Here is a 227,930-nt window from a genome sequence, read left to right as displayed (position 1 = left end):
ACATCGGCGTGGTCTATTCGTACCTGCCGTTCATGATCCTGCCGCTGTTCGCCAACCTGGTAAAGCACGACCAGAGCCTGCTCGAAGCCGCATCGGACCTGGGTTCGAGCACCTTCAACAGCTTCTGGAAGATCACCGTGCCGCTGTCGAAAAACGGCATTATCGCCGGCTGCATGCTGGTGTTCATCCCGGTGGTGGGCGAGTTCGTCATTCCGGAACTGCTGGGCGGCCCGGAAACCCTGATGATCGGTAAGGTGCTGTGGCAAGAGTTCTTCAACAACCGTGACTGGCCGGTGGCCTCTGCCCTGGCGGTGGTGATGCTGGCGATCCTGATCGTACCGATCCTGCTGTTCAACCGTAGCCAGGCCAAAGAAATGGAGGGCAGGGCATGAAGCGCTTCAGTTTCTCCAAGCTGATGCTGGTGCTCGGCTTGCTGTTCATCTACCTGCCGATGCTGATCCTGGTGATCTATTCGTTCAACGCCTCCAAGCTGGTAACGGTGTGGGGCGGCTGGTCGATCAAGTGGTACGTCGGCCTGCTCGACAACACCCAGCTCATGGGGTCGGTGATGCGCTCGCTGGAGATCGCCTGCTACACGGCGGTGGCGGCGGTGGCTTTGGGTACCCTGGCAGCCTTCGTGCTGACCCGGGTCACCCGCTTCAAGGGCCGCACGCTGTTCGGTGGCCTGGTCACTGCACCGCTGGTGATGCCTGAAGTGATCACCGGTCTGTCGCTGTTGCTGCTGTTCGTGGCCATGGCGCAGACGATCGGCTGGCCGCAGGAACGGGGCGTGGTCACCATCTGGATCGCCCACACCACGTTCTGCGCGGCTTATGTGGCGGTAGTGGTGTCGGCGCGCCTGCGCGAGCTGGACCTGTCGATCGAAGAAGCGGCCATGGACCTGGGTGCCAAGCCGTGGAAGGTGTTCTTCCTGATCACCATCCCGATGATTGCGCCGTCGCTGGCGGCGGGCGGCATGATGTCGTTCGCCCTGTCGCTGGATGACCTGGTACTGGCCAGCTTCGTGTCCGGGCCTGGTTCGACCACCTTGCCGATGGAAGTGTTCTCCGCTGTGCGCCTGGGCGTGAAGCCGGAGATCAACGCCGTGGCCAGCCTGATCCTGCTGTCGGTGTCGTTGGTGACCTTCATGGTCTGGTACTTCAGCCGCCGCGCCGAAGAGCATCGCCGCAAGGCGATCCAGCAGGCGATCGAGGAGGGTGCTGCGGCCAGCGTGTCGCAGCCGCAGGTCAAACGCACGACGGCAGCCGCAGCGTCGGCCTGAGCGCGGTAGTCGCGGGCAAGCCCGCTTCCACAGGTAGGTTGCACGCCGCGAGGGCTGCATCGATCCAGTGGAAGCGGGCTTGCTTGTTTCAGGGCCCGCATTGTCGCCATGACCGCCCAACTGACCTTGATCAGTGTTTTTTCTGAACCCTGATCTACGCTAACAGTCGCATCCCACGAATCATTTGCGCGCAAGCCAGGAGCCTGCATGAGGGTGACGCGTTCACTGTTGGTCGTAGGCTTGGGGCTGCTTGGCCTGCTCACAGGTTGCAGCAAGGAAGAGGCTCCCGAGGTTTTGCCACGGGTCGGTGTATTGCAAGTCCAACCCACTGACTTCGCCGCCAGGGTCACCCTGACCGGTGATGTGCAGGCGCGTGTGCAGACTGATCTCTCGTTTCGCGTGGGTGGCAAGATCATCTCGCGCAGCGTTGACGTGGGCGACCACGTGAAGGCCAATCAGGTGCTGGCCCGGCTGGACCCCAAAGACCTGCAGAACAATGTCGATTCGGCCAAGGCCGAGGTGTTCGCTGCTCAGGCGCGCGTCACCCAGACCAGCGCGGCCTTCGTCCGCCAGCAAAAACTCTTGCCCAAGGGGTACACCAGCCAGAGCGAATACGACTCGGCCGAAGCATCGCTGCGCAGCAACCAGAGCGCGCTCAAGGCAGCCCAGGCGCAACTGGCCAATGCCCAAGAGCAACTGAGCTACACCGCATTGGTGTCGGAGGCTGATGGGGTGATCACCGAGCGCCAGGCCGAGGTCGGTCAAGTGGTCCAGGCGACCATGCCGATCTTCAGCCTTGCGCGCGATGGCGACCGCGATGCGGTGTTCAATGTCTACGAGTCCCTGCTGGTGGCGCCGCCGAGCGATGCCGGGGTGATGGTCAGCCTGCTCGACGACCCCAAGGTCCAGGCCCAAGGCTTTGTCCGTGAAATCACCCCGACCGTATCGGCCCAGAGCGGCACGGTGCAGGTCAAGGTGGCCCTGCGCAATGTGCCAGCGGCCATGCGCCTGGGTTCGCCTGTTACTGCCACGGCCAACGCGCAAGGGCGGCCGAGCATCGAGTTGCCTTGGGCGGCACTGACCAAGGCCTTGCATGAGCCTGCGGTGTGGGTGGTGGGTGAAGGCGACAAGGTTGAGCTGCGCAAAGTCCAGGTAACCCGCTATCTCACCGGCAAGGTGGTCATCGCCCAAGGCATAAAAGGCGGTGAGACGGTAGTCGTCAGCGGTGGCCAGTTGTTGCATCCCGGTATGCAGGTCGAGAAGGTCGATGCCAAGGACGGAGGCGCCGCGCCATGAACAAGGTACTGTTGATGTGTGCGGCAGGCTTGCTGTTGACGGCCTGTGGCAGTGAGGAAGAACAACCCGAAGCCGTGCGCCCGGTGCTGTCAACCGTGGTCGAAGCCCAGGCGCAGTCGCAGCTTGGCCGCTTCGCCGGTACCATCCAGGCGCGCTATGAAAGCACGCTGGGTTTCCGGGTGGCCGGGCGCATTGCCCGGCGCTGGCTGGATGTCGGGGCCCAGGTGAAGCCGGGTGACACGCTCGCCACCCTTGATCCCACCGACCAGCAGAACCAGCTGCGCGCTGCCGAGGGCGACCTGGCCAGGGTCCAGGCGCAATGGATCAACGCCCAGGCCAATGCCCGCCGGCAACAACAGCTGTATGACCGGGGCGTCGGCGCCCAGGCCCAGCTGGACATCGCCCAGACCGACCTGAAAACCACCGGCGCGAGCCTGGAGCAAGCGCGTTCGGCGGTCAGTCAGGCGCGTGACCAGCTCGATTACAGCACCTTGCGCAGCGACCATGCGGCGGTGATCACGGCCTGGCAGGCAGAGGCCGGGCAGACGGTCACCGCCGGTCAGGCGGTGGTCACGCTGGCGCGACCTGACATCAAGGAAGCGGTGATCGACCTGCCCATCGGCATCGCCGAACAGCTGACCAAGGACCTGACGTTCACGGTTGCCTCGCAACTGGACAACAGCATCAATACCACCGCCATACTGCGTGAACTGGAGCCCCAGGCCGATGCCGCCACGCGCACCCGGCGTGCCCGCCTGACCCTTGCCAGTACCCCCGATGCCTTCCACCTGGGTACCGCGATCAGTGTCACCCTGACCTCGGCAATCACCCCGCGCAGCGAATTGCCGCTGAGCGCGCTGCTCGAGCGCGATGGCAAGACCCAGGTATGGGTCATCGATCCGGAGCAAAAAACCGTCGCTACCCGTGACGTTGCCCTGCTGGACCGCACCGGCGACAGTATCGTGCTGGCGTCTGGAGTGCAGCCTGGGGAGCGGGTGGTCACTGCCGGTGTCAACAGCCTCAAGCCTGGCCAGAAGGTCACCTTCGACGAGGAAGCGCAATGAAAGGAAGCTTCAACCTGTCCGAATGGGCGTTGCGCCATCAGTCTTTCGTCTGGTACCTGATGTTCGTCGGCCTGCTGATGGGGATTTTTTCCTACTTCAACCTTGGCCGCGAAGAAGACCCTTCGTTCACCATCAAAACCATGGTGATCCAGACCCGCTGGCCTGGGGCGACCCAGGACGAAACCCTGTACCAGGTCACCGACCGCATCGAGAAAAAACTTGAGGAGCTGGACTCCCTCGACTACACCAAGAGCTACACCCGCCCGGGTGAGTCCACCGTCTACGTCTACCTGCGAGACACCACCAAAGCTGCTGACATCCCGCAAATCTGGTACCAGGTGCGCAAGAAGATCCAGGATATTCGCGGCGAGTTCCCACAGGGTATCCAGGGGCCAGGGTTCAATGACGAGTTCGGCGATGTGTTCGGCTCGATCTACGCGTTCACCGCAGATGGGCTGACCCTGCGCCAGCTGCGCGATTACGTGGAGCAGGCCCGCGCCGAGGTGCGCGAAGTCCCCAATATCGGCAAGATCGAGCTGGTCGGCACCCAGGATGAGGTGCTCTACCTGAAGTTTTCCACGCGCAAGCTGGCCGCTCTGGGCATCGACCAGCGTCAGGTCATGCAAGCCCTGCAGCAACAGAACGCGGTAACTCCGGCCGGGGTGATCGAAGCAGGCCCAGAGCGGATCTCGGTGCGCACCACCGGGCAATTCGCGTCAGAGAAAGACCTGCAGACCGTCAACCTGCGCATCAATGACCGTTTCTTCCGTCTGGCCGATATCGCCGATATCGAGCGCGGCTATGTCGACCCGCCGTCACCGATGTTCCGTTATAACGGCCAGACCGCCATTGGCCTGGCCATTGGCATGAAGGCTGGCGGTAACATCCAGGTGTTCGGCGCCGCCCTCAAGAAGAAGATGGACAGCATCGTCAACGACCTGCCGGTTGGCGTAGGCGTTCACACCGTGTCCGACCAGGCGGTGGTGGTCAAAGAGGCGGTAGGGGGCTTTACCAGCGCACTGTTCGAGGCCGTGGTGATCGTGCTGGCAGTGAGTTTCGTCAGCCTTGGCGTGCGTGCAGGGCTGGTGGTGGCCTGCTCGATCCCGCTGGTGCTGGCCATGGTCTTCGTGTTCATGGAGTACAGCGGCATCACCATGCAGAGGATCTCACTCGGTGCACTGATCATCGCGCTGGGCCTGCTGGTGGATGATGCGATGATCACCGTCGAGGTCATGGTTACACGCCTTGAGATGGGCGAGAGCAAGGAACAGGCTGCGACCTTTGCCTATACCTCGACCGCGTTCCCCATGCTTACCGGCACCCTGGTGACCGTGGCCGGCTTTGTGCCGATCGGCCTGAACGCCAGCTCCGCCGGTGAGTACACCTACACCCTGTTCGCGGTGATTGCCGTGGCGCTGATCGTGTCCTGGGTGGTTGCGGTGTTCTTTGCGCCGGTGCTCGGTGTACATATTCTCAAGAGCGACAAGCTCAAGGGCCATGAGGCGGAGCCCGGCCGCGTGGGGCGGGCGTTCGAAGGTGGTTTGCTGTGGTGCATGCGGCACCGCTGGCTGACCATCATCGGCACCATCCTGCTGTTCGCCCTGTCGCTGTTCAGCATGCGCTTTGTGCAAAACCAGTTTTTCCCGTCTTCGGACCGTCCGGAAATCCTCGTCGACCTCAACCTGCCGCAGAACGCCTCGATCGAGGAGACGCGCAAGGTGGTCGACCGCCTGGAGGCGAAGATCAAGGACGACCCGGACATGGTGCGTTGGAGCACCTACATCGGCCAGGGCGCCATCCGTTTCTACCTGCCGCTGGACCAGCAACTGCAGAACCCGTACTACGCCCAGCTGGTCATCGTCAGCAAAGGCTTCGAGGAGCGTGCGGGCATGATGGCGCGCCTGCAGAAGCTGTTGCACGAAGAGTTCGTCGGCATCGGCACCAATGTGCAGTCGCTGGAAATGGGCCCGCCGGTAGGGCGGCCGATCCAGTATCGGATCAGCGGCAAGGACATCGACCAGGTGCGAAAGCATGCGATCGACCTGGCCACGATGCTCAATACCAATGAACACATCGGCGAGATGATCTACGACTGGAACGAGCCGGGTAAGGTGCTGCGCATAGAGATCGCCCAGGACAAGGCGCGCCAGCTCGGGCTGTCGTCCGAGGACGTGGCCAATGTGATGAACAGCATCGTCAGCGGCGCGCCGGTCACCGAGGTCAACGACAACATCTACCTGGTGGACGTGATCGCCCGTGCCGTGGACAGCGAGAGGGGCTCACCAGACACCTTGCAGAACCTGCAGATCGTCACGCCCAGTGGCACCTCGATACCCTTGCTGGCATTCGCCACGGTGCGCTACGAGCTGGAGCAGCCGCTGGTATGGCGCCGCGACCGTAAACCTACCATCACCATCAAGGCATCGGTCAACGGCGAGATCCAGCCTACCGACCTGGTCGCGCAGCTCAAGCCGAAGATCGATGAGTTCGCCAGCCAGTTGCCAGTCGGTTACGAGGTAGCCACAGGTGGTACGGTGGAGGAGAGCGGCAAGGCACAAGGGCCGATCGCCAAGGTCATCCCGCTGATGCTGTTCCTCATGGCGACGTTCCTGATGATCCAGCTGCACAGTGTGCAGAAGCTGTTCCTGGTGGTCAGCGTGGCGCCGCTGGGGTTGATCGGCGTGGTCGTGGCACTGGTGCCGACGGGCACGCCCATGGGCTTTGTGGCGATTCTCGGGATTCTCGCGCTGGCCGGTATCATCATTCGTAACTCTGTAATCCTGGTGACCCAGATCGATGAGTTCGAAGCCCAGGGCTATTCACCTTGGGATGCGGTGCTGGAGGCCACCAATCACCGCCGCAGGCCAATCTTGCTGACTGCCGCAGCGGCCAGCCTGGGCATGATCCCGATTGCCCGTGAGGTGTTCTGGGGGCCGATGGCCTACGCCATGATCGGCGGCATCATCAGTGCAACGCTGCTGACGCTGCTGTTCCTGCCGGCGCTCTATGTGGCCTGGTACAAGATCCGCGAGCCTCAGAAGCAATCCAGTTAGTCCTGCAGAAAGCTGGGGCCGCAGTGCGGCCCTTTAGCGAACTCAGCGAATAATAATTCTGGTTATATAAAAATTCTTAAACAGTATTTTTAAGAATATCAGCGCCTCTCTACTATTGCTCTCAAGCCAGGCGCATACCCCCTTCAAAAACCTCTGCCCGGCACCTCACTCACAGGAGAGCGAGCATGAGTGCATCTGTGCGCAGCATTGACGGTCAGGACGAAGCCACCATTGTGCGTGAGATCCAGAGCGCTCTGCGCGATCTGCGTTTCGGTGCGGTGGAGATTACCGTGCACAACGGTCAGGTCGTGCAGATCGAGCGTAAAGAGAAGTTCCGCCTGCAACAGCCCGGCAACAAACCCAGCTGATCACGCACCACACACAAAACTAGAAAAATGCCAATCGGGAGCTTCACCATGTCCATCCGCCGTTATGCGCTCGCCGCCTTGGCCAGTGCCGTTTTTGCCGGTTCCGCCATCGCCAAGGACTACGAACTGCTGAACGTGTCCTACGACCCGACCCGTGAGCTGTATCAGCAATACAATGCTGAATTCATCAAGCACTGGCAGCAGTCTCACCCGGACGACAAGGTGAAGATCCAGCAGTCCCATGGCGGCTCGGGCAAGCAGGGCCGCGCGGTAATCGACGGCTTGCGCGCCGACGTGGTGACCCTGGCCCTGGCGGGTGACATCGACGAGATCGCCAAGCTGGGCAAGACCTTGCCGGAGGACTGGCAGAAGCGCCTGCCGGACGCCAGCACCCCGTACACCTCGACCATCGTGTTTCTGGTGCGCAAGGGCAACCCGAAAGGTATCAAGGACTGGGGTGACCTGATCAAGAAGGACGTGTCGGTCATTACCCCCAACCCTAAAACTTCCGGCGGCGCTCGCTGGAACTTCCTCGCCGCTTGGGCCTACGGCCTGAAGCAAGGTGGCAGCGAAGCCAAAGCCAAGGAATACGTGCAGGAACTGTTCAAGCACGTGCCGGTTCTGGATACCGGTGCCCGTGGCTCGACCATCACGTTCGTCAACAACGGCCAGGGTGATGTTCTGCTGGCCTGGGAAAACGAAGCTTTCCTGGCGCTGAAGGAAGACGGCGGTACCGACAAGTTCGAAATCGTCGTGCCTTCGCTGTCGATCCTGGCCGAACCGCCTGTGGCGGTGGTCGACAAGAACGCTCAGAAGAAGGGTAATGAACAGATCGCCGAGGAGTACCTCAAGCACCTGTACAGCCCGGCTGGCCAGAGAATCGCTGCCGAGAACTTTTACCGCCCACGTGACGCTAAGGTCGCTGCCGAGTTCGGCAAGCAATTCCCGGAACTGGATCTTGTAACCATCGACAAGGATTTCGGTGGCTGGAAGGCAGCACAGCCCAAATTCTTCAATGATGGCGGGGTGTTCGACCAGATCTATCAGGCGCAGTAAACAGCCATGGAAAAGCGGGGCCGCCTTGCGGCCCTTTCGCGACACAAGGCCGCTCCTACAGGTAGAGCGTGGCCTGCGTCGCGTAAGGGCTGCGCAGCAGCCCCAGGATTCACAAGCCTGCACCCGCCTGGCACATCCGCCGGGCTTGGTGCGTTAAACCAGGGATCTTTATGTCACGTCGCATTTCCCCCGTCATACCCGGCTTCGGGCTGACACTGGGCTACACCTTGGTGTATCTCAGCCTGATCGTGCTGATACCGCTGGCCGCCATGTTCGTGCATGCCGCGCAGCTGACCTGGGAGCAGTTCTGGAACATCATCAGTGCGCCGCGTGTGATCGCCGCGCTCAAGCTGAGTTTCGGCACCGCCCTGTTCGCCGCCATCATCAACGGTGTCATCGGTACCCTGCTGGCTTGGGTGCTGGTGCGCTATACCTTCCCTGGGCGCAAGATCATCGATGCGATGATCGACCTGCCATTTGCTCTACCCACTGCCGTTGCGGGTATCGCCCTGACTGCGCTGTATGCCCCGGCAGGCTGGGTCGGTCAGTTCGCCACCGACCTGGGCTTCAAGGTCGCCTACACCCCACTGGGCATCACCCTGGCGCTGACCTTCGTCACTCTGCCGTTCGTGGTGCGTACCGTGCAACCAGTACTGGCGGACATCCCGCGGGAAGTCGAAGAGGCTGCTGCCTGCCTGGGCGCGAAACCACTGCAGGTGTTCCGGCACGTGCTTGCACCGGCCCTGCTGCCCGCCTGGCTCACAGGGTTTGCCCTGGCCTTTGCCCGTGGCGTGGGCGAGTACGGTTCGGTGATCTTCATTGCCGGCAATATGCCGATGAAGACCGAGATCCTGCCGCTGCTGATCATGGTCAAGCTCGACCAATACGACTACACCGGCGCGACTGCCATCGGCGTGCTGATGCTGGTGGTTTCCTTCATCCTGCTGCTGCTGATCAACCTGCTGCAGCGCCGCATCGAAACCCCTTGAAGGAGGCCGGCATGTCCAGTTCATCCCTGAGCACTACCGCCGCCGCCAATGCCGCACGTCGCGGCAGTGCCACGTCGCGGCGCATCCTGATCGGCCTTGGCTGGCTGGTGTTTGCACTGTTTCTGCTGCTGCCGCTGGTGATCGTGGTATCGCAGGCGCTGAAGAACGGTTTCGGTACCTTCTTCGAGGCGATCTTCGAGCCTGATGCCTTGTCGGCGCTGAAGCTGACGCTGCTCGCCGTCGTCATCTCGGTGCCGCTGAACCTGGTATTCGGCGTCAGCGCCGCCTGGTGCGTGAGCAAGTACACCTTCCGTGGCAAGAGCATCCTGGTCACCCTGATCGACCTGCCGTTCTCGGTATCGCCGGTGATCGCCGGCCTTGTCTACGTGCTGATGTTCGGCGCCCAAGGCTTTTTCGGGCCTTGGCTGCAGGACCACGATATCCAGATCGTCTTCGCTTTGCCGGGCATCGTGCTGGCGACCATCTTCGTCACCGTGCCCTTCGTTGCCCGTGAGCTGATCCCGCTGATGCAGGAGCAGGGTACCCAGGAAGAAGAGGCTGCGCGCCTGCTCGGTGCCAACGGCTGGCAGATGTTCTGGCACGTGACCCTGCCGAACATCAAGTGGGGCCTGATCTACGGTGTGGTGCTGTGTACTGCGCGGGCCATGGGCGAGTTCGGTGCGGTATCGGTGGTCTCGGGCCATATCCGTGGCGTCACCAATACTTTGCCGCTGCATGTGGAGATCCTCTACAACGAGTACAACCACGTCGCGGCCTTCAGTGTGGCCAGCCTGTTGCTGATCCTGGCGCTCTTCATCCTGCTGCTCAAGCAGTGGAGCGAGAACCGTATTAACCGCCTGCGCCATAGCGCAGCGGAGGAATAAGTCATGTCGATCGAAGTTCGTAACGTCAGCAAGCGCTTCAACAGCTTCCAGGCCCTGGACAACATCAACCTGGATATCCACAGCGGTGAGCTGGTGGCCCTGCTCGGCCCCTCTGGCTGTGGCAAGACCACCCTGCTGCGCATCATCGCCGGCCTGGAAACGCCGGATGACGGCAATATCGTGTTCCACGGCGAAGACGTATCCGGCCACGATGTACGCGATCGCAACGTTGGTTTCGTGTTCCAGCACTACGCGCTGTTCCGCCACATGAGCGTGTTCGACAACGTTGCCTTCGGCCTGCGCATGAAGCCCAAGGGCGAGCGCCCGAGCGAGAGCAAGATTGCCGAGAAGGTTCATGAACTGCTGAACATGGTGCAGCTGGACTGGCTGGCGGACCGCTACCCTGAACAGCTTTCCGGTGGCCAGCGCCAGCGTATCGCCCTGGCCCGCGCTTTGGCGGTGGAGCCCAAGGTGCTGCTGCTCGATGAGCCGTTCGGTGCCCTCGATGCCAAGGTGCGCAAGGAGTTGCGCCGCTGGCTGGCGCGTTTGCACGAGGACATCAACCTGACTTCGGTGTTCGTCACCCACGACCAGGAGGAGGCCATGGAAGTGGCCGATCGCATCGTGGTGATGAACAAGGGGGTGATCGAGCAGATCGGCTCCCCGGGGGAAGTGTATGAGAAGCCGGCCAACGACTTCGTCTACCACTTCCTCGGCGACTCCAACCGGCTGGCGTTGAGCGAGGGTCATCATGTGCTGTTCCGCCCGCACGAGGTGTCGTTGTCGCGCCATGAAACAGAAGGGCACCATGCCGCCGAGGTACGTGATATCCGCCCATTGGGCGCGACTACCCGGGTGACTTTGAAGGTGGAAGGGCAGAGCGAGCTGATCGAGGCCGAGGTGGTCAAGGATCACGACAGCCTGACCGGCCTGGCGCGAGGTGAGACGCTGTTCTTCAGGCCGAAGGTCTGGCAAAAGGTGGCGGATATCTGAGTTGCTATAGCGGGTGAAAAACCCGGGCAAGGTCCTGATGCCTGTCAGTTAAGCGATTTGGGGCTGCGTAGCAGCCCCAATAGAGCTAAACCGCTGGCAGATTGATTCCTTTTTTGGTTATTAATAAATATCTTCTTATTCCTTTACGAATATAACCCCCTCCCTATACTTACCTCCAAGTACGCAAATTCACAGGAGGCGTCCCCATGCGCAATGAGTCGATTCGCTACCTGATTGTGCCTGGTTGGCAAGGCTCGCCAGACAATCATTGGCAGAGTCACTGGCAGCGCACCTTGCCCAACAGCGCGCGGGTAGAGCAGCACGACTGGCTCACCCCACAGCGCCAGGACTGGGTGCAGGCGTTGGAGCAGGCAATCGCTGCTGAACGCTCGCCGGCGATTCTCATTGCCCACAGCCTGGGCTGCATCACGGTCGCCCATTGGGCTGCCCAGGCCAACCCGGCCTTGCTGCGGCGCGTACGCGGCGCGCTGTTGGTTGCCCCGGCAGATGTCGAGCGGCCGACCTGCTCGCCCGCCCTGCGCAACTTCGCGCCAATGCCGTTGCAGGCCCTGCCATTTCCCAGCCAGGTGGTCAGCTCCGACAACGACCCTGCCGTGAGCGTGCCGCGCGCGCTGTACCTGGCTCAGGCTTGGGGCGCAGAAGCGGGGTTGCTGACCAATGCAGGGCATATCAACGTCAAATCCGGGCATGAACGCTGGGAGCAGGGGTTTGCCTTCCTGTATCGCCTGCAAAGCCGTGTCGAACAGCGCGCGCTGCGTCGCGCCTGATCGGCCCTACTGTATATCGTTTGCCTGACGCCCGGCCCGCAGAGGTTTGGGCGGGAGTTAGTCATGACTTTTCAAAACCCGTTTGGCCAGCCGCTGCTGACCTTCCCTGAACTGGACAAGAGCCCACTTAGCATTCGTGCCAAGGCGCTGGTGTTCATCGACCCACGCTCGCAGCAGTTGCGCCAGGCGCTGGACCGCCTGGCACCACAAGCGCTGCCGGTGCTGATCCGCGGTGAGACTGGTACCGGCAAGGAGTTGCTGGCACGGCAAATCCATCGGGCCAGTGACCGTGGTGGGCTGTTCGTCTCGGTAAACTGCGCGGCCATCAGCCATACCTACGCCGATGCTGAGCTGTTCGGCTACAGCGCCGGCACCCATGGTGGGACCGCCAGCAGCCGGGCGGGCTGGTTCGGCTCGGCCAACGGCGGCACGCTGTACCTGGATGAAATCGCCGACTTGCCGTTGGCGATTCAGGGCAAGCTGCTGGCCGCGCTGGAAAACCGCGAAGTCATCCGCGTCGGCGCGCAGCAGCCACACACGGTGGACGTGCGCCTGGTGGCTGCGACCAGCATTGACCTGGCCCGGGTGGTCAAAGCTGGCAGGTTCAATGAACGCTTGTACCAGTACTTGCGTGAGGGCTCGCTGGAGCTGCCTCCGTTGCGTGAGCGCTGCGGCGATATCCTGCCGTTGGCTGAGTATTTCGTAGGTATCTACTGCGCACGCCTGCAGCGCCCTGTGCCGTTGATCAGCGAAGCGGCCCAGCAGGTGCTCGAAGCCCACGCGTGGCCCGGCAATACCCGCGAACTGGAGAACATCATCCACTTCGCCCTGCTGGTGAATGACAGTGAAGAGATCCAGCCAGAGGACCTCGACCTGCCGAACACCGCACGCTAGACGTCGCTCATAAGCAAAGTGGGTAATGGCAATTTGTTTTTGGAATAAGCAGCTAATTAAAAGATATTGTTGCGGAATAAAAAATCTCGGTATCTTGCGCCTCACGCCCGCTGATGAAACGGTTGGGCATCTGACTTTGCCATCACCGATGGCCCAGAAACAAAACAAGGACCACCATGAAGAAGACCCTGCTGACCACTGCCCTGGCCGCTGCCCTGTCGTTCTCCGGCCTGGCTGCCGCCGCCGAGAAACTGGTGGTTGCCGCGACCCCTGTGCCCCATGCCGAAATTCTGGAGCTGATCAAGCCGACCTTGGCCAAGGAAGGCGTGGACCTGCAGATCAAGGTCTTCACTGACTACGTACAGCCCAACGTACAGGTAGATCAGAAGCGCCTGGACGCCAACTACTTCCAGACGCTGCCTTACCTGAAGAGCTTCAACGAAGGTAAAGGCACCCATTTGGAAACCGTGATCGGCGTGCACGTCGAACCGTTCGGTGGCTACTCGAAGAAGATCAAGAACCTGTCCGAACTGAAGGACGGCGCCACCGTTGCCATTCCTAACGAAGGCAGCAACAGTGGCCGCGCCCTGATCTTGCTGCAGAAGGCTGGCCTGATCACCCTGAAAGATCCAAAAAACGCCCTGGCCACTCCGAAAGACATTGCCGAGAACCCGAAGAACCTGAAGTTCAAGGAGCTTGAGTCGGCCATGCTGGCGCGTGTACTGGACCAGGTCGACCTGGACATGATCAACACCAACTACGCGCTGGAAGCTGGCCTGAACCCGGCCAAGGATGCGTTGGTGATCGAGGGTAGCGACTCGCCGTACGTGAACTTCCTGGTGGCCCGCCCGGACAACAAGAACAGCGAGGCTATGCAGAAGCTGGCCAAGGCCCTGACCAGCCCTGAGGTCAAGGAATTCATCGCCAAGAAGTACAGCGGTGCGGTGCTGCCGGCGTTCTGATTCGCCTGCTTGACCCTTATGAAAAACGCCGACGCATTCGCGTCGGCGTTTTTTTGGGGGGGCACAACGCTCAGCGTTGGCTACCCAATGCCCGGCTCAATGCCAGCAGCCACAGCAGTTGTTCGTTGGAGTCAGTCGGGCAGGGGCTTTTCATCGTTATCGTCCTTGTAGTGTGATGGCCGTGCGGATCGCAGTCTGAAGCTGTTGGAGAAGCCGACCCGAAGAAAAGTTTCCATCACTCTGTGGGTACCAGACGCAAGGTAGTGTGGGCCGGTATCACCCCCATTTGGGCGCGCTGATACTGCCCCTCGATATAACCTTCAGCCTGATCCGAATAGTGCCGATCGAACGGCACACCACTCTGCCCGACCGGGTTGCTGGTCAACGCCTGCCCAGCGTCGGCGAAGTCGATCAATCGCCGCGTCGAAGGCCCATACGTCACCGGCCACGGCGCAGGCCCGATTTTCGCCGACAGGTTGTTGGGCACCTCATGGGTACCCGGCGCGGCAAACGGGCCGACGTTGAACAGCAGGTTCAACGGCTTTTTAACACCCAGTGGATGGTTGTGCGTCAGGGTATGCGCCTTGCCCCATTGCCAGCTGGCCGGGTCTTTGCCAAAGGTTGCGCGCAGGTGCCCGAGGGTTTGCTGCCAGGCGATGCGCACGATGGCGGTGCGGTCGGTACGTTGGTTGGCGCCGCGCGTGTTCCACCACGGTGATTGCGCGTCCGCCGCCAAGCGGGGCAGGGCAGAGTCGATGGTGCGGGTACTGATGAGCACCGGGAACCAGGTATCGCCCAGCTCGTCATGCAGCGCGGCATGTGCCAACTGGTAGAGAAACTGGTTGAACAGTGTGGCGCTGGTCGAGTCCAGCGGGTGATCTCCGCGCCAGGCGGCCAGTTGCTCGACCAGCTCCTTTTCCTCATCGCCCTGGGCGATGTCGCGCAGGGTCGCAAGCAGGGGCGCCAGGGTGCGTGGGCCATAGTCGTTGGCGGTGTCCAGTTGCAGCGCCTGGCTGTTCTGGGTATCCCACTTCACCTGCGGGTTGGCTAAGTGGCGCTCCAGCTGGCGGCCCCGGTCCGGCAAGTTGTAGTAGCCCGGTATCGGTACCGCCGCTGGCGGCTGGTGGTTCGCTGAAACGATGTAACCGCTGGCCGGGTTTTCCTGCTGTGGGTTGACGCTGAAAGGGTAGAAACCCAGCTTGTCGGCCTGGTGGCTCGCGCCATCGAGGATGAACGACGGGTTGACGCCATCCGGGCGGATCGGCAGTTGCGCCGCAGCCCACCAACCAATATCGCCACCTGCACTGGCCCAGACGAAGTTGAGCCCCGGCGCCTGAACCTTGGCCGCCGCCTCGCGCATCTTGGCAAGGGAGTCGGCACGGTTGAGCTGATAGAAGCCTTCGAGGATCGGATTCTCGGTTTCCAGGAAGGCCCACCACATCGCGATTGGCGTCGTGCCGGCGGTCGCGCCCAGAACGTCGTTGACGATCGGCCCGTGGGGTGAGCGGCGCAGGCTGATGCTGACCGGCTGCTCGCCTTTGACGGCGATTTTCTGCTCAGTCTTTTCCAGTGTTCGCCATTGGCCCTCGACCATCACCTGATCGCTGTTGGCCGGGTTGGTCTTTTCCGCTATCAGGTCGACATCGTCGTTCTGGAACATGGTCAGGCTCCAGCCGAAGTCGCGATTGTGACCGAGCAGCGCGAACGGGTTCAGCGCCTGGAAGTAGCCGTACAGGTTGAACCCTGGCGCCGACAGCTCGGCCTCGTACCAGACGGCCGGCACCGCGAAGCTGATGTGCGGGTCGCCGGCCAGCAGCGGCTTGCCGCTGCGGGTACGGCCGCCGGCCACTGCCCAGGCATTGCTGCCTTCGAATTGGGGAATGCCGGCATCGCCAAGGGCTTGGTGGCTGAGGCGGGCGAGGGTTTCAAGGCCCTGCCAGTCCTGCGCCGCCAGCGGGGTCCCCAGCGCGCCTTCAGGTTGCCAGTCGAGGTCGAAAATCTTCAGGTACTGCGGCCCGAGCTGGTCGCGGATGTAGGTCAAGGCAGGCTCGGTGCGGAACGCGGCGGCAAAACTGTAGGCCAGGTAGCCGGCAATGCTCAGGGTATCTTCAGCGGTGAACGGCCTGGGCGTTATGCCTATAAGGTCAAACTCCATGGGTTTGGGGTGGCTCGCCTGCCAGGCGTTGATGCCATCGAGGTAGGCTTGCAAGGCCTTCCACGCGGGGGATTGATGGTCCAGGCGCTGAACCATCAGCGCCGCCTGATCACGGATGCGCAGGCTGCGGAACAGGGTATCGGTGGGCAGCAGCTTGTCGCCCAGCACCTCGGCCAGTTCACCGCGGGCCAGGCGGCGCATGATTTCCATCTGGAACAATCGGTCCTGGGCATGCACGTAGCCGAGGGCGCGGTACAAGTCTGCTTCGTTCTGCGCCTGCAGGTGCGGCACGCCGCGGGTGTCATAGCGCACACTGACCGGGGCCTGCAGGCCGGCTACCGCTACCTCGCCGTCACGCTGCGGCAGTTTGCCGTGCACGTACCAGTAACCGGCACCGGCGGCCACGGCCACTACCACGGCCAAAAGGGTCAGGCTGCGCTTCATTGAAGCTCCTTGTGCATTCGAGCGGGAATTGTGGTCCGATCTTCGGCGGATTCGCGCAAAGAGCATAGCCCTCGACAGGAGTTTCCATGTCCCTCAGCGAAAAACAGAAAATGCTCAGCGGCCAGCCCTACCACGCCGGCTGCCCCGAACTACAGGCTGAGCAAATCGCCAGCAAGCACTGGATGCAGCGCTACAACACCAGCTTCGAGTTGCTTAACGAAGCCCGCAACGGCCTGCTTGCCGAGCACTTCGGCCATGTGGGCGAAGGCACGGTCATCCGCCCGCCGTTCTATTGCGACTACGGCTACAACATCAGTGTCGGCCGCAATACCTTCATGAATTTCAACTGCGTGATCCTGGACGTGCTGCCGGTACGTATCGGCGATGATTGCCAGGTTGGCCCGGCGGTGCAGATCTACACCGCCGATCACCCGCTCGACCCTGAACTGCGGCGTACCGGGCTGGAGAGCGGACGGCCGGTGACCATCGGCAACAATGTGTGGATCGGTGGTGCCGCAATCATCCTGCCTGGGGTGACCATTGGCGATAACGCAGTGGTTGGTGCGGGCAGTGTGGTGACCCGCGATGTGCCGGCAGGCGCGGTGGTGGTCGGTAACCCGGCGCGCGTGCGTCAGCCGGCCCAAGGGCAATAGCAGCCGACGGCCAGCGTGTTCGATGCGGTGACGTGGCGGCCATCGAGCAGGGCCTTGAGGATCGGCTCGATGAAGCTGTTGCTGGCGTTGCACACCGCGCCTTCGCTGTAGGGGCCGAAGTACGCGAGGTTGCCTTGGCGGTCCCAGATCGCTACGGCCGGAGAGGCGGGCAGGTTTTCGCTGCCCGGCAGGTGGGTGATGGGCTGCAGGTGGGTGAGGCTTACCGGCAGCTGGCCATGGCTGCCCGGCTTTTGCACAACGTGGAAGGCCACGCCCTTGTCTGCGAAATGGCTGACCAGGTCACCCAGGTGCTGCTGGTTGCCGACATTGCACGGGCAGGTCGGGTCCCAGAAGTGCACTACGCGAACCGGGCCGGGGCCGGCGAGCTCTGCGGGCAGGCGCAGCTGGCTGCCGTCGAACAGCGTGGTCTGGCTTTCGAACGGGCGCAGGTAGCGGGCCTGGAAACTGTCGTATGCCCACCAGAGCACGGCGGCGCATGACAGTAATGCAATGGCTGAAAATATCGGCTTGATCGTTCGAGTTTTCATGGCACATCCGCAGCCTTTGGAGGAGCGGTCTTGTTGATTGAAAAAGTGGCCAAGCTTGCCACGGCGCAGCCAAGAGCTGAATATCCCGGATCAATACTCGCTTCGCTGTGGATGTACCCGATGCCTGCCGCTTTTCACCCCGACCGCCTGCGCGTCAGCCTCGCGCCCCTGGGCAAACGCCAACCCTTGTCCGTTCAGGCGCAGGATTATCAGCGTTTCTACGGCCTGAACCTGCCGGCGCAGAGCTGGCTGGGCGGTTTTCAGGCAGCGGGTTTCGAGCTGGTGGGGCAGGTCTGGCTACCTTCGCAGCCCGTGGCGACAGTGTTTGTGCTGCATGGCTATTACGACCACATGGGCCTCTACCGCCACGTGATCGAATGGGCACTGAAACAGGGTTATGCAGTGATCAGCTGCGACCTGCCTGGCCATGGCCTGTCCAGTGGCGAGCGCGCCAGCATCACTGATTTCGCACTCTATCAGCAGGTGCTCGATGCCCTGTTCGAGCAGGCGCGCGGCCTTGCTTTACCGCACCCGTGGCACCTGTGCGGGCAAAGCACTGGCGGTGCCATCGCCGTCGATCATCTGTTGCATCAGGGGGTACAGAGCCCGGTTGATGGCCAGGTGATCCTGCTTGCGCCGCTCGTGCGCCCACGCGCCTGGCTGTGGTCGAAACTCAGTTATCGAGTGTTGCGCCACTTCGTCAATGGCATTGAGCGGCGCTTCAGCGAAAACAGCAACGACCCGACGTTCTTGCCGTTTCTGGAGGCCGACCCGCTGCAGCCTCGGCGCCTGCCGACAGCCTGGGTCGGCGCGCTGATGGCCTGGGTCAAGCGGATCGAGGCCGCGCCGTGCAGCCCGCGGCGGCCGTTGATCGTGCAGGGGCAGGCCGATGGCACAGTGGACTGGCCCTACAACCTCGAAGTGCTCAAGGCCAAGTTTGCCGAGCCACAGATCCTGCTGCTGCCCGAAGCCCGTCACCACCTGGCCAACGAACTGCCGGGCATCCGCCAGCGCTATTTCGACTTCATCGACCAGCGCTTGGGCTGATCACTTGAGGTTCGCGCCGCTCTGGCCGACTGCCAGGCCGGCGCGCACGGCTGCCACGGCGGCCTGGTAGTACGCTTTGCCTTGGGGGGACTCGGCGAAGGTGGCGAACTCTTCCAGCTCGGCGTCGGACAGGTCGCGGTAGACGTAAAGCAACGTATTGTTGAGGTCTTCGCCAATCTGGTTCATCAGCCGCTGGCGCTGGCCATCGAGCAGGCCCTGGGCCTGGCCACCGCCGAACAGGCCGGGGATCATCGAGCTGAGGCTGTCGGCCGCCACACCGGCTATCGCCAGGCTAACCTCGGCACCGGCTTCGCGGGCCGGAAGGGCCTGAGCCAGGTGCCCGATGATCAGCAGACGGTTGTCGCTGGCCTGAATTTTCGGCAAGCCCTTGGCGTGCTTGGCCAACTGGTCCTTGCGCGTGGCCAGCAGTTCGGCGGCGACGATCTTGCGCCCCAGCGGTGACTGGAAAAAGGCCAGCGCCGGCGCAGGGTCGGGCAGGGCGCTGCGCAATTGCGCCTGGGCACGGCGGTCCATGGCCTCGGCCTGGAAGCGCTGGTTGCTGTTACTGACCAGCGCCTGGTAAACCGCAGGCGGCAGGCTGTTGCGATAGCGCTGCTGGGCGGCGCTCACGGCATCATTGAAATGGGCGCGCTGGTCGGGCCAGCCGGCGGCCTTGTACAGCTGATCGAGGCTGTCTGCCCAGACCGGCATGGTGCAGATCATCAGCAGAATCAGGGAAAACAGACGGCGCATTCAGGACTCCTGTCGGCAGGTGGCTATTGTCCTTGGCTCGGCGCCGGTTTGTCGAGATAGCGGAGTGTTTCTCGGCCAAGTGGCGCTGTGCGAGTGCAGGGCTAATGGATATGATGCGCGCCATGCATATCTCCCCTGAACACCCGATGCTTGCGGCCGTCGTTGACGATCTGGCCACCCATGGCTGGTCGCAGCAGGCCCTTTTCCTGCCGGCCGAGCTGGTGCGTGCGCTTGCGGCCGAGTGTCGGCGCCGTGATGCCGAAGGCCAGCTCAACCCTGCCGGGGTGGGGCGCGGTGTGGCCCAGGAGGTGCGCGAGGCGATCCGTGGCGACCAGATCCAGTGGATCGACCCGGGGCAGGCCGAGGCTTGCGACAAATACCTGGAAGCCATGGACCAGCTGCGCCTGGCCATCAACCAGGGCCTGTTCCTGGGCCTTGAAGACTTCGAGTGTCACTTCGCCCTGTACCCGGCAGGTGCGTTCTACCGTCGCCACCTGGACCGTTTTCGCGACGACGACCGGCGCATGGTCTCGGCTGTGCTCTACCTCAACGAAGACTGGCAGCCGCAGGATGGTGGCCAGTTGCGCATGTTCCTGGCTGACGCTGTCGAGCATGACGTGCAGCCCGTGGCCGGCTGCCTGGTGGTGTTTCTGTCGGGTGAAGTACCTCACGAAGTCTTGCCAGCGGGGCGTGAGCGGCTTTCGTTGACGGGTTGGTTCCGGCGCCGTGGCAATGACCCGTTCTGACCCGCCCAAGGTACTGGTCAGCGCCTGCCTGCTGGGGCAGCCGGTGCGTTATGACGGGCGGGCCAGCGGCCATCCTGATCTGTTGCAGCGCTGGCAGGCTGAAGGGCGTGTGGTGCCGTTGTGCCCGGAGGTGGCCGGTGGCCTGCCCACACCGCGCCCGCCCGCGGAGATCCCGGGCGGGCAGGGTGGCGATGTGCTCGATGGGGCAGCGCAGGTGCTGACGGTGAAGGGCGAGGACGTAAGCGCGGCATTTCTTGCCGGTGCGCACCAGGCGCTGGCACTGGTGCGTCGGCATGGCATCCGGGTCGCGGTGCTCAAGGCGGGCAGCCCTTCGTGTGGCAACCGCTTGACCTACGATGGCACGTTCGCAGGGGTGAAGGTGCCGGGGCAAGGGGTTACCACTGCACTGCTGCAGCGGGAGGGGGTACTGGTGTTCAGTGAGCTGGAGCTGGAAGAGGCCCAGCGAGCGCTGGCTGGGCTGTCAGCGTAGTCTGGTGCTGGCCTTTCGCGGGGTTAGCCGCGTAAAGGCTGGTGCAGGCAATAAATGACTCACTGCCCGGTAGCCGTCTCCGGCACACCCTTGAACCACTTCTGCTCAAGCTCCGCTGTACGGCCGCTGTCCTTGAGGCGCTGCAGCGCGTTGTTCACCGCGCTCTCGAACGCCGGGTTGTCTTTCTGGAACGGGATGACCAGTTTCCTCTCGCCAAAAGGCTGGCTCAGATCAAACGGCGTATCGGCCTTGGGAGCATTGTCCGATGGGGTCAGGGTGATGTCGTATTTGCCACTTTCAACACCCGGCAGTATCTCGGCCACAGGCGTTTCAATGAACTCGACACGCAGGTCCAGTTGTTTGGCCAGCTCTTGGCCGAATTCGATTTCAAAGCCCGTCAGATGCTCGTTTTCCTTGAAGGCATACGGCGAGTTGTCGGCCTGTACGGCAATGCGCAGTTCGCCCCGGTCGGCGATTTCGTCTATCAGCTCGGCTTGAGCCAATGGCGTGATCAGTACTGCCAGCAGTACACCCATGGTCGAACGCATCTAATGCCCCTTTTCTTTGGCAAATGAATAACTGTCGCCACGACTTTCTTCCTCGTCGTGGTCGAGCGCAGCCTATGACCTTGAAGCCTTGGCGATGTTTAACCCTAACTGAATTTTTTCTCTTTGTGGGCTATGGTGAGCTTCCGCTGCCGTTCGTTTGCAGGTGGCGGTCAATGAGTGAATCACAGGAGAAGTGAATGAACAGCCTATTTTCGCGTGCTGCCGTAGCCGGTCTGCTGATGGGGGCCTCGGTACTGGCCAGCGCTGCGGATGCGCTGAAGAGCCAGGAGCCGCCCAAGGATGCCAAGGTCTTCATCGTTTCCCCCGCCGATGGCGCAACGGTCGACAAGACCTTTACCGTCAAGTTTGGCATCGAAGGCATGGGGCTCAAGCCTGCGGGTGACCAGACCCCGCACACGGGCCACCACCACCTGCTGGTAGATGTGGACAAGGAGCCTGCAGCCGATCAGCCACTGCCGACCAGCCTGATGCCGGAAGGCGGCGCGGCGTTGCCAGCCGGCCCGCAGGTGCTGCACTTCGGCAAGGCCCAGACCGAAACCACTCTTACCCTGACGCCGGGCAAGCATACCCTGCAGCTGGTACTGGGTGACCAGTATCACGTGCCGTTCAAGCCAAGCGTTGAGTCGAAGAAGATCACGGTTGAAGTGAAGTAAGCCGAGCCATCACGCAGCCCTTAAGCTGGCAAGTCGATCCCCACTCGCATCGTTGTGTGAGCTGGCTTGTTGGCGAAACAAAAAAGGGAGGCCACCAAGGCCTCCCTTTTTCATACCGCAATCAAGCTCAGAACAGTACGCGCGAGCGGATGGTGCCCTTGACGTGCTGCAGCTTCTCTTGCGCAAGGTCCGAGTACTCGGCGTCAACGTCGATTACCACGTAACCCACTTTCTCGTTGGTCTGCAGGAACTGACCGGAGATGTTGATACCGTTCTCGGCGAAGACTTTGTTGATCTCGCTGAGCACACCCGGAATGTTTTCGTGGATGTGCAGCAGGCGGTGCTTGCCCGGGTGTGCCGGCAGGGCGACTTCAGGGAAGTTGACCGACGATACCGAGGTGCCGTTGTCGCTGTACTTGACCAGTTTCTCGGCCACTTCCAGGCCGATGTTGGCCTGGGCCTCGGCGGTGGAGCCGCCGATGTGCGGGGTCAGGATCACGTTGTCCAGGCCGCGCAGCGGGCTTTCGAACTCTTCGTCGTTGGAGCGTGGCTCGACCGGGAACACGTCGATGGCGGCGCCGATCAGGTGCTTGTCCTTGATGGCTGCGGCCAGGTGGTCCAGTTCTACCACGGTGCCACGGGCGGCGTTGATCAGGATCGAGCCCTTCTTCATCGCGCGGATTTCTTTCTCACCGATCATCCACTGGGTGGATGGCAGCTCAGGCACGTGCAGCGAGACGATGTCGGCCAGGCCCAGCAGTTCGTGCAGGCTGGTGACTTGTACGGCGTTGCCCAGCGGCAGCTTGGTCAGCGGGTCGTAGAAGTAGACCTGCATGCCCAGGCTCTCGGCCAGTACCGACAGCTGGGTACCGATCGAGCCATAGCCGACGATGCCCAGCTTCTTGCCGCGGATTTCGAACGAGTTGGCCGCGCTCTTGATCCAGCCGCCACGGTGGCAGGAGGCGTTTTTCTCGGGGATGCCGCGCAACAGCAGGATGGCTTCGGCCAGTACCAGTTCCGCCACCGAACGGGTGTTGGAGTATGGCGCGTTGAACACGGCAATGCCGCGCTCGCGTGCAGCGTCCAGGTCGACCTGGTTGGTGCCGATGCAGAAGCAACCGACGGCGACCAGTTTCTTGGCACAGTCGAAGATCTCTTCGGTCAGCTGGGTACGCGAACGGATGCCGATGAAGTGGGCATCAGCGATCTTTTCCTTGAGTTCTGCTTCCGGCAGCGAGCCAGTGAGGTACTCGATGTTGGTGTACCCGGCGGCCTTGAGGGTATCCACCGCGTTCTGGTGCACACCTTCAAGAAGAAGGAACCTGATCTTGCTCTTGTCGAGAGAAGTCTTGCTCATCTGCGTAAACCTGTATCCCGGAGAAAAAATGGCGAGAAATGATGCTAGGCGCAGCGCGGGCCTTAGCACGAACAGCGGGGGCGCTATGCTAGCATACGCGACACAATCTGAGCTTATCCCGACAGGTGAAGAGTACTCAGGGTGACTATGAATAAGTCGAGAGTTCCGGCGATGACGCACCCCGCGGTAATTGATGAACTGATGACCTTGGTAGACCCTGGCAAGGTCCTGACCGATGCCGCTTCCCTGGAAGCGTACGGCAAGGATTGGACCAAGCATTTTCCGCCCGCGCCCACTGCCATCGTGTTCCCCAAAAGCGTCGAACAGGTTCAGGCCATCGTTGGCTGGGCCAATCGCCATCAGGTGGCGCTGGTGCCTTCCGGCGGTCGGACCGGGCTCTCCGCCGGTGCCGTGGCAGCCAATGGTGAAGTGGTAGTCGCCTTCGACTACATGAACCAGATTCTCGATTTCAATGCCTTCGACCGCACGGTGGTCTGCCAGCCAGGGGTCATCACTCGCCAGCTGCAGGCATTCGCCGAAGAACAGGGGCTTTATTACCCGGTGGATTTCGCCTCGAGTGGCTCCAGCCAGGTCGGCGGCAATATCGGCACAAACGCCGGCGGCATCAAGGTCATTCGCTACGGCATGACCCGTAACTGGGTTGCCGGCCTGAAAGTTGTCACTGGCAAGGGCGAGCTGCTCGAGCTGAACAAGGACCTCATCAAGAACGCCACGGGCTATGACCTGCGCCAGTTGTTCATCGGCGCCGAAGGTACCCTGGGCTTCGTGGTCGAGGCCACCATGCGCCTGGACCGCGCCCCGCGCAACCTCACTGCGATGGTGCTGGGCACGCCGGACTTCGATTCGATCATGCCGGTGTTGCATGCCTTCCAGGGCAAGCTTGACCTCACGGCATTCGAGTTCTTTTCCGACAAGGGCCTGGCCAAGATCATGGCACGTGGCGATGTGCCTGCGCCGTTCGCCACCGACTGCCCGTTCTATGCCCTGCTGGAGTTCGAGGCCAGCACCGAGGAGGTGGCCAACGATGCGCTGGCCACCTTCGAGCACTGCGTCGAGCAAGGCTGGGTAATAGACGGGGTGATGAGCCAGAGCGAAGCTCAACTGAAAAACCTGTGGAAGCTGCGCGAGTACCTGTCCGAAACCATCTCCCACTGGACGCCGTACAAGAACGACATTTCGGTCACGGTCTCCAAGGTGCCGGCGTTCCTGCGCGACATCGATGCCATCGTCAGCCAGCACTATCCCGACTATGAGGTGGTCTGGTACGGGCACATCGGCGACGGCAACCTGCACCTGAACATCCTCAAGCCCGAGTCCATGAGCAAAGACGATTTCTTCGCTTCATGCGCCAAGGTCAACAAGTGGGTGTTCGAGATCGTCCAGCGCTATAACGGCTCGATCTCCGCCGAGCACGGTGTGGGCATGACCAAGCGCGATTACCTTGGCTATAGCCGCTCACCACAGGAAATCGCCTGCATGAAGGCGATAAAGGCCGTCTTCGACCCTAATGGCATCATGAATCCGGGTAAGATCTTCGCTCCTGAATAAAAGCAGTAATCAAAGGAGTCGGCCATGAGTTACCAGCACCAGTACGTAGACGGCACCCGTATCCACTTCCCGCTGGGCAAGGTGGTGTGCGTTGGCCGCAACTATGCCGAGCACGCCAAGGAACTGGGCAATCCCATTCCGACCGAGCCGTTGCTGTTCATCAAGCCGGGCAGTTGCGTGGTGCCGCTGGAGGGTGGTTTCAAGATTCCTACCGACCGTGGTTCGGTGCATTACGAAGCCGAAATCGCGGTGTTGCTGGGCAAGCCGCTGTCGGCACATCCATCTGAAGAGGAAGTGCTGGATGCCATCTCCGGCTTTGCCCCGGCGCTGGACCTGACCCTGCGTGACGTGCAGGCCAAGCTCAAGGAAAAGGGCATGCCGTGGGAGACCTGCAAGAGCTTCGACGGTGCCTGCGTACTGCCGCCTTTCGTCGCTGCCGGCACGTTCGAAGACCTGGCCGACATCCCGGTGCGCCTGACCATCAATGGTGACGTTCGCCAGGACGGTAACAGCGCGATGATGCTCAACCCGATCGTGCCGATCATTCAGCACATGGCCTCGCACTTTTCGCTGCTGCCGGGGGATGTGATCCTGACCGGTACCCCGGCTGGCGTCGGCCCCTTCGAAGTGGGTGATGAGCTGGTGCTGGAGTTGCCGGGCGTGAGCCGCTTCGAAAGCCGGGTACTCTGAGCAGAGACTGTGTCGCCCGCGAAGCGGGCGACGCGATTTACCGTTTTTTTCACAACCTATCTGGATAATGCGCGAATCTCCGCCTATTTACCCAGGAATACTCTGTATGGCCCTGTCTTCCAGCGCTCCCGTATCCACCAAGCGTCGCTTCTACCTGCGCTGGCCGTTCGGCCTGGCTGTGGCTGCGGTGATCGGCTATGGCGTGGCCGTGGCGATGCACTGGGATGACCGTGGCCGACTGTGGGTCCAGGAAGGCTTCGAGAGCAGCGCCGAGCGCAGCGAAAGCGTCTGGTTGCCGGACTATAAGGTCGATATCGATGCCAAGCCTATGCCGGGCATGGAAGATGATGAAGCCTCGGACGTAGCATTCAATCCGCATACCCGCACGTTGTTTGTGGTCATGGGCAAGAACCCGTTCCTGGTCGAGCTGAGCCTGGATGGTGATGTGCTGAGGCAGATCCCCTTGCAGGGGTGGAACAACCCCGAAGGGGTTGCCGTGCTGGAGGATGGCCGCTTGGCCATTACCGATGAACGTCTGCACGACCTGACCGTGGTCAAGGTGGACGCACAAACCAAGTCGCTGAACCATGCAGATTTTCAGAGCCACGACCTGGGCGAGTCGGTGAAAAGCAACAAGGGCTTCGAGGCCGTGGCATGGGACCCGATGCGCCAGCGTCTGGTGATCGGCGAGGAGCGGCCGCCAAAGCTGTATACCTGGAGCACCGATGGGCGCAGCCCGCTCAAAGGAGACAAGCAGCCGCTGGCCAGCAACGAACTCGACCTGCGCAACCTCTCAGGCTTGGGTGTCGACCCGCGTACGGGCCATCTGTTGGTGCTGTCGGCGGACTCCAACATGCTGCTGGAGCTCGACGAGCAAGGTCAGCAGGTGAGTTTCATGACCTTGCTGGGCGGTTTCAACGGCCTCAAGGACACCATTCCGCGTGCTGAAGGGGTGGCGATGGACGATCAGGGCAACCTGTACATGGTCAGTGAGCCGGCGCTGTTCTATCGATTCAAGAAAAACTGACGGCCATTTCAGATTTTTCGCATGCTGGCATTAAGCTTTACTTCAGTTGTTCGTGGTTAGATTCGTCATCCTCAAACCGAGTCTGCCCTATGCGTCGCTATGTTCGTCTGCCCCTGGTCCTGGCTGTCATTGGCCTGCTCGCCGTGCTCTTGCTGGGCGTGGCGGAGCAGCAGTTCCGTTTGCTCGAGCGTGGCTGGTTCAACTTCAAGACCTGGTGGCAGCCCGCTGAGCAAAGCATGGGCCTGGATCGCTATCGGGTAGTGACCGAGGCGCAGCCTATAGACGGGCTGGACGATGATGTTTCGGCACTGACTTACGACCCCGACCGCAAGACCCTGTTCACGGTGACCAACAAGCGGTCCGAACTGATCGAGTTGTCCCTCGACGGTCGTATCCTGCGGCGGGTGCCGTTGACCGGTTTCGGCGACCCCGAGGCGGTCGAATACGTAGGGCCCAACAGTTACGTGATCACCGATGAGCGCCAGCAACGGCTGATTCGCGTGCGCCTTGAGGACGACACGATGTTCCTGGATGCCCACGATGCCGAGCAGTTGAGCCTTGGTATCGGCCTGAACGGCAACAAGGGGTTCGAGGGGCTTGCCTACGACTCGGCGGGCAAACGCCTGTTCGTGGCCAAGGAGCGAGACCCGATGGTGATCTACGAAATTCACGGGTTTCCCCATGAAAACCCGGAGCAGCCCTATGCAGTGCATGTGGTGCAGGACCGCAAGCGCGATGCGCGGCTGTTCGTCAGGGATCTGTCGAGCCTGCAGTTCGACGAGCGCAGCGGGCATCTGCTGGCACTGTCGGATGAATCACGCCTGGTGCTGGAGTTGGATGTGAAAGGTAAACCGTTGAGCACGCTGTCGCTGCGCAAGGGGTACCAGGGGCTCAAGCAGACGGTGCCGCAGGCGGAGGGGATTGCCATGGATGAAGCGGGGACCATTTATCTGGTCAGTGAGCCGAACCTGTTCTATGTGTTCAAACAGCCCACGGATTGACTGGGCTTTTGAGCGTAATTGCCGGCAGGCCGCCTCCCACGCGGTCACCACTGCTGTGGATTGCCTGGGGGAGCCAGCTTGCCGGCAATGGCATCACTCGGCTTTCAGGCTCTTCACGCCTTCCGGGGTGCCCAGCAACAGCAAGTCTGCCGGCCGTGCGGCAAACAGGCCATTGGTCACCACGCCGACGATCGCATTGATCTGCGCTTCCAGCTCTACGGGGTTGGTGATCTGCAGGTTGTACACATCCAGGATCACGTTGCCGTTATCGGTGACCACACCCTCACGGTACACCGGGTCGCCACCCAGCTTGACCAGTTGGCGCGCCACGTGGCTGCGGGCCATCGGGATCACTTCGACCGGCAGCGGGAAGGCGCCCAGCACCGGCACCAGCTTGCTGGCATCGGCGATGCAGATGAAGGTCTTGGCCACTGCCGCGACGATTTTTTCGCGCGTCAGTGCCGCGCCACCGCCTTTGATCAGGTTCAGGTGTGCATCGCTCTCGTCGGCGCCGTCGACATAGAACTCCAGCTCGCTGACGCTGTTCAGCTCATAGACCGGGATGCCATGGCCCTTCAGACGCTGTGCCGTGGCCTCGGAGCTGGCGACCGCGCCGTCGAAGGCAGTCTTGTGCTGGGCCAGGGCGTCAATGAAGAAGTTGGCAGTCGAACCGGTGCCGACGCCGACGACGCTCTTTTCATCCAGCTTGGGCAGAATGAAGTCGACAGCGGCCTGGGCGACGGCCTGTTTGAGTTGGTCCTGGGTCATGCGGGCTCCGGAAAGGGGCAGGGCGGTAATGAAAGGAGGCTAGTATAACGGCTCGGGCGGCTTTGCTGTGGTCGCCCGACGTAGCGCTGGGGTAGACTCGCAGCCCTTGTCCCGCGGCCAGTGATGCTTTCCCGATGCTCGAACAGTACGTCAAGAAGATCCTCACCTCGCGCGTCTACGACGTCGCTGTCGAAACCCCGCTGCACAGCGCCGGGCAACTGAGCAAGCGCCTGGGCAACCAGATTCTGCTCAAGCGTGAAGACCTGCAGCCGGTGTTCTCCTTCAAGATCCGTGGGGCGTACAACAAGCTGGCGCAACTGAGCCCGGAAGAACTGGCCCGCGGCGTGGTCACCGCCTCGGCCGGCAACCATGCACAGGGGCTGGCCCTGGCAGCCCGCGAGCTGGGCATCAAGGCCACCATCGTGATGCCCAAGACCACCCCGGAGATCAAGATCGAAGGCGTACGCTCGCGTGGCGGCAAGGTGGTATTGCATGGCGACTCGTTCCCCGAGGCGCTGGCCTACTCGCTGAAACTGGTCGATGAGAAGGGCTTCGTCTATATCCACCCTTATGACGACCCGCACACCATTGCCGGGCAAGGCACCGTGGCCATGGAAATCCTGCGCCAGCACCCAGGCCGGCTGGATGCGATCTTCGTGCCGGTGGGCGGCGGTGGGCTGATCGCCGGCATCGCCGCCTACGTGAAATACCTGCGCCCGGAAATCAAGGTGATTGGCGTCGAACCGGATGACTCCAATTGCCTGCAGGCAGCCATGGCCGCTGGCGAGCGCGTGGTGCTGCCGCAGGTTGGGCTGTTCGCCGATGGCGTGGCCGTGGCCCAGATCGGTCAGCATACCTTCGACATCTGCCGCTTGCATGTGGATGAAGTGATCACCGTCAGCACTGACGAGATCTGTGCAGCAATCAAGGATATCTACGACGATACCCGCTCGATCACCGAACCTGCAGGTGCCTTGGGTGTCGCTGGCATCAAGAAGTATGTGGAGCTCAACGGCGTCAGCGGGCAAACGCTGGTGGCTATCGACTCGGGCGCCAACGTCAACTTCGACCGCCTGCGTCACGTCGCCGAGCGTGCCGAGCTGGGCGAGAAGCGCGAAGCGATCATCGCCGTGACCATCCCCGAGCGGCCGGGCAGCTTCAAGGCGTTCTGCGAGGCCATCGGCAAGCGCCAGATCACCGAATTCAACTACCGCAAGCACACATCCGACGAAGCCCATATCTTCGTTGGCGTGCAGACCCATCCGGAGAACGACCCACGCGCTGCGTTGGTGCAGCAACTGACCGAGCAGGGTTTCCCTGTTACCGACCTGACTGACAACGAACTGGCCAAGATGCACATCCGCCACATGGTGGGTGGCCATTCGGCCGGTGCACGCGACGAGATCGTGCTGCGCTTCGAGTTCCCTGAGCGGCCGGGGGCGCTGTTCAACTTCCTCAACAAGCTGGGCGGGCGCTGGAACATCTCGATGTTCCACTACCGCAACCACGGCGCCGCCGACGGGCGTGTGGTGGCCGGGTTGCAGGTGCCGGAGGACGAACGCCACCTGGTGCCGGCGGCGCTGGCCAAGATTGGGTATCCGTACTGGGATGAGACCGACAATCCCGCTTACCGGCTCTTCCTGGGTTGAGCGACTAAGCTTGGCGAACCCCCCAAGGATGTGAAGACATGGAACACCTGACCACCCTCAAGGCCCTGCACCTCATTGCCACCGCCCTGTTATTGCTGGGCGCACTGGGTTTGGCGATCTGGACCGTACGCGCCCGGCGTCAAGGCGACGCCCAGGCTTATGGCAAGCTGCTGCGTCGGCCTTTGGTGTTCGTCTGGCTGGTGATGGGCGTGAGCCTGCTGAGCATGCCGTTCACCGGTTGGTGGCTGGTTCACCTGGTAGGTTGGCCGCTGGGGCAGACCTGGGTGCTGGCGTCCAGCGTCATCTATACCCTCGGTGCGCTCGCCGCGTGGTGGCTGCTGGTGCGTCTGAACCGGCTGCGCAAGGCTGAGGCGGTGGGTTTGCGGTTTACCCTGGCCCTGGCGGTCTTCAGCGGTGTCTGCTTCCTGTCCATCGCCGGGTTGATGGGCGCCAAGCCGGTCTGAAGCTGGCCGGGCCGCTCTGCAGCCCCAAAAAGGCTCAGTCCCTAAGCGAAATCACCGGCCACCCGCGCCGCTCAGCCTCAGCCTGCAGGTTAGGGTCCGGGTCCACCGCGACAGCATGTGACACCCGCTGCAACAGCGGCAAGTCATTCATCGAGTCGCTATAGAAGTAGCTGTCTTGCAGGTCGAACCCGTTCTCCAGCATCCAGCGTTCCAGCCTCGTCACCTTGCCTTCACGGAAGCACGGTATATCGGTACTGCGCCCGGTATAGCGGCCATCGCGTGTTTCGCATTCGGTCGCCAATAGCGTGCGAACGCCCAGACGGCGGGCAATCGGCGCGGTGACGAAACGGTTGGTGGCGGTGATGATTACCAGTTGGTCGCCTGCCTCACGATGTTGCTGCAGCAGGGCCAGGGCCTTGGGCAGGATGATCGGCTCGATGCAGTCGCGCATGAATTCGCGGTGCCATTGGTCGAGCTGGGCGGGTTCGGTGGCTGCGAGGATTTCCATGGAAAAGGCCAGGTAGGCCTGCAGGTCGAGGGTGCCGTTCAGGTAATCCTGGTAGAAGGCATCGTTGCGTTGTTTGTACGCGATCGGGTCAAGAATCCCCCGTTCGCACAGGTAATCACCCCACGCGTGGTCACTGTCGCCACCGAGGAGGGTATTGTCCAGGTCGAATAAAGCCAGGCGCATTGCGGTTACTCGCGTCAGCCATAGGGAAGGCCCGCAGAATACGGAGTTTTCACCTCGCTGCACATAAGCGTGGCGGGCGCGTTGCTGCGCTCGCAGGCTTTGTGGAACAATGCGGTGACATGCGTTTGCGAGGTTGCTGCCGTGATCGACCCGGATGGTTTTCGCCCAAATGTCGGGATCATTCTCACGAATGATGCCGGGCAGGTGCTATGGGCTCGGCGGATCAACCAGGATGCCTGGCAATTCCCTCAGGGTGGTATCAACCCTGACGAGACGCCGGAAGATGCCCTGTACCGCGAGCTGAACGAAGAAGTTGGCCTTGAACGCGATGATGTGGAAATTCTTGCCTGCACCCGCGGCTGGTTGCGTTATCGTTTACCCCAGCGTCTGGTACGTACCCACAGCCAACCGCTGTGTATCGGCCAGAAGCAGAAATGGTTTTTGCTGCGCCTGGTGAGCAATGAGCAACGGGTGCGGATGGACCTGACCGGCAAGCCTGAATTCGATGGCTGGCGCTGGGTCAGCTATTGGTACCCGCTGGGCCAGGTGGTGACCTTCAAGCGTGAAGTGTATCGCCGCGCCCTGAAAGAGCTAGCACCGCGTCTTTTGACGCGCGACTGACGACGGAGTTCGACCCCGAGCCATGCTCAATACGCTGCGCAAGATCGTCCAGGAAGTGAACTCCGCCAAAGATCTCAAGACGGCGTTGGGGATCATTGTCTTGCGCGTCAAGGAGGCCATGGGCAGCCAGGTCTGCTCGGTCTACCTGCTCGACCCGGAAACCAACCGCTTCGTGTTGATGGCCAGCGAAGGCCTCAACAAGCGATCCATCGGCAAGGTCAGCATGGCCCCCAACGAAGGCCTGGTTGGTCTGGTCGGTACCCGGGAAGAGCCGCTGAACCTGGAAAACGCCGCTGATCACCCACGGTACCGCTACTTCGCTGAAACGGGCGAGGAGCGTTTCGCGTCCTTCCTGGGTGCACCGATCATCCACCACCGTCGTGTGGTCGGCGTGCTGGTCATTCAGCAGAAAGAACGCCGCCAGTTCGACGAGGGTGAAGAAGCTTTCCTGGTCACCATGAGCGCTCAACTCGCCGGGGTTATCGCTCACGCCGAGGCCACCGGCTCGATTCGTGGCCTGGGCCGCCAGGGCAAGGGCATCCAGGAAGCGCGCTTCGTCGGCGTACCAGGCTCGCCGGGTGCTGCCGTCGGCCGAGCCGTGGTCATGTTGCCGCCTGCCGACCTTGAGGTGGTGCCGGACAAGACGGTCGAAGACATCGACGCTGAACTCAAACTGTTCCACAACGCCCTCGAGGGCGTGCGCGCCGACATGCGCAAGCTTTCGGCCAAACTGGCCACCCAGTTGCGCCCGGAAGAACGCGCGCTGTTCGACGTGTACCTGATGATGCTTGAGGACGCAGCCCTCGGCGGTGAGGTGACTGACGTCATCAAGACCGGCCAGTGGGCCCAGGGCGCCCTGCGCCAGGTGGTCGGCGAGCACGTCAGCCGGTTCGAACTGATGGACGACGACTACCTGCGCGAACGCGCCTCGGACGTGAAAGACCTCGGTCGCCGTCTGCTGGCCTACCTCCAGCAAGCCCGTTCGCAATCGCTGGTGTATGCCGACAACACCATCCTGGTCAGCGAGGAACTGACCCCGGCGATGCTGGGTGAGGTGCCGGAAGGCAAGCTGGTGGGCCTGGTCTCGGTGCTGGGCTCGGGCAACTCCCACGTTGCCATCCTGGCCCGTGCCATGGGTATCCCGACGGTGATGGGCCTGGTCGACCTGCCGTATTCCAAGGTCGATGGTATCGAGCTGATCGTCGATGGCTACAAGGGCGAGGTGTTCACCAACCCCAGCGACGTGCTGCGCAAGCAATACAGCGAGGTGGTCGAAGAAGAGCGTCAGCTGGCCCAGGGCCTGGATGCGTTGCGCGAACTGCCTTGCATCACCCCGGACGGTCATCGCATGCCGCTGTGGGTCAACACCGGCCTGCTTGCCGACGTGGCCCGTGCCCAGCAGCGGGGCGCCGAAGGGGTGGGCCTGTACCGCACAGAAGTGCCGTTCATGATCAACCAGCGCTTCCCCAGCGAAAAAGAGCAGTTGGCCATCTATCGCGAGCAGTTGGCGGCGTTTCACCCGCTGCCGGTGACCATGCGTACCCTCGACATCGGCGGGGACAAGGCGCTGTCCTACTTCCCGATCAAGGAAGAAAACCCGTTCCTGGGGTGGCGTGGCATCCGCGTGACCCTCGACCACCCGGAAATCTTCCTGGTCCAGACCCGCGCCATGCTCAAAGCCAGCGAAGGCCTGAACAACCTGCGCATTCTGCTGCCGATGATCTCCGGCATTCACGAACTGGAAGAGGCGCTGCACCTGATTCACCGCGCCTGGGGCGAGGTGCGTGACGAAGGCACGGACGTGCCGATGCCACCGGTTGGCGTGATGGTCGAGATCCCGGCCGCGGTTTACCAGACCAAGGAGCTGGCGCGTCAGGTGGATTTCCTTTCGGTAGGCTCCAACGACCTGACCCAGTACCTGCTGGCAGTGGACCGCAACAACCCGCGGGTTGCCGACCTTTACGACTACCTGCACCCGGCAGTGCTGCAAGCCTTGAACACCGTGGTGCGTGATGCCCATGGCGAGGGCAAGCCAGTCAGTATCTGCGGCGAGATGGCCGGTGATCCGGCAGCAGCGGTCCTGTTGATGGCCATGGGCTTCGACAGCTTGTCGATGAACGCCACCAACCTGCCGAAGGTGAAGTGGATGCTGCGCCAGATAAACATGAGCAAGGCTAAGGAGCTGCTGGCCGATGCCCTGAGCCATGACAACCCGCAGGTTATCCACAGCTCGTTGCAATTGGCGCTGAAGAACCTGGGGCTGGCGCGGATGATTGGGCCAGAGGCCAACAAGACCCTGTGAATTCTGGGGCCGCTTTGCGGCCCTTTCGCGACACAAGGCCGCTCCTACAGGCGACGCGACCCTTGTAGGAGCGGCCTTGCGTCGCGAAAGGGCTGCAAAGCAGCCCCATGGCCCTCAAACCCAAAGCTCAACCTCCCCCAAGTGCCCCCCAAAAGGCCCGAAACTGCGCTCGACAAGCCGTCTTTTACCCTGATCATCCACGATCAGCACCGTACTGGCCCGCGTCCCATAATTCTGGCTGGCAATAAACACACTCGACAGCAGCTTCTCTGTCGCCACCCCCACGCCAGTTTCCGGCAGCTCTGCCTCAGGCGCCGTCTCACCATCGGCCAGCAACGCCATCAAACGCTGTGGGTCTGCTGACCCCAGTAACCGTTCCAGCCCGTCGCGCGCCTTGACCAGCTTGGGCCACGGCGTATCCAGCCCGGCATTGGAAAGCCCATACACCCCAGCCGCCAGCAAGCGCGGCGCCGCGTCTCGAGCGTGCAGATACCCCAGGCGCACACCATCGCCCACCAGCAGGTTGAACCCCGAATACTGCTTGCTGCGGCTGGCGACCTGGTCCAGATAGGCCTCGACCCCAAGTTCACCCTGCAGGTATGCCGCCACCAGCTCGCCGCGTGAGCGGGGGCCCAACGGCTGCCCTGGGTCGCGAATGTTGGTCAGCGCGGCGAACCGCCCCTGCGGCCCCACGCCCAGCCAGGTACCACCGGCCTCCAGATCACGCCCTGCATGCACGCCGGGCGCATCTTCCCAGGCTGCCAGCGCCTGCGTGGGCCGGGCATAGAACTCGTCGCGGTTGGCCGCCACGATCAGCGGCAGGGCATGCCCTGGCCGCCAGGCGAATACGATCAGGCACATAGGTTGGGCCTCTGGGTTTTTTGCCACTCTACCCACTGCGGCGGCGCCGATCCATCCTGTCACAGAGTTCACTAGAGCCCCGAGCCCGGCTTCCGTTACCATGCCGGATTGTTTTTTCGGGGACGACGAATGGAGTTCGCACTCTATCTGCTTCTGGGCGCCTGTGCCGGCGTGCTGGCCGGGCTGTTCGGCGTGGGCGGCGGCATCATCATCGTGCCGGTGCTGGTGTTCAGCTTCACCCTGCAGGGCTTCGACGCTTCGGTGCTCACTCACCTGGCGGTGGGTACCTCGCTGGCAACCATCGTCTTCACATCGATCAATGCCGTGCGCGAGCACCATCGTCGGGGCGCGGTGCAGTGGCCGATCTTCGCCTGGATGACCGTGGGTATCCTGCTGGGCGCCGGGGTGGGCGCGAAGACGGCTTCGCTTATCCAGGGCCCGCTGTTGCAGAAGATCATCGGCGTATTCGCGCTGATCATTGCCGCGCAGATGGCACTGGACCTCAAGCCCAAGGCCAGCCGCGGCATTCCCGGCAAGCCCGCACTGATCGGTGCCGGTGGCGTGATCGGTTGGGCCTCGGCGATCTTCGGCATCGGCGGTGGTTCGTTGACCGTGCCATTCCTGACCTGGCGCAGCCTGCCGATGCAGCAGGCGGTGGCCACGTCTTCGGCCTGCGGCCTGCCGATTGCCGTGGCCAGCGCCCTGAGTTTCATGTGGCTGGGTTGGCACGATGAGCATCTGCCAGCCCATAGCGTGGGCTTCGTGTACCTGCCAGCGCTGGTCGGCATTGCCGTGACCAGCATGTTTTTCGCCCGCTTCGGCGCGCGGCTGGCGCACAAGTTGTCGCCCCGCCTGCTCAAGCGTTTGTTCGCCGCGCTGCTGTTTAGCGTAGGCCTGAGCTTTTTGATTTGAAACCAGAGGAATATCCATGCTGCCTTACCCGCAGATAGACCCCGTGGCCGTTGCGCTCGGGCCGCTGAAAATCCATTGGTACGGCCTGATGTACCTGATCGGCATTGGTGGCGCGTGGCTGCTCGCCTCGCGCCGGCTCAACCGTTTCGACCCCACCTGGTCGCGTGAAAAGCTCTCTGACCTGGTGTTCTGGTTGTCGATGGGGGTGATCGTCGGCGGGCGCTTGGGTTATGTGCTGTTCTACGACCTGCACGCCTACCTGGCCAACCCGACGTTGATCTTCGAGGTATGGAAGGGTGGCATGTCGTTCCACGGCGGCTTCATCGGCGTGATGCTGGCGGCCTTGTGGTTCGGCAAGCGCAACAACAAGTCATTCTTCGAACTGATGGACTTCGTCGCACCGCTGGTGCCGATTGGCCTGGGGGCAGGGCGTATCGGCAACTTCATCAACGCCGAATTGTGGGGCAAGCCGACCGACGTGCCGTGGGCGATGATCTTCCCGCCGTTCAGCGACCCGGCCCAGCTGCCGCGCCACCCATCGCAGCTGTACCAGTTCGCCCTGGAAGGCGTGGCGTTGTTCGCGATCCTCTGGCTGTTCTCGCGCAAGCCGCGCCCGACCATGGCGGTTTCCGGGATGTTCGCCCTGTTCTACGGCATCTTCCGCTTCATCGTCGAATTCGTCCGCGTGCCGGATGCCCAGCTGGGCTACATTGCCTGGGGCTGGCTGACCATGGGTCAGATACTCTGCATCCCGATGATTCTGGCCGGCCTCGGATTGATCTGGTGGGCTTATAATCGCAAACCCACGGCGAAACCCGCCATCTGATTCCCAACGGCAGGGGCGATCCCCCTGCCGTTCTTGCTACAGGTAAGCCATGAAACAGTATCTGGACCTGGTCCGTGACGTCATCGAAAACGGCACTCTGCAGGAAAACCGCACGGGCATCCGCACCATCAGCCTGCCGGGCGCCATGCTGCGCTTCGATCTGCAAAAGGGCTTTCCGGCCATCACCACGCGCAAGCTGGCATTCAAGTCTGCCATCGGCGAAATGGTCGGCTTCCTGCGTGGCGTGAAGAACGCGGGTGAATTCCGCGAACTGGGCTGCAAGGTGTGGGATCAGAACGCCAACGAGAACGCCCAGTGGCTGGCCAACCCGTTCCGCCAGGGCCATGACGACCTCGGCGAGATTTACGGTGTGCAGTGGCGCCAGTGGCCGGGCTACAAGCGCATCCCGCTGAGCAACCCGGCAGCGATCGAGATGGCCGAAAAAGCGGGCTTTCGCAGGATTGCCCAGGACGAGGAAGATGGCCAGGCGTTCGTCGTGCTGTACAAGGCCATCGACCAAGTGCGTCAGTGCCTGGACACCATAGCCAACGACCCGGGCAGCCGGCGCATCCTGTTCCATGGCTGGAACTGCGCGCAGCTGGACGAAATGGCGCTGCCGCCGTGCCACCTGCTGTACCAGTTCCACCCCAATGTCCAGACCAGGGAAATCTCCCTGACGCTCTACATCCGCTCCAATGACTTGGGCCTGGGCACACCGTTCAACCTCACCGAAGGTGCGGCGCTGCTGTCGCTGTTCGGCCGCCTGACGGGCTATACGCCGCGCTGGTTCACGTACTTCATTGGCGATGCCCATGTGTACGAAAACCATCTGGACATGCTTAACGAGCAACTCAAGCGCGAGCCGCTGGAAGCACCGAAGCTGGTGATCAGCGACCGCGTGCCTGCGTTCGCCGAGACGGGCAAGTACGAGCCAGAATGGCTGGAGAAGATCGAACCGAGCGATTTCAGCCTGGAAGGCTATGAGCACCATGCACCGATGACGGCGCCGATGGCGGTCTGATTCGCGCAAATGCCCAGGGCTGCGCAGCAGCCCCAGCGGCTTCAATGCCCGTGGCTACGCCCCACGTGCGAATGCTCGGTATCCGGCACGGATACGGCTCCGTTCACCTCCAAACGCTGCAAGATCGCGCATTCCTCTCCCTGCGCACTGCACCGTCTGCGTAACTCCACCAGTTGCTCCTGCAATGCCACCAGGCCATCGATCCGCGCCTGCACGTGTTCGATATGTTCGTCTATCAACGCATTGACGCTGCCACATGAGCCCGCCGGGCTATCGCGCAGGCGCAAAAGGCTGCGTATTTCGTCCAGGGTCATGTCCAGGGTGCGGCAGTTGCGGATAAAGGTCAGCCGCTCGACATGGGCCTGGGTGTACAGCCGGTAATTACCGTCGGTACGCGCTGGCTCTGGCAGTAGCTGCTCACGCTCGTAATAACGAATGGTCTCCACCGCACAGTCGGTGGCTTTGGCCAGTTCTCCGATTTTCATGGCGATTCTCCATCAGGTGGCTTGACCCTATAGTGGCTACAGGGTGTTCACTTGGCAACAGGTGCTCACTAAGGATGACCCCATGAACCAGCCTGTCAGCCACGAACACGTGCATGACCATGACCACGTCAACGCCGGTAAAAGCCATTGCCACGACGCACATGCGCACAGTTGCTGCGGTTCCAGTGCGGCGCCTGCGTTTGTGCAATTGAGCGAAAAGGCCAGTGACCAGGCCCGGCTCAGCCGTTTTCGCATACAAGCCATGGACTGCCCGACAGAACAGACCTTGATCCAGGACAAGCTCGGCAAGCTGGCCGGCATCGAGCAGCTGGAGTTCAACCTGATCAACCGCGTGCTGGGCGTGCGCCATACCTTGGATGGCACTGCTGAGATCGAGCGGGCCATCGAAAGCGTGGGCATGAAGGCAGAACCGCTGGCTGTAGAGGATGAGGGTGGCGTGATCGCACCCGCGCCAGCCAAGACTCGCTGGTGGCCATTGGCATTGTCCGGCATCGCGGCGATCGCCGCTGAAATCATCCATTTCAGCGCGCTGGCGCCCGAGTGGGTGGTAGCCGCGCTGGCGCTGGCAGCGATCCTTGGCTGTGGCCTGGGCACCTACAAGAAGGGCTGGATTGCCCTTAAAAACCGCAACCTGAACATCAACGCGCTGATGAGCATTGCCGTGACCGGTGCCGTGCTGATCGGCCAGTGGCCTGAGGCGGCCATGGTCATGGTGCTGTTCACCATCGCCGAACTGATCGAGGCACGTTCACTTGACCGTGCGCGCCATGCCATCAGTGGCCTGATGCAGCTTACGCCGGACATGGCCACGGTGCAGCAGGCTGACGGCCAATGGCGTGAGGCCGAGGTGCGCCACGTAGCGATCGGTGCGCTCGTGCGGGTACGCCCCGGTGAGCGTATCGGCCTGGACGGTGAAGTGGTCAGTGGGCAATCCAGCGTCGATCAGGCACCGATCACCGGCGAGAGCCTGCCTGTGGACAAGGCCCCTGGCGACAAGCTGTTCGCCGGCACCATCAACCAGGCCGGCGCTCTGGAGTACCGGGTAACTGCAGTGGCAGGGCATTCCACATTGGCCCGTATCATCAAGGCCGTGGAGCAGGCGCAGGGCGCTCGAGCGCCTACCCAGCGTTTCGTCGATACCTTCTCGCGCATCTACACGCCTGTGGTGTTCGCCCTGGCTTTGGCCGTAGCGCTCATCCCGCCGCTGTTCATGGCCGGCGCCTGGTTCGACTGGGTCTACCGCGCCTTGGTGCTGTTGGTGGTGGCCTGCCCATGTGCCCTGGTGATTTCCACCCCGGTGACCATTGTCAGTGGCCTGGCGGCTGCGGCGCGCAAGGGCATCCTGATCAAGGGGGGGGTGTACCTGGAAGGGGGCCGCAAGCTGGACTTCCTGGCCCTGGACAAGACTGGCACTCTCACCTACGGCAAGCCGGTGCAGACCGATACCAAGGTGCTAGACCCATTGTTCGAAGGCCGCGCCCAGGCACTGGCGGCAAGCCTGGCCGAGCGCTCAGACCACCCGGTATCGGCTGCCATCGCCCAGTTGGCCAGGGCGCAGGGGCTGGCCCTGAGTGAGGTCAGCGCGTTCGCTGCCTTGGCGGGGCGCGGTGTGCGTGGTGACATCGATGGCGAAACCTATCACCTGGGCAACCATCGTCTGGTCGAAGAGCTGGGCTTGTGCTCACCGCAGCTCGAAGCACAGTTGGACCAACTCGAGCGCCAAGGCAAGACCGTGGTGCTGTTGCTCGACCGCTCTGGCCCGCTGGCGCTGTTTGCCGTTGCCGACACGGTCAAGGACAGCAGCCGTGAGGCCATCGCCGAGCTGCACGCGCTGGGCATCAAGACTGTCATGCTTACCGGCGACAATCCCCATACCGCCCAGGCCATCGCTGCCCAGGTCGGTATCGACCGCGCCGAAGGCAACCTGCTCCCTGCCGACAAGCTGAGCACGATCGAGCAGCTCTACGCCCAGGGGCACCGGGTTGGCATGGTCGGTGATGGCATCAACGATGCGCCGGCGCTGGCCCGTGCCGAGATCGGTTTCGCCATGGCGGCTGCCGGTACCGACACCGCCATCGAGACCGCCGATGTGGCGCTGATGGATGACGACTTGCGCAAAATCCCGGCCTTCGTCAGGCTGTCGCGGCAAAGTGCGGCGATCCTTAAGCAGAACATCGTGCTGGCGTTGGGCATCAAGGCCATCTTCCTGGCAATCACCTTTGCCGGCATGGCCACGCTGTGGATGGCGGTGTTCGCCGACATGGGCGTAAGCCTGCTGGTGGTGTTCAACGGCCTGCGCCTTTTGCGCAAGTAGCAGCCGCAAGCTACAAGCTGATCGAGGTGGAATCGAGACTTATGAAACTACACAGCGCTGCCTCTGCTTACGGCTGCTTTTGCGGCTGCGGAGCCCAGCAATGCTGAGTGCCGAGCTCAAAGCCTTCTACATGGTGGCCCGCCTGGGCAGCATCACACTGGCGGCGAAGAAGCTTGGCCTCAGCCAGCCGACGGTGACCACCCAGATCCGCAACCTCGAAAGCCAGTACGCGGTGGAGCTGTTCTACCGCGGCGGCCGGCGCCTGGTACTGAGCGAGGAGGGCGTGCGCCTGCTGCCAATGGTCAAGGCGCTGCTGCAACAGGAAGCCGACATCGAGTTCGAGCTGCGCAACAGCGGCCATGCCCAAGGCAACCTGCGCATCGCTGCCACTGCGCCGTACTACATACTCGATCTGGTGAAGATCTTCCGTGAGCGCTTGCCACAGGTGGGCGTGGCCGTGGAGATCGGTAATTCGCAGCAGGTGCTGGAGATGCTGGAGGACTACCGCGTCGATCTCGCCGCCTCGTCACAGTTGGTGGAGGATGCTCGCCTGGTGAGGCGCGTGCTGGGCACTGACCCGCTGGTGGTGGCGGTGCACCGCAATCACCCGCTGGCGCAGCGTCAGGTGGTGTCTATCGAGGTGGTGGCAGGGCAATGCCTGCTGATGCGCGAGAAAGGTTCGACCACGCGCAAACTCACCGAAGAAATGATGCACGGCGCTGGGGTGAAGGCCGAAGCGGTGCTGGAAATCGGCAGCCGCGAGTCGATCCGTGAGGCGGTGCTGCGCAATATCGGCATCAGCGTGATTGCCCGGCACGAGGTGCCGCACAACTCGGAGCTGCGGGTGCTGACACTGGAAGATGCGCCGGTGATGCATGAGTACCTGTACTGCCTTAAGGAAAGACGCCAGGCCCGGTTGCCGGCAGCCTTCCTCGGGGTGGCGCAGGAAGTGGTGGGGTCGCAGTTCTGAACCTGCAACGTCACTACAAAATTTGCCTATACCACTATCGCCCGCCTTTGCCTCGCCGCCACAGAACCTTCGCACAGCCTTTCTAGCATGGCCACATCTGCTCGATGAGGCTTTGCCATGAACCACGCCACCCCGGGCGCACAAATGAAAGTGCGCGGTATCCACAAGCGTTTCGGCGCCTTCACGGCGTTGAACGATGTCTCCCTGGACATCGCCGCCGGCGAGCTGGTTTGCCTGCTCGGCCCTTCCGGCTGCGGCAAGACCACCCTGCTGCGCTGCATCGCAGGGCTGGAACGCCAAGACCGTGGCGAGTTGTACATCGGTGAGCGTGACATCAGCGAATTGCCCCCACAGGCCCGTGACTACGGCATCCTCTTTCAATCCTACGCGCTGTTCCCCAACCTCACCGTCGAAGCCAACATTGCCTACGGCCTGAACCGCAGTGGCCGTGAAGAAAGCCGCCAGCGCGTAGCCGAGATGCTGGACCTGGTAGGCCTGGCCGGCAGTGAAAAGAAATACCCCGGGCAATTGTCCGGGGGGCAACAGCAGCGGGTTGCGTTGGCCCGTGCCCTGGCCCCGTCGCCTTCGCTGCTGTTGCTCGACGAGCCTATGTCGGCGCTGGATGCGCGTGTGCGTGAGCACCTGTGTACCGAACTTCGACAGCTGCAGCGTCAACTGGGTATCACCACGCTGATGGTCACCCACAACCAGGACGAAGCCATGCTGATGGCCGACCGCATTGCGGTGATGAACAACGGCCAGGTCGAGCAGTACGCCACCCCTCAGGAAATCTACGATCAGCCGTCCACGCCGTTCGTTGCCGAGTTCGTTGGCCAGGGCAACTGGCTGCCGTTTCAGCGTACTGGCGACAGCCATGCCCAGGTGGGCGCCATGAGCATGCGCCTGGCAGCGGGTGCGCCGCGGGCCAGCAGCGGCCGGTTGTTCTGCCGCCCGGAGGCCATCACTGTCAACCCGGTGGTGCATGAAGAAAACCTGTTCCCGGCCAAGGTCCGCGAAATCACATTCCTCGGCAACCGCTGCCGCATGAGCTTTGAATTCAAGGCCCTGCCGGGCCATCCGCTGCTCGCCGAACTGGCGCCAGAAGCCATGCCACACTTGGGCTCGCAGGACATCTGGGTGGCCCTGCCGCCGCAGAGCCTGCAGGTGTTTGCCTGAGATGGCCGCGCCCATGCCTTTGCCGCTGGCCCAGCCCAAGCACACAGCGCGCAATGATGTTGCATTCGGTGATCGGCTGTTCGTCGTCGGTGGCAAGTGCCTGCTGCTGGCCTTGCTGTTGCTGGCGGTGCTGATGCCGTTGCTGGCGATCTTCTGGCGCGGCTTCAGCGGCGATGCCGGCCAGGGTGGCGGTCTGCTGGCGGCCCGTGAACTGTTTGCCAGTGACAACTTCCACTGGCTGCTTGGCAACAGCTTGTCGGTTGCCTTCACGGTTGCCGCGATCGTGGTCCCCCTGGCATACCTGTTCGCTTATGCCTTGCAGCGCACGCTGATACCGGCCAAGGGGCTGTGGCGGGGTATCTCGCTGCTGCCACTGCTGGCGCCGTCGATGTTGCCGGCGATTGCCCTGGTCTACCTGTTCGGTAACCAAGGCCTGCTGCGCGGGTTGCTCAGTGACAACATCTATGGCTTCTGGGGCATTGTCCTGGGGGAGGCCATCTACACCTTCCCGCATGCGCTGATGATCCTGCTGTCGGCCTTGTCGCTGGCCGATGCACGGTTGTTCGATGCCGCCTCCAGCATGGGGGCCGGGGCGTCGCGGGCGTTTCGCAGCATTACCTGGCCGGCAACGCGCCAGGCGGTGTTCGCGGCGTTCTGCCTGGTGTTCACCCTGACCATCACCGATTTCGGTGTACCGGTGGTTGTCGGTGGCGACTACCAGGTGCTGGCGCTCGAGGCCTACAAGGCGGTCGTCGGCCAGCAGCAGTTCGGCCGGGGTGCATTGATCGGCATGGTGCTGCTGGTGCCGGCATTGCTGAGCTTTGCGGTCGATGCCTGGCTGCGTCGCCGTCAGGGCGAGGCCATGAGTGGTCGTGCCCAGGTATTCGAACCCAAGCCGTCGCCCGGGCGTGATGCCTGTTATCTGGTGATCGTCCTGCTGGTATGCACGGTGCTGGTGGGCGTGATCGGCATGGCGGTGTACTCGTCACTGGTGACCTTCTGGCCCTACAACCTGACCTTGTCGTTCAAGCACTACATGTTCGAAGACACCGCCGGCGGTGGCTGGCTGGCCTATCGCAACAGCGTGACCATGGCCGTCGGCACCGCGCTGATCGGCAGCATGGTGATCTTTGCCGGTGCCTACCTGATGGAGAAAACCCAGGGCCAGCGTTTGCTCAACCAGGCCCTGCGCCTGCTCAGCTTCATCCCCATGGCGGTACCGGGGTTGGTGCTGGGCCTGGGCTATGTCTTCTTCTTCAACCTCAATGGCAACCCACTGCACGTTTTCTATGGCGGCATGGGGCTGTTGGTGGTGTGCACCATCGCCCACTACCTGACCACTGCGCAGATGACCGCAACCACGGCGTTGCGCCAGCTCGATGGCGAGTTCGAGGCCGCCGCGCTGTCGCTCAAGGCGCCGTTGTACAAGCACTTCGTGCGGGTGACCGTGCCGATCTGCCTGCCAGCACTGCTGGACATCATCCGTTATCTGTTCGTCTCGGCCATGACCACGGTATCGGCGGCAATCTTCCTGTACAGCCCCGACACCATCCTGGCCGCCGTCGCGGTGCTGAACATGGACGATGCCGGCAATGTCGGCGGCGCTGCCGCCATGTCGACCTTGATCCTGCTGACCAGTGCGGCTGCATCGCTGCTGCTGGCCGGCGCTTCCCGCGGCCTGCTGCGCCGCTCCCAGGCCTGGCGCCAGCGCGCTCCCGGCCATTGACCGACTGCCCACACTGACAGGAAACGCATCATGTTCAAGCCCCTCGCACTTGCCGCTGCCGTGACCGCTGTATTCAGCCTGCAGGCTTCGGCCGCCACTACGCAGCTGACCGTCTACACCGCCCTGGAAGCCGAGCAGCTCAAGACCTACAAGCAGGCCTTCGAAAAGGCCAACCCGGACATCGAAATCAAGTGGGTGCGTGACTCCACCGGCATCATCACTGCCAAGCTGCTGGCCGAGAAAGAGCGCCCGCAGGCCGATGCGGTGTGGGGGCTGGCGGCTTCCAGCCTGGCCATCCTCGACCAGAACGGCATGCTCGAAGCCTATGCACCGAAAGACCTGGGCAAGATCTCCGCCAACTACCGTGACGCCGCCAACCCTCCGGCGTGGGTCGGCATGGACGTTTGGGCCGCGACGATCTGCTTCAATACCATCGAGGCCCAGAAGCAGGGCCTGAGCAAACCGGTGAGCTGGCAGGACCTGACCAAGCCGGAGTACAAGGGCAAGATCGTGATGCCGAACCCGGCGTCGTCCGGTACCGGTTTCCTGGATGTGAGCGCGTGGCTGCAGACCTTTGGCGAGCCTCAGGGCTGGGCCTATATGGACGCGCTGCACCAGAACATCGGCCAGTACGTCCATTCCGGCTCCAAGCCTTGCAAACTGGCAGCGGCAGGGGAGTTCCCGATCGGTATCTCCTTCGAGTACCCGGCGGTGCAGCTCAAGCGCCAGGGCGCGCCACTGGATATCGTACTGCCCAAGGAAGGCCTGGGCTGGGAGATCGAGGCGACTGCAGTGATCAAAGGTTCACCGAAGGCTGATGCCGCCAAGCGGCTGGCGGATTTCTCGGCAAGCCCTGCGGCCATGGAACTGTACAAAGAGAACTTCGCTGTACTCGCTGCCCCGGGTATTGCCAAACCGCAAACCGAGCTCCCCGCGGACTACGAGCAGCGCCTGATCAAGAACGACTTCGCCTGGGCTTCGAAGAACCGCGACCAGATCCTGGCCGAGTGGCGCAAGCGTTATGACGGCAAGTCGGAGAAGGTGGCGCAGCAGTAAGCTCTGCGGGGCCTGTGCCCTCAGGTTGGCAGTGCCAAACCTGAGGGCGCGGGTTTACCCGCGATCAGGCTGGAACAGGCAGCTCAAATCTGCAATACCAGTGCTTCCAGCTGTTCCTGCCGCTCAGTCTGGTTCACTCGCGCCCCCGGATTGAGCGTCGACCACTGCGGATGCGCCCGCGCTTTGTTCAGCGCCTCGGGAAGCTTGCCTTCACGCCAGGTTTTCTCGTCCGGCTCATTCAGGCGAATACTGTTCTGTGCCGCATGCCCGCGGCTATCCAGTGCTGCCATCAACTGTTGCTGACGCAACGCCAATAGGCGCAACACCGTGTCATCCACCGTCAGCTCGCGCTGGCCCTTCAGTTTACCCATCAACCGTGCGCCATAGTTGCGTGCAGTCTGCAGGGCTCCGCCGGCAATGGCTCCGGCCAAGGCGGCAGCACCGAGCGTAAGGCCACCGACCAGCAGGTCGACCCCCGCGCCGGCCGCAGCCCCTGCCGCCACGCCGCTGCCCAGGCGTACGCCCAATAGCTTCAAGGTTTCGGGGTTGAACAGGTCATCGCCCCAGCGCCCGTTCAACAGCGGCAGGTCACCGGCATTGGCATCTTCGCGACGGAAACCGTAGAGCTTCAGAAGCGCTTCGACGCAGCGCTGTTCTCGCTGGCGCACCTCCTGGCGCAAGGTCTCGATGGCCTTGGCTTCAGCCGCTGGTTCAGCTTCGACGCTGCGCCGACATGCTGCGCAGTCGAGCAGCAGCTCAGCGATCAGCCGTTTACCGCTGTGCTGGCGGGCCAGCCGCTGTGCCTGCTGGTCGTCGATCAGCCGCTGCAGGGCGGGGCGGGCGTCTTCCAGCAGCAATGCCAAGCTCTCGTAAAGGCGGCGCTCGCCGTCTTCAGGGGGCGCAACGCTGTCGAACCTTACCAGCGCATGCAGCCCGAGGCGGGCCAGGGCCTCGCGCCATTCAGGTTCGCGATGCTGGCTGCTGGCGACGAAGTTGAGCACCGGCAGCAATGGCTTGCCGCAACTGGCCAGCACCTCCAGTTCGTCGCGGTATTTGGCCAGCACCGGCTCGCGCGCGTCGATCACATACAGGCCGGCATTGCTTGCCAGCAACTGGCGCAGCACCTTGGCTTCCTGCTCGAAGCGCTGGCGTGCTTCGCTGCCCTGCAGAAAGCGCTCCAGCCGTGCCGGGCCGTCCAGGCGCTCGCCCGGCCGTTCGAGGCGTTCCAGGTAGTCGAGCAAGGCAATGGCATCTTCCAGCCCGGGGGTATCGTAGAGCTCAAGCAGCGGCTCACCGTCCACCGAAAGGCGCGCGCCCTCGACGTGGCGGGTGGTGCTCGGGCGATGAGACACCTCACCGAAGCCGACATCGCGGGTCAGGGTGCGCAGCAGCGAGGTCTTGCCGACATTGGTGTGGCCGACCACGGCCAGTTTCAGGGGCTCAGTCATGGCCATGCTCCAGCCAGCTCATGGGGGCGGTGTCGGCGTGGGGCAGGCCCAGGCGGTCGAGGGCTTCATGCCAGTCCCCCAGGCGCTCGGCGTCCAGGACCTGGCCTGGGGCAGCCTGCAACAACCAGATGCGCGTGGCACCGGCATTGCGTGCCAACTCTGCCAGAAGTGCCAGGCTGCCGCGGTCAGGTGAGCGGCGGGGGTCGCAGGCGATGGCCAGGCGTGCCGGAGGGAAGCGGCTCAACTGCTCGAGCAGCCGGTTGCGCGATTCACGGCTGTCGAGTACGCCGGCGTCGGTCACCCCCTTGGCCAGCGCAGGCGGCCATGGGCGCTGGTCGTCCAATTCGAGGCCGACCAGCAAGGCTCCACTGCTGCCGGTTTCCAGTTGACCTGCCTGGAACTGTGGCAACGCTTCGGGGGCGGTGTCCTGCACACCAATCCGTTCGCTGCGGGGCATCAGTGCATCGCGCAGTTGGGCATAGCCGGGCAGGCTGAGGTCCAGGGCCAGGCGTCGGCGACCTTGGTACCAGCGCCAAAGGCACAAGCCAGCCAACAGCAGGCGCGGCAGCAGGCCATAAACCAACACTACGCCCAGCAGCCAGCTGGCCCAGGCCTGGCGGGCGATATCAACGGCAAGCTGGGTGTCGCCGCTGGCGCGGATCATGCCCTCGTCCGGCACGGCAAAGCCGAGCAATGAGGGCAGGGCACCAAGCGTTTGGGTAAGGGTGATGAAGGGCTCGGGGGCGAGCAGGGTGGTTTCCCAGACGAAGCCGTAGCGCCGGGTGGCAAGCAACACCAGCAGTAGTGTCAGCGCACTGAGCATGGCCGTCAGCCACAAGCTGTGTACGAGCAGGCCAAGCAACCAGCGGTTGAGGCGCTGGCGCTGCAGTAGCACCAGCAGTGCTGGCGCCAGGTGTACGGCCTTGGCGTCGCGCGCGAAGCGTTCGCTCAGCCAGAGCCACAGCCGTCCGAGGCTGGCGCCATGTTCGCCACTCAAGGCCAGCCCGGCGGCCCAGCCCAGAAGCATCAGCAGGTTGAGCCCGAGCAGGCTGCCCAGCGCCCAGAACACGTTGACCGGGCGCAGGCCATCGCCGAGGGCGGCAAAGGCAAGGCCCGCGCCGCTGAGTATGGCCAACAGCAGCAACGCCAGCAGGGCCAGGCGTGCGCCTTGTTTCCAGTGCTGCAGGGCAGTGGTCATGCCATCGCGTTCGGCCAGGAACAGTGCGCGCGCTTCGATGCGGGCTGCCAGGTCGCCGCCCTGCTGGCGGGCGTGGCGGTTGGCTTCCTGATCCTCCAGGGGGCCGGCGTGTTCCTCGCGCAGGCGCACCGCTTCGGTGAGCCAGCGCTTGTCCAGTGGAGTATGTCCAGTCACAGGGTATTCCATTGCACACGGTTCAGGGCGCAAGCATAACCCACCATGGGTTTGCTATCCTCGCCGGCATGACTACTTCACTCCCCCTCAGCCTGATTGCGGCCCTCGCCGAGAACCGCGTCATCGGCATCGACAACACCATGCCCTGGCACTTGCCGGGGGATTTCAAATATTTCAAGGCCACCACCTTGGGCAAGCCGATCATCATGGGCCGCAAGACCTGGGACTCGCTGGGCAGGCCGCTGCCGGGGCGCCTGAACATCGTGGTCAGCCGTCAGGCCGGCTTGGTGCTGGCCGGGGCCGAAGTGTTCGCTTCGCTCGAAGATGCGCTGGAGCGCGCTGAGCAGTGGGCACGTGAGCAGGGTGTTGACGAACTGATGCTGATCGGCGGCGCACAGTTGTACGCTCAGGCCCTGGAAAAGGGCTTGGTGAACCGTATGTATCTGACCCGGGTGGAGCTTTCGCCGCAAGGGGATGCGTGGTTCCCGGAGTTCGACAAGGCGCAGTGGCAGCTGGCATCGAGTGAGCCGCAGGCAGAAGCGGACAAGCCTGCGTATCACTTCGAGGTGTGGGACAAGTCTTGAAGTGGTTGGGGCTGCGCAAGCAGCCCCGTCTATATCAGGATTGGCTCAGCTCGGCATGCTCTTCGCCGGCCAGCACATCCTTGTCGGTTTCTTTCAACAACTGGCTGGTCACCACGCCCGCCGTCATCGAGCCGTTCACGTTCAAGGCCGTTCGGCCCATGTCGATCAGCGGCTCAACCGAAATCAGCAGTGCCACCAGCTCGACCGGCAGCCCCATCGCTGGCAGCACGATCAGCGCTGCGAAGGTCGCACCGCCGCCCACGCCGGCAACGCCAGCGGAACTCAAGGTCACGATGGCCACCAAGGTCGCGATCCACAGCGGGTCGAAGGTGTCGATACCCACTGCCGGGGCCACCATCACCGCCAACATGGCCGGGTAGAGCCCGGCGCAGCCATTCTGGCCAATGGTTGCACCGAACGAGGCGCTGAAGCTGGCGATCGACTGTGGTACGCCCAGGCGACGGGTCTGCGCCTCGATGTTCAACGGGATGCTCGCCGCGCTGGAGCGGCTGGTGAAGGCGAAGGTCAGCACCGGCCATACCTTGCGCAAGAAGCGCAGCGGGCTGACGCCGGTTGCGGCCAGGATGATGCCGTGCACCACGAACATCAGGCCCAGGCCGATGTACGACACGACGACGAAACTGCCGAGCTTGAGGATGTCGTCCAGGTTAGAGCTGGCCACCACTTTGGTCATCAGCGCCAGCACGCCGTACGGGGTCAGCTTCATCACCAGGCGCACCAGGCGCATTACCCAGGCCTGCAGGGTATCGATGGCCGAAAGGGCGCGTGCGCCCTTCTCGGAGTCATCCTTGATCAGCTGCAGCGCGGCCAGCCCGACGAACACTGCGAAGATCACCACGCTGATGATCGAGGTCGGCTTGGCCCGTGCCAGGTCGCCTACCGGATTGCTTGGGATGAACGAAAGCAGCAGTTGCGGGATGTTGAGGTCGGCGACCTTGCCGGCATAGTCACTGTGGATGGCCTGCAGGCGTGCGCTTTCCTGTACGCCTGCCACCAGCCCCTCGGCGCTCAGGCCGAACAGATTGGTCAGGGCGATACCGATCAGCGCAGCGATGGCAGTGGTCAGCAGCAGTGTGCCGATGGTCAGGACGCTGATGCGGCCAAGCGCGGAGGCGTTGTGCAGGCGGGCCACGGCGCTGAGGATCGAGGCGAAGATCAGCGGCATGACGATCATCTGCAGCAAGCCGACATAGCCGTTGCCGACCAGATCCAGCCAGCCGATGGTGGCCTTTAGTACCGGGTGGCCGGCACCGTAGAGGGTGTGCAGCACCAGGCCGAAGCCCACACCCAATGCCAGGCCGAGCAGGACTTTCTTGGCCAGGCTCCAGTCGGTATGGCGAGTTTGCGCCAGGCCCAGCAGCAAGGCCAGGAACACCAGCAGGTTGAGAGACAGCGGCAGGTTCATTGAAGCTCCAGGAAAAAGCAGAAGAGGCATCGCCTCTGTGAGCGATTGCGAACGGAAATGCTAACAGCCTGAAAACAAACGAATTTATACCCAAAGGTAATTTGCTTAGTCGTTTATGGAATAACAGGTGGTCGCAAATAGCAATGAACACTACGTTTACAATTGTATGAGCGTCGCAGTGGAGGGGCGCTCGGGTGGTTTGATGGTCTAGTTTTTCCCGATCATTTCAGGGGATTCGTACATGAGGTTTGCTCCGAAAGCCTTGGCCATCGGTTTGTCCCTGCTGTTCAGTATCGAAAGCGGAGCCACTGAGCTCAAGCATTAGCCAGCCGAGGCGGCCAAGCAGGCGGCGATCCTCACGTATATCGATGAGTGGAAGAAGCCGGTGCTGGTGGGCGGTGATACCCCGGCCAGTGATGGCTACATGCAGTTTCAGGGCGTGGATATTGACAGGGGCGGTATCCACCTGTGGATAAACCGCAAGGCCAATTACATGGACCAGTTGAACGGGATGATCGCCAGGAACGCGGTGGCCCAGGCCAAGGCGGGGTTGCCGGTGACAGCGGACAAGAACTGGGTGATCGTCACGCCGGAGCAGATTCAGTAGGCCATTGGATGCCTGTGCAGGCCCACATGGACCGCGCAGTTCCTGAGGTCTGCGCTGTACCTGTGGGAGACTCTATGGTTATCAGCAAGCCATTTTCGCGCCTTTGGTGACCTATTCGTTCTGATTTTTCCTCAGGGCGAATGCCACTCGTGCGAATTTTCTAGCCAGGATTATCTTTGCGGGGCTTTCTTTTGAGTCTTGCATCGGATTTACCGGCCCTATCGCCGGCAAGCCGGCTCCCACTGGGTTTGCGCTGAGCTTGAGAGCAGCGGGGTACCTGTGGGGCAAGCCGGCTTGCCGGCGATAGGGCCGCAAAGCGGCCCTAAATCACTTGACTGCCTGGCACTAGGGCTCAGGGCGCCGGTTTCTTCAAATCATCAAGGCCTCACAGCCCTTCAAGCATCGCCTTGTTGCGCACAGCACCCTTGTCGGCACTGGTCGCCAGCAGGGCGTAAGCTTTCAGCGCGGTGGTCACCTTGCGTGGGCGCACTTCGGCCGGTTTCCAGCCTTTCTTGTCCTGCTCCACGCGGCGTGCAGCCAGCTCTTCATCACTGACCTGCAGGTTGATCGAACGGTTGGGGATGTCGATCAATACCTTGTCGCCGTCACGTACCAGGCCGATGGCGCCACCAGCGGCGGCTTCTGGCGAGGCATGGCCGATCGACAGGCCCGAGGTACCACCCGAGAAGCGGCCATCGGTGAGCAACGCGCAAGCTTTGCCCAGGCCTTTGGATTTCAGGTACGAAGTCGGGTAGAGCATTTCTTGCATGCCCGGGCCGCCTTTCGGGCCTTCGTAGCGGATGATGACGATGTCACCGGCCTTCACTTCGTCGGCGAGGATGCCGCGCACCGCGCTGTCCTGGCTTTCGAAGATTTTAGCGTTGCCTTCGAACACGTGGATCGACTCATCGACACCTGCGGTTTTCACCACGCAGCCGTCCAGGGCGATGTTGCCGTACAGCACGGCCAGGCCGCCTTCCTGTGAGTAGGCATGTTCGAAGCTGCGGATGCAGCCGTTTTCACGGTCGTCGTCCAGGGTTTCCCAACGGGTCGACTGGCTGAAGGCCGTCTGGGTCGGAATACCCGCCGGGCCGGCTTTGAAGAAGGTGTGCACCGCCTCATCGTCGGTCTGGGTGATATCCCACTTGGCGATGGCCTCTTCCATGCTGCGGCTGTGTACCGTAGGCAGGTCGGTGTGCAGCAGGCCGCCGCGGGCCAGCGAACCGAGGATGCTGAAGATGCCGCCGGCGCGGTGGACGTCTTCCATGTGGTACTTCTGGATGTTCGGCGCCACTTTGCACAGCTGCGGCACTTTGCGCGACAGGCGGTCGATGTCACGCAGGTCGAATGCCACCTCGCCTTCCTGCGCTGCGGCCAGCAGGTGCAGGATGGTGTTGGTCGAACCGCCCATGGCGATGTCGAGCATCATGGCGTTTTCGAACGCCTTGAAGTTGGCGATGCTGCGCGGCAGGACCGACTCGTCGTTCTCGCCGTAGTAGCGCTTGCACAACTCGACGATCGTACGGCCGGCGGTGAGGAACAGCTGCTCACGGTCGGCGTGGGTGGCCAGGGTCGAACCGTTGCCAGGCAAGGCCAGGCCGAGTGCTTCGGTCAGGCAGTTCATGGAGTTGGCGGTGAACATGCCGGAGCAGGAACCGCAGGTCGGGCAGGCGCTGCGCTCGTACTCGGCAACCTTTTCGTCGGAGGCCGAGGAGTCTGCAGCAATGACCATGGCGTCGACCAGGTCCAGGCCGTGGCTGGCCAGTTTGGTCTTGCCCGCTTCCATCGGGCCGCCGGACACGAAGATCACCGGGATGTTCAGGCGCAGGGCGGCCATCAGCATGCCGGGGGTGATCTTGTCGCAGTTGGAAATGCACACGATGGCGTCGGCGCAGTGGGCGTTGACCATGTATTCCACGGCGTCGGCGATGATCTCGCGGCTGGGCAGGGAGTACAGCATGCCGTCATGGCCCATGGCGATGCCGTCATCGACCGCAATGGTGTTGAACTCTTTGGCCACGCCACCGGCGCGTTCGATCTCGCGGGCGACCAGTTGGCCCAGGTCCTTCAGGTGCACATGGCCCGGGACGAACTGGGTGAACGAGTTGGCGATGGCGATGATCGGTTTCTTGAAATCTTCGTCCTTCATCCCGGTGGCGCGCCACAGGGCACGGGCGCCGGCCATGTTGCGGCCTTGGGTGGAAGTCTTGGAACGATAATCAGGCATGAAGCACTCCTGGCGGCTTAATCAGGTCACAAAAAGGGGAGTGAGCTTCTCTTTTCCTATGCGCCTTAGGCCGGTTGCCACTGGCACGGATGGGGCCGAAGACACAACGGGATCGCCGCGTGCTCGACCAGAGCTCATAAACCCGCCGGGGATGACTGGCGATGAATAGCCCGATTCTACACCGCTGGCGCGGCGAGGGAATGGCGATGTGTCTGGGCGGTGGCTTGGGGAGCATGACCGGCACTTTGTAGGACCGATCTGAAAAGCCCGGTGCGCAGCTGACAGGTGCGCATTGGCTGCTTATTATCCGCCGCGCCGCATGTGCGGTATCACGAGACAACACCTCAATGGACCTTCCCAGTTTCAGTTCATACAGAACCTGCAAATTGGCACTGAGCGCGCCGTCGCCAGGGCTTCCGAAGGCTTGAGCTCGTGTGGCTGAGGTTTACGGGTGCCTGCGTCGGCGCCTGGAGAATCTCATGCAACACACTTCCGATTTCGTCGTTTCCCCGTTCGACCTGCGTCAGGCTGCACAGGTGCGTCGTGATGGCCTGCTTCATCCTGAAGGCTACCCCGAGGGCACAGCCGGTTACCTGATGACCAGCGAGTATTCGTGTCTGGATGCCGGCCTCACTGCCAGCCAGGCGATCGACATGCTGCGCCGCGAGGCCGCAGATGCCGAAACCATCTATCAGTCCTATGTGCTCGACGAGAAACGCAACCTGCTGGGTTCGCTTTCCCTGCGCGAGCTTATCCTTGCGGCGCGTGAACAGCCGATCGAGCAGCTCATGGTGCGCAAGGTCATCTGCGTGTGTACCTCGACCCGCCAGGAGGAAGTGGCGCGGTTGATCCGCGAGCACGACCTGCTGGCGGTGCCGGTGCTGGATGAGGCCGGCCGTTTGGTCGGCCTGGTGACCTGCGATGACGCACTCGATGTGGTCGTCGAAGAGGCTACCGAGGACTTCCACAAGGGCGCCTCCATCACCAACCACGTGGGCAATCTCAGGGACGCCACTGTCAGCCTGCTGTACCGCAAGCGGGTGCTGTGGCTGGTGCTGCTGGTGTTCGGCAATCTGTTTTCGGGGGCGGGGATCGCGGCATTCGAGCAAACCATTGCCGCGCATATCGTCCTGGTGTTCTTCCTGCCGCTGTTGGTGGACAGCGGTGGCAACGCGGGCGCGCAGTCGGCGACATTGATGGTGCGTGGTTTGGCAACGGGTGAGGTGGTGATGCGCGACTGGTTGCGCATGCTGGCACGTGAATGCGCTGTGGCGCTGGCGCTGGGCGGCACCATGGCAGTGGCGGTGGCATCGCTGGGGGCGCTGCGCGGTGGGGCGGATGTCGCCTTGATCGTTGCCAGCAGCATGCTGGTGATCGTCTTGCTGGGCAGCCTGATTGGCATGAGCCTGCCCTTCATGTTCACCAGGCTCAAGCTCGACCCGGCCACTGCCAGCGGGCCGCTGGTGACCTCTATCGCCGATGCGGCAGGGGTGCTGGTGTATTTCGGTATTGCTTCTTACGTGCTGGGCATCTGAGGCACCCAAGGGGCCGCAGCGCGGCCCCTTGGACGTGAATCAGCTGTTGGGCAGCAACCGGCAGGTAATGCTCTTGATATAGCGGGTTTCAGCGATGGCCGGGTGAACCGGGTGGTCCGGGCCCTGGCCGCCGCGTTCGAGCATTTGCAGGTTGCGGTCCAGGTGGCGGGCGCTGGTCAGCAGGATGTTGTTCAGGTCGTCTTCGGGCAGGTGCATCGAGCACGAAGCACTGACCAGGATGCCGTCCTTGGTCAGCATGCGCATGGCCTGTTCGTTGAGGCGGCGGTAGGCGGCTTCGCCGTTTTTCAGGTCTTTCTTGCGCTTGATGAACGCGGGTGGGTCGGCAATGATCACATCGAAGCGCTCTTCAGCGGCCTTCAGCTCGCGCAGAGCCTCGAACACGTCGCCTTCGATGCAGGTCAGTTTTTCGCTGATGCCATTGAGCGCGGCGTTACGCTCCACGCCATCCAGTGCAAAGCCCGAGGCATCCACGCAGAACACTTCGCTGGCGCCGAATGCGCCGGCCTGCACGCCCCAACCACCGATGTAGCTGAACAGGTCGAGCACACGCTTGCCTTTGACGTAGGGCGCCAGGCGCGCGCGGTTCATGCGGTGGTCATAGAACCAGCCGGTCTTCTGGCCTTCGCGTACTGGCGCTTCGAACTTCACGCCGTTTTCTTCCAGCGGGACCCAGTCCGGCACTTCGCCGTAGACGGTTTCGACGTAACGCTGCAAGCCTTCGGCGTCACGGGCGGCGGAATCGTTCTTGAACAGGATGCCGCTGGGCTTGAGGACCTGGACCAGGGCGGCGATCACGTCGTCCTTGTGCAGTTCCATGGTGGCCGAGGCCAGTTGCACCACGAGAATGTCGAAGAAGCGGTCGACCACCAGGCCCGGCAGCAGGTCGGAATCACCATAGACCAGGCGGTAGCACGGCTGGTCGAACAGGCGCTGGCGCAGGGACAGGGCGACGTTGAGGCGGTGTACCAGCAGCGACTTGTCCAGCGGCAGCTTGGCATCGCGTGACAGCAGGCGGGCGCAGATCAGGTTGTTCGGGCTCAGCGCCACGATACCCAGCGGCTTGCCGTTGGCGGCCTCGAGGATCGCCTGTTGGCCGGCCTGAAAGCCCTGCAGCGGCGTCGCGGTGACATCGACTTCGTTGCTGTAGACCCACAGGTGGCCGGCGCGCAGGCGGCGGTCGGCATTGGCTTTGAGGCGAAGGCTGGGCAGGGACATGACGTCGCTCCGGGAAAAAAGAGCGGGAGTATAACCGGTTGGCCCTTGATTCGGTGCAGGGTACGACAAACTGCCCTGCCTGTTCGCGGGCACAAGCGCTACAAGTCGAGCGACCTACAGGGTTAGAATCCCCCGTCCTCAACGAGTATGTACGTATGTCCCAAGAACTCAGCGCCGAACAGATCCAGCAAGCCTTGCAAGGCATTACCATCCCGCCGCAACCGCAGATCATGGTCGACCTGCAGTTCGAGCAGTACATGCCCGACCCGGACCTGGAAACCATCGCCAAGCTGATTTCCCAGGACCCGGGCTTGTCCGGTGCCTTGCTCAAGCTGGTCAACTCGCCGCACTTCGGGCTGTCCAACAAGATCGGTTCGATCCAGCGTGCGGTGAACCTGCTGGGTAGCCGTTCGATCATCAACCTGATCAACGCCCAGTCGATCAAGGGCGAGATGAGCGACGAGACCATCGTTACCCTCAACCGCTTCTGGGACACTGCCCAGGACGTGGCCATGACCTGCCTGACACTGGCCAAGCGCACCGGCATCCAGGCGGCGGACGAGGCCTACACCCTCGGGCTGTTCCATGATTGCGGCGTCCCGCTGATGCTCAAGCGTTTCCCCAACTATATGGATGTACTGGAGGAGGCCTACGCCAAGGCTGATGCGCAAACACGCGTGGTCGACACCGAGAACCGTGCATTCAACACCAATCATTCGGTGGTCGGCTATTTCACCGCCAAGTCCTGGCGCCTGCCGGAGCACATCAGCGCGGCCATCGCCAACCATCACAATGCCCTGGCCGTGTTCCGCGAGGAGTCGCCGCGCAACACCCAGAGCCAGCTGAAGAACCTGCTGGCGGTGCTGAAGATGGCCGAACACATCTGCGCGTCCTGCCGGGTCTTGGGCAACCAGCATGTCGACCATGAGTGGAATGCGGTCGGCCCGCTGGTACTGGACTACATCGGTTTGTCGGAGTACGACTTCGAGAACCTCAAACAGACCATTCGCGAGCTGGGCGGGCACTGATTCATGCCGGAATTACCCGAAGTCGAGACTACGCGGCGCGGTATCGCACCGCACCTGGAAGGCCAGCGGGTCAGCCGCGTGGTGGTGCGAGACCGGCGCTTGCGCTGGCCAATCCCCGAGGACCTGGACGTGCGTTTGTCCGGGCAGCGTATTCTCAGCGTCGAGCGGCGCGCCAAGTACCTGCTGATCAATGCCGAGGTCGGCACCTTGATCAGCCATCTGGGCATGTCGGGCAACCTGCGTCTGGTGCAGATGGGGCTACCGGCGGCCAAGCATGAGCACGTCGATATCGAGCTGGAGTCGGGGCTGATGCTGCGCTACACCGACCCACGCCGGTTCGGTGCCATGCTCTGGAGCCTCGATCCGCTCAATCACGAGTTGCTGCTGCGTCTGGGCCCAGAGCCGTTGACCGACCTGTTCGACGGCGAGCGTCTGTTTCAGCTGTCGCGCGGGCGGACGATGGCCGTCAAGCCTTTCATCATGGATAACGCGGTGGTGGTGGGCGTGGGCAATATCTACGCGACCGAGGCGCTGTTTGCCGCCGGTATCGACCCGCGCCGTGAGGCGGGCGGAATCTCCCGTGCCCGTTACCTGAAACTGGCCATCGAGATAAAGCGCGTGCTGGCGGCAGCCATCGAGCAAGGGGGTACGACCTTGCGCGATTTCATTGGCGGCGACGGGCAGCCTGGGTATTTCCAGCAGGAACTGTTCGTGTACGGCCGGGGCGGAATGCCTTGCAAGCTGTGTGGCACTGCCTTGCGCGAGGCCAAGCTTGGGCAACGGGCCAGCGTTTACTGCCCGCGTTGCCAGCGTTGAATGGCATGGCCCAATCGCCGGCTAGCCGGCGATTGGGCCATCAGGCGCAGCGCAGCGCTCAAGCCTTGCCGGTAATCCGGCGGTACTTGGCCATCAGCTGCTCTTCGGTTTCCGGGTGCGCCTCATCCAGCGGGATGCAGTCGACCGGGCAGACCTGCTGGCACTGCGGCTCGTCGTAGTGACCCACGCACTGGGTGCACAGGTTCGGATCGATCACGTAGATCTCTTCGCCTTGGGAGATGGCCTCGTTCGGGCACTCGGGTTCGCAGACGTCGCAGTTGATGCAATCGTCGGTGATTATCAGGGACATGGGGACTCCGGCCGGGGCTCACCGCCCGGGCATGTTCAACGCAATGGGCACAATTGTGCCGCATTCGCGCCCGCAGTGCACGCGGGCGCGATAATCAGCGCTCAGGCTTACTTCTTGAAACGCTCAGTCAGGGCCTCGGCCACCACCGGGTGCACGAACTTGGTGATGTCGCCGCCCAGCGCTGCGATTTCCCGGACCAGGGTCGAGGAAATGAACGAATAGCGCTCCGAAGGCGTGAGGAACAGGCTTTCGACCTCTGGCGCCAGTTGCCGATTCATGTTCGCCAGCTGGAATTCGTATTCGAAGTCGGACACTGCCCTCAGCCCACGCAAGAAGACGTTGGCGCCCTGTTCCTTGGCAAAATGCGCAAGCAGGGTGGAGAAGCCGATGACTTCGACATTGGGCAGGTGCCTGGTGACCTCACGGGCCAGCGCTACCCGTTGTTCCAGCGGGAACAGCGGGTTTTTCTTCGGGCTGGCTGCCACTGCGATGATCACGTGGTCGAACAGCCGCGAGGCGCGCTCGACCAGGTCGCCATGGCCCTTGGTAATAGGGTCGAAAGTACCCGGGTACAACACTCGGTTCATCGCGTCATCCTGGCTGGAGTGCGTTGGGGAGTCGGATGGTAGCGCAGCGATTGCGCCCGGCCAAGTCATGCGGCCGGCTGATGGCACTATAGACAGCAGGGGCATTTGTTGTCATGCACTCTGTGCCAGGCGGGCTATCAGGGCGTCGGTGAGCTTCGCGCTGATGGCGTAGACCGACAGTTGTGGGTTGGCACCGATGCTGGTCGGGAACAGCGAGCCGTCGTGAATCGACAGGTTTTCCAGCTGATGGTGACGGCCCAGGCTGTCGCACACCGCGTGACGTGGATCTTCGCCCATTGCGCAGCCGCCCATTACGTGGGCGCTGCCCAGCCGCGTATGGAACGGCTCCAGGCGCAAACCGTCGATCATGCGTTGGGCCTGCGCCAGGCTGGCAGCAGCGCGGGCATCGCTGTGCGCGGGTGTAACCTGCGTGGCGCCTGCTGCGAACTGGATCTGCGCCATGCTGTGAAAGGCGCGGCGCAGGCCGTCTCGCAAGTAGTCGGTGACCGGGTAATCGAGCACCGGTGAGCCATCGCCACGCAGTTCCACCGCGCCGCCCGGGCTTTCGGGGTGGAAACCGTCGCGCAACAGCGCAAGCATGACGTGGGTATGCGGCAGCTCGGCCATGCGCCGGGCATTTTCGACACCATCGCCACCGAGCAAGGTGCTGGCCAGCGCCGGGTGCAGGGGCGGCACTTCAAGTTTGTAGCCGACCGCGCCATCGACGCCGTCCTGCCATTGGAAGTGGTCACTGTAGATGGATTGCGGGGCGCCGTAGTAAGGGTCGATGCGTGCGTCGAAGCGTGCCGCGCTGAAGTTGACCAGGTGCAGGAAGGTCCGCTTGCCCAGGCGCTCGTGGGGGTCAGGAGCCTTGGAACGCAGCAGCAGGGCGGGGCTGTTGATGCCGCCGCCTGCGAGGATGTAGTGGCGTGCGCGCACAGTGATGCTGCGCCCGTTGGTGTGTATCCCTTGAGCATCCAGCCCTTGGCAGCGCAGATGCTCGATGCGCTCGCCGTCATGCTCGAAGCGTTCGGCCCGGGCCAGATACAGCAGCTCGCCGCCCTTGTCGAGCATGGCTGGAATGCGCGTCACCAGCATCGACTGTTTGGCGTTGACCGGGCAACCCATGCCGCAATAGCCAAGGTTCCAGCACCCCCGGACATTGCGCGCAATCACGGCCCATCGGTAGCCGAGCCGTTCACACCCACGGCGCAGTACGTCGTTGTTGGCGTTTGGCGGCACCGCCCAAGGCGTAATGCCGAGGTCTTGCTCGATGCGTTCGAACCAGGGGCGTAGCGCGTCGTTGTCCAGCCCTTTTACGTTGTGGGCCGTGGCCCAGTGGGCCAAGGTCGGCGCGGGCGTGCGAAAGCTGGAGGTCCAGTTGACCAGCGTGGTGCCGCCTACCGCACGGCCCTGCAGAATGGTGATGGCGCCGTCCTTGCTCATCCTGCCCAGGCCTTCCTGGTAGAGACTGGCGTAGGCCTCATTCTCAAGCAGGTGGAAGTCACTGCTGGTCTTGAGCGGGCCTTCCTCGATCAGCAGTACCTTGAAACCTGCGGCACTGAGCATCTGCGCGCTGGTGGCGCCGCCGGCACCGCTGCCTATCACGGCAATGTCGGCTTGCAGGCTGAGGTCCTGCCCCAGGCGTGAGCCGTCGTAGGTGATCCAGCCGCGTTCGAGGCCTTGGCGAAACGGGTCGATGACAGGCATTGAAGATGCTCTTGTTGTTGGTCAGATTTTCGGCGGCCCGGGGTAACCACAGGCGGTCCAACTTTCCGGGCGCTCGTACCAGGCCATCGTCAGCAGTTGCACGATCGACGAGTGCCCCATGCGCAGCAGGTTCAGCGAACTGTCCTGCCAGCGTTGCAGAAACCCCGCAATCTGCTGTTCACTGGCCTGTTCCCAGGCGCCCCAGACCCCGGTCAGTGGGCCACGGGTCAGCGGCAGGTTGAGCACATCGAACAATTGCCGGGTGAGCTTGAGCATTTGCGGGGACAGTGCCGCCAGTTTGGCGTCGAGAGTGGGCAGCACCAGTGCTGCGCTTGCCGAAGTACCGGCGAGCACCACCGGGATCAGTGCCCGCAGCAATGGCAGGTCGTCATCGCGCAATACGTGGTACCCGGTTGCAGGCGCCTGAGGGCTGCAACCGACCAGGCTGGCACTGGCCAGAAACACGCTGGCTCCCAGGCTGAAACGCATGAATTCGCGCCGCTGCATGGCCCGGCCCTCAGCGGATGAACAGTTTGTAGACCAGGCGCTGCAAGGCCTTGCCATACGGCGGGTAGACCAGGCGTGCGGCGTTCAGGCGCTGCTTGGCCAGCACTGCCTTGGCCTTGCTGAAGGTCAGGAAGCCGTCGTGGCCGTGGTAGTGCCCCATGCCCGAGGGGCCGATGCCGCCGAACGGCAGGTCGTCCTGAGCGACATGCAGCAGTGTGTCGTTGAGGCATACACCACCGGAGTGGCTGTGCTGCAGTACATGTTCCTGCTCGGCACGGTCGTAGCCGAAGTAGTACAGCGCCAGTGGGCGTGGCCGTTCATTGATGTAGGCCAGTGCGCCGTCGAGGCTGTCATAGGGTACTACCGGCAGCAGCGGGCCAAAGATTTCGTCCTGCATCACCTGCATGCTGTCGTTCACCTCCAGTAGCAGCTGCGGCGGCAGGCGCCTGCCTTGGCGGGGCTCGTCTGGGTACAGGTCGATGATCTGCGCGCCTTTGCTGCGGGCGTCATCCAGCAGGTGTTGCAGGCGCTGCAATTGCCTCGGATTGATGATGGCGCTGTAGTCGGGGTTGTCGGCGATGCGCGGGTACAACCGGTGGACCGCCCTGCGGTAGGCATCGCTGAAGGCGTTCAGGCGCTCGCGTGGTACCAGGACGTAGTCTGGGGCGACGCAAGTCTGGCCGGCATTGAGGGTCTTGCCGAACGCGATACGCTCGGCAGCGCTGTCCAGCGGCACGCTGGACGAAACGATGGCTGGCGACTTGCCGCCAAGCTCCAGTGTGACCGGGGTCAGGTTTTGTGCCGCGGCCAGCATGACCTGGCGCCCGACGCTGGTGGCACCGGTGAACAGCAGGTGATCGAAGGGTAGCCGGGCAAACGCCTGGCCGACTTCCACCTCGCCCAGCACCACGCTGACCAGGTCGTGCGGGAATACCCGCTCAAGCAAGGTTTTCAGCGCCAGGGCGCTGGCAGGTGTGGCCTCACTGAGCTTGAGCATCACCCGGTTGCCGGCGGCCAAAGCGCAGGTCAGCGGGCCGATGGCGAGAAACAGCGGGTAGTTCCACGGCACGATGATGCCAACTACGCCAAGCGGCTGATACAGCACGCGGGCGCTGGCCGGCTGGAAGGCCAGGCCTACGGTTCGCCTTGCGGGTCGCATCCAGCGCTTGAGCTGGCGCTCGGCATGGCGAATACCTTGTACCGAGGGCAACAGTTCGGCCAGCAGGGTTTCGTCGGCGCTGCGGCCGGAAAAATCCGTATCGATCGCCTCTATCAGCCGTTGTTGATCCGCCAGCACAGCCTCGCGCAGGCTTTTCAGCCATTGCCGGCGTTGGGCCAGGGGCGGCATGGGGTTGCCCGCAAATGCTTTGCGCTGGGTGGCGAACGTGGCCGCCAGGTCGATGTCGGACTGCAAGGGAGGCACGGCGATAGGTGAAGTCACGGCGGCTCTCATCGGGGCTAGAGAATCTCTAGAGCCTATACTCTAATCGGGACGATGGTACGAATATTTTTCCCGCCACCGCACGGTGCATCCGGGCCCTGTTACCCCGTAATATGGACCCTTACCGTAAGCCTGCAGACTGGGAGCTGAGCATGGCCCCGCGCATGAAGACCCGAGAGCGCATCGTGCAGAACAGCCTTGAGCTGTTCAACCAGCAAGGCGAGCGTAGCGTGAGTACCAACCACATTGCTGCGCACATGGAAATTTCGCCCGGCAACCTCTACTACCACTTCCCCAACAAGCAGGCGATCATCGCCCTGCTGTTCAGCCAGTACGAAGAGCTGGTGGACAGCTTCCTGCGCCCGCCGCAGGGGCGCGCCGCCACCGTCGAAGACAAGCGTTTCTATCTCAAGGCGTTGCTCGCAGCGATGTGGAGCTATCGGTTCCTGCACCGTGACCTCGAGCACCTGCTCGACAGCGACCCTGAGCTGGCTGCCCGTTACCGGCGCTTTTCCGAACGTTGCCTGCGCCAGGGCCAGGCGATCTATCGGGGCTTCGTCGAGGCCGGCATTCTGGTCATGGCACCTGCGCAGATCGAATCGCTGACCATCAACGCCTGGATCGTGCTTACTTCTTGGGTCCGCTTTCTCAGCACCACGCGCGAGCACTCCGCTCACCTGGGTGAAGAAGCCTTCAAGCGTGGCGTCTATCAGGTACTGGTACTGGAACTCGGCTTCGTCACCGCCAACGCCCGCAGTGCCGTGGATGCCCTGTGCCAGGAATTCCATGTTCCGTTCAACCAGGCTCTGGAACGTTAACCCAGAGCCTTCGTGCCATCGATCAGGAGATTGTCATGCCCCTTGCGCAATTGATCACCCCGCAGCAACTGGCCGAGCGCCTGGGCTCGCCCAAGTTGGTGATCCTCGATTGTCGGTTTGCCTTGGAAGACGTGGATTACGGCCAACGCAGCTATGCCGAGGGGCATATCGCCGGGGCGCACTTCGCCGACCTGGAGCGCGATCTGAGTGGGCCGGTGAGCAAGGGCAAGACCGGCCGCCATCCCTTGCCTGACCCACAGCGGCTGGTCGAGCGCTTGCGTGAGTGGGGGCTGGACAATGACAGTGAGGTGGTGCTGTACGACGATGGGCCTGGTGCTTTTGCCGCCCGTGCCTGGTGGCTGCTGGCCTGGTTGGGTAAACGCACAGGTGTGGCCATTCTCGATGGAGGCCTCAAAGCCTGGCACACCGCGGGCCAGCCATTGAGCCTGGACGCGCCGGCACGCTATGAGGGTACGTTCAACGGCGAGCCGGATACGAAGCTGCTGATTGACGCCGAGCACTTGGCCACTGAGCTTGCAAGCCCCAAGCTGACGCTGATCGATGCGCGTGCCTTGCCGCGTTTTCGTGGGGATGTGGAGCCGATCGACCCGGTGGCCGGGCATATTCCCGGCGCTCAGTGCGCAGCCTTCACCGACAACCTGGGCGAAGATGGGCGTTTCCTGGCGCCAGAGCAGCTCAGGCAGCGCTTTGCCGAGAAGCTGGCGGGGCGTTCTCCGGAACACCTGGTGGCGTATTGCGGTTCGGGAGTGACGGCTTGCCATAACCTGTTTGCCCTGGCATTGGCGGGGTATCCGCTGGGCAGGCTGTATGCCGGGTCGTGGAGTGAGTGGATCAATGATCCGGCGCATCAGGTTGCCACGGGCGACTGATACGCCGGGTTATCGCCTATCCACCAGCCACTGCGGAATCCGCCGCTCAAGGTAATACCCCGGATTTCGCAGGCTGCCTTCGACAAACCCCACATGCCCGCCCCGCTCATGCAGCTCGAACTGAGTTTGCGGCGTCAGCTCGCTGGGGGTGGGCAGGCTGTGGCGGTATACGAACGGATCATCGTTTGCCTGGATGATCAGCGTCGGCGTGCGGTTTTCCCCGAGATAGTAGCGGCTGGATGAGCGACGATAGTAGTCGTGTACATCGTCAAAACCGTTGAGTGGCGCGGTCACCTTGCCGTCAAAATCCCAGAAGGTACGCAGCTTGCGCAACGACCCGAGCCGGTCGAGCGCGGCCAGGCCTTCATGATGGCCCTGTGCGCGGAAATGCCGTTGTTTGACCTGCACATAGGCCATCATTTCACGCATGAAATGCGCCTGATACACCTTGGAAAAGCCTTGGCCGATGCGGTCGGCGCACTGATCCAGGCGAAACGGTACGGAAACCGCCACGGCCGCCTGCAGTTGGCTGGCGCTGCCACTTTCACCCAGGTACTTCAGCAGCACATTGCCGCCCAGCGAATAGCCGACGGCATACAAGGGGGCCAGCGGGCGTTGGGCGCGCAGGTGGGCGACAACCTCGGCCAGGTCCCCGCTGGCCCCGGAATGGTAACTGCGTGCCAGCAGGTTCGGCTCCCCCGAGCAGCCACGCCAGTTCAGCGCAACGCTGGCCCAGCCGCGGGCATTGAGCGCTTGCTGCAAGCCTTTGACATAAGGCGAATGGGACGAACCGGTCAGGCCGTGCAGCACCAGCACCAGCGGTGTATCTGGCTGGTGAGGCCCGTGCCAGTCGAGGTCCATGAAGTCGCCATCGGCCAGCCACAGGCGCTCGCGCTTGCGTTCAAGCGCAGGCAGCTTGCGCCATAGCGGGCCCCAAAGGGTTTGCAGGTGAGGGTTGGACAACCCGGTGGCCGGGCGGAATGTGGCGGTAAGACTGGGCATGCTGGGCGACTCGTGTTGTGCCTGCCTAGATTGCCATGAAACACCGCCGTTGTACTTGCGCTATTGGTCGGTCAGGGCAGCTCAGGCAAAGGTTGTTGCGCATGGGGCGGGCCGAGAGTGATGAACACTTCCTGCGCAGGGCTCAGCCATAAGCGCGCGGCTTCGCGAATGTCCTTGGGCGTCAGGGCTGCCAGGCTTTGGATGTAGGTTGCAAAATGATCTGCAGGTTGGCCAAGGTGGCTTGACGTTGCCAGGCTCTTGGCCAGCTCTGCGTTGCTCGCCATGGTGCGATGCAACCTGCCTGCTATCTGGTTGCGCGCCATGTCGCACTCCGCCTGGCTTGGGCCATGCTCGCGCAGGCAAGCCAGCATCCCGGAAACCAGCTCACGCGAGGCATCGCGGTATTCGGGTGCGACGTCCCATTCAATCTGCAGCAGGCTCGCCGCATCAAAGGGTTTGAGCGACGAGCGGATGGTGTAGGTCAAGGTACGACGGCTTCGTAGCTCTTGTGTCAGACGCGACTCGAAACCGCTGCCGAGGATTTCGTCAAGCATGGTCAAAGCTGCATACCCTGGCTTGTCGGGTGATATGGGCAGCAGCAGAGTTAGCGTGGCCCGTGTGGTACTTGCGGTGTGTTCTTGATGCCGGGTGAGGGCCTCTGGCAACGGCGCCGGTGGCGGGGGCTGTCCTGCCCAGTGTTGCGGTAGCGCCTGAAGGAGTTCCGTGATGAGTGTCTGCGCCTCGTCGCGCGACAGGTCGCCCACCAGGCCGATATCGAGGTTGTTGGCAGAGTAGGCACGTCGGTGGAAGTCGCGCAGCTGCTGCTCGTCGATCTGGTTGAGGCTCTCAGGCGTGCCAGCCCAATGTTTGGCGTAGGGGTGGCCATCGAACACATGGCTCATTGTCGCGTGGGACATCCCAAAGACCGGGGTCGATGCCATTGCGCCAAGGTAGTTGAGCAGTCGTTCGCGGATACCTGCGACGGCTTCTTCCCGGAAGGCGGGGCGTGCCAGCATTTGCGTGAGCAGTTGCAGGGCGCTTGTACGCAGTGCCGGCAGGCTCAGGCAGCGCAGCGTGATCACGGCCTCATCCTGGTTCATTTGCCTTGCCATGATCGCACCCAGCCCCTCGATGGCCTGTGCGAATTGGGCGGCATCCAGATGCTCGGTACCCTGATCGAGGCTGTAAAGGACAAGGGCGGCCAGGCCCGGGCTAGTGCCGTCGAGCGCACTGCCAGCGCGAAAGCGCAGCGCCAGGTCGAATATCGGGCGGTCATGGGATGGTATGAAACTGACCTTGGCGCCTTCGTCGGTCTGCCATTGCTGTATCTGGGCCGGCAAGGGCTGGTGCTGCTCCAGGTCCAGGCCTTGCGTGGACTCCAGCCGGGCCATCGCCGCCACGGCGGTATCGGTCATGGGGCCCTTGCAAATCAGTGGCATGCTGCTGGTGGAAAGAGGTTTGTTCATGCCGGTGCTCCTGTTTGCAGATGAGTGATGGTCAGCCTTTCGCGGCTCAGGTAGTCGAACGCTACCTGTCGTAATGTCGCGCTATCGAGGTGGCGGACACGTTCGGCTTCTTGATCGATCAGCGAGGGAGACAGACCAGCGGCCGCCGCTGCGCCGATGCGCCCAGCTTGCAGGGTGACGCTGTCGCGGCTGAACAGGCGGCGGGTAAGCATGCGCAGTTTCGCGCGCTCCAGTTCCTGGGGGGAAAGCAGCGTATGGCGCAGGGTATCGATCAAGGCATAGATCGCTTCTACGGCGTGCTCGTGCGTGGATCTTTGACTGTTGATATAGGTTGAAAGGGTCAACAGCGTGTCTCCACGCACTATTGGTTCATATGACAGGCCGATGCCCTTGAGCAGCCGTCGGTCTCGCACCAGCTCGCTGTAGAGCCTTGCGCTGAACCCTTTGCCAAGCACTTCACAGAGCAGGCCCAGGGCAGGCACTGTGCTTGCGTCGATGGCCGTGGCGTGGCTTGGTACATTGAAGGACATGAACAAACCATCACGCAGGCCTGGCAATTTCAGCTTCTGGCTTCGCTCCTGCAGGTGCGCGTCATGCCGGGGGACCGGTACTGCACCAAGCGAAGCCCTGGCGATGCCGGTGAAATACCGGCTTACGTGCTGGCGAAGCGTGGGAAGGTCGACCGCGCCCACCACCACGAGGGTGGCGTTATTGGGCCGATACCACGTTTGATACCAGGTGCGCACGGTATCCAAGCGCATATTGTTCAGGTCTGCCGGGTTGCCAAACGCCGCCGTGGCATACGGGCTGCCACCGTGCGCAAGCGCCTTGTGTCGTTCGGCGGCTTGCTGTGCAGGAACATTTTCAACTTTGAGTCGCCGCTCGTCTTCGATCGCTTTGACTGCCCGCTCCATTTCTGCCTGGCCAAAGGTTGCGCCCGTCATGGCATCCGCCATTATTTCCAGCGCAATCGGCAATCGTGCCGCGGGTAACAGGACATCGTATGCCGTTGCGTCATCGGTGGTAGTGGCATTGGCCTTTCCGCCGAGCCGCGCGATCACCTGGGTGTATCGGCCCGCTTCGAGTTTGCGGCTGCCTTCGAATATCAGGTGTTCCAGCAGGTGCGAGAGGTTGGTATGGCCGGCCGGTTCATGGCTGGTGCCAACGTGGTACCAGAGCTGGATTGCGGCGAGCGGGGTGCTGTGGTCTTCACGCAGATAGACAGCCAAGCCGTTATCCAGTGTGAAATGCTGCAACGATGTGGGGGTGGCATCCGCGATGGAGTCGATGCCGGCTGACACCGTTTGGTCGTCGAGGGTAAACGGGGGAGTCGATGGCATTGCTCAAGTGCTCCTGGTTGGGGTGACCAGGAGCAGCTTCGGCGAGATTGTGCGCTTGCCTGCGCTATATAGTTAGGGCCTGCGTTCAGGTGCGCTGCCACAGCGCGTAATGCACCTGGCCGGTCTTCTTTTCGCGGTGCAGGCGCCAGTTGCCTGGCATTTGCAGGGTAGAGGGGGCGGCTTCGCTCTCGGTGTAGATCCACGCCTGCTCGCGCAGCCACTGGTTCTGCTCCAGCAGGTTGCAGGTGTTGGCCAGCAGGTCCTGGTGGAACGGCGGATCGAGAAACACGACGTCGAACTGTTGCTTGGCCGGGGCTTGCAAGTAGCGCTGGGCGTCGGTCTGGAGGATTTGCCCGCGCGGACAGCGCAGGATCTCCAGGTTGTTCTTCAGGTTGTTGATAGCCGCCGCGTTGCTGTCCAGTGCTACGGCATCTGCAGCACCGCGTGACAACGCTTCGAGCACCAGGGCGCCACTGCCGGTAAAGGCATCCAGCACCCGGGCGCCTTCGATGTAGGGCGCCAGCCAGTTGAACAGGGTTTCGCGCACACGGTCGGTGGTCGGCCGTAGGCCTTCGCCTTCAGGCACCGCCAGGCGGCGACTGCGCCACTCGCCGGCGATGATGCGCAGGTGGCCCTGACCCTTGCTTTGGCCCTGCTGAGGGCGGGCGGGAGGGGTGGATCTAGGCATTAGTGCTCCGGTACGCCGAGGGGCTGCTCGGCGGGTTTGTCAGTAGGGGCTGGCAGCGGTTTTTGCGGCACGCTCGGGCCGACGGTAACGATCACCAGTTTGTCGGCTGCCAAATGCTTGTTCATGGCTGCCTTGACCTGCTCGACGGTCAGCGCTTGGGACTGCTGCATGAAGTCTTCCAGCCAGGTCAGTGGCAGGTTGTAGAAGCCGATGGCGCCCAATTGGCCGACGATGCTCGCATTGCTGGCGTTCGACAGTGGGAAGCTGCCGGCCAGTTCGCGCTTGGCGTCGTCCAGTTCCTGCTGGGACGGGCCGTTCTTGAGGTAGTCGGCAAGGATACCCTGCACCAGCTTGAGTGTGCCCTCGCTGAGTTCGGCACGGGTTTGCAGGTTGATCATGAACGGGCCGCGCACCTGCATCGGGCTGAATACCGAGTATACGCCGTAGGTCAGGCCGCGTTTTTCCCGCACTTCGCTCATCAGGCGGGTACCGAAGGCGCCGCCACCGAGAATCTGGTTGCCCAGCGACAGGGCTGGCCAGTCCGGGTCCTGGCGGTCGATGCCCAGCTCGGCCAGCATCAGGTGGGTCTGCTTGGACGGGAAGTCGATGTGGGTGGTGCCTGCCTTGGGCTCGACGGGTTGCGCAGGCTTGGCCAGTGCCGGGCCTTTGGGCAGGGCGGCGGAGACCTGGGCGGCAATCGCCTCGGCCTCTTCGCGGCTGAGGTCGCCGACCAGTGCGATTACCGCGTTGCCCGCTGCATAGGCTTTGGCGTGGAATGCGCGCAGCTGTTCCAGGGTGATGCCCGGGATGCTTTCAGCGCTGCCGTCGCTTGGATGGGCGTAAGGGTGGTCGCCGTAAAGTTTGCCGAACAACGCCTTGCCGGCGATCTTGCCGGGGTTCTGCTTCTCGTATTCGAAACCGGCCAGCAGCTGGTTCTTGATTCGTTTGAGTGCGTCCTCCGGGAAGGTCGGCTTGCCGGTTACTTCAGCGAACAGCTTCAGGGCCGGCTCGCGCTTGTCCTTCACACTCAGGCTGCGCAGCGAGGCCACCGCCATGTCGCGGTAGGAACCGTTGCCGAAGTCTGCGCCGAGCCCTTCGAAGCCTTCGGCGATGGCGGTCACATCCTTGCCGGCAACGCCTTCGTTGAGCATGGCATTGGTCAGGGTGGCCAGGCCCGGCGTGTTGCCGTCCTGGCTGCTGCCGGCGGCGAAGGTCACGCGCAAATCGAACATCGGCAGCTCGCGGGCCTCGACGAACAGTACGCGTGCACCTTCGGCAGTGGTCCAGTTCTGGATGTTCAGCTGGCGCCGGCTGGGGGCCTTGCCGTCCAGCTCGGCCAGCGACTGCAGGGTATTGGCGGGGCGGGCCGCGGTGCTGTCGGTTTCGGCGTGGGCAGGGCGAGCCAGGACGCAGGTCATCGCCACCACCAGTGCGATGATGCCCGTGCCGATCAGGGTGTAGCGTGGTGCGCTGCAATCACTCATGAGCGGACTCCTCAGGCAGTACATGGGCAACGCTCAGGCGTTCGCGGGTGAAATAGGTGCGTGCGGCGGCCTGGATATCTTCGGGGGTCACGCGCTTGAGTTCGTCCAGTTCGCTGTCGATCAGTTTCCAGGACAGGCCGACCGTCTCTAGCTGGCCAATGGTGGTGGCCTGGCTGCTGATGGAGTCGCGGTCGTAGACCAGGCCGGCGATCACCTGGGCGCGTACACGTTCCAGTTCCTCGGCGCTCGGCGGGGTGGTCTTGAGCTCATCGAGCAACTGCCAGACGCCTTTCTCGACATCGGCGAGCGTCTTTTGCTTCTGTACGTTAGGAGTAGCCGAGATCATGAACAGGCTGTCGCCGCGGGTGAAGGCGTTGTAGCTGGACGAGGCGCCGGCCACCAGTTCCTGGCCACGCTCCAGGCGCGCAGGCAGGCGGGCGCTGTAGCCGCCGTCGAGCAAGGCCGAGATCAGCCGCAGGGCGTGCGCGGTGCGCGGGTCCTTGGCGGTGGCAAGGCCCGGTACGTTGAAGCCGTAGATCAGGCTTGGCAGTTGGGTGCGCACGTGCAGGGTCAGCTGGCGCCGGCCTGGCTCGGCCAGCTCCAGCGGCAGCTTGGCCGGCGGCACGGCGCGCTTGGGGATAGTGGCGAAGTACTTCTGCGCCAGGCCTTTGACCTCGGCGGCGGTAACATCGCCGACCACCACCAGGGTGGCGTTGTTCGGCGCGTACCAGGACTCGTACCAGTGGCGCAGCTCCTCGACTTTCATGCGTTCGAGGTCGGCCATCCAGCCGATGGTCGGGGTGTGGTAGCCGCTGGCCGGGTAGGCCATGGCGCGGAACAGCTCGAAAGCCTTGGCGCTTGGCTGATCGTCGGTGCGCAGGCGGCGCTCTTCCTTGATCACCTCGATTTCGCGGCTGAACTCATCGGCCGGCAGGCGCAGGCTGGCCAGCCGGTCGGCCTCCAGCTCCAGAGCCACCGGCAGGCGGTCGCGGGCCAGAACCTGGTAGTAGGCGGTGTAGTCGTCGCTGGTAAAGGCGTTCTCTTCCGCGCCCAGGTCGCGCAGGATGCGTGAAGCTTCGCCGGGGCCGACCTTGGCGCTGCCCTTGAACATCATGTGTTCCAGAGCGTGGGACAGCCCGGTCTGGCCGGGTGTCTCATAGCTGGAGCCGACCTTGTACCAGATCTGCGAAACCACCACTGGCGCGCGGTGGTCCTCGCGTACGACCACTTTCAGGCCGTTGTCGAGGATGAATTCGTGGGTGGGTTGCACATCGGCGGCAAAGGCTGCGAGCGGCAGGCAGAGCGTGCTGAGCAACAGGCCAGCGGCGCGGCGGGCTAGAGCATTCATAAGGTGTTTAACCTGTTCGGCGGCCCGCAGGGTTTAGCGTCGGCGGGCCAGGAGGTGCTAGGATACTGATCCGGTTGCCTGGCGACCATGCCTGTCGCCGTTCTGGCCTGCAGGTCCATTAAGACAAAACATTGCGCATGAACCAGCCGGCTTCAAAACAGTCTGTTCTGCGTTTAGAGAATTCCAGATGAGCCGCTGCTGGCCCATCGCTACCCTGAGATAGCCGTCTTCCATGTTTGGTTCCAACGACGACAAAAAAGCGCCGGCCGAGGCTGGCGAGAAAAAAGGCCTGTTCAGCTGGTTTCGCAAGAAGCCGCAGCAACCTGTCGCCGAACAGCCACAAGCCCCTGATGCTCAGGCAGTAGAGCCGGTATCGCCGCAGCCTGCCGCCGAGCAGCCTGAAGCGGCTGCGGCCGAGCCGGTGGTTGCCGAAGCGCCCCCGCCTGCCGTTGAGCCGGTACGTCCCGCTGAGCCGGTGCTGGCCCCCCAGCCTGCTCCTGTCGTTGAGCCTGCTCCGGCCCCGGAGGTCGCACCGGCCCCTGAGCCTGCGCCGGCCCCGGAGGTCGCACCGGCCCCTGAGCCTGCGCCGGCTCCTGAGGTTGCACCGGTCCCTGAGCCTGCGCCAGCCCCTGAGCCAGTGCCGGTTCCCGAGCCTGTCCCGGCCCCTGTGAGGGCGGAGTTGCCTGCGAGTGCTGAGCCCGCTGCTGCGCAGCTCGAAAGCCCTGCTCCAGTCGCAGCAGCCCCCGAAGCCCCGGTCAGCAACCTGGTCTTGCCCGTTGCCGAAGAGCCGGTCGCCCTGGTTCCAGACCTTGAGCCAAAAGCCCCGCCAGCGATTCCCGAGCGCCCGGCCCCCGAACAGGCCGTCGCGGCCGTCACCCCAGCCGTTGCCGAACCTGCCAAGCCCGGCTTCTTCGCTCGCCTCAAGCAGGGCCTGTCGAAGACCAGCGCCAGCATCGGCGAAGGCATGGCCAGCCTGTTCCTGGGCAAGAAAGTCATTGATGATGACCTGCTAGACGAGATCGAAACACGCTTGCTGACCGCCGACGTTGGCGTGGAGGCGACCTCGACCATCGTTCAGAACCTGACCCAGAAGGTTGCGCGCAAACAGCTGGCCGATGCCGATGCCCTGTACAAGTCGCTGCAGGAAGAACTGGCCGCGCTGCTGCGCCCGGTCGAGCAGCCGCTGAAGATCCAGGCGCAGAACAAGCCCTATGTGATCCTCGTGGTAGGCGTCAACGGCGCCGGCAAGACCACCACTATCGGCAAGCTGGCCAAGAAGCTGCAACTCGAGGGCAAGAAGGTCATGCTGGCCGCGGGTGATACCTTCCGTGCTGCCGCCGTCGAGCAGTTGCAGGTCTGGGGCGAGCGCAACCAGATCCCGGTGATCGCCCAGCACACCGGTGCCGACTCCGCGTCGGTGATCTTCGATGCCGTGCAGGCCGCCAAGGCCCGTGGCGTCGATGTGCTGATCGCCGATACCGCCGGCCGGCTGCATACCAAAGACAACCTGATGGAAGAGCTGAAAAAGGTTCGCCGGGTCATCGGCAAGCTTGACGCCGAGGCGCCGCATGAGGTGCTGCTGGTGCTCGATGCCGGTACTGGCCAGAACGCCATCAGCCAGGCCAAGTACTTCAACCAGAGCGTCGAGCTGACCGGCCTGGCCCTGACCAAGCTGGACGGCACCGCCAAGGGTGGCGTGATCTTCGCCCTTGCCAAGCAGTTCAACATTCCGATCCGCTTCATCGGCGTGGGTGAAGGTATCGACGACCTGCGCACCTTCGAAGCCGAGCCGTTCGTCAAGGCTCTGTTTGCCGAGCGAGAGCACCCATGATCCGATTCGAACAGGTTGCCAAGCGCTACCCCAACGGCCATGTTGGCTTGCATGAGCTGAGTTTCCGGGCGCGCCGGGGCGAATTCCTGTTCGTCACCGGCCATTCCGGGGCCGGCAAGAGCACCTTGCTGCGCCTGCTGCTGGCCATGGAACGCCCCACCAGCGGCAAGTTGATGCTGGCAGGGCAGGACCTGGGCCAGATCAGCAACGCGCAGATCCCGTTCCTGCGTCGGCAGATCGGGGTGGTGTTCCAGAACCACCAGTTGCTGTTCGACCGCACCGTTTTCAACAACATTGCCCTGCCGCTGCAGATTCTCGGCCTGTCCAAGGCAGAGATCGCCAAACGCGTGGATTCGGCGCTGGAGCGTGTGTCGCTGGTCGACAAGGGTGAGCTGTTCCCGGCCGACCTGTCCACCGGCCAGCAGCAGCGGGTCGGTATCGCTCGTGCGATCGTCCACCAGCCCGCCTTGCTGCTGGCCGACGAACCCACCGGTAACCTCGACCCGCGCCTTGCCGCAGAGATCATGGGGGTGTTCGAGGACATCAATCGGCTGGGTACCACGGTGTTGATCGCCAGCCATGACCTGGCACTGATTGCGCGCATGCGCCACCGCATGCTGACCTTGCAGCGCGGCCGTCTGATCGGCGATGGGGAGGCCGGGCAATGAGCACTACACGTACACCCAAGGTTTCCGAGCGGGTCGCCCCAAAGGCCGCCGACGCGGATACCCGGAAAAAGCGCGGCGAGCATGATGATGACGGCCCGGACTTCCGCACGCTGTTGCACGCCTGGCTGGACAGCCACCGTGCCAGCCTGGCCGACAGCCTGCGTCGCCTGGGCAAGCAGCCGATCGGCAGCTTCTTCACCTGCCTGGTGATGGCCGTGGCGCTGAGCATGCCCATGGGCCTTTCGCTGCTGTTGAAGAACGTCGAGAAGCTGGGGGGCTCCTGGCAGCGCGCCGCGCAGATTTCCCTGTACCTGAAGCTCGACGCGGGCAGCAAGGAGGGCGAGGCCCTGGGCCAAGAGATCAAAGGCATGCCTGGGGTGGCCGATGCCTTGTACATCAGCCCAGGGCAGGCGCTGGAAGAGTTCCAGCAGCAGTCCGGGTTGGGCGAAGCCCTGCGTGAACTGCCCGACAACCCGCTGCCTGGTGTCGTGGTGGTGACCCCGACCGAAGTCGACAAGCCGGCTCTGGAGGCGCTGCGGCAACGTCTGGCCGAGCTGCCGCGAGTGGAAAATGCACAACTCGACCTGGTGTGGGTGGAGCGCCTGGCGGCGATCCTCAAGCTGGGCGACCGGTTCGTCTTCGGCCTGGCGGTGATGCTTATTTCTGCCTTGCTGTTAGTAATCGGTAACACAATTCGTCTACATATTGAAAACCGCCGTACCGAGATCGAAGTCATCAAGCTGGTAGGCGGCACCGACAGCTACGTCCGTCGGCCTTTCCTGTACATGGGCGCGTTGTACGGCCTGGGTGCGGGCCTGCTTGCCTGGGGTATCCTCGCGTTCGGCCTCAACTGGCTGAACGAGGCCGTGGTAGGGCTGTCCGGGCTCTACGGCAGCGACTTCTCCCTGGGCGGTGTGCCAGCATCCGATGGTCTGTCGCTCTTGATCGGGGCGGTACTGTTGGGGTATATCGGTGCATGGATTGCGGTGGCTCGGCATTTGAACGAGTTGGCCCCGCGATAGTTTTCTGAGCCAGCATTGACAATTTTTCATTTTTGGAACTTGCACCTTGGTTCCAGGTCTATGTTGGCAGTGCTCACAAGGCACGAGTCTGGTAAGTCGGAGGTTCTTGAATGACCACATCGTTGCAACCTGCCTATGCCCTGGTTCCCGGTGCAAACCTGGAAGCCTACGTGCACACGGTCAACAGCATCCCGCTGCTGACTGTCGAGCAGGAGCGTGATCTGGCCGAGCGTCTCTATTATGAGCAGGATCTTGAGGCCGCTCGGCAAATGGTGATGGCCCACCTGCGCTTCGTCGTACATATCGCCCGCAGCTATGCTGGCTACGGGTTGGCCCAGGCCGACCTCATTCAGGAAGGCAACGTCGGCCTGATGAAGGCGGTCAAGCGCTTCAACCCGGAAATGGGTGTGCGCCTGGTGTCGTTCGCCGTGCACTGGATCAAGGCTGAAATCCACGAATTCATCCTGCGCAACTGGCGCATCGTCAAGGTGGCTACCACCAAGGCCCAGCGCAAGCTGTTCTTCAACCTGCGCAGCCAGAAGAAGCGTCTGGCCTGGTTGAACAACGATGAAGTGCACCGCGTGGCTGAAAGCCTCGGCGTCGAGCCGCGTGAAGTGCGTGAGATGGAAAGCCGTCTGAGTGGCCAGGACATGGCCTTCGACCCGGCAGCAGAGGCGGACGACGACAGCGCCTTCCAGTCGCCTGCACATTACCTGGAAGACCATCGCTACGACCCGGCTGTGCAGCTTGAGGACGCTGACTGGAGCGACAACTCCACCAGCAACCTGCATGAAGCCTTGCAGGGCCTGGACGAGCGTAGCCGCGACATTCTCTACCAGCGCTGGCTGGCTGAAGAGAAAGCCACATTGCATGAGCTGGCAGACAAGTACAGCGTTTCGGCTGAGCGTATTCGCCAGCTGGAAAAGAATGCGATGAACAAGGTGAAGGCGTTGATTGCTGCGTGATTGGCGCCTGATGCACTGAAAAGCCGCTGGCCCATGACAGGGTGAGCGGCTTTTTTGTTTGCGTATGCTTTACCGGCCTCGGGAAGGGGCAGTCAAAGTCAGCGTATCAATTCAGGGCCTGCGCGAAGCATCCAGCTGCATCAGGTAGCTCGGCCCACCCAGCTGGCTCATTTGCCGGCGAATCCAGCCTGCCCGGCTCGCCACGTAGGCGCTCGGCCGGCTGGCGCTCCACTTGATGGGGCTGGGCAGCACCGCAGCCAATTGAGCAGCCTGCTGGCGGTTCAGGCGGCTGGCATCGATACCGAAGTGGTAGCGCGCCGCAGCCTGGGCACCAAATACCCCTTTGCCCCATTCGGCACTGTTCAGGTAGACCTCGAGGATCCGCTCTTTCGACCAGAACAGTTCCAGCAGCGCCGTGAACCAGGCCTCCAGCCCCTTGCGCAACCAACTGCGACCCGACCACAGGAACAGGTTCTTGGCCACCTGCTGGGTCAAGGTGCTGGCACCACGGATGCTGCCGCCGCGCTCGTTATAGGCTAGCGCCGCCTGGATGGCGGGGATGTCGAACCCCCAGTGGTTGGCGAACTTCTGGTCTTCACCGGCGATGACCGCGACCTTGAGGTCATCCGAGATATTTTCCCACGGCTGCCAGTCGCGCTGCAGGTCGATCGGCTCGCCACTGATCCACGACTGCACCTTGCGCTCGACCATCAATGCCGTGCCGGGAGGCGGCACCCAGCGGAACACCAGCACCAGCACGATGCTGCCGGCAGCGAACCAGAACAGGGCGCGGGCGAGGCGACGGAATAGGGATGACAGCATGGCGATGGCTTGGCCGGACCGGTGGAACGGGCCATTATACAGACCCGATCCCAGGAGTCGTCCCATGCTTCGCACCTTCCTCATGCTCGCCGCCCTTTTCGGCTTTACCGGTGTCGGCCTGGGCGCATTCGCCGCCCATGGGCTGAAAAACCGCCTGAGCGCAGATTACCTGGCCATCTTCCAAACCGGAGTGACCTATCAACTGGTACATGCCTTGGCAATCTTCGGGGTCGCGCTGCTCGCGGCGCACTTGCCGGGGCGCCTGGTTGGCTGGGCCGGTGGTCTGTTCGCCCTGGGCATCGTGCTGTTCTCCGGTAGCCTGTACCTGCTGACCCTCAGCGGGCTGGGCAAGCTTGGCATCATCACCCCTATCGGCGGCTTGTGCTTCCTGGCCGGCTGGGTCTGCCTGGGCATGGCAGCATGGCGTTTAGGCTGACCAAGCGGTCCACAATCACGACTAATGGCGTGCACCGCCCTTGGGTTAACGCGTTGATCGGCGCTAGAATGCTGGCCCCCAACGCACAATGGTGGCCGTGCGCATGCGCATTCAATTGAACGGTGAACCCTATGAATTGCCCGCTGGCGAAAGCGTCGCGGCGCTGCTGACCCGCCTGGAGCTGACCGGGCGCCGGGTGGCAGTGGAATTGAACCTGGATATCGTGCCGCGCAGTCAGCACGACAGCACGCAGCTCAACGACGGCGACCAGGTCGAAGTGGTCCACGCTATTGGCGGCGGCTGATTCCGGCCTGGCGATTCACCTGCAAGCCCAGCAACCTTTTCCAGAGGATCTTTGATGAGCAACGTTCGTAGCGACAAGCCCTTTACCCTGGCCGGGCGCACTTTCCAGTCGCGCCTGCTGGTCGGCACCGGCAAATACCGTGACATGGAAGAAACCCGCCTGGCCATCGAGGCCTCGGGCGCCGAAATCGTCACTGTCGCCGTGCGCCGCACCAACCTCGGCCAGAACCCGGGCGAACCGAACCTGCTCGATGTGCTGCCACCGGACCGTTACACCATTCTGCCGAACACCGCCGGCTGCTATGACGCCGTCGAAGCGGTGCGCACCTGCCGCCTGGCCCGTGAACTGCTCGACGGCCATAACCTGGTCAAGCTGGAGGTCCTGGCAGACCAGAAGACCCTGTTCCCCAACGTGATCGAAACCCTCAAGGCCGCCGAAGTACTGGTCAAGGACGGCTTCGACGTGATGGTCTACACCAGCGATGACCCGATCATTGCCCGTCAACTGGCCGAAGCAGGCTGCATCGCGGTCATGCCGCTGGCCGGCCTTATCGGCACTGGCCTGGGCATCTGCAACCCGTACAACCTGCAGATCATCCTGGAAGAATCCAAGGTGCCGGTGCTGGTCGATGCAGGCGTGGGTACCGCCTCCGATGCCACCATCGCCATGGAAATGGGTTGTGAAGCGGTGCTGATGAACTCGGCCATCGCCCACGCCCAGCAGCCCGTGCTGATGGCCGAGGCCATGAAACACGCAATCGTCGCCGGGCGCATGGCCTACCTCGCCGGGCGCATGCCGAAGAAACTCTATGCCAGCGCGTCTTCGCCGCTGGATGGTCTGATCAAGTAAGAGCTACTGATGACTGAATCGCAAGATACGCCGATCACCACCGACGGCGAAGCGCGTCCACACCGCCGCATCAAGAGTTTCGTGATGCGCGCCGGGCGCATGACCGAAGGCCAGCAACGCGGCCTGGACCAGGGCGGCCCGCTGTATATCCTGCCGCTGGCCGAAAGCCCGGTGGACTATGACCAGGTGTTCGGCCGTTCGGCGCCACGCACCCTGGAGATCGGTTTCGGCATGGGCCATTCCCTCTTGGAGATGGCCGCTGCCGCACCTGAGCAAGACTTCATCGGTGTTGAAGTGCACCGCCCGGGTGTCGGCGCGCTGCTTAACGGCGTGCTGACCGAGGGCCTGAAGAACCTGCGGGTGTACGATTGCGACGCCATCGAAGTGCTCAACCGCTGTGTGGCCGATAACAGCCTCGACCGCTTGATGCTGTTCTTCCCTGACCCATGGCACAAGGCGCGCCACCACAAGCGTCGTATCGTGCAGTTGGAGTTCGCCGAGCTGGTGCGTCGCAAGCTCAAACCGGGTGGCATATTCCATATGGCCACTGACTGGGAGCCGTATGCCCAATACATGCTGGAAGTGATGAGCGCGGCGCCGGGGTACCGAAACCTGGCCGCAGACGGGGCTTATGTGCCGCGTCCCGAAGAACGTCCAATCACCAAGTTCGAGCGCCGTGGTGAGCGCTTGGGGCATGGGGTTTGGGATTTGAAGTTCGAGAAGGTGGGTTGATTGGCTGTTTGAGCCTTTCGATGTTGCGCTGAGCCACCTATGCAAGCCCTCCGGGGCTTGTTTGTAATCAAGGCCGAGGGGGCGGCATGCCTGACCGCCTCGGTGACTCCCTGCAAGGGGCAGTCGAGTGGTAGAGCTGCCCTGGTTCTGCGGGGCAGCTTCCAGTCAGCTTTACCCCCGCCGATCAGCGACCACGCCAATCAACACCAGCACCACCAACAGCACCGGCGCCAACGCGTAGTTGTTGAACTGGCTCAGCCCCTTCACCACCCACGGCGTGGCATAGATCAGCGCCGCGCCGCTGCCGATCATCACCAGCAGCGCCATGAACGGAACCCGCAGGGCACCTGCCAGGCCGCCCAGCCGTTGTTCCACCCAGCCCTTGATATCGGTGCCAAACAGCACCAGCAGGCAGCCTACCAAGGCCAGCGAAATCTCAGACAGGTTGCTACGGCTCCAGCGGGAAACCGTTGCCAGCAGGTCAAGTACCAGATCCATGGGTCATCCTTAGGTCAAGAAATACTGCAGCAGGTCATTGAGGAACAACTGGCCGCGTGGCGTGGCCACCAACCGATCCGGTTCGACCTGCAAAAGGCCTTTTTGTTCGGCGGCGCGGCGGGCCTCGGCGAGTTGCGTCAGTGGCAAGCCGGTACGCTGGCTGAACAGCTCGGCTTCTACGCCATCGGTCAGGCGCAGCGCGTTCATCAGGAACTCGAACGGCAGCTCGTCCACCGGCAGCAGCTTTTCGCCGGCTTTGAACGGCTTGGCCAGGTTCAGGTAGTCCTTGGGCAGGCGGGTTTTCCAGGTGCGCAGGATACGGCCGTCGGTAAAGGTCAGCTTGCCGTGGGCGCCGGCTCCGATGCCGATGAAATCGCCAAAGCGCCAGTAATTGAGGTTGTGCTTGGCAGCACGCCCCGCCTGGGCATAGGCCGAAACCTCATACTGCTTGTAGCCGTGCGCCGCCATCAGTGCCTGGCCGGCCTCCTGAATGTCCCAAAGGATGTCGTCCTCGGGCAGTTCAGGTGGTTGGTTCCAGAACACCGTGTTCGGCTCCACGGTCAGCTGGTACCAGGACAGGTGCGTTGGCCCCAGGTCGATGGCCTGGCGCAGGTCGCCCAACGCATCGTCCAGTGACTGATCGGGAAGGCCGTGCATCAGGTCCATGTTGAAGTTGTCGAAGCCGGCCGCCCGGGCCATGCCCGCTGCGCGAATGGCTTCGTCGCCATTGTGGATGCGCCCAAGCGCCTGCAGTTTGGCCGGCTGGAAGCTTTGCACGCCAATCGACAGGCGATTGATGCCCGTCTGCCGGTACGCCTTGAACTTCTCCTGCTCGAACGTCCCTGGGTTGGCTTCCAGCGTGATTTCAATGTCCGGCGCGAAGGGGATGCGTTGCTCCACGCCGCGCAGCAACCTGCCAAGGGCATTGGCGCTGAACAGGCTAGGGGTGCCGCCGCCGAAGAAGATCGACGAAATTGGCCTTCCCTGAACCGCAGGCAGCTCTTGGTCTAGGTCGGTCAGCAGGGCATCGACATAGGCCTCTTCCGGAAGCTCAGGCCCAGCTGCATGGGAGTTGAAGTCGCAGTAAGGGCATTTGCGCACGCACCACGGAATGTGGATGTACAGTGCCAAAGGTGGCAACGTGGCGAAACCCGCCACGCCAGGCTGGCGCGGCTGGGTGGACAACAATTCGATCATGCCAGGCCCAGACGTTGGCGCAGCAGGGCCATGGCGCGGGCGCGGTGGCTGAGCTGGTTCTTGTCGGCAGGCGCGAGGTCGGCGCTCGAGCAGTTGCGCTCAGGCACCCAGAACAGCGGGTCATAGCCAAAGCCTTGATTGCCGCTGGCTTCGAACATGATGCGCCCATGCCAAAGGCCCTCGCAGAGGATGGGCAGTGGATCGTCGGCGTGGCGTACCAGTGCCAGCACACAGACGAACTGGGCGCCGCGCTGATCTTGCGGTACATCCTTGAGTGCTTCGAGCAGCTTGGCGTTGTTTGCCGCATCGCCCTTGCCGTCGGCATAGCGCGCCGAGTAGATGCCCGGCGCGCCACCGAGAAAGTCGACCGCCAGGCCAGAGTCGTCGGCCAGCGCGGGCAGCCCGGAGATGCGTGCAGCATTGCGCGCCTTGAGGATGGCGTTCTCGACGAACGACAGGCCGGTTTCTTCGGGTTCTACCTGGCTGAACTCACCAATCGAGCGCAGTTGCACGGTCTGGCCGAGCATGGCCTGAAGTTCCTTGAGTTTGCCGGCATTGTGGCTGGCCAATACGAGTTGCTGGAGATTCATCATTCGCCTGGGAACACTTCCTGGTTGAAGCTGAGTTTATGGCTGACCCCACCGGTTTCGACATTCAGGTCGAAGGTCAGCGTCTCGGCCTGTTGGATCTTGAACTGGGCGATGTAGTAGATCGCGCCTCGATCGGTAATCTGCTTGAACGACAGTGGGTTGCTGCGCCCGGTGAGGTCTTTTACCGTGCCGCTGACCACCGCCATGGCGGGTTTGCTGGCCTTGAGCACGGCGATGTTGAGCACCCCCTGATTCTTGCTGCGGACAAGCCCAGTGGCGGCGGCAATGTCCGGCTGCAGCATGCTGGAGGTGAAGGCGCTGTAGTGCACCGTCACGTCGCCGAACACTTCCTTGCGCTCGGGTTTGGCGGCATCGGCAGCCAGTACCGGCAGCGCCAGGCACAAGCTGATCAGAAACAGGGCTAGGCGACGCATGGTGCGATTCCTCTGCTGGGCGTCAGACCGCGAGCTGGTGCTCCTGCAGGCCTGGGCTACTGACGCGGTAAATGCCGATTTCCCCTAACAGATTAGGCCAAAGCCGGCCGCCCCACCCATTGCGGTGCAAGTGGTCGACCGCCAGACGGTCCAGGACCTTGGCGCGGCGCTCATGGCACAGCTGTTCGAAGTCGGCAAAGGTGCAGAAGTGGATGTTCGGGGTGTTGTACCAGGTGTACGGCATGAAGTCCGAAACCGGCATGCGGCCTTTGGTCGCCAGGTACCAGCGGCAACGCCAGTGGCCGAAGTTGGGGAAGGTGATGATGCACTGGCGGCCTACCCGCAGCATCTCGTCGAGGATGCGGTCGGGGTACTCCACGGCCTGCAGGGCCTGGGTCATGATCACTACGTCAAAGCTGTTGCTGGCGAAGTTGCCCAGGCCCTTGTCCAGGTCCTGCTCGATGACGTTGACGCCTTTGGCCACACAGGCGGCGATGTTGTCGGGGTCGATCTCCAGGCCGTAGCCGGTGACCTGCTTGCGATCACGCAGCGAAGCCAGCAGCTCGCCACTGCCGCAGCCCAGGTCGAGTACCCGGCTGCCGGCGGGAATCCAGTCGTGGATGATTTCCAGGTCGGCTCTCATGCTGTCCTCAGATGGCGATGCGGTTCATGTAGTTCGCGAAACCCTGCATGTAGCGAGGCGTGGGGATCAGGAAGGCATCGTGCCCGTAAGGAGAGTCGATCTCCAGATAACAGACGTTCTTGCGTGCCGCCATCAGGGCATCGACGATCTCGCGCGAGCGGGCCGGCGAGAAACGCCAGTCGGTGGTGAACGACATGATGCAGTAGTCGGCTGTGACGTGGGCCAGGGTCGCGGCCAGGTCGCCGCCATTGGCCGCCGCCGGGTCGAAGTAATCCAGCGCCTTGGTCATCAGCAGGTAGGTGTTGGCGTCGAAGCGGCCAGAGAACTCTTCGCCCTGATAGCGCAGGTAGCTCTCGACCTGGAATTCGACGCTGTGGAAGTCGTAATTGAGCTTGTCGCTCTTGAGCTCCCGGCCAAACTTTTCCCCCATCGAGTCGTCGGACAGGTAGGTGATATGCCCGACCATACGCGCCAGCATCAGGCCACGCTTGGGGATCACGCCCTGGTCCTGGAACGAGCCGCCGTGGAATTCGGGGTCGGTGAGGATGGCCTGGCGCGCCACTTCGTTGAAGGCAATGTTCTGGGCCGACAACTTTGGTGCCGAGGCGATATCGACGCAGTGGCGCACGCGGTCGGGGTAGGTCATGGTCCACTGCAGGGCCTGCATGCCGCCGAGGCTGCCGCCGACAATGGCCGCCCACTGCCGGATGCCCAAGCGATCGGCAAGGCGTGCCTGGCTGTGTACCCAGTCTTCAACGGTCAGTACCGGGAAATCGGCGCCATACGGCTTGCCGGTGGCGGGGTTGACGCTGCTGGGGCCGGTGCTGCCGTTGCAGCCACCGAGGTTGTTCAGGCTGACCACGAAGAAACGGTTGGTGTCGATCGGCTTGCCAGGGCCGATGCAGCTGTCCCACCAGCCGGGCTTGCGGTCGGTGGTGGCGTGGTAGCCGGCCGCGTGGTGATGGCCAGACAGGGCATGGCAGATCAGCACAGCATTGCTTGCGCTGGCATTCAGGCTGCCATAGGTCTCGTAGACCAGCTCGTAGCTGGCCAGAGAACGGCCACAGGCCAGGGCCAGCGGTTCATCGAACCGGGCTGTTTGCGGTGTAACCAGACCGACGGAATCTTCGGGAAGGACAGTGGACATCGACCCTGCTCACGCTTGACGGAGGCGTAAGTCTAAAGAGCGCTACCCCCAGCGGCAAGCAAAGGCTTGCCGCCGGGAACAACAGGGCTCAGATCATCCGCCACAGTTCCTGTGGCATGCCGGCATAGGCTGCCAGCGGTGGCATGACAAACGATTGCAGCACCTGGATCGCGATGAAGGCGAAGATCGGCGAAATGTCCATGCCGCCCAGGCTGGGCACGATCCGGCGGAACGGCGCCAGCACGGGTTCGCTGATCTGGTAGGCCAGCTCGGCCGCAGGATTGTGGCTGTTCGGCGCGACCCAGGACACGATCACCATGACGATCATCGCGACCCAGAAAATCTTCAGGAACAGCGAGGTGATGCCGATGATCGCCCACATCAGCAGGTGCAGCACATCACCGAAGGTGCCGTAGGTCACCATCAGCACAAAGCCCATCAGCAGAGCCTGGATCACCACCGCCAGCAGCAGAGACGAGGTATCGAGGCCGCCGACGCTTGGGATGATGCGACGGATCGGTTTGAGCAGCGGTTGCGTGGCGCGCACCGCGAACTGGCACAGCGGGTTGTAGAAGTTGGCTTTTACCAGCTGCAGCACGAAGCGCAGCAGGACGATCACCAGATACAGGCTGACCAGGGTTTGCACCACGAAGATCGCGGCGCCCGACAATGCATTCATCTAATACTCCTTATTTGCCCAATTGCTCGGCCAGCTCGGCAGAACGCTGCGCCGCGGCTGCCAGTGCCTGCTCGACGATGGCTTCGAAACCGTTGCTCTGGAACGACTTGATTGCGGCCTCTGTGGTGCCGGCTGGCGAAGTGACCCGGCGACGCAGCTCGGCGGCGTCAACGTCACTGGCCACCGCCATGTGCGCGGCACCCAGTGCGGTCTGCAGGGTCAGCTGGGTAGCGGTTTCGCGTGGCAGGCCAAGCTTCTCGCCGGCGGCAGTCATGGCTTCGATCAGCAGGAAGAAATAGGCCGGACCGCTGCCCGAGACAGCTGTAACGGCATCGAGCTGGTGTTCATGCTCAAGCCACAAGGCGGTGCCGACGGCCGATAGCAGCTGCTCGGCCTGCTGGTGCTGTGTGCTGGTCACTTCGGCGGTGGCATACAGCCCGCTTACGCCTTGGCGCAGCAGGGCCGGCGTGTTGGGCATGCAACGCACTACCGGGCGGGCGCCGAGCCAGGCCTGCAGGCTGGCGCAGGTGATGCCGGCGGCAATCGAAACGATCAGCTGGCCATCCTGCAGGTTCGGCTGCAGGGCCTCGCAGACGGTTTTCATCACCTGCGGTTTGACTGCCAGGACGATCACGTCAGCCCCGGCGATGGCCTGTGCGTTGTCTTCGAATACCTCGATACCGTGCTCGGCCTGGACCCGGGTGCGGGTTTCGGCGCCTGGATCGCTGGCGCGGATCTGCGTGGCGTCCAGGCCCTGGGCGCGCAGGCCGCCGATCAGGCTGGCAGCCATGTTGCCGGCGCCGATGAAGGCAATACGTGTCTTGCTCATGTCAGGTCCTTGATGGAAAGAGTGAGTAAAGCATGGAATCAGGCGGGGCCGTAGCTGCGGGCGCCGAACAGGGCGGTGCCGATACGCACCCAGGTCGCACCCTGCGCGATCGCAGCTTCCAGGTCGTGGCTCATGCCCATGGACAGGGTGTCCAGGCCAAGATTCAGGCCCTCCTGCAGCTGGCGCAGGCTAGCGAAGGCGGCTTCTTGCTCGGCGCGGTCCTCGCTGGGTTCGGGGATCGCCATCAGCCCGCGCAGGCGCAGGTTGGGCAGTGCGGCCACGGCATTGGCCAGTGCCGGCAGGTCCTCGGGGGCGCACCCCGATTTGCTGTCCTCGCCGCTGACATTCACCTGCAGGCAGATGTTCAGAGGCGGCAGGCCTGGGGGGCGTTGTTCAGACAGGCGTTGGGCGATCTTCAGGCGGTCCACGGAGTGTACCCAGTCGAAATGTTCGGCAATTGCTTTGGTCTTGTTCGACTGAATGGGGCCGATGAAGTGCCAGATCAAGGGCAAGTCCCGCAGGTCCTCCTGCTTGGCCAGGGCTTCCTGCAGGTAGTTTTCACCGACATCGCATACACCTGCGGCATGCAGCTCGCGGATGGCACTGGCCGGTTTGGTCTTGCTGACGGCCAGCAACTGAAGGCTGGCCGGGTCGCGTCCAGCGGCCTTGGCTGCGCTATCGATACGGGCGGCAAGGGCGCAAAGGTTGTCTGCTATGGTGGACATGGATCGATGCCGTTGGCTCAGGAGTCAGCGGCATTCTACCTGCTTGATGGCTGTTGGGGAGTCTCATGGACGTGACTGACCTGTTGGCCCGGGCTGGCGATGCAGGGGCGAGTGACCTGCACCTGGCCGCGGGCGAGATACCGATGCTGCGCGTGGATGGTGAGCTGCGGCGCATGGCGCTACCGAACTTGACGCCAGCGGCGTTGACCGATGCCCTGGCGCCGCTGCTCGATGAGTGCCGGCGCCAGCAGTGGGCGCAAGGTGATGAGCAGGACCTGGCACTGGAGCTGCCCTCGCTCGGGCGCTTTCGCCTGAACCTGTTCCGTCAGTTGAATGGCCCGGCGGCCACCTTTCGCTTGATCCCAAAGCGGATTGCGACGCTCGACGAGCTTGACCTGGAAGATGTGTTTCGGTCTGTTGCACAGTGGACTGACGGCCTGATTCTGCTCGGCGGGCCTACCGGCAGTGGAAAATCCAGCACCTTGGCGACGCTGATCGATCAGCTGAACCGGCAGCGGTCCTTGCACATCATCACCCTCGAGGACCCTGTCGAAGTTATCCACAACAGCCAGCGAAGCCTGATCAATCAGCGAGAAATCGGTCGGCATTGCCGCGACTTTTCCCAAGGGCTGCGCAGCGCGCTGCGTCAGGACCCGGATGTGATCGTCATAGGCGAATTGCGCGACCTGGAGACGATTCGCCTGGCGTTGCGGGCTGCGGAGACCGGGCACCTGGTGCTGGCAACGGTGCATACGCGCTCGGCTGCTGGCAGTGTCGACCGGCTGGTGGAGGTGTTTGCCGCCGAGGAGAAACCGCTGGTGCGAGCGATGTTGGCGGAGTCGCTGCGTATGGTTGTGGCGCAGGTGCTGGTCAAGTGTGTGCGGGGTGGGCGGGTGGCTGCCCGGGAGGTGCTGGTGGGAACGCCTGCGGTGCGTAACCTGATCCGCGAGGGGCGTATGGCGCAATTGAATTCGGTGATGCAGGCGGGTGCTGCGCAGGGCATGCGGACGATGGAGGGGGCGTTGCAGCGATTGAAGACCCAAGGGTTGATCGGGGCCGTGTAGCAGTGGCCCCAGCAATCCATCGGTTGCCTTGCCAGGTCAGCGCTTGGCCAGGGCCAACTGCTGCGGCGCCTTCGGCAACACTCGCTTGGCCACGACATAGTGCTTCTGCCAGTAAGGCTTGCTCAGGTTGTCGATGCTTACCCGCTTGCCGCGGCGCGGTGCATGGATGAAGCGATCGTTGCCCAGGTAGATGGCTACGTGGTTGACGCGGCGGCTCTTGATGTTGAAGAAGATCAGGTCGCCAGGCTTGAGATCGCTTTTGGCCACCTTCACGCCGTGGCCCTTTGCCATGGCATTGGAGGTGCGCGGCAAGTCGACATCAGCCACGTCATTGAAGGCGTACTTGACCAGCCCGCTGCAGTCGAAGCCTTTTTTAGGGCTGCTGCCGCCCCAAACATAAGGGGTGCCGAGCACATTCACGGCGCGGCTGAGCACGTCGCTGCTCTGTTTCGGCGACATGGCAGCCACTGGCACCTGGCCAGCGTTGTTGGCGCGTGCACGCAAGGCGGTGTGCTTGCTGGGCACGTGTTTCACCGTGGCATTGGTGGTATAGCCGGTGAAACCGTTGGGAAGACGTTGCTCACGGTTGGTGGCGTGGGCGGCCAGGGGCAATAATAGGCAGAGGGTCAGCCATGTCTTGAACAAAGGCGGCATAGATGAAGCTCTTGTGAAGTTTTGGTGTTGGTTTTGGTATTGGCGCGCAACTTTATAACAGCTTTTTGATCAATTTCTGATCCGTTTGTCGATTGTCATGCTGCCGTACGTCGGCCTGCGACGCAAAAGTCACATTTTTTTTTAGAAAATTTTCGGCTAACCCATGGGGGCTATGAATGAACAGTTATGAACAAGGGGCGCCGTTCCACGACACCCATAGCAAGGTCATCGGCTATTTGTTGTGGATTTTCGGCTTCACGGGCTCGCATCGTTTCTACTACGGCAAGCCGATCACCGGAACAATCTGGTTCTTCACCCTGGGCCTGCTTGGCATAGGCTGGCTGATCGACCTGTTCCTGATCCCGTCGATGGACCGCGAGGCTGACTTGCGTTTTCAGTCTGGGCGCATCGACTACAACATTGCCTGGGTACTGCTGACCTTCCTCGGCATTTTTGGCGTGCATCGCCTGTACCAGGGCAAGTGGATCACCGCGATCATCTACTTCTTCACCGGTGGCCTGTTCCTGGTGGGTGTGCTGTATGACTTCTGGACGCTGAACAGCCAGGTTTCCCAAGCCAACGCTGAACGCCGTTGAGCACAAAAAAGGCCTTGTCACGCTGAGCGACAAGGCCTTTTTCGTTACTGGCGGGTCTGGCGCTGCTGCAGTAGCAGGTTACTGAACCCCGCTCCGGCCAGTTGCTTCTGCGCACCGGTCAACTGCTCACGGTTGCTGTATGGGCCGACCAGCACGCGGTACCAGGTTTCATCCTTGACCGTGCCCGACTCCACCTTCACCGTCTGGCCCAACAGGATGATCTGCGCCCGCACCTTGTCGGCGTCGGCCTGTTTGCGGAACGAGCCGGCCTGAAGGAAGTACTGCGTGGTGGCCGCAGGTTTGATCACTGGCGGAGCCGGGGGTGGCGTCTGGCCCAACAGTGCAGCCTGGGCGCGCGCGGTATCGATTTTCGCCGCTTCGGCAGGTGTGACCGGGGTGACTGGCTGGGCTGGGACAGGCGGCGTCTTCTCAGGCACGGCTTCTGGCGGCACGATCACTTCCGACTCGGGCAGCAGGGTGTAGAAGTCATACTTGGGCTTTACCGGCTGCTGCGTAGCGGCCGCGGTTGATTTGCCCGCCTCGGCAACTTTCTCAGGCTTCTGCTGCTCGGGCTTGGCGCGCTTGATATCGCCACCGCCAGGCTCGAGCTTCATCAGGAAGACGATGAAGGCGCCGACCGTCAGGCCGACTGCCAGCCATATCCAGCCGGGGATCGGCTGTTTGGCCGGTGCCTGGGTGCGGCTTGCACCGCGCTTGGGAGCTGGTTTTTTCTTGGCAGCCAACTTACATGCGCTCCAGGGTTTCCAGGCCGAGCAGTTCCAGACCTTGCTTGAGGGTGCGACCCGTCAGGGCTGCCAGGCGCAGGCGGCTCTGCTGTTGCTCGGGGGTTTCGGCGGCGAGGATCGGGCAATTCTCGTAGAAGCTGGAGAACAGGCCAGCCAGGTCGTACAGGTAGGTGCACAACACGTGCGGGGTGCCCTTGTCCGCGACGTTGTTGAGGATCTCGCCGAATTGCGCCAGGCGTGCAGCCAGGTCCTGCTCGTGTGCAGCCTGCAGGACGATGCGGCCTTCCACCTCGTCAAAGCCCTTGCCCAGCTTGCGGAACACGCCGGCCACGCGGGTGTAGGCGTACAGCAGGTAGGGCGCGGTGTTGCCTTCGAAGTTGAGCATCAGCTCAAAGTTGAAGCTGTAGTCGCTGGTGCGGTGCTTGGACAGGTCTGCGTATTTCACCGCGCCGATACCGACCACTTCACCGATGTGGCGCAATTCGTCCTCGGCCAGGCTCGGGTTTTTCTCCTTGACCAGTGCGTAGGCACGTTCCTTGGCCTCGGTGAGCAGGTCGATCAGCTTCACGGTGCCGCCGTCACGGGTCTTGAACGGGCGGCCATCGGCGCCGTTCATGGTGCCGAAGCCCATGTGTTCCATTTGCATCGGGTGGCCGACGAAACCGGCGCGGCGCGCCACTTCGAACACCTGGTTGAAGTGCAGTGCCTGGCGCTGGTCGACGAAGTACAGCGCGCGGTCGGCCTTGAGCATATTGCTGCGGTAGCGCACGGCAGCCAGGTCGGTGGTGGCGTACAGGTAGCCGCCGTCGGCCTTCTGCACGATCACGGGCAGCGGCTCGCCTTCGCTGTTCTTGAACTCTTCGAGGAACACGCACTGGGCGCCTTGGTCCTCGACCAGCAGGCCTTTGGCCTTGAGGTCGGCAACCACGTTGGCGAGGTCGGCGTTATAGGCGCTTTCGCCCATCACGTCGGCCATGGTCAGTTTGACGTTGAGCAGCTCGTAGGTTTTCTGGCAGTGCGACAGCGAAATGTCCTTGAAGCGCGTCCACAGCGCCATGCACTCAGGGTCGCCGGCCTGCAGCTTGACCACCAGGCCGCGAGCGCGGGTGGCGAATTCTTCGGACTCGTCGAAGCGCTTCTTGGCGGCGCGGTAGAAGTTCTCCAGGTCGGACAGCTCGTCGCTGGTGATCGGGTTTTCTTCCAGATAGGCCAGCAGCATGCCGAACTGAGTACCCCAGTCGCCCACGTGGTTCTGGCGGATGACCTGGTCACCCAGGAACTCCAGCACGCGGGCGACGCTGTCACCGATGATGGTGGAGCGCAAGTGGCCGACGTGCATCTCTTTGGCCAGGTTCGGTGCCGACATGTCGATCACCACCTTCTGCGCAGGGCCAGCCTTGCGCGCACCCAGGTGCGCATCGGCAAGGGCGGCGTCCAGGCGGTTGGCCAGGGCGTCGGTGTTCTGGAAGAAGTTCAGAAAGCCTGGGCCTGCGATCTCGACCTTGCTGATGTCGGCACTGGCCGGCAGGGCTGCAATCAGCTTTTCGGCGAGGTCGCGCGGCTTCATGCCAGCCGGCTTGGCCAGCATCATTGCGATGTTGCTGGCGAAGTCGCCGTGGGTCTTGTCCCGGGCGTTTTCCACCTGGATCGCCGGCGACAGCCCTTCAGGCAGCACACCGTCGGTGACGAGTTGGGTGAGGGCTTGCTGGATCAGCTGGCGAATGGTGTCTTTCATGGGGATCTCTTTTCGACCGCTAGCGCGGTGGAGCGCCTGGGTGCGCAGGTGGAAAAACTGGGCATTATCCGTTGCTGGGGCCGGGTTGCCAACCTTTGAGCTGCAAGCTTCAAGCTGCAAGAACAAACGCCATCGCCCGGCCTGCTCTTGCTCTTGCTTGTAGCTTGCAGCTTACAGCTCAATATAGGTCGACCGGGTCGACATCCAGCGACCAGCGTACTTGCCGCCCGCCTGGAAGCTGCTCCAACACTAGCAACCAGGCACTGATCAGTCGATGCAGCGGTGCCCGGGTTTCGGCCTGTATCAGCAATTGCGCACGGAAGCGCCCGGCCTTGCGCTCCATCGGAGCAGGCACCGGGCCCAACAGTTCAATGCCGGGCAAGCGCTGCTCGGTCACCAGCCGCTGCGCGGCGCTGCAGGCTTCGTCGAGAAAACCTTCGGCCTGCCCTGGCTTGTGCGCTTCGGCGCGCAGCAGGGCAAGGTGGGAATACGGTGGCAGGCCAGCGGCGCGGCGCTCGTCCAGCGCCTGTTCGGCAAAGGCGAAGTAGCCTTGCTCGGTCAACTGCACCAGCAGCGGGTGGTCGGCCAGGTGCGTCTGGATGACCACTTTGCCGGGTTCCTCGGCACGCCCCGCGCGCCCGGCGACCTGCACGATGAGCTGGGCCATGCGCTCGGTGGCGCGGAAGTCGCCGGAGAACAACCCGCCATCAGCATCGAGAATCGCGACCAAGGTCACCCGCGGAAAGTGATGCCCCTTGGCCAGCATCTGCGTCCCGACCAGGATGCTCGGCTGGCCGCGCTGAATGGTGCTGAACAAATTGTGCATCGCGTCCTTGCGCGCAGTGCTGTCGCGGTCGACCCGCAGGATCGGGTAATCGGGGAACAGTACCTTCAGACGTTCCTCGGCGCGCTCGGTGCCTGCACCTACCGGGCGCAAGTCGACATGGTCGCACTTGGGGCACTGGTGCGGCAGGCGTTCGTCGTACCCGCAATGGTGGCAGCGCAGTACGCCGGCGCGCTGATGCACGGTCATGCGGGCATCGCAGCGCGGGCATTCGCTGAGCCAGCCGCAGTCGTGGCACAGCAGCGTCGGGGCGAAACCGCGGCGGTTGAGGAAAACCAGCACCTGCTGGCCTGCTTCCAGTGTCTGGCGGATGGCCTGTTGCAGCGGGCCGCTGATGCCGCTGTCCAGCGGCAGGCTTTTCACATCCAGGCGTAGCATGCGTGGCGGGCGCGCGCCTCCTGCGCGCTGGTTCATGCGCAGCAGGCGGTAGCGGCCGGTCAGGGCATTGTGCAGGGTTTCCAGCGAAGGGGTGGCCGAGCCGAGCAGGATCGGGATGTTCTCCTGGTGAGCGCGCACCATCGCCAGGTCGCGGGCGTGGTAGCGCAGGCCTTCCTGCTGCTTATAAGAGCCGTCATGTTCTTCGTCGATGATGATCAGGCCCGGGTTCTTCATGGGAGTGAACAGCGCCGAGCGCGTGCCGATGATGATATCCGCCTCGCCATCTCGCGCCGCCAGCCAGGCGTCGAGGCGTTCGCGGTCATTGACGGCCGAATGCACCAAGGCGATGCGTGCGTTGAAACGCTGTTCGAAACGCGCCAGGGTTTGCGGGCCGAGGTTGATTTCCGGGATGAGCACCAGCGCTTGCTTGCCGGCTTCCAGGGTTTCGCGGATCAGTTGCAGGTAGACCTCGGTCTTGCCGCTGCCGGTAACGCCGGCCAGGAGGAACGCATTGAAGCTGCCAAAGCCATCGCGCACGGCCTCGAAGGCCACTCGCTGTTCTTCGTTGAGCGGCAGTTCCGGCTGGGCCAGCCAGTGCTCATGGCGTTGATCTGGCAGGTGGCGGCGTACTTCGAGCTGAACCAAGTCCTTGGCCAGTAACAGGTCAAGGCTGTCCTTGTTAAGGTTGAGCTTGCTCAGCAGGCTGTGCGCAACGCCGTGCGGGTGTTGCGCCAGCGTTCTGAGGGCGTCCCGCTGGCGCGGTGCGCGGGCGATGCGCGGGTCTTCCAGGCGGGCACCTGGGGCCACGTGCCAGAAGCGCTCCTGACGCATCTCGGCCGGCTCGCCCTGGCGCAGCAAGGTGGGCAAGGCCCAGCTCAGGGTGTCGCCGAGGCTGTGCTGGTAGTACTGGGCCGTCCACAGGCACAGCTTGAACAGCGGCGCCGGCACCGGTGAAACCGGGTCGAGCAGGGCGCTGGCCGGTTTGAGCTTGTCGGCAGGGACCTCGCTGTGGTCGCAGACCTCCACCAGCACGCCGATCATCTCGCGGCGGCCGAACGGCACCCGGATGCGCATTCCCGGGGTGAGTGCCTGGTGCGCCATGCTCGCCGGCGCCCTGTAGTCGAACAGGCGACGCAGGGGGGAGGGCAGGGCAAGGCGCAGGATGACGTCGGACACGCGTAAGGTCTCGCAGGGCGTTTCGAAGACTGGCGAGCCTATCAGACGACAGTCGGTGCAAGCGACAACTTGCGTCGACGCGGCGCTCTGGTATTATTCCCCGCCTAATTACGTGCGGTATTCAACAATTGGTGTTGGGTGGCGGCACGCAGCTCGAGGAAGTGACCATGAAAGCTGATATTCATCCGAACTACGAAGCAGTTGCTGTGACCTGCAGCTGCGGCAACAAATTCGAAACCCGTTCGACCCTGGGCAGCACCCTGGCGATCGACGTTTGCAACCTGTGCCACCCGTTCTACACCGGTAAGCAGAAAGTGCTGGACACCGGTGGTCGCGTTCAGCGCTTCGCCGATCGCTTCGGTATGTTCGGTACCAAGAAGTAATCATGCGCATGGCGAATCCTTCGGGCTTCGCGTTGTTGCTGAAAAAGGCGCCCCTTGTGGGCGCCTTTTTTGTGGGCGCGCTCTGGCAAGTGCCGGCCCTGGCGTTTTGCCCATTGCCGGACAGGCCGCAGATCGTGGCGGTGCGTCAGGTGGTCGATGGCGATACCCTGCGCCTTACCGATGGTCGCAGCGTGCGCATGATTGGCATCAACGCCCCGGAGATAGGGCGCAAGGGGCGCACCAGCGAACCTTTTGCCGAGGCCGCCAAGCGGCGTTTGCAAGCCTTGGTCAAAGCCAGCGACGGCCGTGTCGGCTTGGTGCTCGGCGTCGAGCCCAAGGACAAGTACGGCCGCACGCTGGCACACGTTTACGCCCGCAGTGGCGACAATCTTGAAGCCCGATTGCTTGGCGAAGGGCTTGGCTATCGCGTCGCGGTTGCGCCCAATGTGCGTTTGGTGGCGTGCCAGCGAGTGGCCGAGCAATCGGCGCGCAAGGCAGGCGCTGGCCTTTGGCGCCCTTCACCGGTACTTCGCGCCAGCCAGGTTCGCCAGTCGGGCTTCGCGGTGATCGGCGGCAGCATCCGGAATATTGCACGCAATCGCGGTGGAGTCTGGCTGGAACTTGAAACTGACGTGGTGCTGCAGGTTCCCGCTCGTCTGCAACGCAACTTCCCCGTCGGCTTCTTCGATAACCTCAAAGGACGCCAGGTCGAGGCGCGGGGTTGGGTGCTGGATCGTTCCCGCAAGGGTGGGCTCAAGCCGGGGCAGCGACGCTGGGTGTTGCCAATCACCGATCCGAGCATGCTGGAACGCATTTCAAGCTGAAAAGATGTAGACATTTCGCTATAGGATTGTACACACTGTTGTTCGAATGCCCCCGTGTGTTATAGCGTAAAGTCGTAGGCTAAAGGCCTTGACACAAGTGACCGACCAGTCTTGTGGCTCCCCGGCTCTTTGCGTATCCTCGGCGGTCCGTCAGAACAGTAAATAGCGGAATGCCCACCATGTCAGACCTGAAAACCGCCGCTCTCGAATACCACGCTCAACCTCGTCCGGGGAAACTGAGCGTCGAGCTCTCCAAGCCCACCGCCACCGCCCGCGATCTCGCCCTGGCCTACAGCCCAGGTGTTGCAGAACCGGTGCGTGAAATCGGCCGTGATCCTGAGCTGGCCTACAAATACACTGGCAAGGGCAACCTTGTTGCAGTTATTTCCGATGGCACCGCCATCCTCGGTCTGGGTGACCTTGGCCCACTGGCTTCCAAGCCGGTCATGGAAGGCAAGGGCGTTCTGTTCAAGCGTTTCGCCGGTATCGACGTGTTCGATATCGAAGTCGAGTCGGAAAGCCCGCAAGCTTTCATCGACACCGTTCGCCGCATCTCGATCACCTTCGGTGGCATCAACCTCGAAGACATCAAGGCACCCGAGTGCTTCGAAATCGAGCGCACCCTGATCGAGCAGTGCGATATTCCGGTGTTCCACGATGACCAGCACGGCACCGCTATCGTTACCGCTGCCGGCATGATCAACGCCCTGGAAATCGCGGGCAAGAAGCTCGAAGACGCCAAGATCGTCTGCCTGGGTGCCGGCGCTGCCGCCATCTCTTGCATGAAGCTGCTGGTCAGCATGGGCGCCAAGGTCGAAAACATCTTCATGATCGACCGTAGCGGCGTGATCCACGCTGGCCGTGACGACCTGAACCAGTACAAGGCCCAGTTCGCTCACGCTACCGACAAGCGCACCCTGGCTGATGCCCTGGACGGTGCCGATGTGTTCGTTGGCCTGTCCGGCCCGAACCTGCTGAGCGCGGAAGGCCTGAAATCGATGGCTGCCAACCCGATCGTGTTCGCCTGCTCGAACCCGGACCCTGAGATCTCGCCAGAGCTGGCTCATGCCACCCGCAACGATGTGATCATGGCTACCGGTCGTTCCGACTACCCGAACCAGGTCAACAACGTGCTGGGCTTCCCGTTCATCTTCCGTGGTGCCCTGGACGTTCGCGCCAAGCGTATCAACGAAGAAATGAAGATCGCCGCCGCTATCGCCCTGAAGGACCTGGCCAAGCTGCCGGTGCCTAAGGAAGTTTGCGAAGCCTATGGCGTTGAAGGCCTGGAATTCGGCCGTGAGTACATCATTCCGAAGCCGCTGGACGCACGCCTGATCACCGTCGTTTCCGATGCCGTAGCCAAGGCTGCCATCGAATCCGGCGTGGCTACCCTGCCATATCCGAAGCACTACCCGCTCAACAGCGTTGACGAAGTATTCAACGGCTGAAGCAGGGTGCAAAAAAGAACCGGCTCATATGAGCCGGTTTTTTTTTGGGTTCAAGCTGCAAGCTGTCGGCTCAGAACAAATCCATGGGCGCCGCTTCATCGGCCGGCAGCGGGCTGCCCGGCGCTGCACCGTTGCCCAGTTCATCCACCGATGGTGGCGAATCTTCAGCCTTGAACAGTTCGAAATACGCGTTAGGCGTGCTCGGGGAGGCCGCACGGCCGCTGACCGGGTCGACACGCAGGCTGAGGATGCCTTCCGGTTCTGCAGGCGGGGGGTTGGGCTTGTCCTTCAGGGCCGCGCCCATGAAGCTCATCCAGATCGGCAGGGCAGCCGTCCCGCCGTATTCGCGGCGACCCAGGGTTTCCGGCTGGTCGAAACCGACCCAGACGGTAGTGACGTAATCAGCGTTGTAGCCGGAGAACCAGGCATCCTTGGACTCGTTGGTGGTGCCGGTCTTGCCCGCCAGGTCCGTACGACCCAGGGCCAGGGCGCGGCGCCCGGTCCCGCGTTTGATCACGTCCTGCAGCATGCTGGTGAGGATATAGGTGGTACGGCCATCGATGATCTGCTCGGCGGTTACCGGTGCCTGTGTGGCGGGTGCAGGCTGGCCAGGAACCGACGGCGCCTCACCAGGCAGCGACGCCGTGCTGATCGGCTGCTCTGGTGCCGCCAGGCCTGCGTCGTCCTCGGCGCCCTGCGGCACGCGCGCAGGGTTGGCGGTGAACAGCGTCTCGCCGTTGCGGCTCTCGATGCGCTCGATCAGGTACGGGTTGATCTTGTAACCGCCGTTGGCGAAGGTGCTCCAGCCAGTGGCGATTTCCATGGGCGTCAGGGTCGCGGTGCCCAATGCCAGCGACAGGTTGGGCGGCAGATCCTGCTTGTTGAAGCCGAACTTGGTGATGTAGTCGATGGTGCGGCCTACGCCCATGGCCTGCAGCAAGCGGATCGATACCAGGTTGCGCGACTTGTACAGCGCTTCGCGCATGCGAATCGGGCCGAGGAAGGTGTTGGTGTCATTCTTGGGTCGCCATTCCTTGTCCAGGTATTCGTCGACGAACACGATCGGAGCGTCGTTGACCAGGCTGGCGGCGGTGTAGCCGCTGTCCAGCGCCGCGCTATAGATGAACGGTTTGAAGCTTGAGCCGGGCTGGCGCTTGGCCTGCATGGCGCGGTTGTAGTTGCTCTGCTCGAACGAGAAACCGCCAACCAGCGCACGGATGGCGCCGTTGTAAGGGTCCAGCGTGATCAGCGCGCTCTGCGCTGCCGGTACCTGGCTGAACTTGAGTTTGCCGTCGTCCAGCCGCTGCACGCGCACCAGGTCGCCAACCTGGGCCACGTCTGCCGGCGACTGTGGTGCCCGGCCCTGCGCATTGCTATTGATGAACGGGCGCGCCCACTTCATGGTGTCCCATGCGACGTCTTCTTCCTTGCCGCCGCGGGTCAGTACTTTCAGGCCGCTTTTTTCAACCTGGGTAACGATGGCCGGCTCCAGCCCGCCCAAGGTGCGCTGCTTGTTCAATTCCTGCAGCCAGGCAGCCTGGCCTTTGCCCGGGAAGCGCGATTCAGGGCCGCGGTAGCCGTGGCGCTCATCATAATCGGACAGGCCACCGTGAACGGCCTTGTTGGCCATTTCCTGCATGTCGCTCGGCACTGTGGTGGTGACGCGGAAACCCTCGGTATACGCATCGCTGCCATAGCGGCCAACCATTTCGGCACGGGCCATCTCGGCGATGTAAGGCGCGTTAACCTCCGGCGCCGATACGTGGTAGCTGGCGTTGAGCGGTTCGGCCAGGGCGGCCTGGTAGCTCGCCTCGTCAATCTTGCCGAGCTTGTACATGCGGCCCAGGATCCAGTCGCGACGCTCTTTTGCACGCACCGGGTTGGCCAGAGGGTTGAAGCGCGACGGTGCCTTGGGCAGGCCGGCGATCATCGCCATCTGCGCCAGGCTCACGTCACGGATCGACTTGCCATAGTAAACCTGTGCGGCAGCGTCGATGCCGTAGGCGCGGTTGCCCAGGTAGATCTTGTTCACGTACAGCTCGAGGATCTCGTCCTTGGTCAGTTCGCGCTCGATCTGCAGGGCCAGGAGAATCTCGTTGGTCTTGCGCGAGAAGCTGCGCTCGCTGGTGAGGAAGAAGTTCTTCGCCACCTGCATGGTGATTGTGCTGCCGCCGGTCTGTATATGACCGGTTTTCACCAGTTGGGTCGCGGCGCGCATCAGGCTGGCCGGGTCAACGCCGTAGTGATTGAGGAAATTGTCGTCCTCGGCTGACAGAAGCGCCTGAATGAATTGCGGGGGAATGTCCGCGAAACGGATGGGCGAGCGGCGCATTTCGCCAAACTCGGCGATCAGCTTGCCATCGCTGCTGTACACCCTCAGGGGGATCTGCAACTGGATGCTTCTGAGCGAATCGACCGACGGCAGGTTGGGACTAAGATACAGAAACGCACCGCTCACACCGAGTACGAGCGCGCAGATGACTGCGACGAAAGACCACCAGAAGAACTTCAGCAGACGTATCAAGGCTTTTGGGTGTCCAGGTTGAGGGGTGAATTGCGCACGGAGCCGGCGGACGAAAAAACGCTGGGCATTATAAGCATTTTTCGCCTCGCCGGGTGACCGGCCGGGCGGCTCGCTGCACCTTCCGGCCATCAAGCCTTGGTGCTGGCGCGGGTTTCAGGGCTGTCACAAAGGAGCAGCGATGCTTGGACGCATTGGCAAGGATGCCGGTTCACTGTTGGGGGTTGAAATTGCCGTCGATTCGGTTCGGCTTGTACAACTGCAACGCAGAAAAGGGCGCTGTGAGCGTCTTGCCTGGGAGGTTGAGCGATTCGAGCCCGCAGGTGCTGCTGATTGGTGGCAAGTGCCTGATCGCGTCGTGGCGGCGCTGCGTAGCGCTTGTCGGCGCAGTGGCAGTCGCCAGCGCCGGGTCGCAGTGGCCCTGCCTGCCTCGCAGGTAATCTGCAAGTTGTGCCAGCTACCGGCAGACCAGCCAGTAGCCGAAATGGAGGCGCAACTTCTGGCTGATGCGGACAGGTTGTTTCCTTTCCCGCTGGAAGAGCTGGTGATGGACTTCCAGGTGTTGGGGGCTTCATGTGGGCAGGCTGGCGCGCGTGATGTTCTGGTGGTGGCCTGCCGGCAGACCCTGCTGCAGTCGTTGGAAGCGATTTTCGATGACGCTGGGTTGCTGCTGGAAGTCGTCGAGGTCGACAGCATCGCCTTGCGGCGAATGATGCCGCAACCGGGTGCAGACGGCTGCGCGCTGCTGCGCCTTGAGCCCGGCAGCGCTACGCTGCATTGCTGGTCACAGGGTGTATTGCCGCAGCGGCGCGAAGTGCCCCTGGGCCGGCTGGCCGAACTGTTTGTCGATGACCTGCAGGTGCAAGACCTGCTTCTGGCTGGGAGCCTGCAGCTTGAGCAAGGTCGGCTCGGTGACTTGATTGACCGGTTGGAAGTGCCTTATCGGGCGTTGCCCCAGGTGGCTGGCCTTGCATGTCACGACGACAACATGGCATTGGCGTCTGCCCTGGCGCTGGGAGCTTTGCGCTGATGCTGCGTATCAATCTTTTGCCCTGGCGCGAACAGCAACGCTTGGCGGCGCTTCGCCGTTTTCAGCTCATGCTGATTGGCAGCGTGGTGCTGGCACTCTGTGTTGTGTTGTTGATGGACCAGCTGGCGCGCCAGCGGGCGCAGCATCAGGCCGCTGCCAACCTGGGGCGCCAGGCCGCGATCGCGGGGCTCAATAGGCAGCTGGAGCAGCTTGACGTCATTCAGCAGGTTCTCGACGCAGCAAGGGCCCAAACCGCCTCGCTGGACGCTTTGTTTGCGGACCGAGGGCTTCTCACGGCGCTGTTCAGCGATCTGGAGCGGGCATTGCCCGAGGGCGTTCAGGTTGTCGAACTGAAGGTCGAGGGTGAGCGGTTGCACTTGGTTGGGCTGGCCGCTTCCAGCGCTGTGATAGCGCAATTGATGCGTGATCTCGGGCGCTCCGGGATATTGCTCGACCTGGAATTGAGGCGGATCAAGAGCTTGCCTGCTGGTGAAGAGTTTTTGCTGCTGGCGCGGATGTCGGGCTCTTGGTCGTGAAGCTGCGCGTGCGTCTGGACTGGCAGGCCCTGGTAGCTCGCTCGCGCTTGTTCCGATGTGCCCTGCAGATAGCTGCGGCGTGCCTGGTGTTTGCGGTCGGCTGCCTGATTCGTTGGCCGGAATGGCGGCAACTGCAGCAGGCAGCGCAGGTAAACCAAAGGGCCCTTAACGACAAGCATCATGCCAAGGCCACCCAGGTGTTGGCGCATGTGCATGCACCGCAAGCGCTGAGTGAAGCCCAGCGGCACCTGCACGATATGCGATGGCGCCTGGCAGCCGGGGGCGAAATCAGCGATCTGCTCGATCAGTTGGCCGCGTCGGGGCATGTGCATGGGCTGCATTTCGAGCAACTTGAGGTACTGGATGAGCAGAAGAAGGCAGGTTTTGGACGAACGCCGCTGGATGTGCAGGTAGTTGGGCGTTACGCGGCGTTGCGACTTTGGCTCGATGAGTGGCTTGGGCAGGTTCGCCTGCTGCGTGTCGGCGACATGCATCTGGCCGATGCTCAAGGCAGGCCCGGCTTGCTGCGATTGAGGCTGCGGGTTGACGCCTTCCACGCCGATGGGCCGGTGGCAGAGCCGGAATCATTGGCCTGGATACCCGCCCGGGGTGAGGTCTTGCCAGCGGTTCTCGATCCGTTTTCGACGTGGTCGGGTCGCGTTGTCAGGCGAGGGCTCGCCTCTGTCCCGCTGGCTCAGCTGGAAATGGTCGGAAGCTTGTCCCGGGGCATGGAACATGAGGCTTTGCTGTCATCTGCCGGGAGGCTCTATCGCGTGCGTTCCGGTGACCGTCTGGGGCGCGATGGGGGGCTGGTGGAACGCGTGGATGAGCACCAGGTAACGGTGCGCGAGCGGTTGTTCGTGGGCGGCACTTGGCGCGAGCGCACGGCATTTCTGAGGCTCAGGCAGGGCGTGGACGGGGAGATCAGGGAAGATCATGAACAGGTTGATGAAGTGGGTGGTGGCGGCCTTGCTGCCGATGCCGTTGCTGGCGGCAACGCCTTATCGGGGTGAGCCGATTTCGCTGAACTTCCAGGACGTGGAAGTGCGCCTGGTGTTGCAGGTGCTGGCCGATTATGCCGGCATCAACCTGGTCGCCAGCGACACGGTGCAGGGCAGTATTACCTTGCGTCTGCAGGATGTTCCCTGGGATCAGGCTTTGGAGCTGGTGTTGCGCAGCAAGGGCCTGGCCCGGCGCGAAGAGGGCAAGGTGCTGTTGGTGGCGCCAGCGGCTGAGCTGGCCGAACAAGCCCTGGGCGCGCGTATAGGCTTGGAGCTGGACGCCCAATCGCAGCCGTTGCGCCGCGAGTTGCTGCCGATACACCACGCCGAGGCCTCAGAGCTTGCCGAATTGCTGCTGGCCACGCTGGCCGATGACGGCATTCTGACGGGGCGCGGTAGTTTGAATGTGGATGTGCGCACCAATACGCTGGTGGCGCACCAGCCTGAGGAGCGGCTTGCCGAGCTGCGCCAGTTGGTGGCGCAACTGGATGTGCCGGTACGGCAGGTAGAGATCGAGGCGCGCATCGTCGAGGCCAATGTCGATTACGAGAAAAGCCTTGGGGTGCGCTGGGGCCCGCGGCTCTACAGCGAAGCTGCTGTTTTGGGCAAGGACGTGTTTGTCGATCTTGGGGTGGAACGGGCCGGTTCCAGCATTGGCCTGGGGGTGTTGCGTGGGAGCGTGCTGCTGGACCTTGAACTCAGCGCCATGGAGAAGACCGGCAATGGTGAAATCATCTCCCAGCCCAAGGTGGTCACCGCCAATAAGGAAACCGCCCGCATCCTCAAAGGCACCGAAGTCCCTTACCAGGAGACCACGAAGAGTGGCGCTACCTCGGTTGCATTCCGCGAGGCTTCGCTGTCGTTGGAGGTCACTCCGCAGATTACGCCGGACGGCAAGGTGATCATGACGGTCAAGGTGACCAAGGACGAGCCTGATTTCGTCAATGCCTTGAACGATGTGCCGCCGATCCGCAAGAACGAGGTCAATGCCAAGGTACGGGTAGCTGACGGGGAAACCATCGTCATTGGCGGTGTGTATTCGACCACGCAAAACAATGTGGTCGACAAGGTGCCATTTTTCGGCGATCTGCCGTATGTTGGGCGGCTGTTTCGACGCGATGCATTACAAGAGAAAAAATCCGAGCTGCTGGTCTTCCTGACTCCGCGTATCATGAATGACCAGGCGATTGCTGTGAGTCGTTGATTCTGTGCGAAATTTGATACTTGTAGGGCCCATGGGCGCTGGAAAAAGCACCATTGGGCGCCTGTTGGCCAAAGAGCTGCGCCTGCTGTTCAAAGATTCCGACAAGGAAATCGAACTGAAAACAGGCGCCAACATCCCGTGGATCTTCGACAAAGAAGGCGAGCCGGGCTTCCGTGATCGTGAGCAGGCGATGATTGCCGAGCTCTGCGCGCTCGATGGCGTGGTCGTGGCGACCGGCGGCGGCGCGGTGATGCGCGAGGCCAACCGCCAGGCCCTGCACCATGGTGGCCGGGTGATCTACCTGCATGCCTCGGTGGAACAGCAGGTCGGGCGTACTGCGCGCGATCGCAATCGCCCCTTGCTGCGTACGGCCAATCCGGAGGCGACTTTGCGTAGCCTTCTTGAAGCACGCGACCCGCTCTACCGTGAGATCGCCGACATCGTGGTTGAAACCGACGAACGGCCCCCGCGCATGGTCGTACTGGATATTCTCGAGCGCTTGCAGCAGTTGCCGCCCCGGTAGGCCGGGACTATTCTCGGCCAGCGCCGAGGCGAGGTTCAACGTTACCGCGTGGGTCGCTCAGCCGACGCCGCGCCCAAGTACATTGTGGGGATACATGCAGACACTAAAGGTCGACCTGGGCGAGCGCAGCTACCCGATCTACATTGGCGAAGGCCTGCTTGAGCAGCCAGAACTGCTGGCGCCGCACATTGCCGGCCGGCAGGTTGCCATCGTTTCCAACGAGACCGTCGCGCCCCTGTATCTCGAACGTCTGAGCAAGACGCTGGGTGCCTATTCGGTGCTGCCAGTGATCCTCCCGGATGGCGAAGCCCACAAAAACTGGGAAACCCTGCAGTTGATCTTCGACGGCCTCCTCACGGCCCGGCACGACCGCCGCACCACGGTGGTGGCCCTCGGTGGTGGCGTTATCGGCGACATGGCCGGCTTCGCTGCGGCGTGCTATCAGCGCGGCGTCGATTTCATCCAGGTACCGACCACCCTGCTGTCCCAGGTCGACTCCTCTGTCGGCGGCAAGACCGGCATCAACCATCCGCTGGGCAAGAACATGGTGGGTGCGTTCTACCAGCCCAACGCCGTGCTGATCGACACCACCACCCTCAACACCCTGCCCGAGCGCGAGCTGTCGGCGGGCCTGGCCGAAGTGATCAAGTACGGGCTGATCTGCGACAAGCCCTTCCTTGGTTGGCTCGAGGACAATATCAAGGCTTTGCGCGCCCTCGAGCCAGCGGCGCTGACCGAAGCAATCCAGCGCTCGTGTGCAGCCAAGGCTGCGGTGGTCGGGGCTGACGAACGTGAGTCTGGTGTGCGCGCAACGCTCAACCTGGGGCATACCTTCGGGCATGCCATCGAAACGCACATGGGCTACGGTGTCTGGTTGCACGGCGAGGCCGTGGCAGCGGGTACGGTGATGGCCCTGGAGATGTCGATGCGTCTGGGCTGGATCGATCAGTCCGAGCGCGATCGCGCAATCCGTCTGCTGCAGGATGCAGGTTTGCCGGTGGTGCCACCACAGGAAATGACCCCGGCGCATTTCATGGAGCATATGGCGGTCGACAAAAAGGTGATCGATGGGCGTTTGCGTCTGGTGCTCCTGCGCCAGATGGGCGAAGCCGTGGTTACCGACGACTATCCGAAAGAGATTCTTCAGGCCACGCTGTCGGCGGATTACCGCGCGATCGTGGCCCAGCTTTGAGGTTGTGACAGCGCAATGACCAGTTTGCATGCCGATGAGGCGTTTCTCGACCATTACCAGTTGAGCCACGATCCGTTCGCGCCGCGTGTGCCCGGCTTCAAGTTTTTCCCTGCCCAGCGCAAGCCTGTGCTCGGCCAACTGCACCACCTGGCCCGTTACAGCCAGCTGATGCTGGTGGTTACAGGCCCGGTCGGCAGCGGCAAGACGTTGTTGCGCCAGGCCTTGGTGGCCAGCACCAACAAGCAGTCGGTGCAGAGCGTCGTGGTATCGGCGCGCGGCGCCAGCGATGCTGCCAGCGTGCTGGGCCAGGTGGCCCAGGCGCTGGACGTGGCTCCGGCGGAAGTTCAGGCGATCCTCTCCAAGGTGGTACAGCTTGCCCTCACCGGGCAGGAAGTCTATTTACTGGTCGACGATGCGGAACAACTCGACGAGTCGGCACTCCAAGCGTTGCTGGAGCTGGCGGCAGGTGTCCCGGAGGGGCGCCCGCACGTGTTCCTGTTCGGCGAAGCGTCGCTGATCGCCGGGTTGGATGAGATCCATGTCGAGGAAGAGCGTTTCCACGTCATCGAACTCGCCCCCTACAGCGAGGAAGAGACCCGCGAGTACCTGGAGCAGCGCCTGGAAGGTGCAGGCCGGGGCATCGAGGTGTTCACCCATGAGCAGATCGTCGATATTCATGAACACTCCGACGGTTGGCCTGGCAACATCAACCAGGTCGCCCGCGATACCTTGATCGAAGCCATGATCGCCAGCCGTAGTACGGCGAAGCGACCAACCATGGGGTTCAAAATGCCTAAGAAACACGTGCTCGCGCTGTCCGCTGTCGTTGTAGTGGCCGTTGCTGCCGCGGTTCTCATGCCCAAGAAAAGCGACAAGGCGGCTACGGATGCGCCCGCAGCCCAAGCCCAATTGCCGCTGGGGGAAGCAAAGCCCGCTGACCCGGCCATCGAATTCTCAGGCTCGTCGCAGCCGATGCCACTGCCCCTGGTTGGCCAGTCGCAGCCGGTGATGCGCGAGCCGCTGGCGCAGGCCGCCGGCATGGGGGATGGTGAAGAAGGTGGCCCGGCGGACAGCACTGCGCTGCAGCCAGGCAATCCGCCAACGGTAACGACCATCGCACCACCGCAGGGTGAAGCTGCAGGCCCCGCACCGACCATGGCTCAGGCTACCACCAGTACGCCGCCGGCCCAGCCGGTTGCGCCTGTGCAGAAGCCGGTAGCAACCCAGCCGGCCAAGCCGGTTGCACCCGCCAAGCCCGCTCCTGGACCGACCCAGGTTGCCACTGCCAAGCCCGCTGCCAAACCTGCAACAGGCGGCAGCGGTAACAGCGGCTGGTACTCCGGACAGAAGCCTGGCAATTATGTAGTGCAGATCCTTGGTACCAGCTCCGAAGCGTCGGCGCAGGCCTTCGTCAAGGCGCAGGGTGGCGACTATCGCTACTTCAAGAAAAGCCTGCAGGGCAAGCCGCTCTACGTGGTCACCTATGGTAGCTTCGCCAACCGCGATGCAGCGGTTGCGGCAATCAAGAACTTGCCAGCGAAGGTTCAGGCTGGTAAACCTTGGCCACGTACTGTCGCCAGCGTCCAACAAGAGCTGGCCACGGCCCGCTGATACCTTCCGGGCGGCACCACCCCGCCGCCCAGTTGCTGAGCGATAACTGACTTTCGTCTAGCCTGCTGCGCCCGAGCGCGGCAGGCTTTTCTGTCCCAGGCTGCCGGCCACAAGCCAATCTTGCAGTCATGGCTGAAACGCTTCAGACTCGAGCCAAGCCGCTATCACGGCGCATGGCGCAAAAACATTCAAAATTGCGACATAAATTTTCAATGGTGAGACATGAAAATTTGTGGGCATCGCTGTCGCTGTGCAACAATGGTTTTCCATGGCCACCGCAAAAAAGCTGGCATTTGATCGGCGTGGATGGTAAGTGGTTGTTAAAAAAGAGATTTGCCTCCGGTTGAGAGGTGAACCTGGTGAGAAAGTGTCTATGAAAACAGGTCTGTACCATCCCGAAGAATTCAAGGACAACTGTGGTTTTGGCCTGATCGCCCATATGACGGGCGAACCGAGCCACCACCTTCTGCAAACGGCCATGCAGGCCCTGACTTGCATGACCCACCGTGGCGGCATCAACGCCGACGGCAAGACCGGTGACGGTTGCGGTCTGCTCATGCAGAAACCCGATCAATTCCTGCGTGCCGTGGCCCAGGAACACTTTGCCGTCGAGCTGCCCAAGCAGTACGCCGTTGGCATGGTGTTCTTCAATCAGGACCCGGTAAAAGCCGAAGCCGCTCGCGCCAACATGGATCGCGAAATCATCGCTGCCGGCCTGACCCTGGTTGGCTGGCGCAAAGTCCCGATCGACACCAGCGTGCTCGGCCGCCTGGCGCTGGAGCGCCTGCCGCAGATCGAACAGGTGTTCATCGGCGGTGAAGGCCTGAGCGATCAGGAATTCGCCATCAAGCTGTTCAGTGCCCGTCGCCGTTCGTCCGTGGCCAACGCCCACGACGCCGACCACTACATCTGCAGCTTCTCGCACAAGACCATCATCTACAAAGGCCTGATGATGCCGCGCGATCTCGCGGCCTTCTATCCCGACCTGGACGACGAGCGCCTGCAAACCGCGATCTGCGTGTTCCACCAGCGCTTCTCCACCAACACCCTGCCGAAATGGCCGCTGGCGCAGCCGTTCCGCTTCCTCGCCCACAATGGCGAGATCAACACCATCACCGGTAACCGCAACTGGGCGATGGCCCGTCGCACCAAGTTCGCCAACGACCAGATCCCCGACCTCGAAGAGCTCGGCCCGCTGGTCAACCGCGTAGGCTCCGACTCCTCGAGCATGGACAACATGCTGGAGCTGATGGTCACCGGCGGTATCGACCTGTTCCGCGGCGTGCGCATGCTGGTACCGCCAGCCTGGCAGAACGTCGAGACCATGGACGCCGACCTGCGCGCCTTCTACGAATACAACTCCATGCACATGGAACCGTGGGACGGCCCGGCCGGCATCGTCATGACCGAAGGCCGTCATGCGGTCTGCCTGCTTGACCGCAACGGCCTGCGCCCGGCGCGCTGGGTGACCACCAAGAATGGCTATATCACCCTGGCGTCGGAAATCGGCGTGTGGGACTACAAGCCTGAAGATGTCATCGCCAAGGGCCGTGTCGGCCCAGGCCAGATCTTCGCGGTGGATACCGAGACCGGCCACATCCTCGACACCGATGCCATCGACAACCGCCTGAAGTCGCGCCACCCGTACAAGCGCTGGCTGCGTCAGCACGCCTTGCGCATCCAGGCGACGCTCTCCGACGACCAGGGCGCGGCCAGCTACGACGCTGACCAGCTCAAGCAGTACATGAAGATGTTCCAGGTCACTTTCGAAGAGCGTGACCAGGTACTGCGCCCACTCGGCGAGCAAGGCCAGGAAGCGGTCGGTTCGATGGGTGACGACACGCCAATGGCCGTGCTGTCGCAGCGTGTGCGTTCGCCTTACGACTTCTTCCGCCAGCAGTTCGCCCAGGTTACCAACCCGCCGATCGACCCGCTGCGCGAAGCGATCGTCATGTCGCTGGAGATCTGCCTGGGTGCCGAGCGCAACATCTTCCAGGAATCTCCTGAGCATGCCTCGCGGGTAATCCTCAGCTCCCCGGTCATCTCGCCCGCCAAGTGGCGTTCGTTGATGAACCTGGAACGCGAAGGCTTCGACCGTCAGCTGATCGACCTCAACTACGAGCAAGGCATCGGCCTGGAAGCGGCCATCCGCAACATCGCCGATCAGGCTGAAGAAGCGGTGCGCGCGGGCAAGACCCAACTGGTGCTCAGCGACCGCTACATCGCCCCGGGCAAGCTGCCGGTGCACGCTTCGTTCGCCGTTGGCGCGGTCCACCACCGCCTGACGGAAAAAGGCCTGCGTTGCGACAGCAACATCCTGGTCGAAACCGCCACTGCCCGTGACCCGCACCACTTCGCCGTGCTGCTGGGCTTCGGCGCCTCTGCGGTGTACCCGTACCTGGCGTATGAAGTGCTGGCCGACCTGATCCGCACCGGCGAAGTGCTGGGCGACCTGGACGAAGTCTTCAAGTACTACCGCAAAGGCATCTCCAAGGGCCTGCTGAAGATCCTGTCGAAGATGGGCATCTCCACCATCGCCTCCTACCGTGGTGCTCAGCTGTTCGAGGCCGTAGGCCTGGCCGAAGAAGTGGTCGGCCTGAGCTTCAAAGGCGTGTCCAGCCGCATCAAGGGTGCGCGTTTCGTCGACCTCGAGGGCGACCAGAAGCTGCTCGCCGCTGAAGCCTGGAGTGCGCGCAAGCCGATCCAGCAGGGTGGCCTGCTCAAGTTCGTCCACGGTGGCGAGTACCACGCCTACAACCCGGATGTGGTCAATACCCTGCAGGCCGCCGTGCAGCAGGGCGACTACGCCAAGTTCAAGGAGTACACCACGCTGGTCGACCAGCGCCCGGTGTCGATGATCCGCGACCTGCTGAAAGTGAAGGTGGCCGACGAGGCCCTGCCGCTGGATCAGATCGAGCCGCTGGAGGCGATCCTCAAGCGCTTCGACTCCGCCGGTATCTCGCTGGGTGCGCTGTCGCCAGAGGCTCACGAAGCGCTGGCCGAGGCGATGAACCGCCTGGGCGCGCGCTCCAACTCCGGTGAGGGCGGTGAAGACCCCTCGCGCTATGGCACCATCCGCAGCTCCAAGATCAAGCAGGTGGCCACCGGCCGCTTCGGTGTGACCCCGGAATACCTGGTCAATGCCGAAGTGCTGCAGATCAAGGTTGCCCAGGGCGCCAAACCGGGCGAGGGCGGCCAGTTGCCCGGCGGCAAGGTCAACGGCCTGATCGCCAAGCTGCGCTATGCGGTACCGGGCGTGACCCTGATCTCGCCGCCACCGCACCACGACATCTACTCGATCGAAGACCTGGCCCAGCTGATCTATGACCTCAAGCAGGTCAACCCCCAGGCCCTGGTGTCGGTCAAGCTGGTGGCAGAGGCTGGCGTTGGCACCATCGCTGCTGGTGTGGCCAAGGCCTACGCCGACCTGATCACCATCTCCGGTTATGACGGTGGTACCGGTGCTTCGCCGCTGACCTCGATCAAGTACGCCGGCGCCCCGTGGGAGCTTGGCCTGGCCGAAACCCACCAGACCCTGCGCGGCAACGACCTGCGCGGCAAGGTACGGGTACAGACCGACGGCGGCCTGAAAACCGGCCTGGATGTGATCAAGGCCGCCATCCTCGGCGCCGAAAGCTTTGGCTTCGGTACCGCACCGATGATCGCCCTGGGCTGCAAGTACCTGCGCATCTGCCACCTGAACAACTGCGCCACTGGCGTGGCCACGCAGAACGACAAGCTGCGCAAGGACCACTACATCGGCACCGTCGACATGGTGATCAACTTCTTCACCTTCGTCGCCGAGGAGACTCGCGAGTGGCTGGCCAAGCTGGGTGTGCGTAGCCTGGGCGAGCTGATCGGCCGCACCGACCTGCTCGACGTGCTGCCAGGCGATACCGAGCGCCAGCACTACCTGGACCTGTCGCCGCTGCTGGGCAGCTCGCACATCCCGGCTGACAAGCCGCAGTTCTGCGAAGTCGACAAGAACCCGCCCTTCGACAAGGGCGAGCTGGCCGAGAAGATGGTCGAAATGGCCCTGCCGGCCATTCGCGATCAGGCCGGTGGCGAGTTCGCGCTCGACATCTGCAACTGTGACCGCTCCATTGGTGCGCGCATCTCCGGCGAAATCGCCAAGCTGCACGGCAACCAGGGCATGGCCGCAGCGCCGATCACCTTCCGCTTCAAGGGAACTGCGGGCCAGAGCTTCGGCGTGTGGAACGCCGGTGGTCTGAACCTGTACCTGGAAGGAGACGCCAACGACTACGTCGGCAAAGGCATGACCGGTGGCAAGGTCACCATCGTGCCGCCAGCCGGCAGCCCGTTCGAAACTCAGCACAGCGCCATCGTCGGCAACACCTGCCTGTACGGCGCCACGGGCGGCAAGCTGTTCGCCGCCGGCACCGCGGGCGAGCGCTTCGCTGTGCGTAACTCCGGCGCCCATGCTGTTGTCGAGGGTACTGGCGATCACTGCTGTGAATACATGACCGGTGGCTTTGTCTGCGTTCTGGGCAAGACCGGTTACAACTTCGGCTCTGGCATGACTGGCGGCTTCGCCTACGTGCTCGACATGGACAACAGCTTCGTCGACAAGCTCAACCACGAGCTGGTGGAAATCCAGCGTATCAGTGGTGAAGCGATGGAAGCCTACCGTAGCCACCTGGCGCGGGTCCTTGGCGAATACGTGGAAGAAACCGGCAGCGAGTGGGGGCGTGAGCTCTCGGAAAACCTGGACGACTATGTGCGGCGCTTCTGGCTGGTCAAGCCGAAGGCGGCCAACCTCAAGCAACTGCTGTCCAGCACCCGTGCCAACCCGCAGTAAAAACAGCTGCAAGTGGCAAGCCTCAAGCTGCGAGTAAGAGCAGCTCGAGGTTTGCCCGGCTTAAGTGATCGTCTTGCGGCTTGCAGCTTGTAGCTTGCAGCTGCTGTTAAGAGGTTTTGAAAAATGGCTGAACGTCTGAGTAACGACTTCCAGTTCATCGAAGTGGGCCGCAAGGACCCGAAGAAAAAGCTGCTGCGCCAACGCAAGAAGGAGTTCGTGGAAATCTACGAGCCTTTCAAGCCCCAGCAGTCCGTAGAGCAGGCACACCGCTGCCTGGGCTGCGGTAACCCCTATTGCGAGTGGAAGTGCCCGGTGCACAACTTCATCCCGAACTGGTTGAAGCTGGTCTCCGAAGGCAACATCCTGGCTGCGGCGGAACTCTCGCACCAGACCAACACCCTGCCGGAAGTCTGCGGCCGTGTGTGCCCGCAGGACCGCCTGTGCGAGGGTGCCTGCACCCTGAACGATGGCTTCGGCGCGGTGACCATCGGTTCGGTCGAGAAGTACATCACCGACACCGCCTTCGCCATGGGTTGGCGCCCGGACATGTCCAAGGTCAAACCGACCGGCAAGCGCGTTGCCATCATCGGTGCTGGCCCGGCAGGCCTGGGCTGTGCCGACGTGCTGGTGCGCGCCGGGGTTACCCCGGTGGTGTTCGACAAGAACCCGGAAATCGGCGGCTTGCTGACCTTCGGCATCCCTGAGTTCAAGCTGGAAAAGACCGTGCTGAGCAATCGTCGCGAAGTCTTTACCGGCATGGGTATCGAGTTCCGCCTGAACACCGAAGTGGGCACCGACATCACCATGGAACAGCTGCTCGCCGAGTACGACGCCGTGTTCATGGGCATGGGTACCTACACCTACATGAAAGGCGGCTTCCCGGGCGAGGACCTGCCGGGCGTGCATGACGCGCTGGACTTCCTGATCGCCAACGTCAACCGCAACCTGGGCTTCGAGAAGTCGCCGCAAGACTTCGTCGACATGCAGGGCAAGAAGGTCGTGGTGCTGGGCGGTGGCGACACCGCAATGGACTGCAACCGCACCTCGATCCGCCAGGGCGCCAAGGCGGTGACCTGTGCCTACCGTCGTGACGAAGCCAACATGCCGGGCTCGCGCAAAGAGGTGAAGAACGCAAAGGAAGAAGGCGTGAAATTCCTCTACAACCGTCAGCCGATCGCCATTGTCGGTGAAGACAAGGTCGAAGGCGTGAAGGTGGTCGAGACCCGTCTTGGCGAGCCTGATGCCCGTGGTCGTCGCAGCCCTGAGCCAATCCCGGGTTCCGAAGAAATCCTCCCGGCGGACGCCGTGGTGATCGCTTTCGGCTTCCGCCCGAGCCCGGCACCTTGGTTCGAGCAGCATGGCATCCAGATGGACAGCCAAGGCCGCGTGGTGGCCCCGGAGAAAGGCAAGTTCAAGCACCAGACCAGCAACCCGAAAATCTTTGCCGGTGGCGATATGGTGCGCGGTTCGGACCTGGTGGTGACCGCCATCTTCGAAGGTCGTACCGCTGCCGAAGGTATCCTGGATTACCTCGAAGTCTGATGTGACCGATGGGGCCGCACAGCGGCCTCATCGCTTTTTGTATACAAAATTGCTTGATCCACGGCACCCAATAGACAAAACGCATGGTCTCAACCGTGCCTTTTGCGCTGGCGTCTGAGAAAATGCCCGCACTTTTTTGCCGGATGCCGACATGACTGCCCTGAAGAACGATCGTTTCCTGCGTGCACTGCTCAAGCAACCCGTAGACGTCACCCCTGTATGGATGATGCGCCAGGCCGGCCGTTACCTGCCGGAATACCGCGCCAGCCGCGCCAAGGCCGGTGACTTCATGAGCCTGTGCATGAACCCGCAGTTCGCCTGCGAGGTCACCCTGCAGCCGCTGGAGCGCTACCCGCTTGACGCAGCGATCCTGTTCTCGGACATCCTCACCATTCCCGATGCCATGGGCCTGGGCCTGTACTTCGAGACCGGCGAAGGTCCGCGCTTCAAGAAGGTCATCAGCACCCCGGCCGACATCGAAGCCCTGCCAATCCCTGATCCGCAGAAAGACCTCGGCTACGTGATGGATGCCGTCAGTACCATTCGGCGCGAGCTCAACGGCCGTGTGCCGCTGATCGGTTTCTCCGGCAGCCCGTGGACCTTGGCCACCTACATGGTCGAAGGTGGTTCGTCCAAAGACTTCCGCAAGACCAAGGCGATGGCCTACGACAACCCGCAAGCCCTGCACCTGCTGCTGGACAAGCTGGCACAGTCGGTCACCAGCTACCTCAACGGGCAGATCCTGGCCGGCGCCCAAGCCGTGCAGATCTTCGACACCTGGGGCGGCAACCTGTCGGCGGCGGCGTATCAGGAGTTCTCCCTGGCCTACATGCGCAAGATCGTCAGCGGCCTGATCCGTGAGCACGATGGGCGCAAGGTGCCAGTAATCCTGTTCACCAAGAACGGCGGCCTGTGGCTGGAGAGCATCGCCGAAGCCGGCGCTGATGCCCTGGGCCTGGACTGGACCTGCGAGATCGGCGACGCCCGCCGCCGCGTTGGCGACAAGGTCGCCCTGCAAGGCAACATGGACCCGACCGTGCTGTACGCCAAGCCTGAGGCCATTCGCAACGAAGTGGCACGGATCCTGGCGAGCTATGGCAAGGGTAGCGGCCATGTGTTCAACCTGGGTCACGGCATTACGCCGGAGGTCGACCCGGAGCATGCAGGTGTGTTCATCAACGCCGTGCATGAGCTGTCGGCGCAGTATCACCAGTGATCTGAATGGCAGTCAGTCAAGCGATTTGGGGCCGCTTTGCGGCCCATCGCCGGCAAGCCGGCTCCCACAGGTACGGCGCACAGCTCAACAACTGCGCGGTCCTTGTAGGAGCCGGCTTGCCGGCGGGCCGTTTTTTGTTGCATTAAGTTTTAATTCAGCGATTGTCGCTAATCTGGTCCCATCGAAACCGAAACAGGACCCGATCCTCATGAAAGCTCGTTACTTCGCTCTGATTCTCGCCCCCTTGTTCAGTACCGCTGTCTTGGCCGCCGGCTATACCGGCCCGGGCGCCCAGTCGGTGACTACCGTCGCTGCTGCCAATGACGCAGCCGATGACACCCCCGTGGTGCTGCAGGGTTATGTCACCAAGAAGATCAACAACGACGACAAGTACGAATTCAAGGACAACACCGGCACCATCACCGTTGAGATCGACGATGAAGACCTGCCGCCGACGCCGTTCAACGACAAGACCAAGGTCAAGCTGACCGGCGAGGTGGAAAAGCACCTGATGAGCCGTGAAGTGGATGTGGATATTGTCGAGATCGTGAACTGATCTGAAGCCCCAATCGCCGGCAAGCCGGCCCCCACAGGTATCCCACTGCCCTTGAATACAGTGGTTTACCTGTGGGGGCCGGCTTGCCGGCGATTGGGCTGCACAGAGCAGCCCTGTTTCAGGCAGCCTTGGGCGCCAGCTTGCTAAGGTGCAACGCCACCAGCAACGCCACCGCCAGGAGGCTGCCGATGAACAGCCCGATGCCACTCCAGCCCCATTGGTGCCAGAACACCCCGCCTGCCGTCCCCGCCACACTCGACCCCGCGTAATAGCAGAACAGGTACAGCGAAGACGCCTGGCCCTTGGCCTTCAGCGCTCGGCGGCCGATCCAGCTGCTGGCCACCGAATGCGCTCCGAAGAAGCCGAAGGTAAAGATCAGCATGCCGACGATAATCATCACCAGTGGGTTGGCCAATGTCATCAACAGCCCGCCCGCCATGACCAGAATGCTCGCCCAGAACACCCGGCGGCGCCCAAGTTTATCTGCCAGCGCACCCACTTGTGCCGAGCTGTAGATACCCGACAGATAGACCACCGAGAGCAAACCGACCAGCGCCTGGTTCATGTGATACGGCTCGGCGAGCAGCCGATAGCCTATGTAGTTGAACAGGGTGACGAATGCGCCCATCAACAGGAAGGCTTCGAGGAACAGCCAGGGCAGACCCGCGTCCTTGAAGTGCATGACGAAGCCATCCAGCAGGCTGCGCGGTTTGAGCGTCTGCGCCCTGAAATTGCGCGATTCGGGCAGCACCTTCCAGAACACCAGCGCTGCGATCAGGGCCAAACCACCGATGGTCAGCATTGCCGTGTGCCAGCTGACGAAGTCGATCAGCACGCCGGTGATCAGCCGACCGCTCATGCCGCCGATGGCATTGCCACCGATATACAAGCCCATGGCCAGGCCGATGTGCTGCGGGTGGATTTCTTCACTCAGGTAGGTCATCGCCACAGCTGCCAGGCCGCTCAGCGACAGGCCGACCAGCGCCCGCGTGGCGAGTACGCCTTCCCAGGTCGGCATCACTGCGCTGACCATGGTCGATAACGCGGCGCAGAGCAGCGCGAATACCATCACCGGCTTGCGCCCGATGCGGTCGGAAATCGGCCCGGTGATCAGCAGGCCGAACGCCAGCATGCCGGTCGACACCGACAGTACCAGGCTGCTCTGCGCGGCATTGATCGAAAACTCCTGCGACAGCAGCGGCATCATCGGCTGCACGCAATACAGCAGGGCGAAGGTCGCGAAGCCGCCGCTGAACAGGGCCAATACGGTCTTCATGAAGGCAGGGGTGCCTTTCTCGATCCAGATTTCGTTCAGCGGGGCAGGCTCGGGGTCGGCAGGAAGGGGGGCTACAGCAGTTTTCACGGGCGGGTACCTCTGGCGCAATGGAAAAAGCATATAGCTGCCTAATGATTAGATCCAATATATTGTTCGACCTATTTAAGACGTTTTGCGACTTGTTCTGGAGGCCCCATGGAACTGCGCCACCTGCGTTACTTCATTGCCGTTGCCGAAGAGCTGCACTTCGGGCGGGCGGCCCAGCAGTTGGGCATTTCTCAGCCACCTCTGAGCCAACAGATCCAGGCCCTTGAACAGGAACTGGGCGCGCGCCTGTTCGAACGTACCAATCGTCGGGTCGAGCTTAGTGAGGCCGGGCGGTTGTTCCTCGATGAAGCCCGTCAGGTACTTGCGCAGGTAGAGAAGGCGGCCGATGTTGCGCGCCGTGCACAACTGGGTGAGCTGGGTGAAATGAAGATCGGCTTTACCTCGTCGGCGCCTTTTACCTCGAAGATTCCCAAGGCGATTCATGCCTTCCGCCAGCGCTTCCCAGCGGTGCACCTGAACCTCAAGGAAATGAGCAGCCGCGATGTCGCCGAAGGGGTGTTCGACGAGTCCATCGAGGTCGGGCTGATGCGGCCCATGCCCTTGCCGGAAGGGCTGGTGGCCACCGAACTGTTTCGCGAACCGCTGGTGGCGGTGATCAATGCCTCACATGCGCTGGCCGAAGGGACCGAGCACGGTGTGCACATGGCGGCGCTGGCCCATGAACCGTTCGTGTTCTTCCCGCGCAGTTACGGCAGTGGATTGCACGCCCAGTTGCTGAGCCTGGCGCGACAGGCGGGTTTCAATCCGCATTTTGCTCAGGAAGCAGGGGAAGCCATGACCATCATTGGGCTGGTGTCGGCGGGCCTTGGGGTGTCGATTTTGCCTGCTTCCTTTCAGCGCATGCGCATCGAGGGCGTTGTGTACCGAACGCTTCTGGATGAAGACGCCACCTCTGCTGTATGGCTGGTCCAGCGCCAACATGGCGGATCGGCAATGGCCAAGGCCTTTGCCGCATTGCTGACGGGCGTAACCGCAGGGGGCAATTGAACCCTTGCCATCGGCGTCGGGCAATTGGCGCTGGCCAATGCCGCTGCGCCGCCACATACTCGGGCATTCGTTGATACACGGAGGTCTCTCATGCGGCGCGTGGTGTTCAATCAGAAAGGTGGTGTGGGCAAGTCGAGCATCGCTTGCAATCTGGCGGCGGTCAGCGCCAGTGAAGGTTATCGGACCCTGCTGATCGACCTGGATGCCCAGGCCAACTCGACTCAGTACCTGACCGGCCTTACCGGCGAAGACATTCCGATGGGCATCGCCGACTTCTTCAAGCAAAGCCTCTCCAGCGGGCCGTTCAGCAAGAAGAACAAGGTCGATATCTACGAAACCCCGTTCGACAACCTGCATGTGATCACCGCCACGTCAGAGCTGGCCGATTTGCAGCCCAAGCTTGAGGCCAAGCACAAGATCAACAAGCTGCGTAAGTTGCTCGACGAGCTCGACGAGGATTACGAGCGGATCTACATCGATACCCCGCCTGCACTCAACTTCTATGCGGTATCGGCGCTGATTGCGGCAGACCGTGTGCTGATCCCGTTCGACTGCGACAGTTTTTCGCGCCAGGCGCTGTATGGGCTGCTGGCCGAGATAGAAGAGTTGAAGGATGACCACAACGAAGAGCTGGTGGTCGAAGGCATTGTCGTCAATCAGTTCCAGTCCCGCGCCAGCCTGCCCCAGCAGATGCTCGACGAACTGCTGGCCGAAGGCCTGCCGGTATTGCCGGTATACCTGAGCAGTTCGGTGAAGATGCGCGAGTCGCACCACGCCAGTTTACCGCTGATCCACCTGGAGCCACGGCACAAGCTGACCCAGCAGTTTGTCGAGCTGCATGACTTGCTTGAGCGCACCGCGTGAAATGCTCATCCTTGCGCGAGGAGTAGATAAGCGCTAGCATCTCCCAAAACGGGAGATCTGCTTGGATGCGCGTCATTGCCAAAAGTACATTGGTGAAATTCTGGGAGTTACCAGGGCATGAAGATGCCAAGGCACCGTTGGAGAGTTGGCACGATATGGCACAAAAAGCCACATGGCGAACACCGCAAGAGGTGAAAAGCCAGATTGGCAGCGCTAGCATATGTGGCAACAACCGCGTGGTCTTCAACATCGGAGGCAATAAATACCGGCTAGTGGTTGAAATGCAGTATCGAGCTGGTATTGCCTGGGTGAAATTCGTCGGAACGCACAAGCGATATGACGAAATTGACGTGGAGACGATCAGTGAATATTAAGCCAATCCGCAATGACGACGACCTTAAAGCCGCATTTCTGCGACTGGAATCCATTTATCAAGCACAAGCCGGTACGCCCGATGCTGATGAAATGGAAGTTCTTGTGACATTGATTGAGGTGTACGAAAACAAGCACTACCCCATTCAGCCCGCAGACCCAATCGAGGCTATCAAATTCTGCATGGACCAGCAGGGGTTGACAGCGCGGGACCTGGAGCCTTACATCGGCCCAAGCGGTCGCGTATCTGAAGTCTTGAACGGGAAGCGCAGGCTAAGTCTGTCCATGATCAAACGGCTTCACGATGGCCTCCGTATTCCCTATGAATCCCTACTGGCGAACGCTTGAGGCTTAAACCCCTTGGCTGCGTAGCCACTCCAGCAACGACTGCAGTGGAAACGCGCCGGCCTGGCGGCTGACTTCGCGGCCGTTCTTGAACAGGATCAGGCTGGGAATCGAACGGATACCCAACTGGCCCGCAAGGTTGCGGTTGGCTTCACTGTCGAGCTTGGCCAGGCGGCAGCGGCCGGTAAGCTGGCGGGCGGCCTGTTCGAAAGTGGGGGCGAAGGACTTGCACGGGCCGCACCAGTCGGCCCAGACGTCGATCAGCAGCGGCAGGTCGCCTTTGATCTGGCTGGCATAGTTGCGTTCGTTGAGCTCGAACGGCTGGCTCAACAGCACATCCTGTTTGCAGCGGCCGCATTTCGGCGCATCGCCCAGGCGGGATGAAGGCAGGCGGTTGAGGCCGTCGCAGTGGGGGCAGGGCACTAGCAGTGAGTCGGACATGTCGTTTCCTTGTGGTGTTTGTTCGGACGCTATCGCCGGCCAGCCATCAGGAGGAGCAGCTGATTTCCAGGTGTTTGCCCCACGCGGGCGGTCGCTCGGCGTAGGCCTGCATTCCGGCTTGCTCCTCGAAAGGCGTGCTCAACACCTGATGCAGCCGCCGCACTTCACTGTAGTCACCGGCCTCGGCGGCTTCGATGGCTTTTTGCGCCAGGTAGTTGCGCAGTACGTACAGCGGGTTCACCGCATGCATGCGCTCGCGGCGCCCATCGCCATTACCGGCTTCACGCTCACAGCGGGCCAGATAGTCCGCGCCCCAGGCATCGAAACCTGCCAGGTCGATGAAATCGTCGCGTACGCCCTTGAGTGCCTCGGCCACCGGTTGATCGCCCAGCCTGCGGAAGAACAGGTTGTAGTCCACACCCCCGCTCTGCATGCGTTGCAGCAGGCGCTCGACCAGCGCCATGTCGTCGTCCTCGGCCGTGGTCAGGCCCAGGCGTCGGCGCATCAGGTCCAGGTAATGTGCCTGGTACAGTGGCAGGAACAACCCCAATGCCTCCTTTAAAGGCTCGACCTCGATCACGGTGGTCAGGGCCTGGGCCAGCGCGCTGAGGTTCCAGTGGGCGATCGGTACCTGGTTGGCATAGCTGTAGCGGCCACGATCATCGGAATGGTTGCAGATGAAGTTGGCGTCGAAGTCGTCAAGGAAGGCATAGGGGCCAAAATCGAAGGTGATGCCCAGGATCGACATGTTGTCGGTGTTCATCACCCCATGACAGAAGCCGTACGCCTGCCAGTGAGCAATCAGTTCGGCGTTACGCTCGACGATGGTGCGGAACATGGCCAGGTAGGGTTGTTCGGCCTCACGGCATTCGGGGTAGTGCTGTTCCAGCACATGATCGATCAGTACCCGCTGCTGTTCCGGTTGCTTGGTGTAGTAGAAATATTCGAAGTGGCCGAAGCGCACGTGGCTCTGCGCCAGGCGCGTGAGCATGGCCGCACTTTCGCGTGTTTCGCGCCATACCGGGGTGCTGGAGCCAATCACGCACAGTGCCCGGCTGGTGGCGATACCCAAGGCGTGCAGGGCCTCGGATGCGAGAAACTCGCGGATGGAGGAACGCAGCACGGCGCGGCCGTCGCCCATGCGCGAGTAGGGCGTCTGCCCAGCACCCTTGAGGTGCAGGTCCCAGTGCTCGCCGGCGTCGTTGACCACCTCGGCCAGCAGCAGGCCGCGGCCATCGCCCAGGCGCGGGTTATACGAGCCGAACTGGTGGCCGGAATAGACCATCGCCCGCGGGTCGGCCTCTTCCCAGAGCTTTTGGCCGCTGAACACTTCGGCGAACAAGGGCAAATCGGCTTGGGCCGGGTCGAGGTCGAGCAAGGCCATGGCTGACTCGCTTGCCACCACCAGGCGAGGCTCTGCGATGGGCTCGGGCAAAACCTGAGTGGAGAACGCATCGCCCAGGCGGGCGAAGCGGTTGTCGAAGGTGAGTTGGTCGAGGGCTTTCACGGGCTGCTCCTGGGGATCGGTGCCAAGGGGCCGCTTTGCGGCCCAATCGCCGGCAAGCCGGCTCCCACATGACTATCGCAGCGGCGCGGACCCTGTGGGAGCCGGCTTGCCGGCGATCGAGGGCGCAGCCCTCGTATGTATTTTGGGTGTTCAAGCGCTACGGCGTCTACTCACACTGGTTGAGTGCCATCCGGTTTCGGTTGCTCCACCGGTATCAGCTGCTGCTTGCCGCCCTGCATGTCCATCAGGTACACCTCGACCTGGCGAACAGAGATCTTGATGTTGTGCGCTTTGAACTCGCGATTGATAAAGCGGTTGATCTCGTCCAGCGTCGGGTTGCGGTCGCCCAGGTCCCGTACATGCATGCGCAGTTCGTGGTCCAGCGAGCTTTCGCCGAAATTGAGGAAGTACACGAGCGGCTCCGGGTCCTTGAGCACCCGTGGATTCTCGTGGGCGCCCTTGAGCAGCAGCTCGCGCACCAGGTCCAGGTCGGAGCCATAGTCGATGCCCAGTTTCAGCGTGACGCGGGTGACCGTGTCGGTCAGCGACCAGTTGATCAGCTGGCCGGTGATGAAGGTCTTGTTGGGGACGATGATGTCCTTGCGGTCGAAGTCGGTGATGGTGGTGGCGCGGATACGGATCTTGCTCACGGTGCCGGACAGGTTGCCGATGGTGATGGTGTCGCCGATGCGCACCGGGCGCTCGAACAGGATCATGATGCCGGAGATGAAGTTGGCGAATATCTCCTGCATGCCGAAGCCCAGGCCGACCGACAGGGCTGCCACCAGCCACTGCAACTTGTCCCAGCTTACGCCGAGGGTCGACAGGGTACTGACGATGCCTATACCGACGATGGTGTACGACAGCAGCGTGGTGGTGGCATAGGCGCTGCCCTGGGCCAGGTTCAGCCGCGACAGCACCAGCACCTCCAGCAGGCCCGGCAAGTTACCGGCCAGGGCGAAGGTGATGCCGACGATCACCAGCGCGCCGAGTAGGTCGCCGAGGCTGATCGGCACCATGCTGGCGGCCGTGCCGGTGCCGCTGGTGTATTCGTACAGGGTGAAGTTGTTGAGGTAGGCGAACACCGTGATCAAGTCGGCCCACACCCAGTACAAGCCGGCAATGAAGCCACCGAGCAAGGCCAGGCGGATCAGGCGCAACGACTGCTGGTTGACCTGCTCGATGTCCAGTGTCGGCTCTTCGGTGATGACTTCGCCATCCAGCCCTTCCTTGGCGGCCGCACGCTTGCTCAGGGCACGCTGGTAGGCCAGGCGTCGCGCGGCAACCGACAGGCCGCGTACGAAGGCGGCCTCGATCACCAGCCAGAACATCAGCAGATAAAGGGTGTAGATCAACCGGTCGGTGAGTTTGAGTGCGGTGTAGTAATAACCAAAGCAGACTGCCACGAACAAGGCGATCGGCAAGGCCGTGAAGGCCAGCCCGACGGCCCTGCGGAACAGCGAGGCGTCGCGGTGCGCGGGGCTGCTCAGCAACAGGCGGCTGAGCAGCCAGGCCATCAGTGCATAACAGGTCAGCACTACCCCGATGCCCAGCACGTCGTCGGCCAGTGCCGACGGCTGGTGCTCGGCCACCGCCACGACGCCGACCAGCGCCAGCACCACGGTGCCCAGCCTGCGCACCCAGCCGCGCAGGAACTCGACTTGCGGCTTGTGCCAGCGGAAGTGGACTTCCGCCACCCCGCCCGGGGCGAGTATGCGGTAGGCGGTGTAGAACACCAGCCAGGCCTGGGCCAGTTGCCAGAGCGCGGAGCCAAGGTTGGCGTTCTGCCCGCGGGCGTCGATCTGCAGGGCATAGCTGCACAGGGCAAGGCCCAGGCTCACTGGCATCGCCAGGAGGATGTTGATCAGGATCGCCTGGGGCGTATGCCACTGGCTGTCACGGCGAAAATGGCCGATGTCCTGGTGCACCTTGCTCAGCCGCTGGTACAGGTATTTGCGGCGCCACAGCAAGGCGCCGATCACCAGCAGTAGCGGCAGGAACAACAATGGGCGCTGGCTCAGCCCGTCGCCCAGCTCCTTCAGGCCAGACCCCCAAGGCACGTCGGCGACCTGCTTGGCAAAGCGCTCCGGAACAGACTTCAACCAGTCCCAGTCCAGCGGCTTGTTGCTCGGGATCCAGAACATCTGTTCGTCGAGCGTGGTGCGCAGGCCTTGCGCAGTGCTGAGCAGCTGCTTCTGGTTGAGCTGCAGGGTGATCGATTCGTTGAGCAGCGCCGACAGTTCTCGGTTCAGGCGTTCGAGCAGGTCGCTGCGGGTGATCGCCACTTCCAGCAGGGCTTTGCGCAGGGCCGGGGTGACGTCTTCCTGCGGCTGGTTGGCCAGCAGCTTGTCGACGTAGGTCACGGGGCTGCTCATCTGCTCGCGCTGCTGGTTGATCTCGAACTGGTACAGGCGGATGTCGGCGATCTGGTCGGCCAGGTCACGGTCGAGCTTCAGGTGCGGCAGGGCCTGTTTCTGCTTGTAGAGGATCTTTGACAGCAGCAGGCTGCCCTTGAGCACGCTGATCTGCTCGTCCAGGGCCTGGTCGGCCTGGGTCAGGCTGTCGAGCTGCTGCTTGGTGCGCAGGTTCTGCTGGGTCAGCTCGTTAAGGCGGTCGGTGCTCTTGAGCAGGTAGTCGGAAAGCTTGAGGTTGGCTGCGCTTTCGCTGGCCAGCAGGCTGCTGCCGCCAGCCTTCTGCGCTTCGATCGACTGCTGGGTGACGGTTTGCTGGGATTGGGCCAGACGCTTCTCATTGATCAGCGTCTGCAGGTCCTGGATTTCCTGTTCCAGGCGTGCGGTGCGTTCAATCAGCAGGTCGTGGCGGGCGTTGCCCAGGTCTTGCAGCAGGCCGTTGCCGGCCAGCTCCTGGCGGCGCAGCAGGGTCACGGCGTTGAGCGAGGCCAGTTCGGCATTGAGCTGGTTACGCTGGTCGGCATTGATTGATTTGCCGCCATCCTTGCCGCTCTTGAGGATAGTGTTGATCTGCTGGCTGCGGCTCTGGTTGTTGCTGATCTCAGCCTGAGCGCGCTCGGGGCGGGTCTGCGAATTGATGATCAGGCTGTTGGCGTCGGACAGCGCTTTTTGCAGCTCGCCCTGCAGGGTGTTGCGTTCGCTGAGCATCTGTTCGAGTTGCGGCACGCTAAGGCTGGCGTAGCGCTGGGCCACCGGTTGTGGCTTGCTGGCCTTGAGCTTGGCCAGTTCTTTCTGGCTGTCGCTGGTCTCTTTGGGGGCGCCAGCCAGCTGTTGCTTGAGCGCGGCAAGCTTCTTCTCGCTGTCTTCCTTGTTGGCAAGCAGGCTCAGGGTTTGTTCGAGCACCTGCTGCAAGGCCTTCTGATCGGCCTCGGGCAGCTTGCGTTCGGCGATCTTGTCGAGGCTGTTCTGGATACTGGCAGCGCTCGGGGCTTCGGCCGCAGCAGCGGCGAACGGCAGGGACAGGCACAGCCCGAGCAGGGCTGTGCGAAGGTACACGCGCAGGGACATAGGCAGACTACTTGTGGATCATGCAGAAACGAAGTTTAGAGGAACAATCCTGGTCCGGGTCGCGTTCCTTCGGGGAATCTGACGCCCACTTTCTGGATCTTGTTCCCGTCCATGGTCGCCACCGTCCAGATCGTGCCGTGCCATTCGACCTGATCGCCCACTACTGGAGCGCCCCCGACCTTCTGTCGGATGAACTGCGCCAGCGGCATTTTTGCGTCCAGGCCGTCGAGTTTCAGGCCGTAAAGGGCTGCCACCGCGCCCAGCTCGGCATCGCCTTCGAGCACGAAGTCGCCGAAGAAGCGCAGGTCCAGGCCGCGTTGCGGGGCTTGGCTGAACAGTTTGCCCAGTGCTGGCAGGTTGTGTTCGTGGCCGATCACGCAAAGCATGTCGCCGACTTCGAGCACGGTACTGCCGGAGGGGTGCAATAGCTGTTCGCCACGGAACAGCGCGGCGATGCGGGTGCCCTCGGGCATCTTCAGTTCGCGCAGGGCGGCACCGATGCACCACTTTTCCGCACCCAGGCGATAGACGAACAACTCCCACTCGCTGGTGATGTGCACCTCGAGCGCAGACCGCGAGATCGGTGCCGGGTCCGGTGGTACCGTGACTTTCAGCAGTTTGGCCATCCACGGCAGGCTGGTGCCCTGCACCAGCAGCGATACCAGCACGATGAAGAACGCCAGGTTGAAGAACAGCTGCGCGTCAGGCAACCCGGCCATCAGCGGAAACACCGCGAGGATGATGGGGACCGCGCCGCGCAGGCCGACCCAGGAAATGAAGGCTTTCTCGCGGCCATGGAAGGCCTTGAACGGCAGCAGTGCGGCAACCACCGACAGCGGCCGCGCGATCAGGATCATCCACAGCGCCAGGCCCAGTGCGGGCAGGGCGATCGGCAGCAGGTCATGTGGCGTGACCAGCAGCCCCAGCACCAGGAACATGCCGATCTGGGCGAGCCAGGCCATGCCGTCGAGCATGTGCAGGATGCCGTGGCGGCTGCGGATCGGCTTGTTGCCCAGCACCAGGCCGCACAGGTAAACGGCAAGGAAGCCGCTGCCGTGCAGGGCGTTGGTCAGCGAGAACACCGCCAGCCCGCCAGCGATGACCAGAATAGGGTACAGGCCACCGGCCAGGTTGATCCGGTTGACCAGTTGCAGCATCAGCCAGCCACCGCCCAGGCCCAGCAGGCCACCGATGCCGAACTCGCGCAGCAAGTGCCCCAGCAGGCTCCAGTGCAGCCCGGTCTGGCCGCTGGCGATCATGTCGATCAGGGTGACGGTGAGGAAGACGGCCATGGGGTCGTTGCTGCCCGATTCGATCTCCAGCGTGGCCGTGACCCGTTCGTTCAGGCCTTTGCCCCCGAGCAGCGAGAACACCGCTGCGGCGTCGGTGGAACCGACGATGGCGCCGATCAGCAGGCCCTGGATGAGGCTGAGGTCAAACAGCCAGGCCGCGACCAGGCCGGTGAGGGCAGTGGTGATCATCACGCCGATGGTGGCCAGCGACAATGCCGGCCACAAGGCCACGCGGAAGCTCGCTACCCGCGTGCGCAGGCCGCCGTCGAGCAGGATCACCGCCAGTGCCAGGTTGCCCACCAGGTAGGCGGTCGGGTAGTTGTTGAAGATGATGCCGCCACCGTCCACGCCTGCGAGCATGCCGACCGCGAGGATGATGACCAGGATTGGAATGCCAAGGCGCGACGACAGCGAGCTGACCAGGATACTTGCGCCCACCAGCAATGCGCCGATCAGGAACAGGCTGTTGATGGTGCTTGCATCCAAAGGCAGGTACTCCGGGATAACGCGGGGAAGAGGACTCGATAGCTTTGAAGAACTAGCAGGTCGCGTGCCAATCGATTCTAACCTGATGAATTGGCAGCATGTAAAGCGTTTCTGCAGATGTAGAAAAGGCACCGCGGTGGGTGCCTTTTCTTGTGTTGCCTATGCCGGCGATGAGGCCGGTGCAGGTCAGGCCTGCTTCACTTCACGCATTGGCTTGCCTTTTACCGGGGCGCCGTTGGCCACGTAGTACTTGGCAGTGCTGCGAGGCAGCGGCTTGCGGTTGCGGATCTTGTCCGAGATTTTCTCGGCGATCATGATCGTGGTGGCGTTGAGGTTGCCGGTGATGATGATCGGCATGATCGACGCATCCACCACGCGCAGGCCCTGCATGCCGTGCACGCGGCCTTCGCCATCGACCACCGCCATGTCGTCGGTACCCATCTTGCACGAGCAGGACGGGTGGAAGGCGGTTTCGGCGTGCTCGCGGATGAACTTGTCCAGCTCTTCGTCCGTCTGCACGTGCGCGCCCGGGCTGATCTCGCGGCCACGGTACGGGTCCAGCGCTGGCTGGGCCATGATCTCGCGAGTCAGGCGGATACCGTCACGGAACTCCTGCCAGTCCTGCTCGGTGGCCATGTAGTTGAACAGGATGCTCGGGTGCTGGCGAGGGTCCTTGGACTTGACCTGGACGCGGCCACGGCTAGGCGAACGCATCGAGCCCATATGTGCCTGGAAACCGTGTTCCTTCACGCCGTTGGAACCGTTGTAGTTAATCGCGACAGGCAGGAAGTGGTACTGAATGTTCGGCCATTCGAACTCAGGGCGGGTACGGATGAAACCGCCTGCCTCGAACTGGTTGCTGGCGCCGATGCCGGTGCCGTTGAACAGCCACTCGGCACCGATGGCCGGCTGGTTCCACCACAGCAGCGACGGGTACAGCGACACCGGCTGGGTGCAGGCGTACTGCAGGTAAAGCTCGAGGTGATCCTGCAGGTTCCCACCGACGCCCGGCAGGTCGTGCACGACCGGGATGTCGAGGCTTTCCAGCAGGGCGCGCGGGCCCACGCCGGAGCGCTGCAGCAATTGCGGCGAGGCGATGGCGCCAGAGCTTACGATGACTTCCTTGCGGGCGCGGGCTTCGACGCGCTCCTCGCTGTCGCCGACCAGATAGGTCACGCCAACGGCGCGCTTGCCTTCGAACAGCACGCGGTCGCTCAGGGCATGGGTGACGATGGTCAGGTTCGGGCGCTTCTTGGCCTGGTCCAGGTAACCGCGGGCGGTGCTGGAGCGGCGGCCGTTCTTGGTCACCGAACGGTCCATCGGGCCGAAGCCTTCCTGCTGGTAGCCGTTCAGGTCTTCAGTGCGCGGGTAACCGGCCTGTACGCCGGCCTCGACCATGGCGTTGAACAGCGGGTTGTTGCCGGCTTTGGGCGTGGCAACGCTGAGCGGGCCTTCACCACCGTGGTAATCGTTGGGGCCGATGTCACGGGTTTCCGCCTTGCGGAAGTACGGCAGGCAGTCCAGGTAAGCCCAGTCTTCCAGGCCCGGCAGTTTTGCCCAGCCGTCGAAGTCCAGGGCGTTACCGCGGATGTAGCACATGCCGTTGATCAGCGAGGAACCACCCAGGCCCTTGCCGCGGCCACATTCCATGCGGCGGCCGTCCATGTGCGGCTCCGGGTCGGTCTCGTAGGCCCAGTTGTAGCGACGGCCTTGGAGCGGGAATGCCAGGGCGGCCGGCATCTGGGTGCGGAAGTCGAGGCGGTAGTCGGGGCCACCGGCTTCGAGCAGCAGGACGGTGACGCTGGCGTCTTCGGTCAGGCGAGTGGCCAGGGTGTTACCGGCCGAGCCGGCACCAACGATGATGTAATCGTATTCCATGGGCTTTCTCCTCGAAAGCAGCGGCAAGCTTCAAGCTACAAGCTGCAAAAAAACACAGCCGTGCGAAGCTCGCGAATGGATTAGGGCTGCAAGGGCCGGGGCATGATGCACCCGGCACTTACTTGCAGCTTGTTGCTCGCGGCTTGGAGCTGAGTTTCTCAGAAGACCGACGCGTAGCCGCCCAGTTCGACCTGGACCGACTTGATGCGAGTGTATTGCGCCAGCGAACTGATGCCGTTTTCACGGCCGACGCCCGACTGCTTGTAGCCACCGACCGGCATTTCGGCTGGCGATTCACCCCAGGCGTTGATCCAGCAGATGCCGGCTTCGAGCTTGTGGATGATGCGGTGGGCGCGGGTGATGTCGTTGGTGCACACGCCAGCGGCCAGGCCGTATTCGGTGTCGTTTGCGCGACGGATGACTTCTTCTTCGGTTTCGTAGGTGAGGATGCTCATCACCGGGCCGAAGATCTCTTCCTTGACGATGGTCATGTCGTCGGTGCAATCGGTGAACACGGTCGGAGCCACGAAAGCACCTTTGGCGAAATCACCTTCGGTCAGACGCTCGCCGCCGCACAGTACGCGGGCACCTTCTTGCTTGCCCTTGGCGATGTAGCCCAGCACGCTTTCCATGTGCTGGAAGCTGACCAGCGGGCCGAAGTTGGTGTTTTCGTCTTCCGGGTTGCCGGCGCGGATACGGGCAACGCGCTCGGCGATCTTGGCTTCGAAGGCCGCTTTCATCTGGGCAGGGATGAACACGCGGGTACCGTTGGTGCAGACCTGACCGGAGCTGTAGAAGTTGGCCATCATGGCGATGTCGGCGGCCTTGTCCAGGTCGGCGTCGGCGCAGATGATCAGCGGCGACTTGCCACCCAGCTCCATGGTGACTTCCTTGAGCGAGGAGCTCGAAGCGCTGGCCATGACTTTCTTGCCGGTGGTGGTGCCGCCGGTGAAGGAGACTTTCTCGATGCGCGGGTGTTCGGTCAGCCAGGTGCCGACTTCACGGCCGCTGCCGGTCAGCACGTTGAACACGCCGTCCGGCAGGCCGGCTTCGGTGTAGATCTCGGCCAGTTTCAGGGTGGTCAGCGAGGTGACTTCCGAAGGCTTGAAGATCATCGCGTTGCCGGCGGCCAGGGCTGGGGCGGACTTCCACAGGGCGATCTGGATCGGGTAGTTCCAGGCGCCGATACCGACGGTCACGCCCAGCGGCTCGCGGCGGGTGTAGACGAACGAGCTTTCGCGCAGCGGAATCTGCTCGCCTTCGATGGCCGGCACCAGGCCTGCGTAGTATTCCAGCACGTCGGCGCCAGTGACGATGTCGACGTAGCGGGTTTCGGAGTACGACTTGCCGGTGTCCAGCGTTTCCAGCATGGCCAGTTCGTCGTTGCGCTCACGCAGAATGTCGACGGCACGGCGCAGGATGCGCGAACGCTGCATGGCAGTCATTGCGGCCCAGATTTTCTGACCGCGCTCGGCGCTTTCGACGGCTTTCTCGACGTCGGCCTGAGTGGCGCGCTGCACGTGGGCGAGGACTTCGCCGGTCGCCGGGTTGATGGCTTCGAAGGTGGCGTCGCTGCCAGCGTCGACATAACCGCCGTCAATGTAGAGTTTTTGCGTTCCGAAACGGGCCATAGTGTCCTCGCAAGTGCAGTGTGTGAGTGGCTTTCGCGTCACGCTCCGGCCGGCTGGGCAAGGGCTGTGCGCGTTTTTTCAGAGGCCGGTGGTTGCGTGTCCGGGCGCTGCTGTTTAGCCAGTTGTAGTTCCAGGTATTCGTAAGCGATCTGTATCGCCTGGCCGGTGTCGAAGGCATCGCCCGACAACGCTCCGCGCAGCCACAGCCCGTCGATCAAGGCAGCCAGGCCGCGGGCGGCGGTGCGCGCTTCATCGAGCGGCATGGCGCGGCGGAACTGGCAGCACAGGTTGGAATACAGGCGGTGATCGTTGATCCGCTGCAACCTGTGCAAGGACGGCTGGTGCATGCTGGAGGCCCAGAAGGCCAGCCAGGTTTTCATTGCCGGGCCATTCACCTGGCTGGCATCGAAGTTGCCTTCGATGATCACCCTCAGGTGGGCTCGCGGGCTGTCGTCGGTCAGCGCTTGGCGACGAGCGATCACGCCCTCGTTGAGCATGTTCATGATGTAGCGCATCGTCGCCGCTATCAGGCCGTTCTTGTCCTGAAAGTAGTGACTAATAATGCCGTTCGACACACCGGCCAAACGGGCAATCAGCGCAATGCTGGCATCTCCCAGGCCGACCTGATCGACTGCTTGCAGCGTAGCTTCGATCAATTGCTGGCGGCGGATGGGTTGCATACCGACCTTGGGCATCTTGCTATCTCCTCAGGCCTGACGAGCAGACGAAGTGCGGCTGACTCGGCGAGGACCAGTCTATTTTGTTTTGATTGAACGTTCAATCAATAAAGAATAAGCTCTGCGACAATTTGTGCCATTGACAGTTTTTCAGGCTGTTTCGAGGGCACGGATTGACACCCCAGGAAATCGCGTAACCCCCGGAATACAAGGCGTTGACGGGTATGAGCGATGCGAACTGCAGATTCTGCCGAGCGGTCATCGACCTGCGGCAGGCCCTTGGAGCGGGCGGGGTGCTCTGTGACGAATGCGCGCACCAATCTGATTTGGCGAAGCATTTGCGCCGACCACCTGTCTGGTTTTTGCAACGTTTCTATCAGGGATCACGGTTTCCAAGGTGCTTTTATAACACCTGACGCAGTGGGGGTATTCCACCAATTGCTCGGGAAAAGACTGATTAGCCTCCACAGCCGCACTGCCCGGAGCATTCGTGCAATGAGTTCTGCCTCCCTTACCAAACCCCCCGCCGAGAGGGTACGGGTCAATCGCGTGGTGTTTTTCACTTCCGCGCTGATGATCCTCGTTCTGACTGCCTTGCTTATCGCTGTTCCCGAAACCGCCGGTCAGGTACTGGGCGTGGCCCAGAAGTGGCTGACGCGCACCTTCGGCTGGTACTACATGCTGGTGATCTGCGGTTACCTGCTGTTTGTCGTTTACCTGGCGTTCTCCGATTACGGCAAGCTCAAGCTTGGCGGCAAGGATGACCAGCCCGACTTCAGTTACGGCGCCTGGGCCGGCATGCTGTTTTCCTCCGGTATCGGCATCTCGCTGCTGTACTTCGGCGCCTCCGAGCCGCTGGACCACTACTTCAATCCGCCCCAGGGCACCCCTGCCAGCCTCGAGGCCGCGCGCCAGGGCCTGCAACTGACCTTCCTGCACTGGGGCCTGCATGGCTGGGCGATCTACGCCCTGGTCGGGTTGGCCGTAGGCTACTTTGCCTACCGGCACAACCAGCCGCTGGCACTGCGCTCGGCACTGTATCCGCTGGTCGGCGAGCGTTGGGTCAAGGGCGCTGCCGGCAATGCCGTGGACATCTTCGGCATGTTCGTCACCCTGCTCGGTCTGGTGACCAACCTGGGGATCGGTGCGATGCAGGTGTCTTCGGGCCTTGAATACCTGTTCGGCATGGACCACAGCCAGACCAACCTGCTGGTGGTGATTCTGGTCATGGCCGGCGTGGCTACGGTGGCTGCGGTGTCAGGTGTGGAAAACGGCATCCGCCGCCTGTCCAACCTGAACATCATGCTGTTCAGTGGTTTGCTGATCTTCGTGCTGCTGGGCGGCGAGACCCTGCACCTGCTCAACGGCCTGGTGCAGAACATCGGCGACTACCTCAATGGCATCGTGCTGAAGACTTTCGACCTTTATGTCTACGAAGGCGAGGCCGGCAACTCTGAGCGCTGGTTGGGCCTGTGGACCGTGTTCTACTGGGCGTGGTGGATCTCCTGGGGCCCGTTCGTCGGCATGTTCATTGCCCGTATCTCCAAGGGCCGTACCGTGCGCCAGCTGGTCTGCGGCGTACTGCTGATCCCGCTGGGCTTCACCCTGGCCTGGTTGTCGATCTTCGGCAATACCGCACTTGACCTGGTGATCAACCAGGGCGCCGTGGAGCTGGGCAAGACCGCGCTGGAGCAGCCGTCGATGTCGATCTACCAGCTGCTGGAGTATTTCCCAGCCGCCAAGATCGTGATCGGTGTGGCGGTGTTCGTGGGCTTCGTGCTGTTCCTCACCCCGGCCGACTCCGGTGCGGTGATGATGGCCAACCTGTCGTGCAAGGGCGGCAAGGTCGACGAAGATGCCCCGCACTGGATGGTGGTGTTCTGGTCGGTGATCATCACCCTGGTCACCATTGGCCTGCTGTTCGCCGGTAACTTCGAAGCCATGCAGACCATGGTGGTGCTGGCGGGCCTGCCCTTCTCGGTGGTGCTGGTGCTGTTCATGTTCGGCCTGTACAAGGCCATGAAGCAGGACGTTGCCGTGGAGCAGGAGCGTGCCGAGCTGGCCGCCCGTGGCCGTCGCGGTTTCACCGAGCGCCTGAGCCAGCTGGAGCTGCAGCCGACCCAGGCCGTGGTGCAGCGCTTCATGGACAAGCAGGTCAGCCCGGCCCTGAAAGAAGCAGCCGAGCAACTGCGCACCCTGGGCTTTGATGTCGAGAGCCGTGTTGGCCAGTCGCGCAACATGATGGGCCTGCGGGTGATGATGGAAGAGGGCAACCCCTTCGTTTACGAGGTGAGCCTGGACGGTTACATGGCCGCACCGAGCGATGCGCCGGTCGAGGGCGAGCCGCAGGTGCGCCAGCGCTTCTATCGCGCCGAAGTGTACCTGCACGATGGCAGCCAGGAGTACGACCTGATGGGCTTCGCGCCTGAGCAGATCGTGCGTGATGTACTCGACCAGTTCGAGAGCCATCGCCAGTTGCTGGGCCGCGTCTACAGCTGATCCGGTTAGCCCTTGGGCGGCCGGATGCCGGCCGCCCAACGGCTCCAGCTTTATGTAACGCAGCGAACTTTGCCCCTTGGCACATCCTTGCGCTCCATTTGTCGCGAGGAAGCCGCCCCATGCCCATTCAGCCAAGTCCTGTGCCTGACTTTCGTCGGGCAGTTGCTACCGAGTTTTTCAGTCGTCCAACCCTACGTAGTGTTCTGAGCCAGCAGATTCTCGAATTGCTGGTCCCCTGTCATGCCGCTTTGGCCGGCGCCAGGCTGCCCGATGCCGAACCGCTCATACTCAACATCCCTGCCCGCATTGCGTCCGGCCCGCAGACCTACGACGCGTGGACGCCCCGGCCATTGCTGGAGGTCATGCTTGAGGCATTTCACGCCCGCCAACCCCTGGCATCGCTGGGGGCTGACGGTGGGGATTTCCTGCTGGCAGTCCGGGAACCCTGGTTCCTGCGCGACCAGCAGGGCAACAAATTGCCGTCTGGGGCGATTTCGATCCGGCCCCAACTGGCTGCCTTGGATGACCTCCTGCTTATGCTTGCGGACAACTTCTGCCAAGCCCTGGTCGATTACTGGACGGCGTCAGGCAGTCAAGGCGTGAGCCGGGACCTGTGGCTGCAGCACCTGCTCAAAACGGCATTGCTGCAGAATTTGAGATTGCAAAGCCTGGACGACCAGCAACGTCAGTGTTTGCTCAGCTTGCTCAAGAATCACGGCGCCACTCCTTCTGTATTTATGGTCCAGGTGCAACTCGATAACGACGCTCAGTGGTTGCCTAACCTGCTGGTCAGGGGCGAGTGGGACGAGCGCGAGGTGTTTCTGTGGTGCGCCCCGTCCAGCCTGGTGAGGGCATTTGCATCGCTGGATGACTTCGCTGAAACGTTACGTGACGAGTTTGCCGAGCACCAGCGCTTCGAATCCATGGCATGGCACCGCTATGAGTTGGAAGGTGACGTGTTTGCCCAGCAAAGCAGCCTGTTGTTGGAGATCATGCTTGATGACATAGGGCGTTTGCGTTACGCGCAGTTGCCAGACTGTTCGCTGCTTGAGAGGGCTTTTTCTGCGCTGAGCGACCCCGCGCGCTGGTTCATTGAAGGTTACGGCCAAGCCAGCGAGGCACAGATTGCATTGCCGCCTGGCCTGCGAAATAGCAATGCTGCAAATAACTTTGTCTATCAACGGGGCGTGTTCGAACTGGCTTTGGCTCAGGCTCAGTCCGAAGGGGGTGGGGCGCTTGAGGATGTACTTGATCTGCGCAGCTACACCCGTCAAGCGCTGCGGGCGCGAATGCTTGCTGATTTCCCGGTCGAGGCCAACTATTTTCCGGATGACCTGGTTCTGCAACTGACCATCAATGCCGGCTGGCCCGGTGGTGCCGGCGTCGGGCCGGGCGATTCGGCGGTTGAGCACCGCAGCATGACGTTGACCGATTTCGCCATCGGTAACCTCTGGTCGCTGCAGAGCGCGCAGCTTACCGGCATAACGCACCGTGAAAACCAGTTGATCATGGACTGGATGAATGTCGACTACGTCAAGTCGCTGGTGCAGCGTGTCGACATCGGCAAGCACTACCCCACCTACGTCGCGCAGAAGCTGGACGACCCCGCTACACAGACCGAGCGGATCAAACGCTTTGGCCGTGAATGGCGGTGTTCACTACTGTTCAGCGCGCTCTATGCCCGCTTGCAGGGCGGGCTGAGCGACGCAGGCTTGCAGTGTGTGACCGATTTTTGCCACGGCTACCTTGACCCGCAATTGCCAGCGCTGATGCTGATGCCTCTGGCCTTCAGGCGTGAAGCGAGCGCGATCGAGCAGGATGAGGTCAGTGGCATGTATGTTCTGTTCGCTGCTGAGCCTGCAAAGGTTTTGCTGTATCGGCCTCTGTACAACGCAACGCCGCTGCTCGAGTTTGCCAGCCTGGACCTGATGATGGCTGCAATCCGCAAGCCCGGGCCATTGCAGGACAGCGTCCTTGAGTGGATGTCGCCCGCCTCGCGTGCCGCCTACGCATATGGCGGCTTTTACGAGCCGCATTGGCCAGGGCCTATCCTGGCAAGCGATTTGCTGCCTGAGCGAGGGCGCCCACCAACTTTCGCAGCGCAGTTCTGGCGCAATGATGTGGATGTGAGGCTGTATAAGGCCAATCGCAACCTGCTGGTGGAACTGGCTGACCGCGAATCGGTTTCCAATGCCGAGAGTCGCTGGGCGGTTCTCGTTCAGGGGGCTTGGCTGTTGTTCGACGTTGTAACGTTGCTGCTGCGTGGGCCTGTGGCCGTCGTTGCCTGGCTGGTACAGGCCATTTCCGGATTGCACGACGACCTGGTGGCCTTGCGCGATGGCAGTGCGTTCGAGCGCAGTGCAGCTGTGGTGGACCTGTTGCTCAACGCCTGCATGGCCTTGATGCATTTGCGTTTGCCGCGGTTGCACTTAAGCGAGCCTGTAAGGGACCTTCCCGCTCGGGGCGCAATGCCTGCGTGGCCTGGCGCACAAGCAATGGTTGTTCCCATACAAGGCAAGGTTGGTGTTCCAGGAGGGCTGGCGAAGCATGGCTCTACCCGGCTGGATTTTTCCTGGCGTGGCACACAGGGGTTCAATGTGCTCTCACCGCAGCAGCGCAAGGTGGTGTCCGGTATGCGCGTGGATGTATCGCTGGAAGGCCTGGAACCGCTTGCAGCGGGAGCGGAACGCGGGTTGTACCGCGTTGGCGAGCACTATTACCTTACGCTAGGCGATGGTGTGTACCGGGCCACCTTTGAGGAGCAAGGTTTGCGTATGGTGGGGGCCGACGGCGGCCTGGGGCCCTGGTTGGCGTTCGAGCACGGACAATGGCGTGTCGATCGTGGCTTGCGCTTGCAAGGCGGCATGCCACGCAGTCGCCTTGAAGCCTTGAAAGAGGAAAATCGCAAGAAAATCGAGCAACTCAAGAGCGAAGAAACAGTACTGGCCCGCCAGCACAATGCGCTGGCAGATACGCTGAACAGGCACCGCGACCTGCTCGGTGAAAAGGACAAGCGCATCGCAGTGCTCGAGGCGCTTGCCGAGCCGGACGACTTGGCCCTTCGCGAACTGGAACTGACCCAACGCCTGCGCAAGCAGATCAACTTGAAGATTGTCTATGAGGTCAAGAGCCTGATCGGAACTCACTCGAGCATGAGCGAGTGGTCGCCAGCCTCTTCAGCATGCGCCATGACAACAATGCCTACAGCAATGCTGTCAGGGAGCAGCGCAGCAGGATCCGCCACAGCCTGATCGAGAATATTTCGACGTTCTATAACGAACTGGCTTCCATCATCAATGATGAGGATGTGCAAAGCCTGGCCGACCAGGTCGTCATACACCCTGAGCAGGCAGAGGAGATCAGCCAGTACGAGCACTTTCGCAGCGTACTGGAAGAGGTCATCAAGTGGGAGTCGGACCTTGTGGACATGTCCCGACTGCTCGACACCCTGCTCGACGAAACGCTCAAGGACGACAGTTACGTTTTCAGAAACGATGAAACCCACCAACGCATCAACAAGGAAGCCGAGCTCAAAGGTACTATTGAGGCGCGTCGGGTATCGGCCATCGATCTGGACTTTCGCCTGCTCCAGGACTTGGCGGAGGTCAGCCTGGACCGGCTGGCCGATGTGGAGGAACGGGTGTTGTCGCAATACCTCGAGTACCTGGCCGGCGACAGCCTGAAAAGTGCAGGCAACGCGCACGGCGATCTGGCTGGCAGTAACCTGGCGCTGGCCGAGCAGATCGAGGTCTTGAGCGGCATCCTGGAAGGTTATGAAGAAGCCGCAGCGATGGCCGATTACCTGGGCAGTGTGGGCGGCGCCGCGATCAGGCAGGAACCGTTGCAGCAGTACAAGAGAACGCTGCGCGGTTTGCAGCGTGCCGCCCAGAACGAGCTGGCCCAAGCGGTACGCGAGCAGGAACTGTCCGAGCCTGCCGCGCCGCGTCCGGTGTTCTACACCCCGCGCGGCGGGCGGCGCAAGCTGGTCCGCACCCATCGCGGGCGCAAGGTGCTGGGCGAGGAAGTCGAGCTGGATGGGGTGGCGGTCGTCCAGCAGCGCGACGAACGTACCCGGCATGTGCTGAAAACCTTCCGTCAGCAAGGTGATGAATGGGTCGAGGATGCGCCACAGCCCGATGAAGCGAAGCCGCCATTCTCGCCGCAGATCCCACGCTTGGCACGCAAGCGGGCTCAGGCACTGCTTGACGAGGTCGATCGGATCAACAAACTGGCCAGAAGCTTTTTCCAGGCTGAGCAACCCAATGGTTTGGCCACGGTCGTCGATGGGCACCTGGAAAAACTGCGGATTGCTCACAGTACTTTGCCCCGCATGACCCCTGACGATGCTTTGTTCGAGCAGCTGGGGGCGGCCATTGAACGCTTGCAGGCCACCCGTCGCGATCTGCTGACCGGTATCTACCTGTCAACCGACCATCCGGATGCCAGTAGCCTGCGCTTTCTGCTCGACAACCACCAAGTGACGATACACCGCGCAGGGCCACGCAAGCTGCTGGCAGCGGGCGATTACCTGGATGTCTACGAAATCAGGCGTATGCCGCGGGCCGGGCAGGCTCAAGGCGACGGGCTGTGGGAGGCGCACTTCCACTACCTGGACATGGATACGACGGCGCGGCAATTCAGCAAGGGCCATCTGAAGCTGTGGGCGCAGCGCAAATTGGGGCGCCTGGCGCAGCTGCGGGCAGCGACCAGCGGTGAAGCCCTGGTGGCGATCTACCGGGGTAATTTACGCCTGAACCAGGTGGAGGGCCTGATCCCTTTCGACTGAAATGCCTCAGCGGTTGCTGTAGCGGCCGTGCTTGCCGTGTGCGGGCATTGCCTGATTACCGCGCTCGGCGATCATCTGTGAGAGCGTGATCAGTTCGATGCCCTGGCTCTTGAGCCGGGGCATTTGCTGTTCCAGTACTTGCAGGGTCTGCGGATAAGGATGCCCGATCAGCACAGCCGAGCCTTGCCTGTGTGCCAGTGCCACGCCTTGCTGCAGCTGTGTGGTGATGGCCTCTGTGGTGCGTACGTCGTCCAGAAACACGTCGCGCGACACATGCCCAAGGGCCTGTGCCTGTGCCTCGGCGGCGGCGACGGTGGCAGCACTGGTACGGCTGTCTACGAAAAACAGATGCCGCCGCTGGAGTTCCCCCATCAGCCAGGTCATGGCGCCACGCTGGGCGGTCATGCGGCTGCCCATGTGGTTGTTGATGCCGGCGGCGTAGGGCACTTTGGCCAAGGCCGCGTCCAGTCGCCTGGCGAGCTCCGGCAAGGCGATGTCCGGGTGCCAGGCATAGGGCCCGGTGGCGGGGTCCATGGGCATATGCAGGATTACCGTCTTGCCCGCCTTGTGCGCCTGGCGGGCGAACTCGCTGGCGTGGGGGGTATCCGGCATGATCGCCATCGTCACAGGGCCAGGCAGCGCAAGCGTTCTGCTGTCGCGCTCGGTGCTCTGGCCCAGGTCGTCGATGATGATGCTCATGTAGGCCTTGTTGGCCGGCGCTGCATGGGCGAACGCGGCCGACAGGCATAACAGCACGGGCAGCAGATACCGCAACGGATGAATCATTTGCCTGAGGTGATGTTCAGCCCCTTGAGCAGGCTGAGCGCCTGGCTCAGCTGGAAGTCATCGTCCTGCGGACGCTCCTTGCGCTTGCTGCTGCCGGTCGGGCGGTCAGCGCCACCGTTGCCGTTGCCCAGGTGGCCTTGCAGGTCGGCTTCCTTGAAGTTCTCGGTATCGACCTCTGCTGTGAGTTTGGCCGGGCGCACCTCGATGTCCGGCACGATGCCCTGGGCCTGGATCGAGCGGCCATTGGGGGTGAAGTACAGTGCGGTCGTGAGCTTCAGGGCACGGTCGTTGGCCAGTGGCAGCACGGTCTGCACCGAACCTTTGCCGAAGCTGTCGGTGCCCATCAGTACGGCGCGTTTCTGGTCTTGCAGGGCGCCGGCGACGATTTCCGAGGCCGAGGCGCTGCCGCCGTTGATCAGCACGACCAGTGGCACGGCTTCGCTGGCGTCGGCCGGGTCGGCGGAGAAGCGCAGTTCGGAGTTGGCGATACGCCCCTTGGTGTACACGATCAGGCCCTTGGTCAGGAAGTGGTCGGCCACTTCCACCGCTGACTGCAGCACGCCACCGGGGTTGTTGCGCAGGTCCAGAACAACGCCGCGCAGTTTCTTGCCGTTGTCTTTGCGCATCTTGGCCAATGCCTTGCCCACTTCGTCGCCGGTCTTGACCTGGAACTGGGTGATGCGGATGTAGCCGTAGTCGTTTTCCAGCAACTGGCTCTTCACGCTCTTGACCTGGATCACCGCGCGGACCAGGTTCACGTCGAACGGGGTGCCGCCGTCACGTACCAGGGTCAGGGTGATCTTCTCGCCGACCTTGCCGCGCATCTTGTCCACGGCTTCGGTCATGCTCTGGCCGCGGGTGGGCGCACCGTTGATCTTGACGATCAGGTCGCCTGCCTGCACGCCGGCGCGCGAAGCGGGGGTGTCATCGATGGGCGAGACCACCTTGATGAAGCCGTCTTCCTGGCCGACTTCGATACCCAGGCCACCGAACTCGCCACTGGTGCTTTCCTGCAGTTCCTGGAAGTCCTCGGGGCCAAGGTAGGCCGAATGCGGGTCGAGGTTGCTGAGCATGCCTTTGATGGCATTCTCCAGCAGCGTCTTGTCGTCTACCGGCTCGACATAGGCCGCCTTGATGCGGTCCATGACCTCGGCGAAGGTGCGCAGCTCTTCCAGTGGCAGCGGCGCCCTGGCGGTCACCTCGGTGGCTGGCACCGCGGCGGGCTTGGCGGGCGCCGGCTCGGCAGCGATGGCCAAAGGCATACCAGTCGCCAGGGCGATGGTCAGGGCCAGCTGGGTGAGACGAGGCGAGTGCAGCATGTCGAACGAACTCCTGATCCTGTAGGCGCTCCCTGGGGAGCATCGGCCCAGCGTGGGGCGCCGGGCCGTAAAAAAGTGACTAGGCTTTAACCTTAACCTTTGCACCACTGCGAAGGGTCGGTTGGCCTGCCCTGCTGGCGGATGGCGAAGTACAAGCCGGCGGCATCCTGGCCGCCGCTGTCGCCAACGGTGGAAATGGCCTCGCCGGCCTTGACGATGTCCCCGGCGCTCTTGAGCAGGCTCTGGTTGTGGCCGTACAGGCTCAGGTAACCATTACCATGGTCGAGAATGACCAGAAGTCCAGCACCGCGCAACCAGTCGGCGAACACCACGCGCCCGCCGTGCACGGCACGCACCTGGGTGCCGGGGTTGGCGCTGATCATCACGCCGTCCCACTTGGCTCGGGCATCGCTGCCACGGGCTTCACCGAAACGTGCCAGCAATCGACCATTGACGGGCCAGGGAAGTTTGCCCCGTGCGGCAGAAAAAGCACCGCCGTAGGTTGAGCTGCTGCTGGAAACCAACGGGCCTAGGGTGGTGCGCGCCTTTTTTGGCGGTTCGCTGTCTTGCTGTGCGGCCAGCGCTTCCTGCTGTCGGCGCTTTTGGGCCTCTTGCTCGGCCAGCAGGGCCTTCTTGCGCGCTTCTTCGGCCTCACGGGCCTGACGGGCCAGGGTTTCCTCAATGGTCTTGAGCACCTTGGCAAGGTCGGCCTGGTCTTGTTCACGGGCCTGCAGCTTCTTGTCGCGGTCTTTCATGTCACTGTTGAGCTTGGCCAGCACCTGCTGACGTTTGCCACGTTCGGCTTCCAGGGCCTGGCGGCGGCTGTCGAGATCGGCGCGCTGGGCCAGCAACTGTTCTTGCTGGCGGGAAATGTCCTGTTCGACATTGGCCAGCTGGCGCAAGGTCTCGTTGAAGGCACGCAGCTGCTCCATACGCGCCTTGCTCAGGTAGTCGTAGTAGCTGAGGGTGCGGGCGAACTTTTCTGGGTTCTGCTGGTTGAGCAGCAGCTTGAGGTATTCCTCACGGCCATTGTTCTGGTAGGCGGACCGCGCCTGAATGGCGATCAGTCGCTGTTGTTCAATGCGCGAGCTCTGGAGTTTTTTTTTCTCGGTATCAAGGCGCTCCAGCTCGCCCTCGGTCTTTTTTAGTTCTTGCTGCAGAGCCTCCACCTGCTTTTCGAGGTTGCCGATGTCGGTCTCGGTGGCTTTGAGGTCTTTCTGCACGCCGGATTTTTCTGCCTGGAGCTTGCCCAGCGTTTTCTTGAGCTCGGCGATGTCCTGGCGGGTGGCGTCCAGTTGTTGCTGGGTCTGTGCGCGCTCGTCGGCGAAGGCCGGGCTGAGCAGGCAAGACAGGGCTAGGAGAATCAGGGCGCGAAGCATGAGGTTGGGCGTACCAAGGATGGAGACTGGCCTAGTATGCCCGCCCGGGGCTGCAAAAAAAACGCCTCACGGCGTCAGCGGCAAGCTTCAAGCTACAAGCGGCAAGCAAAAGCAGGCGCCAGGCCAGGTTTCGCTTGCCGCTTGCCGCTTAATCCTCGAGCAGAATCGAGGTGCCGGTCATTTCCGCAGGTTTTTCCAGCCCAAGCAGCTTGAGCATGGTCGGCGCCACGTCGGCCAGTACGCCGCCCTCGCGAACCTTGACCTGGCGCTTGCCGACATAGATGAACGGTACCGGCTCGGTGGTGTGGGCCGTATGCGCCTGGCCGGTGCATTCGTCTTCCATCTGCTCGACGTTGCCGTGGTCTGCGGTGATCAACGCTTCGCCGCCCACCTTGTCCAGTGCCTCGACGATGCGACCGACACAGCCGTCCAGGGCTTCGACGGCCTTGACTGCGGCATCGAACACGCCGGTATGGCCGACCATGTCACCGTTGGCGTAATTGACCACGATCACGTCGTAGCGCTGCTGCTCGATGGCCTCGACGATGCGATCGGTGACCTCTGGGGCGCTCATTTCCGGCTGCATGTCGTAGGTGGCGACTTTCGGCGACGGGATCAGGATGCGCTCTTCGCCTTCGAACGGTTCTTCGCGCCCCCCGGAGAAGAAGAAGGTGACGTGTGCGTATTTCTCGGTCTCGGCGATGCGCAGCTGGGTCTTGCCGTTTTTGGCCAGGTATTCACCCAGCACGTTGTTCAGGCTGGCCGGGGCAAACGCCGCCGGGGCCGGGATTTTCGCCGAGTACTGGGTCAGGCCGATGTAGGCGGCCAGCTTTGGCAGGCGTGCCCGTGGGAACTCGTTGAAATCGGCTTCGACGAACACGCGCGACAGCTCACGTGCGCGGTCGGCGCGGAAGTTCATGAAGATCACGGCATCGCCATCTTCGACCTTCACAGCTTCGCCAATACGCGTGGCTTTGACGAATTCGTCGCTCTCGTCGCGCGCATAGGCCGCTTCGAGCCCGGCAACAGCGCTGTCTGCAGTGTGTTCGGCAACGCTGTCGACGATCAGGTTGTAGGCGGCACTGACGCGGTCCCAGCGGTTGTCGCGGTCCATCGCGTAGTAGCGGCCGATCAGGCTGGCGATTCGGCCTTTGCCAAGCTTGGCAAAGGCCGAATCGAGCAGCTCGATGGACGATTGCGCGCTGCGCGGCGGGGTGTCACGACCGTCGAGGAACGCATGCAGGTAGATCTTCTCGGCGCCACGCTGCGCGGCCAGTTCGGCCATGGCAATCAGGTGGTCCTGGTGGCTGTGTACGCCGCCGTCGGAGAGCAGGCCGAGGATATGCACGGCCTTGCCGGCACCTGCAGCCTGGTCCACCGCGCCTGTCAGCACCGGGTTCTTGAAGAACTCGCCGTCGCGAATGGCCTTGGTGACGCGGGTGAAGTCCTGGTAGACGACACGGCCGGCGCCCAGGTTCATGTGACCGACTTCGGAGTTGCCCATCTGCCCGTCCGGCAGGCCGACGTCCATCCCTGAACCGGAAATCAGGCCATGCGGCGCGGTGGCACGCAGGCGGTCATAGACCGGAGTGTTGGCGGCATAGATGGCGTTGTATTCGGGGCTTTCGCTGTGGCCGAAGCCATCCAGGATGATCAGGACCAGGGGTTTGGGCGTACTCGTCATCAATCAAACTCACGGTTGTTCAAAGATGATAAAGACACGCATTTTAGGGCAAATGCGCCACCTGCGGCGAATATTCGTCCTGTTCCCTGACCAGCGCGGCGCCCGCGAGAACGGGAAGGTAGTTTTCCCACCGGCCTGTCGGACTTTGGTGGTCATTGGGGGCTGTGTATACTGGCCGGCATTTTCAATCGCCTGGAACACCGCTGATGGTTGCTCACCTGATTCAATTCGCGACAGATCACTACATCCTGGTTGCGATCTTCGTTGTTCTGCTGGTCCTGCTGCTGCTCAATGAAATCCGCCGTGGCGGCCAGAGCCTGAGCAATGGCCAACTGACCGCCCTGGTCAATGCCGAGAAGGGCCTTGTCATCGATATCCGCCCTGCCAAGGAATACTCCGCCGGCCACATCGTTGGTGCGGTGAACATCCCGCAGGACAAGGTCGCCACCCGCATGACCGAACTGGACAAGCACAAAGAGAAGACCCTGATCGTCGTCGACGCAATGGGCCAGCAGTCCGGCACCATCTGCCGCGAACTGCTCAAGGCTGGTTATACCGCCGCCAAGCTGAGCGGTGGCGTTTCCAGCTGGAAAGCCGATAACCTGCCCCTGGTGAAGTGATATGAACGACGTCATCGTCTACTCCAGCGACTACTGCCCTTACTGCATGCGTGCCAAGTACCTGCTCGAGAGCAAGGGCGTGGCCTTCGAGGAAATCAAGGTCGACGGCAAGCCGCAGGTACGCGCCGAGATGAGCCAGAAGGCCGGCCGGACTTCGGTGCCGCAGATCTGGATCGGCAGTACCCATGTCGGTGGCTGCGATGACCTCTACGCCCTGGAGCGCGCCGGCAAGCTCGACGCGCTGCTCAAGGCCTGATTTGCACTGCATTCAAAAACATTAGGATAAGGATCTGCCATGACTGACCAACAGACCAACGGCGCAGCAGCCGAAGACAACAGCCCTCAGTTCTCCATGCAGCGTATCTACGTGCGCGACCTGTCGTTCGAGGCCCCGAAAAGCCCGCAGATCTTCCGTCAGACCTGGGAGCCGAGCGTTGCCCTGGACCTGAACACCAAGCAGAAGGCTTTGGAAGGCGACTTCCACGAGGTGGTGCTGACCCTGTCGGTGACCGTCAAGAATGGTGACGAAGTGGCGTTCATCGCTGAAGTTCAGCAGGCCGGTATCTTCCTGATCAAGAACCTCGACGCCTCTTCCATGAGCCACACCCTCGGCGCGTTCTGCCCGAACATCCTGTTCCCGTACGCCCGCGAGACCCTGGATAGCCTGGTGACCCGTGGTTCGTTCCCGGCCCTGATGCTGTCGCCGGTCAACTTCGACGCCCTGTACGCGCAAGAGATGCAGCGCATGCAGGAAGCGGGCGAAGCACCGACCGTGCAGTAATTCTGCCCGGTAGCAAAGAGGCGACCTTCGAGGTCGCCTTTTTATTACCCGGCTGCCTGCTTCGGGCTTGTCAGCTCCCGGCAAACCCCTGCTGCCGCCACGCCTCATACACCGTCACCGCCACGGTGTTGGACAGGTTCAGGCTGCGGCACCCCGGCCGCATCGGCAGGCGCAGGCGTTGCTCGGCCGGCAGGCTGTCCAGCACCTCGGCCGGCAGGCCACGGCTTTCCGGCCCGAACAGGAAGGCGTCGCCCGGCTGGTAGGCAACCTCATGAAACGGGTGCGAACCCTTTGTGGTAAAGGCGAACAAGCGTGGGTTGCCCAGGCTCTCCAGGCATCCGGCCAGGCTTTCGTGGCGCTTGAGCGTGGCATACTCGTGGTAATCCAGCCCTGCACGGCGCAGCCGCTTGTCGTCGAGCTCGAAGCTGATCGGTTCGATCAGGTGCAGCGCGCAGCCGCTGTTGGCGCAGAGGCGAATGATATTGCCGGTATTGGGCGGAATTTCAGGTTGAAAGAGGATGACGTGAAACATGCACGGCTCCAAGCGTGAAGATGGCGAGCATTCTACCCCCGAACCTGATGTGCGTTCGAAGGGCTTGCCGAAGGTTTTGCTCTCGTTGGCGATCGTCGGCTTGATGGTCGGTTTGATGATCGGCCGTCTGACTGCACCCGAAGCGCTCGTGCTTGAGCGGGTGGAGGTGGTGCAGGACGGGCTGGACCTGTGGTTCAACGATGAACCGAAGCTGCATGGCGAGAATGTCCAGGGTACGGTCGCGTTGCTGTTCCAGGCCGAAGGCAAAGCCCAGCGTGGGCAACTGACCCTGCAGGGCAAGCCGGTGAGCTGGCGTTTGCAGAAAAGTGAGGAAGGGTTGCTGCTGAGCGTGATTGCCGCGCGCCCTCTGCGTGGCGAATGGGCCGGTGCAGAGGACGCGGGGCGCTGGCGGGTGCAGGTGAGGCTGCACGAATAAAAGAGGGGATGTCCCGGCCTGCCTGTACCAGGGTCCCCAAAGCTTGCGCTACTGCGTGTAAAAGAGGGGATTCCCGGCCTGCCTGTACCGAGGTCCCCAAAGCTTGTGCAACTGCGTATAAAAGAGGGGTTCACCCGGCCTGCCTGTACCGAGGCCCCCGAAACTGGAGATACATTACCTATTGCAGGTGGCGTGCCAGTTTTGAAAAGCCTGGAAACATTGGGTTTCAGGGCGATCTGGCCGGTTTTTGAGGGGATTTGTGCCTTGGCGCGGTGCAGCTGGCACAGCTTCGGTGCATGGGCCGGAAATGGTTGGGGCCGCAAAGCGGCCCCAACGGTGTTACTGATTCAGCAGGAAGTCAGTGATCATCGCCCTCATCGTCATCCCCGCCATCCACGTTCATCCCCAGTTCCTTGATCTTGCGGGTCAGGGTATTGCGCCCCCACCCCAGCAGCACCGCTGCATCCCGGCGGCGCCCGGCAGTATGCTTGAGCGCCGTCTCGATCATGATCCGTTCAAAGCTGGGCACGGCGCTGTCCAGCAGGTTGGATTGCCCGCGTGCCAAGGCTTGGTCGGCCCATTGGCGCAGCGCCTGCTCCCAGTTGGTCACCGGTGCAGCGTCCTGCGGCAGGTTGAGCAATTCGGGCGGCAGATCGCCGACCAGCACTTCGCGGCTGGACGCCATGACGGTGATCCAGCGGCAGGTGTTTTCCAGCTGGCGGACGTTGCCAGGCCAAGGCAGGTTGCGGATGAATTCTTCGGTTTCCGGCTTGAGCAGCTTCGGTTCGACGGCCAGCTCCTGAGCGGCGCGGCCAAGGAAGTGGCGTGCCAGCGCGGGGATGTCCTCGCGGCGGTCGGCCAGGCGCGGGATATGAATACGGATCACGTTCAGGCGATGGAACAAGTCTTCACGGAACTTGCCAGCCTGTACCAGTGACTCGAGGTTTTGATGGGTTGCAGCGATGATTCGCACATCGACCTTTACGGGTACATGGCCGCCCACACGATAGAACTCCCCATCGGCCAGCACCCGCAGCAGACGGGTCTGCGTATCGGCAGGCATGTCACCGATTTCGTCGAGGAACAAGGTGCCGCCGTCCGCTTGCTCGAAGCGGCCGCGTCGCAGGTTGGCCGCGCCGGTGAAGGCGCCTTTTTCGTGGCCGAACAGCTCCGACTCCATCAGGTCCTTGGGTATGGCGGCCATGTTCAGGGCAATGAACGGTGAGGCCGCCCGCGGGCTGTGGCGGTGCAGGGCGTGGGCCACCAGCTCCTTGCCGGTACCGGACTCGCCATTGATCAGCACGGTGATGTTGGAGTGGCTCAGCCGCCCAATGGCACGGAACACCTCCTGCATCGCCGGGGCTTCACCGATGATTTCCGGCGTACGGGCCAGGGCCTGGGGCACATCGAGGCCTTGCTGCTCCTGCGCATGCTGGTTGGCGCGCTTGACCAGCGAGACCGCCTCATCGACATCGAACGGTTTGGGCAGGTATTCGAAAGCGCCCCCCTGGTACGACGCCACTGCGCTGTCCAGGTCGGAATGGGCGGTCATGATGATGACCGGCAGGCGCGGGTGTTGGTCGCGAATCTGTGCCAGCAGGTCGAGGCCGCTGGCGCCGGGCATGCGAATGTCGGAAATGATCACGTCCGGCTGCTGCCGGGCCAAGCGGCCCATCACGCCATCGGCGCTGTCGAAGCTCTGGGTGGTCATGCCCTCCTGTTGCAGGGCTTTTTCCAGGACCCAGCGGATGGAGCGATCATCGTCGACGATCCATACGGTTTCACTTCGGCTCATGAGGCGGTGGCTCCTTGTTCCAGCGGCAGGAAGATCGAAAAGGCGGTGTGGCCGGCGTGGCTTTCACACTCGATCAGGCCTTGGTGCTGACTGATGATGTTCTGGGTAATGGCCAGGCCCAACCCGGTACCGTCCGGGCGGCCACTGACCATGGGATAGAAGAGGGTGTCTTGCAGTTCACTGGGGATGCCGGGGCCGTTGTCGATGATCTCGACGCGGGCCACCAGTCGGTGGCGCACATGGCCGATGGTGAACTGGCGCATCGCGCGGCTGCGCAGGGTGATGCGGCCCAGGCGCAACTCGTTCTGTGAGCTGATCGCCTGCATCGCGTTGCGCACGATATTCAGTACCGCCTGGATCATCTGTTCGCGGTCGATCAGCACGTCCGGCAGGCTCGGGTCATAATCACGCACCAAAGTGATGCATCCTTGGCTTTCTGCGTCGACCAGGCTGCAGACCCGTTCAAGGACTTCGTGAATGTTGGTCATGGCCAGCGATGGCAGCTTGTTCGAACCGAGCATGCGATCGACCAGGTTGCGCAGGCGATCGGCCTCTTCGATGATCACGTTGGTGTAGTCGCGCAGGCCATCTTCGGGCAACTCCCGGGCCAGCAGTTGCGCCGCGCCACGGATGCCTCCCAGTGGGTTCTTGATCTCGTGGGCGAGGCCGCGGACCAGCATCTTGGTGGTTTCCTGCTTGCTCAGCTGGGCTTCTTCCTTGGTGATGCGCAGTAGGCGGTCACGCGGGTGTACCTCCAGCAGCAGCAGGGTGTTGCCCTGGTGCAGGATGGGCGTCACGGCATAGTCAACGGTGATGGTCTGGCCGGTCAGCGAGGTCAATTGGGCTTCGCGCTTGGTGAACGGATGCGCCTGCTCGACCGCCTGGCGCAGGGAGTTGAGCGCCTCGGACGATTCGGTGAACAGTTCGCTGATGAACTGCCCGTGGCTGCGCTGCCCACTCACGGCCAGGAGCATTTCCGCAGCCGGGTTCATGTACTCCAGGCGCAGCTCGGCGTTGAGCAAGAGCGTGGCGGTGGTCAGGTTGTCCAGAAGCAGACGGTGCTGTGCATCGCTGATGGTCATAAGGCGTCGTTGACCTCTTTTGGCGCTTGCCGGGCATGGCGGTGAGCGTGGCCGGCGCACTATGGATCTGCTCATGCCAGGCTCTTTGCGTAGAAAATGCAAGAAACAAACCAAGGCTCCGAAAAGAAGCGGGATTGCTTTATAAACCCCCGAAATTGCGCCTATTCGGACCAAAATGCACTGATTTGCCGTTCAACGTGACCTGTTTTGGGGTGCGGGGCGGGGCAGGCAACGTTGCATTGCACCAATATAGAGCATCGGTGCGCGTGGCGTATGGCGCCAAGGTGTTGGGGCGCTTCCGATCGGGACGGCTGGAAAAACAAAAACGGCCTTCATGAGAAGGCCGTTTCCGGGATTTCATCGGCGCAATGCGCCAATCAAATCAGCAGCTGTAGTACAGCTCGTATTCCAGTGGGTGCACGAAGGTACGGACCTTGATCTCTTCTTCGCTCTTCAGTTCGATGAAGGCATCGATGAAGTCGTCGGAGAACACGCCGCCCTTGGTCAGGAACGCACGGCCTTTATCCAGCTCTTCCAGAGCTTCTTTCAGGCTGCCGCAAACTTGCGGGATATCTTTCGCCTCTTCAGGCGGCAGGTCGTACAGGTTCTTGTCGGCAGCATCGCCTGGGTGGATCTTGTTCTGGATGCCGTCCAGGCCAGCCATCAGCAGGGCCGCGAAAGCCAGGTACGGGTTGGCCGATGGGTCCGGGAAGCGCGCTTCGATACGGCGGGCTTTAGGGCTGCCGACGTAAGGGATACGGATCGAGGCGGAACGGTTGCGTGCCGAGTAGGCCAGCATTACCGGGGCTTCGAAGCCTGGAACCAGGCGCTTGTAGGAGTTGGTCGACGGGTTGGTGAAGCCGTTCAGGGCTTTACCGTGCTTGATGATGCCGCCGATGAAGTACAGGGCGGTTTCGGACAGGCCGGCATAGCCTTCACCCGCGAAGGTGTTCTTGCCGTCTTTCCAGATCGACATGTGCACGTGCATGCCCGAGCCGTTGTCGCCGTACAGTGGCTTTGGCATGAAGGTGGCGGTACGGCCGTAGGCGTCGGCAACGTTGTGCACGACATATTTCAGGGCCTGTACTTCGTCAGCTTTCTTCACCAGGGTGTTGAACTTGACGCCGATTTCGTTCTGGCCGGCAGTCGCCACTTCGTGGTGGTGAACTTCGACGGTCTGGCCCATCTCTTCCAGTGCGTTGCACATGGCAGTACGGATTTCGTGGTCGTGGTCGAACGGCGGAACCGGGAAGTAGCCGCCTTTGACGCCAGGACGGTGGCCTTTGTTGCCGCCTTCCACGTCAGCGCCAGTCATCCACGAGCCTTGCTCGGAGAAGATCTTGAACATCGAGCCGGAGATGTCCGACTGGAACTTCACTTCGTCGAAGATGAAGAACTCAGGCTCTGGGCCGGCGAAGACGGTGTCACCGATGCCGGTGCTCTTGAGGTACTCTTCAGCGCGCTTGGCGATCGCACGCGGGTCGCGATCGTAGCCCTGCATGCTCGACGGGTCGACGATGTCACAGGTGATGATCAGGGTCGGCTCTTCGGTGAACGGGTCCAGTACGGCGGTATCGTCGACCGGCATCAGGATCATGTCGGAGGCCTCGATGCCTTTCCAGCCAGCGATGGAGGAGCCGTCGAACATCTTGCCGACTTCGAAGAAGTCTTCGTCCAGGCCATCACGCGCTGGCATGGTCACGTGATGCTGAGTGCCTTTGGTGTCCGTGAAACGCAGATCAATCCACTTGACGTCATGATCTTTGATGAGTTGAACCGACTTCGACATGTTGTCCTCCGGATGGTCTAGAGCGCGGTGGGCCGCTGCCCTGGAAAAAAGGGTGTTGCCGGGCGCGGATAGTCGGCCAAGCTTACCTGCCTCACAAGGGAGCAAATTGCATGCCAGTGCCCGAAAATGGCGAGGCCGGGATAAAAGGGGGCGTTTGCGGGCATTTGGCGGCGGTTTGGCGGCGAAAAACGCACCCTTACGAGGCGGCTTTTGCTGTTGGTGCACCAATAGCGTGCACAGGTCGGGTTGTGTGCTTCCTTTAAGGGCCTCATCGCTGGCAAGCCAGCTCCCACACCCTAAGCGCAGTCTTGAGGCCTACCGACGTCCTGTAGATGCTGGCTTGCCGGCGATGAGGCCAGTACAGGCAATATAAATCCAACCTTCTGTACAAAAGTTGGTCAAATCCTGAGCAATTTCCGATATAATTCGCGCCCCTCATTTTTCGGCAGGCCCTGCGCGCGCTGTTAACCAATGAAACTTATCGTCAAAGTCTTCCCAGAAATCACCATCAAGAGCCGGCCGGTACGCAAGCGCTTCATCCGCCAGCTCGGCAAGAACATCCGCAACGTGCTCAAGGACCTCGACCCTGAGCTCGCGGTCGATGGTGTCTGGGACAACCTCGAAGTGGTCACCCGCGTCGAAGACGAAAAAGTCCAGCGCGAGATGATCGAGCGCCTCACCTGCACCCCGGGCATTACCCACTTCCTGCAGGTGGAGGAATACCCGCTCGGTGACTTCGACGATATCGTCGCCAAGTGCAAGCAGCACTTCGGCCACCTGCTGGCCGGCAAGTATTTCGCCGTGCGCTGCAAGCGCGGGGGCCACCATGACTTCACCTCGATGGACGTCGACCGCTACGTTGGCAGCCAGTTGCGCCAGCAGTGCGGCGCCGCTGGCATCGAGCTGAAGCAACCTGAAGTGACGGTGCGCATCGAAATCCGCAACCAGCGCCTGTACGTGATCCACAACCAGCACCAAGGCATCGGCGGCTACCCGCTGGGCGCCCTGGAGCAGACCTTGGTACTGATGTCCGGCGGTTTCGACTCCACCGTGGCGGCCTACCAGATGATGCGTCGCGGCCTGATGACCCATTTCTGCTTCTTCAACCTCGGCGGCCGTGCCCACGAACTGGGCGTGATGGAAGTGGCCCACTACCTGTGGAAAAAGTACGGCAGCAGCCAGCGCGTATTGTTCATCAGCGTGCCGTTCGAAGAAGTGGTCGGCGAGATCCTCAACAAGGTCGACAACAGCTACATGGGCGTGACCCTCAAGCGCATGATGCTGCGCGGCGCTGCGCGCATGGCCGATCGTCTGGAAATCGATGCGCTGGTCACCGGCGAGGCGATTTCCCAGGTGTCCAGCCAGACGCTGCCGAACCTGTCGATCATCGACTCGGCCACCGACAAGCTGGTGCTGCGCCCATTGCTGGCCAGCCACAAGCAGGACATCATCGACCAGGCGACCGAAATCGGCACCGCCGACTTCGCCAAGCACATGCCTGAATATTGCGGCGTGATCTCGGTGAACCCGACCACCCATGCCAAGCGTCACCGCATGGAGCATGAAGAGAAGCAGTTCGACATGGCCGTGCTGGAGCGCGCCCTCGAACGTGCCAAGTTCATCTCGATCGACCACGTGATCGACGAGCTGGGCAAGGACGTGGAAATCGAGGAAGTAAGCGAAGCGCTGCCAGGCCAGATCGTGATCGACATCCGTCACCCTGACGCCCAGGAAGACGAGCCTTTGGTGCTCGAGGGTATCGAAGTTCAGGTGATGCCGTTCTACGCGATCAACAGCAAGTTCAAGCAGCTGGATGAAACCCGCCAGTACTTGCTGTATTGCGACAAAGGTGTGATGAGCCGATTGCACGCACACCACCTGCTCAGTGAGGGACATGCCAATGTGCGTGTTTATCGTCCGGCATAAGACCCCAGGGCTGTATGGCGGCAGCATCCGCCATCGCCCTCCCGACCGCCGGGCCCGCTGAGCCTTTTACCTTCATATTGGCCGCCTAGACTGGCGGCAACCGAATCCTCTGATCGAGATACAGTTGTGATCGAAAATCTGCGTAACATCGCCATCATCGCCCACGTTGACCATGGTAAAACCACCCTGGTCGACAAACTCCTGCGTCAGTCCGGCACCCTGGAACGTAACGAGCTCAACGACGAGCGCGTAATGGACTCCAACGACCAGGAAAAAGAGCGCGGCATTACCATTCTGGCGAAAAACACCGCCATCAACTGGAACGGCTACCACATCAACATCGTCGACACCCCCGGCCACGCCGACTTCGGTGGCGAGGTTGAGCGTGTAATGTCCATGGTCGACTCCGTGCTGCTGCTGGTCGACGCCCAGGACGGCCCTATGCCGCAAACCCGCTTCGTGACCAAGAAGGCCTTCGAAGCCGGCCTGAAGCCGATCGTCGTGATCAACAAGGTCGACCGTCCGGGCGCCCGTCCTGACTGGGTTCTGGACCAGATCTTCGACCTGTTCGACAACCTCGGTGCTACCGACGAGCAGCTGGACTTCAAAGTGGTCTACGCCTCGGCCCTGAACGGCATCGCCGGTCTGGACCACACCGCCATGGCCGAAGACATGACCCCGCTGTACCAGTCGATCGTCGACAACGTACCTGCGCCGGACGTTGACCGTGAAGGCCCGTTCCAGATGCAGATCTCGGCACTGGACTACAACAGCTTCCTGGGTGTTATCGGCGTTGGCCGTATCGCCCGTGGCCGCGTGAAGCCGAACACTCCGGTGGTCGCCATCGACACCAACGGCAAGAAGCGTAACGGCCGTATCCTCAAGCTGATGGGCCACCACGGCCTGCACCGTATCGACGTCGAAGAAGCCCAGGCTGGCGACATCGTCTGCATCAGCGGTTTCGACGAGCTGTTCATCTCCGACACCCTGTGCGACCCGACAGCCGTCGAAGCGATGAAGCCGCTGACCGTTGACGAGCCAACCGTTTCGATGACCTTCCAGGTCAACGACTCGCCGTTCTGCGGCAAGGAAGGCAAGTTCGTCACCAGCCGTAACATCAAGGACCGTCTGGACAAAGAGCTGCTGTACAACGTTGCTCTGCGCGTTCAGGAAACCGATTCCCCTGACAAGTTCAAGGTATCGGGCCGTGGTGAGCTGCACCTGTCGGTACTGATCGAAACCATGCGCCGTGAAGGCTTCGAGATGGCCGTAGGCCGTCCTGAAGTGATCATCCGCGAAGTCGGTGGCGTCAAGCAGGAACCGTTCGAGAACGTCACCATCGACATCCCTGAAGAATCCCAGGGCAAGGTCATGGAAGAAATGGGCCTGCGTAAAGGCGACCTGACCAACATGGTTCCGGATGGCAAGGGCCGTGTTCGCCTGGAGTACAACATTCCAGCCCGTGGCCTGATCGGCTTCCGTAACCAGTTCCTGACCCTGACCAACGGCGCAGGCATCCTGACCTCGATCTTCGATCGCTACGACACCATGAAGTCGGGCCAGATGTCCGGCCGCCTCAACGGCGTACTGGTTTCGGTCGAGACCGGCAAGGCACTGACCTACTCCCTGGAAACCCTGCAGGCGCGCGGCAAGCTGTTCGTCGAGCACGGCCAGGAGATCTACAACGGTCAGATCATCGGTCTGAACAGCCGTGACAACGACCTGGGCGTGAACCCTACCAAGGGCAAGAAGCTCGACAACATGCGTGCTTCGGGCAAAGACGAAGTCATCGCCCTGGTTCCGCCGGTTCGTCACACCCTCGAACAGGCTCTGGAATTCATCCAGGACGACGAGCTGTGCGAAGTTACGCCGAAGTCGATCCGTCTGCGCAAGAAGATCCTGGACGAAGGCGAGCGTACCCGCGCTGCCAAGAAAGCCAAGAACTGAGTTAGCTCAGGCTGAATGAAAACGCCCCCGGTCGAAAGGCCGGGGGCGTTTTTTTTGTCTGGGCTTTTTGTATCAGCTGTACCGGCCTCATCGCCGGCAAGCCGGCTTCCACAGGTCCTTGCGCAACGATTTTGGGGCGGTGAGGCCAATGATCAGCGCGTGGCCACCTTGGGCTTGTAAGCGCAATACCCCGGCCGCGGCCCTACCTTCGGGTGGTTCCGGCAAGTATCCGGGCGCTTGTCATAAATGGTGCACAGCCGGCTCTTGCGGTCCAAATACATGCAATCATCGTTGCTCATCCGGGTCAGGGTGAAGATCCCCGACTTCTGGTTGAAGCGTTCGATGATGCCTTCCTTCTGCAGGCGTTTGGCCACGTTCTTTGGCGGTTCGTCCTTTTCGAACTCATCCACCACGCCGATGCGGATCAGGTCTTTGATCTTCACTTCCACAGGCAGGGTGCAGCAGGTCGAATGGCAGCCCCCGCACATGTGGCTGGCATAGCGCTGCCAGGTTTCCAGGCGGTCGACTTCGGCTGCGGCAATCAGGGTCGTTTTCATCGTTATAGGTGGCGGATCACGGTCTTGGGGCGCGCGATCATACCGGAGTTGTTCAATTTGTGAACAACCTTTTGCCGGATTGGCCAAGCCGGCATGAAAACTGCGAACCGAGGCTGTCACTCCCTGTCGAAGGGTCTAGTCTCAACACTCTCCCGCCGCTTTTGCCAATTTGCCCGAGGATGCCGCATGTCCCAGGAACCCAAAGCACGTGACGCCGAGGTGGCCGACTTTCGCGCCGCTGTACTGGACAAGCTGACCTACGCGGTCGGCAAGGACCCGGAGCACGCCTTTGACCACGACTGGTTCGAGGCCATTGCCCTGGCTGCCCGTGATCACATGGTCGATCACTGGATGGATCACACCCGTCAGGCCTACCGGCGCAGCCAGAAACGGGTCTATTACCTCTCTCTGGAGTTTCTCATCGGGCGCCTGCTCTACGACAGCCTGAGCAACCTTGGCCTGCTGGACATCGCCCGTGATGCGCTGGAGGGGTTGGACGTGGACCTGGAGCGCATCCGCCTGCTGGAACCGGACGCCGCACTGGGCAATGGTGGCCTGGGCCGTCTGGCCGCCTGTTTCATGGAGAGCATGTCGACGCTGGGCATCGCCGCCCACGGCTACGGCATCCGCTATGAGCACGGGCTGTTCCGCCAGGCCATGGTCGACGGATGGCAGCAGGAACAGACCGAAAATTGGCTGGATTTCGGCAACCCTTGGGAGTTCGAGCGCGCCGAGGTGATCTACCCGATCAGTTTCGGCGGCAGCGTCGAAACGGTGCAAGATACCCATGGTCAGCAACGTCAGGTGTGGTGGCCGGGCGAGACGGTACGTGCGGTGGCCTACGACACGCCAGTGGTCGGCTGGCGGGGCTCCAGCGTCAACACCTTGCGCCTGTGGCGCGCGCGGGCGCTGGAGGAGCTGCATCTGGAGCGCTTCAATGCCGGTGACCACCTTGGCGCGGTGGCCGAAGTGGCTCGCGCCGAGAGCATCTCGCGGGTGCTGTACCCGGCCGATAGCACAGAAGCGGGGCAGGAACTGCGCCTGCGCCAGGAATACTTCTTCGTCTCGGCGTCGCTGCAGGACCTGCTGCGACGCCACTTGAACATGCACAAGGACTTGCTCAACCTGCCGGATGCTGCGGCCATCCAGCTCAACGACACGCACCCGTCGATTGCCGTGGCCGAATTGATGCGGCTGTTGGTCGACCAGCATGAAATCCCGTGGGAAAAAGCCTGGGAGCTGACCGTCGGCACCCTGGCCTACACCAACCACACGCTGCTGCCAGAAGCGCTGGAAACGTGGCCGGTGGCCCTGATGGAGCGCATGCTGCCGCGGCACATGCAGATCATCTACCTGATCAATGCCTACCATATCGATGCCCTGCGCGCGAAAGGCCTGCATGACTTCGACGTGCTGCGGGCGGTGTCGCTGATCGAGGAAGACAACGGCCGCCGGGTGCGCATGGGCAACCTTGCGTTTCTCGGCTCGCACAGCGTCAACGGGGTATCGGCGCTGCACAGCAAGCTGATGAAAAGCACGGTGTTCTCCGAGTTGCACAAGCTCTACCCCCAGCGCATCAACAACAAGACCAACGGCATTACCTTCCGCCGCTGGCTGTACCAGTCCAACCCGCAGTTGACGGCGATGCTGGTGGATGCCCTGGGCCCAGAGTTGCTTGACGACCCGCAAGGGCGCCTGGCCAACCTGGTGCCGTTCGCCGACAAGGGCGGCTTCCTCAAGCAGTTCGCCGCGCAGCGCCTGCACAGCAAGCGCGCGTTGGCCAGCATCATCCAGGAGCGGGTGGGCGTTACGGTCAACCCTGAGGCGCTGTTCGATGTGCAGGTCAAGCGCATCCACGAGTACAAGCGCCAGCTGCTCAATCTGCTGCACACCGTGGCGCTGTACCAGGCCATCCGTAACGACCCGGGCACCAACTGGGTGCCGCGGGTGAAGATCTTTGCCGGCAAGGCCGCAGCCAGCTACCACCAGGCCAAGCTGATCATCAAGCTGGCCAATGACATCGCCCGGGTGGTCAACAACGACCCTACCGTGCGCGGCCTGCTAAAGGTGGTGTTCCTGCCCAACTACAACGTCAGCCTGGCCGAGAGCATCATCCCGGCGGCGGACCTGTCGGAGCAGATTTCCACGGCCGGCTACGAGGCGTCGGGCACCAGCAACATGAAGTTCGGGCTCAATGGTGCACTCACCATTGGTACCCTCGATGGCGCCAACGTCGAGATGTGCGAACAGGTGGGTGCCGACAACATGTTCATTTTCGGCCTGACCGCGCAGCAGGTGGAGGCGCGCAAGCGTGACGGTGATTTTGGTGCCGTGGCCGCGATAGCCGCCTCCCACCGCTTGAACGATGTGCTGCAGGCGATCCGCAGTGGCGTGTTCTCCCCCGATGATCCGTCGCGCTATGCCGGGCTGATCGACGGGTTGGTGGCTTACGACCGCTTCCTGGTCTGTGCCGACTTCGATGCTTACTGGGATGCCCAGCGGCGGGTGGAGGAGTTGTGGCATACGCCGCAGGCGTGGTGGCGGATGGCGGTGCTCAACACCGCGCGAATGGGGTGGTTCTCTTCGGACCGGACCATTCGCGAGTATGCGACCGAGATCTGGAAGGTGCTGGATTGAGGCTTGGGGCCGCACAGCGGCCCCACCTGACCATCGGCCTGGTGAGCGCTGAACTACCGACCTGTTGTGCCGTCTGACTGCCCAGGCGTGTCTCTTTACTCGCTAGCATTGAACTCTCCCTGTAAACTGCGGGGGTTTTTCTCCCCCATCCTTTCGGAGCCATACATGTCCCGCGTTACCTTGAGTCGCTATCTGATTGAGCAGACCCGCAGCAACAATACCCCTGCCGATCTGCGCTTCCTGATCGAAGTGGTGGCGCGTGCGTGCAAGGAAATCAGCCATCACGTGTCCAAGGGCGCCCTTGGCGGCGTGCTGGGCAGCATGGGCACTGAAAACGTGCAGGGCGAAGTGCAGAAGAAGCTCGACGTGATTTCCAACGATATCCTGCTCGAGGCCAACGAGTGGGGCGGCCACCTGGCCGGCATGGCGTCCGAGGAAATGGACAACGCCTACCAGATCCCGGGCCGATACCCCAAAGGTGCCTACCTGCTGGTCTTCGACCCGCTGGACGGCTCGTCGAACATCGACGTCAACGTTTCGGTCGGCACCATCTTCTCGGTACTGCGTTGCCCTAACGAATACCTGAGCCAGAACGAAACCCTGAACGAAAACGCCTTCCTGCAGCCAGGTACCGAGCAGGTCGCCGCCGGTTATGCCATCTATGGCCCGCAGACCATGCTGATCCTGACCCTGGGCAACGGCGTCAAGGGCTTCACCCTGGACCGTGAGCTGGGCAGCTTCGTGCTGACCCACGAAAACATCCAGGTCCCGGCAACCACCGCCGAGTTCGCCATCAACATGTCCAACCAGCGCCACTGGGAAGCCCCGGTCCAGCGCTACGTGGGCGAGCTGCTGGCCGGTGAGACCGGGCCGCTGAAAAAGAACTACAACATGCGCTGGATCGCCTCGATGGTGGCCGACGTGCACCGTATCCTGACCCGTGGCGGTCTGTTCATGTACCCGCGCGACGCCCGCGAGCCGAGCAAGCCGGGCAAGCTGCGCCTGATGTACGAAGCCAACCCGATGTCGTTCATCATCGAGCAGGCCGGCGGCGCTTCTACCAACGGTTACGAACGCATCCTCGACATCAAGCCAGAGAGCCTGCACCAGCGTGTATCGGTGATTCTCGGCTCGAAGGAAGAGGTCGAGCGCGTCACCGCCTATCACAAGGAGTAAATCATGCTCGCACCTTGGCAGCCGTTGCTGGAGTGGTGGTTCGGTTGGGGCACCAGTCCCCAGGCCGTGGCTGACGAGAAGAGCACGCTGTGGTTCGGCAAGCATCACGATGCCGAAGCCCAGGCGCTGTTTGGCGAGCTCGTCGAGCATGCCCTGGCGGGTGGGCTCGAGGAGTGGCAGCAAAGCCCTCAGGGCTGGCTCGGCCTGTTGATACTGCTGGACCAGCTGCCGCGCATGATCTACCGCGACACGCCGCGCGCTTTCGAGGGCGACCGGCGTGCCCAGGTGGTGGCCATGCAGGGGCTGCAGAAGGGCTGGGATTACCAGCTGCTGCCGATCCAGCGGGTATTCGTGCTGCTGGTGCTGGAGCATGCCGAGGTGCTGGACTGGCAGAACCTGTGCGTTGAGCGGTACCAGGTGCTGCTGGATGAGCAGCCCGAGGCCAACCGTCGGTTGTTCGAAGGGTTCCTCGACTATGCCGAGCAGCACCAGCGGGTGATTGCCCGGTTCGGGCGCTTCCCGCATCGCAATCTGTTGCTGGAGCGGCCGAGCACCAGTGAAGAGATGGACTTTTTGCTGGAGCCTGGCTCCAGGTTTTGAGTGATGAATGGGGCCGCAAAGCGGCCCCGTTCGTTTCAGATCCTGAAACTCCCTACCAGGTGCTTCAACCGTTCGACCTGGTGTTCAAGGTCGGTGCAGGCACGCAAGGTGCTCTGCAGGTTCTGCACCCCTTCCTGGTTCAGCGTATTGATCTCGGTGATGTCGACATTGATCGACTCGACCACCGCCGTCTGCTCCTCGGTAGCGGTAGCCACTGACTGGTTCATGCCATCGATTTCGCCAATACGCTGGGTCACGCTGCCCAGGCGCTCACCGGCCTGGTTGGCAATCCCGACGCTCTGGTCGCTGTGCTCACGGCTCTGGTTCATGGTGCTGACGGCCATCTGGGCACCGGCCTGCAATTCCTCGATCAGGCGCTGGACCTGCTGCGCCGACTCCTGAGTGCGGTGCGCCAGGTTGCGGACTTCGTCGGCGACCACGGCAAAACCGCGCCCGGCTTCACCGGCACGGGCCGCCTCGATCGCGGCATTCAGGGCCAGCAGGTTGGTCTGCTGGGAAATGCCGCTGATCACATCGAGAATCTGGCCGATGTTGGCGGTGTGGGCATTGAGCGTCTCGATGTTGCCGCATGAATCGCTGATGCGCGCCGACAGCTGGTTCATCACATCGATGGTGCGCCCGACCACCTGCTGGCCGTCTTCGGCCAGGCCGCGTGCCTCACTGGAGTGTTGCGAAGCCAGCGCTGCGTTCTGGGCGATCTCCTGGGCTGCGGCACCCAGCTGGTTGATGGCCGCGGCCACGCTGTTGGTGCGGCTGGCCTGCTGGTCGGCATTGTGGATCGAGGCATTCGAGGCGCTCACCACCTGCGTGGCCACCGCATTGACTTGGCCAGTGGCCGAGGCCACTTCGCGGATCGATTCGTGAATACGCTCGACGAAACGGTTGAACGACTGGCCAAGGCTGCCGAACTCGTCCTGCGCGTGGATGGCCACGCGCCGGGTCAGGTCACCTTCGCCTTCGGCAATGTCATGCATGGCGCGACCCATCAGGTGCAAGGGCTCCATCAACACGCGGATCAGCAGACCGAGCAGGGCGATGATGACCAGTATCGCGATCAGCGTCGCGACGATGGCCGAGGTACGCAGCTCGCTGAGCATGGCGAATGCCGCGTCCTGGTCGACCACAAGGGCCACGTACCAGTCCGCTGAGGGCACGCCGTCGACGTGGGTGAAACTGATGAACTGCTTGCGCCCATCCAGCTCGACTTCCTTGAGGCCGCTGCTGATGTGCGGCGTGTTGCCTGGGTAGGCATCCGCCAAGGGCTTGAGCGCCTGCCGACCAACGGTGTAGAACGAAAAAGGCCTGTCAGGGAACCAGGGACCGTTTTTCCCGTCGAAGGTCCCTGCAGGCCTCTCGCCTGCATCCACCTTTCAGGAGTGTTCCTTCATGTCGTTGCGTTCCCTCGCCCTGTTGTCCCTGTGCGTCATCCTGACTGCGTGCAGCAAGATCAATCAGGAAAACTATTCCAAGCTCAAGGCCGGCATGAACAAGGCCGAGGTCGAGCAACTGCTCGGCACGCCCACCGAGTGCTCCGGCGCACTGGGCATGAGCAGCTGTACCTGGGGGGACGAAAAGAGCTTCATCAGCGTGCAGTATGCGGCTGACAAAGTACTGATGTATTCAGGGCAGGGCCTCAAATGACGCGTCTGCACCTGCTGCTGGGGTTGTGCCTGGTGATGCTGCTGGGTGGCTGCGCCACGTCGGCCAACGACCCGTTGGCACCCAAGACCGCCGGCGATATCGACCTCAAGCGCTACCAGGGCAAATGGTACGAGCTGGCGCGCTTGCCCATGCCTTACCAGAGCGAATGCGCCCAGTCCGAGGCGCATTACAACCTCAAGCCTGATGGTTCGTACGGGGTGCTGAGCCGCTGCCGCACCATGGGTGACGAATGGCTGCGCGCCGAGGGGCATGCCAACATCCAGCAGCCGGGGCATACCGACAGGTTGTGGGTGGAGTTCGACAACTGGTTCACCCGCCTGGTACCGGGCCTGACCAAGGGCGAATACTGGATCCTGTACGTGGACGACCGCTACCGCACGGCCATTGTCGGCAGCCCCGACCGCAAGTACCTGTGGATACTGTCGCGTACGCCGACCCTGCCGGCATGGGAGCGCGAGAGCCTGCTGGCCAAGGCACGTCAACAGGGCTACGACACCAGCCGCTTGATCTGGCGCATGGCGGACAAGCAGATCGTGCAGATGCATTGAGGCCTTAAGGGCCGCTTTGCGGCCCTTTTGTCGTCAGCCCAATAACTGTCGCAACACCTCGACATACGCCCGAGCGCTTTCCTCTTCTTGCCCGTGGCGCCCCTGGCGCACCACCCACTGCCCGTTGACCATCACATCGCGTACCTGGCGGTCGCTCCCGGCAAACAGCCAGCGGTTGAGAATTGCATCTTCGTCGGCCGTGGCGATATACGGGTCTTGCCCATCCAGCACCAGCCAGTCGGCACGTTTGCCCACGGCCAGCTCACCCACGGGCTGCCCCAATGCCTGAGCCCCACCCATCAGTGCCGCGTCATACAGGGTGCGGCCAACCATCGGCTGATCTTCGCGATAAAGCCGGTTGCGCCGCTGGTCACGAAGGCGCTGGCCATATTCGAGCCAACGCAGCTCTTCGACCACGCTCAGCGATACATGGCTGTCAGAGCCGATACCCATCCGGCCACCCTGGCTCAGGTAGTCCACTGCCGGGAAAATCCCGTCACCCAGGTTGGCTTCGGTGGTCAGGCACAAACCGGCCACCGCGCCACTGCCGGCCATTGCCGCCACTTCGTCAGCCTGCGCGTGGGTGGCATGCACCAAGCACCAGCGCGCATCCACCTGCACATGCTCATACAACCACTGCAACGGGCGCAGGCCGCTCCAGGCGAGGCAGTCGTCCACTTCCTTCTGTTGCTCGGCGATATGAATATGGATCGGACATTGCTGATTGCCCGCTGCCAATACCTGGGCAATCTGCGCCGGCGTGACCGCCCGCAGCGAGTGGAAGCACAAACCCACCTGCTGCGCGGGTTGCGCGGCGATTGTCGCAGCGAGTTGTGCGTGCAGTTGCAGGTACTGCTCGGTGGAATTGATGAAGCGCCGCTGCCCCTCGTTGGGTGGCTGGCCACCGAAGCCGGCATGGCTGTACAGCACCGGCAGCAGGGTCAGGCCGATACCGCTGCTGGCCGCCGCCGCGCTGATGCGGCGGGACAGCTCGGCTGGGTCGGCATAGGCCTTGCCCGCCTGGTCATGGTGCACGTAGTGGAACTCGGCCACCGAGGTGTAACCGGCCTTGAGCATCTCGATGTACAGCTGGCGGGCGATGACCTGCAGTTGTTCCGGGGTGATCTTGCCGACCAGGCGATACATCAGTTCGCGCCAGGTCCAGAAACTGTCGTTGGGGTTGCCCGCCACTTCTGCCAGGCCGGCCATTGCGCGTTGAAAGGCATGCGAGTGCAGGTTGGGCATGCCGGGCAGAAGTGGCCCGGCCAGCCGTTCGGCGCCGTCGGCCGAAGCGCCGGAGTCGATATGGGTCATTGTGCCATCGCTGGCGACCTCGATTCGGACATCGCTGGCCCAACCATCGGGCAGCAGGGCGCATTCGGCGAAGTAGGCGGACATCTGTGAAATCCTGTTATGGCTGACTTGTATATACATATACAGTTGTTTGCCTGCCGGGTAAACTGCGGCAAGCTACCGCCCATTCAATCGCACAAGGATCCAACGCCGTGCCGACACCTCCTGTCTCCGCGCTGGTTGCCCAGATGGGCGAGGGCCCGGCGCCGCTGTACGCGCGGGTCAAACAGATGATCATCCAGCAGATCGACAACGGCAGCTGGCCGCCCCATCACCGGGTCCCTTCGGAGAGCGAACTGGTCAGCCAGCTGGGATTCAGCCGCATGACCATCAACCGCGCCCTGCGTGAGCTCACTGCCGAAGGCCTGCTGGTGCGCATGCAGGGGGTAGGGACATTCGTTGCCGAACCCAAGAGCCGCTCGGCGTTGTTCGAAGTCAACAACATCGCCGACGAGATTGCCGCGCGTGGCCACCAGCATAGCTGCCAGGTGATCACCCTTGCTGAAGAAGCGGCCGGTTCCGAGCGCGCTCTGGCACTGGACATGCGCGAAGGCCAGCGGGTGTTCCATTCGATGATCGTGCATTACGAAAACGGCATCCCGGTACAAATCGAGGACCGCTACGTCAACGCGGCGATCGCGCCCGATTACCTCAAGCAGGATTTCACTCGGCAGACGCCTTACGCCTACTTGTCCCAGGTTGCACCGTTGACCGAGGGTGAGCACGTGGTCGAGGCGATCCTGGCCGAGCCGCACGAGTGTCAACTGCTGCAAATCGAACGGGGCGAGCCTTGCCTGCTGATTCGCCGCCGTACCTGGTCTGGTCGCCAGCCGGTGACGGCCGCACGGTTGATCCACCCTGGTTCCCGTCATCGCCTGGAAGGACGTTTCAGCAAATGAGCACGTTGCAGTTGTTGCGTGCGCAGGACTACCCGCGGATGCCGTGGAAGAACGGCGGGGGCTTCACCGAGGAAATCACCCGCGACAGTGGCGAGGGCCTGGAGGGGTTCGGCTGGCGCCTGTCGATTGCGGATATCGAAGCGTCTGGTGGTTTCTCGATGTTTGCGGGCTACCAGCGGATCATCACGGTCTTGCAGGGGGATGGCATGCGCCTGCTGGTCGACGGGCAGGCCAGCCGGCCGCTGTTACCGTTCGACGCCTTCGCTTTCGCTGGCGAGAGCCAGGTCAGTTGCAAGCTGCTGGGTGAGAGGATTCGTGATTTCAACCTGATCTACTCGCCGCAGCGCTATCGCGCGCGCTTGCAGTGGTTCGATGGTACCAGCCGGTTGTTCAGTTCGGCGTCGACTGTGCTGCTGTTTTCGGGCAGTAACCAGGTTGAGGTGCAGTTGGCCGGGCATGGTTTGGAGCGGCTGGGCTTGTATGACTGCCTGCGGCTCGAGGGGAACGACACGCTGCTGGAGTTGCAGGTTCAGGGGCGGTTCTGCCTGATCGAGCTGATTCCAACCTGAGCTGGCTGAGGCTGCTGTGCAGCCCTTTCGCGACACAAGGCCGCTCCGGAAACCGCGCCCGTCTGGGCAAACGCGATCTGTGTAGGAGCGGCCTTGTGTCGCGAAAGGGCCGCGCAGCGGCCCCGGTTTTCTCCAGGCTCTTCAAAAGCGGTCCCACTATTTTGGTTGTCCATGCTTGTACATACAAGTAAAGGTGTGTTTGTATATCCAACACGACACACCTGCCCGCGGACGACCGCAGAGGACCCTTCCCGTGACCGACAACAATAAATACCGTGACGTTGAAATCCGTGCCCCACGTGGCAACAAGCTGACCGCCAAAAGCTGGCTGACCGAAGCGCCACTGCGCATGCTGATGAACAACCTCGACCCGCAGGTCGCGGAAAACCCCAAGGAACTGGTGGTTTACGGTGGTATCGGTCGCGCCGCCCGCAACTGGGCCTGCTACGACAAGATCGTCGAAACCCTGACCCGCCTGGAAGATGACGAAACCCTGCTGGTGCAGTCGGGCAAACCGGTCGGGGTATTCAAAACCCACAGCAACGCTCCACGCGTTCTGATCGCCAACTCCAACCTGGTGCCGCACTGGGCCAACTGGGAACACTTCAACGAACTGGACGCCAAGGGCCTGGCCATGTACGGCCAGATGACCGCCGGCAGCTGGATCTACATCGGCAGCCAAGGCATCGTCCAAGGCACCTATGAAACCTTCGTCGAGGCCGGCCGCCAGCACTACGGTGGCAGCCTCAAAGGCAAGTGGGTACTGACTGCAGGCCTTGGCGGCATGGGCGGCGCCCAGCCCCTGGCCGCGACTTTGGCCGGCGCCTGCTCGCTGAACATCGAATGCCAGCAGAGCCGTATCGATTTCCGCCTCCAAACCCGCTACGTCGACGAGCAGGCCAAAGACCTCGATGACGCCCTGGCGCGCATCGCCAAGTACACCGCCGAAGGCAAGGCCATCTCCATTGCCCTGCATGGCAACGCCGCAGAAGTCCTGCCGGAGCTGGTCAAGCGTGGTGTGCGCCCGGACATGGTCACCGACCAGACCAGCGCCCACGACCCGCTCAACGGCTACCTGCCGGCCGGCTGGACCTGGGAGCAGTACCGTGACCGCGCGCAGACCGAGCCGGCTGCCGTGGTCAAGGCTGCCAAGCAGACCATGGCCGTGCACGTACAAGCCATGCTCGACTTCCAGAAGCAGGGCATTCCGACTTTCGACTACGGTAACAACATCCGCCAGATGGCCAAGGAAGAGGGCGTAGCCAACGCGTTCGATTTCCCAGGCTTCGTACCGGCATACATCCGCCCGCTGTTCTGCCGCGGCGTGGGGCCGTTCCGCTGGGCTGCGCTGTCCGGCGAAGCCGAGGATATCTACAAGACCGATGCCAAGGTCAAGGAACTGATCCCCGACGACGCCCACTTGCACCGCTGGCTGGACATGGCCCGTGAGCGCATCAGCTTCCAGGGCCTGCCAGCGCGCATCTGCTGGGTTGGCCTGGGCCTTCGCGCCAAGCTGGGCCTGGCCTTCAACGAAATGGTACGCAGCGGCGAGCTGTCGGCGCCGATCGTCATTGGCCGTGACCACCTGGACTCAGGCTCCGTATCGAGCCCCAACCGTGAAACCGAATCGATGCGTGACGGTTCTGACGCCGTCTCCGACTGGCCGTTGCTCAACGCCTTGCTCAACACTGCCAGCGGCGCTACCTGGGTTTCGCTGCATCACGGTGGTGGGGTAGGCATGGGCTTCTCGCAGCACTCGGGCATGGTCATCGTCTGCGATGGTACCGATGAAGCCGCCGCACGCATCGCCCGTGTGCTGACCAACGACCCGGGCACCGGTGTCATGCGCCACGCCGACGCCGGCTACGACATCGCCGTGGACTGCGCCAAGGAACAAGGCCTCGACCTGCCAATGATCACAGGCTGATCGCTGCACTTTGACCGATACTGAACAACAAGAAAGGGCCTGCGGGCCCTGACAGAATGGAGTAGCGAAGTGACCGAACTGACCCTCAAGCCTGGCACCCTGACCCTGGCCCAGCTGCGCGCAATCCACGCCGCACCCGTGCGCCTGCGCCTGGACGCCAGCGCCGATCAGCCGATCAACGACAGCGTCGCCTGCGTCGAACAGATCCTTGCCGAAGACCGCACCGCCTACGGTATCAACACCGGCTTCGGCCTGCTGGCTTCGACCCGTATTGCCAGCCATGACCTGGAAAACCTGCAGCGCTCGCTGGTGCTGTCCCACGCCGCCGGTATCGGCGCGCCGCTGGACGACGACCTGGTGCGGCTGATCATGGTGCTCAAGATCAACAGCCTCAGCCGTGGTTTCTCCGGCATCCGGCGCAAGGTGATCGATGCGCTGATCGCCTTGGTCAACGCTGAAGTCTATCCGCATATACCACTCAAAGGCTCTGTCGGCGCCTCCGGCGACCTGGCACCGCTGGCGCACATGTCGCTGGTGCTGCTCGGCGAAGGCAAGGCACGGTACAAGGGCCAGTGGCTGTCGGCCACTGAAGCCCTGGCCGTTGCTGGCCTGGAGCCACTGACCCTGGCCGCCAAAGAGGGCCTGGCGCTGCTCAATGGCACCCAGGCGTCCTCGGCTTACGCCTTGCGCGGCCTGTTCTACGCCGAAGACCTGTACGCCGCCGCCATCGCCTGCGGTGGTCTGACCGTTGAAGCGGCACTGGGCTCGCGTGCGCCATTCGATGCACGGGTGCATGCCGTGCGTGGTCAGCGGGGCCAGATCGATACCGCCGCCTGTTTCCGCGAACTGCTGGGTGATACCAGCGAGATTTCCCAATCGCACAAGAACTGCGACAAGGTTCAGGACCCGTACTCGCTGCGTTGCCAGCCGCAGGTCATGGGCGCCTGCCTCACCCAGTTGCGCCAGGCCGCCGAAGTGCTCGGCATCGAGGCCAACGCGGTGTCGGACAATCCGCTGGTGTTCGCTGCCGAGGGCGATGTGATCTCGGGTGGCAACTTCCACGCAGAGCCTGTAGCCATGGCCGCTGACAACCTGGCCCTGGCCATCGCCGAAATCGGCTCGCTGAGCGAGCGCCGCATTTCGTTGATGATGGATAAGCACATGTCGCAGTTGCCGCCATTCCTGGTGGAAAACGGTGGGGTCAACTCCGGCTTCATGATCGCTCAGGTCACGGCTGCGGCCCTGGCCAGCGAGAACAAGGCCCTGTCGCACCCCCACAGCGTCGACAGCCTGCCCACCTCGGCCAACCAGGAAGACCACGTGTCGATGGCCCCGGCTGCGGGCAAGCGCCTGTGGGAAATGGCCGAGAATACCCGCGGCGTGCTGGCCATCGAATGGCTGGGCGCCTGCCAGGGGCTGGACCTGCGCAAGGGGCTCAAGACCTCGGCCAAGCTGGAGCAGGCGCGCCAGGCGCTGCGCAGCGAAGTGCCGCACTACGACCGTGACCGTTTCTTTGCGCCGGATATCGAAAAGGCCGTCGAGCTGTTGGCCAAGGGCAGCCTGACCGGCCTGCTGCCGGCAGGCGTTCTGCCCAGCCTGTGATGCCCTTGGGGCCGCCATGCGGCCCATTCGATCTCACGACCACAAAAACAAGATCAGGACGTGACATGCAACAAGCTCAAGGTCTCAAGCGTGGGCTATCGGCCCGCCACATCCGTTTCATGGCGCTCGGTTCCGCAATCGGTACCGGGCTTTTCTACGGTTCGGCCTCTGCCATCCAGATGGCCGGGCCGGCCGTGCTGCTGGCCTACCTGATTGGCGGCGCCGCCGTGTTCATGGTCATGCGCGCCCTCGGCGAGATGGCCGTGCACAACCCGGTCGCCGGCTCCTTCGGCCATTACGCCACCACCTACCTCGGCCCCATGGCCGGCTTCATCCTCGGTTGGACCTACGCCTTCGAAATGGTCATCGTCGCCATCGCCGATGTCACCGCCTTTGGTATCTACATGGGCTTCTGGTTTCCTGAAGTGGCCCGCTGGATCTGGGTGCTGGGCATCGTCTTCCTGATCGGCGGCCTGAACCTGTGCAACGTCAAGGTGTTCGGCGAGATGGAGTTCTGGCTGTCGCTGCTCAAGGTCGGTGCCATCGTCGCGATGATCCTTGCCGGCCTTGGCATCATGGCTTTCGGCTTAAGCCAGGTTGGCACCGGGCATGCGGTCGGTTTGAGCAACCTGGTCGAGCACGGCGGCTTCATGCCCAATGGCGTCGGCGGCTTGATCGCGTCCTTCGCGGTGGTCATGTTCGCCTTCGGCGGCATCGAAATCATCGGCGTCACCGCCGGTGAGGCCAAGGACCCGCAACGGGTCATCCCCAGGGCCATCAATGCCGTGCCGTTGCGTATCCTGCTGTTCTACGTACTGACCCTGTTCGTGCTGATGTGCCTTTACCCGTGGCCGCAGATCGGCAGCGAAGGTAGCCCCTTCGTGCAGATATTCAGCAACCTGGGCATCGGATCGGCGGCGGCAGTGCTCAACGTCGTGGTGATTTCCGCTGCGGTTTCTGCCATCAACAGTGACATCTTCGGCGCGGGTCGCATGATGTACGGCCTGGCCCAGCAAGGCCATGCGCCACGCGGCTTCAGCCAGCTGTCCAGGCACGGAGTGCCGTGGATGACCGTGGTGGTGATGGGGGCTGCGCTGTTGATTGGCGTGGTGCTCAACTACCTGATCCCCGAGAACGTGTTTCTGCTGATCGCGTCCATCGCCACGTTCGCCACCGTGTGGGTGTGGTTGATGATCCTGGTTACCCAGGTTGCCATGCGCCGCAGCATGAGCCGCGAGGAAGCGGCCCGGCTCAAGTTCCCGGTACCGTTCTGGCCCTACGGCCCGGCCATGGCCATTGCGTTCATGGTGTTCATCTTTGGCGTGCTCGGTTACTTCCCCGATACACAGGCAGCGTTGCTTGTCGGTGTGATCTGGGTGGTGTTCCTGGTTGCGTCCTACCTGTTGTGGTGCAAGCCGCGAGCAGGGCAGGGCGAGGTGGCCCAGGCAGCGGCCGAGCTGCATCGCTAGTTCAGGAGATTGCATATGAGAACCCTCTGGCAGCACTGCCATGTGGCAACCATGGTGGACGGCCGTTACTCGATCATCGAGGACGCAGCGATCGTTACCAGCGGCGGCGTGATCGAATGGCTCGGCCCACGTAGCGAAATGCGGCCGGTCGAGGCGCAACGTACGGTTGACCTGGGCAATGCCTGGGTCACCCCCGGGATGATCGACTGCCACACCCACGCCGTGTTCGGTGGCAACCGCAGTGGCGAGTTCGAGCAGCGCTTGCAGGGTGTAGGTTATGCCGAAATCGCTGCGCAAGGCGGGGGCATCGCCAGTACCGTGCGGGCCACCCGCGCGGCCAGCGAGGATGAGCTGTTCGCCAGTGCCCGCGAGCGGGTACAGGCGCTGATGCGCGATGGTGTAACCACAATCGAAATCAAGTCCGGCTACGGCCTGGACCTGGCCAACGAGCGCAAGATGCTGCGTGTGGCCAGGCGCCTGGCCGACGAATTGCCGGTTGCTGTGCGCGCTACCTGCCTGGCCGCCCACGCCTTGCCGCCGGAATATGCCGGTCGCGCCGACGACTACATTGCGCACATCTGCGACCAGATGCTGCCCGCGCTGGCCGCCGAGGGGCTGGTGGATGCCGTGGACGCCTTCTGCGAGCACCTGGCGTTTTCCCCGGCGCAGGTCGAGCAGGTTTTCATCACGGCGCGCGAACTGGGCTTGCCGGTCAAGCTGCACGCCGAGCAGCTCTCGTCGCTGCACGGCTCCAGCCTGGCAGCGCGCTACCAGGCGCTGTCGGCCGACCACCTGGAATTCATGACCGAGGAAGATGCCATGGCCATGGGCGAGGCCGGCACTGTCGCCGTGCTGCTGCCCGGCGCGTTCTACTTCCTGCGCGAAACCCAACTGCCTCCAATGGACGCCTTGCGCCGCCACGGCGTGAGGATTGCCCTTGCCAGCGACCTCAATCCTGGCACATCGCCAGGTCTGTCGCTGCGGCTGATGCTGAACATGGGGTGCACGCTGTTTCGCATGACGCCGGAAGAAGCCCTGGCTGGCGTTACCATCCATGCCGCCACGGCGCTGGGCATGGGCGACACCCATGGTTCGCTGGAGGTCGGCAAGGTGGCGGACTTTGTCGCCTGGCAGATCGAGCGCCCCGCCGACCTGGCCTATTGGCTGGGCGGCGACCTGCCCAAGCGCGTGGTGCGCAAAGGCCATGAAATATCCCACTGAGCGAGGCGAGATGGACAAGGTACTGAGCTTCCACCAGGGCCGTTTGCCCCTGCTGATCAGCATGCCCCATGCGGGGCTCAAGCTGACCCCGGCCGTGCGCGACGGCCTGGTCGACGAGGCGCGCAGCCTGCCGGACACCGACTGGCATATCCCGCGCCTCTACGATTTCGCCCATGAGCTGGGGGCCAGTGTGGTGGCGGCGGAGTATTCGCGCTTCGTCATCGACCTTAACCGGCCGGATGACGACACGCCTTTGTACGCAGGTGCAACCACGGGCCTGTATCCGGCCACACTGTTCGACGGTGCGCCGCTGTTCAAGCAGGGGCAGGCACCCTCTGCCGACGAACGGGCCACTTACCTGGAGCAGATCTGGCGGCCATACCACGCCACCATCGAGCGCGAACTGGCCCGCCTGCGTGAGCAGTTCGGCTACGCCCTTTTGTGGGACGCACACTCGATCCGTTCGCTGATCCCGCACCTGTTCGACGGCAAGCTGCCGGACTTCAACCTGGGTACCTTCAACGGTGCCAGTTGTGATCCTGAGCTGGCGCAGTGGCTGTCGGGCGTGTGTGCCGAGGCGCCGGGCTACAGGCATGTACTCAACGGGCGTTTCAAGGGCGGTCACATCACTCGCCACTATGGTAATCCGGGCAACCATGTCCATGCGGTACAACTGGAGCTGGCGCAGAGCACCTACATGGAGGAAACCGAGCCGTTCGCCTATCGTGCGGACCTGGCGCAACCGACTCAGGCAGTGTTGCGACGTTTGCTGGAAAGCGTGTTGGCCTGGGGCTTACGGCGCTACGGGAGTTGAGCGAAACGGGGCGGCCCGCGCACCGCGGCCGCCCTGCACGCTATTGCTTACTCGGTCGATGAGCGGGGTTTGCGATCAGGATCTGCAAAAGACGTAAGCTCGCGAATCAGGCGCAGCTCGCGCGCCTGTTTGTTGCGTTCCAGTGCCTGGAATTCGTCGCCCAGCGTAGCGATTGGCCTGTCAGGGTACTGATCCGGCAGTTCAAGTATCTGGGCCTGGTAGATATGCTCGATGTCTGCAAAACGTTCAGCATGGGCTTGGCGCAAGTGCTGGACCCACCTCTGGTTACCGGCGGCAAAATTCAGGAAATCCTCTCCCAACTCGCTGCGCTGCACTGCCAACTCCGCATACGCCAACTCGTCGATATTGGCATTGATGGCATAGCGCAGGGTGTCTTCGGGCTGGCCCAGCTCAAGCGGGGTATTGAGCTCACGGCGGTAGGTAAGGCGAACTTCCGCTTCGTCCCGGTTGGCAGCCTCGCTCTTGGCAATCTCATCCAGTGCTTGCAGGCGATACAGGCGCCGCAGTTCCCGATAAAGGTTGCCCTCGCTATCGGCCGTATCGATCTGCAGGCGCTGGTTGGCGATGTACAGTTCGATGTTCTGGAACACCAGCAGAGCGCCGTCGTGGCAGGTCTGGTCACCATTGTCCTGAACAAGTGCTTCGTTGGCCTGATGGTTGAACAGCGCAAGGTCGTCCAGGTTGACCACTGCACTGACCAGGACCTTGCGTACGCGCCCGCAGAATGAAACGCGGGTCTTGCCATTCTGGTATGGGGCCGAGTTGCGCAGACGGCCTACCAGCGCCAGAAGATTTTCGGCACCCCCCGATCGCTGCAAACTCTCCCAACTGTCCCTCAGGGCTTGGTTCTCGATGTCCGAGGCAAGCAGCCAGTTTTCCACGTTGGGGACATCGGCAGCTGGGTCCAGGAGGGGCAGGTGGTTATGACCGACTATCCCGCCGTCTCCCGATGACTCGCTCATGCTGTCTGACAGATCGATGCCAAAGGTGAAACTGTGCTGGCTGTTTGAAGATGCACGGGCACGCATGACCGCTTCGTCCGTCAGCGGATTGCTGAACAACAGAATCGAGCTGATGGGGAAATCGTTGTCCAGGTTGGCCAGTATGTGGGCCGGCAGTTCGGTAAGCCGGTTTTCGCTCAGGTCCAGCATCTCCAGTGGGAACAAGCTGTCTACCCAGGCCGGCCACTGCTCAAGGCCCATGCTGTTGAGGTCGAGTCGGCGAAGTGTTTGCAAGGCCTGAGGAGTGTGTGCGATCGCCCCCATTCGGTTGCCCGTGAGGTCCAGCGAGTTGAGGGTGGGTAAGCCGCCCAACGTGTTGATCACGTTCTGGTCGATCAGCAGGCCTGACTGGCGCAAGGCGATGTCCGTCAACCCCGGCAAGCGCAGAAGCGCAGAAGGCAGTGACTGCTCGGCTTGTCGGTAGTTGTCGATCGTCAGGCGCGTCACCCGTGGGAACCGGCTCAGCAATCCATCGAGCTGTGCCGTCGTACCACTGACGCGCTCAAGCGCAAGGTTATGCACCTGTGCGATGAAGAAGGCCGGCAAGCGTCTTGGAAAATGCGCCAGGGCAACATCATTCAGGCGTAAAGCCGCGCGTGTCAGCCCTGTTTCCTGGTAATGCCAGAACTCGTTCAGTGCCGCAGCGATACGGGTTCTGGCAGTCATTGCCGTTTGGCTGACTGGCGCGCTTGAGCTTGAGGCATTCACATAGTTATCGATGGCGTCGCGCAGTTGCTGGCGCTGCTGCAACTGGGCAGCCAGAAGCGTTCTGAACGCATCAGACTGGTCCATCTCAAAACGTGAGGCGCGGCCATCTTCGCTCAACATAACGCGGCGTATATCATCCTCGAAGAGCGGATTGCCCTGCATGGAAACCAGCGCGTGCTCGGCAATGTTGATTCGGTTATCCCGCAAAAGGTGCGGGAGGAGTCTGATCTGGTTGTTGCGCAGGCCAATGTGCCGAACCTGAGTCAGGGTGTTGTAGCCAACGCCCTCTGGCCAATGATCCAGTGCCATGTCGTCCAGGCCCAGGTAATCGAGTGTCAGTTCATTGAAGAGTGGGGGATGCTGCCCCGAAAATCGGTTACCGCTCAGGTCCAGTCGTCGCAGCCGTGTGAGCCCTGCCAGGCTGTCGATGTCTGTTGAGGACAGCGTGAGATTCTGGTTGGTCAGGCTCAGTGTTTCGAGGGCCGGTAGGCGCTGGGCAATCATGGGCAGGCTGAACTGGAATGCTGAAGGAGTTCCTTCAGGCCGGTAGGCGCGGCTGATCTCCAGCGATCTCAGGTTGGCAAACTGTCGGACCAGGCTGTCCAGTTGCGGACCGTGCTGGTTCCAGCCTTCATAATGTTCGGGTGATGTTTCAATCAATTGCAGGTCCGTGACGCTGGCGCTGAAGAAGTCCGGCAGTTCAAGAGGAAACTGCGCCAGGGATAGGCGCTCGAGACGAAGCGGGGCGATGGCTTCGCTGGTCGCCAGGAACGCACGCTCATACCAGTGCTGGGAGATGGCGTTCATCAACCGCTCCAGGCCATCGGTGCTCTGATGAGATCCTTGTGCGGCTTGTCGACGCCAGTCGTCCAGCCGGCTTTGCAGTCGGTCGCGTTGCTCCATCAGCCCGCTGAGCATCTCATCGATCTGAGCGCGGGTCAGGTTTCTGTTTTCCAGCGCGGCCATGATCTGCTCTGCGGGCCGTGGTACGGGAGTGTGTTGGCCGATCCGGCGTATGGAATTGAGCAGCGTCTGCCTTGAAGTGCTGCCAGCGCGGGGGCGGGTGCCGCCCAGCGGGTAGCCCAGCCGCCCATCTGCCAGGCGCATGGGCGAGCGAAAGCCCGGTGGCACGCCCTGCATGCCCAGCACCCGGCGCAATATCGCCCGTGGCAAGAGAGGCGCGTGTTGAATCCTGCTTCTGAGTGCGTGCATGTCCTCGACCGCCAGCGCCTGCCTTTGCTCGGCAGTGAGTACCTCGAACAGCGCCCCATGCAATGAACCGTGGACGCAAAGCTGATCGTCGGGGCGGGTACTGTCCATGACTACGTAACCTGCCCGGGCGCTGATGATCGACTTGCTTGCTGGCACCTCACTGGCGCCGATCTTGTCGATCTGGGCCGGCGAGTTCTGGCGCTGTTCGAGGGTGATGCCGACCTCGCTTGGCCAGCCAGGCAGTTGCTCGAGGGTGTGCAAGACCAGCACGTCGGTATCCCAGTTGCGTACACCTTCCAGATAAAGCCCTTCATAGGCGCGATTCAACCGTACCTGTTGCCCAAGGCAGCGGACTTCTTCGGCGAGCCGTCTGGGGACTTTGCCAGTGGTCAGCTCACCCTGTTCGAAGGTATTGGCATGGCGCAACAACTCCTCGGTGAGGGGTGCCGGAAGCCGCGGATAGCGAGCCTGGATGACATCGGCGCCGGGCACCTGAGGCGCGGGCAGCTGACGATAGCGCCTTTCGAAGGCTGCATGGAGTTGGTTGGGCTCGGCCAGCTCAGGCAGGTGCTTGAGTGTCTGGTAGAGTTTGAAGCGAGACAGGGTGTCTTCCAGTTGTGCGGGTAGCCGCTGGCTGTTGCAGAGCGCATGGCGCAGAACATCTTCCTGGGTACCACTCACCCGCAGTATGCGCAGGGCGGTTTCATCGTCGAAATGCGCGCCAAGGTGGCCGGCACGTCTGAATAATTGCAGTTCTGGCCATTGTTCGGGCCTTTCTGCCGGTAGCAACCAGGCGCCAGCACCGTTGTGGCGTAGCGGCGGTTCATGGCTCAGGGCCTTGGCGGGGTGCACCAGGCGGTACTCACCATTTTCAGATATCCGTTTGACCGAATAGGTGCTGTCTTCGACTGCCAGCCAGGTCTTTCCAGCATGGCGATACAGGCCGGATTCATCCGGCAGCAGGCCAGCCGGTAGCACGACGTCATGGGCGTACGGGCGGGCGTCTGGTCGCCACAGGCGGCTACTGCCATCGGGCATGAGCACGGGCTCGAGCTCTTCGATGAACGAGGGTGTTTCCACGGAAATCTTCTCGACGGCCGGCCTGCCGTCGGCCGCCCCTGTTGCTACGGCCACAGTGGTTAAGGCAACGTTCTCGACAATATCCATCAGGTAATCGAGCGCTTGCTCACCGTCGCCGTCAGCCCAGCTTTCGAGGCCCTCGAAAACCTCGTAGCTCAGCTGAATGAGCGACAGACCGAGCATCAACTGCCCCAAGCCCGGTACGACGAAGGCGCCAATGTTCAAGGCGCCAGAGGTCAGCTGGGTAAAATAGGCCCTGCGTTTTTCGGCGCTTTTCTGGTCTTCCTGGGCCGTGGAAACGGCATGGAACGAAGCATCGTCCATGCGTCGTTGGCGTTTCTGGCTGACCAGTTCGTTGGGTAGTGGCCGGTTGAAGGGCTGTAGCGTTACCGGTACCCAAGCCTGCGGGTCACGAATACGCCTGGCTTGTTCGCCCTGGTGCGCCGGCGCTGGCAGCAGCAGGGTCCAATCCAATGGTTGTAGACAGTCGCGCAGCTTTTCCATGAAGCGGCCACTGTCACGCGCCGGCACGCCTTGTCGCAGATGGCTGAGTTGCATTGCCCACAGCTGCTCGCGCAAGTGCGCCTGGACTTCATGAACGGTAGCGTGCACTTTCAGCGGGACCCCTGCGCCGGGCAGGTACGTTACCAGCACGTTCTTGTACGCAAGACGGGTTGCGTCGTAACTCAGAAGCAACTCTGGAGAGGGTACGAGGCCTATCATCAGCGCACCGGTCAGGGAGATGTCAAAGAGCTTGAGAAAGGCGCACCGCATGGGGCTTTGCAGGTAGTGCGCCTCGCCACCTCTGGCGAGCGTCAGCAGAGCCTCATACAAGGGCAGGTCGATCATGTTGCCCAGGTAAGCCCTGTGCAGCTCAAGGCAAAAGGCGCACTGCTCGGCGTTGCCGAGCGTCTCGATAACGCTTGCGCTCCCAACGTCGGTGCCAGGGTGATAAATGGCGTTGAGCAAAGCTTGATAGGTGCCGCCGATGTCCAAGTCGCGCACTAGCGAGGCGAAGGCCTGCGGGGCTATCTGAACCAGGTTTCCGGTGGGCAGGTGCGCCAGGAACTGGTTGTTGTCGAGTATCACGGACTCCAACGTTTGGCCATCGAGGCCGCCAGGCTGGGCTTCGGCAGCTTCAAAATTCTGCAAGGCGCAGTGCAGCAGGCTTTGGGTAGCCAGTTTGAATGCCCGCTGGGCAGTGGTGAGCGGGTCCCCAGTCATGTTGGCTTGGTAGGCTTCGGCTTTGCCGGCGTTGAACAGGTAGGTCCGGGTGACATCCAGCTCAAGATTGAAACGCTCCTTGATCGCCGAGCCCAGCCGCTCCCTGGCGAACGCCGCCAGGTCGGGAAGCAGGGCGAACAGTGCGCCAGCTTCGCTTTCGGCCTTGCGGTACGTTTCATATTCCTTGACCAGCCGGTGGGCGTCAGCCGGTTGCCTCTGGCAGGCTTCGGCGAACCAGGGTACCGGGGTGCTCACGGCGGCGCGCATGTGCTGATGGGTTTCAGGCGTGGCAGTGAGCATCCAGGCCGGGATCTTGCCCTCTATCAGGGCCTGGGGGTGAAAAGTGTCATCGCTTCGGGATGACCTTGCATCGGGAAGGTGCGTCATTTACTGGCCTCGCGTCATAAAGCAGCGAGGCTATCGAGCGCGGTGGCGGGCATGTGCATAACATGATCTACCCACAGACACATGCTCAAAGCGCAATTCAGGTTTATGATGCCCAACGGCAGACTTAATCCTCACACGGAGTGCGCAATGCAGACCCTCTACCCTCAGATCAAACCCTACGCCCGGCACGATCTGGCCGTGGAAGCGCCGCATGTGCTGTATGTCGATGAAAGCGGCTCGCCTGAAGGTCTGCCGGTGGTGTTCATTCACGGTGGCCCGGGCGCGGGTTGCGATGCCCAGAGCCGTTGCTATTTCGACCCCAACCTGTACCGCATCATCACGTTCGATCAGCGCGGTTGCGGCCGTTCCACCCCGCACGCAAGCCTGGAGAACAACACCACCTGGCACCTGGTCGAGGATCTGGAGCGCATTCGCGAGCACCTGGGCATCGACAAGTGGGTGCTGTTCGGCGGCTCCTGGGGCTCGACCCTGGCCCTGGCCTATGCCCAGACCCACCCCGAGCGGGTTCACGGCCTGATCCTGCGCGGCATCTTCCTGTGCCGCCCGCAAGAGATCGAGTGGTTCTATCAGGAGGGCGCCAGCCGCCTGTTCCCCGATTACTGGCAGGACTACATCGGGCCGATTCCGCCGGATGAGCGTAATGACCTGGTCAAGGCATTCCACAAGCGCCTGACCGGCAACGATCAGATCGCCCAGATGCATGCCGCCAAGGCCTGGTCCACCTGGGAGGGCCGCACTGCCACCCTGCGCCCCAATCCGCTGGTGATCGACCGCTTCTCCGAGCCGCAACGGGCCTTGTCCATCGCCCGCATCGAATGCCACTACTTCATGAACAACGCGTTCCTTGCACCCGACCAGTTGATCCGCGACATGCCCAAGATCGCCCACCTGCCGGCCGTGATCGTGCATGGCCGTTATGATGTGATCTGCCCGCTGGATAACGCCTGGGCGTTGCACCAGGCATGGCCCAACAGTGAGCTGAAGGTGATCCGCGACGCGGGCCATGCGGCGTCCGAGCCTGGGATCACCGATGCGCTGGTACGGGCAGCCGATCAGATGGCCCGTCGCCTGCTCGATTTGCCGCTGGAAGAAGCATGAAGGGGCTGCTGCAGCGTGTACGCGGCGCGCGGGTAGAGGTGGCGGGTGAAATTGTCGGCGCCATCGACCAAGGCTTGTTGGTGCTGGTGGCGGTAGAGCCTGAAGATACCCGTGAACAGGCCGATAAGCTGTTGCACAAGTTGCTCAACTACCGCGTTTTCAGCGATGAGCAGGGCAAGATGAACCTGTCCCTCAAGGATGTGGGCGGCGGTTTGCTGCTGGTGTCCCAGTTCACCTTGGCTGCGGACACCCGCAGCGGCATGCGTCCGAGCTTTTCGACGGCTGCACCGCCAGCGCTCGGTGCCGAACTGTTCGACTATCTTTTGCAGCAAGCCCAGGGCCAGCATGCAGATGTGGCAAGCGGCCGGTTCGGTGCTGACATGCAGGTGCACCTGGTCAATGATGGCCCTGTGACTTTTCTGTTACAAATATGAAGGAAAAAACGGCCTTGGTTGCGCGAAACAAGGTGTTTTGTACGATAAATAGTTGATCCAGCCTGATGCGTTGTAACGCATCCTGCTGGATAATCGCGCGCTGTTAGGGCCTGCGTTCGCAGGTTCGTTTTACTCTGACTCGAGCATTGTCTGGAACCGTTTGGGGAATCATTACGCCCTCACGGGGTCCGAACAGTGCTCGCCAACCCGGCATTTGTCGCTGGCCGTTGGTTTCATGATCTGTTTTCGGCGAGGGTTGCTCGTGATTGTTAGTCCCCATAAAGCATCTAGAATCCCCGGCAATCGGCTGCGCAAGGCCCTGATGGCCAGTGCCGCACTGGTCGGCCTGATGAGCGCGGGCCAGCTGTGGGCATTCAATCTTGACGATGTTGCAGCCAAGGCAAAGGATCTCGCCGGCCAGAAGTACGAAGCACCGAAAAGCAATCTGCCGGCAGTCTTCCGCGACATGAAGTTCGCCGACTACCAGAAGATTCGCTTCCTGCAGGAAAAGGCCGAGTGGGCCAAGGACAAGACGCCGTTCAAGCTGTCCTTCTACCACCAGGGCATGCACTTCGACACGCCGGTGAAAATCAACGAAGTCACCGCCACCACCGTCGAGGAAATCAAGTACGACCCGAGCCGTTTCGAGTTCGGCGACGTGCCCCACGACCCGGATACCACCAAGAACCTGGGCTACGCCGGTTTCCGCGTGCTTTACCCGATCAACAAGGCCGACAAGCAGGATGAAATCATGACCCTGCTGGGGGCCAGTTATTTCCGTGTGGTCGGCAAAGGGCATGTGTACGGCCTGTCGGCCCGTGGCCTGGCCATCGACACCGCGCTGCCGTCGGGCGAAGAGTTCCCGCGGTTCACCGAATTCTGGGTCGAGAAACCCAAGCCGGCCGACAAGCACCTGGTGATCTACGCCTTGCTGGATTCGCCGCGCTCAACCGGTGCCTACAAGCTGATCCTGCGCCCGGGCAACGATACCGTGGTCGATGTGCAGTCCCGCGTGTTCCTGCGTGACCACGTCAGCCGTCTGGGCATCGCGCCGCTGACCAGCATGTACCTGTTCGGCCCTAACCAGCCCTCCAAGGTCATGAACTATCGCCCGGCCCTGCATGACTCCGAAGGCCTGTCGATCCACGCCGGTAACGGCGAGTGGCTGTGGCGCCCGCTGAACAACCCCAAACACCTGTCGGTGAGCAACTTCAGCGTCGAGAACCCGCGCGGTTTCGGCCTGATGCAGCGTCATCGCGATTTCAAGGATTACGAAGACCTCGACGACAACTACCAGAAGCGTCCGAGCGCCTGGATCGAGCCTAAGGGCGACTGGGGCAAAGGCACCGTCGATCTGGTCGAGATCCCGACTGCCGACGAAACCAACGACAATATCGTTGCCTTCTGGAGCCCGGAAACCCTGCCGGAGCCGGGCAAGCCGTTCGAGTACGACTACCGCATGCACTGGACCATCGACGAGTCGCGTTTCCAGGCCCAGGAGCTGGGTTCGGTTACCCAGACCATGCGTTCCACCGGTGACGTCAAGCAGTCCAACCTGATCCGTCAACCAGACGGTAGCGTAGCGTTCCTGGTCGACTTCGCCGGCCCGGCCTTGGCAGCCCTGCCGGAAGACGCCGCGGTACGCAGCCAGATCAGCGTCGGCGACAACGCAGAAGTGGTCGAGAACAATCTGCGCTATAACCCAGAGACCAAGGGCTGGCGCCTGACTTTGCGGTTGAAGATCAAGGAAGCCAAGAAGGCTACCGAGATGCGGGCCGCACTGGTCAGCGATGTTCCGGTCGAAGCAGCCAAGCCTGCCGAAGAAACCAAACACGACAAGACCGCAGCCAAGCATGGCAAGGCTGAAAAAGCCGCCAAGGCCGAGCAACCTGCCAAGGCCGAACAACCTGCCGCCGATGCGGCATCCACCAACGGGACCCCGGCCACCACCGAAAAAGTGCTGACCGAGACCTGGAGCTATCAGTTGCCTGCCGATGAGTAACTCAAGCGCAAGGCCGGAATCGCTTGGCGAGTACCTGGCCCACCTCCCACTGAGCGATGAGCAGCGCGCGGAACTCGCCAGTTGCACCTCGTTCAGTGAGTTGCACCAACGCCTGGCGGGCAATGCGACCGCCACCACCACTGAGGCCGTGCAGGCCTCGGTGGGCCCGCGCCTGACTGTAGGCAGCGCGGCCGAACTGGAAGATGCCCAGATGCTTGGCGTCGACGGCAGCGGCCGGCTTTGCCTGAAGATTGCACCGCCGATCAAGCGTACCCGGGTCGTGCCCGAGCCATGGCGCACCAATGTGCTGATCCGCATGTGGCGGCGCATGACCGGCCGCCCCAACGCGCCGCAGCCGCCAAAGCGCGAGTTGCCGCTGGCGCGCTGGCGCACGGTCGGCTCGATTCGCCGCTATATCCTGCTGACCCTCATGATCGGCCAGACGCTCGTCGCCGGCTGGTACATGAAGGGCATCCTGCCTTACCAGGGCTGGTCGTTCGTCGACCTCGACGAAGTGGTCAACCAGCCGTTGTGGGACACCGTAGTGCAGGTCTGGCCGTACGCGTTGCAAACGTCCATCCTGATCCTCTTCGGCATCCTCTTCTGCTGGGTGTCGGCGGGCTTCTGGACGGCGCTGATGGGCTTCCTCGAGCTGCTCACCGGCCGCGACAAATACCGTATCTCCGGCAGCAGTGCCGGCAGCGAGCCGATCGCTCCTGAAGCACGTACCGCGCTGGTGATGCCTATTTGCAACGAAGACGTGCCGCGCGTGTTCGCAGGGCTGCGGGCGACCTTCGAGTCGGTCGCCGCCAGCGGCAACCTCGACCGTTTCGATTTCTTCGTGCTCAGCGATACCAACGACACTGACATTGCCGTGGCCGAGCAACAGGCTTGGCTGGACGTGTGCCGCGAGACCAAAGGCTTCGGCCGCATCTTCTACCGCCGCCGCCGCCGCCGCGTGAAGCGCAAGAGCGGCAACCTCGACGACTTCTGCCGTCGCTGGGGTGGCGAATACAAGTACATGGTCGTGCTCGACGCCGACAGCGTCATGAGTGGTGAGTGCCTGAGCAGCCTGGTACGCCTGATGGAGGCCAATCCGGACGCTGGCATCATCCAGACCGCGCCCAAAGCCTCGGGTATGGACACGCTGTATGCGCGCATGCAGCAGTTCGCCACCCGCGTCTACGGCCCGCTGTTCACCGCCGGCCTGCACTTCTGGCAACTGGGCGAGTCGCACTACTGGGGCCACAACGCGATCATTCGCATGAAGCCTTTCATCGAGCACTGCGCCCTGGCGCCGTTGCCTGGCAAGGGCGCTTTCGCCGGCGCGATCCTTTCCCACGACTTCGTCGAAGCGGCGCTGATGCGCCGTGCCGGCTGGGGCGTGTGGATTGCCTATGACCTGCCGGGCAGCTATGAAGAGCTGCCGCCGAACCTGCTCGACGAGCTCAAGCGCGACCGCCGCTGGTGCCACGGCAACCTGATGAACTTCCGCCTGTTCCTGGTCAAGGGCATGCACCCGGTGCACCGTGCGGTGTTCCTCACGGGCGTGATGTCTTACCTGTCGGCGCCGCTGTGGTTCTTCTTCCTGGTGCTGTCGACCGCGCTGCTGGCAACCAACACGCTGATGGAGCCGCAATACTTCATCGAGCCGTACCAGCTCTACCCGCTGTGGCCGCAGTGGCACCCGGAGAAGGCCGTCGCGCTGTTCTCCACCACCATCGTGCTGCTGTTCTTGCCCAAGCTGCTCAGTATCATCCTGATCTGGGCCAAGGGCGCGGTCGAGTTCGGCGGGCGGTTCAAGGTCACCTTGTCGATGCTGATGGAGATGCTGTTCTCCATGCTGCTGGCGCCAGTGCGGATGATCTTCCACACCCGCTTCGTGCTGGCCGCATTCCTCGGCTGGGCTGCGACCTGGAACTCGCCGCAGCGTGACGACGACTCCACCCCGTGGAGCGAGGCGGTACGTCGCCACGGCCCGCAAACCCTGTTGGGTATTGCCTGGGCGGCGCTGGTGGCGTGGCTGAACCCGAGCTTCCTGTGGTGGCTGGCGCCGATCGTTGGTTCGCTGGTGCTGTCGATCCCCGTTTCGGTGATCTCCAGCCGCACACGCCTGGGCCTGGCGGCCAAGGACGAGAAGCTGTTCCTGATCCCTGAGGAGTACGCAACGCCCCAGGAGCTGCTCGCCACCGACCAGTACACCCACGAGAACCGCTGGCATGCCCTGCACGACGGCTTCGTCCGCGCTGTGGTCGACCCTCGGCAGAACGCCTTGGCCTGTGCCATGGCCACTGCCCGTCATGGCCAGGCAGCACCGATCGAGGCGATGCGCGCCGAGCGCCTTGCCAAGGCGATCGAGGTCGGGCCCAAAGGGCTGGACCTGGGTACTCGCCTTGCCTTGCTGAGCGACCCGGTCGCCTTGGCGCGTCTGCATGCACAGGTATGGGCCGAGCACAATGCCGCCTGGATCGACGTGTGGCGTGCATCGATCAACAACGACCCACATTCGCCGTTGTTGCCGTTGCACCCGGCGGACGAGGCGCAACCTAGCCTGGTTGGCGCCTGACCGACTCTGGGGCCGCTATGCGGCCCTTTCGCCGGCTTGCCGGCGACAGGGTTTTCCAATCTTTCTCATCCCCTCGGATTTTGGCCAACAAAGTCCCCCCCGGCTCTAGGTCCCAGGGCCGCCATGCGTTAGCATCCCTCTCCGATAAGCCATGCCGGCCGGTACGGCCGTGCCAACAATAAGATTCGCTACTTTTCTTGCTAGGGGACTTGGTGATGATGAAGAAATACCTTTCGCGGCTGCTGGTCGGCGTCACGGCGCTGGTCGCGGTGGCCTCGGCCCAGGCCGGTGCCATCGACGACGCGGTCAAGCGCGGTACCTTGCGGGTGGGCATGGACCCGACCTACATGCCGTTCCAGATGACCAACAAGCGCGGCGAAATCATCGGCTTCGAAGTCGATATTCTCAAAGCCATGGCCAAATCCATGGGCGTCAAGCTGGAGACCGTCTCCACCGCCTATGACGGCATCATCCCGGCCCTGCTGACCGACAAGTTCGACATGATCGGCAGCGGCATGACCCTGACCCAGGAACGCAACCTGCGCCTGAACTTCAGCGAACCGTTCATCGTGGTTGGCCAGACCCTGCTGATCCGCAAGGATCTGGCTGGCGAGATCAAGTCGTACAAAGACCTGAACAACGAGAAGTACCGCATCACCTCCAAGCTCGGTACCACCGGCGAGATGGTCGCCAAGAAGCTGATCGCCAAGGCCACGTACCATGGCTACGACAATGAGCAGGAAGCGGTGATGGACGTGGTCAACGGCAAGGCTGATGCCTTTGTCTACGATGCGCCGTACAACGTGGTGGCGGTCGACAAGGCCGGTGCCGGCAAGCTGCTGTTCCTCGACGAGCCCTTCACCTACGAGCCGCTGGCATTCGGCTTGAAGAAGGGCGATTACGACAGCATCAACTTCATCAACAACTTCCTGCACCAGATCAAGCATGACGGGACCTACGATCGTATCCACGACAAGTGGTTCAAGAACAAGGACTGGCTGAAGGAAATGGAATAAGAAGTAGCTTCAAGCCGCAAGCTGCAAGCTGCAAGAGGAGGTGGGCCAATACGCGGGCTGCTTTTCCTTGCAGCTTGTGGCTTGCGGCTTGCCGCTTTCTGGAGTAACCCCGTGATCAAACACAAGAAAGCCCAATGGCCCTGGCATGCGCTGACGGCGCTGGTCCTGGTGGGCCTGGCGATCAGCCTGTACCTGGCCACCTCGATGATTTCCTACGAGTGGCGCTGGAACCGCGTACCACAATACTTTGCCTACAAGGCCGAGGACGTGCAGCGTGCCAGCGATTACGGCACGGTGCAGGACATCGTCGTCTCCGGCGATAACGCCCGCGTTACGCTCAAGGATGAGAACGGCGGTGAGCAGGTGCTCGATGTGGCCAAGGACAGCCTGCAACTGAGCCGCGGTGACGATGTGGCCGAAGGTGATCAGGTCGGCGTCACCCGTCACTGGGCTGCTGGCCCACTGGCCTGGGGCCTGTGGACCACATTGTGGATCTCGGTAGTGTCCGGGGCGCTGGGCCTGGTGATCGGCCTGTTTGCCGGGTTGTGCCGGTTGTCGAACAACCCGACCCTGCGCGACCTGTCGACCGTCTATGTCGAACTGGTGCGCGGCACGCCGCTGCTGGTGCAGATATTCATCTTCTACTTCTTCATCGGTACCGTGCTCAACCTGTCCCGTGAGTTCGCCGGGGTGGCAGCGCTGGCGCTGTTCACCGGTGCTTACGTGGCCGAGATCGTGCGGGCCGGCGTGCAGTCGATCGCCAAGGGGCAGAATGAGGCGGCCCGCTCGCTCGGGCTTAACGCCAGCCAGTCGATGCGCCACGTGATCCTGCCGCAGGCGTTCAAACGCGTACTGCCTCCGCTGGCCGGGCAGTTCATCAGCCTGGTCAAGGACACCTCGCTGGTCTCGGTGATCGCCATCACCGAACTGACCAAGAGCGGCCGTGAGGCCATCACCACTTCGTTCTCGACATTCGAGATCTGGTTCTGCGTGGCAGGCCTGTACCTGCTGATCAACCTGCCGCTGTCGCATCTGGCCAGCCGGCTCGAGCGGAGGCTTGCGCAAAGTGATTGAAGTCCGTGACCTTTTGAAAGTGTTCGACACCCGAGGCCAGGTAGTGCGTGCGGTGGACAACGTCACCACCCAGGTGGCCAAGGGTGAAGTGGTCGTGGTGCTTGGCCCGTCGGGGTCCGGCAAGTCGACCTTCCTGCGCTGCCTCAACGGCCTGGAGCATTTCGACGAGGGCCATGTGGCCATCAACGGGCTGCGGTTGGAAGACCCGAAAACCGACATCAACGCCTACCGCCGCGAAGTCGGCATGGTGTTCCAGCATTTCAACCTGTTCCCGCACATGACGGTGCTGGAAAACCTGTGCCTGGCGCAGAAGGTCGTGCGCAAGCGTGGCAAGGCAGAGCGTGAGGCCAAGGCGCGGGCGTTGCTGGAAAAGGTGGGTATCTCGGAGAAGGCCAATGAGTACCCCTCGCGGCTTTCCGGTGGTCAGCAGCAACGGGTGGCGATTGCCCGTGCGCTGGCGATGGAACCCAAGGTGATGCTGTTCGACGAGCCGACCTCCGCGCTCGACCCGGAAATGGTCGGTGAAGTGCTGGACGTGATGAAGACACTGGCCCAGGAAGGCATGACCATGGTCTGCGTGACCCATGAAATGGGTTTTGCCCGCGAAGTGGCCGACCGCGTGCTGTTCTTCGATCACGGCAAGTTGCTGGAGGATTCGGCGCCTGCGGCGTTCTTTGCCTCGCCGAAGGATCCGCGGGCGCAAGCGTTCCTGCGCCAAGTGCTCTGAAAGCAGCTGCAAGCTAAAGCCGGGCGGTGATGGGCGGCCCATAGCGTTCGGCTTTAGCTTGTGGCTTGAAGCTTTCAGAGGCTGAAACGCCCGACCATACCTCGCAGCTGCTGGCCCAGCTGCTCCAGCTCGCCGCTTGAAGCTGCCGTTTGTTCACTGGCCGCACTGGTCTGGTCTGACGCATCGCGCACGCTGATCACACTGCGGTTTATCTGTTCGGCCACCACACTCTGTTGCTCGCTGGCCGTGGCAATCTGCTGGTTCATGCCCTGGATGCTCGACACCGTATCGGTGATCTGGCTCAAGGCATCCCCGGCCTTGCGGCTCAGCTCGACACTTTGTTCGGTCAGGCGCTTGCTGTTGTCGAGCAGGCTGGTCACCTCGTCGGTGCCGTTGTGCAAGCTTTCGATCAATTGCTCGATCTCCTCCGTGGACTGCTGTGTACGCTGCGCCAAGCCGCGCACTTCGTCAGCCACCACGGCAAAACCACGGCCGGCCTCACCTGCTCGGGCAGCCTCGATGGCAGCGTTGAGCGCCAACAGGTTGGTTTGCTCGGAGACCGACTTGATCACATCGAGAATGCTGCCAATGCGCTGGCTTTCGCCCGCCAGATGCTGCATAGCTGCCAGGCAGTCGTCCATTTGCCTGGCCAGTTGCTCGATACGGCCAATGGCTTCAGTCACCACCTGATCGCCCTGCTGGGCCTGCTGGTCGGCGTTGGTTGCCGCCAATGAAGCTTGTTCGGCGTTTTGCGCGACTTCCTGGACCGTGGCGCTCATCTGGTTCATGGCAGTGGCGACCTGATCGGTTTCCTCACGTTGCTGGCTGATGCGCAGCTTGGTGTCCTCGCTGCTGGCAGCCAGTTGTGTGGCGGCCTGAGACAAATGGCCAACACCTTGATCGATACCGCCGATCAGCTTGCGCAGGCTCAGGGTCATTTCCTGCATGCTGGCCTGCAGCTGGCCCATTTCGTCACGACGACCCACAGGCTCCACCTGGCTCAGGTCACCCCGGGCGATGCGCGCTGCCACCGCCAGGGTCTGGCGTAGCGGCTGGGTGATCTGCAAGGTGATCAGCCAGCCGGCTGCTACGCCCACCAGCAAGGCCAGTACCGCAACGCTGGTCAACAGCGAGCGGGCGGCCAGTGCTTCGCTGTCGCGCTGCTCGACCTTCCTTTCACCCAACTCCAGGCTCACAGCACGCAGTTCGTTGCCCATCTGCTCCATTTCGCTTTGCAACTGCTCGACAATCAGGGCGGCGCTTCGATACTGACCGAGGGTGGCTCGGTACTTGCCCAGCTCGACGCCAGGCTGCTCCATCACTGCCCGCGGCAGGCCCAAGGGGGCAAGAGCCTTGATCAGTTGTTCGAGGCTTTTGTCGGCGGCGTCCAGTGCAACCTCGCCGACCTTGGCGTAGTCCTCTAGCGGTGAGAAAGTGTAGGCCGGCACGAGGCTTTGCTGATTGGCCCCGTCTACGTGGCGGCTGAGGGTGTCCATCAGCCCCAGTAGGCCACCTTGTTGGGTATCGGCGGGCATTTTCAGCAATGCCTGGGTCTCGAGCTCATCAATGACGGCGTTGAGTTTTTGTTCCTGCGCCTGCATGGCCTCGCGCAGGGCACGTCGGCTTTCGACGGTACGCTGCAAGCTGGCAAAGTTGTCGTTCAGCCGCTGCAGCAGTTGCAGCTTCTGGGTGAGTATCTGGCGTGACTCGTCGACACTACTGCGTTGTTGCAGTGTCGTCAGCATGCCGTCGAGCTGTTGCAGGATGCTGCTTATCTGCGCCTTGCTGGCATCATCGGCCAGCACCCTATAGGTAATGCGCTCGGCACGCAGATCCTTGACCAGATCATTGATCCGGCCAATTTCGCTGAGCTGTTCCGAGCGGGTAATGGCGCCGTCCAGAGCGCGCCAGCCACTGACCGCGGTGGCCAAGGTTAGCAGCAGCACTACGGCGAAACCCAAGGCGAGCTTGGCGCCGACACTGATGTTGCCAATCCTGCGGTTGAGGTAGCTGAACATGGCAAGTCTCCATCCAGTTGAGTGGGTAAGCCACGCTGGCGCTTTGCCGGCATGGCACTCCTGCCCATCGGCGGATGGCTTGTAGGACTTGACCTGAAAATAAGGTAGGAAACTTCAGTAGCGCATGTAGGAATTAGTACCAGCCCTGTCGGCAGCTCGTTTGCGACAGGGCTGGCGTGGGCTTAAAGCCTGAAACGGCCAACCAGGTTCTGCAGGTGTGTGCCCAGCCGCGCAAGCTCGACACTGGAGCTGGCCGTCTCCTCACTCGCCGCCGAAGTCTGGTCGGAGATATCCCGCACATTGATCACGCTGCGGTTGATCTCCTCGGCGGTCGCACTCTGCTGTTCGGCGGCCGTGGCGATCTGCTGGTTCATCGCCTGGATCGACGACACGGTTCGGGTGATGGTCTCCAGCGAAGTGCCGGCGCGGCGGGTCAGCTCGACGCTGCTGTCGGTGAGCTGGCGGCTGGCGTCCATCACGCTGGCCACTCGCTGCGTTCCGCTTTGCAAACCGGCAATCAGCTCTTCGATCTCTTCGGTGGACTGCTGGGTACGCTGCGCCAGGCTGCGCACTTCGTCGGCGACCACGGCAAAGCCACGGCCGGCCTCACCGGCCCGCGCCGCTTCGATGGCCGCATTGAGGGCCAGCAGGTTGGTTTGCTGGGCCACCGACTTGATCACATCCAGCACGCTGCCGATCTTGTCGCTTTCGGCCTTGAGCTGGTTCATCGCCTCGCTGGAGTTGACCACTTCACCGGCCAGGCGCTCGATTTGCGCCACCGCTTCGCTGACAACCCGATCACCTTCACGCGCCTGCTGATCCGCCATGAGGGCCGCCTCCGAGGCTTGCTCAGCATTGCGTGCCACTTCATGCACGGTGGCCGCCATTTCGTTCATGGCAGTGGCCACCTGGTCGGTTTCGACCTTTTGGTTGTTGACCCCGGCGCTGGTCTGCTCGGTTACCGCCGAAAGCTCTTCGGCGGCGCTGGCTATCTGCGTGACACCGTCACCGATACCACCGATCAGTTCGCGCAGGCCTTGGGTCATGCGCTGCATGCTGGCCTGCAACTGCCCCAGCTCGTCGCGGCGGGTTGCCAGAAGGTCCTGGCGCAGGTCGCCGTTGGCCACGCGCTCGGCGGCGGCCAGTGTCTGGCGCAGCGGGACGATGATCTGCCGAGTGATGGCCCAGGCCGCGAGCAGGCCCAGTACCAACGCCAGTGCCGTGGCAGAGGCAAGCAAGGTTTTTGCCTTGCGCGAGCCTGCATCGCGGACTTCGGTCTGTGAAACCGTCATCTTCTGGCTGTTATCCATCAGCACGGTGCCTTGATCAGTCATCACCTGCAGGGCCTGATCACTGGCCGATTGCGCGCTACCGAACTGGTTGACCGCATCGCGGTAAGCGGCGAGGGCCGACATCGAGTCATCGAGGCTGGCGGCATATTCGGCGGGCAGCTTGGCCGGTAGCGCCTTGAGGTTGGTCATGGCCTGGTCGATGGCGTTGAGCGCAGTCTGCTGGTAGTTCGCTTCGCCACTGTAGGTGTAGCCGCGCACCTGGAAGCGTGCTTGCTGTAGCAGGGCACTGACCTCTACCGTGCTCTGGTAGGGCGTGATATCGCCGGCTTGCAGCAGGCGCTCTTGCACCCTGCTGATAAGCTCGGCTGCCTTGTCGGCACTGTCACCCAGTGCGCTTCGGCTGGCTTCGCGTCGTTGCCCGGCCTGCTTGAGGTCGGCGAAAGCTTGCTGATATTTGCGCACCGCCTCCTGCTGTTGCTGCAGGCGCTGATGATCGACGGGTTGCTCGATCTGGCCGAGCATGAGGCTGATCTGGCGGTCGAGGCCAGCGAGGGCTTTTTCCAGTTCGCCGATCGCCGCTTCGTTGCGATCGCGCTGGTAATGCTGACGCGCGATGCGCAGTTCCTGGGTGCCCTGGCTGATGACCGAGATATTGCCCAGCTTGTCACCACGGTCGATGATGCTGTTCATGCCTTGCCAGCCAGTGAAGGTGATGGCCAGAGTCAGTAACAGTACCAGGCCAAAGCCCAGCCCCAGTTTGCGATTGACGCTCACATTTCCCAGCGTTTCGGTAACCCATCGGAACATGTTCGACTCCCCGGTAAACTTGGCAGCACGGATTATTGTTGTGTTGCCTAGGCATCGGCCTGCGCCGGGGAAACTTGATGGGAAAATCCTGACCCGTTTGTCAGAAAATCCTTGAAAGCAAGGCTGTTACGGCGGTTTCCACACGCAGGATGCGGTCACCCAACTGCACTGGCGCGAGCCCTGCTTTGCCCAGCAACTCGACTTCGTAGGGGATCCAGCCGCCCTCGGGGCCAATGGCCAGTGTCACCGGGCCTTCGACGGCGCGCGGGCACGCGGGGTAGGGGCCGGGGTGGCCAACCAGGCCCAGGGTGCCGTCGGCGATGGCAGGCAGGCGGTCTTCGACGAACGGTTTGAAGCGTTTTTCGATGACCACCTCGGGCAGCACCGTGTCGCGGGCCTGTTCCAGGCCCAGTATCAGGTTGTCGCGGATGCTCTCGGGGTTGAGGAACGGCGTCTGCCAGAAGCTTTTTTCGACCTTGTAGCTGTTGACCAGGATCAACCGCTGTACGCCCAGTGTGGCGACGGTCTGGAACAGCCTGCGCAGCATTTTTGGCCGCGGCACGGCCAGCACCAGGGTCAGCGGCAGCTTGGCCGGCGGCGGCTGGTCGAAGCCGACTTCAAGCTCGGCTTCGTGCTGTGCCAGACGTACCACGGTGGCGGTGCCCATCAGGCCATTGATGCGGCCCACGCGCAGGCTGTCGCCCACCACCACGCGGTGAATCTCCTGCATATGGGTGAAGCGCCGATCGGCAAGGACGACGCGGTCGGCCGACACGAAGTCGGCCTCTTCAAGAAGCAACAGGTTCACGGCTGGGTCGCTGGTGGCTGGTCGTTGGGGTCGTTTGCCGTGTCATCTTCGGCGTGGCTGCGCTTGCGGATCAGGCTGCCACACAGCACGCCGATCTCGAACAGCAGCCACATGGGCACGGCGAGCAAGGTCTGCGAGAAGATGTCGGGCGGGGTCAGGATCATGCCGACCACGAAGCAGCCGATGATCACGTAGGGGCGGATTTTCTTCAGGTATTGCACGTCGACCACGCCGATCCACACCAGCAGCACCACCGCTACCGGGATCTCGAAGGCAACACCGAAGGCGAAGAACAACGTCATGACGAAGTCCAGATAACTGGAAATGTCGGTCATCATCGACACGCCTTCCGGCGTGGCGCTGGCGAAGAAGCCGAAGATCAGCGGGAACACCAGGAAGTAGGCGAAGGCCATGCCGGCATAGAACAGGAAGATGCTCGACACCAGCAGCGGAATGGCGATGCGCTTTTCGTGGCGATACAGGCCAGGCGCGATAAAACCCCAGATCTGCTGCAGGATGAACGGGATCGCCAGGAACAGCGAAACGATCATGGTCAGCTTGAACGGCGTCAGGAACGGCGAGGCCACGTCGGTGGCGATCATCGTGGCGTTGGCCGGCAGGTGTTCGCGCAGTGGCGCCGAGACCAGGGTGTAGATCTGCTGGGCGAAGGAGAACAGCCCGGCAAAAATCAGGAAGATGGCAGCCACGCAGCGCAGCAGGCGGGTGCGCAGTTCGGTCAGGTGCGAGACCAGCGGCATGGGCTGGTCGTCTTGCGGTTTTTCGCTCATGGGGCTCGCGGCGGTTGAGGCTGTTCGGGCTGCTCAGGCGCAGGCGCCGGCGCTACCGGTGCCGATGTTGGCGTGGCGGCGGGCTGCTCGGTGGCCACAGCGGCGGGTGGCTGGGCAGGCGGCGTCAGCGGGTTGAGGATGCGCTTGGCTTCCTGTTCCATTTGCAGGATGTGCTCGTTGTGCAACTGTCGGCGGATGTCATCGGCACCGATTTCGCGCTCGACTTCCATCTTGATCGAATTGAAGCTGCGCTTGAGCCGGCCGATCCACAGCCCTGCAGTGCGCGCGGCGCCGGGCAGGCGCTCGGGGCCGAGCACCAGCAGCGCGACGAGGCCGACGAGCAGTAACTCGCTGAAACTCATGCCGAACATGGTTCAGTCTTTCCGCTGCGGCTCTTGGACCGGTTGCGCCTGGCCCTCGATGGTGTGGCCCTGTGGCTGTTGTGCGGTGTTCTGCACCGGCGGTACCGGCTGGGCAGGCGGAGGGGTCTGCTCGGCGGGTTTGCTTTCTTCTTCGTTCATGGCTTTGCGGAAGCCCTTGATCGATTCGCCAAGGTCACTGCCGAAGTTCTTCAGCTTCTTGGTGCCGAACACCAGGACGACGACGACCAGCAGGACGATCCAGTGTTTCCAGTCAAAAATACCCATGGTGCTCTCCTAGAATGCTATTTGGTCAGGCCGAGGGCTCGCGAGCGGCCTTTTCATCGTGCCCGGACAGGCCGAAGCGGCGTTCCAGTTCATCGAGCACGGCTTGTGGGTGCTGGCCCAGTGCACTGAGCATGACCAGGCTATGAAACCACAGGTCGGCGGTTTCATAGATGACATCACTGCAATCCTTGCTGACCTCTGCGTCCTTGGCAGCGATGATGGTCTCGACGGACTCTTCGCCGAGCTTTTCGAGGATCTTGTTCAGGCCCTTGTGGTACAGGCTGGCCACGTAGGAGCTGTCGGGGGCCGCGTGCTTGCGTTCTTCGAGCACTTCGGCCAGGCGGTTGAGGGTGTCGCTCATGTCAGTGTCCTGCGTTGTAGATGGCATGCGGGTCTTTCAACACCGGATCGACGGTTTTCCACTGGCCGTCTTCGAAGACGCGGTAGAAGCAGCTTTCACGGCCGGTATGGCAGGCGATATGGCCCAGTTGCTCGACCATCAGGATGATCACGTCGGCATCACAGTCCAGGCGCATTTCGTGCAGCTTCTGCACATGCCCCGATTCCTCGCCCTTGCGCCACAGCTTGCCACGCGAGCGCGACCAGTAGATGGCGCGTTGCTCGGCGGCAGTGAGGGCCAGCGATTCGCGGTTCATCCAGGCCATCATCAGCACGCGTCCGGTCTTGTGGTCCTGGGCGATCGCCGGTACCAGGCCGTCGCTGCTCCACTTGATCTCGTCCAGCCACTCTTTCATCGTCGACTCCAAAACCGGGCCCGCTCCTGTACCGGGCCCTTTGCGCTAGTGTGCCAGCCAGCAGCGCGGCTGGCTATTGGCGCACGATCAGGTAAAGGCCTGCGGCCAGCATCAGCCAAGCCGGCCAGGCGGCCGGGGCGGCGAGGCTGGCGGCCTCGGCGGCGCCGGCGGCCAGCACCGCACCGCCACCCAGCAGGCCGGCACCGAGCAGGCGCAGTGCCCAGCGGTCGCCCTGGCGGCGCCGCTCCGGCAGTTGCGGGTCGTGCAGGTGCGGCTGGGAAAGACGTTCGAGCAGGTCGCGGGTCATGCCGGCCAGGTGCGGCAGCTGTTCGGCCTGGCTGTACAGGTTGCCGAACATGGCCTTGGGGCTGTAGCGCTCGCGCATCCAGCGTTCCAGGAACGGTTTGGCGGTAGTCCACAGGTCAAGGTCGGGGTACAGCTGGCGGCCCAGGCCCTCGATGTTGAGCAGGGTCTTCTGCAGCAGCACCAACTGCGGCTGGACTTCCATGTTGAAGCGCCGGGCAGTCTGGAACAGGCGCATCAGCACTTGGCCGAAGGAAATGTCCTTGAGCGGTTTTTCGAAGATCGGCTCGCACACGGTACGGATGGCCGCTTCGAATTCATTGACCTTGGTGTGCGCCGGTACCCACCCCGAGTCGATGTGCAGCTCGGCGACACGGCGGTAGTCGCGCTTGAAGAAGGCGATCAGGTTGCGTGCCAGGTAGTCCTGGTCTTCGGCGGTGAGGCTGCCGACGATGCCGCAGTCGATGGCGATGTATTGCGGGCTCCACGGCTTGACCGTGCTGACGAAGATATTGCCGGGGTGCATGTCGGCATGGAAGAAACTGTGGCGGAACACCTGGGTGAAAAACACCTCCACACCGCGCTCGGCCAGCAGTTTCATGTCGGTGCGCTGGTCGGCCAGGGTGGCCATGTCGGTCACCGGCACGCCGTAGATGCGCTCCATCACCAGCACCTTGGGGCGGCACAGGTCCCAGTAGACCTGGGGCACGTACATCAGCTCCGAGCCTTCGAAGTTGCGCCGCAGCTGGCTGGCGTTGGCCGCCTCGCGGAGCAGGTCGAGTTCGTCGTAGATGGTTTTTTCGTAGTCGCCGACGATTTCCACCGGGTGCAGGCGGCGGGCATCGGCCGAAGCCCGCTCGGCGCCTTTTGCGATCAGGAACAGCCAGGCAAGGTCCTGGGCGATCACTGGTTTGAGGCCCGGGCGTACTACCTTGACCACCACTTCCTCGCCGGTCTTCAGGCGCGCGGCATGCACCTGGGCCACCGAGGCCGAGGCCAGCGGCTCGACGTCGAAGCGGCTGAACACCTCACCCACCTTGGCGCCAAGCTGGCTTTCGATCAGCGCCACGGCCTGTTTCGGGTCGAACGGCGGTACGCGGTCCTGCAGCAGCATCAGCTCGTCGGCGATGTCGGTGGGCAGCAGGTCGCGACGGGTGGACAGCAACTGGCCGAATTTGATGAAGATCGGCCCCAGGTCCTGAAGCGCCAGGCGCAGGCGGGCTCCCCGGCTGAGTTCGGAGGGTGTGCGAGGCAACCAGCGCCACGGCATCAGCAGGCGCAGGCTGCGCAGCCACCACGGCAGCGGCAGGTCGAAGAGCAGGTCATCGAGGCGGTAGCGGATCACCACGCGCTGGATGCGAAAGAGACGACGGACGGCGAGCAGCTTCATGCGTTATCGCTGGTATCAAGGGATCGGGAGAGGCGCTGCAGGCGCGCCTCGAGGCGTTCTAAATCGACCTTCAGGGTATCGAGCTCGCTGAAGGCGGCTTCGGCTTCGCGCTTGCCTACCAGGGTGCGCGACTCTTCGGCCAGGTACTCGGACAGGTTTTGGCTGAAGCGTGCCAGGCCTTGGCGGGTCCAGCGTGCACGCAGGCGCACGTGGCCGGCGAGCAGCGAGGTGGCGACCGGGCCGAGCCAGCGTTGCAGTTCGTGTTCCCAGTCCAGCTCCAGGTCTTGCAGCACACCGAACAGGTCGAGCAGCACGGCACTGTCGCCATGCAGCTCGACCTGAGGGCTATGCAGCACGGCCGTCTTGTCCTTGGCCACGGCCAGTTGCAGCAGGCTCCCGGCTGGCGCGCGCAGGCTGCAGTCGACCTCGCCTTGCCAGTGGGCGGCAAGCATCAGGCCCTCTTCATCGGGCAGGATGAACACTTGCAGGGCCGGCTGGCGACAATCGATTTCGATGACCTTGCCTTCCAGCGCGCCCAGCCGCGGCAATGCCGTGCTGTCCATGCGCAGGACGCGGTTCAGGCCATGTTCGACGCTGGCGAGCAGCCCTGCCAGCAACATCAGGGCTTGATTCCCCGGTGCACGGCGACGATGCCGCTGGTCATGTTGTGGTAGGTGACCCGGTCGAAACCGGCATCGACCATCATGGCCTTGAGGGTTTCCTGGTCGGGGTGCATGCGGATCGATTCGGCGAGGTAGCGGTAGCTCTCGGAGTCATTGGTGATCAGCTTGCCGGCCAGGGGCATGAAGGCGAACGAGTAGGCGTCGTAGGCCTTGGACATCAGCTTGTTGGTCGGCTTGGAGAACTCCAGGATCAACAGGCGCCCGCCTGGCTTGAGCACGCGCAGCATCGAACGGATGGCTTCGTCCTTGTGGGTGACGTTGCGCAGGCCGAAGGCGATGGTCACACAGTCGAAGTGGTTGTCCGGGAATGGCAGTTTCTCGGCGTCGGCCTGGACGAATTCGATGTTGCCGGCAACACCACGGTCGAGCAGGCGGTCGCGGCCGACCTTGAGCATCGAGTCGTTGATGTCGGCGAGCACCACTTGGCCGGTAGGGCCGACCAGGCGCGAGAACTTGGCTGCCAGATCACCCGTGCCGCCGGCGATGTCCAGCACCCGATTGCCGCTACGCACACCTGACAGCTCGATGGTGAAGCGCTTCCACAGGCGGTGCATGCCGCCGGAAAGCACGTCGTTCATCAGGTCGTACTTGGCAGCCACCGAGTGGAACACTTCGGCGACTTTCTTCGCTTTCTGGCTCTCGGGCACATCCTGGTAACCGAAATGGGTGGTGGGTTCGGCGTGTTCGCCTTTGCGCTGGTCGTTCATATCGCTTCACCGGAAAAAATTATCGCCATTCTAGGGCGAACGGGCGCATTTGTCTTGGCGGGGTGTACCGTGCGGCAGGGGCGGGCATAATGCCGATTATGTCTTCATATCCAGGAACACCCGCATGACCCAGATCAGCGTCGAACGCAAACACTCCCTCGGTCGCGAGGCCGCCCGTGCCAAGGCCCAAGCGCTGGTGGACAAACTGAGCCAGGAATACGACCTCAAGGCCACCTGGAACGGTGACCGTGTGGACGTCGCCCGCAGCGGCGCCAACGGCAGCGTACATATTGGCGAGGACAGCATCCGTGTCGAATTGAAGTTGGGCATGATGCTGTCGATGATGAGCGGCACCATCAAGAGTGAGATCGAGCGGGCGCTGGACAAGGCTCTGGTCTGAAAGCTGCAGCTGCTCTTAGGGTGAAGATTCTAATTTCACTCATTACCTTATGCTCAAGCCCAGCCTCCATGGGCGGTTTCTCCCTCCACTCATGAGCATGAGGTATAGAGCATGGCCAAAGTGAATGTGAAGAAAAAGGATGACGCCCAAAGCACGCTGGGCGAGGTGCGCGGCTACGCGCGCAAGATCTGGCTGGCAGGCATCGGCGCTTACGCCCGTGTTGGCCAGGAGGGTTCGGACTACTTTCAGGAGCTGGTAAAAGCCGGTGAAGGGGTCGAGAAACGTGGCAAGAAGCGCATCGACAAAGAACTCGATGCCGCCAACACCCAGATCGACGAAGCGAGCGAAGAAGTCAGCCGCGTACGTGGCAAGGTCGAAGTTCAACTCGACAAGATCGAGAAGGCTTTCGACGCGCGGGTCGGTCGCGCCTTGAATCGCCTCGGCATTCCGTCTAAACATGACGTTGAGGCGTTGTCCATCAAGCTTGAACAGCTGCATGAGCTGCTTGAGCGCGTCGCGCACAAACCATAAGGAGAGCAGGATGGCTGGCAAGAAGAATTCCGACAAAGACGGCAGCTCCTGGGTCGGCGGGGTCGAGAAGTACTCCCGCAAGATCTGGCTGGCAGGGCTGGGTATCTATTCGAAGATCGACCAGGACGGCCCGAAGCTGTTCGACTCGCTGGTGAAAGATGGCGAGAAGGCCGAGAAGCAGGCGAAGAAAACCGCCGAGGATGTCGCCGATAACGCCAAGGCCTCGACCACTTCGCGTGTGTCCGGCGTGAAAGATCGCGCACTGGGCAAGTGGAGCGAGCTCGAAGAAGCCTTCGACAAACGCCTGAACAGCGCCATTTCGCGCCTCGGTGTGCCAAGCCGGAACGAGATCAAGGCCCTGCACCAGCAGGTCGATAGCCTGACCAAGCAGATCGAGAAGCTGACCGGCGCCTCGGTCACACCGGTCTCCTCGCGCGCTGCTGCAGCCAAACCGGCAGCCAGCAAGACTGCGGCCAAACCGCTGGCCAAGGCAGCAGCGAAGCCTGCGGCGAAAACCGCGGCGGCAAAACCTGCGGCCAAGACTGCTGCGGCCAAGCCAGCAGCGAAACCTGCAGCCAAGCCGGTTGCCGCCAAGCCTGCAGCCAAACCCGCTGCGGCGAAGAAGCCCGCCGTGAAAAAAGCGCCGGCCAAACCCGCCGCCGCCAAACCGGCAGCCCCAGCGGCCAGCGCCACACCGGCCGCTACCGCAGCGCCGTCGCCAAGCGCGGCACCGGCCAGCAGCGCGCCGTCGGCACCGGTGAGCGCTGAAGCCTGACACCGGGTTGCCCTCATCGTCGGCAAGCCGGCTCCCACAGGTACCCCGCTGGTTTCAATGCCAGCAGGGTAGGTGTGGGGCCGGCTTGCCGGCGATGGGGCCAGCTCCAGCACCTTGTAAGCTATCTACCCCTCCAGATACCGCACCGCCAACTGCTCCGCCGCCTCCCGCGCAGGCGCCTGCAGATGCGGCGCCACCAGCATCATCACCTGGTACACCACGATCCCTACATCCCCCTCGCGCCCCAGTACCCGCTGGTAATCCAGCGAAAACATGAGCGTCAGGGTGATCTGCTCCACCAGTTGCCCCAGTGCCTGCGTCTCACTGACCACCTGGCCCTGGCCCTTGAGGCTGGCCAGCAATGCCGCCAGTGTGCGCTTGAGCGCATTGATCAGGCTGCGCATGCCCCGCGCCAGCTTGGGCAGGCGACCGGTCAGGTTCGACAGGTCCTGGAACAGGAAGCGGTACTGGGCCATGCGTTCGACAATCAGGTGCAGAAACAGCCAGTAGTCCTCGGCATCCAGGCGCACTTCCAGCGGCGGGTCCAGCAGCGGCACAAGCGCTTCTTCGAAGCGCTCGAACAGGCCGATTATCAAAGGCTCTTTGCCGTGGAAGTGGTAATACAGGTTGCCAGGGCTGATCCCTAGCTCGTTGGCAATCTCAAGGGTCGAAACGTTGGGCTCGCCCTGCTGGTTGAACAGCTGCAGGGCGCATTCGAGAATACGGTCGCGGGTCTTCATCCAGTCGTTGTGCTCATCGGGTCAGGACATAGGTGCCTGGCGCGGGGCCCAGCGGTGGGTAGGTTGCGTTGCCCAGCTCCACCCGCGGCGCCTTGAGCGGGCCGGAACGTGGGGTTATCCATTCCAGCCACAGGGGCCACCAGCTGCCGTCGTTGCGCTTGGCATCGTGGAACCAGGCCCGCGGGTCGCTCGATAGCCTGGGGTTGTCCAGGTAGTAGGCCTTGGGGTTTCCGGGCGGGTTGATGATGCTCTGGATGTGCCCGCTGTTGGCCAGCACGAACCGTCGCTCGCCGCCCAACAGCAGGGCCGAACGGTACACGGCATCCCATGGGGTGATGTGGTCATTGCTGCCGGCCACGGTAAAGCTGTCGAGGTTGACCTGCTTGAGGTCGATGGGCGTGCCGCAGACTTCCAGCCCGGCGGGGTGGGTGAGCGGGTTGAGCTTGAAGAAGTCCAGCAGTTCGCCATGCAGGGCAGCGGGCAGTCGCGTGCTGTCGGCGTTCCAGTAGAGAATGTCGAAAGCAGGGGGCGTTTTGCCCAGCAGGTAATTGTTGACCCAGTAGTTCCAGATCAGGTCGTTGGGCCGCATCCAGGCGAAGATCCGCGCCACTTCGCTGCCATCCAGTACCCCGCGCTGGTAAGAGCGGCGCTTGGCCGCTTCGATGGTCTGCTCGTCGGCGAACAGGCTGGCGGGGCTGTCAAACTTGCTGTCGAGCAGGCTGACCAGGTAGGTGGCGCTGCGCACCCGGCGCAGTTGGTGCTTGGCTTGCAGGTGGCCCTGCAGCGCGGCCATGGTCAGGCCGCCGGCGCAGGCCCCCATCAGGTTGGGGTCGCGGTTGCCGCTGATGCTGCGGCAGGCGTTGAGCGCCTCTTCAAGTGCCTCAACGTAGCTGGACAGGCCCCATTCGCGGTGGCGCGGGTCGGGGTTGCGCCAGCTGACCATGAACACCTGCAAACCGTTCTTGAGCATGTACTGGACGAAGCTGTTAGTCGCCTGCATGTCGAAGATATAGAACTTGTTGATCTGGGGCGGCACCACCAGCAAGGGCCGAGCGTGCTGTTTTTCACTCATCGGCTTGTACTGGATCAGCTCCAGCATCTCGTTGCGAAACACCACAGCGCCCGGGGTGGCGGCCAGGTTGCCGCCCACCTCGAAGGCGCGCTCGTCCACCTGGCGCGGCAGGCCGTCGTTGTGGCGCAGGTCATCGAGCAGGTGGGCCACGCCGCGCACCAGGCTCTGCCCGCCGGTATTGAGCAGTTCCTTGACCGCCAACGGATTGAGCAACGAGTTGCTCGGTGCCAGGGCGTCGTTGATCTGGTTGAACAGGAAATGCGCGCGGGCCCGGTCATCGTCGTCCAGGTGGCTTTCATCGATCCACAGGCGGGTCTGCTTCTGCCAGGCCAGATAGGCCTGCAGGCCACGGCGGTAAAACGGGTTCTGGCTCCATGTAGGATCGCTGAAGCGCGCGTCCCGCGGGCTTGGCGAATAGGGTGTGTCGCCGAGCATCACGCGCCCCAGCTGGCCGCTCAGGGCGAGCAGGTGGCGTGCGGTATGCAACGGGTTGAGCAAACCATGGCGGCCAACATTGCGCAGCGTGGAAATCAGGTCGCGGCCGCGCAGGCCGACGATCGCGTTCTGTGCGTTCATGCTCATGGCGGGGAGCGTTGTCGTTCCTTTGGCCGGTTTGTCTTTCATGGCAGCACTCCTTCGTCAGGCCACGGTCGGGACAGAACAACAGCAAACAGCACCCTAGCCGCCGGAGGCCGGGCGGGGGTGCATGACCGCGCGCTGACGTTCTTGCTCGAGGAACTTCATGATGATCGGGGCGACGGCCTCAGCCCGGGTGATCAGGAACAGATGACCGTCGTCGATAATATGTAGCTGGGCATTGGGAATTCGCCAGGCCAGCAAGCGCATGTTGATCAGTGGGATCAGCGGATCGTCGTCGCCGGCCAGCACCAGGGTGGGCTGCTGGATCTTGTGCAGCCAGTGGATGCTGGTCCAGCCCAGCCCGGCGAACAACTGCCAGTAGTAGCCCAGCTTGCCGCCGGAGCGCACCTTGGAGGCATGGTGCATGGCAAGGTCAGGGTTGCGGCGAAAGGCGCCGCCATAGATCAGCGGAGCGATGCGGATCACATGTGAGGGCTGGATGTAACGCCGAGGGCTGGCCATGTTCCACAGTACTTTCGGCTTGCCCGGCACCATCACTGCACCGGCGGCGGTAGCGGCCAGCACCAATTTCTTGCAGCGTTCCGGATAGTCATGGGCGAACTGCTGGGCCAGGGCGCCGCCCCAGGACACCCCGATCACGTTGACCTGGCCGTAGTCCAGGTAGTCGAGCATGCGTGCGGTCAGCTTGGCCAGGCCGGGGAAGCGATAGGGGTGGCGGGGGGTGGAGGAGCCACCCACGCCTGGCACGTCGAAGGCAATGACTTCGAGGTCCGGGTCCAGCGCTTCGATGAACGGGAACACCAGCTCCAGGTTGGCGCCGATGCCATTGAAGATCAGCAGCGGCGTCAGGTGCGGCTTGCCTGGGCGCACGGCAGTGCGGATGGACTGGTCGTCCAGCTCGACGGTCCGGAATATGTAGTGTGACGACATGCGCATGACTCTGTGGTGAATGAAGCGCCGTGGCCTGCCGGTGGGCAGCCACGGCGTTACAACTCAACGTTCGTGAACGTAAGTTCCCGGTGCGGCTTCACCTGCGGCATAGGCACGGTTGCCCAGGCGGGCCGGCGCCTTTTTCAGGTCGCCGGCGCGCTCGCTCAGCCATGCCTGCCAATACAGCCACCAGGAGTCGGCATGCTTGTCTGCGTTCTCTTGCCAGGCCAATGCGTCGCCGGGGCGGTCCGCGCCAGTCAGGAAACGCGCCTTGGGGTTGCCCGGCGGGTTGAGGATGCTCTGGATGTGGCCGCTGTTGGACAGGACAAACTCGATCTTGCCGCCAAACAGGTGCGCCGAGCGGTAGCACGACTGCCACGGGGTAATATGGTCGGCGGTGCCGGCCACACTGAAGATGTCGCACTTGACCTTTTTCAGGTCGATGGCGGTCCCGCACACTTCCAGTGCATCGGCGCGGGTCAACGGGTTGTTCTTGAACATTTCGATCAGGTCGCCGTGGAAGGCCGCCGGCAGGCGCGTGGTGTCGTTGTTCCAGAACAGGATGTCGAATACGGGCGGCTCGTTGCCGAGCAGGTAGTTGTTGACCCAGTAGTTCCAGATCAGGTCGTTGGGGCGCATCCAGGCGAACACTTTGGCCATGTCGCTGCCTTCGAGCACGCCGGCCTGGTAGGAGTGGCGCTTGGCCGACTCCAGAGTCTGCTCGTCGACGAACAATGCCACCTGGGTATCCAGGGTGGTGTCCAGCACGCTGACCAGCAGGGTCAGCGCATTCACCTTCTTCTCGCCCAGCGCGGCGTAGTGGCCAACCAGTGCGGTGCAGGTGATGCCGCCGGAGCAGGCACCGAGCATGTTCAGGTCCTTGCTGCCGGTAATCGCCAGGACCGCGTCGACCGCTTCCTTGAGTGCGTCGATGTAGGTCGACAGGCCCCACTCACGCTGGGCTTTGGTCGGGTTGCGCCAACTGATGATGAAGGTCTGCTGATGCGAGCGCAGGCAGAAGCGCGCCAAGCTTTTCTCAGGGCTCAGGTCGAAGACGTAGAACTTGTTGATCTGTGGCGGCACCACCAGCAAAGGGCGGGCGTGCACCTGCTCGGTGATTGGGCTGTACTGGATCAGCTCCAGCACGTCATTGCGGTACACCACGGCGCCTTCGCTGGTACCGAGGTTCTTGCCCACTTCAAAGGCGTCCATGTTGACCTGGCTGGGCATGCCACCGTTGTTGACCACGTCCTTGGCCAGGTTGGACAGGCCGTCGAGCAGGCTCTTGCCGCCGGTTTCGAAGAAGCGTTTGACCGCCGCCGGGTTGGACAGGGTATTGGTCGGCGCCATGGCTTCGGTCATCAGGTTGATGACGAATTGCCCGCGGCTGATGTCCTGGGGCGACAGGTCGCTGTTGCCGATCCAGTCCTGCAGCTCCTTGCGCCAGGCCAGATAGGTTTGCAGGTAGCGGCGGTACAGCGGGTTCTTGCTCCAGGCCGGGTCCTGGAAGCGACGGTCGTCGCCCTCGGGGGCCAGGCTGGACTTGCCCAGCAGCACGTTTTTCAGCTCCAGGCCGAAATGTGCCACGTGTTTGGCGCTGTGCAGCGGCTGGCGCACGGCCTGGCGCAGCACGGTACGCGCAGAGCTCAGCAGGTCCTTGCGGCGGATGCCGATGACCGGGTTCAGGCCCAGGGTGTTGTCCGAGGCTTGCCGCTGCAACTCATCGTTGTTCTTGTTACTCATCTACGACGCTCCGTTGTCCTGAGACGAGTACCGGTTTGCTGTGGCGCATGCACAGTCGACAGCCCGGTACTGCTACTCGGGTGACCAGTGATAAGGAACAGCGGTGCTGCGGGCCGGATGCAATCGGCGATGAGCTGCGGGGGAATCTGCGTGTGAAGACAGCCTGCTTTCGCTCGCGACCTCTACATACCGGCCATGCCCTGACTGCCTTCAAAGCAATGCAGGGAACTTGCCAGCTCCATTGGTTACCCGACTTTCATGTAATGCGCAAGACAGCCCTTGAATGAGCTGTCTGTAGGGCATTCAAGCAGATGAGATTAGAAAATGCGCTCTAAAGCGTGGAAGGCTTGAGCTAGAGCATCAGTTTGACCACTGTTTCGGCAGGATCGCGGGATTTGCCGGCCTTGTGCAACTCATCGAGGTACTCGGCCCAGAGTTGTTCCTGACGCAGGCACAGTTGCTCCAGGTATTCCCAGGTGAACAGCCCGCTGTCATGGCCGTCGTCGAAGGTCAGTTTCAGTGCATATTGGCCAGCGGGCTCAAGGCCGCTGAGGCCGACATTGATCTTGCCGAATTGCAGGATGGGGTTGCCGTGGCCCTGGACCTCGGCGGAGGGGGAGTGCACGCGCAGGAATTCGGCGGGCAGGTGATAGGCCTCGTCGGGACCGTAGGTGAGGCTGAGTGTCCTGGAGGCTTTGTGCAGGTTGATGGCGGTTGGCATGCGGGCCATGGTCTGAATCTCTTCTGAGCGACAAGCTTCAAGCTTCAAGCTTCAAGCTTCAAGCTGCAAGAAGTGATATTAGAGCCACCATGGAAAGATCATGTGAGCGCAGTGCTGCAAGCGACGCCAAACAGCTTGTCGCTTGCAGCTTGCAGCTCGCCGCTTAAAGGATGTAGCGCGACAGGTCTTCGTTCTGGGCCAGCTCACCCAGATGGCCGTTCACGTACGCTGCGTCGATCTGGATCGGTGCTTCATCATGTGCACTGGCCAGGTCGCCGGCACTGAACGACACCTCTTCGAGCAGGCGCTCGAGCAGGGTGTGCAGGCGGCGGGCACCGATGTTCTCGGTCTTCTCGTTGACCTGGAAGGCGATCTCGGCCAGGCGCTTGATACCGTCTGCCTTGAACTCGATGTTCAGGCCTTCGGTCTTGAGCAGCTCGCGGTACTGCTCGGTCAGCGAAGCGTGCGGCTCTTGCAGGATGCGCTCGAAGTCTTCCGGGGTCAGCGCCTTGAGCTCCACGCGGATCGGCAGGCGGCCTTGCAGTTCAGGGACCAGGTCGCTCGGCTTGCTCAGGTGGAACGCGCCGGAGGCGATGAACAGGATGTGGTCGGTCTTGACCATGCCCAGCTTGGTGTTGACGGTGCAGCCTTCGATCAGTGGCAGCAGGTCGCGCTGCACGCCTTCACGGGACACATCAGCGCCGCCGACGTTGCCACGCTTGGCCACCTTGTCGATTTCGTCGATGAACACGATGCCGTGCTGTTCGACCGCTTCCAGGGCCTTTGCCTTCAAGTCATCATCGTTGACCAGGCGGCTCGCTTCTTCGTCGCGAACCATCTTCAGCGCTTCTTTGACCTTGAGCTTGCGCGCCTTGCGCTTGCCCTTGCCCATGTTGGCGAACAGGCTCTGCAGCTGGTTGGTCATCTCTTCCATGCCGGGCGGCGCGGCGATTTCGACGCCGACGGCGTCGGCCACCTCGATTTCGATTTCCTTGTCGTCCAGTTGGCCTTCACGCAGGCGCTTGCGGAACAGCTGGCGGGTATTGGAGTCGCTGCTGGTCTGCGCGGCTTCCTCGCTGAAGCTGGTGACCCGGGCCTGCGGCAGCAGGGCGTCGAGAATACGGTCTTCGGCGGCATCTTCGGCGCGGTGGCGCACGCGGATGATCTCTTGCTCGCGCAGCATCTTCATCGCGGCGTCGGCCAGGTCGCGGATGATCGACTCGACATCGCGGCCAACGTAGCCCACCTCGGTGAACTTGGTCGCTTCGACCTTGAGGAATGGTGCGTTGGCCAGCTTGGCCAGGCGGCGGGCAATTTCGGTCTTGCCGACGCCGGTGGGGCCGATCATCAGAATGTTTTTAGGCGTCACCTCGGCGCGCAGCTCGGCTGGCAGCTGCATCCGCCGCCAGCGGTTGCGCAGGGCGATGGCCACGGCGCGCTTGGCGTCGTCCTGGCCGATGATGTGGCGGTTGAGTTCGTGGACGATCTCGCGGGGGGTCATGGACATGATGAAAATGGTCCTCGAGCAGAATGAGTCAGCGTGGAAAAGCCCCGTCACCGGGACGGGGCGCCAGAACAGCTGATCACTCGGCCAGGTCCTGCTCCTCGATGGTCAGGTTGTGGTTGGTGAACACGCAGATGTCTCCGGCGATGTTCAGTGCGGTTTCGGCGATTTCGCGGGCCGAGAGGTCAGTCTTGTTCAGCAGGGCGCGGGCCGCGGCCTGGGCGTAGGCGCCGCCGGAGCCCATGGCGATCAGGCCGTCTTCTGGCTCGACCACGTCACCGTTGCCGGTGATGATCAGCGATGCGTCCTTGTTGGCCACGGCCAGCATGGCCTCCAGGCGGCTCAGGGAGCGGTCGGTACGCCATTCTTTGGCCAGCTCGACGGCGGCCCGCACCAAATGGCCGGAGTGTTTCTGCAGTTGGGCTTCGAAGCGCTCGAACAGGGTGAACGCGTCGGCGGTGGCGCCGGCGAAACCGGCGATGACCTCACCGTTGTACAGGCGACGTACCTTTTTGGCGTTGCCTTTCATGACGGTGTTGCCGAGAGATACCTGGCCGTCGCCGCCCATGACGACTTTGCCGTGACGGCGGACAGAAACGATGGTGGTCAAGGGGAGAGTCTCCACGCAGCGGGGCAAAATTGCCTGATGCAGACTCATATGGGGGTTGGGGGAAGGATTTCAACCGAGGGGGATGAATGGTTGCTATCAGCCTGTGCGGGGCGCGGTTGCTGTAGGAGCGGCCTTGTGTCGCGAAAGGGCCGCAAAGCGGCCCCAAGATCCCGGAACTATTCGGAAATTCCCGGGGCTGCTTCCCTGGGGTTGCTTCGCACCCCTTTCGCGACACAAGGCCGCTCCTACAACGAGCGGTGTGCTTACTCAGCCCTCGTGGCAGACGTGCCCGTCGACCACGGTGTAACGCACCGCGCCGGGCAGGCAGTGGCCGATGAACGGGCAGTTGTCGCCGCGCGAGTACCACTGCTCGCCGGCAACCGTCGAGGCCTTGGCATCGAACAGCACCAGGTCCGCCGAGCCACCGACCTTCAGTTCACCCGCCGGCAGGCGCATGGCGGCCGCCGGGCCGCTGGTCAGGCGGGCGAGCAGGGTCGGCAGGTCGAGCAGGCCGTCTTCCACCAGCGTCATGGCCAATGGCAGCAGCAGTTCGACGCTGCTGATACCGGGCTCGGTGGCACCGAACGGGGCCAGCTTGGCATCGCGTTCGTGCGGCTGGTGATGGCTGGAGATCGCCTGGATCACGCCCGATCTGACCGCTTCGCGCAGGCCATCGCGGTCGGCGGCGCTACGCAGTGGCGGCTGCACGTGGTAGAGGCTTGAGAACTCCCGCAGTGACTCGTCGGTGAGGATCAGCTGGTACAACGCCACATCGGCGGTCACTGGCAGGCCGAGTTGTTGGGCCTGGGCGATCAGCCGCGCGCCACGGGCGCTGGTGATCTGGGTGAAGTGCGCACGTACGCCGGCCTGCTCGACCAGCAGCAGGTTGCGCGCCAGGGCAACGGTCTCGGCGGTTTCCGGAATGCCGGGCAGGCCGAGGAAACTGGCCATCGCGCCTTCATGGGCCAGGCCGCCCTGGGCCAGGTCGCGGTCCTGGGAGTGGAAGACCACGGTCAGGTCGAAGGTGGCAGCGTATTCCAGGGCACGGGCCAGGGTACGGTTGTTGGGGATTTCTTTCAGGCCGTTGCCGAAGGCTACGCAACCGGTGTCACGCAGGGCGACCAGTTCGGCCAGTTGCTCGCCTTCCAGGCCCTTGGTCAGGGCGCCGATGGGGTAGACCTTGCTGTTGCCGGCTTCGCGGGCGCGGTCGAGGATCAGCTCGGCCACTGCCGAGGTATCGAGCACCGGCTTGGTCTGCGGTGGGCAGCACAGGCTGGTGACGCCTCCGGCCACGGCGGCGCGGGTTTCACTGGCAATGGTGCCCTTGCGGCTGTAACCCGGCTCGCGCAGCGATACACCGAGGTCGACCAGGCCGGGTGCGGCGATCAGGCCATCTGCCTGGATTGTACGGCTGGCGCTGAAGCCAGCCGGGGCCGCGCCGATGGCGGCAATGCGGCCACCGTCCAGGTGCAGGTCGGTGACGTGGTCCAGGCCACTCTTGGGGTCGATGACCCGGGCGCCAAGAATGCTGAGGGTCACTGGGCGTTCTCCTGGTCGAGTTGACGTTGCGTGTTCTGCCCGCTCATGGCCATGGACAGCACCGCCATGCGCACGGCGATGCCGTAGGTGACCTGGTTGAGGATCACCGAATGCTTACCGTCGGCCACCGCCGACTCGATCTCCACGCCGCGGTTGATCGGCCCCGGGTGCATGACGATGGCGTCCGGCTTGGCGCCAGCAAGGCGCGCGGTGGTCAGGCCGAACAGGCGGTAGAACTCACCCTCGCTGGGCAGCAGGCCGCCGGCCATGCGTTCACGCTGCAGGCGCAGCATGATCACCACATCGACGTCCTTCAGCCCTTCTGTGAGGTCGGTGTAGACCTTCACGCCGTACTGCTCGATACCAATCGGGATCAGGGTTTTCGGGCCGATCACGCGGATGTCCGGGCAGCCCAGCGCCTTGAGCGCGAGCATGTCGGAGCGGGCCACACGCGAGTGCAGGATATCGCCGACGATCGCCACGGACAGGTTCTCGAAGCTGCCTTTGTGGCGGCGGATGGTCAGCATGTCGAGCATGCCTTGGGTCGGGTGCGCATGGCGGCCGTCACCGCCGTTGATCACCGCGACATCCGGGCATACATGCTCGGCGATGAAGTGCGCGGCACCCGAGTCGGAGTGGCGCACGACGAACATGTCGGCGGCCATGGCTTCGAGGTTGCGCAGGGTGTCGAACAGGGTTTCGCCCTTGCTGGTCGAGGAGGTCGACACATTCAGGCTGATCACGTCGGCCGACAGGCGCTGGGCGGCCAGTTCGAAGGTGGTGCGGGTGCGGGTCGAGTTCTCGAAGAACACGTTGCACACGGTCTTGCCGCGCAGCAACGGGACTTTCTTGACGGCCCGTGCGCCGACTTCGAGGAACGAGTCGGCGGTGTCGAGGATCTCGGTGAGCAGTTCGCGGGGCAAACCGTCGAGCGAGAGAAAGTGGCGCAGCTGGCCCTGATCATTGAGCTGCAGCGGGCGCTTGGCGTCGATTGGCGTCATCGCGAGTGGACTCTTAAAGGGCGGAAGCGGTGGCGAGGTCCTGGCGCTCGAGTGCGAGCGGTGCGGGGCCGGTCAATTTTACCCGTTCATGGGCCGCCAGCGACAGGGTGGCACCCAGCACGTTGGGGCGGATCGGCAGTTCGCCGGCGTCCAGGTCAAGCAGGCAGACCAGGGTCACGCTGGCCGGGCGGCCGTAATCGAACAGTTCGTTGAGCGCGGCGCGAATGGTGCGACCGCTCATCAGCACGTCGTCGATCAGGACCAGGTGCTGGCCTTCGACCTCGAACGGCAGCTCTGACGGACGCACTTGAGGGTGCAGGCCGTTCTGGCTGAAATCGTCGCGGTAGAACGACACGTCCAGGGTGCCCAGCGGGCTGGCATCGGCCAGTTCCTGCTGCAGGGCCTGGGCTACCCAGACACCGCCGGTGCGGATGCCGATGTAACGCGGCTCGGTGATGCCGCGGCGGGCGAGATGGGCGCGAAGGTCGACAGCCATCTGCCGGATCAGATCGGCGGGATTGGGTAGGCTCATTGCGTGTCTCCTGGAGGGCGCCGGGTTGGCCCGACGGCAAAGCGGAAAATTAGGTATTGGCCTCCAGCCAGCCTTGCAGCAGCAGGGCCGCGGCGATGGCATCGACCGGGTTGTCACGGTAACTGCCGCGCTGGCCGCCGCGGGCCATGCGCTCGCCCTTGGCCTCGAAAGTGGTCAGGCGTTCGTCGTGGGTGTGCACCGGCAGGTTGAAACGGCCGTTGAGGCGGCGGGCGAACTTTTCGGCGCGGGCGCTCATTTCGCTTGGCGTGCCGTCCATGTTCAATGGCAGGCCGACAACGATGGCATCGGGCTTCCACTCATTGATCAGTTTTTCCACCTGGGCCCAGTCCGGCACGCCATTCTGCGCTTTGAGCGTGCACAGTTCACGTGCCTGGCCGGTCACTACCTGGCCGACGGCCACACCGATCTGTTTGCTGCCGTAGTCGAAGCCCAGCAGCAGGCGCAGCTCGGCCATCAGGCGTGGCCCGCCTGGCTGGTCAGCAGGCTGAGGTTGATGCCCAGGCTGGCGGCTGCGGCCCCCAGGCGCTGTTCACTGGCCAGGCCAAAAATGATGTCCGCATCGAACGGGCAGTTCAGCCAGGCGTTATCGGCGAGTTCCGCCTCCAGTTGCCCAGCTTCCCAGCCGGCATAGCCCAGGGTGATCAGGCTCTTTTGTGGCCCGACACCTTCGGCGATGGCGTACAGCACATCCTGCGAGGTGGACAGCGACAGGCCTTGCAGCTCGACAGTGGCCTGGTAGCTGCATTCGCTGCTGTGCAGTACGAAGCCGCGGTCGGTCTGCACCGGGCCGCCCTGGTAGATCGGTACCTGCAGGGTGCTGGCCGGCGGTTCCTCGTCCGGGCGCAACTGCTCGAGAATGTCCGCCAGGTTCAGCTCCTGAGGTCGATTGACCACCAGGCCCATGGCGCCATTGGCGTTGTGCTCGACGATGTACGTGAGGGTCTGGGCAAAGTTCGGATCGGCCATGTGCGGCATGGCGATCAGGAACTGATGCTTTAGGTAGCTCGGGGCGAGGTTTTTCATGGGGGATAGTGTGGCGCCAGGTGGCGAGGCTGACAAGGCATTCGAGCTTGCAGCTTGCAGCTCAGTTACTGGAAAGCCGATCCCCACGGGCAAACCGCCAGGTACGGATGATTTCCAGTCGGTCGTATTCCGCCAAGTCTCCGGTAAACGGCGCAAACGGCGCCGCCAGCCGCACGATGCGCTGGGCTGCCTGGTCCAGCACCGCCTGCCCGGACGACTCCAGTACCAGCACTTCATACAGCGATCCATCACGGTTGATGGACACCATCATCCGCAGGTTGCCGTAGATCTGCTGGCGGCGTGCTTCGTCGGGATAATTGAGGTTGCCCACCCGCTCGACCTTCTTGCGCCACTCCTCCTTGTACCATGCGCCCTTGTCGCGCATGGTCGAGGCAGCGTTCAGGCGGTGAATGCGCGGGCGCTTGGCGTACATCTGCTGTTCGTTGGACAGCTCGGCCTCGAGGCTGGCGATCTGGCTCGACAGCTGCGAGCTGTCGAAATCTGGCGTTGCTGCCGGTTTGGGCTGCGGCTTGCTTTCCTTCGGCTTGGGCTCGACCTTCTGCGCCTTGGGCGCCTGGGTGGCCACGGCGGATTTTTGCGGTGCAGGCGGCGGTTTCACCTCAGGCTTTGCCGCCGGCGGCGGGGTGACCTTGTTGATCTTGCTGTCCTGGAACGGCGCGATCTCGGTAGTGGTGGGTACCGCCTTCTTCTCCAGGGTGCCGCTGCCTTGCTGGTTGGCCTGGGCCTGGAAATCGGCCTTCTCGGGCGGCTTCTCGCTTTTGAAGGTGGCCAGGGTGATGTCCATGGTCTTGCGGATTTCAGCCGGCTTGACCACGGTAAAGCCCACGCCGAGGATCAGCGCCAAGTGCACCAGGGCAGCCAGGAACAGGGTAAAACCAAGCCGGTCCACCGGGCGAACGCGGGGTGGAAGCAGGTCGGCGGGGATGTCGGCGGGCAGCGTCATCAGGTATCCACAGTCAGCTACAAGCTACAAGCCGCAAGCTGCAAGTAAGGGCAGGTCGGTGCAGGCCGGCTTTTTTGCGGCTTGCAGCTTGAAGCTTGCGGCTGCGCATCATACCCCACTCTGCGCTTTTGCTCCGCGTCGGCGGTCAGCGCGCCTTCAACTGGCGATCAATGGCATCCATCAGCTTGCCACCGATATCGGTGTTGTAGGCCGCGTCGATCTCGCGGATGCAGGTCGGGCTGGTGACGTTGATCTCGGTGAGGTAGTCGCCGATCACGTCAAGGCCGACGAACAGCAGGCCTTTTGCACGCAGGGTCGGGCCGACCTGGGCAGCAATCCAGCGGTCACGCTCGCTCAGCGGGCGTGCTTCGCCACGCCCGCCTGCGGCCAGGTTGCCGCGTGTCTCACCGCTGGCCGGGATGCGCGCCAGGCAGTAGTCGACCGGTTCGCCGTCGATCATCAGGATCCGCTTGTCGCCGTCCTTGATGGCCGGCAGGTAGGCCTGGGCCATGATTTGCTGGGCGCCGAGTGCGGTCAGGGTTTCGAGAATGACCGACAGGTTGGGGTCACCAGCCCGGTGGCGGAAGATCGAGGTGCCGCCCATGCCGTCCAGGGGCTTGAGGATCACGTCGCCATGCTGGGCGGCGAAGGCGCGAATGATGTCCGGGCGGCGGCTGACCAGGGTAGGCGGCGTGCATTGCGGGAACAGGGTGGCGAACAGTTTTTCGTTACAGTCGCGCAGGCTCTGTGGGCGGTTGACCACCAGCACGCCTTCGGCTTCGGCCTGCTCCAGCAGGTAGGTGCTGTAGACGAACTCCATGTCGAACGGCGGGTCCTTGCGCATCAGGATCACGTCCAGTTCGGCCAGCGGGCTGTCCTGCTCTTCGCCCAGCTCGAACCAGCGCGCCGGGTCGGCGAACACATTGAGTGGGCGCATCCGCGCGCGGGCCTTGCCTTCGGCCTGGTACAGGTCGCGCTGTTCCATGTAGAACAGGCTCCAGCCACGGGCCTGGGCGGCCAGCAGCATGGCCAGCGAGCTGTCCTTCTTGTAGGAGATGGACGCGATGGGGTCCATGACAATGCCGAGGCGAACGCTCATGGGGGTGGTTCCTCTTGGCGGCGGGTAGCCGCGACGAATCGAAAGAAAAGTGGCTCAGGGTGGCGCCGCGAACGCCGCGGGTCAAGGGGCGCGGTAGATGGAATGGCCACCCGGAGTGTGCTAAAAATGAGCTGCAAGCCTTAAGCTACAAGCCTCAAGAAAAGCCAGCCATGTGCCAGTCCGCCTTTTCTTGCAGTTTGACGCTTGCATCTTGCAGCTCAATTTTTTCTGGTAGGCATCTATGGAACAACCCCTGAAGGTGATGGTGATCGACGATTCACGCACGATCCGCCGCACTGCGCAGATGTTGCTCGGTGAAGCAGGCTGCGAGGTGATCACCGCCAGCGACGGTTTCGATGCCCTGGCCAAGATCGTTGACCACCAGCCACAGATCATCTTCGTCGACGTGCTCATGCCGCGCCTGGATGGCTACCAGACCTGCGCCGTGATCAAGCACAACAGCGCCTTCAAGGACATCCCGGTCATCCTGCTGTCGTCGCGCGACGGCCTGTTCGACAAGGCGCGCGGGCGGGTGGTCGGCTCCGATCAGTTCCTGACCAAACCATTCAGCAAGGAAGAACTGCTCGACGCGATCAGGGCCCACGTGCCCGGGTTCGCCGCGCACGAACAACACGCACCCTGACCACGCCCGAGGTGGCGTGGTTTTTATTTTCCTGATGGGGAAACAGCATGGCCCGAGTTCTGATTGTCGACGATTCGCCGACAGAGATGTACAGATTGACCGAATGGCTCGAAAAGCATGGTCACCAAGTGCTCAAGGCCAACAACGGCGCTGACGCTGTGGCCCTGGCCCGCCAGGAAAAGCCCGACGCGGTGCTGATGGACATCGTCATGCCCGGCATGAATGGCTTCCAGGCCACCCGGCAATTGAGCAAGGACCCGGAAACCAGCGCAATTCCTGTGCTCATCGTTACCACCAAGGACCAGGAAACCGACCGTATCTGGGCGCAGCGCCAGGGTGCGCGCGGCTTCGTCACCAAGCCGGTGGAAGAACACGCCCTGATCGCCAAGCTCAACGAAGTGCTGGGCGCTTGACCACCCGCCCCCAAGGCGCGTCGCTGACCGCCTTCGAGCTGTTGCTGGACATCGACCGGCGGTGCCGACTGCTGGTTGCCGACCAGCCGCCGCAGGACACGCGCCTGCAGCAATGGAGCGGTATCGGCTTTCGCGTTGCCGGGCAGTGGTTCGTCGCGCCGATGGGCGAGGTGGCCGAAGTGTCGCGCGAGCCACGCAGCAGTCGGGTGCCGGGCGTACAGCCTTGGGTTTGCGGGGTAGCCAACCTGCGCGGCAGGTTGTTGCCGGTGATGGACCTGAGCAGCTTTTTCGGCCTCGGTCCCGCGGCAACGGGCAAGCAGCGGCGCGTGCTGGTGCTGGACCATGAGGACCTGTTCGTCGGCCTGCTGGTGGACGAAGTGCTCGGCCTGCAGCATTTTGCCCTGGATACCCTGGAACTTGCGCCGCCACAGCCGCTGATCCGCGCCGCTGCACGGTTCGTTCAGGGGCATTTCCCGCGTGAGCGCAACTGGGCCATCTTCAGCCCCTTCGCCCTGGCCCAGGCGCCGGGCTTTCTCGACGTGGCGCTATAGGACTTTCGAACGTGAACAAGCCGGCCACCAATGTCGCCCCTACCAGCATGACCCCGCGCACGCGCAGCATCGCTCAGATCACTGTGCTGTTCGTGGTGCTGATCCTGTCGATCATCCTGCTGTTCGCCAATTTTGCGTACCTCAACACCCAGTCCAATCACGACAAACAGTACATCGGCCATGCCGGCGAGCTGCGCGTGCTGTCGCAGCGCATCGCCAAGAATGCCACCGAGGCTGCAACCGGCAAGGCGTTGGCTTTCAAGCTGCTTTCGGATGCGCGCAACGATTTCGAGCAGCGCTGGAGCTACCTGCGCGAAGGTGACAAGTCCACTGGCCTGCCAGCGGCGCCCGCCGCCGTGAAGGATGAAATGGAAGCGGTGCGCCAGGACTGGGAAAACCTGCGCAAGGACACCGATATCATCCTGGCCAGCGAGCAGACCGTGCTATCGCTGCATCAGGTGGCGGCGACCTTGGCCGAAACCGTACCGCAGCTACAGGTCGAGTACGAGAAGGTTGTGGAGGTCTTGCTGCAGAGTGGGGCTCCGGCCAGCCAGGTGGTGGTGGCCCAGCGCCAGTTGCTGCTCGCAGAACGCATTCTGGGGTCGGTCAACACGGTGCTGGCTGGCGACGACGCAGCCGCCCAGGCCGCCGATGCCTTCGGCCGCGATGCCAGCCGGTTTGGTCAGGTGCTCGAAGGCATGCTGGCGGGCAACCCGGCGATTCAGGTGACACGCGTCGAGGATGCCGACGCACGTGCGCGCCTGGCCGAAATCGCCGAACTGTTCCAGTTCGTCGCCGGTTCAGTCGATGAAATCCTCGAAACCTCGCCCGAGCTGTTCCGCGTTCGCGAAGCGGCCGGGAACATTTTCAGCCTCTCGCAAACATTGCTCGACGAAGCCTCGCACCTTGCCAACGGCTTCGAGAACCTGGCAGCCGGGCGTACCCTCGATACTGTGGGCGGGTATGTTCTGGGGCTGCTGGCGCTGGCCTCGATCATCCTGATCGGCCTGGTGATGGTGCGGGCAACCCATCGTCAACTGCAGGAAACCGCCGAGAAGAATGAGCGCAATCAGCAGGCGATCATGCGCCTGCTCGATGAGATCGAGGAGCTCGCCGACGGTGACCTGACCGTGACCGTGTCGGTGACCGAGGACTTCACCGGTGCCATCGCCGACTCGATCAACTATTCCGTCGACCAATTGCGCGACCTGGTGGCCACCATCAACCACAGCGCCGAGCAAGTGGCTGCCGCAGTGCAGGACACGCAAAACACTGCCCGCCAGCTGGCCAAAGCTTCAGAGCACCAGGCCGAACAGATCAGCGAGGCTTCCGAGGCGGTGGGTGACATGGTCGAATCGATCGACCGGGTTTCCGCGCATGCCTACGAATCGGCCAAGGTGGCCGAGCGTTCGGTGGCGATCGCCAACAAGGGCAACGAGGTGGTGCATAACACCATCAACGGCATGGACAACATCCGTGAGCAGATTCAGGACACCGCCAAGCGGATCAAGCGTCTGGGTGAGTCTTCCCAGGAAATCGGCGACATCGTCAGCCTGATCGACGACATTGCCGATCAGACCAACATTCTCGCATTGAATGCCGCCATCCAGGCCTCGCTGGCGGGAGAGGCCGGCCGAGGGTTTGCCGTGGTGGCCGATGAAGTCCAGCGCCTGGCTGAGCGTTCGTCTTCGGCGACGCGGCAGATCGAGGCACTGGTACGCACCATTCAGGCCGATACCAACGAGGCAGTGATATCCATGGAACAGACCACCGCCGAGGTGGTGCGCGGTGCACGCCTGGCGCAGGATGCCGGGGTGGCGCTGGCCGAAATCGAAGGGGTGTCGCAGAACCTCGCCGAACTTATCCACAGCATCTCCGACGCCGCCCAGTTGCAGACCTCTTCGGCAGGGCAGATCTCCCACACCATGTCGGTAATACAGCAGATTACCGCGCAGACCTCCGCTGGCTCCGGCGCAACCGCCGACAGTATCCGCCACCTGGCGCGAATGGCCAGCGAGATGCGCCGCTCCGTGTCCGGTTTCACCCTGCCTGCACCTGCCGAGCGGCGCTGAGGAGTCATGATGGCTGCAGCAGTAAGCCCCGAGCGCCACGATACCGTCGCCCTGGCCTGGACCAAGGCGGCCATCCTCGATTGCCTGGGCCAGGCACGCCAGGCCCTTGAGCGCTTTGCCGGGGAGACGGACGATTTGTCCATGCTGGCGTTCGTGGTGGATAACCTGCACCAGGTTCACGGCTGCCTGCGCATGCTCGAACTGCGCGGTGCCACGCGCCTGGCCGAAGAGCTGGAGTTGCTGGCCAGGGCCTTGGCCGAGGGCCAGGTCAGCCCCCGCGGCGACTGCCTGGGCCCGCTGTTCCGCGGCCTTGAGCAACTGCCCTCGTACCTGGAGCGGCTGCGCGGAGCGCGGCATGACTTGCCGTTGGTCATGCTGCCGCTGCTTAACCAGTTGCGGGCTTGCAGGGGGGTAGAGCCCTTGGCTCAAGGCAGCCTGGTCAGTGGTGCGGCGCAGCGCTTTGCAGGCTCGGACGACCTGGCCAATCTAGACCTGTCGCTGGGCAATTGGCGTGAGCAGGTTCAGGCAGGGCCTGGGCGTGACGCCCTGCGTTCGGTGATCAGCGCATTGTGCGACGACCTGATGCGTATCAAGGAGCGTCTGGACCAGTTCGTGCGCGGGGATCGTCAGCACAGCGAACAGCTGGACGCCCTGTTGGCCCCCTTGCGTCATGTAGCCGATACCCTTGCGGTCCTGGGCTTTCAGCAGCCTCGGCGGGTCATCATCGATCAGGTACTGGCCCTGCAGGCGTTGGCCCAGGGTGAACGCGTGGCGGATGACGCCGCACTCATGGATGTGGCGGGCGCCTTGTTGTATGTGGAGGCGAGCCTCAATGGCATGGTCGGCCCGCTGGAGCAGGGCGGGCAGGGCGGCTTGCCCGGCTCGGACCTGGCCGAGATTCGCCAACTGGTGTTGAACGAGTCGCTGAACGTGTTGCAGCAGGCCAAAGACCTGATCGGAGATTGCCTGGAGTCCGGTTGGCCGCGTCAGCGCCTGCAACCACTGCCGGGGTTGCTGCAGCAAGTGCGAGGGGCGTTGGCGATGCTGATGCTGCCGGCAGCTGCCGAAGTCTTGGCCGGTTGTGCAGGTTACGTGCACGGCTGGTTGCAGCACCTGGACGTCGAGCCGCCGCCGGAGGAGCTTGACCACCTGGCCGATGCCCTCAGCGCCAGTGAGTGTTACCTGCAATGGCGGGTGGCCGACCCTCTTGCCGATGCCCAACCTTTCCTCGACAGGGCGCGCGCCAGCCTGGCGGCGCTCGGTGTGCGATGCTCGCTTGGCGTCATTGCCCAGGACGGCAGTACCGACGGGGTTGATGACGAGTTGCGCGAGGTTTTCCTTGAAGAGGCCGGCGAGCTGCTGCCACAGATCGAGCGGCACTGGTTGCGCTGGCGCGCTGATAACAGCCTGCGGGATGCCTTGCTGGAGGTGCGCCGGGACTTGCATACGCTCAAAGGCAGTGGCCGGATGGTCCATGCCCAGGCGGTTGCCGAATTGGCCTGGGGCGGTGAGCACCTGCTCAACCGGGTTCTGGAAGGGCGTATGGCGCTGGCCCCGGAGGGTGTGGTGGCCCTGCAGCAGGTCGTGGTTCATTTGCCCGACCTGCTGGCTGACTTTGCCGCCGGCCAGATGCCACAGGTGACCGAGATCGAGCAGCTGGCGAGCCATCTGCATGCGCTGGCGGAAAACGATTCGCCGGCAGGTGCCGAAATCGATGGCCTCGATCCGCTGTTGCTGGACATATTCCGCAATGAAGCGCAGGGCCATCTGGCCAGCCTGGAGGCATTTCTGCAGGGCGCCGGGGGCCATGACACCGATGTCAGCGACACCCTGCAACGCGCCTTGCATACCCTCAAGGGTAGCGCTGCGATGGCCGGCGTTTTGCCGATCGCCGAGCTGGCCACCGCGTTCGACCGGCTGGTACGCGAATACCGGGGCCACCACTTGCCTTTGCAAATGGCCGAGCTGGAATGGCTGGAAGCGGCGCGCGCACTGTTGCACCTGGGCCTCGCGCAATTGGGCAGCAGCCCGCTGGCTCCCATTCCGGGCGCGGCGCAGTTGATCGAGCAGGTCGGTGAGGCCGTGGACATGCGCTTGGCCAGCTTGCATGAGGAGCCGCAGCATGGGCGCCGGGGCAAGCGTGATCCACAGGTGATCGCCAGCTTCCTCGCCCAGTCGATGGACATTCTGCTGGATGCCGAGGCCCTGTTGTCGCGCTGGCAGGAGCAGCCTGGGCAACGCCAGTCGCTGGACAGCTTGCTCGATGAGCTGACCACCCTCTGTCACGGTGCGCACCTGGCCGACCTGAGGCAGATGGACGATGTCTGCGAAGCGTTGCTGGACCTGTATGGCGCGGTGGAAGAGGGCAGCCTTGCTGCTGATGAACGCTTCTTCGCCCAGGCACGGCAAGCCCATGGGGTACTTCTCGACATGCTCGACGAGATCGCTGCCGGCCAGGAACCGTCCGCCCGCCCAGCCTGCATCGACGGCTTGCGTGGCTTGCTGGACGACGCACTGGCACCCGATGCTACCGGCCTGGTGGCACCCGGGTCGGTCACGCGCCTTGATGGTCCCCCGGCGTTGGCCGAAGAGGCCGAAAACCCGGGCGACAAGGAGCTGCTTGAAGTCTTCCTCGAAGAAAGCTCTGACATTGTTGAAAGTGCCGCCGCCGCGCTTGCGCGTTGGCAGGCCGACCCGCGCAACAGCGCCGAGGTGGACAACCTGCTGCGTGATTTGCACACGCTCAAGGGCGGGGCGCGCATGGTGGAAATCGCCGCCATCGGCGACCTGGCCCACGAACTGGAGTTCTTGTACGAACTGCTGGCTGCCGGGCGCTTGCCGCCTGGTGCCCCGTTGTTCGCTCTGTTGCAGAACTGCCATGACCGCCTGGCGCACATGCTTGACGCTGTGCGCCTGGGGCAGCCGCTGCATGCGGCTACCGCGTTGATCGACTACATCCGCAACTTCAGCAGCGCCGCCCTGACCGACAGCGCTGCCGGGCAGGCCCCGGCCGGGGCTGCACCTGCCGACGCACCTGCCGCTACGCCGGAGCGGGCCCCCGGTGACCTGGTCAAGGTGGACGCCGAACTGCTCGATGACCTGGGCAACCTGGCGGGTGAGCACTCGGTCATCCGTGGGCGTATCGAGCAACAGGTCAATGACGCCCAGTTCGCCTTGAGCGAGATGGAAACCACCCTGGAGCGCATGCGCGACCAGTTGCTGCGCCTGGATATGGAAACCCAAGGGCGAATCAGCAGCCGTCAGCCGTTCGAAGGTGACGCCTACGAGGACTTCGACCCGCTGGAAATGGACCGCCATTCCCAGTTGCAGCAATTGTCACGGGCGTTGTTCGAATCGGCTTCTGACCTGCTTGACCTGAAAGAGACGTTGGCCCAGCGCGCGCAGGAGGCGCAGGCCCTGCTGCAGCAGCAGGCGAGGGTGAACAGCCAGTTGCAGGAAGGCCTCACCGCTACGTTGATGGTGCCGTTCGAGCGCCTGGTGCCGCGCCTGCAGAGGGTGGTGCGCCAAGTGGCCAGCGAGTTGGGCAAGCAGGTCGAACTGGTGGTCGGCAATGCCGAAGGTGAGCTTGATCGCAGTGTGCTCGAACGTATGGTTGCACCTTTGGAGCACATGCTGCGCAATGCTGTCGATCATGGCCTTGAAACCCGTGAAGCGCGCTTGGCTGCCGGCAAGCCTGAGCTGGGCACCATCCAGCTGAATTTGCTCCATGAGGGGGCCGATATCGTCATCGAGATGACCGACGACGGTGCCGGCGTGCCGCTGGAGGCTGTGCGGCGCAAGGCGATCAAGCGTGGCCTGCTGGACCCCCAGGCACACCTGAGCGACCACGAGATACTGCAGTTCATCTTGCGCCCGGGGTTTTCCACAGCAGAGAAGATCACCCAGATTTCCGGGCGTGGGCTGGGCATGGACGTGGTGCACGAAGAGGTCAAGCAACTGGGCGGCTCGATGAGTATCGAGTCGGCGCAGGGCAAAGGTGCGCGCTTTCTGATTCGCCTGCCGTTCACCGTGTCGATCAACCGTGCGGTGATGGTCCACCTGGGTGAGGAGCAATATGCCATCCCGCTCAACACCATCGAAGGTATCGTGCGCGTGCCGCCGGCCGAGCTGGCTCTCTGTTACCAGCGGGATGTGCCGCGCTATGGCTATGCTGGCCATGAATACGATTTGCGCTACCTGGGCGAGCTGCTGCAAGGCCTGCCACGGCCAAGCCTTCTGGGCCAGAGCGTGCCATTGCCGGTGTTGCTGGTGCATTCGCAGGAACAGTCGTTCGCCATTCAGGTCGATAGCCTGTCGCCGAGCCGCGAGATTGTGGTGAAGAGCCTTGGCCCGCAGTTCGCCGCCGTGCCTGGGTTGTCCGGCGCGACCCTGCTCGGTGATGGTCGGGTGGTACTGATTCTTGATCTGCTTGGCCAGTTGCGCGGCCAACAGCGTCGCCTGGCGCGGCTGCCGGGGGGGAGCGGGGTGCAGCGCACGCTGTTCGGCCCGGCGCCGCGCCGGGCGTCGCTGGTGATGGTGGTGGACGATTCGGTGACCGTGCGCAAGGTCACCAGCCGCCTGCTGGAGCGCCATGGCATGAGCGTGCTGACGGCCAAGGACGGTGTCGATGCCATGGCGTTGCTGGAGGAGCACCGCCCGGATGTGTTGCTGCTGGACATCGAAATGCCGCGCATGGATGGCTTTGAAGTGGCCACCCGCATTCGTCGCGACGAGCGCCTCAAAGACCTGCCGATCATCATGATCACCTCGCGCACCGGGCAGAAACACCGCGACCGGGCCATGGCCATCGGCGTCAACGACTACCTGGGCAAGCCGTATCAGGAGTCGGTGCTGCTGCAGAGTATCGCCCATTGGAGCCAAACCCATGCTTGAGTTGATCGCAGGCCAGCGCAGCAGCCTGACCGGCCTGCTGTTGCCCTTGGGCGACCGAACCCTGGTGTTGCCCAATGTGGCGGTGGCCGAGCTGATCGGCCAGCGCAACCTGGTGTGCCAGCGTGCCGAGCCGGCCTGGCACCTGGGGTGGATCGATTGGCGCCAGCAGCACCTGCCGCTGATCGGCTTCGAGGCAGCGTGCGGTGATGAAACTCCGTGCGGCGAGCGGGCGCGTATCGTGGTGCTGAACGCTTTGGGCGATACCGGGCTGCGATATCTGGCGGTGTTGCTGCAGGACATTCCACGCTCGTGCAAGCTCGACAGCCAGCTCAATTATGTGGATGTGGCGCTGGGTAGCCTGGAATTGGCGGCTGTGCAGGTGGGCGAGCAGGTGGCACGGGTGCCAGACTTGGTTGGGCTGGAAAGGCTGGTGCGTGACGCGCAGTTGCAATGACTGAAGTTGTAAGCTTGCAGCTTGAACCTTGCAGGTGCTTGGGAGGTCTGTGTTTGCATGTATCACGGTGAACGCTTCAACGCTTGGACCCATCTGGTCGGTGCCGTTCTGGCCTGCATCGGCGCCATCTGGCTGATCGTCGCTGCAGGCCTGCAGGGCGACCCCTGGAAGATCGTCAGCTTCTCCATCTACGGCGGCACGCTGTTGCTGCTCTACAGCATCTCGACCCTCTACCACAGCACCCGCGGCCGGGCGAAGGTGATCATGCGCAAGCTCGATCACCTGTCCATCTACCTGCTGATCGCCGGCAGCTACACACCCTTCTGCCTGGTGAGCCTGCGCGGGCCTTGGGGCTGGAGCCTGTTCGGGGTGGTCTGGGGGCTGGCGGTGATCGGCATGCTGCAGGAAATCAAGCCACGCTCGGAGGCGCGGGTCCTATCGATCATCATCTATGCGGTGATGGGGTGGATCGTGCTGGTGGCGGTCAAGCCGCTGTTGCAAAGCCTGGGCACCGCCGGCTTTGCCTGGTTGGCGGCGGGCGGTGTGTTTTACACCGTGGGCATCATTTTCTTCGCATTTGACAGCCGATTCCGCCACTGGCACGGCATCTGGCACCTGTTCGTCATCGCTGGCAGCCTGATGCACTTCGTGGCGGTATCGCTCTACGTGCGTTAAAAATCGCCCCACAGCTGTTGCGCCACCGAAAGGGCCACCACCGGCGCTGTTTCAGTGCGCAACACGCGTGGGCCAAGACGGGCAGCTTGGAAGCCTGCCCCCTTGGCCTGTTCGACTTCGGCATCGCTCAAACCACCCTCGGGGCCAATCAGGAACGCCAGGCGTGCCGGTTTGTCATGACTGGTCAGCGGCTCTGCAACAGGGTGCAAGACCAGTTTCAGGTCAGCATCGCTGCCCTTGATCCAGTCGGCCAAGGTCACCGGTGGGTGGATGATCGGCAGCGTCGAGCGGCCGCATTGCTCGCAGGCGCTGATCGCGACCTGGCGCCAGTGGGCGAGGCGCTTGTCGGCGCGCTCGTCTTTGAGGCGCACTTCGCAGCGTTCGCTGACGATCGGGGTGATTTCATTGGCGCCCAGTTCGGTGGCCTTCTGGATGGCCCAGTCCATGCGCTCGCCGCGGGAAAGGCCTTGGCCTAGATGAATGTGCAATGGCGACTCGGCCTGGCCGGCAACGGCCTGGTCGAGGCTGACGCGCACGGTCTTCTTGCCCACTTCGAGCAATTGGCCCAGGTATTCCTGGCCGCTGCCGTCGAACAGTTGCACGGCAGCGCCGGGGGCCATGCGCAGTACGCGGCCGATATAGTGGGCCTGGGCTTCGGGCAGGTCGTGCTCGCCGAGGCTCAGGGGGGCGTCGATGAAGAAGCGGGACAGTCTCATGGTTCTGCTCAGGAAGAAGGTTGGACATCGTCCTTGTAGGCGCGGCCTTGTGTCACCAAAGGGCCGCACAGTAGCTCCGGTCATTTGGCGGCGCTGCTGATCCTTGGGGCTGCTGTGCAGCCCGTTCGCGACACGAGGCCGCCCCTACAAGGCGTTGCGATTGCTGGTCGGTTAGCCCGGATCGCGGAAGTCGGGGTGGAAGTTTGCCGGTACCGCCACGCTGACGCTGTCTCGCGTGGCAATATCGATGCCTTCACTGGCCACCTCGGCAAGGAAGTCGATCTGCTCGGGCGTGATCACGTACGGCGGCAGGAAGTACACCACGCTGCCCAGCGGGCGCAGCAGGGCGCCGCGGGTCAGGGCATGCTCGAACACTTTCAGGCCGCGGCGCTCCTGCCACGGGTAGGCGACCTTGCCCGCCTTGTCCTGGACCATTTCGATCGCCAGGGCCATGCCGGTCTGGCGGATTTCGGCAACATGGGCATGATCGGCCAGGTGCGCAGTGGCGCTGGCCATGCGTGCGGACAACGCCTTGTTGGCCTCGATGACGTTGTCCTGTTCGAAGATGTCCAGGGTCGCCAGGGCCGCCGCGCAGGCCAGCGGGTTGCCGGTGTAGCTGTGCGAATGCAGGAACGCGCGCAGGGTCGGGTAGTCGTCGTAGAACGCCTGGTACACCGTGTCGGTGGTCAGGCACGCGGCCAGCGGCAGGTAGCCGCCGGTCAGCGCCTTGGACAGGCACAGGAAATCGGGGCGGATGCCAGCCTGCTCACAAGCGAACATCGTGCCGGTGCGCCCAAAGCCCACGGCAATCTCGTCGTGGATCAGGTGCACGCCATAGCGGTCGCAAGCCTCGCGCAGCAGCTTGAGGTAGACCGGGTGGTACATGCGCATGCCGCCTGCACCCTGGATCAACGGCTCGATTATTACCGCCGAGAGGGTTTCGTGGTGTTCGGCCAGCGTCTGTTCCATGGCTGCGAACATGTTGCGCGAATGTTCTTCCCAGCCCATGCCCTCGGGGCGCAGGTAGCAATCCGGGCTGGGGACTTTGATGGTATCGAGCAGCAGCGCCTTGTAGGTCTCGGTGAACAGCGGCACATCGCCCACCGACATGGCGGCGATGGTCTCGCCGTGGTAGCTGTTGGTCAGGGTGACGAAGCGCTTTTTTGCCGGCTTGCCGATGTTCTGCCAGTAATGGAAGCTCATTTTCAGCGCCACTTCGATGCACGATGAGCCATTGTCCGCATAGAACACCCGGTCCAGACCGGCAGGCGTCATCGCGACCAGGCGCTCGGACAGCTCGATCACCGGCTGGTGGCTGAAGCCCGCGAGGATCACATGCTCCAGCTGGTCGACCTGGTCCTTGATGCGCTGGTTGATGCGCGGGTTGGCGTGGCCAAACACATTGACCCACCAGCTACTGACCGCATCCAGGTAGCGCTTGCCTTCGAAGTCCTCGAGCCACACGCCTTCCCCGCGCTTGATCGGGATCAGCGCAAGCTGCTCGTGGTCTTTCATCTGGGTGCAGGGGTGCCACAAGACCTTCAGGTCACGCTGCATCCACTGATCATTGAGGCCCATTGGCACTTCTCCTGGCGTTACGGCATGTTTGACCGCGTAAGCCTAAGCAATGCCGGGAGGCAGGACAACCGCTGCGGGTCAATGACGACAGGTGCGGGTCCACTCGAGCTTGCGGATATGCACGGTGCCGGCTCTGGAGGTGGAGATGGTCAGGCGTCGAAACGGCCCGGGGAGGTGCTGGTAGCAGGGTTGAGTGCAGAAATGGCCAGGCATGAACTCGGTGTATCCGCTGCCCGAAAGCGTCAGCCAGTAAAAATTATGCGGGGTCGGGGCAATCCCGTCCCAATCGACGCCTTCGGTATCCATGAGCATTGTCACATCTTCGAAATGCTGGTCGCTGACTACGTAGCATTCCAGGCGTAGGCTTTCGACTTCTTGGCTGAAGCTGATTTCCACTTCACTCTGCTCGCCAATCACCAGCTCGGTGCCATCTTCACCTTTGAAGGCTTCATGAACACCGGCCCATGAAGTGCCATTGCTGCGGATACGCAAGCCTGAGGGCGTCAGTAACGTTTGTTTGTGCCACAGGAGCTGCCTTTTGATGTGAGCAAAATGCTCCTCATAGGTCATGCGCAGTTCCTTTTGTCGGTTTTTCCAGTCACCCGGACCAGCGTTGCGCAAGGGCAGCAGGCTCGTCTACTGACAAAAATGCCAGTTGCCAAAAGGACTTGATGGCGCTGTGGTGGCAGGGTCGGCATACCTGACGTATTCTTAACGCATCATCTCGGGGCGTCTTTGCCTCTTCCCATTTCTGTAACGTCAACTCGGAGTTCGCCATCATGGCTGCTGCTTGGGTGCGCCTGTGCGCGTTGGTATTGATCGGTGTGTCCAGCGGCGCCGCGCTGGCAAAGGACAAGACACCTTCGGCAATCGTGGTGGGTGGCGGCCTGGCAGGCCTGACTGCAGCCTACGAGCTGCAGAGCAAGGGGTGGCAGGTGACCTTGCTGGAAGCCAAGGCGGGCATGGGCGGCCGTTCGGGCCTGGCCACCAGTGAGTGGGTCGGCAACAGCAAGGCTCAGCCGGTGCTCAACCAGTACCTCGAGCGTTTCAAGCTTGAAACACTGCCCGCGCCTGAGTTCGTACGCACTCCCGGGTATCTGATCGACGGTGAGTACTTCAGCGCCAGCGACCTGGCTACCAGGCAGCCGGCTACCGCCCAAGCCCTCAAGCGCTACGAGAAGACCCTCGATGACCTGGCCCGTTCGATCGATGACCCGCTCAAGCCACAGGCGACCAGTACGCTGTTCGCCCTCGACCAGATGAACGTTTCCACCTGGCTCGACAAGCTGCAGTTGCCCAGCACTGCACGGCAGCTGATCAACCAGCAGATCCGTACCCGCTACGATGAACCGTCGCGTCTCTCACTGCTTTACTTCGCCCAGCAGAGCCGTGTCTACCGCGGCGTCAGCGACCGTGACCTGCGTGCCGCCCGCTTGCCTGGTGGCAGCCCGGTACTGGCCCAGGCTTTCGTCAAGCAGCTGAAAACCATCAAGACCAGCTCGCCAGTCACCTCCATCGTCCAGGACCGCAGCGGGGTCACTGTCAAGGTTGGCAGCGCCAGCTACCAGGCCGATTACCTGGTCATGGCCGTACCGCTGCGTGCTCTGGCCAAGATCCAGATCACTCCGGCCCTGGACACCCAGCACGTCGCGGCGCTGAGGGGCACCAACTATGGTTGGCGCGATCAGCTGCTGCTCAAATTCAAGCAGCCAGTCTGGGAAAGCCGCGCGCGCATGTCTGGCGAAATCTTCAGCAACGCAGGCCTTGGCATGCTATGGATCGAGCCAGCACTCAAAGGTGGCGCCAACGTGGTGATCAACCTGTCGGGTGACAACGCCCGTCTGCTACAGGCCTTCGGTGACAAACAGATGGTCGACCAGGTATTGATCCGCCTGCATGCCTTCTATCCAAAGGCCCGTGGCGCGTTCACCGGTTATGAGGTCAAGCGCTACAGCGCCGACGCCGGGACTGGCGGTGCTTACCTGGCTTTTGGCCCCGGGCAGATCAGCAAGTACTGGCGCCTGTGGGAGCGCCCGGTGCAACGCATTGCATTTGCCGGTGAGCACACCGACGCGCTGTACCCAGGCACCCTCGAAGGTGCCCTGCGCAGTGGCCAGCGTGCCGCCAGCCAGGTGCAGGACCTGCTGGCCGGCAAGTCGTTCGACCCTGTAAAAGCTGCCCCGGTAGCGGCAACTGCTGGGTCGCAGAAGGACAAAGGTGGGTTCTTCTCCAACATGTTTGGTGGGTCATCCGACAAAGAAGACAACGCCGAAAAGGCACCTGCCAAAGCCGAGCCGGTGAAGGCCGAGGAGGCGCGGGTGGACAAGCCTGGTTTCTTCTCGCGGCTGTTCGGCAGCGCTGGCAAGCCCGAAGCCAAGGCTGCTCCGGCGCCTGTCGAGGCAAAAAAGGCCCCAGCCAAATCGGAGCCTGAAACACAGGCCGTTACCCACTCCCAGGCCAAGGCTGGCTGATGGGTGATCGCCTGGCCCTGTCACCGTCAAGCGGACGGCAGGGCCAGGGCTGACAACCTGGAATTACCCGCTATCGTTAATGTTTCCTTAATAGCCAACTCGGACAATTACTATCGGATTTATCGATAATCCAAAGCAATTTTTTGTGCTTTTATTCGATACGTTACGCGTTAGTCTGTGCATAGCTTTCACGGGGAAACACGGCATCATGCAACTGCGCAATTCACCCTCTCGCTATGGCGTGGTCAGCATCCTCCTGCACTGGGGCGTTGCGCTGGCGGTCTTTGGTCTTTTCGGTCTTGGTCTGTGGATGGTCGGTCTCGATTATTACAGCCCTTGGCGCAAGGCAGGCCCGGACCTGCACAAGAGCATCGGCCTGGTGCTGCTGGCTGTCATGCTTGTGCGTGTGCTGTGGCGCTTCATCAGCCCACCGCCGCCGGCGCCTGCCAGCCACGGGGCATTTACCCGCCTGGCCGCCAGGTTGGGGCATTTGGCCCTGTACACAGGCCTGTTCGCGGTGATGATCGCCGGCTACCTGATCTCTACCGCCGACGGTGTCGGTATTCCGGTATTTGGCTTGTTTGAAGTACCTGCCCTTGTCAGTGACCTGCCTGATCAGGCAGACCTGGCCGGCGTTATTCATTTGTGGCTGGCGTGGGGCCTGGTGATTTTCGCCGCGCTGCATGCCCTGGCTGCCCTGAAGCACCATTACATCGACCGTGACGCGACCCTGGTTCGCATGCTGGGCCGCAAAGCTTGACTCTCAACCTCAATTGCAAGGAACTGAAAGGATGTTGAAAAAGACTTTTGCCGCTCTGGCGCTCGGTACCGCTCTGCTCAGTGCTGGTCAGGCCATGGCCGCCGAGTACAAGATCGACAAGGAAGGCCAGCACGCGTTCGTCGACTGGAAAATCAGCCACCTGGGCTACAGCTTCATTCACGGTACCTTCAAGGACTTCGACGGCAACTTCACTTGGGATAGCGCCAAGCCTGAAGCCAGCAAGATCAGCGTCGACCTGAAAACCGCCAGCCTGTGGTCGAATCACGCCGAGCGCGACAAGCATATCGCCAGCGCTGACTTCCTGGACGTGAAGAAGTACCCGGAAGCGAAATTCGTTTCCACTGCCGTCAAATCGACCGGCGAAAAGACCGCAGACGTGACCGGTGACCTGACACTGCATGGTGTGACCAAGCCTGTGACCTTCAAGGCCACCTTCAACGGTGAGGGCAAGGACCCATGGGGCGGTGAGCGTGCTGGCTTCAACGCTACCACCACGCTGAACCTGAACGACTTCGGTATCAAGGGCCCTGGCGCAACCTCGCAGACCCTGGACCTGGACATCAGCGTCGAAGGTGTGAAGCAGAAGTGATCATTGCCTGAGCAATAAAAACGCCGCCCCATGGGGCGGCGTTTTTATTTGCCGGTAGCGTTAGCCGCCTTTGCGGGTCAGTAACGCAGGCCGCTCGCCACGTGGGCGGCTTGGCAGGTCTTCCAGTTGCTCAGGCGTTGGGAAACGGTCGAGCTTGGATTCCTTGCGGATGATCACAGGCTGGTTTTGCGGCTCTCGCGAGCTACGTACTGCCGGTTCCTGACGGGATGCGTCATCACGGCCGGCCGAACGGTTGCGGCCACCACCGTTGCTATCGCGGCGCGCATCACCTCCCTTGTTGTTGCGCGGCGGGCGTTTCTCGCCACTGGCGCTGCGCGGCTGGCCGCCGTTACGCCCTTGGCCACCACCACTGTTGCTGCCACCACTGTTGCTGCGCCCAGGGTTGGCCTGGCCTTGACCAGCGCCGGCATTGGCACCCGGGCGACGGTTGCGGCCCTGGTTCTTGGCATTCTGGTAGGGGCTGACGTAGTCGGCACGGTTACCGAAGTTGTCGATTTCGTCGTCCAGGAATTCATCCGGAGCACGGTCGGCCGGTGCCTTCGGCACACTGTTCTGGCTGGCTTGCTGTTGGCGCGGCTTCTTGTCACGCGGCTTGCGCGGCTGTTGCTGCTTGTCGGCGGGCTTTTCCTTGTCGGCAGGCTTGTCGGCGGCCTGCTGCTTGGCCTTGCCTTTATCCTTGCCCTTGTCCTTGCGGCCGCCACTGCCATCTTTGCCACCGTCACCACGGGCCTGCTGATTGCGGCCGCCGCGACCGTTGTTCTGCGGGCGTTCACGCACTTCAGGCTTCTCGGCCTCCACCTGGCTTGGGTCGAAGCCCATCAGGTCGCCATCGGCGATCTTCTGCCTGGTGACCCGCTCAATGCTCTTGAGCAGTTTTTCTTCGTCCGGCGCGACCAGGGAAATGGCCTCGCCCGAGCGGCCGGCACGGCCGGTGCGGCCGATACGGTGAACGTAGTCTTCTTCGACATTGGGCAGTTCGAAGTTGACCACATGCGGCAGTTGGTCGATGTCCAGGCCACGGGCGGCAATGTCGGTGGCGACCAGTACGCGTACGCTGTTGGCCTTGAAGTCGGCCAGTGCCTTGGTACGAGCGTTCTGGCTCTTGTTGCCGTGGATGGCCGCGGCGCTCAGGCCGTGCTTTTCCAGGTACTCGGCCAGACGGTTGGCGCCGTGCTTGGTACGGGTGAATACCAGTACCTGCTCCCAGGCGCCGAGCGTGATCAGGTGGGCCAGCAGCGCGCGCTTGTGGCTGGCGGGCAGGCGGTAGACGCGCTGCTCGATACGCTCGACGGTGGTGTTCGGTGGGGTGACCTCGATGCGCTCAGGGTTGTGCAGGAGCTTGTCGGCCAGGTCGGTGATGTCTTTGGAGAACGTCGCCGAGAACAGCAGGTTCTGCCGTTTGGCCGGCAGGCGGGCGAGGACCTTCTTGACGTCGTGGATGAAGCCCATGTCGAGCATGCGGTCGGCTTCGTCCAGGACCAGGATTTCCACGTGGGCCAGGTCGACGCGGCCTTGCCCTGCCAGGTCGAGCAGACGGCCCGGGCAGGCCACCAGGACGTCGACACCCTTGGCAATGGCCTGGATTTGCGGGTTCATGCCAACGCCGCCGAAAATGCAGGCACTGACCAGCGGCAGGTCGCGAGCGTAAACCTTGAAGCTGTCGTGTACCTGAGCCGCCAGTTCGCGGGTCGGGGTCAGGACCAGCACGCGCGGTTGGCGCGGGCCGTGGCGCTGGGATTTGTCCGGGTGGCCTGCCGGGAACAGGCGCTCAAGGATCGGTAGGGCGAAACCGCCGGTTTTACCAGTACCTGTCTGTGCGGCGACCATCAGGTCGCGGCCTTGCAACACGGCGGGAATCGCCCGCTGTTGCACCGGAGTCGGCTGGGTATAGCCCGCAGCCTCGATAGCGCGGACAAGTGCCTCGGAGAGACCGAGGGAAGCAAAGGACATGGGCAATCCTGTTCTGTGGGGGCTGGGCCCGTAGGGATATTCTGCCTGGCGCGACGGGCATCGGTGAGATGCGATCGCGTCCGGTCCAGCTGGGCTTTCACTGCACATCCGGAAAACGGAGTTAGGACGCAAGGTGCGTCGGTGCCGATCGGGATGCCTGTTGCGAGGCCGAGCGTCCGGGCGTGAGCCGGGCGGGAAGGCCCGAGTATAACAGAGCTATCGCTGTGTGCTGCTTTCCTGCTGCTCAACGGTGTGAGGAAGGTGGTCAGTGCTGCCGATATAGCGTTCGATTATCGCTAGGTAAGCGGGCTCCTGCTTGAAAAGCCGCAGCCCTTCGGTAAACGCCAGCGCCAAGGCATCGCGGCCAGGTTTGCGTGCCAGCCCCAGGTATTGCGCTTGACGGCTGATGACCAGTGGCAGTTCCTCTACCTGTTGCTCCAGGCCGAGTTGGCGGCGCAGGTAGCGCCCGACCAGGCGGTCGGTAACCAGCAAATCGATGCGCCCGAGCACCAGCTTGCCAAAATTGGCTTCGTGGCTTGGCGCCGCTTCACGCCGAAAGCCTGATGCATCGTTGAACTGTGCTCCATAGGCATAGCCCGGTGAGGTGCCGACAGTCAGGTCGGTGAGGTCGCTCAGTCGGGTTATGGCATGGCGACGGCGGCTGGATTGATACAGCACGAATTCGACATCCGACATGGGCTCCAGCGGGTAGACCATGTATGCCTGGCGCGAGTCCACTTTGAAGATGTCCATGAC

Annotated in this window: 198 protein-coding genes and 4 pseudogenes (2 of these 202 running past the window's edge); 110 read left to right on the top strand and 92 right to left on the bottom strand. The window is 62.6% G+C overall.

Annotated elements, in window-relative coordinates:
- The 13 genes from NGJ21_RS10975 to NGJ21_RS10915 all read left to right on the top strand — a co-directional run.
- Nucleotides 1–392, top strand: partial view of an ABC transporter permease subunit gene (locus tag NGJ21_RS10975; protein WP_172655290.1) — the 3' portion only. It extends 490 nt beyond the left edge of the window; the window shows 392 of its 882 coding nt (coding positions 491–882); the start codon falls outside the window, past its left edge; it ends in the stop codon at nt 390–392.
- Nucleotides 389–1,282 carry an ABC transporter permease subunit gene (locus NGJ21_RS10970; RefSeq protein ID WP_046786979.1) on the top strand — a complete coding sequence of 298 codons (894 nt, stop codon included), beginning with the start codon at nt 389–391 and terminating at the stop codon, nt 1,280–1,282. The genes NGJ21_RS10975 and NGJ21_RS10970 overlap by 4 nt, the downstream gene beginning before the upstream one ends.
- Before the next feature lie 207 nt (nt 1,283–1,489).
- Nucleotides 1,490–2,578: an efflux RND transporter periplasmic adaptor subunit gene (locus NGJ21_RS10965; RefSeq protein WP_237859757.1), complete on the top strand. Its 1,089-nt coding sequence runs from the start codon at nt 1,490–1,492 to the stop codon at nt 2,576–2,578.
- Nucleotides 2,575–3,642, top strand: coding sequence for an efflux RND transporter periplasmic adaptor subunit (locus tag NGJ21_RS10960; protein ID WP_196997323.1), 1,068 nt, complete (start codon nt 2,575–2,577; stop codon nt 3,640–3,642). The genes NGJ21_RS10965 and NGJ21_RS10960 overlap by 4 nt, the downstream gene beginning before the upstream one ends.
- Nucleotides 3,639–6,695 carry an efflux RND transporter permease subunit gene (locus tag NGJ21_RS10955; RefSeq protein WP_251962102.1) on the top strand — a complete coding sequence of 1,019 codons (3,057 nt, stop codon included), beginning with the start codon at nt 3,639–3,641 and terminating at the stop codon, nt 6,693–6,695. Before NGJ21_RS10960 ends, NGJ21_RS10955 begins: the two co-directional genes overlap by 4 nt.
- 185 nt (nt 6,696–6,880) lie before the next feature.
- Entirely contained in the window at nt 6,881–7,063 is a 183-nt protein-coding gene (gene oscA / locus NGJ21_RS10950; RefSeq protein ID WP_125923606.1) for a sulfur starvation response protein OscA, read from the top strand.
- Nucleotides 7,064–7,111: 48 nt separating this feature from the next.
- Complete coding sequence (locus NGJ21_RS10945) at nt 7,112–8,119, top strand: sulfate ABC transporter substrate-binding protein (protein WP_251962101.1); 1,008 nt, start codon at nt 7,112–7,114, stop codon at nt 8,117–8,119.
- A 170-nt stretch (nt 8,120–8,289) separates the two neighbouring features.
- The gene (gene cysT, locus NGJ21_RS10940) at nt 8,290–9,108 is read left to right on the top strand and encodes a sulfate ABC transporter permease subunit CysT (protein ID WP_251962100.1); all 819 of its coding nucleotides are present in this window, start codon (nt 8,290–8,292) and stop codon (nt 9,106–9,108) included.
- A gap of 11 nt (nt 9,109–9,119) precedes the next feature.
- Entirely contained in the window at nt 9,120–9,992 is an 873-nt protein-coding gene (gene cysW / locus NGJ21_RS10935) for a sulfate ABC transporter permease subunit CysW (RefSeq protein WP_237859766.1), read from the top strand.
- 3 nt (nt 9,993–9,995) lie between these two features.
- A complete protein-coding gene (locus tag NGJ21_RS10930) occupies nt 9,996–10,985 on the top strand; it encodes a sulfate/molybdate ABC transporter ATP-binding protein (RefSeq protein ID WP_012312241.1) in 990 nt (329 codons plus the stop codon).
- Nucleotides 10,986–11,191: 206 nt separating this feature from the next.
- Nucleotides 11,192–11,773 carry an alpha/beta hydrolase gene (locus NGJ21_RS10925; protein ID WP_251962099.1) on the top strand — a complete coding sequence of 194 codons (582 nt, stop codon included), beginning with the start codon at nt 11,192–11,194 and terminating at the stop codon, nt 11,771–11,773.
- A 63-nt stretch (nt 11,774–11,836) separates the two neighbouring features.
- Nucleotides 11,837–12,667 (top strand): sigma 54-interacting transcriptional regulator, encoded by an 831-nt coding sequence (locus tag NGJ21_RS10920; protein ID WP_119688099.1) that lies wholly within the window; start codon nt 11,837–11,839, stop codon nt 12,665–12,667.
- Between the two features lie 176 nt (nt 12,668–12,843).
- On the top strand, nt 12,844–13,629 hold the full coding sequence (locus tag NGJ21_RS10915) for a MetQ/NlpA family ABC transporter substrate-binding protein (RefSeq protein ID WP_046786990.1): 786 nt from the start codon (nt 12,844–12,846) through the stop codon (nt 13,627–13,629).
- A 235-nt stretch (nt 13,630–13,864) separates the two neighbouring features.
- On the opposite strand, the gene NGJ21_RS10910 is transcribed toward NGJ21_RS10915, so the two are convergent.
- Nucleotides 13,865–16,228, bottom strand: a complete 2,364-nt coding sequence (locus NGJ21_RS10910; RefSeq protein WP_251962098.1) for a penicillin acylase family protein — start codon at nt 16,226–16,228, stop codon at nt 13,865–13,867.
- A gap of 86 nt (nt 16,229–16,314) precedes the next feature.
- Between NGJ21_RS10910 and NGJ21_RS10905 the strand changes: the two genes are divergently transcribed.
- Nucleotides 16,315–16,881, top strand: coding sequence for a sugar O-acetyltransferase (locus NGJ21_RS10905; protein ID WP_115273336.1), 567 nt, complete (start codon nt 16,315–16,317; stop codon nt 16,879–16,881).
- Here NGJ21_RS10905 and NGJ21_RS10900 read toward each other — a convergent pair.
- On the bottom strand, nt 16,860–17,429 hold the full coding sequence (locus NGJ21_RS10900) for a DUF6436 domain-containing protein (protein ID WP_251962097.1): 570 nt from the start codon (nt 17,427–17,429) through the stop codon (nt 16,860–16,862). The genes NGJ21_RS10905 and NGJ21_RS10900 overlap by 22 nt on opposite strands.
- Nucleotides 17,430–17,549: 120 nt before the next feature.
- Between NGJ21_RS10900 and bipL the strand changes: the two genes are divergently transcribed.
- On the top strand, nt 17,550–18,476 hold the full coding sequence (gene bipL, locus NGJ21_RS10895; RefSeq protein ID WP_174141039.1) for a phospholipase BipL: 927 nt from the start codon (nt 17,550–17,552) through the stop codon (nt 18,474–18,476).
- On the opposite strand, the gene NGJ21_RS10890 is transcribed toward bipL, so the two are convergent.
- Nucleotides 18,477–19,229 carry a DUF2059 domain-containing protein gene (locus tag NGJ21_RS10890; protein ID WP_046786995.1) on the bottom strand — a complete coding sequence of 251 codons (753 nt, stop codon included), beginning with the start codon at nt 19,227–19,229 and terminating at the stop codon, nt 18,477–18,479.
- Between the two features lie 113 nt (nt 19,230–19,342).
- On the opposite strand from NGJ21_RS10890, the gene NGJ21_RS10885 reads away from it, so the two are divergent.
- Nucleotides 19,343–19,975: a 2OG-Fe(II) oxygenase gene (locus NGJ21_RS10885; RefSeq protein ID WP_046787080.1), complete on the top strand. Its 633-nt coding sequence runs from the start codon at nt 19,343–19,345 to the stop codon at nt 19,973–19,975.
- Nucleotides 19,962–20,465 (top strand): 2-thiouracil desulfurase family protein, encoded by a 504-nt coding sequence (locus NGJ21_RS10880; protein ID WP_046786996.1) that lies wholly within the window; start codon nt 19,962–19,964, stop codon nt 20,463–20,465. The genes NGJ21_RS10885 and NGJ21_RS10880 overlap by 14 nt, the downstream gene beginning before the upstream one ends.
- A gap of 59 nt (nt 20,466–20,524) precedes the next feature.
- Here NGJ21_RS10880 and NGJ21_RS10875 read toward each other — a convergent pair whose 3' ends face one another.
- A complete protein-coding gene (locus NGJ21_RS10875) occupies nt 20,525–21,013 on the bottom strand; it encodes a substrate-binding periplasmic protein (protein ID WP_046786997.1) in 489 nt (162 codons plus the stop codon).
- 197 nt (nt 21,014–21,210) lie between these two features.
- Here NGJ21_RS10875 and NGJ21_RS10870 point away from each other — a divergent pair, with 197 nt between their 5' ends.
- Nucleotides 21,211–21,687 carry a DUF4399 domain-containing protein gene (locus NGJ21_RS10870; protein WP_046786998.1) on the top strand — a complete coding sequence of 159 codons (477 nt, stop codon included), beginning with the start codon at nt 21,211–21,213 and terminating at the stop codon, nt 21,685–21,687.
- A gap of 127 nt (nt 21,688–21,814) precedes the next feature.
- Here NGJ21_RS10870 and serA read toward each other — a convergent pair whose 3' ends face one another.
- Nucleotides 21,815–23,044, bottom strand: a complete 1,230-nt coding sequence (gene serA, locus NGJ21_RS10865) for a phosphoglycerate dehydrogenase (RefSeq protein WP_039602651.1) — start codon at nt 23,042–23,044, stop codon at nt 21,815–21,817.
- Between the two features lie 171 nt (nt 23,045–23,215).
- Here serA and NGJ21_RS10860 point away from each other — a divergent pair, with 171 nt between their 5' ends.
- From NGJ21_RS10860 to NGJ21_RS10845, 4 genes are all read left to right on the top strand, one after another.
- Nucleotides 23,216–24,613, top strand: coding sequence for a D-2-hydroxyglutarate dehydrogenase (locus tag NGJ21_RS10860; protein ID WP_251962096.1), 1,398 nt, complete (start codon nt 23,216–23,218; stop codon nt 24,611–24,613).
- Nucleotides 24,614–24,637: 24 nt separating this feature from the next.
- Nucleotides 24,638–25,303 carry a fumarylacetoacetate hydrolase family protein gene (locus NGJ21_RS10855; protein ID WP_012312259.1) on the top strand — a complete coding sequence of 222 codons (666 nt, stop codon included), beginning with the start codon at nt 24,638–24,640 and terminating at the stop codon, nt 25,301–25,303.
- 106 nt (nt 25,304–25,409) lie between these two features.
- A complete protein-coding gene (locus NGJ21_RS10850; protein ID WP_046787000.1) occupies nt 25,410–26,330 on the top strand; it encodes an SdiA-regulated domain-containing protein in 921 nt (306 codons plus the stop codon).
- A gap of 89 nt (nt 26,331–26,419) precedes the next feature.
- Nucleotides 26,420–27,331 carry an SdiA-regulated domain-containing protein gene (locus NGJ21_RS10845; protein ID WP_119688105.1) on the top strand — a complete coding sequence of 304 codons (912 nt, stop codon included), beginning with the start codon at nt 26,420–26,422 and terminating at the stop codon, nt 27,329–27,331.
- 93 nt (nt 27,332–27,424) lie between these two features.
- On the opposite strand, the gene rpiA is transcribed toward NGJ21_RS10845, so the two are convergent.
- The gene (rpiA, locus tag NGJ21_RS10840) at nt 27,425–28,099 is read right to left on the bottom strand and encodes a ribose-5-phosphate isomerase RpiA (RefSeq protein ID WP_012312262.1); all 675 of its coding nucleotides are present in this window, start codon (nt 28,097–28,099) and stop codon (nt 27,425–27,427) included.
- A gap of 134 nt (nt 28,100–28,233) precedes the next feature.
- On the opposite strand from rpiA, the gene ilvA reads away from it, so the two are divergent.
- Together ilvA and NGJ21_RS10830 are read left to right on the top strand one after the other, a co-directional pair.
- Nucleotides 28,234–29,748 carry a threonine ammonia-lyase, biosynthetic gene (ilvA, locus tag NGJ21_RS10835; protein ID WP_115273341.1) on the top strand — a complete coding sequence of 505 codons (1,515 nt, stop codon included), beginning with the start codon at nt 28,234–28,236 and terminating at the stop codon, nt 29,746–29,748.
- A 38-nt stretch (nt 29,749–29,786) separates the two neighbouring features.
- Nucleotides 29,787–30,212, top strand: coding sequence for a DUF2269 family protein (locus tag NGJ21_RS10830; protein ID WP_251962095.1), 426 nt, complete (start codon nt 29,787–29,789; stop codon nt 30,210–30,212).
- Nucleotides 30,213–30,246: 34 nt separating this feature from the next.
- Here the strand turns inward: NGJ21_RS10830 and NGJ21_RS10825 are convergent, their stop codons facing one another.
- Entirely contained in the window at nt 30,247–30,903 is a 657-nt protein-coding gene (locus NGJ21_RS10825) for a histidinol-phosphatase (protein WP_115273343.1), read from the bottom strand.
- A 141-nt stretch (nt 30,904–31,044) separates the two neighbouring features.
- On the opposite strand from NGJ21_RS10825, the gene NGJ21_RS10820 reads away from it, so the two are divergent.
- Together NGJ21_RS10820 and ptsP are read left to right on the top strand one after the other, a co-directional pair.
- Nucleotides 31,045–31,524: an RNA pyrophosphohydrolase gene (locus NGJ21_RS10820; protein ID WP_003249017.1), complete on the top strand. Its 480-nt coding sequence runs from the start codon at nt 31,045–31,047 to the stop codon at nt 31,522–31,524.
- A 22-nt stretch (nt 31,525–31,546) separates the two neighbouring features.
- Nucleotides 31,547–33,826 carry a phosphoenolpyruvate--protein phosphotransferase gene (gene ptsP / locus NGJ21_RS10815; protein WP_046787005.1) on the top strand — a complete coding sequence of 760 codons (2,280 nt, stop codon included), beginning with the start codon at nt 31,547–31,549 and terminating at the stop codon, nt 33,824–33,826.
- A gap of 114 nt (nt 33,827–33,940) precedes the next feature.
- Here the strand turns inward: ptsP and NGJ21_RS10810 are convergent, their stop codons facing one another.
- Entirely contained in the window at nt 33,941–34,687 is a 747-nt protein-coding gene (locus NGJ21_RS10810; RefSeq protein WP_174141037.1) for an NRDE family protein, read from the bottom strand.
- A 129-nt stretch (nt 34,688–34,816) separates the two neighbouring features.
- Here NGJ21_RS10810 and NGJ21_RS10805 point away from each other — a divergent pair, with 129 nt between their 5' ends.
- The 3 genes from NGJ21_RS10805 to NGJ21_RS10795 are packed head-to-tail and all read left to right on the top strand — an operon-like array spanning nt 34,817 to nt 37,446.
- The gene (locus tag NGJ21_RS10805) at nt 34,817–35,599 is read left to right on the top strand and encodes a sulfite exporter TauE/SafE family protein (RefSeq protein WP_174141036.1); all 783 of its coding nucleotides are present in this window, start codon (nt 34,817–34,819) and stop codon (nt 35,597–35,599) included.
- A 16-nt stretch (nt 35,600–35,615) separates the two neighbouring features.
- The gene (gene lgt / locus NGJ21_RS10800; protein WP_046787008.1) at nt 35,616–36,425 is read left to right on the top strand and encodes a prolipoprotein diacylglyceryl transferase; all 810 of its coding nucleotides are present in this window, start codon (nt 35,616–35,618) and stop codon (nt 36,423–36,425) included.
- Nucleotides 36,426–36,474: 49 nt separating this feature from the next.
- Nucleotides 36,475–37,446: a thymidylate synthase gene (locus NGJ21_RS10795; RefSeq protein WP_012312270.1), complete on the top strand. Its 972-nt coding sequence runs from the start codon at nt 36,475–36,477 to the stop codon at nt 37,444–37,446.
- A gap of 41 nt (nt 37,447–37,487) precedes the next feature.
- Here NGJ21_RS10795 and cadR read toward each other — a convergent pair whose 3' ends face one another.
- On the bottom strand, nt 37,488–37,931 hold the full coding sequence (gene cadR / locus NGJ21_RS10790) for a cadmium resistance transcriptional regulator CadR (protein WP_119688108.1): 444 nt from the start codon (nt 37,929–37,931) through the stop codon (nt 37,488–37,490).
- A gap of 82 nt (nt 37,932–38,013) precedes the next feature.
- Between cadR and NGJ21_RS10785 the strand changes: the two genes are divergently transcribed.
- The 5 genes from NGJ21_RS10785 to NGJ21_RS10765 all read left to right on the top strand — a co-directional run bounded on the left by NGJ21_RS10785 (nt 38,014) and on the right by NGJ21_RS10765 (nt 45,194).
- The gene (locus tag NGJ21_RS10785) at nt 38,014–40,266 is read left to right on the top strand and encodes a heavy metal translocating P-type ATPase (protein ID WP_251962094.1); all 2,253 of its coding nucleotides are present in this window, start codon (nt 38,014–38,016) and stop codon (nt 40,264–40,266) included.
- A 100-nt stretch (nt 40,267–40,366) separates the two neighbouring features.
- Nucleotides 40,367–41,236: a LysR substrate-binding domain-containing protein gene (locus tag NGJ21_RS10780; protein WP_046787012.1), complete on the top strand. Its 870-nt coding sequence runs from the start codon at nt 40,367–40,369 to the stop codon at nt 41,234–41,236.
- Nucleotides 41,237–41,353: 117 nt separating this feature from the next.
- Nucleotides 41,354–42,412: a putative 2-aminoethylphosphonate ABC transporter ATP-binding protein gene (locus NGJ21_RS10775; RefSeq protein ID WP_046787013.1), complete on the top strand. Its 1,059-nt coding sequence runs from the start codon at nt 41,354–41,356 to the stop codon at nt 42,410–42,412.
- Between the two features lies 1 nt (nt 42,413).
- On the top strand, nt 42,414–44,138 hold the full coding sequence (locus tag NGJ21_RS10770; RefSeq protein WP_251962093.1) for a putative 2-aminoethylphosphonate ABC transporter permease subunit: 1,725 nt from the start codon (nt 42,414–42,416) through the stop codon (nt 44,136–44,138).
- 30 nt (nt 44,139–44,168) lie between these two features.
- Complete coding sequence (locus NGJ21_RS10765; RefSeq protein ID WP_046787015.1) at nt 44,169–45,194, top strand: putative 2-aminoethylphosphonate ABC transporter substrate-binding protein; 1,026 nt, start codon at nt 44,169–44,171, stop codon at nt 45,192–45,194.
- 83 nt (nt 45,195–45,277) lie between these two features.
- Here the strand turns inward: NGJ21_RS10765 and NGJ21_RS10760 are convergent, their stop codons facing one another.
- Nucleotides 45,278–46,642, bottom strand: a complete 1,365-nt coding sequence (locus NGJ21_RS10760) for a GTPase/DUF3482 domain-containing protein (RefSeq protein WP_115273348.1) — start codon at nt 46,640–46,642, stop codon at nt 45,278–45,280.
- Complete coding sequence (locus tag NGJ21_RS10755; protein WP_174141033.1) at nt 46,635–48,026, bottom strand: DUF2868 domain-containing protein; 1,392 nt, start codon at nt 48,024–48,026, stop codon at nt 46,635–46,637. Before NGJ21_RS10755 ends, NGJ21_RS10760 begins: the two co-directional genes overlap by 8 nt.
- Nucleotides 48,027–48,082: 56 nt before the next feature.
- On the opposite strand from NGJ21_RS10755, the gene NGJ21_RS10750 reads away from it, so the two are divergent.
- Nucleotides 48,083–48,598, top strand: a complete 516-nt coding sequence (locus NGJ21_RS10750; RefSeq protein ID WP_115273350.1) for a dihydrofolate reductase — start codon at nt 48,083–48,085, stop codon at nt 48,596–48,598.
- A gap of 34 nt (nt 48,599–48,632) precedes the next feature.
- Here the strand turns inward: NGJ21_RS10750 and NGJ21_RS10745 are convergent, their stop codons facing one another.
- Entirely contained in the window at nt 48,633–50,024 is a 1,392-nt protein-coding gene (locus NGJ21_RS10745) for an L-cystine transporter (RefSeq protein WP_046787019.1), read from the bottom strand.
- A 334-nt stretch (nt 50,025–50,358) separates the two neighbouring features.
- Here NGJ21_RS10745 and NGJ21_RS10740 point away from each other — a divergent pair.
- Nucleotides 50,359–50,631, top strand: a pseudogene (locus NGJ21_RS10740) (haloacid dehalogenase-like hydrolase); the annotation flags it as partial.
- 385 nt (nt 50,632–51,016) lie between these two features.
- On the opposite strand, the gene ilvD reads toward NGJ21_RS10740, so the two are convergent.
- A complete protein-coding gene (gene ilvD / locus NGJ21_RS10735; protein WP_046787021.1) occupies nt 51,017–52,858 on the bottom strand; it encodes a dihydroxy-acid dehydratase in 1,842 nt (613 codons plus the stop codon).
- 479 nt (nt 52,859–53,337) lie between these two features.
- Between ilvD and mgtE the strand changes: the two genes are divergently transcribed.
- Complete coding sequence (mgtE, locus tag NGJ21_RS10730) at nt 53,338–54,393, top strand: magnesium transporter (RefSeq protein ID WP_115273351.1); 1,056 nt, start codon at nt 53,338–53,340, stop codon at nt 54,391–54,393.
- A gap of 39 nt (nt 54,394–54,432) precedes the next feature.
- Here the strand turns inward: mgtE and NGJ21_RS10725 are convergent, their stop codons facing one another.
- Entirely contained in the window at nt 54,433–55,629 is a 1,197-nt protein-coding gene (locus tag NGJ21_RS10725) for a class I SAM-dependent rRNA methyltransferase (protein ID WP_046787023.1), read from the bottom strand.
- 209 nt (nt 55,630–55,838) lie between these two features.
- On the opposite strand from NGJ21_RS10725, the gene NGJ21_RS10720 reads away from it, so the two are divergent.
- Both NGJ21_RS10720 and mutM read left to right on the top strand, forming a co-directional pair.
- On the top strand, nt 55,839–56,657 hold the full coding sequence (locus NGJ21_RS10720) for an HDOD domain-containing protein (protein ID WP_174141113.1): 819 nt from the start codon (nt 55,839–55,841) through the stop codon (nt 56,655–56,657).
- 3 nt (nt 56,658–56,660) lie between these two features.
- The gene (gene mutM / locus NGJ21_RS10715; protein WP_115273352.1) at nt 56,661–57,473 is read left to right on the top strand and encodes a bifunctional DNA-formamidopyrimidine glycosylase/DNA-(apurinic or apyrimidinic site) lyase; all 813 of its coding nucleotides are present in this window, start codon (nt 56,661–56,663) and stop codon (nt 57,471–57,473) included.
- Nucleotides 57,474–57,531: 58 nt separating this feature from the next.
- On the opposite strand, the gene NGJ21_RS10710 is transcribed toward mutM, so the two are convergent.
- The 5 genes from NGJ21_RS10710 to NGJ21_RS10690 form a co-directional block, all read right to left on the bottom strand.
- Nucleotides 57,532–57,783 carry a YfhL family 4Fe-4S dicluster ferredoxin gene (locus NGJ21_RS10710; protein ID WP_009683359.1) on the bottom strand — a complete coding sequence of 84 codons (252 nt, stop codon included), beginning with the start codon at nt 57,781–57,783 and terminating at the stop codon, nt 57,532–57,534.
- A gap of 107 nt (nt 57,784–57,890) precedes the next feature.
- Entirely contained in the window at nt 57,891–58,370 is a 480-nt protein-coding gene (gene coaD / locus NGJ21_RS10705; protein WP_039601221.1) for a pantetheine-phosphate adenylyltransferase, read from the bottom strand.
- 111 nt (nt 58,371–58,481) lie between these two features.
- Nucleotides 58,482–60,080, bottom strand: a complete 1,599-nt coding sequence (locus NGJ21_RS10700) for a GMC family oxidoreductase (RefSeq protein ID WP_204919399.1) — start codon at nt 60,078–60,080, stop codon at nt 58,482–58,484.
- A gap of 21 nt (nt 60,081–60,101) precedes the next feature.
- On the bottom strand, nt 60,102–60,587 hold the full coding sequence (locus NGJ21_RS10695; protein ID WP_125923628.1) for a twin-arginine translocation pathway signal protein: 486 nt from the start codon (nt 60,585–60,587) through the stop codon (nt 60,102–60,104).
- Nucleotides 60,588–60,597: 10 nt separating this feature from the next.
- On the bottom strand, nt 60,598–62,028 hold the full coding sequence (locus tag NGJ21_RS10690; RefSeq protein WP_251962092.1) for a coniferyl aldehyde dehydrogenase: 1,431 nt from the start codon (nt 62,026–62,028) through the stop codon (nt 60,598–60,600).
- A 152-nt stretch (nt 62,029–62,180) separates the two neighbouring features.
- Here NGJ21_RS10690 and NGJ21_RS10685 point away from each other — a divergent pair, with 152 nt between their 5' ends.
- A complete protein-coding gene (locus NGJ21_RS10685; RefSeq protein ID WP_046787081.1) occupies nt 62,181–62,846 on the top strand; it encodes a TetR/AcrR family transcriptional regulator in 666 nt (221 codons plus the stop codon).
- A gap of 35 nt (nt 62,847–62,881) precedes the next feature.
- Nucleotides 62,882–63,736, top strand: a complete 855-nt coding sequence (locus tag NGJ21_RS10680; RefSeq protein WP_046787028.1) for a sulfurtransferase — start codon at nt 62,882–62,884, stop codon at nt 63,734–63,736.
- A 9-nt stretch (nt 63,737–63,745) separates the two neighbouring features.
- Here the strand turns inward: NGJ21_RS10680 and NGJ21_RS10675 are convergent, their stop codons facing one another.
- The 6 genes and pseudogenes from NGJ21_RS10675 to NGJ21_RS10650 all read right to left on the bottom strand — a co-directional run bounded on the left by NGJ21_RS10675 (nt 63,746) and on the right by NGJ21_RS10650 (nt 71,064).
- Nucleotides 63,746–64,738 carry a hydrolase gene (locus NGJ21_RS10675; RefSeq protein ID WP_251962091.1) on the bottom strand — a complete coding sequence of 331 codons (993 nt, stop codon included), beginning with the start codon at nt 64,736–64,738 and terminating at the stop codon, nt 63,746–63,748.
- 71 nt (nt 64,739–64,809) lie between these two features.
- Entirely contained in the window at nt 64,810–66,204 is a 1,395-nt protein-coding gene (locus NGJ21_RS10670) for a M16 family metallopeptidase (protein WP_251962090.1), read from the bottom strand.
- Nucleotides 66,201–67,544, bottom strand: a complete 1,344-nt coding sequence (locus tag NGJ21_RS10665) for a M16 family metallopeptidase (protein WP_251962089.1) — start codon at nt 67,542–67,544, stop codon at nt 66,201–66,203. The genes NGJ21_RS10670 and NGJ21_RS10665 overlap by 4 nt, the downstream gene beginning before the upstream one ends.
- Before the next feature lie 85 nt (nt 67,545–67,629).
- Nucleotides 67,630–68,232 carry a 16S rRNA (guanine(966)-N(2))-methyltransferase RsmD gene (gene rsmD, locus NGJ21_RS10660; protein WP_251962088.1) on the bottom strand — a complete coding sequence of 201 codons (603 nt, stop codon included), beginning with the start codon at nt 68,230–68,232 and terminating at the stop codon, nt 67,630–67,632.
- A pseudogene (locus NGJ21_RS10655) lies at nt 68,232–69,584 on the bottom strand (M16 family metallopeptidase); the annotation flags it as partial. The pseudogene NGJ21_RS10655 and the gene rsmD, both read right to left, overlap by 1 nt.
- Nucleotides 69,585–69,708: 124 nt before the next feature.
- Complete coding sequence (locus tag NGJ21_RS10650; RefSeq protein ID WP_115273360.1) at nt 69,709–71,064, bottom strand: M16 family metallopeptidase; 1,356 nt, start codon at nt 71,062–71,064, stop codon at nt 69,709–69,711.
- Between the two features lie 232 nt (nt 71,065–71,296).
- On the opposite strand from NGJ21_RS10650, the gene ftsY reads away from it, so the two are divergent.
- The 4 genes from ftsY to rpoH all read left to right on the top strand — a co-directional run bounded on the left by ftsY (nt 71,297) and on the right by rpoH (nt 75,550).
- Nucleotides 71,297–72,895, top strand: coding sequence for a signal recognition particle-docking protein FtsY (gene ftsY, locus NGJ21_RS10645; RefSeq protein WP_119688125.1), 1,599 nt, complete (start codon nt 71,297–71,299; stop codon nt 72,893–72,895).
- Nucleotides 72,892–73,563, top strand: coding sequence for a cell division ATP-binding protein FtsE (gene ftsE / locus NGJ21_RS10640; protein ID WP_039601211.1), 672 nt, complete (start codon nt 72,892–72,894; stop codon nt 73,561–73,563). The genes ftsY and ftsE overlap by 4 nt, the downstream gene beginning before the upstream one ends.
- Nucleotides 73,560–74,585, top strand: coding sequence for a permease-like cell division protein FtsX (ftsX, locus tag NGJ21_RS10635; protein WP_125923636.1), 1,026 nt, complete (start codon nt 73,560–73,562; stop codon nt 74,583–74,585). The genes ftsE and ftsX overlap by 4 nt, the downstream gene beginning before the upstream one ends.
- Nucleotides 74,586–74,695: 110 nt before the next feature.
- Nucleotides 74,696–75,550, top strand: coding sequence for an RNA polymerase sigma factor RpoH (gene rpoH, locus NGJ21_RS10630; RefSeq protein ID WP_012312302.1), 855 nt, complete (start codon nt 74,696–74,698; stop codon nt 75,548–75,550).
- A gap of 111 nt (nt 75,551–75,661) precedes the next feature.
- On the opposite strand, the gene mtgA is transcribed toward rpoH, so the two are convergent.
- Complete coding sequence (gene mtgA / locus NGJ21_RS10625; RefSeq protein ID WP_251962087.1) at nt 75,662–76,372, bottom strand: monofunctional biosynthetic peptidoglycan transglycosylase; 711 nt, start codon at nt 76,370–76,372, stop codon at nt 75,662–75,664.
- Between the two features lie 64 nt (nt 76,373–76,436).
- Between mtgA and NGJ21_RS10620 the strand changes: the two genes are divergently transcribed.
- From NGJ21_RS10620 to trmB, 4 genes are all read left to right on the top strand, one after another.
- Nucleotides 76,437–76,808 (top strand): DUF423 domain-containing protein, encoded by a 372-nt coding sequence (locus NGJ21_RS10620; protein WP_115273363.1) that lies wholly within the window; start codon nt 76,437–76,439, stop codon nt 76,806–76,808.
- A 103-nt stretch (nt 76,809–76,911) separates the two neighbouring features.
- The gene (gene thiS / locus NGJ21_RS10615; protein WP_012312305.1) at nt 76,912–77,112 is read left to right on the top strand and encodes a sulfur carrier protein ThiS; all 201 of its coding nucleotides are present in this window, start codon (nt 76,912–76,914) and stop codon (nt 77,110–77,112) included.
- Between the two features lie 54 nt (nt 77,113–77,166).
- Nucleotides 77,167–77,961, top strand: coding sequence for a thiazole synthase (locus NGJ21_RS10610; RefSeq protein WP_008092966.1), 795 nt, complete (start codon nt 77,167–77,169; stop codon nt 77,959–77,961).
- Between the two features lie 9 nt (nt 77,962–77,970).
- Nucleotides 77,971–78,693, top strand: a complete 723-nt coding sequence (gene trmB / locus NGJ21_RS10605; protein WP_115273364.1) for a tRNA (guanosine(46)-N7)-methyltransferase TrmB — start codon at nt 77,971–77,973, stop codon at nt 78,691–78,693.
- A 171-nt stretch (nt 78,694–78,864) separates the two neighbouring features.
- On the opposite strand, the gene NGJ21_RS10600 is transcribed toward trmB, so the two are convergent.
- The 9 genes from NGJ21_RS10600 to NGJ21_RS10560 all read right to left on the bottom strand — a co-directional run bounded on the left by NGJ21_RS10600 (nt 78,865) and on the right by NGJ21_RS10560 (nt 85,435).
- Nucleotides 78,865–79,191, bottom strand: coding sequence for a DUF3392 domain-containing protein (locus NGJ21_RS10600; RefSeq protein ID WP_003257821.1), 327 nt, complete (start codon nt 79,189–79,191; stop codon nt 78,865–78,867).
- Between the two features lie 9 nt (nt 79,192–79,200).
- On the bottom strand, nt 79,201–80,388 hold the full coding sequence (gene hemW / locus NGJ21_RS10595) for a radical SAM family heme chaperone HemW (RefSeq protein WP_119688127.1): 1,188 nt from the start codon (nt 80,386–80,388) through the stop codon (nt 79,201–79,203).
- A complete protein-coding gene (gene rdgB, locus NGJ21_RS10590) occupies nt 80,385–80,981 on the bottom strand; it encodes an RdgB/HAM1 family non-canonical purine NTP pyrophosphatase (RefSeq protein ID WP_174141019.1) in 597 nt (198 codons plus the stop codon). The genes hemW and rdgB overlap by 4 nt, the downstream gene beginning before the upstream one ends.
- Nucleotides 80,978–81,412, bottom strand: coding sequence for a DUF4426 domain-containing protein (locus NGJ21_RS10585; RefSeq protein WP_046787038.1), 435 nt, complete (start codon nt 81,410–81,412; stop codon nt 80,978–80,980). Before NGJ21_RS10585 ends, rdgB begins: the two co-directional genes overlap by 4 nt.
- Before the next feature lie 22 nt (nt 81,413–81,434).
- The gene (metW, locus tag NGJ21_RS10580; RefSeq protein WP_012312310.1) at nt 81,435–82,055 is read right to left on the bottom strand and encodes a methionine biosynthesis protein MetW; all 621 of its coding nucleotides are present in this window, start codon (nt 82,053–82,055) and stop codon (nt 81,435–81,437) included.
- 7 nt (nt 82,056–82,062) lie between these two features.
- A complete protein-coding gene (metX, locus tag NGJ21_RS10575; RefSeq protein ID WP_012312311.1) occupies nt 82,063–83,202 on the bottom strand; it encodes a homoserine O-succinyltransferase MetX in 1,140 nt (379 codons plus the stop codon).
- 88 nt (nt 83,203–83,290) lie between these two features.
- Entirely contained in the window at nt 83,291–83,881 is a 591-nt protein-coding gene (locus NGJ21_RS10570) for a YggT family protein (protein ID WP_046787040.1), read from the bottom strand.
- A 10-nt stretch (nt 83,882–83,891) separates the two neighbouring features.
- Nucleotides 83,892–84,710 (bottom strand): pyrroline-5-carboxylate reductase, encoded by an 819-nt coding sequence (gene proC, locus NGJ21_RS10565; protein ID WP_196997346.1) that lies wholly within the window; start codon nt 84,708–84,710, stop codon nt 83,892–83,894.
- Between the two features lie 38 nt (nt 84,711–84,748).
- Nucleotides 84,749–85,435, bottom strand: a complete 687-nt coding sequence (locus NGJ21_RS10560; protein WP_046787042.1) for a YggS family pyridoxal phosphate-dependent enzyme — start codon at nt 85,433–85,435, stop codon at nt 84,749–84,751.
- A gap of 65 nt (nt 85,436–85,500) precedes the next feature.
- On the opposite strand from NGJ21_RS10560, the gene NGJ21_RS10555 reads away from it, so the two are divergent.
- Complete coding sequence (locus NGJ21_RS10555) at nt 85,501–86,499, top strand: type IV pilus twitching motility protein PilT (protein ID WP_251962086.1); 999 nt, start codon at nt 85,501–85,503, stop codon at nt 86,497–86,499.
- A 36-nt stretch (nt 86,500–86,535) separates the two neighbouring features.
- Here NGJ21_RS10555 and NGJ21_RS10550 read toward each other — a convergent pair whose 3' ends face one another.
- The gene (locus tag NGJ21_RS10550; RefSeq protein WP_046787044.1) at nt 86,536–87,153 is read right to left on the bottom strand and encodes a C40 family peptidase; all 618 of its coding nucleotides are present in this window, start codon (nt 87,151–87,153) and stop codon (nt 86,536–86,538) included.
- Between the two features lie 176 nt (nt 87,154–87,329).
- Between NGJ21_RS10550 and NGJ21_RS10545 the strand changes: the two genes are divergently transcribed.
- Entirely contained in the window at nt 87,330–87,749 is a 420-nt protein-coding gene (locus NGJ21_RS10545) for an NINE protein (RefSeq protein WP_039602507.1), read from the top strand.
- 44 nt (nt 87,750–87,793) lie between these two features.
- Here NGJ21_RS10545 and NGJ21_RS10540 read toward each other — a convergent pair whose 3' ends face one another.
- The 3 genes from NGJ21_RS10540 to NGJ21_RS10530 form a co-directional block, all read right to left on the bottom strand.
- Complete coding sequence (locus NGJ21_RS10540) at nt 87,794–88,492, bottom strand: SPOR domain-containing protein (protein WP_046787045.1); 699 nt, start codon at nt 88,490–88,492, stop codon at nt 87,794–87,796.
- 1 nt (nt 88,493) lies between these two features.
- Complete coding sequence (argS, locus tag NGJ21_RS10535; protein WP_251962085.1) at nt 88,494–90,230, bottom strand: arginine--tRNA ligase; 1,737 nt, start codon at nt 90,228–90,230, stop codon at nt 88,494–88,496.
- A gap of 178 nt (nt 90,231–90,408) precedes the next feature.
- Entirely contained in the window at nt 90,409–92,628 is a 2,220-nt protein-coding gene (locus NGJ21_RS10530) for a primosomal protein N' (protein WP_115273370.1), read from the bottom strand.
- 167 nt (nt 92,629–92,795) lie between these two features.
- Here NGJ21_RS10530 and rpmE point away from each other — a divergent pair, with 167 nt between their 5' ends.
- From rpmE to NGJ21_RS10515, 3 genes are all read left to right on the top strand, one after another.
- Complete coding sequence (rpmE, locus tag NGJ21_RS10525; RefSeq protein WP_012312321.1) at nt 92,796–93,011, top strand: 50S ribosomal protein L31; 216 nt, start codon at nt 92,796–92,798, stop codon at nt 93,009–93,011.
- A 2-nt stretch (nt 93,012–93,013) separates the two neighbouring features.
- Entirely contained in the window at nt 93,014–93,835 is an 822-nt protein-coding gene (locus tag NGJ21_RS10520) for a thermonuclease family protein (protein ID WP_046787048.1), read from the top strand.
- A gap of 179 nt (nt 93,836–94,014) precedes the next feature.
- On the top strand, nt 94,015–95,283 hold the full coding sequence (locus NGJ21_RS10515; RefSeq protein WP_039603148.1) for a malic enzyme-like NAD(P)-binding protein: 1,269 nt from the start codon (nt 94,015–94,017) through the stop codon (nt 95,281–95,283).
- Between the two features lie 70 nt (nt 95,284–95,353).
- Here NGJ21_RS10515 and NGJ21_RS10510 read toward each other — a convergent pair whose 3' ends face one another.
- Nucleotides 95,354–97,804: a penicillin-binding protein 1A gene (locus NGJ21_RS10510; protein WP_502943533.1), complete on the bottom strand. Its 2,451-nt coding sequence runs from the start codon at nt 97,802–97,804 to the stop codon at nt 95,354–95,356.
- A 181-nt stretch (nt 97,805–97,985) separates the two neighbouring features.
- On the opposite strand from NGJ21_RS10510, the gene pilM reads away from it, so the two are divergent.
- The 11 genes from pilM to NGJ21_RS10455 all read left to right on the top strand — a co-directional run bounded on the left by pilM (nt 97,986) and on the right by NGJ21_RS10455 (nt 113,034).
- On the top strand, nt 97,986–98,834 hold the full coding sequence (pilM, locus tag NGJ21_RS10505) for a type IV pilus biogenesis protein PilM (protein ID WP_119688132.1): 849 nt from the start codon (nt 97,986–97,988) through the stop codon (nt 98,832–98,834).
- A complete protein-coding gene (locus NGJ21_RS10500; protein ID WP_251962083.1) occupies nt 98,834–99,370 on the top strand; it encodes a PilN domain-containing protein in 537 nt (178 codons plus the stop codon). The genes pilM and NGJ21_RS10500 overlap by 1 nt, the downstream gene beginning before the upstream one ends.
- Nucleotides 99,371–99,456: 86 nt before the next feature.
- The gene (locus NGJ21_RS10495; protein WP_251962082.1) at nt 99,457–100,383 is read left to right on the top strand and encodes a pilus assembly protein PilP; all 927 of its coding nucleotides are present in this window, start codon (nt 99,457–99,459) and stop codon (nt 100,381–100,383) included.
- Complete coding sequence (locus tag NGJ21_RS10490) at nt 100,307–101,575, top strand: type IV pilus secretin PilQ (protein WP_115273375.1); 1,269 nt, start codon at nt 100,307–100,309, stop codon at nt 101,573–101,575. The genes NGJ21_RS10495 and NGJ21_RS10490 overlap by 77 nt, the downstream gene beginning before the upstream one ends.
- Before the next feature lie 4 nt (nt 101,576–101,579).
- Nucleotides 101,580–102,098 (top strand): shikimate kinase AroK, encoded by a 519-nt coding sequence (aroK, locus tag NGJ21_RS10485; RefSeq protein ID WP_039602073.1) that lies wholly within the window; start codon nt 101,580–101,582, stop codon nt 102,096–102,098.
- 94 nt (nt 102,099–102,192) lie between these two features.
- Nucleotides 102,193–103,290 carry a 3-dehydroquinate synthase gene (aroB, locus tag NGJ21_RS10480; RefSeq protein WP_046787053.1) on the top strand — a complete coding sequence of 366 codons (1,098 nt, stop codon included), beginning with the start codon at nt 102,193–102,195 and terminating at the stop codon, nt 103,288–103,290.
- 15 nt (nt 103,291–103,305) lie between these two features.
- A complete protein-coding gene (locus NGJ21_RS10475) occupies nt 103,306–104,901 on the top strand; it encodes an AAA family ATPase (RefSeq protein ID WP_251962081.1) in 1,596 nt (531 codons plus the stop codon).
- A gap of 373 nt (nt 104,902–105,274) precedes the next feature.
- The gene (gene gltB, locus NGJ21_RS10470; RefSeq protein WP_119688134.1) at nt 105,275–109,720 is read left to right on the top strand and encodes a glutamate synthase large subunit; all 4,446 of its coding nucleotides are present in this window, start codon (nt 105,275–105,277) and stop codon (nt 109,718–109,720) included.
- Between the two features lie 123 nt (nt 109,721–109,843).
- On the top strand, nt 109,844–111,262 hold the full coding sequence (locus NGJ21_RS10465) for a glutamate synthase small subunit GltD family protein (protein WP_115273377.1): 1,419 nt from the start codon (nt 109,844–109,846) through the stop codon (nt 111,260–111,262).
- Between the two features lie 151 nt (nt 111,263–111,413).
- Nucleotides 111,414–112,478 (top strand): uroporphyrinogen decarboxylase, encoded by a 1,065-nt coding sequence (gene hemE, locus NGJ21_RS10460; protein ID WP_251962080.1) that lies wholly within the window; start codon nt 111,414–111,416, stop codon nt 112,476–112,478.
- A 208-nt stretch (nt 112,479–112,686) separates the two neighbouring features.
- Nucleotides 112,687–113,034, top strand: a complete 348-nt coding sequence (locus tag NGJ21_RS10455) for a YgiW/YdeI family stress tolerance OB fold protein (protein WP_251962079.1) — start codon at nt 112,687–112,689, stop codon at nt 113,032–113,034.
- A 118-nt stretch (nt 113,035–113,152) separates the two neighbouring features.
- Here the strand turns inward: NGJ21_RS10455 and NGJ21_RS10450 are convergent, their stop codons facing one another.
- Nucleotides 113,153–114,397, bottom strand: a complete 1,245-nt coding sequence (locus tag NGJ21_RS10450) for an MFS transporter (RefSeq protein WP_161871625.1) — start codon at nt 114,395–114,397, stop codon at nt 113,153–113,155.
- Between the two features lie 108 nt (nt 114,398–114,505).
- Here NGJ21_RS10450 and NGJ21_RS10445 point away from each other — a divergent pair, with 108 nt between their 5' ends.
- The 4 genes from NGJ21_RS10445 to NGJ21_RS10430 all read left to right on the top strand — a co-directional run bounded on the left by NGJ21_RS10445 (nt 114,506) and on the right by NGJ21_RS10430 (nt 116,989).
- Nucleotides 114,506–115,405, top strand: coding sequence for a LysR family transcriptional regulator (locus tag NGJ21_RS10445; protein WP_251962078.1), 900 nt, complete (start codon nt 114,506–114,508; stop codon nt 115,403–115,405).
- Nucleotides 115,406–115,495: 90 nt separating this feature from the next.
- Nucleotides 115,496–116,269 carry a ParA family protein gene (locus tag NGJ21_RS10440; protein ID WP_115273382.1) on the top strand — a complete coding sequence of 258 codons (774 nt, stop codon included), beginning with the start codon at nt 115,496–115,498 and terminating at the stop codon, nt 116,267–116,269.
- A 65-nt stretch (nt 116,270–116,334) separates the two neighbouring features.
- Entirely contained in the window at nt 116,335–116,643 is a 309-nt protein-coding gene (locus tag NGJ21_RS10435) for a type II toxin-antitoxin system HigB family toxin (protein WP_046784973.1), read from the top strand.
- The gene (locus NGJ21_RS10430; RefSeq protein ID WP_046784974.1) at nt 116,633–116,989 is read left to right on the top strand and encodes a helix-turn-helix domain-containing protein; all 357 of its coding nucleotides are present in this window, start codon (nt 116,633–116,635) and stop codon (nt 116,987–116,989) included. Before NGJ21_RS10435 ends, NGJ21_RS10430 begins: the two co-directional genes overlap by 11 nt.
- 3 nt (nt 116,990–116,992) lie before the next feature.
- Here the strand turns inward: NGJ21_RS10430 and trxC are convergent, their stop codons facing one another.
- The 8 genes from trxC to NGJ21_RS10390 form a co-directional block, all read right to left on the bottom strand.
- A complete protein-coding gene (gene trxC, locus NGJ21_RS10425; RefSeq protein ID WP_115273383.1) occupies nt 116,993–117,427 on the bottom strand; it encodes a thioredoxin TrxC in 435 nt (144 codons plus the stop codon).
- Nucleotides 117,428–117,473: 46 nt separating this feature from the next.
- Nucleotides 117,474–118,934: a protein adenylyltransferase SelO gene (selO, locus tag NGJ21_RS10420; RefSeq protein WP_046784976.1), complete on the bottom strand. Its 1,461-nt coding sequence runs from the start codon at nt 118,932–118,934 to the stop codon at nt 117,474–117,476.
- 170 nt (nt 118,935–119,104) lie between these two features.
- Nucleotides 119,105–122,413: a mechanosensitive channel MscK gene (mscK, locus tag NGJ21_RS10415; protein WP_251962077.1), complete on the bottom strand. Its 3,309-nt coding sequence runs from the start codon at nt 122,411–122,413 to the stop codon at nt 119,105–119,107.
- Nucleotides 122,414–122,448: 35 nt separating this feature from the next.
- Nucleotides 122,449–124,191, bottom strand: coding sequence for a potassium/proton antiporter (locus NGJ21_RS10410; protein WP_115273385.1), 1,743 nt, complete (start codon nt 124,189–124,191; stop codon nt 122,449–122,451).
- Between the two features lie 186 nt (nt 124,192–124,377).
- Nucleotides 124,378–126,069, bottom strand: a complete 1,692-nt coding sequence (betA, locus tag NGJ21_RS10405) for a choline dehydrogenase (protein WP_251962076.1) — start codon at nt 126,067–126,069, stop codon at nt 124,378–124,380.
- 158 nt (nt 126,070–126,227) lie between these two features.
- On the bottom strand, nt 126,228–127,700 hold the full coding sequence (gene betB, locus NGJ21_RS10400) for a betaine-aldehyde dehydrogenase (RefSeq protein WP_046784980.1): 1,473 nt from the start codon (nt 127,698–127,700) through the stop codon (nt 126,228–126,230).
- 38 nt (nt 127,701–127,738) lie between these two features.
- Complete coding sequence (betI, locus tag NGJ21_RS10395) at nt 127,739–128,395, bottom strand: transcriptional regulator BetI (RefSeq protein WP_039601898.1); 657 nt, start codon at nt 128,393–128,395, stop codon at nt 127,739–127,741.
- 86 nt (nt 128,396–128,481) lie between these two features.
- Nucleotides 128,482–128,715, bottom strand: coding sequence for a hypothetical protein (locus tag NGJ21_RS10390; RefSeq protein WP_125923652.1), 234 nt, complete (start codon nt 128,713–128,715; stop codon nt 128,482–128,484).
- A gap of 214 nt (nt 128,716–128,929) precedes the next feature.
- Here NGJ21_RS10390 and NGJ21_RS10385 point away from each other — a divergent pair, with 214 nt between their 5' ends.
- The 3 genes from NGJ21_RS10385 (at nt 128,930) to NGJ21_RS10375 (ending at nt 135,662) form a co-directional block, all read left to right on the top strand.
- Entirely contained in the window at nt 128,930–130,876 is a 1,947-nt protein-coding gene (locus tag NGJ21_RS10385; protein WP_237859345.1) for a BCCT family transporter, read from the top strand.
- A gap of 119 nt (nt 130,877–130,995) precedes the next feature.
- Nucleotides 130,996–134,127: a dermonecrotic toxin domain-containing protein gene (locus NGJ21_RS10380; RefSeq protein WP_251962075.1), complete on the top strand. Its 3,132-nt coding sequence runs from the start codon at nt 130,996–130,998 to the stop codon at nt 134,125–134,127.
- Nucleotides 134,058–135,662, top strand: a complete 1,605-nt coding sequence (locus NGJ21_RS10375) for a hypothetical protein (RefSeq protein WP_251962074.1) — start codon at nt 134,058–134,060, stop codon at nt 135,660–135,662. The genes NGJ21_RS10380 and NGJ21_RS10375 overlap by 70 nt, the downstream gene beginning before the upstream one ends.
- 6 nt (nt 135,663–135,668) lie before the next feature.
- On the opposite strand, the gene NGJ21_RS10370 is transcribed toward NGJ21_RS10375, so the two are convergent.
- The 4 genes from NGJ21_RS10370 to gpmI all read right to left on the bottom strand — a co-directional run bounded on the left by NGJ21_RS10370 (nt 135,669) and on the right by gpmI (nt 140,830).
- Entirely contained in the window at nt 135,669–136,436 is a 768-nt protein-coding gene (locus NGJ21_RS10370) for a divergent polysaccharide deacetylase family protein (RefSeq protein ID WP_115275464.1), read from the bottom strand.
- Between the two features lie 8 nt (nt 136,437–136,444).
- Entirely contained in the window at nt 136,445–137,767 is a 1,323-nt protein-coding gene (locus NGJ21_RS10365; protein ID WP_046784985.1) for a S41 family peptidase, read from the bottom strand.
- A gap of 92 nt (nt 137,768–137,859) precedes the next feature.
- On the bottom strand, nt 137,860–139,146 hold the full coding sequence (locus tag NGJ21_RS10360; protein WP_115273389.1) for a murein hydrolase activator EnvC family protein: 1,287 nt from the start codon (nt 139,144–139,146) through the stop codon (nt 137,860–137,862).
- A 148-nt stretch (nt 139,147–139,294) separates the two neighbouring features.
- Nucleotides 139,295–140,830 carry a 2,3-bisphosphoglycerate-independent phosphoglycerate mutase gene (gene gpmI / locus NGJ21_RS10355; protein WP_125923655.1) on the bottom strand — a complete coding sequence of 512 codons (1,536 nt, stop codon included), beginning with the start codon at nt 140,828–140,830 and terminating at the stop codon, nt 139,295–139,297.
- A 206-nt stretch (nt 140,831–141,036) separates the two neighbouring features.
- On the opposite strand from gpmI, the gene NGJ21_RS10350 reads away from it, so the two are divergent.
- Genes NGJ21_RS10350 through secB form a run of 3 tightly spaced genes read left to right on the top strand, consistent with a single transcriptional unit; the run spans nt 141,037 to nt 142,231 of the window.
- Nucleotides 141,037–141,450 carry a rhodanese-like domain-containing protein gene (locus NGJ21_RS10350; RefSeq protein ID WP_046784988.1) on the top strand — a complete coding sequence of 138 codons (414 nt, stop codon included), beginning with the start codon at nt 141,037–141,039 and terminating at the stop codon, nt 141,448–141,450.
- 1 nt (nt 141,451) lies between these two features.
- A complete protein-coding gene (gene grxC, locus NGJ21_RS10345) occupies nt 141,452–141,706 on the top strand; it encodes a glutaredoxin 3 (protein WP_046784989.1) in 255 nt (84 codons plus the stop codon).
- A 39-nt stretch (nt 141,707–141,745) separates the two neighbouring features.
- Nucleotides 141,746–142,231 (top strand): protein-export chaperone SecB, encoded by a 486-nt coding sequence (gene secB, locus NGJ21_RS10340; RefSeq protein ID WP_012312355.1) that lies wholly within the window; start codon nt 141,746–141,748, stop codon nt 142,229–142,231.
- 70 nt (nt 142,232–142,301) lie between these two features.
- Here the strand turns inward: secB and trmL are convergent, their stop codons facing one another.
- A complete protein-coding gene (gene trmL / locus NGJ21_RS10335) occupies nt 142,302–142,763 on the bottom strand; it encodes a tRNA (uridine(34)/cytosine(34)/5-carboxymethylaminomethyluridine(34)-2'-O)-methyltransferase TrmL (RefSeq protein ID WP_011531803.1) in 462 nt (153 codons plus the stop codon).
- On the opposite strand from trmL, the gene NGJ21_RS10330 reads away from it, so the two are divergent.
- Nucleotides 142,762–143,199 carry a hypothetical protein gene (locus NGJ21_RS10330; RefSeq protein WP_046784990.1) on the top strand — a complete coding sequence of 146 codons (438 nt, stop codon included), beginning with the start codon at nt 142,762–142,764 and terminating at the stop codon, nt 143,197–143,199. The two genes, trmL and NGJ21_RS10330, sit on opposite strands and share 2 nt — an antisense overlap.
- 358 nt (nt 143,200–143,557) lie before the next feature.
- Here the strand turns inward: NGJ21_RS10330 and ntrC are convergent, their stop codons facing one another.
- The 3 genes from ntrC to glnA all read right to left on the bottom strand — a co-directional run bounded on the left by ntrC (nt 143,558) and on the right by glnA (nt 147,865).
- On the bottom strand, nt 143,558–144,994 hold the full coding sequence (gene ntrC / locus NGJ21_RS10325; protein ID WP_039603934.1) for a nitrogen regulation protein NR(I): 1,437 nt from the start codon (nt 144,992–144,994) through the stop codon (nt 143,558–143,560).
- Nucleotides 144,991–146,076 carry a nitrogen regulation protein NR(II) gene (glnL, locus tag NGJ21_RS10320; protein ID WP_046784991.1) on the bottom strand — a complete coding sequence of 362 codons (1,086 nt, stop codon included), beginning with the start codon at nt 146,074–146,076 and terminating at the stop codon, nt 144,991–144,993. The genes ntrC and glnL overlap by 4 nt, the downstream gene beginning before the upstream one ends.
- Before the next feature lie 382 nt (nt 146,077–146,458).
- Nucleotides 146,459–147,865 (bottom strand): type I glutamate--ammonia ligase, encoded by a 1,407-nt coding sequence (gene glnA / locus NGJ21_RS10315; protein WP_012312360.1) that lies wholly within the window; start codon nt 147,863–147,865, stop codon nt 146,459–146,461.
- Nucleotides 147,866–148,336: 471 nt separating this feature from the next.
- On the opposite strand from glnA, the gene thiI reads away from it, so the two are divergent.
- Nucleotides 148,337–149,791 carry a tRNA uracil 4-sulfurtransferase ThiI gene (thiI, locus tag NGJ21_RS10310; protein ID WP_039604090.1) on the top strand — a complete coding sequence of 485 codons (1,455 nt, stop codon included), beginning with the start codon at nt 148,337–148,339 and terminating at the stop codon, nt 149,789–149,791.
- 126 nt (nt 149,792–149,917) lie between these two features.
- On the top strand, nt 149,918–151,738 hold the full coding sequence (gene typA / locus NGJ21_RS10305; protein WP_046784993.1) for a translational GTPase TypA: 1,821 nt from the start codon (nt 149,918–149,920) through the stop codon (nt 151,736–151,738).
- A 152-nt stretch (nt 151,739–151,890) separates the two neighbouring features.
- On the opposite strand, the gene NGJ21_RS10300 is transcribed toward typA, so the two are convergent.
- Nucleotides 151,891–152,295, bottom strand: coding sequence for a YkgJ family cysteine cluster protein (locus tag NGJ21_RS10300; protein WP_115273392.1), 405 nt, complete (start codon nt 152,293–152,295; stop codon nt 151,891–151,893).
- A gap of 186 nt (nt 152,296–152,481) precedes the next feature.
- Between NGJ21_RS10300 and NGJ21_RS10295 the strand changes: the two genes are divergently transcribed.
- The 3 genes from NGJ21_RS10295 to NGJ21_RS10285 all read left to right on the top strand — a co-directional run bounded on the left by NGJ21_RS10295 (nt 152,482) and on the right by NGJ21_RS10285 (nt 156,708).
- On the top strand, nt 152,482–154,932 hold the full coding sequence (locus tag NGJ21_RS10295; RefSeq protein WP_115273393.1) for a glycogen/starch/alpha-glucan phosphorylase: 2,451 nt from the start codon (nt 152,482–152,484) through the stop codon (nt 154,930–154,932).
- 165 nt (nt 154,933–155,097) lie between these two features.
- Nucleotides 155,098–156,108 (top strand): class 1 fructose-bisphosphatase, encoded by a 1,011-nt coding sequence (locus tag NGJ21_RS10290; protein ID WP_012312365.1) that lies wholly within the window; start codon nt 155,098–155,100, stop codon nt 156,106–156,108.
- 3 nt (nt 156,109–156,111) lie between these two features.
- Complete coding sequence (locus NGJ21_RS10285) at nt 156,112–156,708, top strand: DUF924 family protein (protein ID WP_012312366.1); 597 nt, start codon at nt 156,112–156,114, stop codon at nt 156,706–156,708.
- 35 nt (nt 156,709–156,743) lie between these two features.
- Here NGJ21_RS10285 and NGJ21_RS10280 read toward each other — a convergent pair.
- A pseudogene (locus NGJ21_RS10280) lies at nt 156,744–157,997 on the bottom strand (methyl-accepting chemotaxis protein); the annotation flags it as partial.
- A gap of 118 nt (nt 157,998–158,115) precedes the next feature.
- On the opposite strand from NGJ21_RS10280, the gene bamE reads away from it, so the two are divergent.
- Nucleotides 158,116–158,370: an outer membrane protein assembly factor BamE domain-containing protein gene (gene bamE, locus NGJ21_RS10275; protein ID WP_012312368.1), complete on the top strand. Its 255-nt coding sequence runs from the start codon at nt 158,116–158,118 to the stop codon at nt 158,368–158,370.
- A complete protein-coding gene (locus NGJ21_RS10270; protein WP_115273394.1) occupies nt 158,367–158,939 on the top strand; it encodes a lipocalin family protein in 573 nt (190 codons plus the stop codon). Before bamE ends, NGJ21_RS10270 begins: the two co-directional genes overlap by 4 nt.
- Nucleotides 158,940–158,972: 33 nt before the next feature.
- On the opposite strand, the gene NGJ21_RS10265 is transcribed toward NGJ21_RS10270, so the two are convergent.
- Nucleotides 158,973–160,337 (bottom strand): formimidoylglutamate deiminase, encoded by a 1,365-nt coding sequence (locus NGJ21_RS10265; RefSeq protein ID WP_115273395.1) that lies wholly within the window; start codon nt 160,335–160,337, stop codon nt 158,973–158,975.
- Between the two features lie 143 nt (nt 160,338–160,480).
- Between NGJ21_RS10265 and hutC the strand changes: the two genes are divergently transcribed.
- The 7 genes from hutC (at nt 160,481) to hutG (ending at nt 168,793) form a co-directional block, all read left to right on the top strand.
- Nucleotides 160,481–161,191 carry a histidine utilization transcriptional repressor HutC gene (gene hutC / locus NGJ21_RS10260; RefSeq protein WP_187306339.1) on the top strand — a complete coding sequence of 237 codons (711 nt, stop codon included), beginning with the start codon at nt 160,481–160,483 and terminating at the stop codon, nt 161,189–161,191.
- A complete protein-coding gene (locus NGJ21_RS10255) occupies nt 161,188–161,760 on the top strand; it encodes a HutD/Ves family protein (RefSeq protein WP_115273397.1) in 573 nt (190 codons plus the stop codon). Before hutC ends, NGJ21_RS10255 begins: the two co-directional genes overlap by 4 nt.
- A gap of 253 nt (nt 161,761–162,013) precedes the next feature.
- The gene (hutU, locus tag NGJ21_RS10250; RefSeq protein ID WP_115273398.1) at nt 162,014–163,687 is read left to right on the top strand and encodes a urocanate hydratase; all 1,674 of its coding nucleotides are present in this window, start codon (nt 162,014–162,016) and stop codon (nt 163,685–163,687) included.
- Nucleotides 163,688–163,756: 69 nt separating this feature from the next.
- Entirely contained in the window at nt 163,757–165,289 is a 1,533-nt protein-coding gene (gene hutH, locus NGJ21_RS10245) for a histidine ammonia-lyase (protein ID WP_115273399.1), read from the top strand.
- A 65-nt stretch (nt 165,290–165,354) separates the two neighbouring features.
- Nucleotides 165,355–166,758 carry an L-histidine transporter HutT gene (locus NGJ21_RS10240; protein ID WP_115273400.1) on the top strand — a complete coding sequence of 468 codons (1,404 nt, stop codon included), beginning with the start codon at nt 165,355–165,357 and terminating at the stop codon, nt 166,756–166,758.
- 15 nt (nt 166,759–166,773) lie between these two features.
- Nucleotides 166,774–167,979 (top strand): imidazolonepropionase, encoded by a 1,206-nt coding sequence (gene hutI / locus NGJ21_RS10235; RefSeq protein WP_251962073.1) that lies wholly within the window; start codon nt 166,774–166,776, stop codon nt 167,977–167,979.
- A 10-nt stretch (nt 167,980–167,989) separates the two neighbouring features.
- A complete protein-coding gene (gene hutG, locus NGJ21_RS10230; protein ID WP_115273402.1) occupies nt 167,990–168,793 on the top strand; it encodes an N-formylglutamate deformylase in 804 nt (267 codons plus the stop codon).
- A gap of 47 nt (nt 168,794–168,840) precedes the next feature.
- Here hutG and NGJ21_RS10225 read toward each other — a convergent pair whose 3' ends face one another.
- Complete coding sequence (locus NGJ21_RS10225; protein WP_251962072.1) at nt 168,841–174,426, bottom strand: dermonecrotic toxin domain-containing protein; 5,586 nt, start codon at nt 174,424–174,426, stop codon at nt 168,841–168,843.
- 147 nt (nt 174,427–174,573) lie between these two features.
- On the opposite strand from NGJ21_RS10225, the gene pip reads away from it, so the two are divergent.
- The 7 genes from pip (at nt 174,574) to NGJ21_RS10190 (ending at nt 183,364) form a co-directional block, all read left to right on the top strand.
- Complete coding sequence (pip, locus tag NGJ21_RS10220) at nt 174,574–175,545, top strand: prolyl aminopeptidase (RefSeq protein WP_115273404.1); 972 nt, start codon at nt 174,574–174,576, stop codon at nt 175,543–175,545.
- Complete coding sequence (dtd, locus tag NGJ21_RS10215; RefSeq protein WP_012312380.1) at nt 175,542–175,979, top strand: D-aminoacyl-tRNA deacylase; 438 nt, start codon at nt 175,542–175,544, stop codon at nt 175,977–175,979. Before pip ends, dtd begins: the two co-directional genes overlap by 4 nt.
- Before the next feature lie 322 nt (nt 175,980–176,301).
- Complete coding sequence (locus tag NGJ21_RS10210; protein WP_119688148.1) at nt 176,302–177,981, top strand: glucan biosynthesis protein G; 1,680 nt, start codon at nt 176,302–176,304, stop codon at nt 177,979–177,981.
- Nucleotides 177,974–180,547 (top strand): glucans biosynthesis glucosyltransferase MdoH, encoded by a 2,574-nt coding sequence (gene mdoH / locus NGJ21_RS10205; RefSeq protein WP_046785006.1) that lies wholly within the window; start codon nt 177,974–177,976, stop codon nt 180,545–180,547. Before NGJ21_RS10210 ends, mdoH begins: the two co-directional genes overlap by 8 nt.
- Nucleotides 180,548–180,765: 218 nt before the next feature.
- Nucleotides 180,766–181,563: a transporter substrate-binding domain-containing protein gene (locus tag NGJ21_RS10200; protein ID WP_046785173.1), complete on the top strand. Its 798-nt coding sequence runs from the start codon at nt 180,766–180,768 to the stop codon at nt 181,561–181,563.
- Nucleotides 181,564–181,674: 111 nt separating this feature from the next.
- A complete protein-coding gene (locus tag NGJ21_RS10195) occupies nt 181,675–182,637 on the top strand; it encodes an amino acid ABC transporter permease (protein WP_012312384.1) in 963 nt (320 codons plus the stop codon).
- Nucleotides 182,630–183,364 carry an amino acid ABC transporter ATP-binding protein gene (locus tag NGJ21_RS10190; protein ID WP_012312385.1) on the top strand — a complete coding sequence of 245 codons (735 nt, stop codon included), beginning with the start codon at nt 182,630–182,632 and terminating at the stop codon, nt 183,362–183,364. The genes NGJ21_RS10195 and NGJ21_RS10190 overlap by 8 nt, the downstream gene beginning before the upstream one ends.
- A gap of 74 nt (nt 183,365–183,438) precedes the next feature.
- Here the strand turns inward: NGJ21_RS10190 and NGJ21_RS10185 are convergent, their stop codons facing one another.
- The 12 genes and pseudogenes from NGJ21_RS10185 to ubiE form a co-directional block, all read right to left on the bottom strand.
- The gene (locus tag NGJ21_RS10185) at nt 183,439–185,382 is read right to left on the bottom strand and encodes a methyl-accepting chemotaxis protein (protein ID WP_251962071.1); all 1,944 of its coding nucleotides are present in this window, start codon (nt 185,380–185,382) and stop codon (nt 183,439–183,441) included.
- A gap of 182 nt (nt 185,383–185,564) precedes the next feature.
- A complete protein-coding gene (locus NGJ21_RS26055) occupies nt 185,565–186,278 on the bottom strand; it encodes a methyl-accepting chemotaxis protein (RefSeq protein WP_414156845.1) in 714 nt (237 codons plus the stop codon).
- Nucleotides 186,279–186,419: 141 nt separating this feature from the next.
- A pseudogene (locus NGJ21_RS26050) lies at nt 186,420–187,364 on the bottom strand (methyl-accepting chemotaxis protein); the annotation flags it as partial.
- Nucleotides 187,365–187,581: 217 nt separating this feature from the next.
- The gene (locus NGJ21_RS10175; protein WP_115273408.1) at nt 187,582–188,289 is read right to left on the bottom strand and encodes a 16S rRNA (uracil(1498)-N(3))-methyltransferase; all 708 of its coding nucleotides are present in this window, start codon (nt 188,287–188,289) and stop codon (nt 187,582–187,584) included.
- Nucleotides 188,286–189,077, bottom strand: a complete 792-nt coding sequence (gene tatC / locus NGJ21_RS10170) for a twin-arginine translocase subunit TatC (RefSeq protein WP_012312389.1) — start codon at nt 189,075–189,077, stop codon at nt 188,286–188,288. Before tatC ends, NGJ21_RS10175 begins: the two co-directional genes overlap by 4 nt.
- Nucleotides 189,074–189,448, bottom strand: a complete 375-nt coding sequence (gene tatB / locus NGJ21_RS10165; RefSeq protein WP_115273409.1) for a Sec-independent protein translocase protein TatB — start codon at nt 189,446–189,448, stop codon at nt 189,074–189,076. The genes tatC and tatB overlap by 4 nt, the downstream gene beginning before the upstream one ends.
- Before the next feature lie 3 nt (nt 189,449–189,451).
- The gene (locus tag NGJ21_RS10160; RefSeq protein ID WP_012312391.1) at nt 189,452–189,724 is read right to left on the bottom strand and encodes a twin-arginine translocase TatA/TatE family subunit; all 273 of its coding nucleotides are present in this window, start codon (nt 189,722–189,724) and stop codon (nt 189,452–189,454) included.
- Nucleotides 189,725–189,749: 25 nt separating this feature from the next.
- Entirely contained in the window at nt 189,750–190,085 is a 336-nt protein-coding gene (locus NGJ21_RS10155) for a phosphoribosyl-ATP diphosphatase (RefSeq protein ID WP_046785010.1), read from the bottom strand.
- A 1-nt stretch (nt 190,086) separates the two neighbouring features.
- Entirely contained in the window at nt 190,087–190,479 is a 393-nt protein-coding gene (gene hisI / locus NGJ21_RS10150; RefSeq protein WP_115273411.1) for a phosphoribosyl-AMP cyclohydrolase, read from the bottom strand.
- Between the two features lie 73 nt (nt 190,480–190,552).
- Nucleotides 190,553–192,172: a ubiquinone biosynthesis regulatory protein kinase UbiB gene (ubiB, locus tag NGJ21_RS10145; protein ID WP_251962070.1), complete on the bottom strand. Its 1,620-nt coding sequence runs from the start codon at nt 192,170–192,172 to the stop codon at nt 190,553–190,555.
- The gene (locus tag NGJ21_RS10140; RefSeq protein WP_046785013.1) at nt 192,169–192,792 is read right to left on the bottom strand and encodes a ubiquinone biosynthesis accessory factor UbiJ; all 624 of its coding nucleotides are present in this window, start codon (nt 192,790–192,792) and stop codon (nt 192,169–192,171) included. The genes ubiB and NGJ21_RS10140 overlap by 4 nt, the downstream gene beginning before the upstream one ends.
- The gene (gene ubiE / locus NGJ21_RS10135; protein ID WP_012312396.1) at nt 192,792–193,562 is read right to left on the bottom strand and encodes a bifunctional demethylmenaquinone methyltransferase/2-methoxy-6-polyprenyl-1,4-benzoquinol methylase UbiE; all 771 of its coding nucleotides are present in this window, start codon (nt 193,560–193,562) and stop codon (nt 192,792–192,794) included. The genes NGJ21_RS10140 and ubiE overlap by 1 nt, the downstream gene beginning before the upstream one ends.
- 124 nt (nt 193,563–193,686) lie before the next feature.
- On the opposite strand from ubiE, the gene NGJ21_RS10130 reads away from it, so the two are divergent.
- From NGJ21_RS10130 to NGJ21_RS10120, 3 genes are all read left to right on the top strand, one after another.
- Entirely contained in the window at nt 193,687–193,962 is a 276-nt protein-coding gene (locus NGJ21_RS10130) for a polyhydroxyalkanoic acid system family protein (protein WP_046785014.1), read from the top strand.
- A 111-nt stretch (nt 193,963–194,073) separates the two neighbouring features.
- Entirely contained in the window at nt 194,074–194,493 is a 420-nt protein-coding gene (locus NGJ21_RS10125) for a phasin family protein (protein ID WP_046785015.1), read from the top strand.
- 10 nt (nt 194,494–194,503) lie between these two features.
- Nucleotides 194,504–195,268: a phasin family protein gene (locus tag NGJ21_RS10120; protein WP_115273413.1), complete on the top strand. Its 765-nt coding sequence runs from the start codon at nt 194,504–194,506 to the stop codon at nt 195,266–195,268.
- A gap of 125 nt (nt 195,269–195,393) precedes the next feature.
- Here NGJ21_RS10120 and NGJ21_RS10115 read toward each other — a convergent pair whose 3' ends face one another.
- From NGJ21_RS10115 to gshB, 14 genes are all read right to left on the bottom strand, one after another.
- Nucleotides 195,394–196,008 carry a TetR/AcrR family transcriptional regulator gene (locus NGJ21_RS10115; protein WP_115273414.1) on the bottom strand — a complete coding sequence of 205 codons (615 nt, stop codon included), beginning with the start codon at nt 196,006–196,008 and terminating at the stop codon, nt 195,394–195,396.
- Between the two features lie 13 nt (nt 196,009–196,021).
- Nucleotides 196,022–197,704: a class II poly(R)-hydroxyalkanoic acid synthase gene (phaC, locus tag NGJ21_RS10110; protein WP_115273415.1), complete on the bottom strand. Its 1,683-nt coding sequence runs from the start codon at nt 197,702–197,704 to the stop codon at nt 196,022–196,024.
- Between the two features lie 54 nt (nt 197,705–197,758).
- On the bottom strand, nt 197,759–198,610 hold the full coding sequence (gene phaZ / locus NGJ21_RS10105; RefSeq protein WP_046785019.1) for a poly(3-hydroxyalkanoate) depolymerase: 852 nt from the start codon (nt 198,608–198,610) through the stop codon (nt 197,759–197,761).
- Nucleotides 198,611–198,673: 63 nt separating this feature from the next.
- The gene (phaC, locus tag NGJ21_RS10100; RefSeq protein WP_046785020.1) at nt 198,674–200,353 is read right to left on the bottom strand and encodes a class II poly(R)-hydroxyalkanoic acid synthase; all 1,680 of its coding nucleotides are present in this window, start codon (nt 200,351–200,353) and stop codon (nt 198,674–198,676) included.
- Between the two features lie 352 nt (nt 200,354–200,705).
- Nucleotides 200,706–201,083 (bottom strand): gamma-butyrobetaine hydroxylase family protein, encoded by a 378-nt coding sequence (locus NGJ21_RS10095; RefSeq protein ID WP_046785021.1) that lies wholly within the window; start codon nt 201,081–201,083, stop codon nt 200,706–200,708.
- A gap of 154 nt (nt 201,084–201,237) precedes the next feature.
- Nucleotides 201,238–202,581, bottom strand: coding sequence for an ATP-dependent protease ATPase subunit HslU (gene hslU, locus NGJ21_RS10090; RefSeq protein WP_046785022.1), 1,344 nt, complete (start codon nt 202,579–202,581; stop codon nt 201,238–201,240).
- A 76-nt stretch (nt 202,582–202,657) separates the two neighbouring features.
- Entirely contained in the window at nt 202,658–203,188 is a 531-nt protein-coding gene (gene hslV / locus NGJ21_RS10085; RefSeq protein WP_012312406.1) for an ATP-dependent protease subunit HslV, read from the bottom strand.
- Nucleotides 203,189–203,455: 267 nt separating this feature from the next.
- Nucleotides 203,456–204,727 (bottom strand): dihydroorotase, encoded by a 1,272-nt coding sequence (locus NGJ21_RS10080; protein WP_046785023.1) that lies wholly within the window; start codon nt 204,725–204,727, stop codon nt 203,456–203,458.
- Nucleotides 204,724–205,728 carry an aspartate carbamoyltransferase catalytic subunit gene (locus tag NGJ21_RS10075; RefSeq protein WP_012312408.1) on the bottom strand — a complete coding sequence of 335 codons (1,005 nt, stop codon included), beginning with the start codon at nt 205,726–205,728 and terminating at the stop codon, nt 204,724–204,726. Before NGJ21_RS10075 ends, NGJ21_RS10080 begins: the two co-directional genes overlap by 4 nt.
- Nucleotides 205,729–205,741: 13 nt before the next feature.
- Nucleotides 205,742–206,260: a bifunctional pyr operon transcriptional regulator/uracil phosphoribosyltransferase PyrR gene (pyrR, locus tag NGJ21_RS10070; protein ID WP_046785024.1), complete on the bottom strand. Its 519-nt coding sequence runs from the start codon at nt 206,258–206,260 to the stop codon at nt 205,742–205,744.
- 49 nt (nt 206,261–206,309) lie between these two features.
- Nucleotides 206,310–206,735: a Holliday junction resolvase RuvX gene (gene ruvX, locus NGJ21_RS10065; RefSeq protein ID WP_012312410.1), complete on the bottom strand. Its 426-nt coding sequence runs from the start codon at nt 206,733–206,735 to the stop codon at nt 206,310–206,312.
- Nucleotides 206,735–207,304, bottom strand: a complete 570-nt coding sequence (locus NGJ21_RS10060; protein WP_251962069.1) for a YqgE/AlgH family protein — start codon at nt 207,302–207,304, stop codon at nt 206,735–206,737. The genes ruvX and NGJ21_RS10060 overlap by 1 nt, the downstream gene beginning before the upstream one ends.
- A gap of 61 nt (nt 207,305–207,365) precedes the next feature.
- A complete protein-coding gene (locus NGJ21_RS10055) occupies nt 207,366–208,268 on the bottom strand; it encodes an energy transducer TonB (protein ID WP_251962068.1) in 903 nt (300 codons plus the stop codon).
- A gap of 145 nt (nt 208,269–208,413) precedes the next feature.
- Nucleotides 208,414–209,367: a glutathione synthase gene (gene gshB, locus NGJ21_RS10050; RefSeq protein ID WP_039602037.1), complete on the bottom strand. Its 954-nt coding sequence runs from the start codon at nt 209,365–209,367 to the stop codon at nt 208,414–208,416.
- Nucleotides 209,368–209,608: 241 nt separating this feature from the next.
- Between gshB and NGJ21_RS10045 the strand changes: the two genes are divergently transcribed.
- The 7 genes from NGJ21_RS10045 to trhA are packed head-to-tail and all read left to right on the top strand — an operon-like array spanning nt 209,609 to nt 219,068.
- Nucleotides 209,609–210,010, top strand: a complete 402-nt coding sequence (locus tag NGJ21_RS10045) for a response regulator (RefSeq protein ID WP_039602038.1) — start codon at nt 209,609–209,611, stop codon at nt 210,008–210,010.
- A gap of 47 nt (nt 210,011–210,057) precedes the next feature.
- Nucleotides 210,058–210,423: a twitching motility response regulator PilH gene (pilH, locus tag NGJ21_RS10040; protein ID WP_012312415.1), complete on the top strand. Its 366-nt coding sequence runs from the start codon at nt 210,058–210,060 to the stop codon at nt 210,421–210,423.
- Entirely contained in the window at nt 210,420–210,974 is a 555-nt protein-coding gene (locus NGJ21_RS10035; RefSeq protein WP_046785027.1) for a chemotaxis protein CheW, read from the top strand. Before pilH ends, NGJ21_RS10035 begins: the two co-directional genes overlap by 4 nt.
- A gap of 47 nt (nt 210,975–211,021) precedes the next feature.
- Nucleotides 211,022–213,046, top strand: a complete 2,025-nt coding sequence (locus NGJ21_RS10030; RefSeq protein ID WP_218176341.1) for a methyl-accepting chemotaxis protein — start codon at nt 211,022–211,024, stop codon at nt 213,044–213,046.
- A 9-nt stretch (nt 213,047–213,055) separates the two neighbouring features.
- Nucleotides 213,056–217,939: a hybrid sensor histidine kinase/response regulator gene (locus tag NGJ21_RS10025; RefSeq protein WP_237859113.1), complete on the top strand. Its 4,884-nt coding sequence runs from the start codon at nt 213,056–213,058 to the stop codon at nt 217,937–217,939.
- On the top strand, nt 217,932–218,393 hold the full coding sequence (locus tag NGJ21_RS10020) for a chemotaxis protein CheW (RefSeq protein ID WP_204919447.1): 462 nt from the start codon (nt 217,932–217,934) through the stop codon (nt 218,391–218,393). The genes NGJ21_RS10025 and NGJ21_RS10020 overlap by 8 nt, the downstream gene beginning before the upstream one ends.
- Before the next feature lie 57 nt (nt 218,394–218,450).
- Entirely contained in the window at nt 218,451–219,068 is a 618-nt protein-coding gene (gene trhA, locus NGJ21_RS10015; protein WP_125923465.1) for a PAQR family membrane homeostasis protein TrhA, read from the top strand.
- On the opposite strand, the gene NGJ21_RS10010 is transcribed toward trhA, so the two are convergent.
- From NGJ21_RS10010 to NGJ21_RS10000, 3 genes are all read right to left on the bottom strand, one after another.
- Nucleotides 219,065–219,784, bottom strand: a complete 720-nt coding sequence (locus NGJ21_RS10010; RefSeq protein ID WP_046785030.1) for a 16S rRNA (uracil(1498)-N(3))-methyltransferase — start codon at nt 219,782–219,784, stop codon at nt 219,065–219,067. The two genes, trhA and NGJ21_RS10010, sit on opposite strands and share 4 nt — an antisense overlap.
- Nucleotides 219,785–219,955: 171 nt before the next feature.
- Nucleotides 219,956–221,362 (bottom strand): adenosylmethionine--8-amino-7-oxononanoate transaminase, encoded by a 1,407-nt coding sequence (locus NGJ21_RS10005; protein ID WP_125923466.1) that lies wholly within the window; start codon nt 221,360–221,362, stop codon nt 219,956–219,958.
- Between the two features lie 78 nt (nt 221,363–221,440).
- The gene (locus tag NGJ21_RS10000; protein WP_119688158.1) at nt 221,441–221,932 is read right to left on the bottom strand and encodes a hypothetical protein; all 492 of its coding nucleotides are present in this window, start codon (nt 221,930–221,932) and stop codon (nt 221,441–221,443) included.
- 209 nt (nt 221,933–222,141) lie between these two features.
- Here NGJ21_RS10000 and NGJ21_RS09995 point away from each other — a divergent pair, with 209 nt between their 5' ends.
- From NGJ21_RS09995 to NGJ21_RS09985, 3 genes are all read left to right on the top strand, one after another.
- Complete coding sequence (locus tag NGJ21_RS09995) at nt 222,142–223,833, top strand: flavin monoamine oxidase family protein (RefSeq protein WP_115273423.1); 1,692 nt, start codon at nt 222,142–222,144, stop codon at nt 223,831–223,833.
- A 208-nt stretch (nt 223,834–224,041) separates the two neighbouring features.
- Nucleotides 224,042–224,593 carry a cytochrome b gene (locus tag NGJ21_RS09990; RefSeq protein WP_046785034.1) on the top strand — a complete coding sequence of 184 codons (552 nt, stop codon included), beginning with the start codon at nt 224,042–224,044 and terminating at the stop codon, nt 224,591–224,593.
- Nucleotides 224,594–224,624: 31 nt separating this feature from the next.
- On the top strand, nt 224,625–225,203 hold the full coding sequence (locus NGJ21_RS09985) for a YceI family protein (RefSeq protein WP_012312426.1): 579 nt from the start codon (nt 224,625–224,627) through the stop codon (nt 225,201–225,203).
- Between the two features lie 60 nt (nt 225,204–225,263).
- Here NGJ21_RS09985 and rhlE2 read toward each other — a convergent pair whose 3' ends face one another.
- Nucleotides 225,264–227,174, bottom strand: a complete 1,911-nt coding sequence (rhlE2, locus tag NGJ21_RS09980) for an RNA helicase RhlE2 (RefSeq protein WP_204919451.1) — start codon at nt 227,172–227,174, stop codon at nt 225,264–225,266.
- Between the two features lie 216 nt (nt 227,175–227,390).
- On the bottom strand, nt 227,391–227,930 hold the 3' portion of the coding sequence (locus NGJ21_RS09975; RefSeq protein WP_119688159.1) for a substrate-binding periplasmic protein. It continues 249 nt past the right edge of the window; only the last 540 of its 789 coding nucleotides appear in the window; its start codon lies off the right edge, out of view; the stop codon is at nt 227,391–227,393.

The organism is Pseudomonas sp. Marseille-Q5299 (assembly GCF_943737035.1).
Classification (GTDB): domain Bacteria; phylum Pseudomonadota; class Gammaproteobacteria; order Pseudomonadales; family Pseudomonadaceae; genus Aquipseudomonas; species Aquipseudomonas putida_E.
This window is presented reverse-complemented; position numbering and strand designations above follow the sequence as displayed.

What these genes read in the sequence shown, in the direction of transcription:
- NGJ21_RS10970 (WP_046786979.1), top strand. Translation starts at nt 389, where the DNA reads ATGAAGCGCTTCAGTTTCTCCAAGCTGATGCTGGTGCTCGGCTTGCTG.
- NGJ21_RS10965 (WP_237859757.1), top strand. Translation starts at nt 1,490, where the DNA reads ATGAGGGTGACGCGTTCACTGTTGGTCGTAGGCTTGGGGCTGCTTGGC.
- NGJ21_RS10960 (WP_196997323.1), top strand. Translation starts at nt 2,575, where the DNA reads ATGAACAAGGTACTGTTGATGTGTGCGGCAGGCTTGCTGTTGACGGCC.
- NGJ21_RS10955 (WP_251962102.1), top strand. Translation starts at nt 3,639, where the DNA reads ATGAAAGGAAGCTTCAACCTGTCCGAATGGGCGTTGCGCCATCAGTCT.
- oscA (WP_125923606.1), top strand. Translation starts at nt 6,881, where the DNA reads ATGAGTGCATCTGTGCGCAGCATTGACGGTCAGGACGAAGCCACCATT.
- NGJ21_RS10945 (WP_251962101.1), top strand. Translation starts at nt 7,112, where the DNA reads ATGTCCATCCGCCGTTATGCGCTCGCCGCCTTGGCCAGTGCCGTTTTT.
- cysT (WP_251962100.1), top strand. Translation starts at nt 8,290, where the DNA reads ATGTCACGTCGCATTTCCCCCGTCATACCCGGCTTCGGGCTGACACTG.
- cysW (WP_237859766.1), top strand. Translation starts at nt 9,120, where the DNA reads ATGTCCAGTTCATCCCTGAGCACTACCGCCGCCGCCAATGCCGCACGT.
- NGJ21_RS10930 (WP_012312241.1), top strand. Translation starts at nt 9,996, where the DNA reads ATGTCGATCGAAGTTCGTAACGTCAGCAAGCGCTTCAACAGCTTCCAG.
- NGJ21_RS10925 (WP_251962099.1), top strand. Translation starts at nt 11,192, where the DNA reads ATGCGCAATGAGTCGATTCGCTACCTGATTGTGCCTGGTTGGCAAGGC.
- NGJ21_RS10920 (WP_119688099.1), top strand. Translation starts at nt 11,837, where the DNA reads ATGACTTTTCAAAACCCGTTTGGCCAGCCGCTGCTGACCTTCCCTGAA.
- NGJ21_RS10915 (WP_046786990.1), top strand. Translation starts at nt 12,844, where the DNA reads ATGAAGAAGACCCTGCTGACCACTGCCCTGGCCGCTGCCCTGTCGTTC.
- NGJ21_RS10910 (WP_251962098.1), bottom strand. Translation starts at nt 16,228, where the DNA reads ATGAAGCGCAGCCTGACCCTTTTGGCCGTGGTAGTGGCCGTGGCCGCC.
- NGJ21_RS10905 (WP_115273336.1), top strand. Translation starts at nt 16,315, where the DNA reads ATGTCCCTCAGCGAAAAACAGAAAATGCTCAGCGGCCAGCCCTACCAC.
- NGJ21_RS10900 (WP_251962097.1), bottom strand. Translation starts at nt 17,429, where the DNA reads ATGAAAACTCGAACGATCAAGCCGATATTTTCAGCCATTGCATTACTG.
- bipL (WP_174141039.1), top strand. Translation starts at nt 17,550, where the DNA reads ATGCCTGCCGCTTTTCACCCCGACCGCCTGCGCGTCAGCCTCGCGCCC.
- NGJ21_RS10890 (WP_046786995.1), bottom strand. Translation starts at nt 19,229, where the DNA reads ATGCGCCGTCTGTTTTCCCTGATTCTGCTGATGATCTGCACCATGCCG.
- NGJ21_RS10885 (WP_046787080.1), top strand. Translation starts at nt 19,343, where the DNA reads ATGCGCGCCATGCATATCTCCCCTGAACACCCGATGCTTGCGGCCGTC.
- NGJ21_RS10880 (WP_046786996.1), top strand. Translation starts at nt 19,962, where the DNA reads ATGACCCGTTCTGACCCGCCCAAGGTACTGGTCAGCGCCTGCCTGCTG.
- NGJ21_RS10875 (WP_046786997.1), bottom strand. Translation starts at nt 21,013, where the DNA reads ATGCGTTCGACCATGGGTGTACTGCTGGCAGTACTGATCACGCCATTG.
- NGJ21_RS10870 (WP_046786998.1), top strand. Translation starts at nt 21,211, where the DNA reads ATGAACAGCCTATTTTCGCGTGCTGCCGTAGCCGGTCTGCTGATGGGG.
- serA (WP_039602651.1), bottom strand. Translation starts at nt 23,044, where the DNA reads ATGAGCAAGACTTCTCTCGACAAGAGCAAGATCAGGTTCCTTCTTCTT.
- NGJ21_RS10860 (WP_251962096.1), top strand. Translation starts at nt 23,216, where the DNA reads ATGACGCACCCCGCGGTAATTGATGAACTGATGACCTTGGTAGACCCT.
- NGJ21_RS10855 (WP_012312259.1), top strand. Translation starts at nt 24,638, where the DNA reads ATGAGTTACCAGCACCAGTACGTAGACGGCACCCGTATCCACTTCCCG.
- NGJ21_RS10850 (WP_046787000.1), top strand. Translation starts at nt 25,410, where the DNA reads ATGGCCCTGTCTTCCAGCGCTCCCGTATCCACCAAGCGTCGCTTCTAC.
- NGJ21_RS10845 (WP_119688105.1), top strand. Translation starts at nt 26,420, where the DNA reads ATGCGTCGCTATGTTCGTCTGCCCCTGGTCCTGGCTGTCATTGGCCTG.
- rpiA (WP_012312262.1), bottom strand. Translation starts at nt 28,099, where the DNA reads ATGACCCAGGACCAACTCAAACAGGCCGTCGCCCAGGCCGCTGTCGAC.
- ilvA (WP_115273341.1), top strand. Translation starts at nt 28,234, where the DNA reads ATGCTCGAACAGTACGTCAAGAAGATCCTCACCTCGCGCGTCTACGAC.
- NGJ21_RS10830 (WP_251962095.1), top strand. Translation starts at nt 29,787, where the DNA reads ATGGAACACCTGACCACCCTCAAGGCCCTGCACCTCATTGCCACCGCC.
- NGJ21_RS10825 (WP_115273343.1), bottom strand. Translation starts at nt 30,903, where the DNA reads ATGCGCCTGGCTTTATTCGACCTGGACAATACCCTCCTCGGTGGCGAC.
- ptsP (WP_046787005.1), top strand. Translation starts at nt 31,547, where the DNA reads ATGCTCAATACGCTGCGCAAGATCGTCCAGGAAGTGAACTCCGCCAAA.
- NGJ21_RS10810 (WP_174141037.1), bottom strand. Translation starts at nt 34,687, where the DNA reads ATGTGCCTGATCGTATTCGCCTGGCGGCCAGGGCATGCCCTGCCGCTG.
- NGJ21_RS10805 (WP_174141036.1), top strand. Translation starts at nt 34,817, where the DNA reads ATGGAGTTCGCACTCTATCTGCTTCTGGGCGCCTGTGCCGGCGTGCTG.
- lgt (WP_046787008.1), top strand. Translation starts at nt 35,616, where the DNA reads ATGCTGCCTTACCCGCAGATAGACCCCGTGGCCGTTGCGCTCGGGCCG.
- NGJ21_RS10795 (WP_012312270.1), top strand. Translation starts at nt 36,475, where the DNA reads ATGAAACAGTATCTGGACCTGGTCCGTGACGTCATCGAAAACGGCACT.
- cadR (WP_119688108.1), bottom strand. Translation starts at nt 37,931, where the DNA reads ATGAAAATCGGAGAACTGGCCAAAGCCACCGACTGTGCGGTGGAGACC.
- NGJ21_RS10785 (WP_251962094.1), top strand. Translation starts at nt 38,014, where the DNA reads ATGAACCAGCCTGTCAGCCACGAACACGTGCATGACCATGACCACGTC.
- NGJ21_RS10780 (WP_046787012.1), top strand. Translation starts at nt 40,367, where the DNA reads ATGCTGAGTGCCGAGCTCAAAGCCTTCTACATGGTGGCCCGCCTGGGC.
- NGJ21_RS10775 (WP_046787013.1), top strand. Translation starts at nt 41,354, where the DNA reads ATGAACCACGCCACCCCGGGCGCACAAATGAAAGTGCGCGGTATCCAC.
- NGJ21_RS10770 (WP_251962093.1), top strand. Translation starts at nt 42,414, where the DNA reads ATGGCCGCGCCCATGCCTTTGCCGCTGGCCCAGCCCAAGCACACAGCG.
- NGJ21_RS10765 (WP_046787015.1), top strand. Translation starts at nt 44,169, where the DNA reads ATGTTCAAGCCCCTCGCACTTGCCGCTGCCGTGACCGCTGTATTCAGC.
- NGJ21_RS10760 (WP_115273348.1), bottom strand. Translation starts at nt 46,642, where the DNA reads ATGACTGAGCCCCTGAAACTGGCCGTGGTCGGCCACACCAATGTCGGC.
- NGJ21_RS10755 (WP_174141033.1), bottom strand. Translation starts at nt 48,026, where the DNA reads ATGGAATACCCTGTGACTGGACATACTCCACTGGACAAGCGCTGGCTC.
- NGJ21_RS10750 (WP_115273350.1), top strand. Translation starts at nt 48,083, where the DNA reads ATGACTACTTCACTCCCCCTCAGCCTGATTGCGGCCCTCGCCGAGAAC.
- NGJ21_RS10745 (WP_046787019.1), bottom strand. Translation starts at nt 50,024, where the DNA reads ATGAACCTGCCGCTGTCTCTCAACCTGCTGGTGTTCCTGGCCTTGCTG.
- ilvD (WP_046787021.1), bottom strand. Translation starts at nt 52,858, where the DNA reads ATGCCTGATTATCGTTCCAAGACTTCCACCCAAGGCCGCAACATGGCC.
- mgtE (WP_115273351.1), top strand. Translation starts at nt 53,338, where the DNA reads ATGCAACACACTTCCGATTTCGTCGTTTCCCCGTTCGACCTGCGTCAG.
- NGJ21_RS10725 (WP_046787023.1), bottom strand. Translation starts at nt 55,629, where the DNA reads ATGTCCCTGCCCAGCCTTCGCCTCAAAGCCAATGCCGACCGCCGCCTG.
- mutM (WP_115273352.1), top strand. Translation starts at nt 56,661, where the DNA reads ATGCCGGAATTACCCGAAGTCGAGACTACGCGGCGCGGTATCGCACCG.
- NGJ21_RS10710 (WP_009683359.1), bottom strand. Translation starts at nt 57,783, where the DNA reads ATGTCCCTGATAATCACCGACGATTGCATCAACTGCGACGTCTGCGAA.
- coaD (WP_039601221.1), bottom strand. Translation starts at nt 58,370, where the DNA reads ATGAACCGAGTGTTGTACCCGGGTACTTTCGACCCTATTACCAAGGGC.
- NGJ21_RS10700 (WP_204919399.1), bottom strand. Translation starts at nt 60,080, where the DNA reads ATGCCTGTCATCGACCCGTTTCGCCAAGGCCTCGAACGCGGCTGGATC.
- NGJ21_RS10695 (WP_125923628.1), bottom strand. Translation starts at nt 60,587, where the DNA reads ATGCAGCGGCGCGAATTCATGCGTTTCAGCCTGGGAGCCAGCGTGTTT.
- NGJ21_RS10685 (WP_046787081.1), top strand. Translation starts at nt 62,181, where the DNA reads ATGGCCCCGCGCATGAAGACCCGAGAGCGCATCGTGCAGAACAGCCTT.
- NGJ21_RS10680 (WP_046787028.1), top strand. Translation starts at nt 62,882, where the DNA reads ATGCCCCTTGCGCAATTGATCACCCCGCAGCAACTGGCCGAGCGCCTG.
- NGJ21_RS10675 (WP_251962091.1), bottom strand. Translation starts at nt 64,738, where the DNA reads ATGCCCAGTCTTACCGCCACATTCCGCCCGGCCACCGGGTTGTCCAAC.
- NGJ21_RS10670 (WP_251962090.1), bottom strand. Translation starts at nt 66,204, where the DNA reads ATGAACAAACCTCTTTCCACCAGCAGCATGCCACTGATTTGCAAGGGC.
- NGJ21_RS10665 (WP_251962089.1), bottom strand. Translation starts at nt 67,544, where the DNA reads ATGCCATCGACTCCCCCGTTTACCCTCGACGACCAAACGGTGTCAGCC.
- rsmD (WP_251962088.1), bottom strand. Translation starts at nt 68,232, where the DNA reads ATGCCTAGATCCACCCCTCCCGCCCGCCCTCAGCAGGGCCAAAGCAAG.
- NGJ21_RS10650 (WP_115273360.1), bottom strand. Translation starts at nt 71,064, where the DNA reads ATGAATGCTCTAGCCCGCCGCGCCGCTGGCCTGTTGCTCAGCACGCTC.
- ftsY (WP_119688125.1), top strand. Translation starts at nt 71,297, where the DNA reads ATGTTTGGTTCCAACGACGACAAAAAAGCGCCGGCCGAGGCTGGCGAG.
- ftsE (WP_039601211.1), top strand. Translation starts at nt 72,892, where the DNA reads ATGATCCGATTCGAACAGGTTGCCAAGCGCTACCCCAACGGCCATGTT.
- ftsX (WP_125923636.1), top strand. Translation starts at nt 73,560, where the DNA reads ATGAGCACTACACGTACACCCAAGGTTTCCGAGCGGGTCGCCCCAAAG.
- rpoH (WP_012312302.1), top strand. Translation starts at nt 74,696, where the DNA reads ATGACCACATCGTTGCAACCTGCCTATGCCCTGGTTCCCGGTGCAAAC.
- mtgA (WP_251962087.1), bottom strand. Translation starts at nt 76,372, where the DNA reads ATGCTGTCATCCCTATTCCGTCGCCTCGCCCGCGCCCTGTTCTGGTTC.
- NGJ21_RS10620 (WP_115273363.1), top strand. Translation starts at nt 76,437, where the DNA reads ATGCTTCGCACCTTCCTCATGCTCGCCGCCCTTTTCGGCTTTACCGGT.
- thiS (WP_012312305.1), top strand. Translation starts at nt 76,912, where the DNA reads ATGCGCATTCAATTGAACGGTGAACCCTATGAATTGCCCGCTGGCGAA.
- NGJ21_RS10610 (WP_008092966.1), top strand. Translation starts at nt 77,167, where the DNA reads ATGAGCAACGTTCGTAGCGACAAGCCCTTTACCCTGGCCGGGCGCACT.
- trmB (WP_115273364.1), top strand. Translation starts at nt 77,971, where the DNA reads ATGACTGAATCGCAAGATACGCCGATCACCACCGACGGCGAAGCGCGT.
- NGJ21_RS10600 (WP_003257821.1), bottom strand. Translation starts at nt 79,191, where the DNA reads ATGGATCTGGTACTTGACCTGCTGGCAACGGTTTCCCGCTGGAGCCGT.
- hemW (WP_119688127.1), bottom strand. Translation starts at nt 80,388, where the DNA reads ATGATCGAATTGTTGTCCACCCAGCCGCGCCAGCCTGGCGTGGCGGGT.
- rdgB (WP_174141019.1), bottom strand. Translation starts at nt 80,981, where the DNA reads ATGATGAATCTCCAGCAACTCGTATTGGCCAGCCACAATGCCGGCAAA.
- NGJ21_RS10585 (WP_046787038.1), bottom strand. Translation starts at nt 81,412, where the DNA reads ATGCGTCGCCTAGCCCTGTTTCTGATCAGCTTGTGCCTGGCGCTGCCG.
- metW (WP_012312310.1), bottom strand. Translation starts at nt 82,055, where the DNA reads ATGAGAGCCGACCTGGAAATCATCCACGACTGGATTCCCGCCGGCAGC.
- metX (WP_012312311.1), bottom strand. Translation starts at nt 83,202, where the DNA reads ATGTCCACTGTCCTTCCCGAAGATTCCGTCGGTCTGGTTACACCGCAA.
- NGJ21_RS10570 (WP_046787040.1), bottom strand. Translation starts at nt 83,881, where the DNA reads ATGAATGCATTGTCGGGCGCCGCGATCTTCGTGGTGCAAACCCTGGTC.
- proC (WP_196997346.1), bottom strand. Translation starts at nt 84,710, where the DNA reads ATGAGCAAGACACGTATTGCCTTCATCGGCGCCGGCAACATGGCTGCC.
- NGJ21_RS10560 (WP_046787042.1), bottom strand. Translation starts at nt 85,435, where the DNA reads ATGTCCACCATAGCAGACAACCTTTGCGCCCTTGCCGCCCGTATCGAT.
- NGJ21_RS10555 (WP_251962086.1), top strand. Translation starts at nt 85,501, where the DNA reads ATGGACGTGACTGACCTGTTGGCCCGGGCTGGCGATGCAGGGGCGAGT.
- NGJ21_RS10550 (WP_046787044.1), bottom strand. Translation starts at nt 87,153, where the DNA reads ATGCCGCCTTTGTTCAAGACATGGCTGACCCTCTGCCTATTATTGCCC.
- NGJ21_RS10545 (WP_039602507.1), top strand. Translation starts at nt 87,330, where the DNA reads ATGAACAGTTATGAACAAGGGGCGCCGTTCCACGACACCCATAGCAAG.
- argS (WP_251962085.1), bottom strand. Translation starts at nt 90,230, where the DNA reads ATGAAAGACACCATTCGCCAGCTGATCCAGCAAGCCCTCACCCAACTC.
- rpmE (WP_012312321.1), top strand. Translation starts at nt 92,796, where the DNA reads ATGAAAGCTGATATTCATCCGAACTACGAAGCAGTTGCTGTGACCTGC.
- NGJ21_RS10520 (WP_046787048.1), top strand. Translation starts at nt 93,014, where the DNA reads ATGCGCATGGCGAATCCTTCGGGCTTCGCGTTGTTGCTGAAAAAGGCG.
- NGJ21_RS10515 (WP_039603148.1), top strand. Translation starts at nt 94,015, where the DNA reads ATGTCAGACCTGAAAACCGCCGCTCTCGAATACCACGCTCAACCTCGT.
- pilM (WP_119688132.1), top strand. Translation starts at nt 97,986, where the DNA reads ATGCTTGGACGCATTGGCAAGGATGCCGGTTCACTGTTGGGGGTTGAA.
- NGJ21_RS10500 (WP_251962083.1), top strand. Translation starts at nt 98,834, where the DNA reads ATGCTGCGTATCAATCTTTTGCCCTGGCGCGAACAGCAACGCTTGGCG.
- NGJ21_RS10490 (WP_115273375.1), top strand. Translation starts at nt 100,307, where the DNA reads ATGAACAGGTTGATGAAGTGGGTGGTGGCGGCCTTGCTGCCGATGCCG.
- aroB (WP_046787053.1), top strand. Translation starts at nt 102,193, where the DNA reads ATGCAGACACTAAAGGTCGACCTGGGCGAGCGCAGCTACCCGATCTAC.
- NGJ21_RS10475 (WP_251962081.1), top strand. Translation starts at nt 103,306, where the DNA reads ATGACCAGTTTGCATGCCGATGAGGCGTTTCTCGACCATTACCAGTTG.
- gltB (WP_119688134.1), top strand. Translation starts at nt 105,275, where the DNA reads ATGAAAACAGGTCTGTACCATCCCGAAGAATTCAAGGACAACTGTGGT.
- NGJ21_RS10465 (WP_115273377.1), top strand. Translation starts at nt 109,844, where the DNA reads ATGGCTGAACGTCTGAGTAACGACTTCCAGTTCATCGAAGTGGGCCGC.
- hemE (WP_251962080.1), top strand. Translation starts at nt 111,414, where the DNA reads ATGACTGCCCTGAAGAACGATCGTTTCCTGCGTGCACTGCTCAAGCAA.
- NGJ21_RS10455 (WP_251962079.1), top strand. Translation starts at nt 112,687, where the DNA reads ATGAAAGCTCGTTACTTCGCTCTGATTCTCGCCCCCTTGTTCAGTACC.
- NGJ21_RS10445 (WP_251962078.1), top strand. Translation starts at nt 114,506, where the DNA reads ATGGAACTGCGCCACCTGCGTTACTTCATTGCCGTTGCCGAAGAGCTG.
- NGJ21_RS10440 (WP_115273382.1), top strand. Translation starts at nt 115,496, where the DNA reads ATGCGGCGCGTGGTGTTCAATCAGAAAGGTGGTGTGGGCAAGTCGAGC.
- NGJ21_RS10435 (WP_046784973.1), top strand. Translation starts at nt 116,335, where the DNA reads ATGCGCGTCATTGCCAAAAGTACATTGGTGAAATTCTGGGAGTTACCA.
- trxC (WP_115273383.1), bottom strand. Translation starts at nt 117,427, where the DNA reads ATGTCCGACTCACTGCTAGTGCCCTGCCCCCACTGCGACGGCCTCAAC.
- mscK (WP_251962077.1), bottom strand. Translation starts at nt 122,413, where the DNA reads ATGTCCCTGCGCGTGTACCTTCGCACAGCCCTGCTCGGGCTGTGCCTG.
- betA (WP_251962076.1), bottom strand. Translation starts at nt 126,069, where the DNA reads ATGGAATACGATTACATCATCGTTGGTGCCGGCTCGGCCGGTAACACC.
- betB (WP_046784980.1), bottom strand. Translation starts at nt 127,700, where the DNA reads ATGGCCCGTTTCGGAACGCAAAAACTCTACATTGACGGCGGTTATGTC.
- betI (WP_039601898.1), bottom strand. Translation starts at nt 128,395, where the DNA reads ATGCCCAAGGTCGGTATGCAACCCATCCGCCGCCAGCAATTGATCGAA.
- NGJ21_RS10390 (WP_125923652.1), bottom strand. Translation starts at nt 128,715, where the DNA reads ATGCTTCGCCAAATCAGATTGGTGCGCGCATTCGTCACAGAGCACCCC.
- NGJ21_RS10380 (WP_251962075.1), top strand. Translation starts at nt 130,996, where the DNA reads ATGCCCATTCAGCCAAGTCCTGTGCCTGACTTTCGTCGGGCAGTTGCT.
- NGJ21_RS10375 (WP_251962074.1), top strand. Translation starts at nt 134,058, where the DNA reads ATGCGCCATGACAACAATGCCTACAGCAATGCTGTCAGGGAGCAGCGC.
- NGJ21_RS10365 (WP_046784985.1), bottom strand. Translation starts at nt 137,767, where the DNA reads ATGCTGCACTCGCCTCGTCTCACCCAGCTGGCCCTGACCATCGCCCTG.
- NGJ21_RS10360 (WP_115273389.1), bottom strand. Translation starts at nt 139,146, where the DNA reads ATGCTTCGCGCCCTGATTCTCCTAGCCCTGTCTTGCCTGCTCAGCCCG.
- gpmI (WP_125923655.1), bottom strand. Translation starts at nt 140,830, where the DNA reads ATGACGAGTACGCCCAAACCCCTGGTCCTGATCATCCTGGATGGCTTC.
- NGJ21_RS10350 (WP_046784988.1), top strand. Translation starts at nt 141,037, where the DNA reads ATGGTTGCTCACCTGATTCAATTCGCGACAGATCACTACATCCTGGTT.
- grxC (WP_046784989.1), top strand. Translation starts at nt 141,452, where the DNA reads ATGAACGACGTCATCGTCTACTCCAGCGACTACTGCCCTTACTGCATG.
- secB (WP_012312355.1), top strand. Translation starts at nt 141,746, where the DNA reads ATGACTGACCAACAGACCAACGGCGCAGCAGCCGAAGACAACAGCCCT.
- NGJ21_RS10330 (WP_046784990.1), top strand. Translation starts at nt 142,762, where the DNA reads ATGCACGGCTCCAAGCGTGAAGATGGCGAGCATTCTACCCCCGAACCT.
- trmL (WP_011531803.1), bottom strand. Translation starts at nt 142,763, where the DNA reads ATGTTTCACGTCATCCTCTTTCAACCTGAAATTCCGCCCAATACCGGC.
- ntrC (WP_039603934.1), bottom strand. Translation starts at nt 144,994, where the DNA reads ATGAGCCGAAGTGAAACCGTATGGATCGTCGACGATGATCGCTCCATC.
- glnL (WP_046784991.1), bottom strand. Translation starts at nt 146,076, where the DNA reads ATGACCATCAGCGATGCACAGCACCGTCTGCTTCTGGACAACCTGACC.
- glnA (WP_012312360.1), bottom strand. Translation starts at nt 147,865, where the DNA reads ATGTCGAAGTCGGTTCAACTCATCAAAGATCATGACGTCAAGTGGATT.
- thiI (WP_039604090.1), top strand. Translation starts at nt 148,337, where the DNA reads ATGAAACTTATCGTCAAAGTCTTCCCAGAAATCACCATCAAGAGCCGG.
- NGJ21_RS10300 (WP_115273392.1), bottom strand. Translation starts at nt 152,295, where the DNA reads ATGAAAACGACCCTGATTGCCGCAGCCGAAGTCGACCGCCTGGAAACC.
- NGJ21_RS10295 (WP_115273393.1), top strand. Translation starts at nt 152,482, where the DNA reads ATGTCCCAGGAACCCAAAGCACGTGACGCCGAGGTGGCCGACTTTCGC.
- NGJ21_RS10290 (WP_012312365.1), top strand. Translation starts at nt 155,098, where the DNA reads ATGTCCCGCGTTACCTTGAGTCGCTATCTGATTGAGCAGACCCGCAGC.
- NGJ21_RS10285 (WP_012312366.1), top strand. Translation starts at nt 156,112, where the DNA reads ATGCTCGCACCTTGGCAGCCGTTGCTGGAGTGGTGGTTCGGTTGGGGC.
- bamE (WP_012312368.1), top strand. Translation starts at nt 158,116, where the DNA reads ATGTCGTTGCGTTCCCTCGCCCTGTTGTCCCTGTGCGTCATCCTGACT.
- NGJ21_RS10270 (WP_115273394.1), top strand. Translation starts at nt 158,367, where the DNA reads ATGACGCGTCTGCACCTGCTGCTGGGGTTGTGCCTGGTGATGCTGCTG.
- NGJ21_RS10265 (WP_115273395.1), bottom strand. Translation starts at nt 160,337, where the DNA reads ATGTCCGCCTACTTCGCCGAATGCGCCCTGCTGCCCGATGGTTGGGCC.
- hutC (WP_187306339.1), top strand. Translation starts at nt 160,481, where the DNA reads ATGGGCGAGGGCCCGGCGCCGCTGTACGCGCGGGTCAAACAGATGATC.
- NGJ21_RS10255 (WP_115273397.1), top strand. Translation starts at nt 161,188, where the DNA reads ATGAGCACGTTGCAGTTGTTGCGTGCGCAGGACTACCCGCGGATGCCG.
- NGJ21_RS10240 (WP_115273400.1), top strand. Translation starts at nt 165,355, where the DNA reads ATGCAACAAGCTCAAGGTCTCAAGCGTGGGCTATCGGCCCGCCACATC.
- hutI (WP_251962073.1), top strand. Translation starts at nt 166,774, where the DNA reads ATGAGAACCCTCTGGCAGCACTGCCATGTGGCAACCATGGTGGACGGC.
- hutG (WP_115273402.1), top strand. Translation starts at nt 167,990, where the DNA reads ATGGACAAGGTACTGAGCTTCCACCAGGGCCGTTTGCCCCTGCTGATC.
- NGJ21_RS10225 (WP_251962072.1), bottom strand. Translation starts at nt 174,426, where the DNA reads ATGACGCACCTTCCCGATGCAAGGTCATCCCGAAGCGATGACACTTTT.
- pip (WP_115273404.1), top strand. Translation starts at nt 174,574, where the DNA reads ATGCAGACCCTCTACCCTCAGATCAAACCCTACGCCCGGCACGATCTG.
- dtd (WP_012312380.1), top strand. Translation starts at nt 175,542, where the DNA reads ATGAAGGGGCTGCTGCAGCGTGTACGCGGCGCGCGGGTAGAGGTGGCG.
- NGJ21_RS10210 (WP_119688148.1), top strand. Translation starts at nt 176,302, where the DNA reads ATGGCCAGTGCCGCACTGGTCGGCCTGATGAGCGCGGGCCAGCTGTGG.
- mdoH (WP_046785006.1), top strand. Translation starts at nt 177,974, where the DNA reads ATGAGTAACTCAAGCGCAAGGCCGGAATCGCTTGGCGAGTACCTGGCC.
- NGJ21_RS10200 (WP_046785173.1), top strand. Translation starts at nt 180,766, where the DNA reads ATGAAGAAATACCTTTCGCGGCTGCTGGTCGGCGTCACGGCGCTGGTC.
- NGJ21_RS10185 (WP_251962071.1), bottom strand. Translation starts at nt 185,382, where the DNA reads ATGTTCAGCTACCTCAACCGCAGGATTGGCAACATCAGTGTCGGCGCC.
- NGJ21_RS26055 (WP_414156845.1), bottom strand. Translation starts at nt 186,278, where the DNA reads ATGAACGAAATGGCGGCCACCGTGCATGAAGTGGCACGCAATGCTGAG.
- tatC (WP_012312389.1), bottom strand. Translation starts at nt 189,077, where the DNA reads ATGAGCGAAAAACCGCAAGACGACCAGCCCATGCCGCTGGTCTCGCAC.
- tatB (WP_115273409.1), bottom strand. Translation starts at nt 189,448, where the DNA reads ATGTTCGGCATGAGTTTCAGCGAGTTACTGCTCGTCGGCCTCGTCGCG.
- NGJ21_RS10160 (WP_012312391.1), bottom strand. Translation starts at nt 189,724, where the DNA reads ATGGGTATTTTTGACTGGAAACACTGGATCGTCCTGCTGGTCGTCGTC.
- NGJ21_RS10155 (WP_046785010.1), bottom strand. Translation starts at nt 190,085, where the DNA reads ATGAGCGACACCCTCAACCGCCTGGCCGAAGTGCTCGAAGAACGCAAG.
- hisI (WP_115273411.1), bottom strand. Translation starts at nt 190,479, where the DNA reads ATGAAAGAGTGGCTGGACGAGATCAAGTGGAGCAGCGACGGCCTGGTA.
- ubiB (WP_251962070.1), bottom strand. Translation starts at nt 192,172, where the DNA reads ATGAAGCTGCTCGCCGTCCGTCGTCTCTTTCGCATCCAGCGCGTGGTG.
- NGJ21_RS10140 (WP_046785013.1), bottom strand. Translation starts at nt 192,792, where the DNA reads ATGTTGCTGGCAGGGCTGCTCGCCAGCGTCGAACATGGCCTGAACCGC.
- ubiE (WP_012312396.1), bottom strand. Translation starts at nt 193,562, where the DNA reads ATGAACGACCAGCGCAAAGGCGAACACGCCGAACCCACCACCCATTTC.
- NGJ21_RS10130 (WP_046785014.1), top strand. Translation starts at nt 193,687, where the DNA reads ATGACCCAGATCAGCGTCGAACGCAAACACTCCCTCGGTCGCGAGGCC.
- NGJ21_RS10125 (WP_046785015.1), top strand. Translation starts at nt 194,074, where the DNA reads ATGGCCAAAGTGAATGTGAAGAAAAAGGATGACGCCCAAAGCACGCTG.
- NGJ21_RS10120 (WP_115273413.1), top strand. Translation starts at nt 194,504, where the DNA reads ATGGCTGGCAAGAAGAATTCCGACAAAGACGGCAGCTCCTGGGTCGGC.
- NGJ21_RS10115 (WP_115273414.1), bottom strand. Translation starts at nt 196,008, where the DNA reads ATGAAGACCCGCGACCGTATTCTCGAATGCGCCCTGCAGCTGTTCAAC.
- phaC (WP_115273415.1), bottom strand. Translation starts at nt 197,704, where the DNA reads ATGAAAGACAAACCGGCCAAAGGAACGACAACGCTCCCCGCCATGAGC.
- phaZ (WP_046785019.1), bottom strand. Translation starts at nt 198,610, where the DNA reads ATGTCGTCACACTACATATTCCGGACCGTCGAGCTGGACGACCAGTCC.
- phaC (WP_046785020.1), bottom strand. Translation starts at nt 200,353, where the DNA reads ATGAGTAACAAGAACAACGATGAGTTGCAGCGGCAAGCCTCGGACAAC.
- NGJ21_RS10095 (WP_046785021.1), bottom strand. Translation starts at nt 201,083, where the DNA reads ATGGCCCGCATGCCAACCGCCATCAACCTGCACAAAGCCTCCAGGACA.
- hslU (WP_046785022.1), bottom strand. Translation starts at nt 202,581, where the DNA reads ATGTCCATGACCCCCCGCGAGATCGTCCACGAACTCAACCGCCACATC.
- NGJ21_RS10075 (WP_012312408.1), bottom strand. Translation starts at nt 205,728, where the DNA reads ATGACGCCAATCGACGCCAAGCGCCCGCTGCAGCTCAATGATCAGGGC.
- pyrR (WP_046785024.1), bottom strand. Translation starts at nt 206,260, where the DNA reads ATGAGCCTACCCAATCCCGCCGATCTGATCCGGCAGATGGCTGTCGAC.
- ruvX (WP_012312410.1), bottom strand. Translation starts at nt 206,735, where the DNA reads ATGGCCGAGCTGCGCCTGCTGCTGGGCTTCGACTACGGCAGCAAACAG.
- NGJ21_RS10060 (WP_251962069.1), bottom strand. Translation starts at nt 207,304, where the DNA reads ATGAAAAACCTCGCCCCGAGCTACCTAAAGCATCAGTTCCTGATCGCC.
- NGJ21_RS10055 (WP_251962068.1), bottom strand. Translation starts at nt 208,268, where the DNA reads ATGACGCTGCCCGCCGACATCCCCGCCGACCTGCTTCCACCCCGCGTT.
- gshB (WP_039602037.1), bottom strand. Translation starts at nt 209,367, where the DNA reads ATGAGCGTTCGCCTCGGCATTGTCATGGACCCCATCGCGTCCATCTCC.
- NGJ21_RS10045 (WP_039602038.1), top strand. Translation starts at nt 209,609, where the DNA reads ATGGAACAACCCCTGAAGGTGATGGTGATCGACGATTCACGCACGATC.
- pilH (WP_012312415.1), top strand. Translation starts at nt 210,058, where the DNA reads ATGGCCCGAGTTCTGATTGTCGACGATTCGCCGACAGAGATGTACAGA.
- NGJ21_RS10030 (WP_218176341.1), top strand. Translation starts at nt 211,022, where the DNA reads ATGACCCCGCGCACGCGCAGCATCGCTCAGATCACTGTGCTGTTCGTG.
- NGJ21_RS10025 (WP_237859113.1), top strand. Translation starts at nt 213,056, where the DNA reads ATGGCTGCAGCAGTAAGCCCCGAGCGCCACGATACCGTCGCCCTGGCC.
- NGJ21_RS10020 (WP_204919447.1), top strand. Translation starts at nt 217,932, where the DNA reads ATGCTTGAGTTGATCGCAGGCCAGCGCAGCAGCCTGACCGGCCTGCTG.
- trhA (WP_125923465.1), top strand. Translation starts at nt 218,451, where the DNA reads ATGTATCACGGTGAACGCTTCAACGCTTGGACCCATCTGGTCGGTGCC.
- NGJ21_RS10010 (WP_046785030.1), bottom strand. Translation starts at nt 219,784, where the DNA reads ATGAGACTGTCCCGCTTCTTCATCGACGCCCCCCTGAGCCTCGGCGAG.
- NGJ21_RS10005 (WP_125923466.1), bottom strand. Translation starts at nt 221,362, where the DNA reads ATGGGCCTCAATGATCAGTGGATGCAGCGTGACCTGAAGGTCTTGTGG.
- NGJ21_RS10000 (WP_119688158.1), bottom strand. Translation starts at nt 221,932, where the DNA reads ATGACCTATGAGGAGCATTTTGCTCACATCAAAAGGCAGCTCCTGTGG.
- NGJ21_RS09995 (WP_115273423.1), top strand. Translation starts at nt 222,142, where the DNA reads ATGGCTGCTGCTTGGGTGCGCCTGTGCGCGTTGGTATTGATCGGTGTG.
- NGJ21_RS09990 (WP_046785034.1), top strand. Translation starts at nt 224,042, where the DNA reads ATGCAACTGCGCAATTCACCCTCTCGCTATGGCGTGGTCAGCATCCTC.
- NGJ21_RS09985 (WP_012312426.1), top strand. Translation starts at nt 224,625, where the DNA reads ATGTTGAAAAAGACTTTTGCCGCTCTGGCGCTCGGTACCGCTCTGCTC.
- rhlE2 (WP_204919451.1), bottom strand. Translation starts at nt 227,174, where the DNA reads ATGTCCTTTGCTTCCCTCGGTCTCTCCGAGGCACTTGTCCGCGCTATC.